At 66.9% G+C, this 196,684-nt stretch carries 151 protein-coding genes, 2 tRNA genes, 2 rRNA genes and 2 pseudogenes (2 of these 157 cut by a window edge); 68 read left to right on the forward strand and 89 right to left on the reverse strand.

Features of this window, described 5'->3' with window-relative positions; genetic code table 11:
- Positions 1-420: the 3' end of a sialate O-acetylesterase gene (locus PPZ50_RS10495; protein ID WP_066687807.1), read on the forward strand. The gene continues 1,539 nt to the left of window position 1, outside the view; 420 of the gene's 1,959 nt are visible here — the last part of the coding sequence; the start codon falls outside the window, past its left edge; its stop codon occupies positions 418-420.
- A 39-nt stretch (positions 421-459) separates the two neighbouring features.
- Here the strand turns inward: PPZ50_RS10495 and PPZ50_RS10500 are convergent, their stop codons facing one another.
- Entirely contained in the window at positions 460-1,086 is a 627-nt protein-coding gene (locus PPZ50_RS10500) for a DUF4198 domain-containing protein (RefSeq protein WP_232307836.1), read from the reverse strand.
- Between the two features lie 125 nt (positions 1,087-1,211).
- On the opposite strand from PPZ50_RS10500, the gene PPZ50_RS10505 reads away from it, so the two are divergent.
- From PPZ50_RS10505 to PPZ50_RS10520, 4 genes are read left to right on the forward strand one after another with little or no spacing between them, the layout of a single operon-like run.
- Complete coding sequence (locus PPZ50_RS10505; protein WP_232307837.1) at positions 1,212-3,425, forward strand: TonB-dependent siderophore receptor; 2,214 nt, start codon at positions 1,212-1,214, stop codon at positions 3,423-3,425.
- Positions 3,422-3,736 (forward strand): hypothetical protein, encoded by a 315-nt coding sequence (locus tag PPZ50_RS10510; RefSeq protein WP_066687809.1) that lies wholly within the window; start codon positions 3,422-3,424, stop codon positions 3,734-3,736. The genes PPZ50_RS10505 and PPZ50_RS10510 overlap by 4 nt, the downstream gene beginning before the upstream one ends.
- Positions 3,733-5,316 carry a PepSY-associated TM helix domain-containing protein gene (locus tag PPZ50_RS10515; RefSeq protein ID WP_066687810.1) on the forward strand — a complete coding sequence of 528 codons (1,584 nt, stop codon included), beginning with the start codon at positions 3,733-3,735 and terminating at the stop codon, positions 5,314-5,316. The genes PPZ50_RS10510 and PPZ50_RS10515 overlap by 4 nt, the downstream gene beginning before the upstream one ends.
- Complete coding sequence (locus PPZ50_RS10520; RefSeq protein ID WP_272815287.1) at positions 5,313-5,564, forward strand: DUF3325 family protein; 252 nt, start codon at positions 5,313-5,315, stop codon at positions 5,562-5,564. Before PPZ50_RS10515 ends, PPZ50_RS10520 begins: the two co-directional genes overlap by 4 nt.
- Here the strand turns inward: PPZ50_RS10520 and trmFO are convergent.
- Positions 5,561-6,880 carry a methylenetetrahydrofolate--tRNA-(uracil(54)-C(5))-methyltransferase (FADH(2)-oxidizing) TrmFO gene (trmFO, locus tag PPZ50_RS10525; RefSeq protein WP_066687815.1) on the reverse strand — a complete coding sequence of 440 codons (1,320 nt, stop codon included), beginning with the start codon at positions 6,878-6,880 and terminating at the stop codon, positions 5,561-5,563. The two genes, PPZ50_RS10520 and trmFO, sit on opposite strands and share 4 nt — an antisense overlap.
- A 95-nt stretch (positions 6,881-6,975) precedes the next feature.
- On the opposite strand from trmFO, the gene PPZ50_RS10530 reads away from it, so the two are divergent.
- Positions 6,976-7,407, forward strand: coding sequence for a DUF488 domain-containing protein (locus tag PPZ50_RS10530; protein ID WP_157092663.1), 432 nt, complete (start codon positions 6,976-6,978; stop codon positions 7,405-7,407).
- Between the two features lie 140 nt (positions 7,408-7,547).
- Here PPZ50_RS10530 and PPZ50_RS10535 read toward each other — a convergent pair whose 3' ends face one another.
- Complete coding sequence (locus PPZ50_RS10535) at positions 7,548-7,895, reverse strand: DUF952 domain-containing protein (protein ID WP_066687819.1); 348 nt, start codon at positions 7,893-7,895, stop codon at positions 7,548-7,550.
- Positions 7,892-10,675 (reverse strand): DNA gyrase subunit A, encoded by a 2,784-nt coding sequence (gyrA, locus tag PPZ50_RS10540; protein WP_066687821.1) that lies wholly within the window; start codon positions 10,673-10,675, stop codon positions 7,892-7,894. Before gyrA ends, PPZ50_RS10535 begins: the two co-directional genes overlap by 4 nt.
- Positions 10,676-10,773: 98 nt before the next feature.
- Between gyrA and PPZ50_RS10545 the strand changes: the two genes are divergently transcribed.
- Entirely contained in the window at positions 10,774-11,880 is a 1,107-nt protein-coding gene (locus PPZ50_RS10545; RefSeq protein ID WP_272815288.1) for a mechanosensitive ion channel family protein, read from the forward strand.
- Between the two features lie 101 nt (positions 11,881-11,981).
- Here the strand turns inward: PPZ50_RS10545 and PPZ50_RS10550 are convergent, their stop codons facing one another.
- The 3 genes from PPZ50_RS10550 to PPZ50_RS10560 are packed head-to-tail and all read right to left on the reverse strand — an operon-like array spanning position 11,982 to position 15,289.
- The gene (locus PPZ50_RS10550) at positions 11,982-13,817 is read right to left on the reverse strand and encodes a DUF885 domain-containing protein (RefSeq protein WP_066687823.1); all 1,836 of its coding nucleotides are present in this window, start codon (positions 13,815-13,817) and stop codon (positions 11,982-11,984) included.
- A 57-nt stretch (positions 13,818-13,874) separates the two neighbouring features.
- Positions 13,875-14,309: an NfeD family protein gene (locus PPZ50_RS10555; protein ID WP_066687829.1), complete on the reverse strand. Its 435-nt coding sequence runs from the start codon at positions 14,307-14,309 to the stop codon at positions 13,875-13,877.
- Positions 14,306-15,289 carry an SPFH domain-containing protein gene (locus PPZ50_RS10560; protein ID WP_066687831.1) on the reverse strand — a complete coding sequence of 328 codons (984 nt, stop codon included), beginning with the start codon at positions 15,287-15,289 and terminating at the stop codon, positions 14,306-14,308. Before PPZ50_RS10560 ends, PPZ50_RS10555 begins: the two co-directional genes overlap by 4 nt.
- A 114-nt stretch (positions 15,290-15,403) precedes the next feature.
- Between PPZ50_RS10560 and PPZ50_RS10565 the strand changes: the two genes are divergently transcribed.
- The 5 genes from PPZ50_RS10565 to PPZ50_RS10585 all read left to right on the forward strand — a co-directional run bounded on the left by PPZ50_RS10565 (position 15,404) and on the right by PPZ50_RS10585 (position 20,955).
- Complete coding sequence (locus PPZ50_RS10565; RefSeq protein ID WP_241215423.1) at positions 15,404-16,141, forward strand: HpcH/HpaI aldolase/citrate lyase family protein; 738 nt, start codon at positions 15,404-15,406, stop codon at positions 16,139-16,141.
- Between the two features lie 37 nt (positions 16,142-16,178).
- Entirely contained in the window at positions 16,179-17,600 is a 1,422-nt protein-coding gene (locus PPZ50_RS10570) for a M28 family peptidase (RefSeq protein ID WP_066687834.1), read from the forward strand.
- Positions 17,601-17,618: 18 nt separating this feature from the next.
- Positions 17,619-19,076, forward strand: coding sequence for an IMP dehydrogenase (gene guaB, locus PPZ50_RS10575; RefSeq protein WP_066687836.1), 1,458 nt, complete (start codon positions 17,619-17,621; stop codon positions 19,074-19,076).
- Between the two features lie 147 nt (positions 19,077-19,223).
- Entirely contained in the window at positions 19,224-20,405 is a 1,182-nt protein-coding gene (locus PPZ50_RS10580) for an RsmB/NOP family class I SAM-dependent RNA methyltransferase (protein WP_066687839.1), read from the forward strand.
- Positions 20,406-20,433: 28 nt separating this feature from the next.
- Entirely contained in the window at positions 20,434-20,955 is a 522-nt protein-coding gene (locus PPZ50_RS10585) for a tetratricopeptide repeat protein (protein WP_066688125.1), read from the forward strand.
- A 189-nt stretch (positions 20,956-21,144) separates the two neighbouring features.
- On the opposite strand, the gene rsmA is transcribed toward PPZ50_RS10585, so the two are convergent.
- The 4 genes from rsmA to PPZ50_RS10605 form a co-directional block, all read right to left on the reverse strand.
- Positions 21,145-21,978 (reverse strand): 16S rRNA (adenine(1518)-N(6)/adenine(1519)-N(6))-dimethyltransferase RsmA, encoded by an 834-nt coding sequence (rsmA, locus tag PPZ50_RS10590; RefSeq protein WP_066687840.1) that lies wholly within the window; start codon positions 21,976-21,978, stop codon positions 21,145-21,147.
- The gene (gene pdxA / locus PPZ50_RS10595) at positions 21,975-22,973 is read right to left on the reverse strand and encodes a 4-hydroxythreonine-4-phosphate dehydrogenase PdxA (protein WP_084401231.1); all 999 of its coding nucleotides are present in this window, start codon (positions 22,971-22,973) and stop codon (positions 21,975-21,977) included. Before pdxA ends, rsmA begins: the two co-directional genes overlap by 4 nt.
- Before the next feature lie 13 nt (positions 22,974-22,986).
- Positions 22,987-24,348 (reverse strand): peptidylprolyl isomerase, encoded by a 1,362-nt coding sequence (locus PPZ50_RS10600; RefSeq protein WP_232307839.1) that lies wholly within the window; start codon positions 24,346-24,348, stop codon positions 22,987-22,989.
- 86 nt (positions 24,349-24,434) lie between these two features.
- A complete protein-coding gene (locus PPZ50_RS10605; RefSeq protein WP_066687851.1) occupies positions 24,435-26,672 on the reverse strand; it encodes an LPS-assembly protein LptD in 2,238 nt (745 codons plus the stop codon).
- A 171-nt stretch (positions 26,673-26,843) separates the two neighbouring features.
- Here PPZ50_RS10605 and PPZ50_RS10610 point away from each other — a divergent pair, with 171 nt between their 5' ends.
- The 3 genes from PPZ50_RS10610 to ndk all read left to right on the forward strand — a co-directional run bounded on the left by PPZ50_RS10610 (position 26,844) and on the right by ndk (position 29,363).
- Entirely contained in the window at positions 26,844-28,313 is a 1,470-nt protein-coding gene (locus PPZ50_RS10610; RefSeq protein ID WP_420794428.1) for a leucyl aminopeptidase, read from the forward strand.
- Positions 28,314-28,422: 109 nt separating this feature from the next.
- Positions 28,423-28,860: a DNA polymerase III subunit chi gene (locus tag PPZ50_RS10615; protein WP_066687854.1), complete on the forward strand. Its 438-nt coding sequence runs from the start codon at positions 28,423-28,425 to the stop codon at positions 28,858-28,860.
- Between the two features lie 80 nt (positions 28,861-28,940).
- Positions 28,941-29,363: a nucleoside-diphosphate kinase gene (gene ndk, locus PPZ50_RS10620; protein ID WP_066687857.1), complete on the forward strand. Its 423-nt coding sequence runs from the start codon at positions 28,941-28,943 to the stop codon at positions 29,361-29,363.
- A 696-nt stretch (positions 29,364-30,059) separates the two neighbouring features.
- Here ndk and PPZ50_RS10625 read toward each other — a convergent pair.
- Genes PPZ50_RS10625 through purM form a run of 3 tightly spaced genes read right to left on the reverse strand, consistent with a single transcriptional unit; the run spans position 30,060 to position 32,084 of the window.
- Complete coding sequence (locus PPZ50_RS10625) at positions 30,060-30,419, reverse strand: MmcQ/YjbR family DNA-binding protein (protein WP_066687858.1); 360 nt, start codon at positions 30,417-30,419, stop codon at positions 30,060-30,062.
- Entirely contained in the window at positions 30,416-30,937 is a 522-nt protein-coding gene (purN, locus tag PPZ50_RS10630) for a phosphoribosylglycinamide formyltransferase (RefSeq protein ID WP_084401233.1), read from the reverse strand. Before purN ends, PPZ50_RS10625 begins: the two co-directional genes overlap by 4 nt.
- Before the next feature lie 40 nt (positions 30,938-30,977).
- Complete coding sequence (purM, locus tag PPZ50_RS10635) at positions 30,978-32,084, reverse strand: phosphoribosylformylglycinamidine cyclo-ligase (protein WP_066687862.1); 1,107 nt, start codon at positions 32,082-32,084, stop codon at positions 30,978-30,980.
- Positions 32,085-32,143: 59 nt separating this feature from the next.
- Here purM and PPZ50_RS10640 point away from each other — a divergent pair, with 59 nt between their 5' ends.
- Genes PPZ50_RS10640 through PPZ50_RS10655 form a run of 4 tightly spaced genes read left to right on the forward strand, consistent with a single transcriptional unit; the run spans position 32,144 to position 37,687 of the window.
- Complete coding sequence (locus PPZ50_RS10640) at positions 32,144-33,388, forward strand: hypothetical protein (RefSeq protein WP_066687864.1); 1,245 nt, start codon at positions 32,144-32,146, stop codon at positions 33,386-33,388.
- Complete coding sequence (locus PPZ50_RS10645; RefSeq protein WP_066687867.1) at positions 33,385-34,023, forward strand: chromosomal replication initiator DnaA; 639 nt, start codon at positions 33,385-33,387, stop codon at positions 34,021-34,023. The genes PPZ50_RS10640 and PPZ50_RS10645 overlap by 4 nt, the downstream gene beginning before the upstream one ends.
- Positions 34,020-36,194 (forward strand): RNA degradosome polyphosphate kinase, encoded by a 2,175-nt coding sequence (locus PPZ50_RS10650; RefSeq protein ID WP_066687869.1) that lies wholly within the window; start codon positions 34,020-34,022, stop codon positions 36,192-36,194. Before PPZ50_RS10645 ends, PPZ50_RS10650 begins: the two co-directional genes overlap by 4 nt.
- On the forward strand, positions 36,191-37,687 hold the full coding sequence (locus tag PPZ50_RS10655; RefSeq protein ID WP_232307840.1) for a Ppx/GppA family phosphatase: 1,497 nt from the start codon (positions 36,191-36,193) through the stop codon (positions 37,685-37,687). Before PPZ50_RS10650 ends, PPZ50_RS10655 begins: the two co-directional genes overlap by 4 nt.
- A gap of 203 nt (positions 37,688-37,890) precedes the next feature.
- Here the strand turns inward: PPZ50_RS10655 and PPZ50_RS10660 are convergent, their stop codons facing one another.
- Both PPZ50_RS10660 and rnd read right to left on the reverse strand, forming a co-directional pair.
- A complete protein-coding gene (locus PPZ50_RS10660) occupies positions 37,891-38,196 on the reverse strand; it encodes an I78 family peptidase inhibitor (RefSeq protein ID WP_066687872.1) in 306 nt (101 codons plus the stop codon).
- On the reverse strand, positions 38,193-39,368 hold the full coding sequence (rnd, locus tag PPZ50_RS10665) for a ribonuclease D (RefSeq protein ID WP_066687875.1): 1,176 nt from the start codon (positions 39,366-39,368) through the stop codon (positions 38,193-38,195). Before rnd ends, PPZ50_RS10660 begins: the two co-directional genes overlap by 4 nt.
- Positions 39,369-39,558: 190 nt before the next feature.
- Here rnd and aspS point away from each other — a divergent pair, with 190 nt between their 5' ends.
- Positions 39,559-41,352 carry an aspartate--tRNA ligase gene (gene aspS, locus PPZ50_RS10670; protein ID WP_066687878.1) on the forward strand — a complete coding sequence of 598 codons (1,794 nt, stop codon included), beginning with the start codon at positions 39,559-39,561 and terminating at the stop codon, positions 41,350-41,352.
- 144 nt (positions 41,353-41,496) lie between these two features.
- On the opposite strand, the gene PPZ50_RS10675 is transcribed toward aspS, so the two are convergent.
- Positions 41,497-42,123 (reverse strand): carbonic anhydrase, encoded by a 627-nt coding sequence (locus tag PPZ50_RS10675; protein ID WP_126012803.1) that lies wholly within the window; start codon positions 42,121-42,123, stop codon positions 41,497-41,499.
- A 106-nt stretch (positions 42,124-42,229) separates the two neighbouring features.
- Between PPZ50_RS10675 and lipA the strand changes: the two genes are divergently transcribed.
- Positions 42,230-43,156, forward strand: coding sequence for a lipoyl synthase (gene lipA / locus PPZ50_RS10680; RefSeq protein WP_066687890.1), 927 nt, complete (start codon positions 42,230-42,232; stop codon positions 43,154-43,156).
- Entirely contained in the window at positions 43,156-43,656 is a 501-nt protein-coding gene (locus PPZ50_RS10685; protein WP_066687893.1) for a type II toxin-antitoxin system RatA family toxin, read from the forward strand. The genes lipA and PPZ50_RS10685 overlap by 1 nt, the downstream gene beginning before the upstream one ends.
- Here PPZ50_RS10685 and PPZ50_RS10690 read toward each other — a convergent pair.
- The 3 genes from PPZ50_RS10690 to PPZ50_RS10700 are packed head-to-tail and all read right to left on the reverse strand — an operon-like array spanning position 43,578 to position 45,776.
- Positions 43,578-44,117 carry a CinA family protein gene (locus PPZ50_RS10690; RefSeq protein ID WP_066687901.1) on the reverse strand — a complete coding sequence of 180 codons (540 nt, stop codon included), beginning with the start codon at positions 44,115-44,117 and terminating at the stop codon, positions 43,578-43,580. The two genes, PPZ50_RS10685 and PPZ50_RS10690, sit on opposite strands and share 79 nt — an antisense overlap.
- A 4-nt stretch (positions 44,118-44,121) precedes the next feature.
- A complete protein-coding gene (locus PPZ50_RS10695; RefSeq protein WP_066687903.1) occupies positions 44,122-44,637 on the reverse strand; it encodes a hypothetical protein in 516 nt (171 codons plus the stop codon).
- The gene (locus PPZ50_RS10700) at positions 44,634-45,776 is read right to left on the reverse strand and encodes a bifunctional 2-C-methyl-D-erythritol 4-phosphate cytidylyltransferase/2-C-methyl-D-erythritol 2,4-cyclodiphosphate synthase (RefSeq protein WP_066687905.1); all 1,143 of its coding nucleotides are present in this window, start codon (positions 45,774-45,776) and stop codon (positions 44,634-44,636) included. Before PPZ50_RS10700 ends, PPZ50_RS10695 begins: the two co-directional genes overlap by 4 nt.
- A 91-nt stretch (positions 45,777-45,867) precedes the next feature.
- Between PPZ50_RS10700 and dusB the strand changes: the two genes are divergently transcribed.
- The 7 genes and pseudogenes from dusB (at position 45,868) to hflX (ending at position 54,982) form a co-directional block, all read left to right on the forward strand.
- Complete coding sequence (gene dusB, locus PPZ50_RS10705) at positions 45,868-46,863, forward strand: tRNA dihydrouridine synthase DusB (RefSeq protein ID WP_066687907.1); 996 nt, start codon at positions 45,868-45,870, stop codon at positions 46,861-46,863.
- A gap of 14 nt (positions 46,864-46,877) precedes the next feature.
- Positions 46,878-47,909 (forward strand): two-component system sensor histidine kinase NtrB, encoded by a 1,032-nt coding sequence (locus PPZ50_RS10710; protein WP_066688129.1) that lies wholly within the window; start codon positions 46,878-46,880, stop codon positions 47,907-47,909.
- Positions 47,906-49,360: a nitrogen regulation protein NR(I) gene (ntrC, locus tag PPZ50_RS10715; RefSeq protein ID WP_066687909.1), complete on the forward strand. Its 1,455-nt coding sequence runs from the start codon at positions 47,906-47,908 to the stop codon at positions 49,358-49,360. The genes PPZ50_RS10710 and ntrC overlap by 4 nt, the downstream gene beginning before the upstream one ends.
- Positions 49,361-49,428: 68 nt before the next feature.
- On the forward strand, positions 49,429-51,696 hold the full coding sequence (locus PPZ50_RS10720; protein WP_066687911.1) for a sensor histidine kinase: 2,268 nt from the start codon (positions 49,429-49,431) through the stop codon (positions 51,694-51,696).
- Positions 51,693-53,075: a nitrogen assimilation response regulator NtrX gene (gene ntrX / locus PPZ50_RS10725; protein ID WP_066687913.1), complete on the forward strand. Its 1,383-nt coding sequence runs from the start codon at positions 51,693-51,695 to the stop codon at positions 53,073-53,075. Before PPZ50_RS10720 ends, ntrX begins: the two co-directional genes overlap by 4 nt.
- A gap of 117 nt (positions 53,076-53,192) precedes the next feature.
- Positions 53,193-53,699 (forward strand): annotated as a pseudogene (gene hfq, locus PPZ50_RS10730) (RNA chaperone Hfq); the annotation flags it as partial.
- Positions 53,696-54,982: a GTPase HflX gene (hflX, locus tag PPZ50_RS10735; protein WP_066687916.1), complete on the forward strand. Its 1,287-nt coding sequence runs from the start codon at positions 53,696-53,698 to the stop codon at positions 54,980-54,982. The pseudogene hfq and the gene hflX, both read left to right, overlap by 4 nt.
- 251 nt (positions 54,983-55,233) lie before the next feature.
- Here hflX and mazG read toward each other — a convergent pair whose 3' ends face one another.
- The 10 genes from mazG to PPZ50_RS10785 form a co-directional block, all read right to left on the reverse strand.
- Positions 55,234-55,953, reverse strand: coding sequence for a nucleoside triphosphate pyrophosphohydrolase (gene mazG / locus PPZ50_RS10740; protein ID WP_066687919.1), 720 nt, complete (start codon positions 55,951-55,953; stop codon positions 55,234-55,236).
- A 366-nt stretch (positions 55,954-56,319) separates the two neighbouring features.
- Positions 56,320-56,925: a retropepsin-like aspartic protease family protein gene (locus tag PPZ50_RS10745; protein ID WP_232307841.1), complete on the reverse strand. Its 606-nt coding sequence runs from the start codon at positions 56,923-56,925 to the stop codon at positions 56,320-56,322.
- On the reverse strand, positions 56,922-57,686 hold the full coding sequence (locus tag PPZ50_RS10750; RefSeq protein WP_066687921.1) for an MBL fold metallo-hydrolase: 765 nt from the start codon (positions 57,684-57,686) through the stop codon (positions 56,922-56,924). Before PPZ50_RS10750 ends, PPZ50_RS10745 begins: the two co-directional genes overlap by 4 nt.
- Complete coding sequence (locus PPZ50_RS10755) at positions 57,683-58,462, reverse strand: TatD family hydrolase (RefSeq protein WP_066687923.1); 780 nt, start codon at positions 58,460-58,462, stop codon at positions 57,683-57,685. The genes PPZ50_RS10750 and PPZ50_RS10755 overlap by 4 nt, the downstream gene beginning before the upstream one ends.
- Positions 58,459-60,006 (reverse strand): methionine--tRNA ligase, encoded by a 1,548-nt coding sequence (gene metG, locus PPZ50_RS10760; protein ID WP_066687926.1) that lies wholly within the window; start codon positions 60,004-60,006, stop codon positions 58,459-58,461. Before metG ends, PPZ50_RS10755 begins: the two co-directional genes overlap by 4 nt.
- Positions 60,007-60,017: 11 nt before the next feature.
- Positions 60,018-61,004: an AAA family ATPase gene (locus PPZ50_RS10765; protein WP_066687929.1), complete on the reverse strand. Its 987-nt coding sequence runs from the start codon at positions 61,002-61,004 to the stop codon at positions 60,018-60,020.
- Positions 61,001-61,627: a dTMP kinase gene (gene tmk, locus PPZ50_RS10770; RefSeq protein WP_066687932.1), complete on the reverse strand. Its 627-nt coding sequence runs from the start codon at positions 61,625-61,627 to the stop codon at positions 61,001-61,003. The genes PPZ50_RS10765 and tmk overlap by 4 nt, the downstream gene beginning before the upstream one ends.
- A complete protein-coding gene (locus tag PPZ50_RS10775; RefSeq protein ID WP_066687935.1) occupies positions 61,624-62,790 on the reverse strand; it encodes a D-alanyl-D-alanine carboxypeptidase family protein in 1,167 nt (388 codons plus the stop codon). The genes tmk and PPZ50_RS10775 overlap by 4 nt, the downstream gene beginning before the upstream one ends.
- 17 nt (positions 62,791-62,807) lie before the next feature.
- Positions 62,808-63,578, reverse strand: coding sequence for an SPOR domain-containing protein (locus PPZ50_RS10780; RefSeq protein WP_066687937.1), 771 nt, complete (start codon positions 63,576-63,578; stop codon positions 62,808-62,810).
- Positions 63,575-64,597 (reverse strand): lytic murein transglycosylase, encoded by a 1,023-nt coding sequence (locus PPZ50_RS10785; RefSeq protein ID WP_066687939.1) that lies wholly within the window; start codon positions 64,595-64,597, stop codon positions 63,575-63,577. The genes PPZ50_RS10780 and PPZ50_RS10785 overlap by 4 nt, the downstream gene beginning before the upstream one ends.
- 116 nt (positions 64,598-64,713) lie before the next feature.
- On the opposite strand from PPZ50_RS10785, the gene PPZ50_RS10790 reads away from it, so the two are divergent.
- Positions 64,714-64,803, forward strand: a tRNA-Ser gene (locus tag PPZ50_RS10790).
- A 357-nt stretch (positions 64,804-65,160) separates the two neighbouring features.
- Here the strand turns inward: PPZ50_RS10790 and PPZ50_RS10795 are convergent.
- Positions 65,161-66,051 (reverse strand): annotated as a pseudogene (locus PPZ50_RS10795) (SDR family NAD(P)-dependent oxidoreductase).
- On the opposite strand from PPZ50_RS10795, the gene PPZ50_RS10800 reads away from it, so the two are divergent.
- On the forward strand, positions 65,932-66,342 hold the full coding sequence (locus PPZ50_RS10800) for a hypothetical protein (protein ID WP_157092665.1): 411 nt from the start codon (positions 65,932-65,934) through the stop codon (positions 66,340-66,342). The pseudogene PPZ50_RS10795 and the gene PPZ50_RS10800 sit on opposite strands and share 120 nt — an antisense overlap.
- 15 nt (positions 66,343-66,357) lie before the next feature.
- On the opposite strand, the gene PPZ50_RS10805 is transcribed toward PPZ50_RS10800, so the two are convergent.
- Together PPZ50_RS10805 and PPZ50_RS10810 are read right to left on the reverse strand one after the other, a co-directional pair.
- Entirely contained in the window at positions 66,358-68,022 is a 1,665-nt protein-coding gene (locus PPZ50_RS10805; protein WP_066687940.1) for a carboxylesterase/lipase family protein, read from the reverse strand.
- 332 nt (positions 68,023-68,354) lie between these two features.
- Complete coding sequence (locus PPZ50_RS10810; RefSeq protein WP_164523818.1) at positions 68,355-69,266, reverse strand: LysR substrate-binding domain-containing protein; 912 nt, start codon at positions 69,264-69,266, stop codon at positions 68,355-68,357.
- A 131-nt stretch (positions 69,267-69,397) separates the two neighbouring features.
- Between PPZ50_RS10810 and PPZ50_RS10815 the strand changes: the two genes are divergently transcribed.
- Both PPZ50_RS10815 and PPZ50_RS10820 read left to right on the forward strand, forming a co-directional pair.
- Positions 69,398-70,279 (forward strand): transporter, encoded by an 882-nt coding sequence (locus PPZ50_RS10815; RefSeq protein ID WP_198158473.1) that lies wholly within the window; start codon positions 69,398-69,400, stop codon positions 70,277-70,279.
- A 24-nt stretch (positions 70,280-70,303) separates the two neighbouring features.
- Entirely contained in the window at positions 70,304-72,016 is a 1,713-nt protein-coding gene (locus tag PPZ50_RS10820) for a GMC family oxidoreductase (protein WP_272815289.1), read from the forward strand.
- Between the two features lie 2 nt (positions 72,017-72,018).
- Here the strand turns inward: PPZ50_RS10820 and PPZ50_RS10825 are convergent, their stop codons facing one another.
- Complete coding sequence (locus PPZ50_RS10825) at positions 72,019-72,909, reverse strand: LysR family transcriptional regulator (protein ID WP_066687953.1); 891 nt, start codon at positions 72,907-72,909, stop codon at positions 72,019-72,021.
- A 193-nt stretch (positions 72,910-73,102) separates the two neighbouring features.
- Here PPZ50_RS10825 and PPZ50_RS10830 point away from each other — a divergent pair, with 193 nt between their 5' ends.
- The 7 genes from PPZ50_RS10830 to PPZ50_RS10860 all read left to right on the forward strand — a co-directional run bounded on the left by PPZ50_RS10830 (position 73,103) and on the right by PPZ50_RS10860 (position 81,445).
- The gene (locus PPZ50_RS10830; protein ID WP_272815290.1) at positions 73,103-74,551 is read left to right on the forward strand and encodes an aldehyde dehydrogenase family protein; all 1,449 of its coding nucleotides are present in this window, start codon (positions 73,103-73,105) and stop codon (positions 74,549-74,551) included.
- A 29-nt stretch (positions 74,552-74,580) separates the two neighbouring features.
- Complete coding sequence (locus PPZ50_RS10835; RefSeq protein ID WP_066687956.1) at positions 74,581-75,327, forward strand: SDR family oxidoreductase; 747 nt, start codon at positions 74,581-74,583, stop codon at positions 75,325-75,327.
- 11 nt (positions 75,328-75,338) lie between these two features.
- Positions 75,339-76,460, forward strand: a complete 1,122-nt coding sequence (locus tag PPZ50_RS10840; protein ID WP_066687959.1) for an NAD(P)-dependent alcohol dehydrogenase — start codon at positions 75,339-75,341, stop codon at positions 76,458-76,460.
- The gene (locus tag PPZ50_RS10845; RefSeq protein WP_066687961.1) at positions 76,457-77,911 is read left to right on the forward strand and encodes an aldehyde dehydrogenase family protein; all 1,455 of its coding nucleotides are present in this window, start codon (positions 76,457-76,459) and stop codon (positions 77,909-77,911) included. The genes PPZ50_RS10840 and PPZ50_RS10845 overlap by 4 nt, the downstream gene beginning before the upstream one ends.
- A gap of 67 nt (positions 77,912-77,978) precedes the next feature.
- On the forward strand, positions 77,979-79,130 hold the full coding sequence (locus PPZ50_RS10850) for a CaiB/BaiF CoA transferase family protein (RefSeq protein ID WP_066687963.1): 1,152 nt from the start codon (positions 77,979-77,981) through the stop codon (positions 79,128-79,130).
- Positions 79,120-79,929 carry an HpcH/HpaI aldolase/citrate lyase family protein gene (locus tag PPZ50_RS10855; protein ID WP_066687965.1) on the forward strand — a complete coding sequence of 270 codons (810 nt, stop codon included), beginning with the start codon at positions 79,120-79,122 and terminating at the stop codon, positions 79,927-79,929. Before PPZ50_RS10850 ends, PPZ50_RS10855 begins: the two co-directional genes overlap by 11 nt.
- Before the next feature lie 13 nt (positions 79,930-79,942).
- The gene (locus tag PPZ50_RS10860) at positions 79,943-81,445 is read left to right on the forward strand and encodes a citrate lyase subunit alpha (RefSeq protein WP_066687974.1); all 1,503 of its coding nucleotides are present in this window, start codon (positions 79,943-79,945) and stop codon (positions 81,443-81,445) included.
- A 99-nt stretch (positions 81,446-81,544) separates the two neighbouring features.
- Here the strand turns inward: PPZ50_RS10860 and PPZ50_RS10865 are convergent, their stop codons facing one another.
- The 13 genes from PPZ50_RS10865 to PPZ50_RS10925 all read right to left on the reverse strand — a co-directional run bounded on the left by PPZ50_RS10865 (position 81,545) and on the right by PPZ50_RS10925 (position 95,545).
- Complete coding sequence (locus PPZ50_RS10865) at positions 81,545-82,468, reverse strand: sugar phosphate isomerase/epimerase family protein (protein ID WP_272815291.1); 924 nt, start codon at positions 82,466-82,468, stop codon at positions 81,545-81,547.
- 19 nt (positions 82,469-82,487) lie between these two features.
- Positions 82,488-83,444, reverse strand: coding sequence for a sugar phosphate isomerase/epimerase family protein (locus PPZ50_RS10870; RefSeq protein WP_066691514.1), 957 nt, complete (start codon positions 83,442-83,444; stop codon positions 82,488-82,490).
- A 63-nt stretch (positions 83,445-83,507) separates the two neighbouring features.
- Positions 83,508-84,281, reverse strand: a complete 774-nt coding sequence (locus tag PPZ50_RS10875) for a sugar phosphate isomerase/epimerase family protein (RefSeq protein WP_066691516.1) — start codon at positions 84,279-84,281, stop codon at positions 83,508-83,510.
- A 146-nt stretch (positions 84,282-84,427) separates the two neighbouring features.
- The gene (locus tag PPZ50_RS10880) at positions 84,428-84,550 is read right to left on the reverse strand and encodes a hypothetical protein (protein WP_269746914.1); all 123 of its coding nucleotides are present in this window, start codon (positions 84,548-84,550) and stop codon (positions 84,428-84,430) included.
- Positions 84,551-84,798: 248 nt separating this feature from the next.
- Positions 84,799-85,728, reverse strand: a complete 930-nt coding sequence (locus PPZ50_RS10885) for a fumarylacetoacetate hydrolase family protein (RefSeq protein ID WP_336314561.1) — start codon at positions 85,726-85,728, stop codon at positions 84,799-84,801.
- Entirely contained in the window at positions 85,725-86,510 is a 786-nt protein-coding gene (locus tag PPZ50_RS10890; protein WP_066691521.1) for a cyclase family protein, read from the reverse strand. The genes PPZ50_RS10885 and PPZ50_RS10890 overlap by 4 nt, the downstream gene beginning before the upstream one ends.
- Positions 86,507-87,664 carry an alpha/beta hydrolase family protein gene (locus tag PPZ50_RS10895; RefSeq protein ID WP_272815292.1) on the reverse strand — a complete coding sequence of 386 codons (1,158 nt, stop codon included), beginning with the start codon at positions 87,662-87,664 and terminating at the stop codon, positions 86,507-86,509. Before PPZ50_RS10895 ends, PPZ50_RS10890 begins: the two co-directional genes overlap by 4 nt.
- A gap of 5 nt (positions 87,665-87,669) precedes the next feature.
- Positions 87,670-88,572: a VOC family protein gene (locus PPZ50_RS10900; RefSeq protein ID WP_272815293.1), complete on the reverse strand. Its 903-nt coding sequence runs from the start codon at positions 88,570-88,572 to the stop codon at positions 87,670-87,672.
- A gap of 62 nt (positions 88,573-88,634) precedes the next feature.
- Complete coding sequence (locus tag PPZ50_RS10905) at positions 88,635-90,953, reverse strand: TonB-dependent receptor (protein WP_272815294.1); 2,319 nt, start codon at positions 90,951-90,953, stop codon at positions 88,635-88,637.
- A gap of 125 nt (positions 90,954-91,078) precedes the next feature.
- Positions 91,079-91,531, reverse strand: coding sequence for a nuclear transport factor 2 family protein (locus PPZ50_RS10910; RefSeq protein WP_066691526.1), 453 nt, complete (start codon positions 91,529-91,531; stop codon positions 91,079-91,081).
- A complete protein-coding gene (locus tag PPZ50_RS10915) occupies positions 91,528-93,873 on the reverse strand; it encodes a glycoside hydrolase family 3 protein (RefSeq protein WP_157092768.1) in 2,346 nt (781 codons plus the stop codon). Before PPZ50_RS10915 ends, PPZ50_RS10910 begins: the two co-directional genes overlap by 4 nt.
- A complete protein-coding gene (locus tag PPZ50_RS10920; protein ID WP_066691533.1) occupies positions 93,870-94,436 on the reverse strand; it encodes an NADPH-dependent FMN reductase in 567 nt (188 codons plus the stop codon). The genes PPZ50_RS10915 and PPZ50_RS10920 overlap by 4 nt, the downstream gene beginning before the upstream one ends.
- Positions 94,437-94,441: 5 nt before the next feature.
- On the reverse strand, positions 94,442-95,545 hold the full coding sequence (locus tag PPZ50_RS10925; protein WP_066691545.1) for an LLM class flavin-dependent oxidoreductase: 1,104 nt from the start codon (positions 95,543-95,545) through the stop codon (positions 94,442-94,444).
- Between the two features lie 128 nt (positions 95,546-95,673).
- Between PPZ50_RS10925 and PPZ50_RS10930 the strand changes: the two genes are divergently transcribed.
- From PPZ50_RS10930 to PPZ50_RS10945, 4 genes are all read left to right on the forward strand, one after another.
- Positions 95,674-96,342, forward strand: a complete 669-nt coding sequence (locus tag PPZ50_RS10930; protein ID WP_066691548.1) for a TetR/AcrR family transcriptional regulator — start codon at positions 95,674-95,676, stop codon at positions 96,340-96,342.
- A 75-nt stretch (positions 96,343-96,417) separates the two neighbouring features.
- Positions 96,418-97,059 carry a gluconate 2-dehydrogenase subunit 3 family protein gene (locus tag PPZ50_RS10935; RefSeq protein WP_232308003.1) on the forward strand — a complete coding sequence of 214 codons (642 nt, stop codon included), beginning with the start codon at positions 96,418-96,420 and terminating at the stop codon, positions 97,057-97,059.
- Positions 97,059-98,753, forward strand: coding sequence for a GMC oxidoreductase (locus PPZ50_RS10940; RefSeq protein ID WP_066691555.1), 1,695 nt, complete (start codon positions 97,059-97,061; stop codon positions 98,751-98,753). Before PPZ50_RS10935 ends, PPZ50_RS10940 begins: the two co-directional genes overlap by 1 nt.
- Before the next feature lie 166 nt (positions 98,754-98,919).
- A complete protein-coding gene (locus PPZ50_RS10945; protein WP_198158576.1) occupies positions 98,920-100,236 on the forward strand; it encodes an MFS transporter in 1,317 nt (438 codons plus the stop codon).
- A 566-nt stretch (positions 100,237-100,802) separates the two neighbouring features.
- Here the strand turns inward: PPZ50_RS10945 and PPZ50_RS10950 are convergent.
- Genes PPZ50_RS10950 through PPZ50_RS10960 form a run of 3 tightly spaced genes read right to left on the reverse strand, consistent with a single transcriptional unit; the run spans position 100,803 to position 103,452 of the window.
- A complete protein-coding gene (locus PPZ50_RS10950) occupies positions 100,803-101,177 on the reverse strand; it encodes a C-glycoside deglycosidase beta subunit domain-containing protein (RefSeq protein WP_066691565.1) in 375 nt (124 codons plus the stop codon).
- Between the two features lie 11 nt (positions 101,178-101,188).
- Positions 101,189-102,199, reverse strand: a complete 1,011-nt coding sequence (locus PPZ50_RS10955) for a sugar phosphate isomerase/epimerase family protein (protein ID WP_066691568.1) — start codon at positions 102,197-102,199, stop codon at positions 101,189-101,191.
- A gap of 20 nt (positions 102,200-102,219) precedes the next feature.
- Positions 102,220-103,452 carry an MFS transporter gene (locus PPZ50_RS10960; protein ID WP_084401655.1) on the reverse strand — a complete coding sequence of 411 codons (1,233 nt, stop codon included), beginning with the start codon at positions 103,450-103,452 and terminating at the stop codon, positions 102,220-102,222.
- Between the two features lie 109 nt (positions 103,453-103,561).
- Here PPZ50_RS10960 and PPZ50_RS10965 point away from each other — a divergent pair, with 109 nt between their 5' ends.
- Both PPZ50_RS10965 and PPZ50_RS10970 read left to right on the forward strand, forming a co-directional pair.
- Positions 103,562-104,983, forward strand: coding sequence for an MFS transporter (locus PPZ50_RS10965; protein WP_066691571.1), 1,422 nt, complete (start codon positions 103,562-103,564; stop codon positions 104,981-104,983).
- 26 nt (positions 104,984-105,009) lie between these two features.
- A complete protein-coding gene (locus PPZ50_RS10970) occupies positions 105,010-105,810 on the forward strand; it encodes an MBL fold metallo-hydrolase (protein WP_066691578.1) in 801 nt (266 codons plus the stop codon).
- A 67-nt stretch (positions 105,811-105,877) separates the two neighbouring features.
- On the opposite strand, the gene PPZ50_RS10975 is transcribed toward PPZ50_RS10970, so the two are convergent.
- A complete protein-coding gene (locus PPZ50_RS10975; RefSeq protein WP_272815295.1) occupies positions 105,878-106,564 on the reverse strand; it encodes a TetR/AcrR family transcriptional regulator in 687 nt (228 codons plus the stop codon).
- Positions 106,565-106,725: 161 nt separating this feature from the next.
- On the opposite strand from PPZ50_RS10975, the gene PPZ50_RS10980 reads away from it, so the two are divergent.
- Both PPZ50_RS10980 and PPZ50_RS10985 read left to right on the forward strand, forming a co-directional pair.
- Positions 106,726-106,884 (forward strand): hypothetical protein, encoded by a 159-nt coding sequence (locus PPZ50_RS10980; RefSeq protein WP_198158577.1) that lies wholly within the window; start codon positions 106,726-106,728, stop codon positions 106,882-106,884.
- Between the two features lie 2 nt (positions 106,885-106,886).
- Positions 106,887-108,515 carry an acyl-CoA synthetase gene (locus tag PPZ50_RS10985; protein ID WP_272815296.1) on the forward strand — a complete coding sequence of 543 codons (1,629 nt, stop codon included), beginning with the start codon at positions 106,887-106,889 and terminating at the stop codon, positions 108,513-108,515.
- 85 nt (positions 108,516-108,600) lie between these two features.
- Here the strand turns inward: PPZ50_RS10985 and PPZ50_RS10990 are convergent, their stop codons facing one another.
- The 8 genes from PPZ50_RS10990 to PPZ50_RS11025 all read right to left on the reverse strand — a co-directional run bounded on the left by PPZ50_RS10990 (position 108,601) and on the right by PPZ50_RS11025 (position 124,337).
- On the reverse strand, positions 108,601-110,790 hold the full coding sequence (locus PPZ50_RS10990; RefSeq protein ID WP_066691587.1) for a beta-glucosidase: 2,190 nt from the start codon (positions 110,788-110,790) through the stop codon (positions 108,601-108,603).
- Between the two features lie 74 nt (positions 110,791-110,864).
- A complete protein-coding gene (locus PPZ50_RS10995) occupies positions 110,865-111,512 on the reverse strand; it encodes a TetR/AcrR family transcriptional regulator (protein ID WP_066691590.1) in 648 nt (215 codons plus the stop codon).
- Positions 111,513-111,515: 3 nt separating this feature from the next.
- Complete coding sequence (locus PPZ50_RS11000; RefSeq protein ID WP_198158579.1) at positions 111,516-112,814, reverse strand: glycoside hydrolase family 1 protein; 1,299 nt, start codon at positions 112,812-112,814, stop codon at positions 111,516-111,518.
- 73 nt (positions 112,815-112,887) lie between these two features.
- On the reverse strand, positions 112,888-115,236 hold the full coding sequence (locus PPZ50_RS11005) for a TonB-dependent receptor (RefSeq protein ID WP_198158580.1): 2,349 nt from the start codon (positions 115,234-115,236) through the stop codon (positions 112,888-112,890).
- A 225-nt stretch (positions 115,237-115,461) separates the two neighbouring features.
- Positions 115,462-117,627: a M3 family metallopeptidase gene (locus tag PPZ50_RS11010; RefSeq protein WP_066691594.1), complete on the reverse strand. Its 2,166-nt coding sequence runs from the start codon at positions 117,625-117,627 to the stop codon at positions 115,462-115,464.
- A 217-nt stretch (positions 117,628-117,844) separates the two neighbouring features.
- Positions 117,845-118,039: a hypothetical protein gene (locus tag PPZ50_RS11015; RefSeq protein WP_066691596.1), complete on the reverse strand. Its 195-nt coding sequence runs from the start codon at positions 118,037-118,039 to the stop codon at positions 117,845-117,847.
- A gap of 126 nt (positions 118,040-118,165) precedes the next feature.
- Positions 118,166-121,135, reverse strand: a complete 2,970-nt coding sequence (locus PPZ50_RS11020) for a TonB-dependent receptor plug domain-containing protein (protein WP_066691602.1) — start codon at positions 121,133-121,135, stop codon at positions 118,166-118,168.
- A gap of 127 nt (positions 121,136-121,262) precedes the next feature.
- A complete protein-coding gene (locus PPZ50_RS11025; protein WP_420038508.1) occupies positions 121,263-124,337 on the reverse strand; it encodes a glycosyl hydrolase family 28-related protein in 3,075 nt (1,024 codons plus the stop codon).
- Between the two features lie 231 nt (positions 124,338-124,568).
- On the opposite strand from PPZ50_RS11025, the gene PPZ50_RS11030 reads away from it, so the two are divergent.
- Complete coding sequence (locus PPZ50_RS11030; RefSeq protein WP_232308006.1) at positions 124,569-125,030, forward strand: gluconokinase; 462 nt, start codon at positions 124,569-124,571, stop codon at positions 125,028-125,030.
- Between the two features lie 120 nt (positions 125,031-125,150).
- Here the strand turns inward: PPZ50_RS11030 and PPZ50_RS11035 are convergent, their stop codons facing one another.
- Positions 125,151-125,828: a FadR/GntR family transcriptional regulator gene (locus PPZ50_RS11035; RefSeq protein ID WP_066691660.1), complete on the reverse strand. Its 678-nt coding sequence runs from the start codon at positions 125,826-125,828 to the stop codon at positions 125,151-125,153.
- 27 nt (positions 125,829-125,855) lie between these two features.
- Positions 125,856-127,208, reverse strand: a complete 1,353-nt coding sequence (locus PPZ50_RS11040; protein WP_066691608.1) for a GntT/GntP/DsdX family permease — start codon at positions 127,206-127,208, stop codon at positions 125,856-125,858.
- A gap of 250 nt (positions 127,209-127,458) precedes the next feature.
- On the opposite strand from PPZ50_RS11040, the gene PPZ50_RS11045 reads away from it, so the two are divergent.
- The gene (locus PPZ50_RS11045; protein WP_066691611.1) at positions 127,459-127,707 is read left to right on the forward strand and encodes a response regulator transcription factor; all 249 of its coding nucleotides are present in this window, start codon (positions 127,459-127,461) and stop codon (positions 127,705-127,707) included.
- Between the two features lie 59 nt (positions 127,708-127,766).
- Positions 127,767-130,766, forward strand: a complete 3,000-nt coding sequence (locus PPZ50_RS11050; RefSeq protein ID WP_066691615.1) for a glycosyl hydrolase family 28-related protein — start codon at positions 127,767-127,769, stop codon at positions 130,764-130,766.
- Positions 130,767-130,829: 63 nt separating this feature from the next.
- Here PPZ50_RS11050 and uxuA read toward each other — a convergent pair whose 3' ends face one another.
- From uxuA to PPZ50_RS11065, 3 genes are all read right to left on the reverse strand, one after another.
- A complete protein-coding gene (gene uxuA / locus PPZ50_RS11055; RefSeq protein WP_066691618.1) occupies positions 130,830-131,999 on the reverse strand; it encodes a mannonate dehydratase in 1,170 nt (389 codons plus the stop codon).
- 64 nt (positions 132,000-132,063) lie between these two features.
- The gene (locus PPZ50_RS11060) at positions 132,064-133,158 is read right to left on the reverse strand and encodes a sensor histidine kinase (protein WP_232308007.1); all 1,095 of its coding nucleotides are present in this window, start codon (positions 133,156-133,158) and stop codon (positions 132,064-132,066) included.
- A gap of 28 nt (positions 133,159-133,186) precedes the next feature.
- Positions 133,187-134,428 (reverse strand): sigma-54-dependent transcriptional regulator, encoded by a 1,242-nt coding sequence (locus tag PPZ50_RS11065; RefSeq protein ID WP_066691623.1) that lies wholly within the window; start codon positions 134,426-134,428, stop codon positions 133,187-133,189.
- 180 nt (positions 134,429-134,608) lie between these two features.
- On the opposite strand from PPZ50_RS11065, the gene PPZ50_RS11070 reads away from it, so the two are divergent.
- Complete coding sequence (locus tag PPZ50_RS11070) at positions 134,609-137,035, forward strand: ABC transporter permease (RefSeq protein WP_066691625.1); 2,427 nt, start codon at positions 134,609-134,611, stop codon at positions 137,033-137,035.
- 65 nt (positions 137,036-137,100) lie between these two features.
- Here the strand turns inward: PPZ50_RS11070 and PPZ50_RS11075 are convergent, their stop codons facing one another.
- Positions 137,101-147,510, reverse strand: a complete 10,410-nt coding sequence (locus tag PPZ50_RS11075; RefSeq protein WP_272815297.1) for a putative Ig domain-containing protein — start codon at positions 147,508-147,510, stop codon at positions 137,101-137,103.
- Positions 147,511-147,850: 340 nt separating this feature from the next.
- On the opposite strand from PPZ50_RS11075, the gene PPZ50_RS11080 reads away from it, so the two are divergent.
- Complete coding sequence (locus PPZ50_RS11080) at positions 147,851-148,432, forward strand: phage tail protein (RefSeq protein WP_066691628.1); 582 nt, start codon at positions 147,851-147,853, stop codon at positions 148,430-148,432.
- A 51-nt stretch (positions 148,433-148,483) separates the two neighbouring features.
- On the opposite strand, the gene PPZ50_RS11085 is transcribed toward PPZ50_RS11080, so the two are convergent.
- Positions 148,484-148,777 (reverse strand): DUF6916 family protein, encoded by a 294-nt coding sequence (locus tag PPZ50_RS11085; protein ID WP_066691630.1) that lies wholly within the window; start codon positions 148,775-148,777, stop codon positions 148,484-148,486.
- Positions 148,778-148,793: 16 nt separating this feature from the next.
- Between PPZ50_RS11085 and PPZ50_RS11090 the strand changes: the two genes are divergently transcribed.
- Complete coding sequence (locus tag PPZ50_RS11090; RefSeq protein ID WP_066691632.1) at positions 148,794-149,393, forward strand: GNAT family N-acetyltransferase; 600 nt, start codon at positions 148,794-148,796, stop codon at positions 149,391-149,393.
- Positions 149,394-149,397: 4 nt separating this feature from the next.
- Here PPZ50_RS11090 and PPZ50_RS11095 read toward each other — a convergent pair whose 3' ends face one another.
- A complete protein-coding gene (locus PPZ50_RS11095; RefSeq protein ID WP_272815298.1) occupies positions 149,398-150,384 on the reverse strand; it encodes a LysR family transcriptional regulator in 987 nt (328 codons plus the stop codon).
- Between the two features lie 28 nt (positions 150,385-150,412).
- Here PPZ50_RS11095 and PPZ50_RS11100 point away from each other — a divergent pair, with 28 nt between their 5' ends.
- A complete protein-coding gene (locus PPZ50_RS11100; RefSeq protein WP_066691635.1) occupies positions 150,413-151,375 on the forward strand; it encodes a carbon-nitrogen hydrolase family protein in 963 nt (320 codons plus the stop codon).
- Between the two features lie 36 nt (positions 151,376-151,411).
- Here PPZ50_RS11100 and PPZ50_RS11105 read toward each other — a convergent pair whose 3' ends face one another.
- Both PPZ50_RS11105 and PPZ50_RS11110 read right to left on the reverse strand, forming a co-directional pair.
- Entirely contained in the window at positions 151,412-151,594 is a 183-nt protein-coding gene (locus PPZ50_RS11105; RefSeq protein WP_066691637.1) for a hypothetical protein, read from the reverse strand.
- Positions 151,595-151,652: 58 nt separating this feature from the next.
- Positions 151,653-154,613, reverse strand: a complete 2,961-nt coding sequence (locus tag PPZ50_RS11110) for a YadA family autotransporter adhesin (RefSeq protein WP_198158583.1) — start codon at positions 154,611-154,613, stop codon at positions 151,653-151,655.
- A 370-nt stretch (positions 154,614-154,983) separates the two neighbouring features.
- Here PPZ50_RS11110 and PPZ50_RS11115 point away from each other — a divergent pair, with 370 nt between their 5' ends.
- A complete protein-coding gene (locus PPZ50_RS11115; RefSeq protein ID WP_126013927.1) occupies positions 154,984-155,694 on the forward strand; it encodes a cytochrome c oxidase assembly protein in 711 nt (236 codons plus the stop codon).
- On the forward strand, positions 155,691-156,182 hold the full coding sequence (locus tag PPZ50_RS11120; protein ID WP_066691210.1) for a CopD family protein: 492 nt from the start codon (positions 155,691-155,693) through the stop codon (positions 156,180-156,182). Before PPZ50_RS11115 ends, PPZ50_RS11120 begins: the two co-directional genes overlap by 4 nt.
- On the opposite strand, the gene PPZ50_RS11125 is transcribed toward PPZ50_RS11120, so the two are convergent.
- Positions 156,152-156,676, reverse strand: coding sequence for a DUF2231 domain-containing protein (locus PPZ50_RS11125; protein ID WP_066691213.1), 525 nt, complete (start codon positions 156,674-156,676; stop codon positions 156,152-156,154). The genes PPZ50_RS11120 and PPZ50_RS11125 overlap by 31 nt on opposite strands.
- Before the next feature lie 39 nt (positions 156,677-156,715).
- Between PPZ50_RS11125 and PPZ50_RS11130 the strand changes: the two genes are divergently transcribed.
- From PPZ50_RS11130 to PPZ50_RS11170, 9 genes are all read left to right on the forward strand, one after another.
- Positions 156,716-157,366: a cytochrome c oxidase subunit II gene (locus PPZ50_RS11130; protein WP_066691215.1), complete on the forward strand. Its 651-nt coding sequence runs from the start codon at positions 156,716-156,718 to the stop codon at positions 157,364-157,366.
- Entirely contained in the window at positions 157,363-159,810 is a 2,448-nt protein-coding gene (gene ctaD / locus PPZ50_RS11135; protein ID WP_066691217.1) for a cytochrome c oxidase subunit I, read from the forward strand. Before PPZ50_RS11130 ends, ctaD begins: the two co-directional genes overlap by 4 nt.
- Positions 159,807-160,118, forward strand: a complete 312-nt coding sequence (locus PPZ50_RS11140) for a hypothetical protein (protein WP_066691219.1) — start codon at positions 159,807-159,809, stop codon at positions 160,116-160,118. Before ctaD ends, PPZ50_RS11140 begins: the two co-directional genes overlap by 4 nt.
- 52 nt (positions 160,119-160,170) lie before the next feature.
- Positions 160,171-162,558 (forward strand): membrane-bound PQQ-dependent dehydrogenase, glucose/quinate/shikimate family, encoded by a 2,388-nt coding sequence (locus tag PPZ50_RS11145; RefSeq protein WP_066691221.1) that lies wholly within the window; start codon positions 160,171-160,173, stop codon positions 162,556-162,558.
- Between the two features lie 87 nt (positions 162,559-162,645).
- Entirely contained in the window at positions 162,646-164,214 is a 1,569-nt protein-coding gene (locus tag PPZ50_RS11150; protein WP_272815299.1) for an alpha-L-arabinofuranosidase C-terminal domain-containing protein, read from the forward strand.
- 142 nt (positions 164,215-164,356) lie between these two features.
- A complete protein-coding gene (locus PPZ50_RS11155; RefSeq protein ID WP_066691225.1) occupies positions 164,357-167,443 on the forward strand; it encodes a TonB-dependent receptor in 3,087 nt (1,028 codons plus the stop codon).
- 233 nt (positions 167,444-167,676) lie between these two features.
- A complete protein-coding gene (locus PPZ50_RS11160; protein WP_066691228.1) occupies positions 167,677-169,179 on the forward strand; it encodes a tryptophan halogenase family protein in 1,503 nt (500 codons plus the stop codon).
- Positions 169,176-170,477, forward strand: a complete 1,302-nt coding sequence (locus PPZ50_RS11165; protein WP_066691231.1) for a sugar porter family MFS transporter — start codon at positions 169,176-169,178, stop codon at positions 170,475-170,477. Before PPZ50_RS11160 ends, PPZ50_RS11165 begins: the two co-directional genes overlap by 4 nt.
- Positions 170,474-173,854 (forward strand): glycoside hydrolase family 2, encoded by a 3,381-nt coding sequence (locus tag PPZ50_RS11170; protein WP_066691235.1) that lies wholly within the window; start codon positions 170,474-170,476, stop codon positions 173,852-173,854. Before PPZ50_RS11165 ends, PPZ50_RS11170 begins: the two co-directional genes overlap by 4 nt.
- Before the next feature lie 112 nt (positions 173,855-173,966).
- Here the strand turns inward: PPZ50_RS11170 and PPZ50_RS11175 are convergent, their stop codons facing one another.
- The 16 genes from PPZ50_RS11175 to PPZ50_RS11250 all read right to left on the reverse strand — a co-directional run bounded on the left by PPZ50_RS11175 (position 173,967) and on the right by PPZ50_RS11250 (position 192,533).
- Positions 173,967-174,545 carry a class I SAM-dependent methyltransferase gene (locus PPZ50_RS11175; protein WP_066691241.1) on the reverse strand — a complete coding sequence of 193 codons (579 nt, stop codon included), beginning with the start codon at positions 174,543-174,545 and terminating at the stop codon, positions 173,967-173,969.
- Positions 174,542-175,195 (reverse strand): PIG-L deacetylase family protein, encoded by a 654-nt coding sequence (locus PPZ50_RS11180; RefSeq protein ID WP_084401628.1) that lies wholly within the window; start codon positions 175,193-175,195, stop codon positions 174,542-174,544. The genes PPZ50_RS11175 and PPZ50_RS11180 overlap by 4 nt, the downstream gene beginning before the upstream one ends.
- Positions 175,192-176,166, reverse strand: a complete 975-nt coding sequence (locus PPZ50_RS11185; protein ID WP_066691251.1) for an acyl-CoA dehydrogenase — start codon at positions 176,164-176,166, stop codon at positions 175,192-175,194. The genes PPZ50_RS11180 and PPZ50_RS11185 overlap by 4 nt, the downstream gene beginning before the upstream one ends.
- Positions 176,163-177,194 (reverse strand): glycosyltransferase, encoded by a 1,032-nt coding sequence (locus PPZ50_RS11190; protein WP_164523857.1) that lies wholly within the window; start codon positions 177,192-177,194, stop codon positions 176,163-176,165. The genes PPZ50_RS11185 and PPZ50_RS11190 overlap by 4 nt, the downstream gene beginning before the upstream one ends.
- Before the next feature lie 158 nt (positions 177,195-177,352).
- Positions 177,353-178,405 carry a LacI family DNA-binding transcriptional regulator gene (locus PPZ50_RS11195; protein WP_066691294.1) on the reverse strand — a complete coding sequence of 351 codons (1,053 nt, stop codon included), beginning with the start codon at positions 178,403-178,405 and terminating at the stop codon, positions 177,353-177,355.
- Positions 178,405-179,886: a tryptophan halogenase family protein gene (locus tag PPZ50_RS11200; protein ID WP_066691264.1), complete on the reverse strand. Its 1,482-nt coding sequence runs from the start codon at positions 179,884-179,886 to the stop codon at positions 178,405-178,407. Before PPZ50_RS11200 ends, PPZ50_RS11195 begins: the two co-directional genes overlap by 1 nt.
- Positions 179,883-180,890, reverse strand: coding sequence for a cupin-like domain-containing protein (locus PPZ50_RS11205; RefSeq protein WP_066691265.1), 1,008 nt, complete (start codon positions 180,888-180,890; stop codon positions 179,883-179,885). Before PPZ50_RS11205 ends, PPZ50_RS11200 begins: the two co-directional genes overlap by 4 nt.
- Entirely contained in the window at positions 180,883-181,590 is a 708-nt protein-coding gene (locus PPZ50_RS11210; protein ID WP_066691267.1) for a SapC family protein, read from the reverse strand. Before PPZ50_RS11210 ends, PPZ50_RS11205 begins: the two co-directional genes overlap by 8 nt.
- On the reverse strand, positions 181,583-183,124 hold the full coding sequence (locus PPZ50_RS11215; protein WP_066691269.1) for a tryptophan halogenase family protein: 1,542 nt from the start codon (positions 183,122-183,124) through the stop codon (positions 181,583-181,585). Before PPZ50_RS11215 ends, PPZ50_RS11210 begins: the two co-directional genes overlap by 8 nt.
- A 56-nt stretch (positions 183,125-183,180) precedes the next feature.
- The gene (locus PPZ50_RS11220; protein ID WP_066691271.1) at positions 183,181-186,195 is read right to left on the reverse strand and encodes a TonB-dependent receptor; all 3,015 of its coding nucleotides are present in this window, start codon (positions 186,193-186,195) and stop codon (positions 183,181-183,183) included.
- A 218-nt stretch (positions 186,196-186,413) separates the two neighbouring features.
- Positions 186,414-187,262, reverse strand: coding sequence for an archaetidylserine decarboxylase (gene asd, locus PPZ50_RS11225; protein ID WP_066691297.1), 849 nt, complete (start codon positions 187,260-187,262; stop codon positions 186,414-186,416).
- A gap of 68 nt (positions 187,263-187,330) precedes the next feature.
- On the reverse strand, positions 187,331-187,987 hold the full coding sequence (locus tag PPZ50_RS11230; protein WP_157092760.1) for an alpha/beta fold hydrolase: 657 nt from the start codon (positions 187,985-187,987) through the stop codon (positions 187,331-187,333).
- A gap of 17 nt (positions 187,988-188,004) precedes the next feature.
- Positions 188,005-188,652 carry a TerC family protein gene (locus tag PPZ50_RS11235; protein ID WP_066691276.1) on the reverse strand — a complete coding sequence of 216 codons (648 nt, stop codon included), beginning with the start codon at positions 188,650-188,652 and terminating at the stop codon, positions 188,005-188,007.
- A gap of 4 nt (positions 188,653-188,656) precedes the next feature.
- Positions 188,657-189,958, reverse strand: coding sequence for a CitMHS family transporter (locus tag PPZ50_RS11240; protein WP_066691279.1), 1,302 nt, complete (start codon positions 189,956-189,958; stop codon positions 188,657-188,659).
- Positions 189,959-189,978: 20 nt separating this feature from the next.
- Positions 189,979-191,463: an OprO/OprP family phosphate-selective porin gene (locus PPZ50_RS11245; protein WP_232307991.1), complete on the reverse strand. Its 1,485-nt coding sequence runs from the start codon at positions 191,461-191,463 to the stop codon at positions 189,979-189,981.
- Positions 191,460-192,533 (reverse strand): ABC transporter substrate-binding protein, encoded by a 1,074-nt coding sequence (locus PPZ50_RS11250; RefSeq protein WP_066691284.1) that lies wholly within the window; start codon positions 192,531-192,533, stop codon positions 191,460-191,462. The genes PPZ50_RS11245 and PPZ50_RS11250 overlap by 4 nt, the downstream gene beginning before the upstream one ends.
- Before the next feature lie 95 nt (positions 192,534-192,628).
- On the opposite strand from PPZ50_RS11250, the gene PPZ50_RS11255 reads away from it, so the two are divergent.
- Both PPZ50_RS11255 and PPZ50_RS11260 read left to right on the forward strand, forming a co-directional pair.
- On the forward strand, positions 192,629-193,294 hold the full coding sequence (locus tag PPZ50_RS11255) for a response regulator (protein ID WP_066691286.1): 666 nt from the start codon (positions 192,629-192,631) through the stop codon (positions 193,292-193,294).
- Entirely contained in the window at positions 193,284-194,651 is a 1,368-nt protein-coding gene (locus tag PPZ50_RS11260; RefSeq protein ID WP_066691288.1) for a sensor histidine kinase, read from the forward strand. Before PPZ50_RS11255 ends, PPZ50_RS11260 begins: the two co-directional genes overlap by 11 nt.
- A gap of 311 nt (positions 194,652-194,962) precedes the next feature.
- Here the strand turns inward: PPZ50_RS11260 and PPZ50_RS11265 are convergent.
- The 3 genes from PPZ50_RS11265 to PPZ50_RS11275 all read right to left on the reverse strand — a co-directional run.
- Positions 194,963-195,039, reverse strand: a tRNA-Met gene (locus PPZ50_RS11265).
- 72 nt (positions 195,040-195,111) lie between these two features.
- Positions 195,112-195,226, reverse strand: a 5S ribosomal RNA gene (gene rrf / locus PPZ50_RS11270).
- A 137-nt stretch (positions 195,227-195,363) separates the two neighbouring features.
- Positions 195,364-196,684: ribosomal RNA gene (locus PPZ50_RS11275) — 23S ribosomal RNA — on the reverse strand; it runs 1,470 nt beyond the window's last position.

The following is a 196,684-nucleotide window of genomic DNA, read 5'->3' on the forward strand; positions in this document are numbered from 1 at the left end:
GGCCTGGGCGTGACGCTGGACGTCGGCGACCGGTTCGACATCCACCCGGCGCAGAAGAAGGTCGTGGGCGAACGCCTCGCCCGACTCGCCCGTGTCGTCGCCTATCGTCAGCCGGGCTTTCGCAGCGGACCGGAGGCGGTGGAGGCGGTGCGGCAAGCCGGCGATATCGTCGTCCGCTTCCGCAATGTGACCGGCGGGCTGCAACGCTATGGCGGCGCTTCGGCGATCGGGTTCGAACGGTGCGCCGGGACCATGTGCAGCTTCGTCGACGGGATGGTACAGGGCGACGCGATCGTGCTGCCCGGTGCCAACCGGCCGGAGGTGACGACGATCCGCTATGCCTGGTCCGACGCGCCGTTCGTCAACCTGTTCGATGGCGCCGACCTGCCAGCCGCGCCGTTCACGCTGCCGGTCCGCTGACGGGTAGGCGGCGGGGCAGGCGCCCCGCCGCCATCCGCATCACGGTACGACGAATGTGGTCGTGGCAATGTGATGCAGCTTGTCGACCGGGCCGCCCGCGACCCGCAGGCGGCCGGTTTCGACCTGTGCGCTGTTCAGCAGATAGCGGCCCTTGCCGGCAACGGGGACGTCCACCGCGCCATCGGCACCGGCGGTCAGCTCCACGCTCTTCCGGTCGGGCGCAATCAGCGTCATCTTGGCGCTGGCCACCGGCTTGCCGTTGTGGAGCAGGGCGAAGCGGTTCGCACCGGCGGACAACGGCGCGATCTCATAGGTCATGCGCGTGCCCGTCTCGCTGCGACCGGCGCGGGCGTAATAGACTACGCCTTCCTTCGCTCCGGCCTCGCCCCAAGGCTGGAAAACCGAATCGTCGGTGACGCGCACGTCGCCAGGCGCGACCGCCGCTTCGATATACCCTGCGCGACGTACCAGCGGCACATTGGCCTGACCCACGATCTTGGGCGCAGTCAGGTTCTTGAACTCCGGATCGCCGCCGGCGGGCATCGCTTCGGCCGGTTCACCCAGATAGATGCGCGCCGGGCCGTTGCCGTCGCGCTCCACCCACACCTCATGCGCGTTCGCCGTTGCCGGCGCTACCAGCGCGATCATCAGGGCCAAACGTCGCATCAATTCTCTCCTGTTCTGCCCGATCTGCATAGTAATAATGCGATTAGGTCGCAATAGCGTTGCATTGTCCAAAATGGGCCGATAGAGAATGGCGATATTGAAAGCGAGTCGCAAAAGGGGTTGGGGTGAAGCATTCGGTACGATCGCGCGCGCTGATGGGGCTTGCCGCGCTGTGTCTTCCCGCGCTGCCGGCATGGGCGGAACCGGTGTCGAGCGAACGGGCGGCAGAGGACGATGCGGAGGATCAGCGCGGTGAGGAGATCATCGTCGTTGGCAAAAGCTATGGGCAGGCCGTTGGCAAGACGGTCACCCCGCTGAAGGATGTGCCGAACACCATCACCGTGATCGATCAGGAACTGATCCAGCAACGCAACCTGTTCACGCTGGAAGACGCGCTGACCGCCACCAACGGCGTCACCATCACCGGGATCAGCAGCGAGGACCCGTCCTATCTGTCTCGCGGTTTCACCATCAACAACTATCTGGTCGACGGCGTACCGACCTTTGCCTTCGGCTTTCCGGCGGTGGTGCCCGACCTTTTCCTCTACGACCGGGTAGAGGTGCTGCGCGGCCCGGCGGGGCTGTTCAGCGGCGCCGGCAATCCGGCCGGCAGCATCAACCTGGTGCGCAAGCGTCCGCTCGACGAACGTCGCGTTAGTGCGCTGGCGGGCTATGGCAGCTTCCGGAATTTCCGGGGGGAGGTCGATGTCTCGACGCCGCTCGATCCGGTGTCGGGCATTCGTCTGGGCGCGATGGTCCAGGATCAGGATCAGTTCTTCGACGTGGCGCACCGTTACCGCTTCGCGGCGTTCGGTGTCGCCGACACCCGGATCGGCGACAACACGACGCTGACCGTCGGCGGCAATTACGACCTGTTCAAGCCCGCGATCCAGTCGGGCCTGCCCGGCATCATCGGCGGCGCGGATGGCAGCGAAGGGCGGCTGCTCGACGTGGCGCGGTCGACCTATCTCGGCGCGGACTGGAACCGCTTCCGCTCGGAAAGCTGGTCGGGCTTCGTCGAACTGGCCCACCGCGTCAGCGACCGCTGGACACTGCGTGCGACGGGGCTGTTGAGCGACGTCGATCGCATCGACGTGTACAGCTATATCGGCAACCAGCCGGTCACGCCAACCAACGGCGTCACCAGCCATATCGCCTATCGCGGCGACAGCACGATGCAGACGCGCTCGTTCGATTTCAACGGGGTAGGGAGCTTTCCTGCCTTCGGGCGCGAACAGACGCTGATCCTCGGCGCGGACTATCAGGCGAGCACGTCGACGTCGGCCAGTGCGCGTCGTTCGAACTATGCGACGATCAACGTGTACGATCCGGTATCGCCGACCGAGCCCGATCTCGATCCCTATACGCTGGCGACCGGCAAGGCGGTCAACGGCAGCGTGACTGATGTCGAGCAATATGGCCTGTACGGACAGCTGCGACTAAGCCCGCTGGCCGGGCTGACGCTGGTCGGCGGCGGCCGCATGACGTGGTGGGACACCACGATCACGCTGATCTCGGGGCAACTGGTCCGGGGGCTGCCCTCTACCTACAGCTTCGACGAACGCTTCACCCCCTATGCCGGGGTGGTGTGGGACGTCACCCGCGACCTCAACCTCTATGCCAGCTATGCCGACAGCTTCACGCCGCAGGCGCCGGTCGGCGGGCGTATCCGTCCGGACGGTCGCGCGCTCGAACCGCTGATCGGCGAACAGTATGAGGCGGGCAGCAAGCTCTCGCTGATGGACAAGCGCCTGCTGCTGTCGGCGGCGGTGTACCAGATCACGCAGAAGAACCGCGTCTTCAACGATCCCAACCTCGACACGATCGTCTATCAGATCGGCAAGGTCCGCGCGCGCGGCGTGGAGGCGGAGGCGAGTGGCGAAATCCTGCCCGGCTGGCGGATCAATGGCGGTTACAGCTATACCAGGACCGAATATCTGGAGGACGCCAACCCCGTGCTGGAGGGCCTTAGCCTGCTGCCGGTGATTCCGGAGAATATGGTGAAGCTCTTCACCAACTACGAACCGGTCGACGGACCGCTTGCCGGCGCCAGCATCGGCGCGGGGGTGACGTGGTTCGATTCGACCTGGGCCGGAAATCCGGCATTCTACAATGCCAACGGCACGCTGCGCACGCGCTCCAGCATCGTCCGGCAGGGGGCCTATGCCGTTGCCGATGTCCGGGCCGGCTATCGTATCAACGATAATCTCTCGCTCGCCATCAACGTCAACAACCTGTTCGACCGCAGCTATTACGCCCGCATCTCGTCGACCGGACGAGGCAATTATTACGGCGCACCGCGGACCGTATTTGCCAGCATCCGGGCAACCTTGCCATGAGTGCCGCCGGGCAGGTGCGCCATGTCCTGTGGCGGCGGGTCGGCGACAATGCGTTGCGGCTGATCGCTGCGCTGCCGGTCGGCTATGCGGTGGCGAGCCTATGGTCGATGGCGCTCGCCCGCATCCTGCCCGGTGATCCGGTACAGGCGACGATCGCCGCTGCGTTGATCGCGCTGGTCCTGTGCGCGCTGGCGGCGATGTGGGCCTATGCCGCGCGCAGCGGCTGGCGCGCGCTGTGGACCTTGGTCGTCGCGGGGGCAGTGGCCGGCGGAATCTGCTGGGGATCGATCGCGGTCTGGGGACGGATATGAGCAAGGGATTTCGTCAGTCGCAATCGACGCTGCATACCTGGTCGGGGCTGCTGCTCGGCTGGCTGCTGTTTGCGGTGTTCGTCGCCGGCACGTCGGCCTATTGGCGCGAAGCGCTGAACCGCTGGGCGCGGCCGGAACTCAGCCGGATCGATGATCGCGATCGGGTCGTGGAGGGGGCCGTCGCGTTCCTGTCACGCAAGGCGCCCGACGCACAGAGCTGGTTCATCACCGTGCCGACGACGCAAAGCGCCGGCGCCGATCTGTTCTGGGTGCCGCAGGCCAAGCCCGGCGAGGAAGGTCGTCGACGCGGGCGGCGTGACACCCGCGCCTTTATCGGCAGCGACGGGCAGGAGGGGACGGCGCGCGAGACGCGCGGCGGCGACTTCTTCTACCGCTTCCATTTCGACCTGCATTATATGCCGGTCTTCTGGGCCCGCTGGATCGTCGGCATCGCCGCGATGTTCATGCTGGTCGCGATCTTCACCGGCATCGTGACCCACAAGAAGATATTCCGCGACTTCTTCACTCTGCGACGCGGCAAGGGGCAGCGATCCTGGCTGGACGGGCATAATGCAACCGCCGTCCTCGCGCTGCCGTTCCACCTGATGATCACCTATACCGGCCTCGTCACGCTGATCGCGATGCTGATGCCCTGGGCGATCGTCGCCAATTACAGCGACGAATCAAAGCTGTACGCTGCGGTCTTCCCCGAAGCACCGGCGGTCGAGCGGACGGGGCGCCCCGCGCCGCTGACCGATCTGGTCAGCGTGATCCGCGATGCCGAACGTCGCATGGGCGGAACGGCGGGCTATGTCACCGTCCTCAACCCCGGCGACGCCGCTGCGCGCATTTCGCTGACCCGTTCGGGCACGTCGATGCTGTCGGCGCGCAGCCCCAGCATCGCCTATGACGGTGTGACCGGCCGCATGTTGTGGCAGGCCCCGCCACCGGGCGGCGCGGTGGAGACGCAGGGCGTGATGGTCGGGCTGCACGCCGGCCGGTTCGGCGATTACCCGATGCGCTGGCTGTATTTCCTGTGCGGCATCGCCGGCTCGCTGATGGTCGCCAGCGGGTTGGTGTTGTGGACGGTCAAGCGGCGGGAGCGCCTGCCGAACCCGGCCCGACCGCCTTTCGGCTTCCGCGTGGTCGAGCGGCTGAATATCGGCTTCGTCGCTGGATTTCCGCTGGCGATGACGATCTATCTCTGGGCCAATCGCCTGTTGCCGACCAGCCTCGCCGCACGTGCCGATGCGGAGATCAACGCGATGTTTGCCGGATGGGCGGCAATCTTCCTCTACTCGCTGGCACGCCGGCCCGCACGCGCATGGGTCGAGTTGCTGGCGTTGCAGGCGGCGCTGCTGATCGCGTTGCCGCTATACAACATCGTCGCCTTGCGCACCGGGCTGTTCGCGACGATCGGATCGGGCGACTGGGCATTGGCCGGCGCCGACCTGACCTTCCTCGCCCTTGGTGCCGGGTTCGGCTTCGCCGCGTGGCGGGTGCATCGCTATCGTCCGAAGGCCCGGCGGACCGCCCGCAATGCCGCTATCCTTCCCTCCAATCTGGCGCCAGCCGAATGATCGCTCTCGCACTCCTCATCGCGCTCGGCGCGTTCGCTCTGCTCGCGCTCGCCAGTGACCGGCACCAGCATCGCTGGGACGGCATCGGCATCGTCTGGCGGCGGCGCGGCGGATGGGTGCTGGTGGCGCTGACCTTCGTCACGGCCTTCGCCGCCTGGGGGCCGGTCTATGGCGCGATCGGCGGGATCGGGCTGCTGATGCTGGGGGCGGGGGCGAGTTTCCTCGCCCTCAACCTGACCCAGCGTTAGAGCGCCGCCGCCGCCCATTCCCCGAACGCATCGCGGGCGCGGGCGGTATACATCTTCTTGCGATCGGCTTTCTTGGTCCGGCCGGGGATCGGCGGCATCAGCCCGAAATTGACGTTCATCGGCTGATAGGTTTCCGCGACCGCCGCCCCGGTGATGTGGTGCAGCAACGCGCCCATCGCCGTCTCGACCGGCGGCGGGGCCAGTTCCTTGCCGGCCAGTTCGGCCGCGGCGAAACGGCCCGCCATCAGCCCGACCGCCGCGCTTTCGACATAGCCTTCGCATCCCGTCATCTGCCCCGCAAAACGCAAATGCGGGCGGGTCTTCAGCCGGAGCGTCGGGTCGAGCAGCTCGGGCGAGCGGATAAAGGTATTGCGGTGCAGCCCGCCCAGTCGCGCGAACTCGGCATTCTCCAGGCCCGGGATCGTCCGGAACAACCGCACCTGCTCGCCATGCTTCAGCTTGGTCTGAAACCCGACGATGTTCCACAACGTACCGGTGGCATTGTCCTGCCGAAGTTGAACAACAGCATGCGGCCAACGCCCGGTACGCGGATCATCCAACCCGACCGGCTTCATCGGGCCGAAGCGCAGCGTGTCGAGGCCGCGTTCCGCCATGACTTCGATCGGCATGCAGCCTTCGAAATAGGGCACATTCTCCCATTCGCGGAACTCGGCCTTCTCGCCCGCTAGCAGGCCGGCGTGGAAGGCTTCATACTGTTCGCGGTTCATCGCGCAGTTGATGTAGTCCTTGCCGTCGCCCTTGTTCCAGCGGCTCTGGAACCATGCCTGTTCCATGTCGATCGAATCGAAATGGACGATCGGGGCGATGGCGTCGAAGAAGGCGAGCGCCTCGGCTCCGGTCGCGCCGCCGATATCACCGGCCAACGCGGGGGCAGTCAGTGGGCCGGTGGCGACGATCGTCATGCCGGCATCGGGTAGGGTATCGACCCGTTCGCGGACGATGGTGATGTTGGGATGCGCTTCCAGCGCGGCAGTCACTCCCGCCGAGAAGCCGTCGCGATCCACGGCCAGCGCCGACCCCGCCGGGACCTTGTGCTCGTCGCCCTTCGCCATGATGAGCGATCCCAGCGCGCGCATCTCGGCATGCAGCAGCCCGACCGCATTCGATTCGGCATCGTCGGAGCGGAAGCTGTTGGAACAGACCAGTTCGGCCAGGTCGTTGCCCTGATGCGCAGGCGTGTTGTCGCCGCCGCCACGCATTTCCGACAGGCGGACCTTGGCGCCGGCCTCCGCCAACTGCCATGCGGCTTCGGAACCGGCGAGGCCACCGCCGATGATGTGAACGTCATATTGCATGGCAGGCGTCTAGGCCGATCAACGATAACGGGCAATGAACGTACGCCGCGGACCATCGTTTTATGGACAGGGTGCCGGCACGACGGGATGAACGCATGAAAATCTACACGATCGGCTATGAAGCGGTGACCATGGCGGAATTCGTCGCGGCGTTGCAGACTGCCGGGGTTCGCCGGGTCATCGATGTGCGTGCGCTACCACTGTCGCGCCGACCCGGCTTTTCGAAGTCGTCGCTCGCCGCCGAACTCGCGACGCACGACATCGATTATGTCCATCTGAAGGCGCTCGGCACGCCGAAACGTGGGCGCGACGCGGCGAAGAAGGGCGACGTCGCTACGTTGCGCGCGGTCTATGACGAGCAGCTCGAACTGCCCGAGGCTCAGGCACAGGCCGCGATCATGCTGGACCTGGCGGCGGAGATGCCGTCGGCGCTGCTATGCTTCGAGCGGGAGCCGGCGCATTGCCACCGGACGTTGCTGCTCGAAGCGGTCGGGCAGGGGGCGGAGGTGATCGAGCTGTACGCCTAGACCCTCCCCGGCACGGGGAGGGGGACCATTCGCAGCATGGTGGAGGCGGGTATCCCCATACGGAACGGTAGCGTTCGCGGGCATTCCCCTGCACCATCGCCTCGGCGACGGTCCCCCTCCCCGCAGGCGGGGAAAGACCTTCAGCCCGTGATTGGCCGCTTCACCTTGCCGTCCTCATCCCGGTGCAGCGGCCCATACGCCACCACCGCGTTGAGCGGCAGTGGAGCATAGAGGTGCGGGAACAACTGACCGCCACGCGACTCCTCCCACTTCACCGCATCACCCAACGCCGCCAGATCGACTTCCGCCACATGCAGGTCGTCCTGCCCGGCGAAATGCTTGTCGACCGTTTCAGTTAACTGCTCGAAGGTCGATAGATGGACATAGCCGTCTGCCAGATCGACCGGCGCGCCGGCAAAGCTGCCATCGGCCTCCAGCGCCGCCATCTGCTCGGCGGTCAGCACCTTGAACGCGGTGGCTGGCGTCATTCCTCGACATCCCCTTCGCTGATCGTGTCGGGACCGGTGCCGTCGTCGAGCACGATATCGCCCTCGGCCGCCGGCATCGCCGCGCGTTCCTCGGCAACGATCGCTTCGGCCTCGTTCTCCGGCGTCTCGTCCTCGTCGATCTTCGCCGCCGACACGACCTGCTCGCCAAAGCCCACGCGGAAGATGGTAATCCCCTGCGTATTGCGACCCGCGACACGGATGTCGCCCACGGTGGTGCGGATCAGCTTGGCCTGATCGGTCACCAGCATCAGCTGTTCGCCATTATGCGCCGGGAAGCTGGCAACGACCGGCCCGTTGCGATCGGACGTGACGATGTTGGTGATCCCCTGACCGCCGCGCCCGGTACGGCGATATTCATAGGCCGAGGTGCGCTTGCCGAAGCCGTTGGCGGTGACGGTCAGGATGAATTCCTCCGCCGCCTCGAACTCGGCCATGCGTTCGGCAGGCAGCGTGATTTCGCGGTCGCCTTCCTTCCAAGGCGCGGCCTTGAGGTACTGCTCGCGCTCCTCGGCGCTCGCCTCGAACCCGCCCAGGATCGACAGCGAGATGACGTCGTCGTCCTTGCCCAGCGAGATACCGCGCACGCCGGTCGACGTCCGGCTCTGGAACTCGCGCACATCGGTCGCGGCGAAGCGGATCGCCTTGCCCGCCTTGGTCGCCAGGAGCACGTCGTCGGTTTCCGTCAGCAGCGCCACGCCGATCAGGCGATCGTCGCTGTCGTCGTCGAAGCGCATCGCGATCTTGCCGGCGGTCGGAATGTTCGCGAACGCGTCCATCGAGTTGCGCCGCACCGTGCCGTTCGCGGTCGCGAACATGACGTGCAGGTCGCTCCACCGCTCCTCGTCCTCGGGCAGCGGCAGCACGGTCGAGATCGTCTCGCCCGCCGCCAGCGGCAGCAGGTTGACCATCGGCCGTCCGCGCGTCGCCGGACCGCCCTCGGGCAGGCGCCACACCTTCATGCGGTACACCTTGCCCGCGGTCGAGAAGAACAGCACCGGGGTGTGGGTGCTGGTCACGAAAAGGTTCGTGATCGCATCCTCATCCTTCGTCGCCATGCCCGCGCGTCCCTTGCCGCCGCGCTTCTGCGCACGGAAGGCATCGAGCGGGGTGCGCTTGATATAGCCCTGCACCGTGACCGTGACGACCATGTCCTCGCGCTCGATCAGGTCCTCGTCATCGATGCCGTCGGCGGCACCGGCGATCTCGGTCCGGCGCGGCGTCGCGAATTCGGCGCGGACGTCGACCAGTTCCTGCCGCATGACGGCATAGAGCTTGGCACGGTTCCCGAGAATCTCGAGCAGGTTCCCGATGGACCCGGCCAGTTCCTTCAGCTCCTCGCCGATCTCGTCGCGGCCGAGCGCGGTCAGGCGGTGGAGCCGCAGGTCGAGGATCGCGCGGACCTGGAGGTCCGACAGGCGGTAGACGTCGCCGGTCGTGTCGGATTCGACCGCCTCGACCAGCTTCAGATAGGGCGCGATCTCCGCCACCGGCCATTCGCGCGCCAGCAGCGCGGCGCGGGCGGCGGCGGGGCTTTCCGACCCGCGGATGATCCGCACCACCTCGTCGAGGTTGGTGACCGCGATCACCAGACCCAGCAACAGGTGCGCCCGCTCGCGCGCCTTCGCCAGTTCATACTTCGACCGGCGCGTAATGACCTCTTCGCGGAAGCCGACGAACGCGTCGATGATTTGGCTGAGGTTGAGCAGTTCGGGACGACCGCCGCGGATCGCCAGCATGTTCGCCGCGAAGCTCGACTGCGCCGGCGTGTGCCGCCACAGCTGGTTCAGCACCACGTCGGGCGTCGCATCGCGCTTCAAGTCGATGACGATCCGCACGCCTTCGCGGTTCGATTCGTCGCGAATGTCGCTGACGCCTTCGATGCGCTTGTCCTTGGCGGCCTCGGCGATCTTTTCGACCAGCCCCGACTTGCCGACCTGGAAGGGAATTTCGGTGAGCACGATCGAGCGCCGCTCGCCGCGCGCCTCGACGATGTGGCGCGACCGCAGGATGATCGACCCGCGACCGCCGGCATAGGCAGCGCGCGCGCCGGCGCGACCGAGCATCAGCGCGCCGGTCGGGAAGTCCGGTCCGGGCACGATCTCGCACAGTTCCTCATGGGTCAGCGGCTCGCCACCCTCGACCCGGCGGTCGATCGTCGCGAGACAGGCATCGACCACTTCGCCCAGATTGTGCGGCGGCACGTTGGTCGCCATGCCGACCGCGATACCGCCTGCACCGTTGACCAGCAGGTTCGGGAAGCGCGCCGGCAGGACCGCCGGCTCCCGTTCCGACCCGTCATAGTTCGGCACGAAATCGACCGTATCCTTGTCGAGATCGTCGAGCAGCGCCATCGCCGACTTGGCGAGGCGCGCCTCGGTGTATCGCATCGCGGCGGGCGGATCGGGGTCCATCGACCCGAAGTTCCCTTGACCGTCGATCAGCGGCAGCCGCATCGACCAGGGCTGCGCCATGCGCGCCAACGCGTCGTAGATCGCGGTATCGCCATGCGGGTGATATTTACCCATCACGTCGCCGACGATGCGCGCCGACTTGCGATACGCCTTGCCCGGCACGAAGCCGCTTTCCTGCGCCGAATAGAGAATGCGCCGATGCACCGGCTTCAACCCGTCGCGCACGTCGGGGAGCGCGCGCGAGACGATGACGCTCATGGCATAGTCGAGATAGCTCGACCGCATCTCGTCCACGATCGAGATGGGGGCGATATCGGATGGGTCGGCGATCAGCGTCGCGTCTGTCAAAGTTCGATGCTTTCGGGGAATGTTTCGGTTGCATGGCAGATTAGCCGGTCGGGGGCGGAAAGCCAAGTCTCGCGACCGGGATCAGGGCGGTTCGGAACATGGTGCGGCGCAGCGTGTTGCCCCTGACGATGCGCGATCTTCAGCAAGCCTTTAACGCCCTGCCGCCGGCCGCCGCCGATCTGGGCACCATCGTCCTGTCGATCCTCGCGGCGCTGCTGCTGCACGCCGCCACCTTCCGGGTACTTCGCCGTTTTGCCGAGCGAACGCCGGGGTCGGTTGATGACGTTTATGTCGACCATGCGTGGCGACCGATGCGCTGGATTCTCGTCGCGATGGCGCTTGCCAGCGTCCGCAAGCCGCTGCGCCTGCCCGACCGCTGGGACGATTTGTGGACGCAGATGGCGGGACTGGTCGTGCCGCTGCTGATGGGCTGGTTCGCCATCGCGATGATCCGCGCGTCGGTAAAGGCGGTGGAGGTCGCAACCGACATCACCGTCGCCGACAATCTGCGCGCGCGGCGGCGGCGGACGCGCAGCGCGATCCTCGGCCGGATCGCGATCATCGCCATCGGCTTCATCACCGTCTGCCTGATGCTGCTCTCCATCCCCAGCATCCGCTCGGTCGGCGTCACGCTGATGGCATCGGCGGGCCTTGCCGGCCTTGCGGTCGGTGCCGCGGCCCAGCCGGCGCTCAAGAACATCATCGCCGGCGTGCAGATGGCGTTCACCGAACCGATCCGCATCGACGACGTTGTCATCATCGAGAATGAATGGGGCCGGATCGAGGAGATCCGCCTGACCTATGTCGTCGTCCGGTTGTGGGACGAACGGCGCCTCGTCGTGCCGGTGTCGAAATTCCTCGAATCGAGTTTCCAGAACTGGACGCGGACGACCAGCGGCCTGTTGGGATCGGCCTTCTTCTGGCTGGACCCGACGACCAACATCCCGCGCCTGCGCGAAAAGTTCGAGGAACTGGTCAAGGCCGATCCGCTGTGGGACGGGCGCGCGCATGTGTTGCAGGTGACCGATACCAAACCCGACGCGATCGAGGTCCGCATCCTCGCCACCGCGTCCGACGCCGCCCGCGCGTTCGACCTGCGCTGTTCGCTGCGCGAGGGGATGCTGGCCTATATCCGCGACGAAATGCCCGAAGCCCTGCCGAAGCGGCGGCTGTTGGTGGAGGAGCAGGAAGCGCCGCCCCACTAATCCGTCATTCCGGCGGAGGCCGGAATCCATGGACACGGACGGCCTCGGCTGGAACCGCGACCTCACCCCATCCGTCGATTCCGGCCTTCGCCGGAATGACGTTAGGCCCTATTGGCAGCGATGAACGCGTCCACGTTGCGGCCCAGCACCGTCATCGGCACGCCACCGCCCTGCACGACCAGATCGTTGAACGCCTTGAAGTCATAGCGCGGTCCGAGCGCCGCCTGCGCCTTCGCGCGCAGCCGCACGATCTCCGAATGACCGACCTTGTAGCCGCATGCCTGACCCGGCCAGGAACAATAGCGGTCGACCTCGCCCGACACTTCGTCGACGCTCGATCCGTTGGTCGTGGCGAACCAGTCGATCGCCTGCTGCCGGGTCCAGCGCTTGGCATGCAGCCCGGTGTCCACCACCATCCGGCACGCGCGGAACGCCAGCGACTGCAGATAGCCCAGCCGCCCGACGGGATCGCCGTCATAGGCGCCCAGTTCATCGCCCAGCTGCTCGGCATAGAGCGCCCAACCCTCTGAAAAGGCATTGAACGCCATCAACGAGCGGATGAGCGGCAGGCGGAACGTATATTCGCCCTGCCACACATGGCCCGGTATCGCTTCGTGATACACCAAAGTCGGCAGCGAATAGCGCGTCCAGATGCCGGTGGTCCGCAGGTTGATCCACATGCGGCCCGGCGTCTTGCCGTCGATCGATCCCGCCCCGCCATAGGCGCCGGGCGCGCCCGCTTCCTCGACCGGCGGAATGCGCTTCACCTCGACATTGCCCGGCGCCAACGTATTGAACGCTCGCGGCATCCGCGCGCGGATATCGTTCAGGCGGTTCTGGACGAGGGCCATGATCTGCGCCCGGCCCGGATCGCCTTCTGGAAAGACGAAGCGCGGATCCTTGCCCAGCGCCGTCATCCGCTCGCCGACCGATCCGGCGGTATAGCCCAGCTTGCGCAGGATCGGGTCCATCTGCCCCTGCAGCCGCGCCAGTTCGTCGCGGCCCTGCGCATGCACCTGATCGGGCGTCATCGGCGTGGTGGTCGACGCGCGCAACGCCCAGGCATACCAGCGATCGCCATCGGGTCGCGCCCACATGCCCGCATCGGCTGTCGCCTTCGCACGGTCGGCGCGGACGGCCGCGATCTGCCGGTCGAGCGCCGGGCCGACCTTGTCGCGCGCAATGGCGGTGGCGCGTGCGGTCCAGTCGCCGGGAATGTCCTTCGTCCGCCGGGCAAGCGAGGTGACGATGTCCCATGTCGCTGGGTCACCGCCACGCGCCTTGCCCAGCTGCGTCAGCGTCTTGTCGAGCAGGAAGTCCGGCGCGACCACCCCGCGTGCCGATGCCGCGCGCATCCGGTCGGTTTCGCCATCCAACTGCGCGGCATAGCTGTCCAGCCGCGCCAGATAGGCATCGGCATCGGCCTTGTTCGCGATGCCGTGGTCGCTGTCGAGGAAGCGCGGCACGTCCAGATAGGCCCCGACATTCTGGATGACGACATAGGGCGTGTTGCGCCACCCGCCGACGGCGACATCGCCGTAAGGGAGGGCAAAGCCGTCCAGCGCGGTTTCGAACGCGGTTCGCACGACATCGACATCGGTACGGGTCGTGGGCGACAGCGCGTCGGTATCGATGGCCTTGAGCGTTGCGACATGCGCTTGCAGATGCTCCGCCAGGCGCCGCTGCCCCGCCGCCGACCGGTCGCCCAGCCGGGATTTCAGCGCGGCGCGCGGGCCGGTATCGATGCCCAGCCCGGTCGCGCTTTCGGGTGAATCCTGCAGCCAGCTTTCGGCGATCTGCGACAGCGTGGCTTCGGCCGCGCGGTCGGCGGGGCTCGCAATGGCCTTGGTCACAGTCTGCTGCGCACGGGCAGGCAGGGCGGCGGCGAGCGTCGATGCGGCAGCACCGGCGATCCAGTCGCGGCGGGTGAGGTCCATGGCAGTTCCTTCGGGCAAGATCGTTCGCGGCGATACTTGTCGCGCGAACGCGCGGCGTCAATCGGCCGCCACGACCTGAACCACCGCGCCGCTGACGCCGACGATCCGGACGCGCGCCCCGGCCGGCAGGTCGGGGCCGCGTGCGATCCACTCGCTGTCGCCGACGCGCACCCGCCCGCTGCCGCCGACAATCGCCTCGACCACCGTCACCGACTGGCCGATCAGCCGTGCGCCTCGATCGTTCAGCAACGGATCGTCGCTGTCGACCGGATAGTCGGCATACCAGCGCCGCCCGATCAGCACCGTGATGACGCTCCACGCCCCGAACACCGCCAGCTCCGCACTCACCGTCAGCGCCGGGAACAGCAGCGCCAACAATCCGGTGATCCCGGCGGCGATCGCGATGAAAACCAGGAAGACGCCCGGCACCGCCAGTTCGGCCACGCCCAGCGCGACCGCCAGCAGCAACCATGCATAGCCGCTGTTGATCATCGCACCGGTGGCTCGAACGGTCCGGCGGGCCGCTCGCGCACCGGCTGGGCAGGCGCGGGGGCAGGGGCCTTGCCATCGCCCAGCGCTTCCTTGGCGAGCTGGCCGATGCCGCCCAGCGTACCGATCAGCTGGGTCGCCTCGACCGGGAACAGGATGGTCTTGGCATTGGGGCTGGTGGCGAACTTGCCGACCGCCTCGACATATTTCTGCGCGATGAAATAATTGATCGCCTGCGTGCCGCCCGCCTCGATCGCGTCGCTGACCACCTGCGTCGCCTTGGCCTCGGCCTCCGCCGCGCGCTCGCGGGCTTCGGAATCGCGGAAGGCGGATTCGCGCCGCCCTTCGGCTTCGAGGATGCGGGCCTGCTTCTGGCCTTCGGCGCGCAGGATCTCGGACGCACGCGCCCCTTCCGCCTCCAGGATATTGGCCCGCTTCTCGCGCTCCGCCTTCATCTGGCGACCCATCGCATTGACGATATCGGCCGGCGGGCGGATGTCCTTGATCTCGACTCGGGTGATCTTCACGCCCCACGGGTTCGTCGCATGGTCGACCACGCCCAGCAGTCGCGCGTTGATCTCGTCACGCTTCGACAGGGTTTCGTCGAGGTCCATTGACCCCATCACGGTGCGCAAATTGGTCGTCGTGATCTGCTGGAGCGCGACGTACAGGTCGGACACTTCATAGGCTGCCTTGGCCGGGTCCAGCACCTGGAAGAACACGACGCCATCGGTCGATACCATGGCATTGTCGCGGGTAATGATTTCCTGACCCGGTATATCGATCACCTGCTCCATCATGTTCACCTTGCGGCCGACCCGATAGAAAAAGGCGGGGTAGAAGTTGAACCCCGGCTTCGCGACGGCGGTGAAGCGGCCGAAATGCTCGATCGTATATTGATGCCCTTGCGTGACGATCTTCACGCTCGCGAACAGGTACAATACGACCATCAGAACGATAGCGGCGATCAGGCCCAAGAGCATCGGTCGTCCCCAGCTTGTGTTTTGTCCCTTGCTGTCTAGCATGACCGACCGATGGAACCAGCGATAACCCTAGCACCGCGGAGCGTTTTGTTCGTGCCCGCGGTCCGACCCAGCATGATCGCCAAGGCGGCGGGCCTGCCCGCCGACCTGATCGTCCTCGACCTCGAGGACGCGGTACGCGACGCGGACAAGGCAGGCGCGCGCGAGGCGCTGCCGGTCTCGCTCGAATTGCTGCATGGTCGTTGCGCCGGGGTCAGGATCAATGCGCCCGGCACGCCCTATTTCGCAGAGGATCTTGCCGCGATCCGGTTGGCCAATGTGGCGCTGGTGGTGGTGCCGAAGGTGGAATCGCCCGCCGACCTTGCGCAACTCGCCGGTCATCCGGTGCTGGCGATGATCGAGACGCCCGCCGGGGTGCTGGCGGCACCGCAGATCGCGGCGACGCCCGGCGTGGTCGGCCTGATGGTCGGCACCAACGACCTCGCCGCATCGCTGCGCCTGCCGCCGGGTGCCGGGCGGGGGTCGTTGTCGCATGCATTGCAGACCGTCGTCATCGCCGCGCGGGCGGCAGGCGGCTGGGCGATCGACGGCGTCTTCAACGCACTGAAGGATGCCGCCGGACTGGCGCAGGAATGTGCCGATGGGCGCCTGATGGGCTTTGACGGAAAGTCGCTGATCCATCCCGACCAGATCGCGGTGGCGAACACGGCCTTTTCACCCAGCGCCGCCGAAATCGAAGAGGCGACGGCGCTGGTCGCTGCCGCGCGGGGCGGGGCGGAGCGGTTCCAGGATCGCATGATCGAGGACATGCACGTCGAAATGGCACGCCGGACGCTGCAACGCGCGCCTTGACGCTTGCCCGTAACGGTTCGGGTCGATAGTGGGGCGCATGACGCTCCGCCCGATCCTCGGACTCGCCGCCCTGCTGTGCAGCACGCCGGTCCTTGCCCAGTCGATCACGCCGCAGATGCTGCGCGACCATGTCGCGGTCCTTGCCAGCGATACATACGAAGGACGGGAACCCGGGACGGCCGGTGGCGATCGTGCGGAAGCCTATGTGTTGCAGGCATTTGCCGATGCCGGCCTGAAGCCGGGTGCGCCTGACGGCCGCTGGCGGCAGGAAGTGTCGCTGACCAACGTCCGCTCGGTATCGAGCAGCGGATCGGTCACGCGCGACGGTCGGACGACTCCGCTGCCCGGCCTAGTGGCCACGGGCAAGATGCCCGACACGCGCATTGCCGGGGTCGGCATGGTCTATGCCGGTGGGCTGGACGGTGCGGCGCTTGCGGCGGGACCGGTTCGCGACAAGGTCGTCGTGATGACGCTGGGGCCGGGGCGTAGCGCGAAGCTGGAGGCGCTCGCCCGTGCCGGTGCCGCCGCCGCGATCTTCGTGGCGCCCGCGACGCTCAAGGAAGCGGAACTGCGCGAGGCGTTCGGCCATGCCACCGTCCGCGACGGCAGCGTCGAACCGATGCTCGTCGCCTATCTTTCGGAAGCGCAGTCGGCCGCGCTGCTCGGCCCGCAGGCCGCCACGCTGACGAAGGCGGGCGCCGCCAAGGATTTTCACGCCGTTGCGCTGGACGGCACCGTCGCCCTATCGGCGGTCACCGTCCGCAACCGCTACACCACCGCCAACATCGTCGGCATGATCCCGGGCACCGCGACGCCGAACGAAGCGGTGCTGCTATCGGCGCACTGGGATCATATCGGCATCTGCCGTCCCGAAGGCGCACCCGACCGCATCTGCAACGGCGCGGCGGACAATGCCAGCGGCACCGCGATCCTGATCGAGGTCGCCAAGGTCCTCGCCAAGGGGCCGCCGTCCAATCGCAGCATCTACTTCGTCGCGACCACCGCCGAGGAAAAAGGGCTGATCGGTGCCGATGCCTATGCCGCTGCGGTCGCCGAAACCCCGCTGAAGATCGTCGCGAACCTCAATATCGACACCGCCGCGATCGTGCCGACCGGCATGCCGGTGGCGATGGTCGGGCGGGGCAACCATCCGAAGATCGACGCCATCGTCGACGCCACCGCCCGCGCGATCGGCCGCAAGGTCGATACCGATACCGAAGCGAACATCATGGTGCAGCGCCAGGATGGCTGGGCGTTCGGTAAGCGCGGCATCCCTGCGGTGATGGCCACCGGTTCGGTCAGCGACATGAAGCGGCTGTTCGCCTATCTCGACGGCCCGTATCACAAACCCAATGACGACCTCGCGCACATCGACCTGTCGGGTGCCGCCGAGGATGCCGACCTGCACGTGGCGCTCGCCCGTGCGCTTGCCGATCCCGCCCGCTACCCCGCCAACTGATACGAGACGACGCTCCCCATGGATATCACCCTCGGCCTGACCTTCGACGACGTGCTGCTGGTTCCGCAGGAATCGGACGTGCTGCCCAGCCAGGCCGACCCGCGCACCCGCGTCGCCCGTAATCTGGCGCTCAACATCCCGTTCCTGTCGTCGGCGATGGACACCGTGACCGAAGCCGACATGGCGATCGTCATGGCACAGTTGGGCGGCATCGGCGTGCTCCACCGCAACCTGACCATCGAGGAACAATGCGCGGCGGTCCGTGCGGTCAAGCGTTTCGAAAGCGGCATGGTCGTCAACCCGATCACCATCACCGCCGACGCCCCGCTGTCGGCCGCCCGCGCGCTGATGGAACGCCACCGGATCAGCGGCATTCCGGTCGTCGACGCCTCGGGCAAGCTGGTCGGCATCCTCACCAACCGCGACGTCCGTTTCGCCGAGAACCCGAACCAGCCCGTTGCCGAGCTGATGACGAAGGACAATCTTGCCACCGTTCGCATCGGCGTTGCGCAGGAGGAGGCGCGTCGCCAGCTGCACCAGCGCCGCATCGAGAAGCTGCTGGTGGTGGACGACAATTACCACTGCGTCGGCCTGATCACCGTCAAGGATATCGAAAAGGCCGTCACCTATCCCAACGCGACCAAGGACGGCGCGGGGCGCCTGTGTGTCGCCGCCGCCACCACGGTCGGCGACAAGGGCTATGAACGGACCGAAGCGCTGATCGAGGCCGAATGCGACCTGATCGTCATCGACACCGCCCACGGCCATAACCGCCAGGTCGCGGAAGCGGTGAAGCGGGTGAAGGCGATCGCCCCGCACGTCCAGGTCATCGCCGGCAACGTCGCAACCGGCGAAGCCACCCGCGCGCTGATCGATGCCGGGGCTGATGGTATCAAGGTCGGCATCGGCCCGGGCTCGATCTGCACCACCCGCGTCGTCGCCGGCGTCGGCGTGCCGCAGCTGACGGCGGTGATGGACGCGGCCAAGGCGGCAGCCGGCACCGGCGTCCCGGTCATCGCCGATGGCGGCATCCGGACCTCGGGCGATGTCGCCAAGGCGCTCGCCGCCGGCGCATCGGCGGTGATGATCGGATCGCTGCTGGCCGGCACCGAGGAAGCGCCCGGCGAAACCTTCCTGTACCAAGGCCGCGCCTACAAGAGCTATCGCGGCATGGGTTCGGTGGGTGCCATGGCCAAGGGGTCGGCCGACCGCTATTTCCAGCAGGATATCAAGGACCAGCTGAAGCTCGTGCCCGAAGGGATCGAGGGGCAGGTCGCGTTCAAGGGCCCGGCCAAGGACGTCATCCACCAGCTGGTCGGCGGCGTGAAGGCAGCGATGGGCTATACCGGATCGCACACCATCACCGAATTGCAGGATCGCGCGCGCTTCGTCCGCATCACCAATGCCGGCCTGCGCGAAAGCCACGTCCATGACGTGACGATCACGCGCGAGGCGCCGAACTACCCCACGCGCTGATCGGCACGCCGTCACAGGCGCACGCAACGCCCGGCCCCGAAATCGGGTGCCGGGCGTTTGCGGGTACGTTGACGGCCATCCGCATCCCGCTGGATTGATCTAGGTTATGTTGGTAGCGTCGCGCATCAATTTTCAGGAAGTTTCGGCATGAATCCCGCAGCGCGGACCCAGGCGGCAATCGATCTGGTCGATGCGATCATCGATGCAGCGAAGAGCGGCGGTGCGGCGGCGGATCAGGTGGCGAAGCGTTTCTTCGCGGCGCGCCGCTATGCCGGGTCGAAGGACCGTCGTGCGATCCGCACGCTGGCCTATGACGCCGTCCGACGATTCGGACCGGTCCCGGTATCGGCCCGCGCCGCGATCGTCGCGATGGCCGACGCGGACGCGGCGCTGGCAGCGACGTTCGACGGATCGTCCTATGGCCCAGCGCCCATTGCCGCCGACGAACCGCGCGCCGAAACCGGTCTGGCGCCCGCCTGGCTGGTCGACGCCTTTCGAAGCTCGGAATTGGGCGATGCCGACCTCGCCGCGCTGCTCGAGCGCGCACCGCTCGATATTCGGGTCAACCGCCTCCGCACCGACCGGGACGCCGTTCTTGCCGAGCTGGGAGGCGAGCCTGCGGCCGATCTGCCCGACGCGATCCGTTTGCCCGCCGAGGCGCCGCTCGATCAGGACGGCGTGTTGCAGGACGGCCGCGCCGAGGTGCAGGATTTCGGCAGCCAGATCGTGTCGCTCGCCGTCGGCGCGACACCGGACGGCTTCGCGATCGACCTGTGCGCCGGCGGCGGCGGCAAGACGCTCGCCATTGCCGCGCAGATGGCGGGGCGGGGGCGGATCCTCGCCACCGATACCGATCGGCCGCGCCTGTCGCGGCTCGCGCCGCGTGCCGCCCGTGCCGGCGTGACCATCGCCGAGCCCCGTCTGCTTGATCCGGGCAAGGAAGCGGCGATGCTGTCCGATGTTGCAGGTCAGGCGGACTGGGTGATGGTCGACGCGCCCTGTTCGGGCACCGGCACCTGGCGCCGCAATCCGGAGGCGCGCTGGCGGCTGACGCCGGATCGGCTCGACCGGGTCGTGGCGACCCAGGCACGGTTGCTCGACGTGGCGGCGGGTCTCACCTCTCCGACCGGCACCATTACCTATGTCGTCTGTTCGCTGCTGGACGCCGAAGGCAGGGGCCAGGTCGATGCGTTCCTGTCGCGTCATCCCGATTGGCGCGCGCTGCCGCTTGCATTGCCGCGCGGCCGCGTCCACGGTCGGGGCATGCGCCTGACCCCGGCATCCGACTCTACCGACGGTTTCTTCGTCGCACGGCTCGGCCGGGCATAAGGTGCCACTCGCTCGGTCGGAGATGTTGATGCGGTTCACCTCGGTTTCGGTCGCGGGCGCGCTGGTGCTGGTTTGTGCATCGGCCTCGCTCAGCGGTCAGCGTCCCGACAATCAGGTCGATCCGCGTTCGATGGCGCTGCTGCAACAGGGGCGCGCCGCGCAGGCTGCCGGCGACACCAATGCCGCGACCGGCCTGATCGAAAGCGCGCTGGTAATCGATCCGCGCAACCGCGCTGCCTATATCACGCTTGCCGATATCGCTCGCGCGCAGGGGCTGCCCGGCAAATCGATCCGCCTGTACCGCGAGGCGCTGAGCCTCGAACCGAACGACGTCGCCGCGCTGAAGGGCGAGGGCGAGGCGCTGGTCCAGAAGGGCGCCGTCAATCGTGCCAAGGATACGTTGGCCAAGCTCAAGACGGTTTGCGGCGCGACCTGTCCGGCAGCGAACGAACTGGCGGCGGTTATCGCCAAGGGCCCGCCGGTCACCGCGACCGCGCAGCAGACCCCGCCGGTGGTTCCGGGCGCGCCGAAGCCCGCGACGCCGCAATAGACGCTGGTTCAAGGAAGTTTGGATTCACGCGAAGGCGCGGAGACGCGGAGGGGTTGCGTCTCTGGCGGGCGGCCCGCGAACGGGAGACGTCTTGCCGGGCTCTGGCAGATACTGACGCCGCTGGCGCGGGGTGACGTCGCGCCAAGCGCAACCCCTTCGCGTCTCCGCCTTCGCGTGAACCTCTTCTTTCTAAACCGATAAAGCCCGCGCCAACGTCACGAACTCGGCGACCGACACCGTCTCCGCCCGCCGCGTAACATCGATCCCGACCGCTTCCGCAGCCTCGATCGCGCCCGGCACCGCCTTCAAGCTCTGCCGCAGCATCTTGCGCCGCTGACCGAATGCCGCCGCCGTCAGCCGCTCCAGCACCTTCAGCGAAACGCCCTCCGGCGCATCGGTCGGCACGACATGGACCACCGCCGACATGACCTTGGGCGGCGGGGTGAAGGCACTGCGATGCACCGGCATCGCGATCCGCGCCGTGCTCCGCCACTGCGCCAGCACCGCCAGCCGGCCATAGGCATCGTCATTGGCGCCCGCGACGATACGGTCCGCGACCTCGCGCTGGAACATCAGCGTCAGGCTCTGCCACCATGGCCGCCAGTCGCTCGACAGCCAGCCGACGAACAACGCGGTGCCGACATTGTACGGCAGGTTCGACGCGATGTGCGGCCGCCCTTCGAACAGCGCGGGAGCATCGATCTCGAGCGCATCTCCCTCGATCAGCCGCAGCCGTCCCGGGAACAACGCCCCTAGCTCCTCCAGCGCGGGAATGCAGCGATGGTCGCGCTCGATCGCCGTCACCTTCGCGCCCGCCAGCAGCAATGCCCGCGTCAGGCCACCCGGACCGGGTCCGACCTCCAGCACCTCCTGATCCTGCAAATCACCAGGTACGCGCGCGATCCGGTCGAGCAACTGCTGGTCGAACAGGAAATTCTGCCCCAGCGCCTTGTTCGCCGACAGCCCGTGCCGCTGGATGACGTCACGCAGCGGCGGGAGCGGGGTAAGCGGCGCGACACTCATGCGACGGCGGCCCGGCGCGCGGCCGCCTCGCCCGCCATGCGGATCGCCGCGATCATCGCGCCCGGCTCGGCCACGTCTTCCCCGGCGATATCGAACGCGGTGCCGTGATCGGGCGACGTCCGCACGATCGGCAGGCCCAGCGTGATGTTGACCCCATCGTCGAAATGCAGCGTCTTGATCGGGATCAGCGCCTGGTCGTGATAGGCGCAAAGCGCCGCATCATATTTCGCCCGCGCGCGCGGATGGAACATCGTGTCCGCCGCCAGCGGTCCGACGATGTCGATTCCCTCGGCCCGCAACTGCGCGACCGCCGGTTGCATCACCTCGATCTCCTCGCGGCCGATCGCGCCGCTCTCGCCGGCATGCGGGTTCAGCCCCGCCAGCGCCAGCCGGGGCGCAGCGATCCCGAAGTCGCGAGTCAGCCCCCGCGCCGTCGTTCGCGCTCGCGCGACGATCAGTTCGACGGTCAGCGTCGACGGCACGTCGGCCAACGGCTCGTGGATCGTGATCGGCACCACGCGCAGCGTCGGTCCCGCCAGCATCATCACCGCATTCTCACGCGCCACGCCGCACCGCTCCGCGACGAATTCGGTCTGCCCCGGATAGGTGAAGCCGATGCGATACAGCTCCGCCTTGGAGATCGGCGCGGTGACCAGCCCCGACGCGGCATCCGACCGCGCCAGTCCCGCCGCCAGCTCGAGCGACTGCAGCGCGCAGCGTGCCCCGCCGATATCCGGCCGCCCCGGCACGATCGCATCGCCATCGACCACCGACACGACGGGCAGCGCACGGTTGAACACCTTCGCCGCGTCGCGCGGATCGTCGATCCGCTCTACCGGCCCGGTCCAGACCTGCGATACCGCCCGGACGTCGCCGACCGCGAAGAAGCAGGGCAGCGCCTCCGTCTCCCGGCGCGCCCATGCCTTTGCGATCACCTCCGGGCCGATACCCGCCGGATCGCCCATCGATATGGCGAGCGGAGCGACAACCGGCATCGCGCCCGCCCCCTCAACGATACTCGATCACCGCATCGCGCCGCAGGTCGCGCATCATCCGCTGGGCACGCAGGTTCACGCGCTCCTGTTCCAAGCCCTGCTGGATCTGCGCCGCGCTCGGGATGCCGGCGGTGCGCGGGTCTTCGCGACCGCACAGGATCAGCACGCGGACGCCGTCCTTGGGGGAACCGAACGGCGGCGTCGCCTGTCCGACGTTCAGCTTCAGGATGATGTCCTGCAGTGCCGGCGGCAGGCTGCGCAGCACCACCGAGTCGTTGTCGACGACTTCGGCCTTCTGCGCCTGCGCGATCTTGGTCGCATCGCCGCAACCGCGGATCGCCTGCGTTGCCTCGGTAAAGGCGGCGACCTTCGCGCTCGCCTGCGCCTCGGTCGTGCCGGGGGCGAACGGCAGGAACAGCTGGCGCAGCGCCAGCTTGGCGTCGCGCGGATCGGCCATCAGCACCTGCCGCTTGTCGGCCAGGTACAGGATCGAATAGCCGCCCGGCACCTCGATCGGGCCGGCGATCTGGCCGACCTGCATCTGGGTGGCGGCGCGCTGCAACGCGTCGGGCAACATATTGAGCCGGACGAAGCCCAGGTCGCCACCGACCGCGCGGGTCGATGCTTCGGAGAAGTTGCGCGCGAAATATTCGAACGGAGCGCCCTGGCGGATCTGTTCGATCATCTTCTGCATCGCGCCCTGCACCTCGGGCGCGCGGTCGGGCGTTGCCGCCATGTAGATTTCGCGAAGGCTATATTCTTCGGTGCCTTTCGATTCCTCCATCCGCTTGATGACCGCGGCGACTTCTTCCTCGCCCACGTTCACGAACGGTTCGACCTGCCGCCGCAGCAGCCGGCTCCACGCCAGTTCGCCCTCGATCTGGCGGCGCAGCGACCGCTCCGACGAGCCGGCGGTGCGCAGATAGGCACGCAGCTGTTCCGGCGTCTGGTTGAAACGCTGCTTGGCCAGCCGGTTGAAGCTCTGCTCCAACTCGGCAGGCGTGACGGTGATGTCCTTTGCCTTCGCCTGCTGGATCTGCAGCGTCTCGTCGATCAGCTGACGCACGACCTGCGCGCGCAGCACTTCGCGATCCTCGGCGGTCAGCTTGTAATCGTTCAGCGCGACGATCAACGCCATGCGCTGGTCGACATCGGTGCCGGTCAGCACCGTGTCGTTCACGATCGCGGTCGGCTTGCGGATATTGGGGTCCAGCTTGCCGAAGATCGTCGGGTTGCCCGGCAGGTTCAGGTTCGCGCCGGGCACGTCCTGCCCGTCGCTAACCGTCTGCGCGGCCAGCGTTGCGGCGGCGGCGATCGCGACGAAACCGGCGATCGAACGGCCGATACGGCCGGCATTCACGATGTTCTTGGTCACTTGGTCGTCATATCCCATGCGCGGATGATCAGGGCGGTGCCGCATCATTCGGGCAAATTCATGGCCCGCCGCGCCTGAACAGAGCCTTATCGTCCCAGGTTCTTCAATGCCAGCGTTACCAGATAGCTGCTGCCGCTGCGCGCGTCGCCGATCCGCTGGTAATCGCGCTTCCAGGTGAGGCCCAGCCGCAGGCAGTCGTCCTCATACTGCACGCCCAGCCGGTGGCGGATCGGGTCATAGCCGTCCGACAGCGACAGCGAATCCTCCGACTTGTCGGTCAGGTCGACGGTGGCGGAGGCGAAGGCCGACCAGAACGGCCCGAACGCCGCCCGCGCGCCGACGCGGATTTCCTCGCGATCCTGCAAATCTTCCAGCTCGTCGATGTCGCGGTTGAGCCGCAGATAGCCGACCTGGACATAGGTCCGCCGGCTGCCGACCGTCGCGTCCACTTCGTTGCGGCGGATCTTCAACCCGTCCTTGTCCAGCCGGTAGCGGTGGGTGAAGGTCACCAGTTCGCGGAACCGCATGTCGGTGCGACCGACGATATCGGAAAAGCGGTCGTCCAGCCCGGTGCCGCTGGGCAGGATGCTCGCCCGCTGGCTGGTGCGATAGCTTTGCCCGACCGTCGCCGCCACCGCCACGCCCGGCAGGTCGAGCGCATAGTCGAGGCCATAGGTGACGCGCGACGAATCCTCGAACCGGTCATATCCGGCGAAGCGATTGAGCGCGAAGAGGTTCGAATCCTCCAGATCGACCGCGCGCGCATCCTCGTTCGGCACGGCGAGATTGGAGATCCTCGGCGATGCGACCAACTGCACCCGCGGGGAAATACGCTGCGTGCCGCGCCCGATCGCGCCGACGAACGGCCAGCGGACATCGACCGCCAGCGCGGCGATCCCGCGCGGGGTGAACCCTTCGTCGCCGCGATAGCTGAGCACCGCCGTATCGATCGTGTCGCGCGCGTTGTACGCATCGGCACGGCCATAGGCGGTGAACGTCACCTCCTGCCCCAGCGGGGTATAGCGGGTCAGGTCCCAGCGCGCGGCGACGAAGGCGCGCTGCGTATCCTGTCCCTCGCTGCGGCTGATCGCCAGCGTGTTCAGCTGCACCTGCGCGACGCCGCCCAGCAATCCGTTGAAGCGGCGGCGATAGTCGATCTCGGGCAGCGCGATCGGCTGCATCCCCTGATCGTCGCCGACGCGCAGCGTCTGCACCGCCCAGCCGCTGATCGACAGCATCGAATCGCGGTCGATCCGCTCGACCGTCACATTGTTGCGCAGCCGGTCGTCACGCGAAATGTCGTAGCGGCGCAGGAACGTCTGGTCGGTGGCATAGCGCAGCGACCCCGACACGCTCCAGTTCGGGTCGAGCTGGAATCGGCCGACCGTATCGATATAGCCGCGGAACGACCGCTCGGTCCCGGTCGGCGACGCGCCGAGCACCAGGTCGTCGCTGCGCCGGCTGACCGTTGCATAGCCCTGCACCCGGTACGCGCCCTTGCTCGACAGCGACCGGTAATCGGCCTGCAGCATCGGCAGGACGGCGGTGAAGACATGTGGGGTGATTGTCAGGTCGCGATTGGGCGCGAGGTTGAAATAATAGGGGACCGCGACTTCCAGCCCGTTGACCCGGTCGAGCCGGATCGACGGCGCCAGCAGCCCCGAATCGCTGCCATCGCCGATCGTGTGCGAGAAGGACGGCAGCGGGATGGTCGGCAGGCCGAAGATAGTCAGCCCCGCGCCGGTATAGCGAATGCGCTTGCGCGTCGGGTCGTACCGGACCTTCAGCGCGGTGATCTTCCACGACGGCTCCTTGGGACAGCCGGCGGAGTTCGTGACCGAACAGGGTGTATAGGCGGCACTTTCGACCGTCACCACGCCGTTTTCCGACCTGGTGCCGCGCTTCGCCGCGATCCGGCCGCCTTCGTCCAGCACGACCAGCATGTTGTCGACCACGCCGTCCTTCAGGCTGTCGGTCAGCTCGATCCGGTCGCCATAGGCGACGTCACCTTCCGGGTTGGTGACCGCAATATTGCCGTCGGCCACGACCTGTCCGGTCTTGCGGTTCCACGTCACCCGGTCGGCACGCAACCGGTTGCCCTCGCGCAGCAGCCGCACCTCGCCGGTCGCGGTCACGACATCGGCGTTGCTGTCATATTCCAGCAGGTCTGACGAAAAATCGATCTGGTCGCTGGTCGCGGGCGTCGGCAGCGCGCTTCCCGGTGGCGGAGGCGGAAGGCTGCGATCCTGCAGGTCCTGTGCGACCGCAGGGCCGGCGATCGCCAGCGTCAGGCCAAGGGCAAGCGACCCCAACGAACGCTTCACTAGTCTCGCTTCCCCAAACCGTTTGGCGCCCGACCCGCGGACGCTCGTTCCGCGCTATTGCATCGTGGCGCGGGAACCGCAATCGCCCTTGGCCCGCTTTACCTGCCCATCGCGACGCGCCTAGAAGGTGCCTGCGCCGCGTGCGCCACTGTCTTGAGGAAACCCATGTCGATTTCGATCCAGTTCGCGTCCCAGCGGGGAACCGCCACCGCCCTCGTCCTGCCCATCGCCGCCGGCGGTCTGGCGCGGGTCGATGCCGCGGGTCTGGAGCCGCAGGTCGCCTCGCTGGTGGCGGGTGCCGCCAAGGCCGGGCGCTTCGACGGCGAAGCCGGGTCGATGGCCGAAATCTTCGTGCCGGGCGAGGGGGATAGCGCCGGTCGCGTCATCCTGCTCGGCATCGGCGACGGCGAAGGGCCGGCGCTCGAAAAGGCCGGCGGTGCGCTGACCGGCCGCTTCCTGCTGTCGGGCCTGACCGACCTGACCGTCGACTTCACCGGCACCGACGTGTCGGCCAGGGCCATCGCCCGCTTCGCGGCAACCGCGGCGCAGCGCGGCTGGCGGCAGGACGGCTATCGCACCAAGATGCCCGAAAAGTCGAAGCCGACGCTGACCGGCCTGACCATCGTCGGCGCGCCCGAGGGCATCGACGATGCCTTCGTCGCCGCCGATGCGATCACCAAGGGGCTGGACCTGACCCGCACCCTCGTCACCGATCCGCCCAACATCCTGTACCCGGTCAGCTTCGTCGAGAAGTGCCGCGAGCTGGAAGCGCTGGGCGTCGAACTGACGATCCTCGACGAACGGCAGATGGCCGAACTCGGCATGGGCGCGCTCTTGGGCGTCGGTCTGGGCTCCGAAAAGGAATCGCGCCTGCTCGCGATGCGCTGGACCGGCAAGGCCGAGGGCGATGTCGACCTCGCGCTGGTCGGCAAGGGCGTGACCTTCGACACCGGCGGTATTTCGCTCAAGCCCGGGCCCGGCATGGAGGACATGAAGTGGGACATGGGCGGCGCGGGCGCCGTCGTCGGCGCGATGAAGGCGCTGGCCAGCCGCAAGGCGAAGGCGAACGTCGTCGGCGTGGTCGGGCTGGTCGAGAACATGCCCGACGGCAAGGCGCAGCGTCCGGGTGACGTGGTGACGTCGATGTCGGGCCAGACCATCGAGGTGCTGAACACCGATGCCGAAGGCCGCCTCGTCCTGTGCGACGTGCTCACCTGGGTCCAGAAGACGCATCGCCCCAAGACCATCGTCGATCTCGCCACCCTGACCGGTGCGATGATCATCAGCCTCGGCAACGAACATGGCGGCCTGTTCGCCAACGACGATTCGCTGGCCGACGAGCTGCTCGCCGCCTCGCGCGAATCGGGCGACCTGTTGTGGCGCTTCCCGCTGTCGCCGGCGTACGACAAGCTGCTCGACAGCCCGATCGCCGACATGAAGAATATCGGCCCGCGCGGCGCCGGGTCGATCACCGCCGCGCAGTTCCTCAAGCGCTATATCGAGGACGGCGTACGCTGGGCGCATCTCGACATCGCCGGCATGGTGTGGGCCGACAAGCCCGGCAACCATCACGACAAGGGCGCGACCGGTTTCGGCGTGCGCCTGCTCGACCGGTTCGTGGCGGATAATTTCGAGCAATGACGTCATTCCCGCGCAGGCGGGAATCCATACACGCTGACGTCGCGGCTCCATCGCGATCGTTAGCGGCTATGGGTTCCCGCCTGCGCGGGAACGACGAAAGGGCGCGGACATGAAAGTCGACTTCTACCACCTGACCCGCAGCCCGCTCGACCGGGTGCTGCCGCGCATCGCCCAGCGTCTCCACGACGATGGCGAGCGCCTGCTGCTGCTGTCGGACGACGCCGACCAGCGCCGTCACCTCGACATGCTGCTGTGGACCTATGCCCCCGACAGCTTCCTGCCGCATGCCGAGGCCGGCTCAGGCGACGACGCTTGCCAAGCCGTGCTGATCGCCCCCGAACCGACCGACGCCAACGCCGCACGCAACGTCGCGATCGTCGACGGTCGCTGGCGCGACGAAGCGCTCACCTTCGACCGCGCGTTCCACTTCTTCGGCGAGGATCACATCGCCGCCGCCCGCACCGCATGGAAGGGGCTGGCCGACCGCGAGGACGTCGAGCGCCGCTACTGGCGGCAGGGTGACGGCGGCTGGGAGCAGGCGGCGTAACGCTTGCCTGTCGCGCGCCGCCCGACTAGGGGGACCGGCGACAATCCTTCCAACACCATAACGCAGGAGCCGCGACCACCATGGCCGCTACCCGTACCTTTTCGATCATCAAGCCCGACGCGACCCGCCGCAACCTGACCGGCGCCGTCACCAAGATGCTGGAGGAAGCCGGCCTGCGCGTCGTCGCCTCGAAGCGCATCCAGATGACCCGCGAACAGGCCGAAGGCTTCTACGGCGTGCACCGCGAGCGTCCGTTCTTCAACGACCTGGTGTCGTTCATGATCTCCGGCCCGGTCGTCGTGCAGGTACTGGAAGGCGAGAACGCCGTGCAGAAGAACCGCGACGTCATGGGCGCGACCAATCCGGCGAACGCCGAGCCGGGCACGATCCGCAAGGAACTGGCCGAATCGATCGAAGCCAACTCGGTCCATGGTTCGGATTCGGAAGAGAATGCGAAGATCGAGATCGACTTCTTCTTCAAGCCGGAAGAGATCGTCGGCTGATTTTGGTCGGTCGATGGAGACGGGCCCGCTTCCCATTGGGAGGCGGGCCTTTTTCTTTGTCTGAAGGCTCATACCACCCCACCCGTTCGGTTCGAGCAGCCTCGAGCCTGCCGAGTTTTGGGGAGAACGCGATTTTCTAATTTTGAAACGCGACCGCACATTTGTCCGATCGCTTAAATATATATGTAATGGTTCTATTTGCATTGATGTTGCGTTTGGTGCGAGTAAGTTTGCCTTGCGACTCACGTTGCAAAGGAAACAAGTATGACAAGATCTTCGAGAATGCGTCTATTTGTAGCTTGTGCCTTTTCGCTCGCAAGCACAATGTCTGTGCCGGCTTTGGCCGAGAGCAGGCAAGCTGTTTGCGCTCGCGCTGCGAAAAACTACTGCGATGCCAACCCCGACGAATACGCATCGTATCAGGAATGTGTTGGGACCGAGTACGAGGATTGTCTCGAAGGAATTCCTGGCCCCCCTTCGAAACCACCGACCGATCCGAACCCACCCTATTGTTGGCAGTACAACATTCAATGTCCGTAAATCACGGTGTGGGGTGCGGTTTGTACCGCACTCCACGAACAGCTAACTCCGAACGATACAACATGGTCGCGTAGCCGGACTGATCTACGCCACTTCATCGAATTGAAGTGAGCGCGATCCAGCGCCGCCGCTCGGCCCGCGCATCCTCCGCGCCGCTCACCGACCGCCCGCCTCCAGCAATGCGCGTGGTGCCGCCAGTTCCCAGCTGCGCGCGATGCGATCCTCGACGAGCGTCCAGTCGACATCGCCGGTCAGCGTTATCGCGACCCAGCCCTTCGCCGCGAGATAGGCGGGCAGGGAATAGGTGTCGGGTGCCGCCTCGATCAGCATCGCCTGTTCGTCGCTGCTGCCGGTCCGCACGCACAACACGGTGCGTCCGTCGCCATGATGGTCGTCGCGAAACTGCGCGAATTGCCGGTCGTGGACGAAGAAGGTCGGCTCACCGTGGGTGGTTCGCTCGTCCACCTCCGGCAACACCTTCACGGCCTCACGGATACGGTCGAGCATCTCGGTCATCGCGTCACATACTCCGCCAGCGTTTGCGGGTAGAGGCGATGTTCCTCCACCAGCACCCGTGCCGCCAGACTGTCCGGCGTATCGTCGGGCAGGATCGGAACGCGCGCCTGGGCCAATACGCTCCCGGCATCCAACTCTTCGGTGACGACATGCACCGAACAGCCGGCTTCCCGGTCACCCGCCGCAATGGCGCGCGCATGGGTGTCGAGGCCCTTGTAGGCGGGCAGCAGCGAAGGGTGGATATTGACGATCCGGTCGCGCCACTTCGCCACGAAGTCACCCGACAACAGCCGCATATAGCCCGCCAGCGCGATCGTTTCGACGCCCGCCTCGCGCAGCGCGCCGTCGATCGCCGCCTCATACTCCGCCTTCGCCATGCCCTTGGGCGAAAGGGAAAAGGTCGCGATGCCCTGTTCGGCGGCATGGGTCAGGCCGGCGGCATCGGGCTTGTCCGACGCCACCAGCACGACCTCATAGGGACAGTCCGCCGCCTTCGCCGCCGCGACCAACGCCGCCATGTTCGACCCGCGCCCCGAAATCAGGACACCGACACGATGCCTAGCCAAGATGCGTCGCGCTCCAGTCCGCGCGCGCGCTCCACGTGCCCGCGCTGCCCTTCACGGTGCAGCCCTTGTCGCCCGCCTCGACCGTACCGATCCGCACGACCGTCTCGCCCGCTTGCGTCAGCGCTGCGGCGACCGCCTCGGCATCGTCGGCCGCGACCAGCACCGCCATGCCGATGCCGCAGTTGAAGGTCCGCGCCATCTCCTCCGGCTCGATATTGCCCTGCGCCTGCAGGAACGCCATCAACCGCGGCTGTTCCCACGCATCGGCATCGACCTGCGCATGGGCGCCCTCGGGCAGGACGCGCGGGATATTCTCCAGCAACCCGCCACCGGTAATATGGGCGAGGCCATGGATGCGCCCCTCGCGGAGCAGCGGCAGCAGCGACTTCACGTAGATCTTCGTCGGCGCCAACAGCGCGTCGATCAGCAACACGTCCTGATCGAACAGGGCAGGGCGGTCGAGCTTCCACGCCTTGTCCGCCGCCAGCCGCCGCACCAGCGAAAAGCCGTTCGAATGCACCCCCGACGAAGCGAGGCCCAGGATCACGTCGCCGACCGCCACCTTGTCGCCGGTCAGCAACTGCTCGCGCTCGACTGCCCCCACGCAGAAGCCGGCGAGGTCGTAATCCTCGCCCTCATACATGCCCGGCATTTCCGCCGTCTCGCCGCCGATCAGCGCGCAGCCCGCCTGGCGGCACCCTTCGGCGATCGATCCGACGACCCGCTCGGCGGTCTCGGCGACCAGCTTGCCGGTGGCATAATAGTCGAGGAAGAACAGCGGCTCGGCGCCCTGCACGATCAGGTCGTTGGCGCACATCGCGACCAGGTCGATGCCCACGCCGTCATGGGCGTTGTGCTCGATCGCGAGCTTCAACTTGGTGCCCACGCCGTCATTGGCGGCGACCAGCAACGGGTCCTTGAACCCCGCCGCCTTGGGATCGAACACCCCGCCGAACCCGCCCAGTTCGGCATCCGCCCCCGGGCGCCGCGTCGATTTCGCCAACGGCCCGATGGCACGGACCAGGGCATTGCCCGCCGCGATCGATACGCCTGCCTGTGCGTAGGTATAGCCGCCGCCGCGGTCCGCTTCGTTGCTCATGATTGCCGGTTAGCTACATCGCGCTTGGATTTCCACGCCTGCTTCGTCAAAAGGCGGCCATGACTTTGTATCAGCCCCGCCGCATCCTTGCCGCCGTCGCCTTGGGCGTCGTCGCCACGGGCGCGGTCGTGGCGCAACAAGGCGGCGTCGCCGCGATCGACAGCTCGGGCAGTTTCGAGGTGAACGGCGTGCGCGTCGATGTCGCCGGCCCCTCTGCTGATGCCGCCCGTACCGCCGGCTGGCGCATCGCCCAGCGCAAGGGGTGGCAAATGCTGTCGCAGCGCCTGACCGGGCAAGCCCGCTCGCTGCCCGACGGCACGCTCGATTCGCTGGTCAGCGGCATCGTCGTCGAAAGCGAACAGATCGGGCCGAAGCGCTACATCGCGCGGTTGGGCGTGCTGTTCAATCGCGGCCGTGCCGCGTCGATCCTAGGGATAGCCGGGGTTTCCGAACGCAGTCCCGCCATGCTCGTCCTGCCGCTCATCTGGGACGGTGGGACGGGCACGGTGTTCGAACGCGCAACCCCGTGGCAGGCGGCATGGGCGCGCTTCCGCACCGGCGGCAGCGTCATGGACTATGTCCGCCCCAGCGGCACCGGCGCCGACGGCCTGTTGCTGAACGCCGGACAGGTGACCCGGCGCGGGCGCGGCTGGTGGCGCACCGTCCTCAACCAATATGGCGCGTCCGACGTGCTGATCCCGCAGGTCCACCTGTACCGCCAATGGCCCGGCGGCCCGGTGATCGGCACCTTCACCGCCGGCTACGGCCCCGACAACCGCCTGCTCGGCAGCTTCTCGTTGCGGGTGGAGCAGGGCGACGCCGTCCCCGCGCTTCTCGACGAAGGCGTCCGCCGGATCGACGCAATGTATCAACAGGCGTTGCAGTCCGGCACGCTGCGCCCCGACGTCGTCCTCGCCGCGCCGCCGCCCGGCACGCCGGTCGCCCCGGTCGAGGAGGAAATCACCGACCTGACCCTGACCGATCCCACCGCCACGCCGACGCCCGCGCCTGCCGCCGAGGCGGTCACGCTGTCGATCCAGGCCGACACCCCCAATGTCGCTGCCGTCGAATCGACCGAAGCGGCGCTGCGTGCCGTTCCCGGCGTCCGTTCGGCCGCGACCTCCAGCCTTGCGCTGGGCGGCGTATCGGTGCTGCGCGTCACCTTCGACGGCGATGCCGCGATCCTTGCCGCCGCGCTGGAGGCCCGCGGCTGGCAAGTCCAGCAGGGTGAGGGCGCGCTTCGCATCCGCCGCCGTGCCGCCGCCGCCACGCCCCCGCCGCCCGCGAGTACGCCGCAGGGATGACCCAGTCGCGTACCGGATCGGCCCAGCTTTCCTTCTCGCTCGAACTGCCCGCCGGCGCCCGGCAGGACCTGTTCCTCGTCGGGCCGTCGAACGAAGCCGCCGTCCATCATCTCGACCATTGGGAGACGTGGCCAGTCAAGGCCGCGCTGCTGGTCGGCCCGCGCAAATCGGGCCGGACGCTGCTCGCCCGCTCGTTCGTCGCGCGCAGCGGCGGCACGATCGCCGACGATGCGGAGCGGTGGAACGAGACCGAACTGTTCCACGCCTGGAACCGCGCGCAGAGCGAAGGTCAGCCGCTGCTGATCGTCGCCGATGCCCCGCCGCCCATTTGGCGGATCGGCCTGCCCGACCTGCGTTCGCGCATGGGGGCGACGCCGGTGCTGCGGCTGGAAGCGCCCGACGAACTGCTGATCGAAACACTGCTGCAATATCTGTTCGACAGGAAGGAGCTCGTCGCCGCGCCGGATGTCGTGCGCTGGCTTGCCCGCCGGGTCGAACGGAGCCACCTTGCGGTGCTTCGGATCGTCGAGGCTTTGGAGGAAGATGCGATGTTGCGCTCGACGCGCCGTTTGACGATCCCGACCGCGCGCGCCGCGCTGTCCGACAGCCCGCTGCTCTTGGACCGCCTGCTGTGAACGATCCGGTCCCCTCCGCCCGCACCACGGTCGCCGCCGCGCCGGAAGCGCGCTACTTCAACCGCGAACTGTCGTGGCTGGCGTTCAACCGCCGCGTGCTGGACGAAGCGTGCAACCCCGACCATCCGCTGCTCGAAAGGCTCCGCTTCCTGTCGATTTCGGCCACCAACATCGACGAATTCTTCATGGTCCGCGTGGCCGGCCTGAAGGGGCAGCAGAACCAGGGCGTCGGCCATGAATCGGTCGATGGCCTCACCCCTTCGCAACAGCTGGCCGCGATCACCGTCGACGCCGCCGGGCTGGTCGACAGCCAGCAGCGCATCTGGCGCGACATCGCCGCCGCGCTGGCCGAAGCCAACATCTTCGTGCTCGGCGCCGACGAGATCCGCGGCGATACCGAAGTCTGGCTGGAACGCCATTTCCGCGACCAGATCTTTCCGGTCCTGACCCCGCAGGCGCTGGATCCGGCGCATCCGTTCCCCTTCATCCCGAACCTCGGCTCGGCGATGCTGTTCGACCTCATCCGCCGCTCGGACGATGTCGAGGTGCGCGAAGTCGTCCTGCTCCCGCCCGCCATGCCGCGCTTCGTCCGCCTGCCGGGCAAGGCCGCGCGCTATGTCGCGATCGAAACGATCCTGCGCCATTTCTCCGACCTGTTCTTTCCGGGCTACACCGTGCGCGCGTCGGCCGCCTTCCGCGTGATCCGCGACAGCGATATCGAGCTGGAGGAAGAGGCCGAAGACCTCGTCCTCTATTTCCGCACCGCCATCAAACGCCGCCGTCGCGGACGGATCATCCGCCTTGAAATCGAATCGGGCATCTCCGACGAACTGGTCCAGCTGCTGCGCGACGAAATGGGCGGCAGCGATGCGCTGATCACCGAAACCGGCGGGTTTCTCGGCATCGGCGACCTGTCGATGCTGGTCGCGGAGGATCGCCCCGACCTGAAATTCCCGCCCTTCTCCCCGCGCTTCCCCGAACGCATCCGCGAATATGGCGGCGACTGTTTCGCGGCGATCCGGGCGAAGGACATCGTCGTCCACCACCCGTACGAAACCTTCGACGTGGTGCTGGCCTTCCTCAAACAGGCCGCCGCCGACCCCGATGTCGTGGCGATCAAGCAGACGCTCTACCGCGCCGGCAAGCAGTCCGCCGTCGTCGCCGCGCTGGTCGCCGCTGCCGAAGCGGGCAAGTCGGTCACCGCCGTCGTCGAATTGAAGGCCCGCTTCGACGAGGAGCAGAATCTCAACCTCGCCTCGGTCCTCGAACGCGCCGGGGTGCAGGTCGTCTACGGCTTTATCGAGTGGAAGACCCATGCGAAGATCTCGATGGTCGTCCGCCGCGAGGAGCAGGGCTATCGCACCTATTGCCACTTCGGCACCGGCAATTATCATCCCGTAACCGCGCGTATCTATACCGACCTCAGCTTCTTCACCGCCGATCCGGTGATCGGACGCGACGCCGCGCAGGTGTTCAACTACATCACCGGCTATGTCGAACCGCAGGCGTTGCAACAGCTCGCCATTTCGCCGCGCGATCTGCGCAACCGGCTGGAGGCGTTGATCGAGGGCGAGATCCAGACCGCGCGGTCGGGCGGCGAAGGATCGATCTGGTTGAAGATGAACTCGCTGGTCGACCCGGCGCTGATCGACAAGCTGTATGAGGCGTCGGCGGCGGGCGTCCAGATCGACCTGATCGTGCGCGGCATCTGCTGCCTGCGGCCGGGCGTGCCGGGCATGTCCGACAACATTCGCGTCAAATCGGTCGTCGGCCGCTTCCTCGAACACAGCCGCATCTATTGCTTCGGCAACGGACAGGCGCTGCCCAATGACGATGCTTTGGTCTATGTGTCCTCGGCCGACTGGATGCCGCGCAATTTCGACCGCCGCGTCGAATATCTGCTGCCGATCAACAACCCGACCGTCCACGACCAGGTGCTCGATCAGGTGATGGTCGCCAACCTGCTCGACACCGAACAGACATGGGAACTCGGACCGGACGGCAGCTATCGCCGCGTCGCCAAGGGTGAGCGTCCGTTCAACCTCCACCGCTATTTCATGACCAACCCGTCGCTATCGGGACGCGGTGCCGCGATCGAAAGCGGGTCGGCGACGGTGCCGCAGAAATTGTCGCTCCGCGCGTGGCGGGCCGCACGGGACGGCGCGGTTTGATCCGCCTGCCCTGGGCCAGCCGCCCGGTCAGCGCGGCGCATAGTGCGATCATCGACATCGGGTCGAACTCGATCCGGCTCGTCGTCTATGGCGGGCCGGAGCGCATTCCGGCCACGCTGTTCAACGAAAAGGTGCTGGCGGGCCTCGGGCGTTCGCTGGCGGAAACCGGGCGGATCGATCCGGAGGCGATGGCGCTCGCCGCCACCGCGCTGCGCCGCTTTGCATGGCTGACCCGCGAAATGGAGGCGGAGGTGGTACGCACCGTCGCGACCGCCGCCGTCCGCGATGCCGCCAACGGACACGAACTGGTGGCGCTCGCCGAATCGCTCGGCCTGACGGTGGAAACGCTGTCGGGCGAGGAGGAGGCACAGGCTGCCGGCAACGGCGTGCTATCCGCCATTCCCGACGCCGACGGGATCGTCGGCGATCTGGGCGGGGGCAGCCTCGAACTGGTGCGGGTGAAAAACGGCAAGATCGGCGACCGCGTGTCGTTTCCGCTGGGCGTGCTGCGCATCGGCGCGATCCGCGACCGCCGCGCGGGCGAACTCGACCGCGTGGTGCAGCGGCTGGTGACCGAAGCCGGCTGGGCCGGGCGGGGGAAGGGGCTGCCCTTCTATCTCGTCGGCGGGTCGTGGCGGGCGCTCGCCCGGTTCGACATGCACCTGACCCACTATCCGCTGCCGATCGCGCACGGCTACACCATGTCGCTCGCCCGCATCGCCGAACTCGAACGGATCATCGCGCAGACGCCCCGCGCCGAGCTGAAGGCGGTGCCGAACCTGTCGGGCGGACGCCTGCCGACGCTCGACAATGCGACCGCCGTGTTGGCTGCGATGGCCCGGCATCTCGGTAGCGCGACGACGATGATTTCCGCCTATGGCCTGCGCGAAGGGCTGCTCTATGCCGCGCTCCCGTCGTCGGTCCGCAAGCAGGACCCGCTGATCGTCGCCGCGCATGACGAAGGCGCGCGACAGGGCCGCTTCGTCGAACATGGCGACCTACTCCACAAATGGATCGCGCCACTCTTTCCCGACGACGCCCCCGCCGCGGTGCGCCTGCGCCACGCCGCCTGTCTGCTGGCCGATGTGGGCTGGCACGCGAACCCCGAATTCCGCGCCGAACGCGGCATGGAGATTGCGCTGCACGGCAACTGGGTCGCGATCGACGCCGCCGGTCGTGCGATCGTCGCGCAGGCGCTGCACAGCTGTCTGGGCGGCGGCAGCACCGACGGCCCGCCCGAACCGCTCGGTCGCCTGGCGCCGATCGCCGCGCTGGAGGCGGCGCACCGCTGGGGCCTTGCCATGCGTCTGGGCCAGCGTCTCAGCGGCGGTGTCGCCACCCCGCTCCAGCGCACCGACGTCCGCCGCAAGCGCGGGCAGCTGGAACTGATCGTCCCCACCGCCGACACCGCGCTCTACGGCGAAGCGGTGCAGAAGCGCCACCGCGCGCTGGCGAGCGCCATGGGCATGGACGCGGCGCTGGTCACCCGCTGAGGCGTCGCTTTCCTACAGCGCATTGTTCTGCGAGGCTGGCGACGCTCTTTCACATCGTCGCAGCCCTACCGAGCATCGCGGACGCTCGCCCCGTCGCAAACCGTCAACTTCGGCGCAAAAGGTTACGCTTAAGTTGCTAGAATAACATGATAATCCTGTCGCGAAAGTTTCGACGTCCTGTCAACTTCGCAAACTTCCACGCCTCAGCCGCAGCGGAATCCAGCCACCATATTCTTCTCATCGATGGCGATGTTCAGCCGATCGGGCCGGAAATCCATCGTCACCGCCATCCCCGGCCGGATCGCCCGCACGGTCCTCGCCTTCGCCCGCGCCCTGGCATCCGCTTCCAGTGCCGGGGTGAAGGACTTGCTGACCAACGCGGCAAGCGCCGTAGTCTCGCATGCCCCGCCGGGAAGCTCCGGCGCGGCCGGCGCGGGATCGCCCGCCGTCTGCTGCGTCGTCGTACAGGCGCCCAGCGCCATGGCTACGATCAGGATGGTCGGCTTCATTCCACTACCTCCGCTCGGGTCATCTTCAGCTTTCCACCCAGCACGGTGAACCCAAGCTGACCCTCGACCAGCGCCAGCGCGTCGCGGCCGAACTGTTCGAACCGCCAGCCATTCAGGATCGAGAGCCCGTCGCGCTGCCCGGCGGCGAGCGCTTCCAGATCGTCCGACCGCGCCAGCAGCCGCGATGCGACCTTGATCTCGTTCGCCCGGATCTTCAGCAGCAGTTTCAGCAGGTCGGCGACCAGCGCGCCTTCCTTGCCCAGCGCGGGTTTGCGCTCGTCGCGGCCCGGCATTTCCCTCGCCGGCAACGGTTCGGCATCGGCCAGCGCCGCCATCATCCGTCCGCCGATATCGTTGTGCGCCCATGCCGCCGACAGCCCGCGCACCTTCGCCAGATCGCCCTGCCTGCGCGGCGGATTGCCGGCCAGATCGGCGATCGTCTCGTCCTTGACGATCCGTCCGCGCGGGAGATTCTTCCCCTGCGCCTCCAGCTCGCGCCACTTGCCCAGTGCCTTCAACCGCCCCAGCACTTCGGGCTTGCGGCTGTTGACCCGGATGCGCTGCCACACCTGTTCGGGATCGTTGAAGTAATTGGCCGGATCGGCGATCCGCTCCATCTCCTCGTCCAGCCACAGCCCGCGCCCGGTCTTGCGCAGCTTGGCCAGCATCTTGGGAAAGATCACCGACAAATGGGTCACGTCGGCGATCGCATAGTCGATCTGCCGGTCGTCCAGCGGCCGCCGCGACCAGTCGGTGAACCGCGCCCCCTTGTCGACCGTAATCCCCAGATAGGCGTCGACCAGGTTCGAATAGCCGACCTGCTCCCCCTGACCCAGCGCCATCGCCGCCACCTGCGTATCGAACAGGGGGAAGGGGGTCTTGCCGGTCAGGTTATAGACGATCTCGATATCCTGCCCGCCGGCGTGGAAGACCTTCAGCACGTCCTCGTTATCGGTCAGCAGGTGGAGCAGCGGCGTCAGGTCGATCCCCGGCGCCATCGGATCTATCGCGGCGGCTTCCTCGGTATTGGCGATCTGGATCAGGCAGAGTTCCGGCCAATAGCTGTTCTCGCGCATGAACTCGGTGTCGACGGCTACGAAGTCGGACTGGGCGAGGCGGGTGCAGAGGGCAGCGAGGGTCTGGCTGTCTTCGATCAACGGATGGATATGCATCACGCCCGCATAGCAAGGTTCCCCGCCTTGACAAAAGGGGGTGGGGGAGGGAAGCGGCCAATCAACAATTCAACCGTCATCCCCGCGCAGGCGGGGATCCATACACGCGAACGTTCGCGTGAGAGCCGCACCGTCAGCGGCTATGGATTCCCGCCTGCGCGGGAATGACGACCAAGCAAGGTTACGTTTGATGCACGCCTATCGCACCCATAACTGCGGCCAGCTCACGGACGCGAACGACGGCGATACCGTCCGCCTGTCGGGCTGGGTGCATCGCAAGCGCGACCATGGCGGCGTGCTCTTCATCGACCTGCGCGATCATTACGGCATTACCCAGATCGTCGCCGACAGCGATTCGCCCGCGCTCGCTTTGCTCGAATCGGCGCGCACCGAATCGGTGCTGACGATCGACGGCAATGTGAAGCTGCGCAGCGAGGCGACCCGGAATCCGAACCTCGCCACCGGCGCGATCGAAATCTACGCCCGCGCCGCGACGCTCCAGTCGGCGGCGCAGGAACTGCCGATGCCGGTCGCGGGCGAGGCGGAGTATCCGGAAGACATCCGCCTGCGCTACCGCTTCCTCGACCTGCGTCGCGAGCGGCTGCACGCGAACATCCTGCTGCGCTCGAACGTCATCGCGTCGCTGCGTCGCCGGATGATCGATCAGGGCTTCACCGAATTCCAGACGCCCATCCTGACCGCCTCGTCGCCCGAAGGCGCTCGCGACTATCTGGTGCCCAGCCGCGTCCATCCGGGCAAGTTCTATGCGCTGCCGCAGGCGCCGCAGATGTTCAAGCAGCTGCTGATGGTCGCCGGCTTCGACCGCTATTTCCAGATCGCACCCTGCTTCCGCGACGAAGACGCCCGCGCCGACCGCAGCCCCGGGGAATTCTACCAGCTCGATTTCGAAATGAGCTTCGTGACGCAGGAGGACGTGTTCGCCGCGATCGAACCCGTCCTGCACGGCGTGTTCGAGGAATATGCCAACTGGCAGGGCAAGGGCCGCACCGTCAGCCCGCTGCCGTTCAAGCGCATCCCCTACCGCGATTCGATGCTGAAATACGGCAACGACAAGCCCGACCTGCGCAACCCGCTGGTCATCACCGACGTGTCGGACCTGTTCGTCGGATCGGGCTTCGGCCGTTTCGCCTCGATCGTCGAGGCGGGCGACGTCGTTCGCGCGGTGCCGGCGCCGAACACCGCTGACAAGAGCCGCAAGTTCTTTGACGACATGAACGCCTGGGCGCAGTCCGAAGGGTTCGCCGGCCTCGGCTACGCCACGCGCAAGGGCGGCGAATGGGGCGGCCCGATCGCCAAGAACCATGGCGAGGAAGGCATGGCCAGGATCGCCGAGGCGCTCGGCCTCGGCCCCGATGACGGCGTGTTCTTCGCCGCCGGCAAGGAAGCGCAGGCGGCCAAGCTCGCCGGCCTTGCCCGCACCCGCGTTGCCGAGACGCTGGGGCTGATCGACGACAAGCGGTTCGAATTCTGCTGGATCGTCGACTTCCCGATGTTCGAATATGACGAGGACGCGAAGAAGGTCGATTTCAGCCACAACCCCTTCTCGATGCCGCAGGGCGAGATGGAAGCGCTGGAGACGATGAACCCGCTCGATATCCTGGCCTACCAATACGACATCGTCTGCAACGGCGTGGAGCTGTCGTCGGGCGCGATCCGGAACCATCGTCCGGAAATCATGTACAAGGCGTTCGAGATCGCCGGCTACTCGCAGGCCGACGTCGACACGAACTTCGCGGGCATGATCAACGCCTTCAAGTTCGGCGCCCCGCCGCACGGCGGCTCTGCGCCGGGCGTCGACCGTATCGTCATGCTGCTGGCCGACGAGCCGAACATCCGCGAGGTCATCACCTTCCCGATGACGCAGAAGGCGGAAGATTTGATGATGGGCGCGCCCAATTATGCGACGCCCAAGCAGTTGCGCGAACTGAACATCCGCGTGACTGTCGACGGTCCGAAGGAGTAAATCCTCCCCGGGACGGGGAGGGGGACCGGCCGCAGGCTGGTGCAGGGGGCTACCCTGTTCCACCACCGTCGCGGTTGCGGCGATCCCCCTCCACGATGCGGTGCATGGTCCCCCTCCCCGCGAAGCGGGGAGGATTTGAAGGGCTCAAGCGTTCTCGAACGTATCGCCTTCAAGGACGCGCAGCCGCCCGTCCTCGATCGCGAAGACCGCGCCGTGGAGCTTGAGCTTGCCGGCCTCGACCCGTTCCTTGACGAACGGGAAGGTCATCAGGTTCTGAAGCGAGACCTTCACGCCCTCCTGCTCCAGAGCCTTCTGCCCTTCCGGCCCGGTGCCATGTTCCGCGACGACCTTCTCGCGCGCATCGTCGAGCAGGTCGATCCAGTGCGCAACGAAGCCGCCTTCACCCGGTTTGGTATTGGCCAGCGACTGGGTGAGGCAAGCGTTGACGCCACCGCACGCGCCATGGCCGAGGACGAGAACTTCTTCGACCTCCAGCTTCGTCACCGCAAATTCCAGCGCCGCCGAGACGCCATGCCGACCGCCATCGTCCTCGAACGGTGGCACGAGGTTGGCGACGTTACGCACCACGAAAATCTCGCCCGGCCGTGCGCCGAAGATCGTTGCCGGATCGACGCGGCTGTCCGAACAGGCGATCACCATCACCTTCGGGCTCTGCCCGGTGGCCAGTTCGCTCCAGCGCTCGCGCTCCTGCTGCCATTCGGTGCCGCGGAAGCGATAATAGCCCTCTTTGAGGTCGCTGAAGTGCATCAGTGGGTCTCCATGTTTGGTATAAATCTTCCCTCGGTCGCTAGACGCACAGGCGACGCGATCGTTGCAGGCGGTTGTTCGTTTGCCCGTCCGTCGCTATCTGGCAGCCATGAACGAGATGACGCCGCTGCCCCGCCCCGAGCGGACCCGCAAGCCCGACTGGATTCGCGTAAAGGCTCCGACCGGGAAGGTCGTGCAGGAAACCCGTGCGCTGATGCGGTCGAAGAGCCTGACGACGGTGTGCGAGGAAGCGGCCTGTCCGAATATCGGCGAATGCTGGTCGAAAAAGCACGCGACCGTCATGATCCTCGGCGACACCTGCACGCGGGCCTGCGCCTTCTGCAACGTGAAGACCGGCATGCCGCGCGCGGTCGACCCGATGGAGCCACAGCATGTTGCCGAAGCGGCGGCGGCGATGGGCCTCAATCACATCGTCATCACGTCGGTCGATCGCGACGACCTGCCCGATGGCGGCGCCAGGCAGTTCGTGAAGGTGATCGAGGCGATCCGCGCCGCGAACCCGACAACGACGATCGAGATCCTGACCCCCGATTTCCGTAACAAGCACGAAGCGGCAGTCGAGATGATCGTCGCGGCGCGCCCGGACGTCTACAACCACAATCTCGAAACCGTGCCGCGCCTCTACCCGACGATCCGGCCGGGCGCCCGCTATTACGCGTCGCTGCGCCTGCTGGAGAGCGTCAAGAAGCTCGACCCGTCGATCTTCACCAAGTCGGGCATCATGCTCGGCCTCGGCGAAGAGCGGCTTGAGGTGCATCAGGTGATGGACGACATGCGATCGGCCGATATCGATTTCCTGACCATGGGCCAGTATCTGCAACCGACGCCCAAGCACGCCAAGGTCATCGACTTCGTCACGCCCAAGGCGTTCGACGGCTTCGCCGCCATCGCCCGTGCCAAGGGCTTTCTGCTGGTCGCATCCTCGCCGCTCACCCGGTCGAGCTATCACGCCGGCGACGATTTCGAACGGATGCGGGCGAACCGTGACGCCAAGCTGGGCGTTGTTCGCGCCTGATGCCCAAGCATAGCGAAACCCGCCACCTGCCCTACACGCCGGAGCAGATGTTCGACCTGGTCGCCGATGTGGCGCGCTATGGCGAGTTCCTGCCCTGGGTCAGCGCGATCCGGGTGCGGTCGGATAGCGAAACCGAAATGGTCGCCGACATGATCGTCGGGTTCAAGGGCCTGCGGGAGAGCTTCACGTCGAAGGTGCAGAAGGAGCGCCCCAACCATATCCGCGTCGACTATCTCGACGGGCCGCTCAAATATCTCAACAACGACTGGCGGTTCAAGCCGGATGGGCAGGGTGGCACGCTCGTCGACTTCTGCGTCGATTTTCAGTTCAAGAACCGCGTGTTCGAAATGCTGGCGGGACAGGTGTTCGACCGCGCGCTGCGCAAGATGATCGGCGCGTTCGAGGATCGCGCCGCCGCGCTTTACGGCGATTCCGGCACGGGTTCCTCGGGCGCCACTTCCGGCGGCAGCAGCAGCTCGAGCGCGCACAACGCCGCCTGAAGGCGGATTTTCCCACGCCCCAGGTCGCCGAACTGGCGCAGGTCGGCAACGACCTTCGCCGGATCGCCGCCCTTTTCCGCGCGCGCGAACACGACGGTACCGACCGGCTTCTTCTCGCTGCCGCCACCGGGACCCGCGACGCCGGTGATCGCGACCGCGACGTCAGCCTGCGTCACCTCCAGCGCCCCCTGCGCCATGCTCCATGCCGTCGCGATGGATACGGCACCGAAGGTCTCGATCACGTCGGAGCTGACCTTGACCAGCTCGATCTTCGCCTCGTTCGAATAGGTCACGAACCCGGCTTCGAACACGTCGGAGCAGCCGGGGATCTCGGTGATCGCCGCCGCGACTAGTCCGCCGGTGCAGCTCTCGGCCAGTGCGACGCGGCGGCCGGCGTTGCGGTTCTCGTCGACCACGCGACGCGCGGCTTCGATCAGTTCGGGGGGTAGAATGCTGTCCATGCTATCAATTCCGCGCGGCCTGCCGGCACAAGGGCAGCCGCATCTGGGGGTTGGCGCGGTCGGCATCGACCTGCGCGAAGAGAACGATCAGCCCGGCGACGTTGCGCGGGGGCAAGGCCTGTACCAGGTTCGCCGCCCGTTCGATCCGGGGGCAATCGGCCGCATCGATATTGCCGACGACCATCGGCGCGATCAGCGAGGCGACGATCGGCGCGGCGAACGCCGAATCGAGCAGCTGGATCGCCTGCGGCGCGGTCAGCCGGGACAATGCCGCCTTGGCCTGTGGCCATGCCGCATCGGTTTCCGCTTCATAGCGTGAGAGGAATGGCCCGCCGGTGCGCCGCAGCAGCGCGGTCGGCGGCAAGGCACTGGCGCAGCGCGTGCCGGCCTGCCGGATCAGTTCAGGGGCAACGAACAGGACCAGCGCCTCGGCCTCGGCCGGCGTGACGCAGCTTTGCGCAGTCTGCGCCGGAGCGTTGGCGCAGGCGGTCAGCGCCAGCAGGGCGGCGAGCCGCTTCATGCCGGCACCCGGATGGTCGCGATCGCCTGTGCGGCGATCCCTTCCTGCCGGCCGGTAAAGCCCAACCGCTCGCTGGTCGTCGCCTTGATGCTCACCTGACGTTCGGGAATATCCAGCAACGCCGCGATCCGTTCGCGCATCGCGCCACGGTGCGGGCCGATCTTCGGCGCCTCGCAGATCAGCGTCAGGTCGACGAAATCGATGACCCCGCCCTCTACCCGCACCAGCGATGCGGCGTGTTGCAGGAACTGACCCGATTCCGCGCCGCGCCATTGCGGGTCGCTCGGCGGGAAGTGCGTGCCGATATCGCCCGCGCCGATCGTGCCGAGCAGCGCATCGGTGATCGCATGCAGCACGACATCGGCATCGCTATGCCCCGATAGCCCGCGATCGTGCGGGATGAGCACGCCGCCCAGCCACAATTCCTCGCCCGCCTCCAGCCGGTGGACGTCATAACCGGTCGCGCTGCGCGACACGAGCGCGGGCAGCGCACGGGCTTCGGCGGCGGCGAAGTCGGCCGGATAGGTGATCTTTTCGAGCATGATGTCCCCTTCGACCATCGCCACGTCCAGCCCGATCGCGCGCAGCATCTGCGCGTCATCGGTCGCCTCGGCGGTAACGTCCCACGCCGCATGGGCGTTGCGGATGGCGGACACCGCAAAGGCTTGTGGTGTCTGCACCCGAACCAACCGGTCGCGGGGCACCACGTCGCCCAGCGCCTCACCAGCCAGCGCCAGCGTATCGGCCACCGGCAGCACCGGCACCGCGCCGGGTGTATGGTCCAATGCTGCCAGCAACCGGTTGATGACGATGGCGGGCACGAACGGCCGTGCCGCGTCGTGGATCAGCACGCGCGCGGCATCCCCGATCGCGGCCAACCCGGCGGCGACGCTCTCACGCCGCGTGGCACCGCCGGTCACGAACGCGACCTCGCCGATTGCGGCGCGGAGCAAGGCCTCCTGTCCCTCGCCGATCACGACCAGCACGTGGTCGATGCCGGGATGGCCGTCCAGCGCCGCATGGGCGTGCGCGATCATCGCCCGCCCGGCGATCGGGGCATATTGCTTGGGCAGGCTGCTGCCCGACCGGATGCCGGTTCCGGCGGCAACGATCAGGGCGACTGTGGGTCCGGTCTGCATGGCGCCCGCCTAGCGCAAGCGGTGGCGGCCCGCCAGCCTTGCCCTTGGCGGGCGGATACGGTAAGGGCTGCCCAATTTTCAGGCACAATCCATGACCCTAGCTCCCATCCGTATCGGCGACGTCGTCATCGACACGCCGGTGATCCTCGCGCCGATGACCGGTGTCACCGACTTGCCGTTCCGCAAGATGGTGCGGCGGCACGGGTCGGGGCTGAATGTCACGGAGATGATCGCCAGCCAGGCGGCGATCCGCGAAACGCGCCAGTCGATTCAGAAGGCGATGTGGGACCCGGCCGAGGAACCGGTGTCGATGCAGCTGGTCGGTTGCACCCCGGTCGAGATGGGCGAGGCCGCCAAGCTCGCCGAGGACAAGGGTGCGGCGATCATCGACATCAACATGGGCTGCCCGGTCCGCAAGGTGACGAACGGCGATGCCGGTTCGGCGCTGATGCGCGACCTGCCGCTCGCCGCCGACCTGATCGCGGCGGTGGTAAAGGCGGTGAAGGTGCCGGTCACCGTCAAGATGCGGATGGGCTGGGATCATTCGAGCCTCAACGCCCCCGAACTGGCGCATATCGCCGAGGATCTGGGCGCGCAGATGGTCACCGTGCACGGCCGCACCCGCAATCAGATGTATCGCGACCATGCCGACTGGGCGTTCGTCCGCCGGGTGAAGGATGCGGTAAAGGTGCCGGTGATCGTCAATGGCGATATCTGCTCGGTCGACGACGCGCGCACCGCGCTCGACCAGTCGGGTGCCGATGGCGTGATGATCGGCCGCGGCGCCTATGGTCGTCCCTGGCTGCTGGCGCAGGTGATGGCGGCGCTGTTGGGCGGCCATGGCCCGGCCGATCCCTCGGTCGAGGAACAATATCGCCTGATCGTCGAACATTATCACATGATGCTGGACCATTATGGCGAGGAAACCGGCGTCAACATGATGCGCAAGCATATCGGTTGGTACACCAAGGGGCTGCACGGCTCGGCCGAGTTCCGCAACAAGGTGAACCAGCAGCCCGATTCGCGCACCGTGCTCGGCATGCTCGCCGATTTCTACGCGCCGTGGTGCACGCGCGCGGCGGCGTGATCGCAACCGGCGCCATGCCGTCCTTTACGGAGCTGTTTGCCGGACTTCCGGTGGCGGCGCTGGTGCTGGACGAGGCGGGGTGTATCGCCCATGCCAATGGCGCGGCGGAGCTGTTACTCAACCAGTCCGACCGGGCGATGCGTGGCCTGTCGCTCGAACAGATATTGTCGCTGCCGCCAGGCTATGCCGAACAGCGCGACGGGCGCGCCTTTGCCAGCTACGACTGCGAATTGCAGCTGCGGCGCGGGGGACGGCTTCGCGTCGATTTTCACGATACGCCCGCCGCGCACGGATCGGCATGGCGGGTCATCATGCTGTACGGCGTGCGCGACGGGCATAGCGGTTCGCAGGCTGCCGGCGCCCGCGCCGCGATCGGCGCCGCCGCGATGCTAGGCCATGAGATCAAGAACCCGCTGTCGGGCATTCGCGGCGCGGCGCAGCTGCTGTCGGGCGAGGTCGACGATCGCAGTGTCCTGACCGACCTCATCATCGCGGAGGTCGACCGCATCGCCGCGCTGATCGACCGGATGCAGGACTTTACCGACGATCGCCCGCGCGCGTTGCAGGCGCAGAACATCTACCCGGTCCTCGCCCATGCGGTACAGCTGGCCTCGGCCGGTTTTGCGCGCGGGATCGTGATCGAGGAACGCTTCGACCCCTCGCTTCCCCCGGTGCGGATCGACCGCGATGCGTTCGTGCAGGTTCTCGTCAATCTGCTCAAGAATGCGGCTGAGGCGCTGGACGAGATCGAACGCCCCCGGATCATTCTCGGCACCGCCTATCGCCACGGCATGTCGCACAGCATTGGCGGGGGACAGCGTCGAGCGGTGCCTATCGAGCTGACCATTACCGACAACGGTCCCGGCGCGCCCGCCGATATCGCCGGCCACCTCTTCGAACCCTTCGTTTCGGGGAAGCGCGAGGGGAGGGGCTTCGGCCTGCCGATGGTTGAAAAGCTGGTCGGGGAGATGAATGGCTTCGTCCGCTATGCCCGTGAAGGATATCCGCCGATGACCGTGTTCCGCATCCACCTGCCGCGCGCATGACCGACACGTCGCGCATCCTGCTGGTCGATGACGACGCGGCGATCCGGACCGTTGTCGCGCAGGCGCTTCGGCGGGAGGGGCATGCGGTGCAGACCGTGGGTACGCTGGGACAGCTCCGTGCGGAGCTGCGCGCCGGGTTGCCCGACGTGCTCGTCACCGATGTGGTCCTGCCCGATGGCGACGGGCTGGAAATGGCGGCAAAGCTGAATGCCGAATTTCCCGACCTGCCGATCATCGTCCTGTCGGCCCGCAACACGCTGACCACCGCCGTCCGAGCGACGGAGGCGGGGGCGTTCGACTATCTGCCCAAGCCGTTCGATCTCGACACGCTGGCGCTGGCGGTGCGCGGTGCGCTCGCCCGGCGATCGCGCGGCGCAGAGGAACAGCCGGTCGACGCGATCGATTCATCCTTGCCGCTGATCGGGCGCTCCCCGGCGATGCAGGACGTGTACCGCGTGATCGCGCGCGTCGTCGCGACGGACCTGACCGTGCTGGTCACCGGCGAATCGGGCACGGGCAAGGAACTGGTCGCGCGGGCGATCCACGACCTCGGCCGCCGCCGCCGCGCGCCGTTCATCGCGCTCAACATGGCGGCGATCCCGCGCGAATTGATCGAGGCCGAGCTGTTCGGCCATGAACGCGGTGCCTTTACCGGCGCGGCGCAACGCTCGGCGGGCAAGTTCGAACAGGCGGCGGGTGGGACGCTGTTCCTCGACGAGATCGGCGACATGCCGATGGAGGCGCAGACCCGGCTGCTGCGCGTCCTGCAATCGGGGGAGTTCACCAGCGTCGGCGGCGCGCGGGTCATCCGCGCCGATGTCCGCATCGTCGCGGCGACCAATAAAACGCTAGCGGCGCAGGTCCAGTCGGGTCAGTTTCGCGAAGATCTGTTCTACCGACTGAACGTCGTGCCGATCGCGCTTCCGCCGTTGCGCGAACGGCGGCAGGACGTGGCGTTGCTGGCGCGGCATTTCCTCGACCAGGCGGCACGCGATGGATTGCCGCGCAAGACGCTGACACCCGATGCGCAGGAATTGCTGGAGGCGCATGACTGGCCGGGCAATGTCCGCGAGCTCGAAAACCTGATGCGCCGCGTCGCGGTGCTGGGCCGTGATGCGGCGATCGAGGCAGGCGATTTGCGCGGCGCGCTGGGCGATACCGCCGGACGAACGACGGCGCAGCCCGATGCCGATCTGGGTGACGCCGTCCGCGCTTGGCTGCGCCGCGTCGCCCGCGAGGAGCCGGTGGCGATGGAGGATGGCACGCTCTACGACCGTCTGATCTCCGATGTCGAACGCCCGTTGATCGAAGCGATGCTCGATCGCCACGGTAACAACCAGTTGCGTGCCGCAAAGGCGATGGGTCTCAATCGCAACACGCTGCGCAAGCGGCTCGACGAGTTGGGGATCGACCCGGCGGTCCGCGCCTATCATGCGGAGAAGGAACGCTAATCGCTTTGCGATACGGCCGAGGTGCGATTTGACGTGCTTTGAGCCGGGAATGTTGTAAAACGGCAACTATGGTTGCAGCGTTAACGGAACCGAAGCGCGCCACATCGATCCCGGCGCAGTGGTTCCCGGCGATCGAGGTCGCCGTATTGGGGGCGGTGATCGCCGTCGGTGTCGGCAGCTATCTGCTGTTCGACGGATCGCAGAGCACGCGGGGCCAGTTGCCGACGCCGTCGCTGATGGCGCTGGTGCTGATCGCGAACCTGATCCCCGCCATGGCGCTGCTGGTGCTGGTCGGCCGGCGGATCGCGATGCGCCGCGCCGCCCGGTCGCAGATTGGCGGTACGGGGACGCTTCACGTCCGGCTTGTCGCGCTGTTCTCGATCCTCGCCAGCGTACCGATGCTGCTGGTCACCATCGTCGCGTCGTTCCTGTTCCAATATGGCGTCGAATTCTGGTCCTCGCCACGTGCGCGCGGCATTTTCGAGAATGCCCAGGTACTGGCGCAGTCGTCCTACAATGAATTTCTCGATGCGGTTGACGGTCAGAACGTCGCGGTCGCCTCCGACATTCGTCGCATGCTGCTGAATAATCGCTACTCGATCGACAGCGACGAATTCCGCCTGCTGTACCAGAACAGCATCGTGTTCCGCTCGCTGAGCGATTCGGTGGTATTCGAGATTCCGCCCGACGGCCGCCCGCGTTCGCTGGCGTCTGCCTCGATCTACGAAGGCCCGTTGCGCTGGAGCATCGATCCGAAGTCGATCGCTGCCCTGCGCGCCGGCAAGCCCAGCTATGTCAGCGTCCGCAACCGGCAGGTGCAGTCGGTAACGCGGGTGATGGACACGCCTTATTATGTCTATTCCGCACGCGACATCGACCTCGCGACTTATACCGAACGTCTCAGCCGCACCCGTGCGATCCTGTCCGATTACGACGCGCTACTTGCCCGCTCCCGCAGCGTCCAGCTCCGCCTGAACATCGCACTGTTCGTCGTCTCGCTCATCATCGTCGGCCTCGCCGTCTTCGTGGCGCTAGCCGTCGCCGACCGCCTCGTCCGCCCGGTCGGCGCGCTGGTCGGCGCCGCCCGCCGCGTGGCCGGGGGCGACCTGTCGGCGCGCGTGCCTGAGCCAAACGGCACACGACAGAAGGACGAGATCGGCACGCTGGCCAGCGCCTTCAACAGCATGACCGAACGGTTGCAGGAACAGACCGGCGAACTCGTCGCCGCCAACGCCCAGATCGACAGCCGCCGCGCCCTGATCGAGGCGGTCATGTCGGGCGTCAGCGCCGGCGTCGTCTCGGTCGGCCCCGACCGTACGATCAAGCTCGTCAACAGCTCGGCCACCGCGCTGCTCAAGACCGGCAACACCCCGCTGGTCGGCCGTCCGCTGGGCGATGTCGCCCCCGAACTCGACGCGCTGCTGGGCGGCGAGACGCAGGACGCGATCATCCAGCTGGCGTCGGGTGGCGAGGCCAAGACGCTCGCCGTCCGCATCACTCGCGACGATGGCCAACACATCCTGACCTTCGACGACATCACCCAGCAGCTGCTCGACCAGCGCCGCGCCGCCTGGTCCGACGTTGCCCGTCGCATCGCGCATGAGATCAAGAACCCGCTGACCCCGATTCAGCTCGCCGCCGAACGGCTCCAGCGCCGCTATGGCACCAAGCTGACCGAAGACGATGGCACCTTCGCCCGCCTGACCGAGACGATCGTCCGACAGGTCGGTGACCTGCGCCGCATGGTCGACGAATTCTCGTCCTTCGCGCGGATGCCGAAGCCCGTATTCCGCCACGAATCGATCGCCGAGCTCGCCCGGCAGAGCCTGTTCCTGCACGAGGTTGCGCATCCCGACATCGATTTCGCGCTCGAATCCGCCGGCGCCGCGCCGCTCGTCTGCGACCGTCGCCAGCTGGGACAGGCACTCACCAACATCGTCAAGAACGCGACCGAAGCCGTCGCCGCCCGTCCCGAAGGCGCCCCCCGCGGCCGGATCGAAATGGACGTCCGTTACGATGCGCAGGGGCGGATGCACATCGATACCAGCGACAACGGCATCGGCCTGCCGATCGAGCGCGATCGCATCGCCGAACCCTATATGACCACGCGCAAGGGCGGCACCGGCCTCGGCCTCGCCATCGTTCGCAAGATCGTCGAAGAACATTTCGGAACCATATCGTTCGCCGACCGTCCCGGTGGAGGGACGATCGTATCGATCATCTTCGATCCCGCGATCCTGGCCGCGCTGGCCGGGACCGGGACAGCGGAAGATGACGATTCACAGGAGGTTACAACGCGCCACCCCATGCTTACCCGGACCGGAACGCCCGCATGAAGCTCGACATTCTCGTCGTCGACGACGAAACCGACATCCGTGAACTCGTCGCCGGCGTTCTGGAGGACGAAGGCTATGAGACGCGCGGCGCGGCTGACAGCGATGCCGCACTCGAAGCGGTGGCCCAGCGGCGTCCATCGCTGGTGCTGCTCGACGTGTGGCTGCAGGGTTCGCGCCTCGACGGGCTTGAGTTGCTCGACGAGTTGAAGGCGCGCGATCCGTCGTTGCCGGTGCTGGTCATTTCCGGCCATGGCAATATCGATACCGCCGTCGCCGCGATCCGGCGCGGCGCCGTCGACTTCATCGAAAAGCCGTTCGAGGCAGAACGGCTGCTCTTCCTCGTCCAGCGTGCGACCGAAACCGAGCGCCTGCGGCAGGAGGTCGCGTCGCTGCGTGCCTCGGCCGGCCGCGAGGACGACCTGACCGGCAGCTCGACCGCGATCAACAGCGTCCGCGCAACGCTGAAGCGCGTCGCCGGCACCGGTAGCCGCGTGCTCATCACCGGCGGGGCAGGGGTCGGCAAGGAAGTCGCCGCCCGGCTGCTCCATGGATGGAGCCAGCGGGCACAGGCGCCATTCGTCATCGTCAGCGCGGCGCGCATGACGCCCGAACGTGTCGACGAAGAACTGTTCGGCGTAGAGGAGGGCGGCAATCTCGTCCGGCCCGGCCTGCTCGAACAGGCGCATGGCGGGACGCTGTTCCTCGACGAAATCGCCGACATGCCGATCGCGACCCAGGCGCGTATCCTGCGGGTGCTGACCGACCAGAGCTTTACCCGCGTCGGCGGCACGCGGGTCGTGAAGGTCGATGTCCGCGTCGTCTCGGCGACCGCGCGCGATCTTCAGCAGGAGATCATCGACGGCAATTTTCGCGAGGATCTCTATTACCGCCTCAACGTGGTGCCGGTGCAAATCCCCTCGCTGGCCGAACGGCGTGAGGATATCCCCCCGCTGGTCGAACATTTCGTCGCGCATTACGCCAACGAACGCCGGGTCCAGACGCCGGAGGTCGCGCCCGACGCAATGATCGCGCTGCAAAGCTATGAATGGCCGGGCAATGTCCGCCAGCTGCGCAACGTCGTCGAACGCACCGTCATTCTGGCACCGGGCAACCGTATCGCGCGGATCGATATCGATCTGTTGCCGCCCGAAGTGCTCGGCTCGGCAGGCGACGGGGCGGGGGGCGCCACCGCCAGTGCGATCATGGGATCGCCGCTGCGCGAGGCACGGGAGTCGTTCGAACGCGAATATCTGCGGGTTCAGATCCGCCGCTTTTCGGGCAATATTTCGCGCACCGCGACCTTCATCGGCATGGAACGCTCTGCGCTGCACCGCAAATTGAAGCTGCTCGGCATTACCGAAACGCGCGGCGACGAATAGCGCCGTTCGAACCATTGCGGCGGCGCGGGGTAGGGCCTAAATTACTGGCTCCGCGCCACAGGGGTGCGGCAACCGGGTGACGGTTAAAGACACTCAGCGGGAAATTCCCGCCAAGAACAAGGGCAAGTCATGGCCGAACGGCAAGGGTCGCTTCAGGACCTGTTTCTCAACTCGCTACGCCGGTCGAAGACGCCGGTCACGATGTTCCTCGTCAAGGGCGTGAAGCTCCAGGGGATCGTGACGTGGTTCGACAATTTTTCGGTGTTGCTGCGCCGCGACGGACAGTCGCAGCTGATTTACAAGCACGCCATCTCGACGATCATGCCCGCCGGCCCGACCGACCTGTCGTCGGTGATCGAGGCCGCGGCGGAGAATACGTCGAAGCACGCACCGCTGCAGGAAATCTTCCTCAACGCCGTGCGCAAGGCGCAGGAAAACGTCACCATGTTCCTGGTCAACGGCGTGATGTTGCAGGGCCAGATCGCGGCGTTCGACCTGTTCTGCATGCTGCTCCAGCGCGAAGGCATGTCGCAGCTGGTGTATAAGCATGCCGTATCGACCATTCAGCCGGCCAATCCGCTGAACCTTGCCGAGGAACAGGCATCGGGAGCGGACGAGGCTTGAGCACCGGTTTCGACCGCGACGCACAGGAGTTCACCCGCGGCGCTTCGGCGATCGTCGTCCTGCCCGACATGGGCGGGTCGGCGCGCGATGCCGATGCCCGGTTGGAGGAAACCGCCGGCCTAGCCCTCGCTATCGGGGTCGACGTCCGACACCGCGTGCCCTTCCGCGTCCGCGCCCCCAAGCCCGGCACGCTGATCGGCAGCGGACAGGTCGATCAACTGGCGCAGATGGTACGCGACGAGGATCTGCAACTCGCGGTCTTCGACGCGGCGCTGACGCCGGTGCAACAGCGCAACCTCGAAACCGCGCTGGGTTGCAAGGTCATCGATCGGACCGGGCTGATCCTCGAAATCTTCGGCGAACGCGCGCGCACGGCCGAGGGGCGGTTGCAGGTCGAACTCGCCCACCTCGACTATCAGGCCGGTCGCCTGGTCCGTAGCTGGACCCACCTTGAGCGGCAACGCGGCGGTTTCGGTTTTCTCGGCGGTCCCGGTGAAACCCAGATCGAGGCGGATCGCCGCCTGATCCGCGACCGGATGGCGCGGCTGCGGCGCGAACTGGATGCGGTTTCGCGCACCCGGACGCTGCACCGGGACCGGCGGCAGCGTGCCCCGTGGCCGGTCGTCGCGCTGGTCGGCTACACCAATGCCGGCAAATCGACATTGTTCAACCGCCTGACCGGGGCGGACGTGATGGCGGAAAACCTGCTCTTCGCAACGCTCGACCCGACGCTGCGGCAGGTTTCGCTGCCTGGCATCGACAAGGCGATCCTGTCGGACACGGTGGGTTTCGTTTCCGACCTGCCGACTCAGCTCGTTGCGGCGTTCAAGGCCACGCTCGAAGAGGTGGTGTCGGCCGACCTGCTGATTCACGTCCGCGACGTTGCGCATCCCGACACGGCGGCGCAAGCGTCGGATGTGGAGGCGGTGCTGCGCGAGATCGGGGTCGACGACACGACCCCGCGGATCGAGGCGTGGAACAAGCTCGACCTGTTGAGCGAGGACGACCGCACCGAGATGCTGGGGGAGGCGGCGCATCGCGAGGATATCGTCGCCTTGTCCGCGCTGACCGGGGAGGGCGTGGATCGCCTGATCCGCACCGTCGGCGACCGGCTGACCGAAGGGCATCGCCGTTACCGCATCGCGCTGGCACCCGAAGACGGTGCCAGTGCCGCATGGCTCCATGCCCATGGTGAAGTGACCGATCATTGGGTCGACGACGACCGTGCATTCTACGATGTGCGAATGGCGCCGGCCGATTATGATCGGTTTCTCACCCGATAGGGCCGCGCTCCATATTCTGGTTCCCGGGGACTTATCCCCCGGGGAAACGTTTCTTCTCCATCGGCGACAAAGGTTACGCTGGATGGGGAAGGGGCCTCTAAACGCCCGGATTCATCCGACGAAAAGGGCAGGAGTCCGCCAGAGTCCGAAAAACGCCCTTCAGGACTCGACAGGCGCGTGCCCGATGCTAGCTATCGGGCGCCGCATCAGCGACTCTACGGCCGAATTTCCTGAAATCGCTGGAAATTTCGTCAGGGAAGGGGGCTGATCTTCGCCCGGACCCACGCTTCTTCCAATTCCGCCAGCGTTCGGTCGCCGAAGTTTGCATCCTCGGCTTCCATCGCCGCGAACCGTCGTTCGAACTTCGCGTTGGCAGCACGCAACGCCGCTTCCGGATCGATACCCAGATGCCGCGCCCAGTTGACGACGGAGAACAGCAGGTCGCCGACCTCCTCCATCCGGTCGGCATCACTCGCCGCCTCCACCTCCGCCAGTTCCTCGTCGATCTTGGCTCGCGGCCCCGCCGCATCGGGCCAATCGAACCCGACCCGCGCCGCCCGCTTCTGCAACTTTTCCGCTCGCGCCAATGCCGGCAGGCCCAGCGCGACGCCGGCCAACGCGCCGCCCTGTCCGGTCTTCTCCCGACGCTCCGCCGCCTTGACCTGCTCCCACAGATGGTGACCGCCAACTTCGGCGTCCCCGAAGATATGCGGGTGCCGCCGCTCCATCTTGTCGCTGATCGCATCGACCACGTCGCCGAGATCGAACAGCCCGGCTTCTTCCGCGATCCGGCTGTGGAACACCACTTGCAGCAACAGGTCGCCCAGTTCGTCCTTCAGATCGGTCATGTCGCCGCGCGCGATGGCGTCGGCCACCTCATAAGCCTCCTCGATGGTGTACGGCGCGATGGTTTCGAACGTCTGGACCCGATCCCATTCGCATCCGCGCTCCGGATCACGCAGCCGCGCCATGATTCCGACGATGCGACCAACGATATCCCGCGGCGGAGCGACCAAGTCGCCACCATCCCCCGCGGCCGCCGGATCGGTCTGTCCAACCTCTGTGCAAACTTCCGCAACAGCATGTTGCCCGGCGGTGGTTGTTGCAAGGGCGGCACGATCGATATCCGCCCGCGTGCTAACGTCGGAACCGAAATGCCGGCCGGTAGCTCCGGTGGCACCATCGTCGCCACCACCACCGGACGCCGGACCGGCGCTATGACGGATATCCCGGTCAGAAATACCGTCCGTCGCACGCGCGTCACGCGTCATGTGAATGCCATCGTGCCCGGTTTCGACACCCATCTATCATATTCCGATAATAAACATTATGTAAAATCATATCGGTTTCTCGGCTTCGAGGACCAACGTTCCGCGTACCACTCGCCAACTTCCGAGCCGCGACAGGAAATTCATACCTACCACGTCCAGTTCACCGAAGGTCGGCGAAATCACCACTGGCAAGTCCCGCGTTTCGAGCGAGCCGATCCGCACCGTCTCGATCCGCCCGCGTGCTGCCTGGATCGTCCCGTTCGCCGTCGACAGTATCACCGGCGGCACCCGTCGCGGCGTCACACCGATCGCCCGCGCGGTCGCTTCGGAGATCGCCGTGGACGTCGCACCACTGTCGATCAGCATCCGGCGCTCGACTCCATTGAGCTGCGCCACCGCCCAGAAATGGCCATCGACCGACTGTCGGATACGCACGGTATCGCCCTCGACGCTTTGCTCGGCAACACCTAGCTGTTCTCCCATCGTTCCCGCCAATTCAGTAATGCGCTCGCGATTGCTGAACGCGACGTACAGGATCGCCACGATCACCGCCCAGCCGAACAGCGACCGAACGACCACGCCAGCCGAGGGCCGTCGTGCCAGCAGCGACGATAACGGCAGGATCAGCATCATCAGGCCGAGCACGACGTAGATCGCCCGATTGTCGGTCACGGGACCAATTCCATCCCGTCATAGCCGGGCTCGACACCGTCCGGCAGGCTGTCACGCAGCGTCGCATAGTCCATCGAATGATCCATGTGGATCAGGACGGTCCGACCTGCCCTGCAGTTCCGCGCGAATTTAATGGCTTGGTCAAGCGAAGGATGCGTCGGGTGCGGCGCGACGCGAAGGGCGTCGACGACCAGAATGTCGACATCGCGGTAGAGTTCGAGCATTTCCGGCGTCACGTTGCTGAAATCGGTAGCATAGCCGATCGAAGCCCGATCGCTGTCGAACCGCAATCCGGCGGATTCGATCGATCCGTGCGGCTGATCGGTACACCGAACCGTAATCGAGCCGATGGTCAGTTCGTCGGGCAGCAAGGCGCCGGCGACCGTAGCGCGATACCCTGCCCGACCCGCGAACACATAATCGAACCGCGATGTCAGGCTCGCCAATGTGGCTGCGCGCGCATAGCCCGCCACAGGCGCACGGGCGTTGTGGAACAGCTGTCGCAGGTCGTCGATGCCGTGGCAATGATCGGCGTGGTCGTGCGTCCACAGCACGGCGTCGACGGTCGCGACATTGGCGGCAAGCAGTTGTTCACGCATGTCGGGGCCGGTATCGATCAGGATGCGCGACCCGGCATGTTCGACCAACGCCGACACGCGCGTCCGACGATTGCGCGGTTCGGCGGGGTCGCAGGCCCCCCAGTCGTTTCCGATCCGCGGCACGCCGGACGACGTGCCCGAGCCGAGGATACGGATCTTCATGCCAGCGTCTTGGCAAAGAGACGGTGAAAATTCCCGCGGGTCGCGTCAGCCAGATGCTCCGGTTCCTCGCCACGCAATTGCGCCAGGAAGCGGCAGGTGTCGGCGACGAACGCCGGCTCGCCGGGCTTCCCGCGATGCGGCACCGGCGCCAGGAACGGCGCATCGGTTTCGATCAGCAGTCTTTCGAGCGGCAGGTCACGGGCGACCGCCTGCAAGCTCAGCGCGCTCTTGAACGTCACGATGCCGGAAATCGAGATGTAAAAGCCGAGGTCGAGCGCGATGCGGGCGAGTTCGGCCGAACCGGTGAAACAGTGGAGGACGCCGGGAAAGGCCCCCTTCCCCAGCTCGTCCCGCAGGATCGCGGCGGTATCTGCCTCGGCGTCGCGCGTGTGGACGACGATTGGTATCCTGGTTTCGCGGCAGGCGGCCAGATGGGCGCGGAAGCTGCGTTGCTGGGCGGCGCGGTCGCTATGGTCGTAATAATAGTCGAGGCCGCTTTCGCCGATGCCGACGACGCGGGGATGCGCAGCGGCGGCGATCAGGCGGTCGGTATCGACGTGCGGGTGCTCGTCGGCCTCATGCGGATGGATGCCGATCGTCGCCCAGACATCGGGTTCGCGCTCGGCGGTGCCGATCACCGCATCCCACTCGCTTTCGCGCGTCGAGATGTTGAGCATCGCCACGACGCCGGCAGCGCGCGCCCGTGCCAGCACCTCCTCCGAGGCATCGGCGACACCCTTGTAGTTCAGATGGCAGTGGCTGTCGGCCAGCTTCATGCGGGTTCGACCTCGGCAAGCGCCAGTCGCGGGAAGATCGGCGTCGGCGGCGCGATGCGGAACCCGGCGCCCTGCTGTTCGCCATACCAGCCATGATCGCCAAGCGCCTCATGCCCCCTGCCCGACTGCCCCAACTGCGCCAACAGGGCGGCAGCCGAGGCCGGAACCACCGGTTCGATGGCGATGGCGAGATCGCGGATCGCGCGGACCAGCGTGCCGAGAACGGCATGCATCCGCTCCGGATCGGTCTTGCGCAGCGCCCACGGCGCCTGCACGTCGATATACTGGTTGCAGGCGAAGACACCGCGCATCCACGCCTCCAGCGCCTGCCCCAGCGCCAGTTCGGCAAAGGCGGAGCGGTAGCCGTCGATCGCCTCACCCACGGCCGTCAACAGCGCGGCATCGGCGGGATCACCCCGCCCCTCGTCCGGCAGCGCGCCTTCCAAATTCTTGGCGATGAACGACAGGGTGCGCTGGGCAAGGTTGCCGAAACTGTTGGCGAGATCGCTGTTGGCGCGCGCGACGATCGCCTCGTCCGAGAAGGTGCCGTCCTGCCCGAAGCTGATGTCGCGCAGCAGGAAATAACGCAGCGCATCGACGCCATAGAGTTCGGCGAGCTTGATCGGGTCGACCACATTGCCAGTCGACTTCGACATCTTTTCGCCCCGGTTCAGCAGGAAGCCATGGCCGAACACCTTATGCGGCAAGGGCAGCTTCGCCGACATCAGGAAGGCGGGCCAATAGACCGCGTGGAAGCGGACGATGTCCTTGCCGATCAGGTGCAGCGCCGCCGGCCAGTAATGGTTCGGCGCATCGGGATAACCCGCCCCGGTCAGATAATTGGTCAGCGCGTCGACCCAGACATACATGACATGGCCGGGACTGTCGGGGATCGGCACGCCCCAGTCGAAGCTGGTGCGCGATACCGACAGATCGGTCAGTCCGCCTTCGACGAAGCGCAGCACTTCGTTACGACGGCTTTCCGGCTGGATGAAGTCCGGGTTGGCCGCGTAGAAATCGAGCAACGGCTGCTGATAATTCGACAGGCGGAAGAACCACGTCTCCTCGGCGGTCCATTCGACCGGCGTACCCTGCGGCGACAGGCGTACCCCGCCCTCCCCGTCGGTCAGTTCCTTTTCCTCGTAAAAGGCTTCGTCGCGGACCGAATACCAGCCCTCATACCGGTCGAGGTAGAGGTCGCCGGCATCGCGCATCGCGGTCCAGATCGCCTGCGAAGCGGCATAATGCTGCGGCTCGACGGTACGGATGAACCGATCGCACGAAATGTTCAGAATGCCCACCATGTCACGAAAATACCCGGACATTTCGTCCGCGAGATCGCGAACCTCGACGCCGCGGTCGCGTGCGGTCTTGACCATTTTCAGACCGTGTTCGTCGGTCCCGGTCTGAAAGAAGACGTCGCGTCCGGCCTGCCGCTGGAAGCGGGCGATCGCGTCGGCGGCGATCATTTCATAGGCATGGCCGATATGCGGCCGGCCGTTCGGGTAATGGATCGCGGTGGTGATGTAGAATGGATCGGACATGGTCCGAGCCTCTAGGCGATCCCGCGCCCCGGCGCCAGTCGTGCGACGAGGCCCGCCATTTCGAAGACGGTCGTTTCCGCCACCAGTGACAGCGCAGGTGCCATCGCCGCCAGTGACCGCGCCTTGTCATAGGCGTCCAGCGCATCGCGCAGCCCCGGTCCGGTTCGGGTACGGGCAGTCGCGGCGATCAGCGCCGGAGCCCGGTCGAGAAAGACCGAATAACGCGGCTGCGCGGTCTTGCCGGCGAGCGACTTGGCAAGGCGCGAGCGGATGCGGTTGTCGGTATCGCCGGTCGCGGCGATTTCCGACAGGTCGCGGTCGAGCGCCGCCACCGACAGCCCGGCATAGGCCAGCGCGCGGCCCGGCGATCCGTCGGCCGCTGCGACCAGTGCCGCGACCTCCGCCGCTTCGATCTCCGGAATGTGCGTGCGGACGACTGCCGCCACCTGATCGTCGGTCAGCGGGTCGAACCGCAACTGGCGACAGCGCGAGCGGATCGTCGGGAGCAATCGACCGGGCGAATGGCTGACCAACAGGAAGATCGTGCCGACCGGCGGCTCCTCCAGATTCTTGAGCAGCGCGTTGGCGCCGGGGCGCTCCAGGTCGTCGATCGCGTCGATCACGATCACCCGCCGCGACGACAGCGCCGGCTTGGTCGCGAACATCGGTTGCAGGGTGCGAACCTCATCGATCTTGATGCTGCGGGCAATGTCCTGATCGGGCTTGTCCGGGTCCTTGGGAAGGCGGACAAGCTCGCGATAATCGGGATGGGCGCCGGCCGCCATCAACTGCGCGACCCGGTGATCCTCGGCAATCTCTCCGCGCATCCGGCTGCGACCGTCGAGCGCCGTCGCGAGCAGCCGCAGCGCCATTTCGCGCGCGAACATGCCCTTGCCGACCCCTTCGGGACCGGTCAGGAGCCACGCGTGATGGAGGGCGGTGCCGTCCGCCGCTGCGGCAAAGGCGTCGCGCGCGGCATCATTGCCGATCAGCCTCACGGCAACAGGTCGGCTATCGCGTCGATCAGGCGCTGCGTGACCTGCTCGACCCGCCCCGACGCGTCGATCCGGCGGACCCGATCGGCCTCGTCGCGCGCGATACGGTCGAAGGTCGCCGCGACCGAGCGGTGAAACCCATCGTCGCGCGCGGCGAACCGATCGGCCGCGCCGCCGTCACGCGCCTGCGCCCGCCGATCCCCCTCACCATCGGGAAGCGTCAGCAGCAGCGTCCGGTCGGGCAGCAAGCCGCGCGATCCGAAGCCGTGCAGCGCGAGGATGGCGGCGTCGTCGATCCCCTGTGCCCCCTGATAGGCGCGCGTGCTGTCGATGAAGCGGTCGCAGATGACCCAGCTGCCCGCATCCACCATCGGCCGGATGCGCTTTTCGACATGGTCGGCGCGCGCGGCGGCGAACAGCAGCGCTTCGGCATGCGCGCTCCACCGCCGGACATCGCCCTGCATCAGCAGGTCGCGGATCGCCTCCGCGCCCTCGCTGCCGCCCGGCTCGCGCGTCAGCACCACATGGATGCCGCGCGTCTCCAGTGCCGCCGCAAGGGCGCGGGCCTGGGTCGATTTGCCGACCCCTTCCCCGCCCTCCAGCGTCAGGAACCGGCCCGCACTCAAGCGAACAGCGAGGTCAGGCTTGCCCAGACGCGACCGAAGAAGCCGGCTTCGGCCACGTCCTTTTCGGCGACCAGCGGCATGCGCTGTTCCCCGGTGTCGGGCGATGCGATGACCAGATCGGCGATATGCTGCCCCTTGGCGATCGGTGCCTTGATCGGACCGGTATAGACCACCTTCGCTGTGATCGGGCTGTTGGTTCCGGCCGGCATGGTCACGGTCAGCGCACGCGGCGCAACCAGGCCGACAGTCGCGGAGTCGCCCAGCTGAACCTCAGCCGTTTCGACGCGCTTGCCGGCGGCGACGATCGGACGTGCACGCCAGGCCCCGAAGCCCCAGTTCATGAACTTTACCGATTCCGCGATCCGCTGGTTCGAGCTGGTCAGCCCGGCCAGCACCATCACCAGACGGCGACCGTCCTGTTCCGCCGATCCGGTGAAGCCATAGCCGGCTTCCTCGGTATGGCCGGTCTTCAGCCCGTCGGCGCCCCGGACGCGGCCGAGCAGCGGGTCGCGGTTCGCCTGGGTAATCGCGGCGCCTTCGCCCAGCGTCTTGCCCCAGGTGAAATCGGTCTTGGAGTAGAATTTCTTGTACAGCTGCGGATGGTTCTGGATCGTCGCGGTGGCGAGCTTCGCCAGATCGCGCGCGGTCACATAGGTGCGCCCTTCGTCCGGCCAGCCATTCGACGTACCGAAATGGCTGTTGCTCAGGCCCAGTTCCTTGGCCCGCTGGTTCATCAGGTTGGTGAACGCCTCTTCCGAACCGGCGATCTTTTCGGCCAGCACCACGCAGGCATCGTTCCCCGACAGCACGATGATGCCGTAGAGCAGGTTTTCGACGCTGACATTCTCGTTCACCGACAGGAACATGGTCGAACCGGCCTGCGGCCCGTGCCACTTCTTCCACGTTTCCGGCGAGACGGTCGCCATGTCGTTCAGCTTCAGCTCGCCCTTCTTGATCAGGTCGAACGCGACATAGGCGGTCATCATCTTCGCCATCGACGCGGGCGGCATTCGCCGGTCGGCATCCTTGGCATAGAGCGTCGCGCCAGACGACAGGTCGGTCATGAACGCGACCGGTGCCGGCGTTTCGAACGGCGGCGCGGCGGCGATGCCGGGGGTGGCAATGGCGATGGCGGCGATGCTCGAAAGGGCGATCTTACGCATGGGGCACGTGGTTCCGTTCAGTCCTGGGCGATGATCCGGCCGTCGCCGAAGCCGCGACGGGCGATCGACGCACGGGCGGTTTCGGCAGCGGCTCGGGTGGCGAATGGGCCTGCCTGCACCCGGTACAGCCTGCCCGTCGAACGCACAACGCCATCGACCGATTTTGCGAGCGCGGCGGCGCGGGTAGCGTCGGAAAGTGTCGCGACCTGCACGAACCACCGTCCGCGGGCCGCAGCGGGTGGCGTCTTTGCGGGCGCGGGTTGGGTTGCCGGTCGGGGCGTGGGCTTGACCGGGGCGACGGCTGGCGGTGCCGGTTGCGGCGCGGCGGCGGCGACCATCGGCGGCGGCTGCGGCAGTCGCTTACGCAAGGCGGTGAGCAATGCCGTCGGGGCATCGAGCCGACGAACGACCGTGCCGCCCCGGACTGCCGCCTGTTCGGCCGGTGAGGGTATCGCCGGGCGAATGCGGACGGTGCGCGGCCCTTCGGTGCCAAGGTCGAGCGCGCGCGCGGTCGCTGCCGACAGGCTACCGATCGTACCGCCGGCCGGTACGGCTTCCGGTTCGACCAAGGCGATGATCGTCCGTCCGCTGGCGAGATCGGTGACTTCGGCAAAGCTGCCCGGCGGCAATCCGCGATGCGCCACGGTCAGTTTCGCATCGGCAGGACCGGTCGCGATCGCTACCGCCCCGACATCATCCAGTCGCTGCTCATGCACGACTGGCGGGGGCGTATCCGCACCGCTCTGCGTCCACCCGGCGATCAGCAGTGCCGCAGCGCCGAAGCTCATCGTGCGACCGCGTCGGCCAGCAACCCGACCGACAGCGCATAGTAGTTCGAGCAGTTGTAATCGAGGATGACCCGGTAATTGCCGGTCAGCAGATACGCCGTTTCGCCCGGGCCGTCAGGCTCGATCAGCGTCGCCTGGATCGTCGGGTCGAGCTGCCGTCCGTCGTTTGGCACCACGCCGAGCGTCCGCCACTCGGCAAGGCTCCGCCACTGGCTATGCCGTTCGAACACGCGCGGACAGCGTGGCGACAGCGATCGCGGCGTCAGGATCGACCGTTCGAAGCCGGCCGGGACGCTGACGGCAAAGCCCCAGGGCTGGCCCGGGCGCCAGCCGGCATCGACGAAATAATTGGCGATCGAGGCGAGCGTGTCGGCCGGGTTCGACCAGATATTCGGCACCCCGTCGCCATCCCCGTCCCGCGCAAGGCGCAGGTAGATCGACGGCAGGAACTGCGGATAGCCGAACGCGCCGGCCCAGCTGCCCTTCAACCGGTCGCGCGGCACGCCGCGGTCGATCATCTTCAGCGTCGCGATGAACTCCGGTTCGAACAGCGCGCGGCGGCGGCCCTCATAGGCAAGCGTCGCGAGACTGCGTGGCAGGTCGAAGTCGCCGGTATAGCTGCCATAATTGGTTTCATGGCCCCAGATCGCGACCATGATCTCCTCGGGAACGCCGGTCTGGCGTTCGATCGACGCCAGCCGCGGTCGCTGCGCGGCATAGGCGGTACGCCCACGATTGATCCGGGCGGCATCGACATGGCGCATGCGATAGGGGGCGAAACGCGATACGGTGGTCGTGTTCGACGATCCTGGCTGCTGCCGATCGAGCTCGACGACCCGCGGGTTGTAGGTCAGCGTCGGCAGGACCGCGTCGATGGTCGATTGCTGCACGCCCTGCGCCCGCGCACGGACGGCGACCTCGCGCAGATAGGCCTGGAACCCCTCCGCGTCCTGGGCCGACGCCGATGTCCCGGCCATCAGGCTGAGAACGAACGCCATCCCCGCTTTTGCCAAACGCATACACCGGCCTCCCGCTACCACCCGGTATTGGCACAGGGCCCCACGCCGATGGAACCCCCCGCGCGACAAAGGCTTGCACAAAGCGGCCTACCCGCTCTAGTCGCGACATCGCCGAAGGAAGAGTGTCCGAGTGGTTTAAGGAACCGGTCTTGAAAACCGGCGAGGGTGCAAGCTCTCCGTGGGTTCGAATCCCACCTCTTCCGCCAACGCGTCGTGCCAGCAGGGCGGGTGCGGTTCCATTTTGAAGTTACCCCAATGGCTTACGCTCAACGCAAGCGTCTATAGACGCTCGATGGCTTGGTAGAACGCTCGAAGGCGAATGCCGGCTTCTCTCTTTTCGAAAGCCAACCTACGGGACAATCCCAAAGGACTGGGTCGACCCATATTTAGACATTCGCGGCTAGTTCCTTGCCGCCTAACTTCGGTCATTCATTCAAGTGCGCGAGACGTGCTTCCCTAAGCGGGTTCGGGCGGATCGGCCGATCTCGCTGCCTACTGAAGACGGGCGATGCTGATCGTGAGGTCTAGCCGATCCGCACGTCAGGCGCCGCCTGTTCATCTGGCTACACCTGTCGCATGCCGCCATCGACACAAAGTTCGGCACCTGTAATAAAGCTGGCTTCGTCGCTGAGTAGGAAGACGGCAGCGGCGGCAATCTCGTCGGCGCGCGCCATGCGGCCGAGCGGAATCGGCGCGATGAGCATCTGCCGCATCTCCTCGGGTGCCGCAGCCATCATGTCCGTATCGGTTGGTCCCGGTGCGACGACATTGACGCGGATGCATCGCGGCGCCTGCCCGGCCGCCTAGCTGCGCGCGTAGGAGCGCAGTGCCGCCTTGGTCGCTCCGTAAGTACTGAACGGCGTCACGCCCATCGCGTCGGCGATCGAGCCGACCAGCACCACCGATGCTCCGTCGCTGAGCACGGGCAGCGCCGCCTGAATCCCAAACAGCGCGCCGCGCACGTTGATGGCGAAGTGCCGGTCGAAATGCTCGCCAGTTTCCTCGACGATTGTTGCCGGCTCCGACAATCCGGCGTTAAGCACCATCGCGTCAATGCGACCATGCAGACGCTTGGCCTCCGCCACGACTTGCTCAAGATCGCCGTGGCACGCCGCGTCGGCTTCTACGCCGTGCGCCGATGGACCGATACTCTCAGCCGCGGCGGCAACCTCGTGCGACCGACGTCCGGTCGCGAGACCAATTCCGCTCGCCCCACCGACTACTAGCGCGACCTTGCCTGCCATTCTTGCCATCTTCAGCCCTTTCATTCGAGATGGCGAACCAGACATACGAAGCATATCTGCTATCAAGAACGCGCTCGGAGTAGCATAGATATGGCGAGCGATGCCGACCTGCAGGCCCTGTCGTGCACGGTGATGATAGACGCGCCTCTTATCCGCCCGGTGCTGGACGAGATCGCAGACGAGTGGACGATCATGATCCTGACGGTGCATGGCGGTACACGCCGAAACTCGCCATTCACCGGCCATTCGACATGCTTCAATCATAGCCGGTCAGCGAACGCCCAGGACCGTGCGCTGGGCCATTGGCATTCGGGTAACGGGAAGATCGCACAACACTCGACGAAGGCATCACTGACGGTCGGAAGCCCGTTCAACCGCGTTTCCGACCGCGATTACTGCAACCGGTTGATGGTGACGGGATCGGCTCGAACGCCTTCGAACCACCCGGCCGCCAATGCCACTGTACCGGCAGCGACTATCATCCGGTCCCGGTCCCTTTAGCCCGAGTTCAGTATCCTACTTCCTGACCGGAACGGCTGCGAGATCGTGGTCGATCTTAGCCAGCAACGCGTCGGTAAACTGGTCGGGCAGATAGGTCTGCAACCCGTACAGCGTCGTGCCGCGCGCCATGTCGAGTTGCGGGTTCTTCAGGAACGCCGGAACATGCCGCTCCAGCACCGCGCGCGTGGCCGGATTGTCGAGGAGCTCGCCGATGGGCGTGGTCAGCGTGGTGTAGCGCCCCGAAGCCTTCGCCGCCGCCAGCGCCTGCGACACGCGGTCGATCTCGGCGCCCCACGGGTCTCGCGCTACCACGACCTTGCCGGAGGCCGCGAAGTCGGCAAGCGTGTCGTTGGCACGGGTGTAGCGTGGCCACAGCGCCATCGCGCCGCCGTTCGGATCCCCGCGCTTTACGAAGTTGGCCAGGTACGTGCTCATCGCCGCGCCGACGGCTTCGTCCTTCGCTGTCGTCTGCGCGCCATATTTGATGCGAACATTGTCGAAGAAATAGGGGATGTCTGTCGCGTGCTGGGCGCCGCCCTGCCCGATGGAATCGGCGACGTAGGAGAAGCGATACTGCCAGACCGGCACGCCCCTGTCGGCGATCATCGCCGATGCCTCGCGCCCGCCCGCGATCATGAACCCGCTCTTGCCGCCGATATCGGCGCTGGTCGCGCCGATCATCATCGGCATCCGGGCAAAGCGGTCCTGTTCATAGGCCTTGCGGACATCGACCACGACCCTGCCATCGACGAACGGTCCCGAATTGGTCGGCGGTGCGCCGGGGCGGCCGGACATCTGCGCCATGTTGAGCCCGTCGAGCACGTCCTCCGCCGACAGCGCGCGCAGGCGTTGCAGCGCGTCGGGGGCGGCGGGATCGATCCCCTTGCTCCGGGCGAAGTTGCCGCCAATCGTCTCGACATCCGCCAACGTATTGCCGGTGAACGCCTTCGCATCGCCGCCAGACATCACGACCGCCTTGTTGAACAGGCCCTTCGCTTCGGGCGAAGTGACCAGCGCATGGACCGAGATGCCGCCGGCACTCTCGCCCGAGATCGTCACGTCCGCCGGATCGCCGCCGAACGCCGCAATGTTGCGCTTGACCCATTGCAGCGCCGCGACCTGATCCATGATCCCGTAATTGCCCAACCGGCCGCCATCGGCATTCTGCGCGGTCAGTTGCGGAAGGGCAAAGGTGCCAAAGCGGCCAAGGCGGTAGTTGAAGCTGACGAACACGACGCCCTTCGTGGCCATGTTCGCACCGGCATAGGTCGGTGGCGACGCCCCGCCGTTCACGAAGCCACCGCCATAGATCCAAACCAGCACCGGCAACTTGCCCCTGGCTCCCGTCGGCCGCCAGACATTGGCGTACAGGCAGTCCTCTGCCGGAGTGGTGCCGAGCGGAGCGGCGTCGCTCGGGAAGGGCTTCTGCATACAGTCCGGACTATATCGGGTGGCGTCGCGGACACCGGTCCACTTCGCTGCCGGCTGCGGTGCGCGCCAGCGTAGCGGGCCGACCGGCGGCGCGGCAAAGGGAATACCTTTCCAGCTTTCGACGCCCTCAGCGGCCTGTCCGCGGACGGTACCGTCGTCGGTACGGATCGTCGGACCGGCAGACTGGGCTGCGGCAGGACTGGCGGCCAGTGCGGTGGCGAGGATAAGGGCTGTGGTAACACGGTTCATGGGTGTGATCCCTTGCGGAAGCGGGGCCCGGAAGCGGAGCGGAGCCAGGCGCCGTTCAACGTAGCGGTAGATTGGATCAGATTGGAAGTGGTCGTCGCTTGTAGCTGGAGGCCAACGGGCAGCGTTGCCCGCAAACCTGTTCTCACCTGCTTATTCGACTATCCAGAAGCCAACGCTCTTTCGTCATCGCACCACCAATGATGTTGCGGGACGTCCGCTCCCACTGCTCGCCGCACTTGATCAGCTAGTCCAGTACGCTCCTGATCCCCTATTACCAAAATTGACCTCGATCGGAGCCCGACGTTTTTGGGGAGGCCAAAAGTCGGCGCCTCCTAACCTTCGAAAACCTCGCCCGGCGCTTCGGCAAAGCCGGAAAGATGTTCGGCCAGGACACGCGCCAGCGACCCCGGTCGCACCGAAGGCGAGATGCATATCTCCATCTGCCGGGTGGCCCAGGGGTCGGACAGCGGAACGACGTCGAGCGCCATCGACCGGGCAAAGGCGCGCGCCGCCTTTTCCGGCAGGACGCCCAAGCCGAACCCCGATTCCACCATGCGGCATACGCCGTCGAAACTCTGCACCTGCACGCGCAGGCGCAGCGCGCGGTCGGCCTTTGCCGCCTCGGCGAGCATCGTCCGGGTGAGCGCGGTCGATCCGACCAGACCTACAAAGTCGCGGTCCTGAACTTCGGCGAACTCGATCGTCTGCCGATCCGAGTACATCCCCCTTGGACTCAAGAGCGCCAAAGTATCCTGGCGATACCCCATGGTCGCGAGCCCGCGCCTGGCGGTGCCACCGATGATGATGCCGAGGTCGGCACGATTGGCCGCCACCGCCTCGACGATTGCGGCGCTCATATTTTCCTCCAGGTCGATGCGGACGTCGGGCCGCGTCGCGGCGAAGGATGCGAGGTCGGCGGGCAGGAACTGGATGATCGCCGAGGGATTGGTGTGCAGCCGCACCACCCCGCGCATGCCCCCGGCGAAATCGGCCATTTCATCGTCGATCGCCCGCGCCTGTTCCAACAGGGTGCGCGCGGTGACGAGGAGGGCGCTGCCCGCCGGGGTCAGCGTCAGGCCCGATCGGCTGCGATCGAACAGCCGCACGCCGAACTGCGCCTCCAGCAGGGCGATGCGCCGCGACGCGGCCGCGATCGCCAGATTGCCTTGTCGTGCCGCCTCGCCCAGCTTGCCGCTTTCCGCGGCACGAACGAACAGCCGTAGCGAGACCAGATCCTGCAGCATGGCCGCCTCCATCGTTCGCGAACGGCGAAATCAACGTTGTTCATACGGCGATATACTAGGCTGACGAAAGCGATAATTCCTGTGTTCAGGCTCCGTCATGAGAGCCACGAAAAATGGACGAGGGGATGATGATGGGACAGCGTCTCTGCACGGTTGCAGCGGCCGTAGCGGCTTTTGGATGGGCGACAGGCGCAGCGTCGCCGGCATCGGCCCAGGCGATCGACGCGGGCGATTACGTACCGGCGCCGTCCGGTACGCATCTGGGCCTGGTCTATCAGCAATTCGCGCATTCCGGTTCACTCTATGCGAACGGCAGGAAGGTCGACGACAAGGCCGAGCTGGACGTGGCCGTCACCATCTTCCGCTATGTCGGCTTTACCAAGGTCGCGGGCATGACGCTCGACTATCAGGTGCTTCAGCCCTTCGGCCATATCGAAGCCGGAGGCTCGACGGCCGCGCTCGGCAAGACGACCGGCTTTGGCGACACCATCCTGGTATCGACCCTGTGGGTGCACAACGACCCAGCGAACAAATCCTATCTCGGCATCACCCCCTATCTGTTCATCCCGACCGGCGAATATGATCGGACCAAGGCGCTGAACCTGGGCGAGAACCGGTGGAAGGGGTCGTTGCAGGTCGTCTATTCCAAGGGGTTCGGCGACCATTTCGTCGCCGAGCTGGGCGGCGACGCCATGGTGTTCGGCAAGAATAGCGAATTGGGGACAGCGGCGCTCCGGCAGAAGGCGCAATACCGGGTCCAAGGTTTCGCCCGCTATCTGATCGATCCCGCCAACGAGGCGAATGTCCGCCTGATGTACCTGAACGGTGGCGCAACCAGCATCGATCGGGTCGACCAGCGCAACATCACGCGCACCTTGTCGGTGCTGGGAACCTACCGGCACACCTTCTCGCCGAAATGGCAGTTGCTGACGCAGGTCGGCACCGACCTGTCGGTCCATAACGGCTTTCGCGAGGGCGCGCGGGTCCAGCTACGCCTGCTCAAGGTATTCTGAAAAAACGAAGAACAGAGGATGAGGATGATGGACGACATTGACGGCCGGCGCCTGGGCGACGCCCTGAACGCCTATTCGCGGGGCGCGTTCGATCGCCGCGCCTTCCTGAGCGCGGCGATGGCCGCCGGCGCCGGCTTCGCGGTCGCCAACGCGCTCGGGCTGGCCGGGGGCAAGGCATGGGCGCAGTCGACGCGGACGTCGGCCGCGCCTCGGGCGGCCGACTATATCGTGATCGGCGCGGGCTCGGCCGGGGCGACCGTGGCGGGGCAATTGGCGCAGCGCACCGGCGCGTCGGTGCTCGTCCTGGAAAGCGGCATCCAGGATGACAGCCCGCTGATTGCCGACCCTGCGCAATGGCCCGCCGCGCTGGCTTCCGCCTTCACCAAGGGATATGAGACCACGCCCCAGGCGCACGCCGCCAATCGCGTCGTTCCCTATCCGCGCGGCGAGGGTCTGGGCGGGTGCAGCAGCGTGAACTGCATGATCTACTGCCGGGGCAGCGCGCAGGATTACAACGACTGGGCGTATAACGGCGCGACCGGCTGGGACTGGGACTCGGTCCTGCCCGATTACAAGGCGCTCGAGGATTGGGAGGGCGGTGCCAGCGCCATGCGCGGCGCCGGCGGCCCGCTCCACGTATCGCGGCCCGACCCCGCCAAGGGGCATGAAGGCGCGCGTGCGTTCATGGAAGGCGCCAAGTCGCTCGGCTATCCCGAGACCCCCGACTTCAATGGCGGGACGCTCGAAGGTCCCGCCTGGGTCAACATGACGGTCCATGCCGGCAAGCGCCAGAGCTCGGCGGTCGCCTTCCTGCGCCCCGCGATGGAGAAGGGCGCCAAGCTGACGGTCCTGACCGAGGCGCCGGTGCTCAAGCTGCTGGTCGAGAAGGGTCGCTGCGTCGGCGTTCAGTATCTGCACGCCGGCAAGCCGGTCATCGTGCGCGCCAATAAGGAAGTCATCCTGTCGGCCGGCGCGCTGGTGACGCCCAAGCTGTTGATGCTGTCCGGTATCGGCGACCCGGCGACGTTGAAGTCGCTGGGCATCCAGCCGCTGGTCGCGCTGTCGGGCGTCGGCCAGAACCTGCAGGACCATGTCCTGGGTGCCGGCGTCAATTACGAGGCGAAGCGCCCGGTACCGCCCACCCAGTACAACCATTCCGAAGTCTATATGTGGTGGCGGTCGACGCCGTCGCAGCCGGTGCCCGACATCAACGCGCTCTATGTCAGCGTGCCGTTCGCGACCAAGGAACTGAACCTTCAACAGACCAACGGCTATGCGATCCTGTCGGGCGTGATGCGTCCGAAATCGCGCGGCAGCATCCGGCTGACCTCGGCCGATCCGCGCGCGGCCCCGCTGATCGATCCGAACTATCTGGCGGTCGAACAGGACCTGATCGCGCTGCGCGAGGCGACCAATCTGGCGCGCGCCATCGGCAATTCCGATGCCTATAAGGACATTCGCAAGGCCGAGCTGCTACCCGGCCGGGCGGCATCGTCGCCGGTCGAATATCGCGCGTTCCTGAAGAAGTCGGCGTCGACCTATTTCCATCCGGTCGGCACCGCCAAGATGGGCACCGATGCGACCGCCGTCGTCGATCCGCAGTTGCGGGTGTACGGGGTCGAGGGGCTGCGCGTCGCCGACGCCTCGGTCATGCCGTCGATCACCACCGGCAACACCAATGCGCCGTCGATCCTGATCGGCTGGCGCGCCGCCAGGCTGATCGCGGCGAACGCCTGACGCTATCCGCCGTCCGCTGCGACGCAGCTCATGAAGTTGCGCACGGCGGGCGGCACCAGCGTGGTGCGGCGGTGCGAGACGACGAGCTGCGCCTTGGGACCGTCGCCCGCGATCCGCGCATAGGTGACCCCCTGCGCATGCAGGCGGCACAGCGATTCGGGCACCAGCGCGACCCCTACCCCCGCCGCGACCAGGTTCACGGTCGATGCCATCTGCGGTGCTTCCTGCGCGATCCGGGGGCTGAAGCCCGCATTGCGGCAGGCGGCGATGATGCTGTCATAGAGCAGCCGACCATTGGCGCGCGGATAGAGGATGAAGGGATCGCCGGCGAGCTCGACCAGCGCCAGCGACGTCGCCCCCGCCAGCCGGTGCCGGGCGGGCAGCGCGATCCACAGATCCTCGTCGGGCAGGCGCCGGCTGACCAGTCCGTCGGTCTCGCCCAGGGTCGGCCGCAGGAACGCGACATCCAGCGTTCCGGCCTGCAGCGATTGCAGGAGCGCGGTGGTGGCCTTCTCCTCCAGCATGATCTCCAGCGTCGGATAGGCCTCGCGGAACCGGCCGATGATATGCGGCACGCGCGGATTGAAGGATGCCGAGCTGGTAAAGCCGATCGAGATGCCGCCGATCTCGCCGCGCGCCGCGCGCCGCGCCGCATCGGCGGCATGGTCCGCCGCCTCCAGCGCGGCCCGCGCGAACGGCATGAACGCCACCCCGGCCTCGGTCAGCTCGATCCCGCGCGTCAGCCGGTGGAAGAGCCGCACGCCCAGTTCGTCCTCCAACGCCTTGATCTGCTGGCTGAGCGGCGGTTGCGCGATGCCCAGCCGCGCGGCGGCCCGGGTGAAATGCCGCTCGTCGGCCACCGCGAGCGCGTATCGGAGATGGCGGAGTTCCATATCGAAAACTAATCAAAAACCTCGGTTCGACCTATTGGACGATATTGAAAGGACCGAATATCTACAAGTCATAGAGGCCGTAAGCGCCCGATCGGGAGAGGTGATCATGTCCGGCCGTCCGCCTGTCCGGCGACCCGGCGCCTCCCCCCGATCGTTGGTCCGCCAGGCCGCGACGGTGACCGGGAGCGAGCGTATGAAAACCGACTTCAGCCGCAATTTCATCGACGGGGCCTGGGCCGATCCGGTCGAGGGCGCGACCATGCCCATCTACGAACCGGCGACGGGCAAGAGCTTCGGCACGATCGCCGACAGCACGGCCGCCGATGTCGACCTGGCGGTCGCGGCCGCGCGCAAGGCGTATGACGAGGGCGCCTGGGGCCGCACCACCGCCACCGAGCGCGGCCGGATGCTGATGCGGCTGGGCGACGCGATCCTGGCGCACGCACAGGAACTCTCGGCGATCGAGGCCAAGGACACCGGCAAGCCCAAGGGCGTCGCCGATGCCGATATCGTCGCGCTCGCCCGCTATTTCGAATTCTATGGCGGCGCGGCGGACAAGCTGCACGGCGAGACCATTCCCTATCTGCCCGGCTATCATGTCGGCGTGCTGCACGAACCGCACGGCGTGACCGGGCATATCCTGCCCTGGAACTATCCCGCGCAGATGTTCGGCCGCACCCTGGCGCCGTCGCTGGCGGTCGGAAACGCGACCGTGCTGAAGCCGGCGGAGGACGCCTGCGCCACCTCGCTGCGTCTGGTCGAACTCGCGGCCGAGGCGGGTTTCCCCGAGGGCGCGATCAACATCGTCACCGGCAAGGGGCAGGTCGCGGGCGCCGCGCTGGCCGCGCATCAGGGCGTCGACTTCATGTCGTTCACCGGCTCGCCCGAAGTGGGCCAGGTCATCCAGAAGCTGTGCGCCGATCATTACATCACCTGCACCCTCGAACTGGGCGGCAAGTCGCCGCAGGTCGTCTTCGCCGATGCCGATTTCGATGCGGCCATCCCGGTGATCGTCAAGGCGATCATCCAGAATAGCGGCCAGACCTGTTCGGCGGGCAGCCGCGTGCTGGTCGAGCGCTCGGCCTATGACGCCTTTGTCGAACGGCTCGCCGACGCCTTCGCCAAGGTCCGTGTCGGCGCGCCCGAGATGAACCTCGACTGCGGCCCGATCATCACCGCCAAGCAGCAGCGCCGGGTACAGTCCTTCATCGACCGCGCCGAGGCGGACGGCGTGCCGGTGCTCGCGCAGGGCGTGCTGGCCGAGGGTATCGCGGCGGACGGCTATTATGTGAAGCCGACGCTGTTCGGCCCGGTGCCGCGCGGCAACGTCATCGCGCAGGAGGAGGTGTTCGGCCCGGTGCTGACCATCCAGCCCTTCGATGACGAGGCCGATGCGATACGCCTCGCCAACGGCACCGATTACGGGCTGGTCGCGGCGGTCTGGACCCGCGACGGCGCGCGCCAGATGCGGCTCGTCAAGCGCATCCGCTCCGGCCAGGTCTTCGTGAACTGCTATGGCGCGGGCGCCGGTATCGAGCTGCCCTTCGGAGGTTCGGGCAAGAGCGGGCATGGCCGCGAAAAGGGCTTCGCCGCCCTGCATGATTTCAGCAAGACCAAGACGATGGTGCTCAACCACGGGTGAGCCCCGCGGACTTAGGAAGAGGATAGGGTATGGACTTGAACGGTAAGATCGCCATCGTCACCGGCGCGGCCAGTGGCTTTGGGGAAGCGATCGCCCACCGCTATGCCGCGGCCGGCGCCCGGGTGGTGATCGTCGATCTGAACGGCGACAAGGCCCGCGCGGTCGCCGACGCGATCGGCGAGGGCCGCGCGATCGGCGTGCAGGCCGACGTCACCGCGCGCGCCGCCATCGATGCGGCGGTCCAGGCGACGATCGACACGTTCGGCGTGCCCGACATCGTCGTCAACAATGCCGGCTATACCCACAAGAACCAGCCGCTGCTCGACGTGGACGAGGCGACGTTCGACCGCGTCCTGAACGTCAACATCAAGTCGATCTATCACATGGTGCACGCCGTGGTGCCCGCCATGCGCGACAATGGCGGCGGGGTCATCCTGAACGTCGGATCGGTCGCCGGCATCCGGCCGCGTCCGGGCCTGACCTGGTATAATGGCTCCAAGGGCGCGACCAACATGCTGTCGAAGAGCCTGGCGGTCGAACTGGCGCCGTGGAAGATCCGCGTCAACGTGATCTGTCCGGTCATGGGCGTCACCGGCATGCTCGAGGATTTCATGGGCATGCCCGACACGCCCGAAAACCGTCAGAAATTCCTGGGCTCGATCCCGCTCGGTCGGTTCTGCGAACCCGGCGATGTCGCCGATGCCGCCATGTATCTCGCCCAGTCCGATTTCATCACCGGCGTCGAACTGCCGGTGGATGGCGGTCGCACGATTTGAGGAGCGAAGGGATGATCGAAGGAAAAGCCGCCGTCGCGCGCGAGAAATCGCAGCCGCTGGAGATCGTCGACGCCCGGTTCGAGGCGCCGCGCACCGGCGAGGTCCTGGTCCGGATCGTCGGCACCGGCGTGTGCCACACCGACATGGTGGTGCGCGATCAGGGCTATCCCGTGCCGCTGCCCCTGGTCCTAGGGCATGAGGGCGCGGGCGTGGTCGAGCAGGTCGGCGACGGCGTCACCACCCTGGCCCCCGGCGATCATGTCGTCCTGTCCTATGGCCATTGCGGCCGCTGCGGCGAGTGCCGCTCGGGCCGGCCGGGCTATTGCGTCGAATTCTACGACCGCAATTTCAAGGGCAGCCGCATGGACGGCAGCCAGGCCGTCTGCGACGCGCATGGCCATCCGCTGGGCAGCGCCTTCTTCGCGCAATCGAGCTTCGGCACCTATGCCATCGCCACCGAGCGCAACGCCATCAAGATCCGCAGCGACGTGCCGCTCGAGCTGATGGGGCCGCTGGGCTGCGGTATCCAGACCGGCGCGGGCGCGGTGCTGAACGCGCTGAAGCCGCCCGCCGCCTCGTCGATCGCGATCTTCGGCGCGGGCTCGGTCGGGCTGTCGGCGGCCATGGCGGCCGCGGCGGTCGGCTGCACCACGATCATCCTCGTCGACCTGCATGACGACCGCCTGGCGCTGGCCAAGGAACTGGGCGCGACGCACGGCGTGAACGCCGGCAAGGAGGATGCGGTCGAGCGGATCAGGGAGATCACCGGCACGGGCGGCGCCGACTTCACGCTGGAATGCACCGGCAACCCCAAGGTGCTGGCGCAGGCGGTGGAGGCGTTGCGCATCCCCGGCACCTGCGGCCTGATCGGCGCGGCGAACCTGGGCGATTGCGCCAGCCTGGACATGAACACCCTGCTGTTCGGGCGCACGGTGCGCGGCATCATCGAAGGCGACAGCGTGCCGCAGGTGTTCATCCCGCAGCTGATCGAATTGTGGCGCGCCGGCCGCTTCCCGTTCGACCGCCTGATAGCGTTCTACGACCTTGCCGACATCAACCAGGCGATCGCGGACTCCGAGTCCGGCCGGGTGCTGAAACCCATCGTACGTCCCGCTTCAGGAGCCAACGCATGACCGCTACTCTCACCGACGCGCCGCTGACCATCGATTTCGCCGGCCCCTATGCGCTGACGATCGACGGCAAGCTGGTCGAGACGAACAAGTCGTTCGACGTCCTCAACCCCGCCACCAACCAGGTGCTGGCCCAGGCGCCCGAGGGCACCGCCGAGCATATGGAGGCCGCGATCGCGGCCGCGAAGGCGGCGTTCCCCGGCTGGTCGGCGCTGCCCTGGGCCGAGCGTGGCGCCTATGTCACCGCCTATGCCGACGCGCTGGAGGCGAACAAGGACGAGCTGATCACGCTGCTGACCCTCGAACAGGGCAAGCCGCGCCACAGCATGGCGACCGGCGAGGTGGAGGCCGCGATCTACTGGGTCCGCGAGGTCGCCAAGCGCGAACTGCCGGTCGAGGTGATCGAGGACACCGACGATCATATCGTCGAGGTGCACCACACCCCGCTGGGCGTCGTCGGTGCGATCACGCCGTGGAACTTCCCCGTGCTGCTGGGCCTGTGGAAGATTGCGCCGTGCCTGTTGACCGGCAACACGATGGTGATGAAGCCGTCGCCCTATACCCCACTGTGCACGCTGCGCTTCGGCGAGATCGCGCAGCGGGTGTTCCCGGCCGGCGTGCTCAACATCGTATCGGGCGGCAACGATCTGGGCGCGCAGATGACCGAACATCCCGACATCGCCAAGATCAGCTTCACCGGCTCGACCGCCACCGGCAAGAAGGTGATGGCGTCGGGCGCGTCGAACCTGAAGCGGATCACGCTGGAACTCGGCGGCAACGACGCCGCGATCGTGCTGGCCGATGCCGATTGGGAGCCGCTGATCCCCACCCTGTTCTGGGCCGCGTTCGGCAATTCGGGCCAGTGGTGCATCGCCTCCAAGCGCCTGTACGTCCACCGTTCGATCCATGCCGCCTTCGTCGCCGCCTTCGTCGAATATGGCCGTCAGCAGACGGTCGGCGACGGCATGGACCCGGCGACCGATCTCGGCCCGATCCAGAACCGGATGCAGTATGACAAGCTGAAGGACCTGTTCGCCGATGTGAAGGCGAACGGCTACACCGTCCCGCTGGGCGGTACGATCGACGAGAGCCTGGCGGGCAATTTCGTGCCCGTCACCATCGTCGACAACCCGCCCGAGACCAGCCGTATCGTCAAGGAGGAGCCGTTCGGCCCGATCCTGCCGATCATCGCCTTCGACGATGTCGAGGAGGTGATCGCCAAGGCCAACGACACGCCCTTCGGCCTCGCCGGATCGGTCTGGGGCCGCGACCGCGATGCCGCCATCGCCGTCGCCAAGCGGCTGGAGACCGGCACGGTCTGGGTCAACGAGATCCATATCCACGGGATCGACATCCCCTTCGGCGGCCACAAACAGTCGGGCCTGGGCGTCGAGAACGGCGCGGAGGGGCTGGCCGAGTTCACCAACACCAAGACCTACATGTTCCGCAAGTGATGACCGGCCGGGGCGGCTCCATCGGCCGCCCCGCCACTCCAGCGAACCATTCAAGGGAATAGCGGCCATGCGCCCTCTCGAAGGCATTACCGTCGTCAGCCTGGAGCATGCGATCGCCGCGCCGTTCGCCACCCGGCAGCTCGCCGATCTGGGCGCCCGCGTCATCAAGGTCGAACGCCCCGAAAGCGGCGACTTCGCGCGTGCCTATGACGAACGGGTCGGTGGCCTCTCCTCGCATTTCGTGTGGTGCAACCGGTCGAAGGAAAGCCTGGCGCTCGACCTGAAGTCGCCGCAGGGCATAGCCGTCCTGTCGCGGCTGATCGACAAGGCGGATGTGCTGGTCCAGAACCTCGCCCCCGGCGCGTCGCAGCGCATGGGCCTGGACTTCGCGACGCTGCACGACGCGCATCCGCGACTGATCGTGTGCGACATCTCCGGCTATGGCCAGGACGGACCGCATCGCGATCGCAAGGCCTATGACTTGCTGATCCAGAGCGAGTCGGGTTTCCTGTCGGTGACCGGCACCCCCGACGAACCGGCGAAGGCGGGCTGTTCGATCGCCGACATCGCCGCGGGCATGTACGCCTATACCAATATCCTAGCCGCGCTGATCGAGCGTGGCCGCACCGGCAAGGGCCGCCATATCGACGTGTCGATGCTGGAGGCGATGGCCGAGTGGATGAGCTTCCCGATGTATTACGCCTATGACGGCGCGCCCCAGGCGCCGCGCGTCGGCGCATCGCATGCGACCATCTATCCGTACGGCCCTTTCCGCACCGCGGACGGGGAGGTGATGCTCGGCATCCAGAACGAGCGTGAATGGGCGGCCTTCTGCACCATCGTGCTGGAACAGCCCGACCTGGCCGCCGATCCGCGCTTCTCCTCGACATCGCGCCGGTCGGAAAACCGGGCCGCGCTGGCCGCGATCATCACGGCGGCCTTTGGCGACCTGGCCCGCGCCGAGGTTCTCGATCGGCTCGACGCCGCGAAGATCGCCAATGCCAGCGTCAACGACATGGCCGGGCTGTGGGCGCATCCGCAGCTGGCGGCGCGCGGGCGCTGGGTTGACGTGTCTTCGCCGATCGGACCGATCCCCGCCTTGTTGCCGCCCGGCCGCCCCGACGCGCGCATGGACGCGATCCCCGCGCTGGGCGAGCATACCGATGCGATCCTCGCCGAACTCGGGCTGGCGCCGGGCATGGTGTCGCATGCCGCATGACCCAGGCCGGCGGATCGACGATGCCCGGTCCTTCCTGTTCGTCCCCGCCAATCGCCCCGAACGGATCGCCAAGGCGCTGGCGACCGAGGCCGATATCGTCATCGTCGATCTGGAAGATGCGGTGCCGCCCGACGAGAAGGTCGCCGCGCGCGCCGCACTGACGGCGCAGCTCGATCCCGACCGCCCCGTCCTGCTCCGGGTCAACGACGCCGGGACCGGGTGGTTCGACGAGGATTTGCGCGTGGCGGCGCATCCGGGCGTCCTCGGGATCATGCTCGCCAAGGCGGAGCCGGGGGACGGGCTGGCGCGGGCCTGTGCGGTCGCGCCGGTCGTCGCGCTGATCGAAAGCGCGCACGGCGTCGCCGATGTCCGGACGATCGCCGCCACGCCGGGCGTTCGCCGACTGGCCTTCGGGACGATCGATCTGGCGCTCGACCTGGGCGTCACCGACGAGACATTGCTGGCACCGCTGGGCCTGCAACTGGTGCTGGCATCGCGGGTCGGCGGCATCGCCGCGCCGATCGACGGCGTCACCACCGACTTTCGCGATCCCGACGTCGTGGCACGGGCGATGACGGCATCGGCGAAGGCGGGCTTCGGCGCGAAGATGTGCATCCACCCGGCTCAGGTCGCGGCGGTCCATGCGGCGCTGCGACCGACCGAGGGGGCGGTGGCCTGGGCGCACAGGGTCATCGCGGCGGCCGAGCAGGCGAATGGCGCGGCGATCGCCGTGGATGGCCGCATGATCGACAAGCCGGTGATCGCGCAGGCGCAGCGTATCCTCGCCAACATCGACTGATGCGGAGCGAGCGATGACCCGCCGACTGCCCGATCACATCGACGGCTATGGCCCGGTGCGGCCGTTCCGCGCGCGGCCGGTCGACAAGGCGGCGAAGCGGCGGGCGCAGGTGCCGCTGTTCGACTCGATCGACGCGGTCGTCGATACGCTCGACCTTCGCGACGGCGCGACCATCTCGTTCCACCATCATCTTCGCGACGGCGACGATGTCATGCGCGCCGTCGTCGATGTGCTGGCGGCGCGCGGGCTGCGCGATCTCCATGTCGCGGCCAGCTCGATCTTCCCGGTCCATGCCCCGCTCGTGCCGCATATCCGTAGCGGAGTGATCACCCGGATCAGCACCGCCTATGTCGCCGGTCCGGTCGCGCGCGCGATCTCCGCCGGCGAACTGCGCCATCCGGCCGTCCTGCAGACCCATAGCGGCCGCGCGCGCGCCATCGCGACCGGCGCGTTGCCGATCGACGTCGCCTTCGTGGCGGCGCCCTCGGCGGACCGCCAGGGCAATCTCAGCGGCGCGATCGGGCCGTCGGCCTGTGGTCCGCTGGGCTATGCAATGGTCGATGCGCGCTATGCCAGGCGGGTCGTCGCCGTCACCGACAATCTGCTGGACGACCGGCTCGCCAGCATCGACATCGCCGGCAACGAGGTCGACGCGGTCGTCGTGGTGCCCTCGATCGGCGATCCCACCCGGATCGTCTCGGGCACGACGCGGATCACCGATGATCCGGTATCGTTGCGGATCGCGGCGATGGCGGCGCGTGCGATCGACGCCTCGGGCCTGCTGGTCGACGGCTTTTCCTTCCAGACCGGGGCTGGCGGCACGTCGCTGGCGGTGGCCGGCGATGTCGCCGCGATCATGCGGCAAAAGGGCATCAAGGGCAGCTTTGCCGCCGGCGGGATCACGGGAACGCTGGTCGAGATGTTCCACGAGGGCCTGTTCGAGCGGCTCTACGACGTCCAGTGCTTCGATCTGGCCGCCGTGGCGTCGTATCGTACCGATGCCGCGCATCAGGCCATGTCGGCGTCGCTCTATGCCGATCCCAGCCGCCGCGACGCGGTCGCCGGTCGACTGGACGTGATGATCCTGGGCGCGGCCGAGGTCGACACGGCCTTCAACGTCAACGTCACGGCGGTCGGGGGCGGCAAGATCATCGGCGGGTCGGGCGGCCATGCCGATACGGCCGCCGGCGCGAAGCTGACCATCATCACCACGCGGCTGAGTGCCAAGGGCAACCCGAAGATCGTCCGTGACGTCGAATGCGTGACGACCCCGGGCGCGACCGTCGATGTCGTCGTGACGGAGGCCGGCATCGCGGTAAATCCCCTGCGCACCGACCTGATCGCGCGCTTCGTCGACGCGGGGCTGCCGTTGGTGTCGATCGAGGAATTGGCCAGCTTGGCACGCGAACAGACTGGCCGAACCAATGACAAGTCCCGAACGAGCGGTAACAGGATCATTGCGGTCGTGGAATATTTCGACGGCACCGTCACGGATGTGATCCGGCAATCCGGCTGAAGACCAACCGTCCGCTCTTTCTGGACCTAAAAATTGGATCGACAGCCCGCTGTCGGCAGGTTGCCGATCCTGTAGATCACGTTTCCGCTGCCCTACCGGTCAGTCGTAGATCGGCCTCAACACCGTATCGAGATGATAGCGGGTCAGCGCCATCGACGCGAGCAGGTCGGGCGAACCGTCATATTCGATCGACATCCAGCCCTTGAATTGATCCTCCTTCAGCATCCGGTACAGCCCCGCCAGATCGAGCGTGCCGAGCCCCGGTTCCCAGAACCAGCGCGTGCCGTCGTCGGTGATCTCCGGGTCCTGTGCATAGCGCACGCTGTCCGGCTGCCGCTGCGAAGCGGTATCCTTCAGGTGGAAGGTGCTGATCCGGTCACGATAATCGCGGTAGAAGGTCAGCAAATCCTCGCCCATGATCGCCACCTGTGCAGTGTCGAGGCAGTAGTGGACGTACGCCGGATCGGTCGATTCGATCAGTTCGCGATGGTTCGGCAGATTGATCGCGCAGAAGAACTCGTTGTGAAGCCCGATCTTGACGCCGTGATCGGTGGCATAGCGGCCGATCTCGTTCATCACCCTGGCGCATTGCTGCACCTCTTCGCGGCTCAGCGGTCCCGAACCGTAGTAGTTCTGCGTTGGGCAGGTATTCATGTAACTGCCGCCGAACTTCACGATCGTATCGACCGCCTCGCGCCCCGAACGAACCGCTTCATCGAAATGATCGGCCTGATGCGAGGCATGCGCGCCGTGGAACATGCCGATGACCTCGACCCCGCGATCCTTTGCAAAGGCGGTGAAGGCTTCGGGCGACCCGAACAGCGGCAGGATGTCGGCCAGATCCCACGGAGCGATCTCGATCCCGTCGAAACCGAGCGCCGCCTGATATTTCAGGATCGTATCCCAGTCCGAATAATAGGCGGTATTGGTCTTGTCTTCGTAGTAGAACTCTCGGAAATTATTGATCTGCCGATAGGGAATGCTCTTCCAATGGCACATATTGGCATAGCGGATATTGGGCATCGCGGAGACTCCGTCCGGCTTAATTCTGGAGATGGCTCAGGAACGCGCGCGTGCGCAGCAATGCCCGGAACGGGTCGCGCGTCTGGCGGGCGCTGCAGATGATCGGTCCGGCATAGCCCAGCTGGCCGAGTAGGCCGACGATAGCCGGCAGATCGACATTACCAGTACCCGGATCGCGGAAAACCTGCGTCGCGCGGTGCTCGGGGAACTCCGGATTGGGAGTCTTCCACGTCTCCGTATCGTCCACGAACGCCGTGTCGGTCAGGTGGACGCACCCGATCCGCTCGCGGTGCGCGGTGATGAAGGCCGCCGGATCGATCCCGGCGATGGTCAGGCTGGCGGTATCGACATCCAGCTTCACGTCGTCCGGCAGCCGTTCCAGCAGCGTCAAGATGCGGTCGCCACGGAACACGCTCCAATATTCGTTGCGCACCACCAGCGCGACGCCCGCCGCCCGAGCCTTTTCTGCGAGGCCGCCGAGCAGAGTAGCCACGCGATCGGTGAAGGATGCGAGCTTGTCCGCCAGATCGGGATGGTAATGAGCGATGCGCCCGTAATAGCCCGACGGACTGATCGCGAGGTAATCGGCCTTCAGATCGGCGGCATGCGCCAGCGCCTCGCCCGCGAAATGGCCGGTCGCACCGAAGTAGAAGTCGAGGTTGGCGTTGCGCAGGAACAGGTTCGAATCGAACGTCACGCCGGTAACCCGATCGATATCGCCCTTCGCCAGCGCGGCACGATAATTGTCGGCATTCTCATATTTGGCGTTGATGCAATAGCGGTTCATCGGGACGCCGCTGCGCCCGCCGAACTGCCACACCGGTTCGTAAGGAATCTCGACCGACCGAAACCCCGCCGCACCGATCAGCGGGTAGAGCTCTTCCCAAAAATACTTGCTTTCGTAGCGGTTTCGATTGGGTTCTTGATAATGACGGTTGATCAGGTCGAGGCTGATCGCGAATTGATCGCTGTGCATGCTTGAATCCAGGATTGACGGGCGCGTTTGGACGCACCGAAGACAGGAGAGTACGGCTCGCCATTAACCGGCAAGCATCCGCCGCGACTGATCGAGCGACTGCGCCATCGGTATCGTCGGAAAATATTCGAGGCCGATCGCCCCGTCATATCCGACCGCCCGCAGCGTCCGCATGACCTCGGCCCAATCCAGCGTACCGGTGCCCGGTTCGTTGCGATCGGGCATGTCAGCCACCTGCACATGGCCGACAAGGTGGATGCGACCAGCCAATACAGTCGCCATATCCTCACCCATCACCGCGCTGTGCCAGACGTCGTACAGCAACCGCAGGTTCGGGCTGTTCACCGCCTCGACCAGGTCGAGGCCGAGCTTGGTGCTGACCAGATACATGGTCGCGAACAGCCGCGTGTTGAGCGGTTCGAGCAGCAGCATCACGCCGGCCTCTTCCGCCGCATCGGCGGCAGCGCGCAGCGCGGTCACGGCGTTGGCGAAATGCTCTTCCTCGCTCAATCCGTCGACGCGAAAGCCCGATGCCACGATCAGGTTGGGTTTGCCGAGGATCGCCGTTGCCTCGATCGTTTCGCGCACGGCAGTCACCATCGCGTCGCGCTCGGTCGGGTCGACGATCGATTTGCGCGGGTCGACGCACAGGCTGGTCAGCCGCATGCCGGTATCGGCAAGTGCTTCGGCCATCGCCTCGATTGGCTTGTCCCGCCACAGATGAAATTCGGCGAGGTCGAGCCCGGCGTCCTTGACGGCGCGCAGGCGCGCGGCAAGGTCGCCCGCTTCGGCAAACTGCCATTCAATACAGGAGGATAGTGGATAGACCGCAGACATAGGACTCTTCCCATTCTACGGCCCCGTAACGCTGATCGCGTCCGTATGCCTGGCGGGGTCATTCCCGCTATTTTGTTCGGTATTGTTTACGGCGTTCGGCGCGGAAAGCAAGTTCGACGATGTCCGTGCAGCGCGTTGGCCAGCGTTCAGAACAGGATTCCCGCCAGCCAGAACGACCCCACGAAGATGGTCATGGTAGTCAACGCCATCGATGCGCAGCGCAGATTCTCGAACCGCCGCACCGGATGTTTCCCGGATGATTGCAACATGTCTCTCTCCTCAAGTTCCGTCCCGCATTATTCCTGCAGGTCCGGCGCTTCTCACTCGTAACAACTGCCGACGCTACGACCATTCGGCACCGAAATTTGCCGCAAGCGGCATCGCCAGTTGCGCCGGGACCCCTGGGTCACCGTTACCTCTCGTCCTCCTCGTCGTCGCCCGGGCGAGTATCCGCTTGTCACGCCGCCCTCGATGGCTGCTTCGGAGGCGGAAAGAGGCGCATCCGCGGCTCAGGCCTTCACGATCCGCTGATCGATGACGCCGAAGCATCTGCTGCGCGCATCGTCACGCGGTCGCCGAAGCGAAGGAAGGGAGTCATCGACCGTCCGGCAATGACGTCGATGGCGCGGCGCTCGGACAGGCAGGTCGATCCGACCTCCGCATGGTTCGCGTTGGAAACGGTGCCCGATCCGATAATGGTTCCGGCGGGTAGATCGCGGGTGCGCGCAGCGTGGGCAATCAGTTCCTCGAAACCATAGGCCATCGCGTCACCGATCGGACTGCCGAACCATTCGCCGTTGATCTCGACGGTCAGCGGCAGGCAGACGCGGCCGTTCCGCCATGCGTCGCCCAGTGCATCTGGCGTGACCGCGAACGAGGCGACCGAACAGGCGGGTTTCGCCTGTACCCACCCGAAACCGGTCTTCATCTCGATCGGTGCGATGGTCCGCAGCGACCAGTCGTTGAGCAGGAGGATCAGTCGAACGTGCGCAAGCGCGTCGTCCGCCCTGCATCCCATCGGGACGTCGCCGGTAACGACCGCGAACTCGCCCTCGAAGTCGATGCCGTCCGCCTCGCTCGGGAACGGCACGTCCTGCGTCGCCGACAAAAAGCGATGCGACATGCCCTGGTACATCAACGGCTTGTCCGTCTCGATCGGCGGCAGGTTGAACGCCTGCTGCATCAGTTCGCCATGGGTCGGGAACGCCGATCCGTCGAGCCATTGCCATGCGCGCGGCAAGGGTGCGAGCAGCGTCTCCTGGTCAAGCAAGTCACCCTGCCCCGCCGCCAGTCGCTCGGCCAGCGCCCGCAGCACCGGCTCGGCCCGGCCCCAGTCGTCGAGCGCCGCCTGCAAGGTCATGTCGGCAGGCAGGCAACGTGCGGCGTCGTCGGACACCACCACCAGCGTTCCGTCGCGGCTGCCATCGGCGCGGGTCGCGAGCCTCATTGGTCGTCCTCGAAGATCGCGATAGCGCGGCACCAGCCCGCCGAGCCACGCTTCACCTTGACCGGCAAACACGACACGGTGAAGCCGGTCGCGGGCAGCCGGTCGAGATTGGTCAGCTTCTCCATGTGGCAATAGCCGATGTCGCGGCCCGCCTTGTGCCCTTCCCATACCAGCGAATAGTCGCCGGTTTCCGCCACCTTGGCGGCGGTATGACTGAACGGCGCGTCCCAGCTCCACGCATCGGTGCCGGTTACCCGGACCCCGCGAGAAGTCAGGTACAAGGTCGCCTCATAGCCCATGCCACAACCCTTCCCCAGAAAGTCCGCGCGTCCCAGCGCCGCACCGGCTGCGGTGTTCACCAGCACGATGTCGAGCGGTTGCAGGTCGTGGCCGACGCGTTCGAGCTCTGCCTCCACCTCCGCTGCCGTGACCACATGCCCATCGGGCAGATGGCGGAAGTCGAGCTTCACGCCGGGTTGCAGGCACCATTCCAATGGCACCTCGTCGATGGTCAGCGCCGGCTTCCCGCCATCCTGCGTCGGATGATAATGCCATGGCGCGTCGAGATGCGTGCCGTTGTGAGTGCTCAGCGTCAGCGTTTCCGACGCGGCAAAGCCCTGCCCCCCCGCCATCGCCTCTGCCGTGATACCGGGGAAGAACATCGCCGCTTCCGCGACGGTTTCGGCATGGGTCTGCCGGGTAATGGTCGGGCGCATGAACGGGGGGTCGGTAACGACGTCCGGATCGATCGCGATCGACAGGTCGACGATGCGGCGGGTCATGCGGCCCGCCCGCCCAGCGTTTCGACGAACCAGTCGGCCAACAGATCGCGGCCGTACGCCATATTGTCGGCGCCGACATGCTCCACACCCCCTTCGCGGGCGGTGAAGATCACCTTCTCGCGGCGTGGGCTGTTGACGAGTTGGTCATACAGGTCGTCGGCGTAGGCGACGTTGATCTGGCGATCGTTCGCCCCGTGGGTCACGAGGAACGGAACCGTGATCCGGTCCATGTGACCATTGAGGTTCATCGCTGCCGACTTCGCCAGGAAATCGTCCTGGTCCTGGGCACCGAACGCCCAGTGGACGTGTTTCCAGTAATGCGGGACCGGGTTCTCACCCTCGCGGGCCATGCGCTTGTCCTGCACCTCGCGCCAATTGTGGTTGGCACCCCAGACGGCGCCGCTGGAAAAGCGCGGTTCATAGGCGACCGCGCGCGGGGCAAAGTGGCCGCCCAGCGAAATGCCGGTCATTCCGATCCGCTTCGGATCGACATCGCTCTGCTGCTCCAGCCAGTCGACCGCCCTGCTCGCCCAGTGTTCGCTGTGCGGATCGACGGGCAGGTCCTGCAACCGCAGCGCCTCGCCAGAGCCGGGCTGGTCGACGCACAGGGTCGAGATGCCCCGCCGTGCCAGTTCATGCGGCAGGCGGGTCCAGAACAGCAGTTCCTTGCAGCTGTCCAGCCCGTTGCAGAACACGACGACAGGCTTGCGGCCCACGCCCGGGGCGCGGGTGTAGAGGGCCGGCATCGTGCCGGTTTCGAGCGGAATCTCGACCCGTTCGCGGTGCAGCTTGCCCAGCACCGTCGACCGGTCGAACGCTTCGCGTGCCTTGGCGTACGTCTCCTTGCGACCCGGCGCGCCGTGGCCCTGCATCCGCTCGGCAGTGAACAGGTATAGCGACGCCCGCTCCAGCTTGTTCGAAGCGGAGAAGGCGCGCCCCTTCGCCTCGTCTTCGGCGCCCAGTTCGATCAGCTTGGCGCCCATCGCTGCCCACGCCGCCATGAATTGGGGCGTGCCGGCATCGGCACCATTGGTGGCGGCGTCCTTCAGCAGCCGGCACATATCGATGATTTCACCGAGTTGCGCACCGCTCTCCATCGCGATCGCGACCGACAGGTTCCAGATGTAGTTGGGGAAGGGTTCGTAGAGCGCCATGATGCTTACGCCACTGCCGCCTGCCAAAGCCCGGCATCGGGCGAAGGCTTGGGCATGGTCTGCGGACCCCCGATGCCGCTGCCCCATTGATCCATCGTTTCGGGCTTTGGAATGTGGACCTGATGCTGGTGATGGTCGTCATCGACCTCCTCCAGCTCGGATGTGTATTCGACGACGTTATTGTTGGGCGTCGTGAAGTAACTGAACGTGTTGTTGCCCGCCGTATGGCGACCCGGCCCCCATTTGATGTCGACATCGTTGCGCTTGAGCCGGCCGACGCCGCGCATCATGTCGTCCATCGTCAGCACGTCATAGGCGACATGGTTGAAGCAGGGCGGCCCGGGCAGGAACGCCAGCCGGTGGTGCCAGCTGTTGCAGCGCATGAAGCACATGAAGTCACCCAGCCAGTCCGACACGCGGAAACCCAGCGCCTTTTCATACCACGCGACCAGCGCCTTGTGGTCGGGCGAGTGCATGACGACATGGCTGATCTTGACCGGGATCGCCTCGCCCTTGGCAAGTTCGCGTTTGCTGCCGCGCTCGACATCCGCCGAAATCTGCAGCGTGAAGCCGTTGGGGTCGAAGAAGCGGAAGCCATAGCCGCCGCCGAGCGTGTCCAGCTCGTGCGGCTCGCTGATGATCTTGCCGTCATTGGCCTTCACCTGTTCGAACAGCGCATCGACATCGGCGCGCGTTTCGGCCGCCCAGCCGATGACGTCGATCCGCTGCATCGCATCCTCGCGCAGGCGGACGACGTATTTTTCGTCGGTCCCTTCGGCCGCGAAATAGACCATCTCGTCGGCGCTCGGGACCTCGGTCAGGCCCCACACATCGGCATAGAAGCGGCGTTCGGCGGCAAGATCGGGAACGGCATAGCCGACGAAGCGGATTTCAGAAACGCGGGCCATGCTCGCCTCCATGGAGAAGAATGGGGGCCGGCATTCGCGATGCCGGCCCAGTCGGGGGGGTGTCAGAAGCGGAACGTGCCCTGCACGCCATAGGTGCGCGGCTGGCCGAAGTTCCAGTTGTAGATGTTGATCCCGCCGCCGGTGAACCCGGCATAGGTCTTCACCCGGTTGTTCTCGACGTTGCGGACATAGCCCTGGATGCTGAGCGCATCGCCCGGCAGCTTCAGTTCGAGGCTGAGGTCGGTGGTGGTGAACGCTTCGACCCGGTCGCCACGATAGTTGAATGCGGTCAGATAATATTCCGACTTGAACCGGCTGAACCCGTTGGCGACCAGTTCATACCCTTGCCCGAGGTCGATCGACTTGTTGTAGTTGATCCCGATCGTCCATTTCGGCGCCTGCGGTGCGGTGTTGCCCGCCAGATCCAGCGTCAGCCGCGGGACGTTCGTCGGCGGATTGGTCAGCGTCGGCGCCGGGATGCCGGCGAATTCCTGCAACTTGGCATCGATATAGTTGACGATCAGGCTCACCCGGTCATTCGGCGACAGCTTGATCGTGGTGTCGGTTTCGATACCCCATACCCGGCTCTTGCCCGCATTGAACGTGCGCGCGCCGACGGTTGTGTCGATATAGACCTGCACCTGCTGGTCCTGGTAATCATAGTAGAACGCGGATGCGTTGAACTCTAGCGTGTTGTTCAGGAACCGGTTCTTCGATCCGATTTCATAGGCGGTCAGGTTTTCCGCATTGAACGCGCCGACAAGATCGAAGCCGCCGCTTTTGAACCCGGTGCTGACCTTCGCATAGAGCAGATTGTCGCGCGCCGGCTTATATTCGACGCCGGCGGTCCAGGTGACCTTGTCTTCCGCATAGGTCGGGAAGCGGATCACCGCGCCGGGGCCGCTGCCGTCCGACGGCGGACGAACCATATTCTGCGTCCGGAAGAAGCCGTAGTTGATGTATTCGGCGTTCTTCTTGTCGTCGGTATAGCGCACGCCGCCGGTGAAGCTCAGCGTATCGGGGACGACCCAATAGGTCGCCTGGGCAAAGGCGGACTTGGATTCCGACTTCACATAGGGGCGATAGAAGAAGTTGGCGAAGGCGCTGGCGAGCGGCAGGTACAGGCCGCGCGCGATGATCTGGTTCTCATGGAAATAGAAGCCGCCGACCTGCCAGACGAAACTGCCCTGCGCCCCACCGTTCAGCCGGACTTCGTGGCTGTGGGTGCGGGTGTCGTAACGGTCGTTATAGAAGGTGAACTGTTCGGGCAGGAACCCGTTCTGCGGCAGGATCACCTGATTGTCGACGTGGCGATAGCCGCCGATATAGGTCAGCGTCGCCGGCCCGAAGTCGTAAGCGACCCGGCCCCGCACCGCATATTGCTGGCTCTTGAAATTGCCGCGACGGCCGAGCGGGAAGCTCGCCGGATCGAACGTCTGGGGCAGATCGACGAAGCTCGGTACCAGGCGTTGCGACAGCGTCGTATAGGTAGCGGGCGGCGCGACCGACGCCGGCAGTTCGGTAAGCCCCGGCGTGGCCGTATTGACCGGAAGGCCATATTGGACCGGGCCGGTCTGGTTCACGTCGACATATTCGCCGGCCAGATACACTTCGAGCGCGCCGGGCGCCAACAGGATGCTGCCGCGCACTGCATCGACATTGGCGTCATCGCCCCGACCGGCCAATGCGCCATTGTCGACATAGCCGTCATGTTCGTTGTGCAGCCCGGCGATGCGGATCGCGACGTCATTCCCCAGCGGCACGTTGACCGCACCGGTTGCGTAGATCGCGTTGTAATTGCCATAGCCCGCGGTCGCCGACCCTTCGAAGCTGCCCAGCACCGGCTTCGCCGCGACGATGTTCAGTGCACCGGCGGTCGAGTTGCGGCCGAACAGCGTCCCCTGCGGCCCGCGCAGCACCTCGATGCGTTCGAGGTCGAAGAAGTTGGCGTTGAGTGCCACGGGTCGGTTCACATATTCACCGTCGATCGACACGGTGAGCGCCGGGTCGGCGCTTTCGGAAATGTCCTGGCTGGACACGCCGCGGATCGCGATCTTGGTGAAGACCGAGTCGGGCGTGATGCCGAGATCGGGGGCGAGACGCTGCAGCCCGCTGACGTCGGTCACCGCCGCCTTGGTCAGGTCGGCACCGCTGACGGCGCGGATCGCGATCGGCGTGTCCTGCAGCCGGGTCGTGACCTTGGTCGCGGTGACGACGATTTCCTCGAGCTGGTTGTCGTCGCCCTGGCCGACGGTGGTGTCGTTCGCCGTGGTCGGCGGCGTGGCGCCGGTCGGTTCGGCGGTCTGCGCCCATGCCGGAGCGACCAGCCCGAGTGCAGTGCTAGCAAGCGCCATGCTGGCGATGCGGCGGAACGTCGTCATACGATCCCCTCTCCATGATATCGGAGGCGTATCCGCCCCTCGTTCAGAACTAGAATTGGTATTCTATTTATTGGTCAGGTCAAGCGGCTGAATCGAGCGCCGGGTCGATTTAATTTCGGCGGTCGTCAGAACATCGGATGCGGATTGCGCGCCGTGGTCGGCATCGGCTGGATCACGTCCCAATGCTCGACGATCTTGCCGTCCTTCAGCCGGTAGATGTCGGCGACCGCACCGCCGGGACTGGCCGGATCGGTCCGGCCGTGCAGGTGGATGACGGCCAGATCGCCATCGACGATGATCCGTTTCACGTCGAAGCGCGCGCCCGGCGTCGCAAACTTTTGCGCCAGCGCAGCGATCGCGGCGGCGCGCCCGTCGGGAATGCCTGGATTATGCTGGATATAGTCGGCCACCACGAACTTCTCGAACGCGCCGGCAACGTCGCGACGGCCATAGAATTGCTCGGCAAAGGCAGAGACGATCGCCCGGTTGCGTTCGGTTTCCGACGAGCGCGGCCGGGCGGCGACGGTCGATGCGACCAGCGTCGTCGCGATCAGCGCGGAGGCGACAAGACGGTTCATAGCGCAATCTCCAGGGTGAAGGGCAGATGGTCGCTGGCGGGGCCGACGGAGACGCGCGCGGTGGCCGCGCGATCCTGCCACCCCTGCCCCTGCCAGATGCGGAACAGGCGCGGTTCGGGCGTCACGCGAACGACGCCCGTTTCCCCGGGCGCAAGCGTAACCTTCGCAAAACCAACCAGCGCGAATTCGGGATCGTGGCGGTAGAGCTGGACGACCTCGCTACCCGACCGCGACCCGATATTGCGCAGCGTGACGAGCACGTCGCCGCCATCGGTCGTCGCATCGATCCAGTCGAACCGGGTATAGCCCCGCCCGGCGCCAAAGGCATGAAGCGGCGTCCGCCCGCGCGCGACCAGCCCGCGATAGCCGACCAGCACGTCGTCGTCATAGCGCAGGTCGCCGGTGGCATCGGGTTGCAGGGACAACGCCGGATAGTCGCCTTCGCTGCGCGCCAGCGTCACCGGCAGACGCCCGCCCGGCTCGCTGTCGCCCGCCAGCACGGCGGCCAGGGCGGGGCCGAACCCCTCCCCCGGATACCAGGCGGAGAGCAACGCCGAAGCGCGGTCGCCCCAGCCGGCATCGAAGGCATGCCCGATATTGGCGACGATCGCGACGTTGCGGTTCGCGGCGCACACCGCCTCGATCAGCGCGACCTGATCCGCGGCCAGCGCGGAATCGGCGCGGTCCTTGCTCTCGACGCTGGAGTCCGACGTTTCGCCGACCATCAGGATCACCGCATCGGCGGTCCGCGCCGCATCGACCGCACGCGCCAGCATCGCGGCCGCGCTGTCGGGAGTCCGGATGCCGTACCACAGGCCATGGACCCGCGCGCCGTCATAGGTGAATTCGACCTCGACCAGCACCCGCTGACCGGCGGCAAGCTGCACCTCGACGCTGTCGGCATCGCCGCGTTTCAGCGACCCCATGACGTCCGACGCCGCCATGCGTTCGGCGTGGTCGTGGACGACGCGGCCATCGACCCGCATCCGCACGGCACCGGTCGCGCCGACATAGAAACGGTGCGCGCCGTCCGCCTTTGCGGTGAACCAGCCGCTGGCCCGCACGCCGGCGGGACGATCGAACACCCCTTCGTCATGGACGCCGACAAACCACACGAGCGAATTGGTATCGCGGACCTCGCGAAAGATCGGATCGCCGGTCAGGTCGGTGTCGGCGAAATAATCGACGGTCATCCCCCGCGCTTCACCGTCGCGCGGCGTGACCGGCATCGACGGCAGGCGCGGTTGCGGATCGACGCCCGGTTCATAGACGATGGCGGCATCGCCATAGCGCGCGCGGATCGCATCGAGCGGTCGCAGCGCGTCGGGGGACAGCGCAATCTTGGCAAAGGTGCCGCCCTGATAGCAGGGCGCGGCGGCATTGGGGCCGATGACGGCGATGCGGGCATGTCGGCCGGGGACGAGCGGCAGCAGATCGCCCTCGTTGCGCAGCAGCACCATGCCGGCGGCCGCCGCCTCGACGAGGAGCGCGTCGGCATCTTCGGTCGGCGGCGTCTTGGTCCCCGACCAGCGCCGCCCGGCGCGCGCGGCGCGATCGGCGGCATCGGCCACACGTTCCGCCGCTACGTCCCCTGCCTCCACCGCGCCGACCGCCTTTGCGCCGACGAAGCGCGCGGGGCCGGGCATCTCGATATCCAGCCCGCCATTCAGGCTGCCGGCGGTCGAATGGGTGCCGAACCAGTCACTGATGAACGGACCATCGAAGCCCCATTCCCGTTTGACGATGGTCGAGATGTGGCCGTGTTCGGCGCACCAGGTCCCGTTGACCCGGTTATAGGCGGTGAGCATCGCCCCCGCCCCGGCCGCCGCGCACAATTCGAAGGGCAACAGATAGATTTCACGCAGCGCACGTTCGCCGACGACGGCGTTCATCCGGTCGCGGTCGGTTTCGCTGTCGTTGCACACCAGATGCTTCACGCAGGCACCGGTGCCGGTCGATTGCAGTCCGCGCGTCCACGCCGCCCCGGCAAGGCCGGTCAGCAGCGGGTCTTCCGAATAATATTCGAACGCGCGGCCGGCCAGCGGGCTGCGCGCCAGATTGACGTTGGGGGCCAGCACCATGTCGACGGTGCAGCGTATCGCTTCGCCGCCGACCAGCGCGCCGATCCGTTCGATCAGCGACAGGTCGAAGCTGGCGCCCAGTGCCGTGGCGCAGGGCGACAGCCGCGCGACATCGCGTTCGTCCACGCGCCCGCTGGCAATGCCCATCGGCCCGTCGCTCAGGTGCAGCGACGGGATGTCGGCGTGCGGGATCGCGGCCGTGCGCCACATCGACGCACCGGCGGTCAGGCTGGCCTGTTCGGCGAGGGTCAGCGGGATCACGCCACCGGCTCCAGCCGAAAGGCCATGATCTGCCGCGCCATGGTCGCAATCTGTCCGCCGATGCCGTTATCGGCCAGGGCACCGTCGGCAGCGAACGGCTTTTGCGCGATGGAGTTGATCGCGATGCCGGCGGGGGTCGGCCAGCCGCGCATCGCGTGGACGATCCCACGCAGCGCAGCCAGCGTGACGCCGCCCGCCTGCCATCCCGCCGCCGATACGATCAGCCCGACCGGCATCCCGTCGAAATAGACGCGGTCGTCGCCGCGCAGATCCTCCAGCAGGTCGATCGCGTTCTTGACCACGCCCGACACCCCGCCATGATAACCGGGCGTGCCGATCACCAGGCCGTCCGCCGCGCGCAACGCCGCGACGAACGCCGCCTGCTCGGGCGTACGCTCGGGCCGTTCGGGGTTGAAATGGGGTAGCGCCGCCAGTGCCGGGCCGTCGAACATCGTCGTCCGTGCGCCCAGTTCCTCGCATTCGGTCAGCACCGCCCGCACGAGCATCTCGCTCGACGATCGCGGGCGGAAGGTGCCGCCGATGCCAACGATGTGTCGTGCCATCGCCGTTACGCCTTCCTGAACGCGGGCATTACCTTTTCCGACAGCAGCCGGAGCGTCTGGTCGCCCAGCCGCAGCCGTTCGTCGGTCAGCGGTCCGGTGGTCGTGCCGCACAGGATGTTGCCGATGCCGAGTTCTTCGTAGGGCTTGAGGTGCTCGATCACCGTTTCGGGCGATCCGTACAGGCACCAGGTACCGATCCAGTCCTCGGTCAGCGCGTTGGGTGTCCGGTCGGTCTTCTTGTTCGCGTCGTTCGATTCGGCGCGGGCGTTGAATTCCGCTTCACGCTCGATCGCGTCCTGATAGGCGCGCAGGATCGCCATCATCTCGTCGCGGGCCTGTTCGTCGCTGTCGGCGACATGAACCAGCTGATAGGTGTGCGTCGTCCAGTCGAGCGCGCGGGCAATCTTGTCGGCGCTATGCCCCGCCTCCTCCAGCATCGTGCGATAGATGCCGAAGAATTTGGCGACATGGGTCATCGGCTCGGTCCCGCCGATCTTGGGCGGGGTAAAGGCGGGGATGAACGCCGGCCATGCGTTCTCGGCGGCGCGCCGGGCGCTCGATTCCTTCATCGCCACCGGCATCAGCCGGGCATGGCCCTCGCTATAGGCGGCCGGCGCGATGCGTTGCAGGACGCGGCCCTGGTGCGGGCCGTTGTCGATTTCGACCGCCGGGTCGTCCATCGTCTTGGCCCAGAGCTGTTCGGCGATGGCCAGGTTCTTTTCGGAAATCGCGCCGGCATCGCGGTAATCGACGCCGAAGCCGATCATCTCCTCGGGCGTGGTGCCCGATCCGACGCCGACCAGCAGCTTGCCGTCGGTCAGCTGGTCGAGGATGTTGATACGCTCGACGAAGCGGACCGGATGGTGGAGCGGCACCGAGGTCACGGAAAAGCCGAAATGCATGTGCGGGAATTTCGCCGCCAGATACGCCGCGAACATGTAGCTGTCGCTGGCGATCGGCATATAGCCGTTGAAGTGATGGTCCGGCAGGAACAGCGCGTCGAAACCCAGCGCGGCGGCGCGTTCGGCGTGGCTGGTCAGGTTGTGTATCAGCGCCCGGTCCTGCTCCGGCGCCATCGAACGTGCATTGAGGAACACCGAGAAACGCATCCGACCTCTCCCTTTTCACGCCCGCTTGTCGCGGTGCGCGGTTGCCGCCCGATGCCGGGTGGACTAAACTGAAATTAGAACTGTTATTCTGATATGCCGTCGGTCCGGGGGCTGTCAATGGGGTGCCGATGGATATCGAAACGATCATGGCGAAGGCGCGCGCGCCGCAGCAGGGGCGCAGCAAGGCCAGCTTCGAGCGGATGCTGACGACCGCCGAGGAACTGATGAAGCAGCGCGGATCGGACGAATTCACGCTGAACGAGGTGGCGAAGCACGGGAAGGTTTCGATCGGATCGATCTATTGCCGGTTCGACAGCAAGGAGGACCTGGTCCATGTCGTGCAGCTGCGCGTGCTGGAGCGAGTCGATACCGACATGCTGGCGGCGATCGCGGGGGTGCAGGAACGCGGCGGCGACCTGATCGACATGGTGCACGACCTGGTCGATTCGATCGCGGACGTGCTGCGCCGCTATGCCGAGGTGATGCGTCCGCTGATGCTGCGCGCGAGCGGCGATCCGGTCATCGCCTCGATCGGCAAGCGCAGCTATTCGCGGACCAGCGAGGCGGTGATCGACGCGCTGCTGACGTGCGAGAAGGAAATCCGCCACCCCGATCCGCGCCATGCCGCCGATGCCGGTTTCCGCATCGTCTATGCCGCGATCGCTCGCTATCTGGGGTTCGGTTCGTCGCTCGACGCGGCGGGCGAAGGCGACTGGAATCAGTTAAAGAACGACCTCGGCGACATGCTCGCCGCCTATTTGCGCACCGCGCCGAAGGGAAGCCACGGGGCCGCTTGACAACGGCACCGATCCACGTTCAAATCAGAATAATAATTCTGATAAGCGCCACATTCGTCGGTGCGCGGGACGAGGATGAGGAGCGTCATGGCCGAAAAGGGCTGGACCCGGCGCGAGACGCTGGGCGGTGCCGCGCTGTTCGCGCTGGCGGTGGGGATACCCGTTGCCGCGATACGGATGGACGATGCGGCGGAAGGGGTGACCGATCGCCAGCGCCTGATGCTGCGCCACGTCGCGCAGACCGTCATCCCGCGCACCGCGACGCCCGGCGCCGGCGATATCGGTGCACATGACTTCGTAATTCTCGGCCTCGCGCACGGCCTCGACGGGACGCGGGCACCGGCGGCGGGGGCGGCGTTGCCCGCGACCATGGCGCGCCACCTGCGGCAGGACGGCACGCTCGACTATCTCGACTGGCTCGAATGGCAGCTCGACTCGCGCGCGCAGGGCGACTTCCTGGCCGCCACCCCTGCCCGGCGGCAGGCGGCGGTCGGTGCGATCGATGCGGAAGCCTTTGCACAGGCCGATCGCGATGCGCCCGAATCGCCGTGGAAGAAGCTGAAGGCGCTGATCCTCACCGCCTATTACACGTCGGAAACCGGCGGCTCGCGCGAGCTGCAATATGAGCTGGTCCCCGGGAAATGGGAACCGGACCTCCCCTTTGTTCCCGGCAGTCGCGCATGGTCGAGCGACTGGACCGCGGTGGAGTTCAGCTGATGAGCGATGCATTGTTCGACGCGATCGTGATCGGGTCGGGAATTACCGGCGGCTGGGCGGCCAAGGAGCTGACCGAGGCGGGGCTGAAGGTCCTGATGCTCGAACGCGGGGCGATGATCGAACATGGCGCGGGCTATGTGAACGAGACGAAGGCGCCGTGGGATCTGGAGTTCCGGGGACTGGGCGACGCCGCGCTGTACGAGACCGACTATGCGTTCCAGCGCAAGAACCGGCATTTCACCGAATTCACCCAGGACCGCTTCGTCAACGACCGCGAGAACCCGTACACGACCGACGGCGATACCCAGTTCAACTGGTGGCGCAGCCACGGCTTGGGCGGACGATCGCTGTCCTGGGGGCGGCAATGCTATCGCTGGTCGGATTACGACTTCGACGCCAATCGCCGCGACGGGCACGGCACCGACTGGCCGATCCGCTATGCCGATATTGCGCCGTGGTATGACAAGGTCGAGGAGTTCGTCGGCGTGGCGGGCATGGCGGAGGGGCTGCCGCAGCTGCCCGATGGCCGCTTCCTGCCACCGATGGCGCTGAACCCGGTCGAGCAACATGTGCGATCGGTGATCGGTGAGCGCTGGCCCGGACGGCGGCTGACGGTCGGGCGCAACGCGAACCTGACCGAGGCCAGGCCCGATCAAGGTCGCGCGGCGTGCCAATATCGCTCGATCTGCCCGCGCGGCTGTTCCTATGGCGCCTATTTCTCGACGCAGAGTTCGACGCTGCCGGCGGCGCAGAAGACCGGCAACCTGACGCTGATCACCGATGCGGCGGTCGAGGCGATCGAGCATGACCCCGCCACCGGCCGCGCGACCGGCGTGCGCTTCATCGATACCAAGAGCGGCGAGCGCAAACGGGCGACGGCACGAATCGTGTTCCTGAATGCGGGATCATTCAACAGCGTCGGCGTGCTGCTGCGCTCGGCGACCGAAGCCAACCCGAACGGCCTCGCCAATTCGAGCGGCGTGCTCGGCACCCATATCATGGACCATGCGCAAACCGTTGCCGGCATCGCGATCATGCCGGGGTTCGAGGACCATACCTATTTCGGCAACCGCCCGACCGGCGTCGTCATCCCCCGCTTCCGCAACCTCGGCACCATCGACGGCAACGGACACACGCGCGGCTTTTCCTATCAGGGTGGCGCGTTCCGCGCGGCATGGACGCGGGGCAAGCGCGATGCCGGGATCGGCGCGGACTACAAGAACGGCCTGCGCGAGCCGGGTCCGTGGCGGATGGTGCTGGTCGCCTTTGCCGATTCGATCCCGCGCGCGACCAACCGCATCACGCTCGACCCGACGGTGAAGGATTCGATCGGCCTGCCCGCGCTGCGCATCGCGTTCGAACATGGCGCGGAGGAACGCGCCGCGCTGGCCGATGCGAAGGCGGAAGCCGCGGCGATGCTGACCGCAGCCGGCGGCCATGTGATCATGGGCCTCGACCAGCCCAGCCCCGGCGGTTCCGCGATTCACGAGATGGGCGGCGCGCGGATGGGCCATGATCCCCGCACCAGCGTGCTGAACAAGTGGAGCCAGGCGCACGACGTCGCCAACCTGTTCGTCACCGACGGCGCGCAGATGTCGTCCTCGGCCTGCCAGAACCCGTCGCTGACCTACATGGCGCTGACGGCGCGCGCCTGTGCGACGGCGGTGTCGATGCTGAAGGAAGGCGCGCTCTGATCCCAGTCTGCTAGCGGGCACATCCCGCCAGGCACCGCAGCGTCGGTGCCGCCCGGAGTGAAAGAAGATGACCGTTGCCGCATCCGCCCAAAGGCCGCTCGCCGCCGGGGAGCCGCGCGCTCCCCGCCGCTCCCGTACCGTAGCGGAGCGTTAAGTCATGCAGGCGATGCGGGAAGACCTTCCGCTTGCTTCGCCGCCGCTGCGGCGATCGGCCAAGCTCGCTTACGGGCTGGGCGACTTCGGGTTCGGCCTGTCGTGGAACATGGTGGGCGCGTTCCTGCTGTTCTTCTACACCGATGTCGCGCTGCTGCCGGCGGCGGCGGTCGGCACGTTGCTGCTGGTGTCGCGACTGGCCGATGCCGCGATCGATCCGGTGATCGGGGTGCTGGTCGACCGGACGCGTGGGCGCAGCGGACGGGCGCGGCCGTGGTTCAAATGGGGCGCGATCCCATTCGGGCTGCTGTGCGCCGCGACCTTCTGGATGCCGCCGCTGGGCGAGAATGGCCGGCTGCTCTGGGCGATCGCGACCTTCGCCGCGCTCGGCATCCTGTTTTCGGCGATCAACATTCCCTATGGCGCGCTGCTGCCGATGATGACCAACCGCAATGGCGAGCGGCTGACGCTCGGCAGCCTGCGCGCCGCCGGCACCGCGATCTCGGTCATCGTCGCCACCGCCGCGACCATGCCGCTGGTGGGAGCACTGGGGGGTGGCGATCAGCGGCTGGGGTTCCTGATCGTCGGCGGGCTGTTCGGCCTGATCACCACCGTGACGACGCTCAACCTGCTGCGCTGTCCCGAACAGGTCCATGCCGTCGAACCGCCGGTCGCCCAGGCGATCTGGCCGCAGGTGCGCGCGATGCTGGGCAACCGGGCGTGGAACACCGTGTTCCTGTTCGCGCTGCTCAATTTCGTCCGGTTCGGCGCGGTGCTGGCGATCACGCCGTTCTTCGCGATCAACGTACTGGGCAAGCCGTGGATGATCTCGATCCTGCTGCCGGCGGTATCGGGCACGCTGTTGATCGGATCGGTCATCGCCCCGCCCTATTTCAAGCGGCTGGGGATGCGGCGCGGCAACCTGATCGCGCTGCTGGCGGCATTGCCGCTGTTCGCCGCGCTGCCGCTGGTCGAAGGATCGACCGCCGGGTTCCTGACGCTCTACCTGCTGGGATCGGTGCTGCTGAGCATCACCATGACCGCGATCTTTGCGATGGCGGCGGAGGCGATCGAATATCACGAACAGCTGACCGGCACGCGCAACGAAGGGCTGCTGTCGTCGGGCATCAGCCTGTCGACCAAGATCGGCATGGCGGTCGGCGGTGCGCTGGTCGCGTTCGGCCTGGCAAGCATCGGCTATGTGCCCGGCAAGGGCGGCGGCGAGGTCGTAACCGGGCTGCGGTGGCTGTATTATGCGCCGATCGTAGCGTGTCTGGTTGCGCAGATGGTGGTGATCGCACGCTATCCGGCGATCGCGCGGCCGGCGTGATTTGGGGGCGGCATGCCGTTCCTGCCGGGCGCGATCGGCATGCGTCCATGGTCGTTATTCCCGCGCAGGCGGGGGGCCCAGCTATGCCACGCACTCTCCGGCGGCGCGGTTGTCGCGTACCCCCGCGCAGGCGGGGGTCCAGGGCCAAACAAAACCATGGCTTGCGAATGTGGCTCTGGGTCCCCGCCTCCGCGGGGGTACGCCGTATGCTTTGGTTGCCGCGTCAATCGCGCGGTCTGGACCCCCGCCTGCGCGGGGGTACGGGCGGGTCGGTGGATAGGGAGTGGACTGTCGCAAAGGTCTCGCACAGTCGAAAATCCATGGGCGCACCCGTTTCGTTTCACGTCGCCACACTGACGTTTACGGCCTCCCACCTACGCAGGAGTGACGATCGGGGAACTGTCCGGGCAAGCCCCGTTGCAGGTCAGGTCAGGCTTCATCCCTGTCGGACGCGACGTGCTATTACGGGGAGACCCCAGCTTTCGCTGGGGTGACGGGCTTTTGGCCAACGAAATGGGGGCGGCGTCCTGTAGGACCCGCCCCCGCACTCGCGCCGCAAAGGCCCGTCAGCGCAGCGTCAGCGTCTTCGCATCCTTGGTCGTCGGCACGAACGGCAGGTAGGAGATCCGCATCGTCTCGGCCAGCTCGATGCGATGGTCACCGGGCGTCAGTCCGCCGCTGCGCTTCACGCCGACCACGGCCTTCTCGCCGAAGTTCCAGCGGTCGCCATATTCGCTCTCCATCTGGTCGAGCGTCCAGGTCCGGCCGCGCAGGGTCACGGTGATGTCGTCGCGCGGCACCGGTTCGCCATCGACGCTGACCGCGACATTCTCGATCATCGAGACGCCGAGGCCGCGATAATAGGGAAGCCGCGCCTCGATGCTGAAGCCGTCGTCGGTCGCCTTCAGGCTGTCGTCCACGATCATCTTGTTATCGAACATGTCGGTGTCCTTCAGGCAGCGATGGCGTTGGTGGCGGGGGCATCGATCAGGCGCTTCAGCATCTCCTGATGCCGGCGGACCTGTTCGACCGAGTCGACCTCGTACGCGTCCTCGATCCAGCGATTTCCTTCATATTCCGAACAGATATAGCCGTCATAGCCGCCCTGGTTCAGCACGCCCACGATCCTGGCATAGTCGATCGACGGTTCGACCAGATCGGCATCCATCTGATAGAATTTGCCGTGGATGTGATGGATACGGTGCATGTAATCGAGCATCCGCTTCGGCTCGTAGGCGGCATTGTGGCGCAGCGTTTCGGCCATGGCCAGTGCGGGTCCGGTGCCGCCCATGTCGCGCACGTTCAGGATGACATATTCGCTCAGGACCCGGTCCTCATACGCCTTCACGATATAGTCGGCGATGTGTTGCGGCACGCCGTTGCGGATGAAGCGTTCCTTCCACACCGGCGGAAAGGCGGTGAGGAACATGCCCATGTCGGGCAGAAAGCCCAGCGCATCGCTGCCCGACTTCTCGAAAGCCTCGGCATGGCGGACGATCCACGGGTGATCGAAATGCAGCGGGGCGTGCACCTCGATCAGCAGCTTGACGCCCTTCTCCTCGGCATAGGGTGCCGCCGCGACCAGCACGTCGGGGGCGATCGAGACGAGGGCGCGGAGATATTTCACGCCGAGGCGCGCGCCGAAGTCGATGTCCTTGCGGATGCTCGCGACCTGTTCGTCGAACGGCATCTCGCGGCCCTTGTACCGCTTGTAATCGAGCATGAAGTCGTGGGCGACCGGCACCGCGCCGTACTTCGCGATCAGCTGGTGCCATTCGGCGATCTTTTCGTCGGCCACGCCCGCTTCCGGCCAGCCCCAGAAGGTCTGTTCGCCGATCACCTCGATCCCCGGTGCGCCCAGTTCGACGCTGGTGCGGATGCAGTCCTCCAGCGTCATTTTGCCGAGAAAGGTTTCGTTCTGGTAGCTGTAGAGGCTGACGCCCCGTTTGATCGTCATGACCATCGTCCTGCAATGGGGGTGGATCAGGCGACCGCCGGCTGGGCAGGGTTGTCCCCGCCATGCCGCGTCACCGCGAGAAGGAAGGCCGCGACCGCGCCGACGACGCCGGCCGCGCCCATGATCAGGAACGCGCCCTGCATCGCGCCCGTCTGGACGCGGAACAGCGACACCAGGAACGGACTGGAGAATTGCCCGAAGAAGAAGCAGGCGGTCCACACGCCCATGCCGCGCCCGCGATGTTCGAAGGGCAGCTTGGTCTGTGCCCAGGCGATCAGCGTCGGCACGGCCATGCCGGCGCCGGTCTGCTGCACGACCAGCCCCGCGACCATCCAGCGCCAGTCGGGCGCCAGCCCGATCATCGCCAGCCCGCCACCGATCAGCGACAGGAAGATGCCGAGTTGCACCACCGGACGCGCACGGCCGGTCGCCCAGAAGATCGCCGACCCGACCATGACGAACAGGCTGGGGATGAAGGTCAGCTTGCTCAGTTCCTGCGACGACTGGATGCCGACTTCGCGGAACGCCATGCCGCCGTTGATGATGAAGACATAATAGAGCGCCGACGCGAACAGCGTGACCGCGCCGATGATCGCGACCGATGCCGCCGGAAAGGGACTGCGCGCCGGTTCGGCGCCGATGCCCAGCATCTTGCGTGCGGTGGCGTCGCTGGTCGGCTCATACAGGAACTTGGCAGCGGCGAGGAACGTCGGGAAGGCGATCAGATAGATCAGGAAGATCCCGTTCCAGCGCAGGCCGGTAAGGAACCCCGACGCCAGGATGACGCCGCTGGCGAGGAACGGTCCGGCCAGCCCCTGCAGCGTCAGCCAGTTGCGCCGCCCCTTTTCATCCCAATAATCGCCGATCAGCGTATTCATCGTGGTCAGGATCGCGGCTTCGGCAATGCCCAGCAGGAGCCGCGAGGCGTAGATCGCATTCAGATCGTTCAGGAAGAACGGCGCCGTTCCGAACACCCCGAACAGCAATGTCGCCGCCAGCAGCAATTTGCGCCGGCCAAACCGGTCGACGAGGATCCCGGCGAACAGCGCGAAGATCGCGATGGTCAGCCCCGGCGCCGACACCATCGCCGGCACCTTCCACGCGGCGGTCGGCTCGGCGGCGAAATGGTCGATGATCGACGGGACCGCCGGGAACAGCGATACGATGGCGAGGATCGGCAGGAAGCCGGCGATGATGACGGTCAGCCCCTGCCCGATGCCCGGGCGGCGTAATCCCATCTGTCCTGTGTCGGCGGTCATCCGAATCCTCTCCCTAACCCATCGACCGGTTTGCCGGCTTAATTAGAACTTGCATTCTGATACGTGGTATCGCCATGACCTGCGACCCTGTCAAGCGAGGATCGATCTGATGGTAGCAAGAGCGGTTTCGGATCGGCTGACCGGCCGGCAGCGCACGCTGGCGTTCGCGACGGTGCTGGTGGCGTTCGTCATGGACGTGGTCGATTCGACGATCGTCAACACCGCCCTGCCCGCCATCCAGAACGGCCTCGGCGCGTCCGACCATGTGATGCAATGGGTGGTTTCGGGCTATTTCCTGACCTTTGCCGTGCTGCTGATCGTCGGCGGGCGGCTGGGCGACCTGTTCGGCTATGCGCGGATGTTCGTGGTGGGGGTGGTCGGGTTCACCGTCGCGTCGATGGCGTGCGGGCTGGCGACCGACGGCGCCTCGCTGGCGGTCGCGCGCCTCGCGCAAGGGGCCGCCGCGGCGGTGATGGCGCCGCAGGGTGTCGCCCTGATCCAGTTGCTCTACACGCCGACCGAACGCATCGCGCGGCTGGCGGCGTTCGGCGTCATCGGCGGGCTGGCGGCGATCGGCGGGCCGGTTCTAGGCGGGCTGCTGATCGAATGGAGTCCGTTGGGGCTCGGCTGGCGCAGCGTGTTCCTGATCAACCTGCCCTTCGGTATGCTGGCGCTGGTCGCCGGGCTGACCTTGCTGCCACCGGGCCGTTCGGGCCAAGCGCTGCGCCCGGACGTGCCGGGGTCGCTGCTGCTGTTCGCCGCGCTCGGCGCGCTGCTGCTGCCGCTGATCGAGGGGCGCGCGGCGGGATGGCCGTGGTGGACCGCCGCGCTGGGCCTTGCCAGCATCGCGCTGTGGTGGGGGTTCTGGCGCTACGAAGGCAGGCGGCGGGCGCGGCTCGGGTCCGCCCTGATCGAGCCGGCGCTGTTCTCCGATCGTAGCTTCCGCATCGGGCTGACCGCGACCATGGGGTTCGCCATCGCTTCGGGCGGCTTCCTGCTGACCTTCAGCCTGACGTTGCAGCGCGGCCTTGGCTATACGCCGATCGACGTCGCGTTGCTCCATATCCCCTTCGGTCTGGGGGTCATGGCGGGGATCAGCCAGATCGGACGCAAGGCGCTGCCCCGGCACGGGCGGCGCGTGCCGATCATCGGGGCGATCGTGATGGCGGCCGGCTGTCTTGCCACGGCGCTGGCGGTCCGGCTGGCGTTGTCCCCGGCGGGGATCGGTGCGTTGCTGCTGGTCGCCGGGATCGGCATGGGGAGCCTGAGCGGACCGCTGGGCCCGATCACGCTTGCCCGCGTCGATCGCAACCATGCCGGGGTGGCCGGCGCGATGCACAAGACGGTGCAGCAGATCGGCGGCGCGCTCGGCACCGCCGTGATCGCGACGGTGTATTTCATGGTCGCGGCAGGTGGCGCGGGCGAATGGATGCCGACGGCATTCCTGGTAACGTCCGGCATCGTCGCGTTCGACCTGGTGCTGCTGGCGCTGCTGCTGCGCGGCCTGCCCCGGCACCTCTTCGAACGGTAGATGCGGCGGGCAAGGAGGAGACGACCATGATCCATGTCTGCGCAACCTGCGGCACGTCGTACGAACGCGATGGCGGCCCGCCCGGGCATTGCGCGATCTGCACCGACGAACGCCAATATGTTCCCCGCTCCGGACAGCACTGGACCGACCGGGAACGGATCGCCGCGCGGCACAGCAACCAGTGGCGCGAACATCGGCCGGGCTTGTTCAGCATCGAAACGACGCCGCGCTTCGCCATCGGGCAGCGGGCGTTCCTGTTGACGTCGCCCGGCGGCAACATCCTGTGGGACTGTATCGCCAACCTCGATAGTGCCACGACACGGCTGATCACGGCGCTGGGCGGTCTTCACGCCATCGCCCTGTCCCATCCGCATTACTACACCACGATGCAGGACTGGGCGGCGGCGTTCGACGCTCCCGTCTTCGTGCATGCCGCCGACCGCGAATGGGTCATGCGGCCGAGTCCGTATCTTCGGTTCTGGGAGGGCGAAACGCTGGACTTGCCCGGCGACGTTCGGCTGCTTCGTCTGGGCGGCCACTTTCCCGGCGGGACGGTGCTGCACTGGCGGGGCGCGGACGATATGCTGCTGGCGGGAGACATTCTGCAGATCACGCCGGGCGGCGACGCGGTATCCTTCATGTGGAGCTATCCCAACATGCTGCCCCTGCCAGCCGCAACGGTCAGCGGGATCGCCGATCGTATCGCCGGGATCGATTTCGATCGGATGTACGGTGCGTTCGCGGGTCAGGACATCGAGACGGCGGCGAAGGCAATCGTGCTCCGCTCGGCAGGGCGATACGTGGCCTGCCTCGACCCGCACCGCTGATCCGATGTACCGTCGACACGGGTGCCGACTTCGGCAGATGCCGCCATCCCGCGGAGGCAGGTCGGCGCTAGTCCCCGGCTTGCAGCGCGGCGAACCCGGCGTCGAAGATCGTCAGCAGGCTTGATAATGCGTCGTCCATATCGTTCGACAGCACCTGCCCGCCCGACAGCGTATCGATGCGTCCGGTCTGGGCGATGCAGTGGGTCAGTGCCCCGGTCAGGTGATCGAAATAACGATACAGTACCTTGTCGGGTACGCTCGGCGCGGCGCGGCGCAGGTGGCCGATGAACCGCTGGACGATCGGATCGAAATTATCGCGCATGACCGCCGCGCCGCCGGCCCGCGACGAATTGATCGTGGCGGCGATCGCCGCAAAATCGGCCCAGCCCTGCCCGCGATTGAACGCCGTTTCGAACATCGGGCGCAGGAAGGTGTCGAGCGCATCGCGCACCGTGATCGCGTCGCCGCAGCGCGCCTCCATGCGGTCCATCGCCGCATGGCGTTCGCCGTTCAGGACGACCGCGCGACGTTCGAACATCTCGTGAAACACGGCTTCCTTGTCGCCGAAATAATAGCGTACCAGCGCCGCATCGACATCGGCCGCCGCCGCAATCGCCTTCAACGTCACGCCGTCCCGGCCATGCGCGGCGAACAGTCGCTCGGCCGCATCGAGGATCGTCCCGCGCGAGATCTGCCGTCGCTTCGCCTGCGGCGTTCGCCCGCCCATGTCGCTCTCCTCCCCGCGTTCCGTCACGACCTACCCGCAATCAGCCGGCCGGCGCACCCGAATTTTCTTCCTTCATGCAGGAAGAAATATTGACCGGCCTGCAATCGCGGGAGTAGTCCTTCAATCGACGACGCTATCGGGCGCGCGATGGAGAGGAGATAGGTATGGCGGCACATCCGATGGGAGGAATGGTTGTCCCTGCACGACGCTGCGGCGAAAGCGTGCGGCTGGTGCCCTATGTGGCCCAGTTCGACCGGCAGGACGCACTCGCCGCCCCGGAAAGCCTTTGTCGGTCGTCCGGCCTGACCGCGTCCCGCGCGATCGGCCGCCCTGCCATCGCCCGCTGACCATGCTCCAGAACAGCTACCGCCTGATCGCCGCATCGGCCGACCGCTTCGCCGGGCGGACCGCGCTCCGCTTCATTGCCTCGCCCGAGGGGGACGAGGTTGCAGCGTGGACCTACGCAGAGCTGGTGGGGCGCATTACCGCCTTCGCCAATGGTCTCCACCTGCTCGGCGTCGACCGGACCAGCGTGGTCGCCTTTGCCCTGCCCAACCTTTCCGAAACGCATGTCGCCCTGTGGGGAGCGGAGGCGGTCGGGATCGCCCTTCCGCTCAACCCCGCGCTGGGTGTCGCAACGCTGGCGGCCATCCTGCGTGAAGCGGGCGCAAGCGTGCTGGTCACGCAGGCGTCCGCCATCACCCTTTCGCCCAGCGAACTCGAGGCAGTCCTGTCGGCCGTGCCGTCGCTCAGCCACCTGATCCTGGTCGACAGTCCCGCGTCGGCGGTGTGCGCGGGGACGGTCGCCGTTCATGACTTCGATGCGCTTTGCACTGCATCGGACCGGGACCGGCTGCGGTTCGCAGACGCGCGGTCGAGCGACGATTCCTCGTGGTTCTGCACCGGCGGCACGACCGGCCTGCCCAAGATCGCCCGGCGCAGCCATGCCAACGAACTGGCCAATGTCGCGCAGATCGCGACCGCCGTTACCGGCCTGCTCGGCGAAGGCGATGCGATGCTGAGCGGCCTGCCGATGTTCCATGTCAATGCGGCGATGGTGTCGGGCCTGCTGCCCTTCGCGATCGGGGGCGAGGTGGTGTTGGCGACCGCGATGGGGTTTCGCACGCCAGGGCTGCTCGCCGGCTTCTGGCCGCTGGTCGATCGCTTCGGCATTACCAGCTTCAGTGCGGTGCCGACCCTGCTGTCGGCGCTGGCGCAGATTCCCAAGCCCGAGGGTGCCGCCGCATCGCTGCGCTTCGCGATCTGCGGCGCGGCACCGCTGTCGGCGGCGCAGCATGCCGTGGCGGAGCGTGCGCTCGGCGTGCCGGTCCTCGAAGGCTATGGCCTGACCGAGGGGACGTGCGCGACCAGCCTCAATCCGGCGGACGATCGCCGGCCGGGGTCGATCGGCCGCGTGCTGCCGGGACAGCGTGCCCGGCCGATGATCCTCGACGACGATGGCCGCTGGGTGCGCGATGCGGCGGTCGGCGAGGTCGGCGCGCTGGCGATATCGGGCGACAATGTGTTCATAGGCTACCGGTCGGTAGCGCATGACCGGGGGATATGGATCGACCATCCCGATGGTCGACGCTGGCTGAACACCGGCGATCTCGCACGGATCGATGCCGACGGCTATCTGTGGCTGACCGGCCGGGCCAAGGACCTGATCATCCGCGGCGGCCACAATATCGACCCGGCGGTGATCGAGGAGGCGCTGAGCGGCCATCCCGCCGTCCTGCTGGCCGCCGCCGTCGGTCGCCCCGATGCCCATGCCGGCGAGGTGCCGGTCGCCTTCGTCCAGCTTCGCCCCGATGCGATGGTCGACGAAGCGGCGCTGCTGGCCTTTGCCGAAGCGGCGATCGACGAACGCGCGGCCCGGCCGAAGGGGGTGCGGATCCTGCCGGCCCTGCCGCTGACCGCCGTCGGCAAGATCTTCAAACCGGAACTGCGGCGGTTGGCGGCGGAGGAAGCGAACTGAGCGAACGGATCAGGCCGGCCGGGAGCCGCGGCGCCCGGTGCGAGAATCTCCGCGGTCATCGGGCGTCGCCTTCCCCCAGCCTGTCTCAGTTCCAGCGGCGCTCCCGCAGCGTCACATAGGTCACCGGGCCGAGATCGCTCGCCGACCGCCCGACCGCAAAGCCATAGCGACCGCCGCGCAACACCCACGCGCCATCGCGCCGGTCGGCGAGGATGCGCGGCTCGATCGCGATATCCAGCGTTCGCGCCTCGCCGGGCTGGAGCATCGCCTGCGCAAAGCCGGCGAGGCGACGGGTCGTCCCGCCGGGGGTCGAGACCAGATAGAGCTGCGGCACGTCGCGTCCCGCCCGCGTACCGGTGTTGCGCACGGTCAGCCGCGCCCGTGGCTTGGTGCCCGCGGTGACCGCCGGTGCCGAATGGTCGAAGCTGGTATAGCTCAGCCCATGACCGAAGGCGTAGAGCGGCGCCCGCCCCGTGCGCGCATGCCAGCGATAGCCGACATCGGCGCCCTCGATGTCGTAGTCGATCGGGAACCGCTGGCCGGCGGCATCGGCCTTGGCAAAGGCGGCGTCGCTGTCGCCGGCATAGGGCAGTTCCGGGCGCGGCAGGTCGGCGGTCGACGCCGGGAAGCTCACCGGCAACCGGCCCGACGGATTGGTATCGCCGAACAGCACCCCGGCGATCGCCTCGCCCCCACGGATGCCCGGATACCAGGCCTCGACCACCGCCGGCGTCCGCTCCAGCCACGGCATCAGCACCGGTCCCCCGGTCTCGAGCACGACGATCGTCCTGGGGTTCGCGGCGGCGACGGCGGCGATCAGCGCGTCCTGCCCCTCGGGCAGCGACAGGTCGGGCACGTCCGCCCCCTCCCGCATCCACTGCGTCGCGAACACGATCGCGATCTCGGCGGTACGCGCGGCGGCGACGGCGTCGGTCAGGTAGCGGCCGTCGCGATAGGTAACGCTGGCACTAGGCGCGAGCGCGCGGATCGCGGCCATGGGCGACGACGGGGCGTAGGTCTGGTTATTGTACTTGGCGAGCGGCCCTTCGCCGCCCATCGGGATCGATACGGCGGGGCCACCAACGGCCTCCACCTGGGTCGATCCGCCGCCCGACAGTACGCCCGCATCGGCATGGCCGCCGATGATCGCGATCGACTTCACCGACTTCGACAGCGGCAGCAGAGCGTTCTGGTTGCGCAGCAGGACGATGGCTTCGTCGGCGACCGCGCGCGCGACCGCCGCATTGGCGGCGAAGTCGATCGGCGCCTTGACCGGCGGGTTCCGGTCGAGCCCGACCGCGTAGATCGAACGGAGGATGCGCCGGTTCATGTCGCGCACCCGCGCGGCATAAGCGGGATCGCGCGCCGCCGCCGCGGCCAGCGGCGCGGCCAGCCAGCGCCCTTTGTCGATCTGCGCGCCCGATTGCTGGTCGAGGCCCGCCAGCGCGAAGTCGGTCGCGCGGACCGCACCCCAGTCGGACATGACGAAGCCGGGATAGCGCCAGTCGCGCTTCAGGACCTGGTTGAGGAGGTAATTGCTGCCACACGCCTGCGCGCCGTTGACGCGGTTGTACGCGCACATGACCGCACCCGGTCGCCCTTCCTCGATCGCGATCTGGAACGCCAGCAGGTCGCTCATGCGAAAGGCGTCGTCGCCGATCACGCTGTCGACCACATGGCGGCCGCTTTCCTGCGCGTTGAGCGCGAAATGCTTGACGGTGGCGAGGACATGGCGCGACTGGATACCCGCGACCGCCGCTCCGCCGAGCAGGCCGGAATGGAGCGGATCCTCGCCCATATATTCGAACGTACGGCCGTTGCGCGGGTCGCGGATCAGGTTGATCCCGCCGCCCAGCAACGTATTGAAGCCCTTGGCGCGCGCCTCGTCGGCGATCATCGCGCCGCCGCGCCGCATCAGATCGGCGTTCCACGTCGCGCCCATCGCCATGCCGGAGGGCAGCGCGGTCGCACCGTCCCCGCGCAACCCGGCGATATAGGACACGCCCAGGCTGGCATCGGTTTCGAACAGCGCGGGTACGCCGAGCCGGGGGATGCCCGACACATAACCGGCCCCGGTCACCGCCTCCGGCGGGATCACGACGCCCGGGATCAGCGGGATCGCCCAGAGGCCGTGCGTCAGCACCGTCCGCTCGTCCTGGCGCATCTGCGCCTCGGTCGCCGCCGCGCGGGCGTCGGCGTCGTCCTTCGTCTGGCCCATCGCGGGCGTGCAGCCGAACACCAGCGCCGCCGCCAATATGGGTCGGATCGTCATCATTCCTCTCCCGATCGCCAGTTTGCGATCGGACGAGGCTACACGACTTTCATAAACGTGCAAGCATGCACGTAGGTTTACAGCTTGGCCATATCCTCGAAACGGCCGCTCGGGACTGCCTGGTCGATTAGGCGGGAAAATAGCGCCACGGCATTCTCCATGCCCTGCGGATCGCCGATGAAGGTCCGCCCCATCGTCATCCCGCGAACCGCCCATACGACCAGGCGGATCGCCGACATGTCGAGCTGCTTGCCACCGATGGTCTGCAGGAAGTTGGCGGCACCGGTGCGTTCGACTTCGGCCTGCATCGGCAAGACGAGCGCGGCGAGTTCCGGATCGCTGCGCGACGCGACGAGGATTTCCATCACCGCCACGCCCGAAGGCCGGGAGAACACGTCCCACAGCAGCGCCGGCCAGTCCGCGACGCGCGAACCGGTGTGCGCCTGTTCCATCAGTTCGCGGAAGATGCGCGTTTCCTGCTCGAACACCCAATGGACGACTTCGGCCATGAAGGCGGCGCGGGTGGTGAAGTGATGGGTGATCGCCCCGCGACTGACCCCCGCCTCATCGGCGATCGACGCGTTGTTGGCGCCGGCATAGCCCAGTCGATCGATCGTCTGCACGGCGGCGGCGAACAGTGCGGCACGGGTATCGGCGGTACGCTGTTCCTGCGTGCGGCGGACGGGCTTGGTCGGGGTGGAAGGCTCGGCAGTCGTCATGGTCATGGTCTAGGTCAGCTTTGCACGGGAAGCGATACCGGGAGCGACAAGTCTAGCTGACCCGGTCGATCCCGTATCGATCCCGCCTGCCCGCGCGATCGCGCCATAGGCCAGGGCGGACGGCTTGATCTGCCGCCTCTGGGTGGCACGGTCGACGCCGATGAGCCCGAACTTCGGTCCATAGCCCGACAACCATTCGAAATTGTCGAGCAGCGACCAATAGAAATAGCCGCGCACGTCGACCCCGTCCGCCATCGCGCCGTGCAACGCGCCGAGCGCTTCCTTCACGAACGCCGCCCGCCGTGCGTCGTCGATGCCCGCATAGCCGCTCTCGGTGACGATGATCGGGGTATTCGTCCGCTGCCAGACATAGCGGCAGACGGCCGCCAGCGCATCGGGTCGGTCCTCATAGCCCATGATCGTCACCGGTTCACCGGCGCGCGGGCCATGGGTGCCGTCCGCGCGGGACGTGATGCGGGTATAGGTCTGCACGCCGATGAAGTCGTCTCCCGCAACCCGGTCGAGAAACGGATCGACCATCGTGGCAAGTCGTGCGTCGCGGATGTGTTCCGCGCCGGGCTCCGCCTGTTCGTCCTGCAGCGCCAGGGTAATGCCGACCTGCACCTCCGGCATGACCGACTTAATCGCGTCGCGACCCGCCGCATGCGCGGCGAGGCCTTTGCCGAGCAATGCCTCAGGCGGCGTGAACAGGAAATTGCCCCTCATCGGTCCGCCCAGCGCCGCCTCCGCCGCGCGCTGTCGTTCCGCGCCGGCCTCGCCCGCCAGCAGCACCTGCGCCACATGGCGGATGACCAGCGGAACGTTCAGCTCGTTGATGGTGCATACGACGACCAGTCCGCGCAGGTGCCGGGTCACCCGGTCGCAATAGCGCGCGAACAGCGCCGGAAAACGATCGCTGGTCATGCCGCCGGCGCGTGCCAGCCAGAGCGGGACCGTGAAATGATGGAAGGTCACGACCGGCGTGATGCCACGGCGGTGACACGCATCGATGCAGCGCTGATAATGATCGAGCGCCGGGCGGGCGAACACCCCCTCCTCCGGCTCGATCCGCGCCCATTCGATCCCGAAGCGATAGGCCTTCAGACCGATCGCGGCGAGGAGGGCCATGTCGTCGTCGAAGCGGTTCCACTGGTCGACCGCATCGCCGGAGGGTTCCGCGAACAGCGACGGCCGGGCGTGTTCCAGCGCCCAGCAATCGCTGTTCCGGTTGTTGCCTTCGACCTGATGGCCGGCGGTTGCCGAACCCCACAGGAAATCGACCGGAAAGGATCGTGTCGCGACCGGCACGCCTGCGCCTCCCGCCTCTTCGGAAAAAGGCGTCGATGCGTCCCAGCGGGAGCACCGACGCCCAGGGGAGGATTCAGAAGCGCCACTCGAACGCCGCGCCGATCCGGCGGAATGCGTTGTCGGGCAACGACTGGACATATTGCCCCGCCGAGAAGTTGCCCGGAAAGATCGCGGCGGCATAACGCTGGTCGAACAGGTTGCGCACGAACACGCTGACCCGCGCCCGGCCATCGACATCGCCGATCCCGACGGTCGCATTGACCACCGAAAAGCCGGGCTGGATCGTGTTGGGATCGTTGATCGCGTAATAGAAGCTGCTGCGATACCGCCAGTCGGCATTGGCGAAGAGACGCAGCGCATCGCCGACCGGCTGATCGACGCTGGCCGCCAGGCTCGTCGTCCATTTCGACGCACCGACCAGCGGCGATCCGGCGGCGTTGAAGCTCGGCCCCGGCAGCGAACATCCCTGCGCCGCCGTTTGCCCGAAGTAACAGGCGACGTTGTAATCGCCATATTCGGTGTCGAGATAGGTGACGCCGCCCGTCAGGCTGAACCCGCGCGCCGGGCGCACAGTCGCCTCCGCCTCGACCCCGCGCGTCTTCAGCGTGCTGGCATTGCCGGTGCGGAAACTGCCAAGACCACCGTTCAGCGCTGGATCGAACACCTGCGCCTGGAAATCGCGGAAGTCGTTGATGAACCCTGCGATGTTCAGGCTGAGCCGACGGTCGAGCAGGTCGGCCTTCACGCCCACTTCATAGGCATCGACCTTTTCCGGATCGACCGCGAACGCGACCCCGGCCGCCGAACTGATCGCCGGTCCTTTGTAGCCACGGGTATAGGTCGCGTAGAGATTGGCCGTGCCGATCGCATATTCGATCCCGGCCCGGCCCGAAAAGCCGGCGACGCCCCGCGCGGCGGTGATCGGCGCGGCCAGCGTGCCGACGCAGTTGCGCCCACCGCTCAACAGGAAGGTAACCAGGTTGCACACCCCGGCGACCCGCGTGACGGTGGTCGTCGAATCGATCTCGTCGCGGGTGTAGCGGCCACCGGCGATCAGGCGCAGTTCCGGCGTCAGGTTGAAGGTCAGCTGCGCGAAGGCGGCATAGCTCTTCGTATCGTAATCGAAATTCGACTGGCCGTTGACCGGCGACAAGCGGACCGGCGTGCTCGCCGGGAATACCCCGAACGTCCCGGCCTGCAGGATCTGCGCTTCGATATGCTGCCGGAAATAATAGAGGCCGGCGGTATAGTCGACGAAGCCGCGATCGTTGTTGTTGAAGCGCAGCTCCTGTGAAAACTGGTTCGACTGCGAATTGGCGATGTTGGTGTCGAAGAACGGGATCGGCGTCTGGTCGACATCGTTGTTCGCGCGCGCCGTCAGGTCGCGATAGGCGGTGACCGATGTGATCGCGACGGCCCCGGCATCGTAGGACGCGATGAACTGCGCGCCGAAACTGCGTTCGTCGCGCACCACATCGTTGCTGCCGATCGCGGTCCGGTTGTTCGTCGGCGACGCGACGACGCCGCGCGCAGCATTCTGCACGCGAACGAAGTTGGCGGGCGCCAGCGGACGCAGCACGGCGGGGATCGGGGTCGGGTCGTTGCCGCCGAACTTGCGGATCGTCGAATAGGCCTCGATCCCGCTGTTCTTCTGGTAATCGGCGATCGCGTACAGGCTCAACCGGTCGGTCGGTTCCCAGAGCAGCTTGGCCGTGCCGAACCAGCGGCGGACGGGATCGAGCCGGCCCGGCCCAACCAGTTCCGTCACCGGTCGCTGGTATTGATAGCCACCGACGACGCGCAGCGCGGCATTCTGCCCCAGCGGCAGATTGACCACCGCCTGCGACTGCACCTGATCGCGCTCGCCGACCTGGACCCGCCCGCTCGACCCGAGCTTGCCGAGTTCGGGACGCGCGGTCGTGATCGAGATAAGGCCGGCGGTGGTGTTCTTGCCGAACAGCAGGCCCTGCGGTCCGCGCAGCACCTCCACCCGTTCGACATCGGCCAGCGAATTGAGCGGCACGAAGCGGGGGAGCGTGATGTTGACGTCGTCCACGGCAATGCCGACCGCCGATTCAATGCCATAGTCGAACGAGTTGGTGCCGACGCCGCGGATCGCGAAATTGGGCACGCCGGGCGTCGCGGTAAAGTTCAGACTGGGCGCGCGCTGGGTGATGTCGGCCAGCTGGTTCGCGCCGGTTTCGCGGATCGACGCGCCGTCGACGACCGTAATAGCGATCGGAACGTCGCGCAGACGCTCGCTGCGGCGCTGCGCCGTGACGATGATCTCGCCCGTGCTATCGTCGGACGCATCCTGCAGCGCGGTTGCGGGATCGGACGGCGACGCCGCCTGCCCTTGGGCCTGCGCGGCACCGGAAACGGCGACCAGACTGGCGCCGGCCAGCAAAATCCAACCCCTCATCATTCCCTCTCCCAACGCCGTCATCCGCGGCCTGAGAAGCACGCTGCCACCCAACAAACATACTGTCAAGCATGCACGTATGTTACAAATAGGTGTGGGCTTTTGTCGGTTTCGGATTGGACTATGTGATGTTCTCGAAGCGCCGGTTCTATCGGCGCGACCGGTCGGCAGGCACCAGTCGCCGAAACTGGTGCCTGCCAAGGTCTATTTTTACGCGATACCTGATCAGCCGGTCGTCTTGATCCGCGACCCATCCGCGTTCAGCCCAAGGTCCTTCAACAACGGACCGACCTGCGGATCGGCGCCGTTGAAGTTGCGGAACATCGTAGCGTAATCCTCGGTATGCCCCTTCGACAGGATCATGTCGCGGAAGCGCTGCCCGTTGGCGCGGGTCATCCCGCCATGTTCCTCGAACCAGTTGAACGCGTTCGCGCTCAGCATCTTCGTCCAGCTATAGGCGTAATAGCCGGCCGAATAGCCGTTGCCCCAGATGTGCAGGAAATAGGTCGAGCGATAGCGCGGCGGCACGTTGGCGATGTCGAGTCCGGTGGCGGCCAGCGCCTGTGCCTCGAACGCATCGGGGTTCTGCTTGCCCTGCACCGCACTCAGCGAATGCCAGCTCATGTCCATCTCGGCCGCGGCCAGCGCTTCGCCGAACGAATAGCCCGAATTGAACGTCGCGGCGCGCTTGATCTTGTCCACCAGCGCCTGCGGGATCACCTGCCCGGTGCGATAATTGACCGCGTAGTTCGGCAGCACCTTGGGATCGAGTGCCCAATGTTCGTTGAACTGCGACGGGAATTCGACGAAGTCGCGCGCCGTATTGGTGCCCGAGATGCTTGGATAGGTCTGGTTCGCGAACAGGCCATGCAACGCGTGGCCGAATTCGTGGAACATCGTGGTCACGTCGTCGAAGCTGATGAGCCCGGGCTGTCCCGCCGCCGGCTTGGTGAAGTTGGAGACGTTGTAGATCACCGGCTTGGTGCCGAGCAGCTTCGACTGGTTGACGAAGTTCGACATCCACGCGCCGCCATTCTTGTTGTCGCGCTTCCAGAAATCGAAATACATCAGGCCGACGGACGCGCCGTTCGCTTCGTTCACTTCATAGACCATGACGTCGGGGTGATAGACCGGCAGGTCGGTGCGGCGCTTGAACGTCACGCCGTACAGCTGGTTGGCGGCATAGAAGACGCCGTCGGTCAGGACCTTGTTGATCTCGAAATAGGGCTTCAGCTCGTCCTGGTTCAGGTCGTATTTCGCCTTGCGGACCTGTTCCGAATAAAAATCCCAATCCCATGGTTTCAGTTCGAAATTGCCGCCGGTCGCCTTGATCTGCGCCTGCAGCTCCGCCGCCTCGCGACGCTGTTCGGCGGCGACCGGGGTACCCAGCTGCTGCATGAACCCCAGCGCGGTCTTCGGCGTCTTCGCCATCTGGTCCTGCAACACGTAATCGGCCCAGGTCGCAAAGCCGATCAGCTTCGCCTTCTGCGCGCGCAGCAGCGCGATATCCGCGATCGTCGCGCGCGTGTCGTTTGCATCGCCCTTCGCCGCCCGCGTCCAGCTGGCCTTGAACAGTGCCTCGCGCGTCGCCCGGTCCTTGAGAGTCGCCAGTTCGGGCTGTTGCGTCGTGTTCTGCAACGTCAGCACATATTTGCCGGCCAGCCCGCGATCCTTGGCCGCAGCGGCCGCGGCGGCGATCTCGCCCTCGGACAATCCGGCGAGCTTTGCCTTGTCGTCGACCACCAGTGCGCCGGCCTTCGCCGCCGCCAGCAGCTTTTGCTGGAACGCCGTCTCCAGCGTCGAGAGCTGACCATTGTACCGGCTGAGCGTCGCCTTGTCGGCCGGCGACAGCTGCGCACCGGCCCGGACCATCCCCTGATAGGTCAGGGTCAGCACCTGCAGCTGTTCGGCGTCGAGGCCCAGCGTCCGGCGCTGGTCGTACAGCGTCTTCACCCGCGCAAAAAGTGCCGGATCGAGGTTGATCGCATCCTGATGCGCGGCGAACACCGGCGCCAGGTCGGCCTGCGTCTGTTGCAGCGTGTCGTCGGTATTCGCCCCGACGACGCCATAGAATGCCAGGCTGGCACGTTCGAGCAGGCGTCCCGACCGCTCCATCGCGGCGATGGTGTTTTCGAACGTCGGCGCGCTACGCGCCCGGGTGATCGCATTGATCTCCGCCCGCTGTGCCGCCATCCCGGCGAGCAGCGCGGGTTTGTAATCGGTGCTCTTGATCCGGTCGAACGGCGGCGCTTCGAACGGCAAGGTGCTGGCCTTCGCGAAGGGGCTGGACGCCGGCAGCGCGGTAGCGGGCGTCGCCGAAGGCGCAGTGCCTTGCGCGAGTACCGTGGACGACATGAGCAGAAGCAAGGCGGCGGAGGCGAAATGACGCATCGAAGGTCCCATCAATCGAATATGCCCGCGGTGTGCACCCGGCGCGGCGTCGGATCAATGGGGTGGCAGGCAGTTGATGCTCCGGCTAAGGTGGATAAGCCGGTTTAGCGGCAACGGGCGCATTGGACGATAGGGCAAACGCCTGCCCATCCGGCCTCCGTGATGCTCTGAAGATTGCGACCGACGGGAGGACGCTTCGGCCCTCCCGTGGCCGGGTTCAGCGGCGACCGCGCAGGCTGTTCAGCACCGCCATGACGGCGACCCCGGCAAATGCGGCGCTGGTCCACGGCCGCGCCTTGGCGAAGTTCGTCGCCTTCTGCGTGATCGGGGCGTCGCCGGCAAAATGCTCCCGGAATGCGTCGGTCAGGCCGGTCTTGGGGTTGCTTTCGGTGACAGTCGTGGGGTCGGTCATGGAAACTCCGTCGATGCGCGAAAATGCGCGTCGTGCCGAAACGAGCGACGTGCCATAGCGCTCCCTCGCCAACGGCACGGTCGCGTCAGGTCGCGCGGATCGCGCGACCGAAGCCGGACTCCGGTCCTAGAAGTTGAACCGGATCCCGGCGCGATAGGTCCGCCCGAGCGTGTCGTAGAGCGCCGGGTTCACGTCGAGCCCGGTATTGGTCTGCGGCGACGGGGTCGGATCATTGTCCGCCACATTGTCGATCTTGCCGTACAGGACGGCATTGTCGGTAATCTTGAACGACGCGCCGAGGTCGAGATAGAATTCGCCCTTCATCTTGTTGAAATTGACCGTGTTGTAGTTGCCGGTCGAAACCGGGCAGTTCGTCTGGCAGACGACATAGTTGTTATTGAACACGCCATCCGAGAACCAGCGTTCCTGCACCGTCAACGTGAAGCGGCCGCTGTCATAGGTTTGCGTCGCCAGCCATTTCCAGTCGGGGATGGCGCCGCTGTTCGCGCCGGCATCGTCCCGCTTGGCGACGCCCGCGATCCCGGCATCGACGATGAAATCGCGGACATGGGTGCCGAGCGCCCGGACGGTGAAGTTGCCCGGCAGGCCCAGCGGCTGCCGCCATTGGTAGCTCGCCTCGAGATTGAAGCCGCTCGTCTTCCACGATGCCAGGTTGAACGGCTGGACATTGACGAAATTGCTGCCCTGCGGCCCGTCGAGCTGGAACCCGCCGCAGAAGGTCTGGTCGCCTTCGAAGCAGAAGCGCACGATCTGATCGGGCGAGAGGCTGGAGACGACGCCGCTCAGCTTGATCTGGTAGTAATCTACCGACAGGCTCAGCCCCGGCAGCCACGACGGCCGTGAATAGACGATGCCCAGTTCGGTATCGCGCGCGGTTTCAGGCTTCAGATTGGGGTTGCCGACCGTGTTCTGGAACACCTGCACCGCGACGTTGCGGAACGGATCGTTGAAGCTCGGCAGCGTGGTGACGGTCGGCGCGGCGAACAGTTCCGACAGGTTGGGCGCACGGACGTCGCGCGACGTCACCGCGCGCAACGTCAGGCCGTCGAGCGGCGTGTTCCACGTACCGCCGACCTTCCACGCCCAGATGGTCCCCGAGGTGCTGTAATCGGTCAGGCGCGCGGCGGCGTTCAGGTTGGCGCGCCCGGCGGCGTCGCTGTCGAACAGCGGCAGATCGACTTCGACGAACCCTTCGAGAACGTCGTACTTGCCGGTGCCGTTCTTATAGTTGCCGGCCGCCCAGTTGCTGCCCTGCGCCGAATTCAGCAGCGGGTCGGCGGGATAGAGGGCATTGTTCGGGCTGACCGCCGCGACTCCGGCGCCATAGGCGTCACCGCGCACCCGATAATATTCGCGGCGATATTCGCCACCGAATGCGACCGACAGCGGCCCGGCCCACAGGTCGACCGGCTGGCCGGAGAAGTTCAGGCTGACGACATCCTGCTTCAACGTCGTGCGCTGGAGCGGCCCCGCCTGCGGCATGATATAGTCGAGCGCCGCCTGGCTCGGCCGAAAATTGCCGAAGATGTTGATCGGCTGGCACCCCAGCGCGCGGGCGCGTTCGTCGGCGCAGACGATCGCGCCGTTCAGCACCACCGCATTGGTCGCGGCGACATAGCGGGGCTGGAGCACGATGCGGTCGACATCGATCGCGACCTTGGTCGTGCCGTGCTGATAATAGGCGTCATAGGTCCAGCCGGTGCCGGCCAGGTCGACCTTGCCCTTGGCGCCCACGACAAAGCGATACTGGTCGCGGTCGGTCTGGACCAGCTGGTTGGGCAGCTGCCCATTGCTCGACCCGAAGTTGAACGACGTGATCCCGGCAGCGGCACAGCGATCGCGGATCAGCTGCGGCAGGAACGGGTTGGCGCACTGCACGGTCAGATTGGGACGGTTATAGCCCGGGCTGGGCTGGTTGCTGGTCTGCACCTGCGCGATGTTGACGGTCGCATAGACCTCGTTGGTCGCGTCGAGGTCGTAGCCGATCCGGCCATAACCGTTGATCCGTTCCAGCTTGGACTTGAGCGACGCGCTCGACCCCGGCGCACCCGACAGGTCGCCACCGACGCAAAAGCTGTTGCCCGGATAGCAGTTCGACACGCGACCATTGCCCAGCGGCACGCCGCCCGAACCATAGTTGAAATTGACCGGCGTCCCGTTCGCGTCGAACGCAATCCCCTGTAGCGGGCCATTGTTGATCAGGCCGTATTTCGCGTACTGATAGGGTTGCGCGAAATCGGAATAGATGAACTGCGGCCCGGGTCCGTTGGTGATGCCGGTGTTGAGCAAGGTCGAGGCGCGATGCCAGTCGCGACGACCGGCCAGGTCGATGCCGTAATTGCCAGGCCCCACCCCGCCCTCATTATCATATTCGCCGCTGACGATCAGGTGCAGCCGGTCGCCGAACAGCGACGTGCCATAGGCGGCCTGCACCAGCGCGGTCTCGTCATCGCCATAGGTGGTGATGCTGCCCAGCACATTGGCCTTGAACCCCTTGAACCGGGTATCGGTGATGAAGTTCACCACGCCGCCGACCGCATCCGAGCCATAGGACGCCGATGCACCGCCATTGACGATGTCGACCCGCTTCACGAGCAGCTGCGGGAACATGCTGATGTCGGGCACGCCGGTGACGTTGGCACCAACGACGCGCTGCCCGTCGAGCAGGGTCAGCGTCCGGATCGGCTGCAGGCCGCGCAGCGAGAAGGAGCTGAGGCCCTGCGTCCCGCTCGACGTGCTGAACGTGCCGGTCGATGCGCCGGTCGATCCCTGCAGCGAGGGCAACTGCTGGATGGTGTTGAAGATGTTGGGCTGGGCGTTGTTGGCGATCTGCTCCTCGCCGATCACGGTGGTCGGCGTCGGCGCATTGAAGCCGTTGGCGACGATGCGGCTTCCGGTGACCACGATCTCGGACGAATCCCGGTCCTGATCGGCAGCGGGAGCCTCCTGCGGCGCAGCCGTCGCGACATTCGCACTATCCTGTGCGACGGCCGGCGATGTGCCGAGGACGAAGGCCAGTGCGAACAGGCTCGTCGCAGTTCCCAGGCGACGGTGATCCGGCGAGAAACGATACATGATCCAACCCCCAAGTTCATGGCCGGTCCGTCAACTTTTCAGCAGCAGACCGTTGAATCAGATGTAGCGGATACTGTTCGCGCTAACATCTACGACCATGGTCTTGGGTATTGGCAATCAGCTGTCGTCAGGGACGGGCAGAGTAAAGCGCATGGTGGGTCAGGATGTACAGTGTCCGCTTATCCTCTCCCCCAAACAATAGCTGGAGCGGACGGTCGGGAACGTCGATGCGGCCTACCTCGACACCTGCGGCGTCATAGACGAACACTTGCCCATTCGCGACATAGACGCGGCCATCGGGACCGGCCGCCACGCTCTCCCCGCCGCGCGGGGCGAAGGGTTTGAGGTCGCTGACCGCCCCGCCCGCGCCCAGCAAACCGCTATAGGTGCGGTTCTCCGACGCGTTGATGACGTGGATCCGGTCGCCGACCTTGCCGGTGATCCAGCCATAGGTGTCGAGCAGGTCGGAGAAACGCCAGCCGAGATGGTTGGCCGGCCCCTGCTGCCACACGCGCCAGGCGGGCAGGACCAAGCTGCCGTCCGGCGAGACATATTCGCGGGGCTTGGGTGCGGCCATGTCACGCGCGAACATTTCGGGCAGCGTCGTGAAATGGTCGCGCGCCGGATCATATTGGTCGCGGAACTCGCCATTGTTCCAGAAGCTGCCGGGCAGCGCGACGCGGGCGCTGCGTCCGCCCCGTGCAGCTGTCGGAGCGATCGGGCGAACCGCGTTCGGCGTCTTGGGATCGATCGCATAGACCGTGGTTTCGGGTCCATCCGACGACATCACCAGCAGGTCGCTCGACCCGTCCACCGCCAGATTGATCGCGTCCAGCGGCGCGTCTGCGACGACCGACAGCCGGTCCCGGTCGCTCCAGCCATGAATGCGCTGGAACTGGCGGTCGATGAAATACAGCTTGCCACTCTGGTCCACCGCGCCGCCACCGATCGAATAGAATCCGTCCGCCAGCTTGCTGACCGGCGCCATCGTCGCTGTGGTCGGGATCGTCCCGGTCGCATCGGAGATATCGAGCACCGCGAATTCGCGCTCCCGCACGCTTCCGCCGCGCGTCACGTCGGTCAGTGCATTCTCGTAAGGGAATTTGCTCGCCCGCAAATAGGTGCCGCAGCCATTGTCGTCGCAGGTCGCAAAGCCGCTTTCCGCGTTCACATGGACGTTGCGGAAGCGGATATCGGTCGACCCGTACAGCTTGACCGCCGCCGGGGCGGGCTGGATCGATCGGGTGACGCGATAGCCGTGGAAATTGGCAAACAGGATGTTGCGCGAATTGCGCACCTCCAGCGCGACGGCATTGCGGCTCTCGCCCGCTTCCTCCTCGGTCTGGGGTGCATAGAAATTCCAGTTGCGCACGCCATCGAGCACGATCTCGGCACGGGCGTGATGCTCGGCTGACATTTCGTACACATGGCCCGGCGTGCTGGTGTTCGACACGTACAGCCCGGCATGGGCATAGGTATTGGGCGTCCACAGCCCGTTGAAGGTGCCGCCGCCATTGTCGGTGACCCACAGGCTGGAAAACTGCCCGTCCCACCGCTTGGTCACATCGGCGTCGGCGGTATGGTTGGGGTTATAAGGTTCGAACCGGCTGCCATCGGCCAGCGTGGTGCCGTGCCCGCCCTGGAACTTCACATCGTCGACCAGCGAACGTTCGCCCGCCCGCCACAGCATCGCGGTCGCGCGTGGATTGACGCCGCCGGTGAACAGCCCGACGCCGCTGACGATCGCATCGCCGCCCTTCGCACTTTCGATCAGCGCCTTGGGCGAGCCGACGTCGCGGTAGTTCGGCAGGTCGTCGGGCAGCACGATCTGGGTCAGCCCGGGATGCAGGCCGATCAACACGGTATCGGGGCGGAGCTTCAGCGTATGGGTGACGCGGTAGAAGCCGGCGGGGAAATAGAGCACGCGGTTGCGGTCGATTGCCCGCTGGATCGCCTGCGTATCGTCGGCCGTGTTGTCGCCCTTCACGCCCAGCGTGCGGACATCGACCCAGCTCGACACCGGCGGCAGCGCGCGGATCGCCGGGTCGCGACGCTTGGGCAGGCTGGTGATCGGGGCAGCGTCGAAGCGCGTCTGGTAGCTGCCCGGCTGGTTCAGGCCGTCGACGGTCAAGCCATGGGTGAACTCGCCCACGCGGTAGCGCGCCCCCTTCCCCGCCACCGTGCGGCCGCTGTCGCGAAACCGGGCGAAGGTCGGCGTATTGCTGGCCAGCGCGCCGGCAAATCCGATCTGGGTGAAGACGCTGCCTTCGTTGCTGATGACGACACCGGCCTGCGACACATTTTCGAACCGGACGTCGCTGCCCCACAGGCGGTCGCTATGGCCCCGGTCGATGTCGATGCCGACCGGCGTATTGCGGATCAGCGTGTTGACGAGAGTGAAGCTGGCGTCATGTTCGCGGATCGCCGCATCACGCTGTCCGTCGAAGGTCGAATCGAGCAGCGTGTACTGCCATGCCGGCGACGTCTTTTCGGCGAGGATGCCATAACGCCCGCCGAAGAAGCGTAGGTCCATGCCCAGATTGCCGACCTGATACACCCCGGCCAGCGCCGAGCCGAGGCGGAAGTCGATATGCGCCAGATAGGTGTGCTGGGCGGTATGTTGCCGTACGCCGGTCGCCGCCGGATTACCCTCGCCGATCTCGAAATCGACGTTCGACAGCGCGGAATAGAAGGTGCCCGAATTGGCGTCGGCGATGCTGGCGTCGAACGGCACGCTGTTCGGCGGCGGCACCGGGACGGTCGGCGTGCCCTTGATCGGATTGCCCCAATTGTCGAGCGTCACCCCGCGCGGATTGTTGCCGGCGAACAGCACCATCGTGCCGACGCCGCGCTGGAAGCCGGGCGTATTGGCCGCGAGCATCAGCACCGGCCGCGTTCGTCCCACGCCGAACACGCGCACGCCCGGCCAGATGAACAGCGTGCGGGTGATGCGGTATTTGCCGGCGGGCAGGAACACGATCCCGCCGCCGGGCTTCGCCGACGCGGTATCGATCGCCTGTTGGAGCGCGGCGCTGTCGTCGGCGACGCCATCGCCCTTCGCCCGAACCGTGACGGCGCGGGGATCGTTCGGCGCACTCTGAAACACCGATGGTCCCCGCGTCGGCTGGGCGATGGCGGCTGCACCGACGGGCAGCGCGGCGAGCATGACGCCGCTCCAGATCGAGAATGCCAGTCTGCCCATCGAAACTTCCTTTCCGCTCTATCATTATCGGCCTTAGCACTGCACAGCGCCTGCGTGACCGCGACCAAGGTCGTGGTGGTCAGCACGCGCCGAAGCGGGCAGCACGCACGAACGAACCCGGCCGGGTCGCCAGCAAGGACGAATCACCTGTCATCGCCCCCGCCCCGCGTTGCCCTGCGCCATAGTGCCATCATCGTCATGGGCGTGTGCGGTTGCGGCAAGTCGACGCTGATGCGCAAGCTCGCGGATCGGCTGAACTGCGTGGGGTTCGAAGGGGATGCGTTCCACGGTGAGGCGAACGTCGCCAAGATGCGCGCCGGCCATCCGCTCGACGATGCCGATCGCTGGCCGTGGCTCGACCGGCTCGGCAGCGCGATCGGCGATGCGGTGCGCAGCGAGGGACAGGCGGTCGCGGCGTGTTCGGCGCTGAAGCGGAGCTATCGCGAGCGGCTGGAACAGGCGGCGGGGGTGCCGCTGCTGTTCGTGCTGCTCGACGGCGAGCGGGCCGATTTCGCGGAGCGGCTTGGGCGGCGCAAGGGGCATTATATGCCGCCCAGCCTGCTCGACAGCCAGCTTGCCACGCTGGAACGGCCTGCGGTTGACGAGAGGGCGGTGGTGCTGCCCTGTTCGTGGCCGGTCAGGCGGCTGCGTGATGCGGTGCTGGGTCGGGTGCGGAGCGAGGCTGCGATCTAACGTTCGATCCAGACGTCACCCCAGCGAAGGTTGGGGTCCCGCTTGCTGCGGCGGGCGGAGAAGAAGCGGGACCCCGGGTCAAGCCCGGGGTGACGTTGGGGTCGGGCGGTTCGATCCCCCCTACGGCATCAACCGCTTGCGCCCCTGCGACAGGTGCCAGCGCATCGCCAGGGCGGCACCGTCGCCGTCCTGCGTGCGGATCGCGTCGACGATAGCGTCATGCTCCTCCATCATCGCCTCGATCACGTGCGGCGGACGGGCGCGGGAAATGTCGACGCCGGCGCGCAGGATGCGCATCACGCCTTCCTGCAACTGGTCGAAGATCGCGACGAAGGCGTCGTTGCCGGTCGCCTCCGAAATGGCGCGGTGAAGCTGCCAGTCCTCTTCATGCGCCGGCGCGCTCGACAGCAACGCGCCGCGTAGTGCCGCCAGCCGCTTCTCGATCACTTCGAGGTCGTGGTGCGACCGCCGCTGCGCCGCCAGCCGTGCCGCCTCCGCCTCGACCACGAAGCGCACCTCATAGGTGCCGAGCGTCGCGGCCAGTCCGTCGAGCGGGACATGCGCGCCCAGCCGCTCGGACGGGCGCCGCTTCACATAGGAACCGGCGCCGCGCCGCGCCTCGGTGATGCCATCAGCGGCAAGGCGGACCAGCGCCTCGCGCACGATGGTGCGCGACATGCCGAACATTTCCGCCAGCCGCGCCTCGGACGGCAGCCGGTCGCCGGGGGCGAGGTCGTCCTCGTCGATGATGCGGACGATCGCCGTATAGGCGCGATCCGCCAGTCGTTCCCCCGTCACGCGCTTCCGTATCTCCATTGCATCCGGTCAGACGATGTAGCTCAACCCTGCGACCATGATGAGTCCAGCGACCGAAATCACGGTCTCCAGCAAGGACCAGGTGCGGAACGTATCAGCGGTGCTGGTGCCCATATAGCCCTTCACCAGCCAGAAGCCCGGATCGTTGACATGGCTGAAGAACACCGACCCCGCGCCGATCGCCAGCACGACCAGTTCGGGCGAGGCGCCCGAGGCGGCGACGACGCCCGGCATCACGCCGACCGCGGTGATGGTGGCGACCGTCGCCGACCCTGCCGCCAGGCGGATGCCGACCGCGACCAGCCATCCGAGCAGCAGCGGCGAGATCGGGTACATCATTACCAGTCGCGCGAGCAGGTCGGACAGGCCGGCGCTGACCAGCACTTGCTTCAATGCCCCGCCCGCCCCGATCGCCAGCAGGATCGCGCCGGCCGCACCCATGGTTTCGTGCCAGATCGATTCTTGGATCGCCGCTTCGCTCAACCGCCGCCCGAACAGCACCGGCAGCGCGACGAGGTTGGCGATCAGTAGCGCCAGCACCGGGTTCGCCGCCGCCGCAAGGATCGCCGAATCCACAAGCGCCGGGACCAGCTTGGCCAGTTCGCCGCTGGCGATCAGCACGATCGGCAGCAGCACGATGAACAGCGCACTGGCGCGCGACGGGGTGACCAGATCGGTCACCGGGTTGCTCAGTACCGGTTCGGTCAGCCGGATGCCGGGTGTGACGAACCGGGCCAGCACCGGGCCGGCGAGGATCGCGATCGGAATGGCGATCGCCACGCCATAGAGCATGGTCAGGCCGAGATTGGCGCCCAGCGCCTCGACCGCAAGCAGCGGTCCGGGATGCGGCGGCACCAGCGCATGGACGACGCCCAACCCCGCAAGCGCCGGCATGATGAGCCGCAGCTTCGCCGCATCGCGCTCCTCCGCCGTCGCTCCGCTCGCCATTTCCTTGGCGGCGGCGACCACGATCGGCAGCAGCAGCACCAGTCCCGTTTCGAAGAACAGCGGCAGGCCGATGACGATGGCGATGCCCAGCGTCGCCCATGGCGCGGCGCGCGGGCCGGTGAGACGCAGCGCACTGGTCGCCAGCGCCGATGCCGCGCCCGACAGATGCAGCATCGCACCGAGCGACAGGCCGAGCGCCACCACCAGCCCGGTGCCGCCGATGATATCGCCGACGCCCTTCTGAACCGCCTTCGCCGTGTCGATCAGCGGCAGTCCGGCAAACAGGCCGACGGCGAAGGCGCCGCACAACAGGCCGATAAAAGGATGCAGCCGGCCACGCACGATCAGGATGATCGCCAGCGCGATCCCGGCGATTGCCGCCACCGCCAGCCGCAGGTCGTCGCCACCCGTCATTCCGCCCCTCCACGCACATTCCGCTGCGTCATCACACCCTCCCCATGGCCCTCGCTGTTGCGCGAGTTGTCCAACAGATCAAACCGACTTCATTGAAAAAACCGCTTGAACAAAGCAGTTATAGTCAGACATACTCAAACCTGTCCAACCGATTCCGGACCAACCGGAACGTAATGGCAGGATCTTCCGGCGGCTTTGCCCGCGCGTCAGATCCGTATGACGAGGGAGAGAGAGCAATGAAAGGGCAGCAATGGTAGCGCTCGCAACCGCACAGCCATCGGCACGCGACGTCGGCACCCGGGTGCGACTGACACCGACCGAGGCAAAGGTGCTCCACGGCGTCCGTTCCGGACAGTTCAACAAGCAGATCGCACACGACCTGGGCATCGCCGAGGCGACGGTGAAGGCGCACATGACCGCGCTGATGCGCAAGCTGAACGTGCAGAACCGCACACAGGTGGCGATCGCGGCACAATCGCTGGTGCCGCACACCGCCTGACCCCTGCCCGGTACGGGGCCGATCCCTGCACCGGGCTCCTCCATCGACGGAGCTTCCCCATGAAGGTGCACAGCCTGCTGTTCGCTGCGATCCTGCTCGCCCCCATGCCTGCCGCCGCGCAATCGACGTCGGTCTTCCTTACCGCCCCGGACGATCCGCGTGCGGTGACCGTCCGCGGCATCGGCGACGGTCGCGCGGACGATACCGCCGCCATCCAGCGGGCGATCGACGCGGTCGCCGCCGACCGGCAGAGCGGCGGTGGCGGCGTCGTGTTCCTTCCGTCCGGCCGGTATCGCATCTCGCGCACCCTGTTCCTGCGATCGGGCGTGCGGATGTTCGGCGTCGGTCCGACCCGCCCCGTGCTGCTGCTCGCCGACCATACGCCGGGCTATGCGTCGGGCATCGGCGCGATGCTGAGCTTCACCGGGGAGGATCAATATCGTGCGGGCAAGCCGCCGGTGCCGCCGCCCACCAGCGTGCCGGCCAACGACGCGGTGTTCGACGCGACCTCGACCACCTTCTATTCGGCGCTGGCCAATGTCGATTTCGAGATCGGCGAGGGCAATGCCGGTGCGGTCGCGGTGCGCTTCCGCGTCGCGCAACACGGCTTTCTGCGCCACATCGATTTCCGGCTCGGCTCGGGTTTTGCCGGCATTTACCAGGCGGGGAACGAAGCCGACAATCTGCGCTTCTTCGGCGGACGCTATGGCATCGTCACCGAAAAGACGTCGCCGGCGTGGCAGTTCACGCTGATCGATTCGGAGTTTACCGGCCAGCGCGACGCCGCGATCCGCGAACATGAGGTCGACCTGACGCTGGTCAACGTCGCGATCCGCGATACACCCGTCGGGATCGAGATCGATCGCGGCTATTCGGACTCACTCTGGGGCAAGAATGTGCGGTTCGAAAACGTCCGCGATGCCGGCGTCGTCATCTCCAGCGAACAGAGCGTATTCACCCAGGTCGGCTTCGATAACGCCATCGGCATCAACACGCCGGTGTTCGCAAGATTTCGGGAAAGCGGCCGCACCATTGCCGGAGCCGGCCAGCAATGGCGTGTCGCCGACTTTTCGCACGGGCTGAAGCTCGCGCGGGTCGGGGAGATGGGCAGGACCGCGACCGACATTACCATGAGCCCGCTGACCACGGTTCCGGCGCGTTCAGCCCCTGCGCTCCCGCTGCTGCCCCCGGTCAGCGAATGGGCCAACGCCCGCGCGCTCGGTGCCAGGGGCGACGACCGGACCGACGACACGGCCGCCTTGCAACGCGCGGTGGACAAGCACCGCGTCGTGTACCTGCCGACCGGCCGCTACCGCATCAGCGACACGCTGAAGCTCCGCCCCGACAGCGTGCTGATCGCGCTCCACCCGAACCGGACGCAGCTCTATCTGCCCGACAACGCCCCGCGCTTTGCCGGCGTCGGCGCGGCCAAGGCGATGGTGGAAAGCGCGAAGGGCGGTAACGCGATCGTCTACGGCCTCGGTCTCTATGCCGGCGGCGTGAACCCCCGTGCGTCCAACATTATCTGGCGCGCTGGCGAAGGGTCAATGGTCAACGACGTCCGCATCCACGGGCCGGTCATCTACAACCAGGGCAAGGCGAGCGGCGGCGGGATCGACCCCGAGGCGCGCTGGGACGGGCAAAAGGCCAGCATCTGGGTGACCGATGGCGGCGGCGGCACGTTCAACGCCATCTGGACGCCGAACGGGCTCGCCTCCACCGGCTTCTATGTCAGCGATACGAAGACGCCCGGCCATGTCTATGAACTGTCGGCCGAGCATCATTTCAAGAACGAGATCGTGCTGCGCAACGTCGAGAATTGGGAGTTTCTCGCCCCCCAGACCGAACAGGAGGTGCGCGACGGCGTCTATGCGGTGTCGACCGAGTTCCACAACAGCCGCAACATCCTGTTCGCCAATTATCATGGCTACCGCGTCACCCGGACCGCCAAGCCGATGGACACGGCGGTACGGCTGGTCAATTCGGGCGACATCCGCTTCCGCAACGTCCATGTGAATGCCGAAAGCGCCTATGCCCATTGCGACACCGAAGGCTGCGGTACCTTTGTCCGGGCGAGCAAATATCCGTTCGAGAACGCGATCCGCGACCTGACCACCGGACAGGAAGTACGCGAGCGGGAATTCGCAAAGCTCGACGTGCCCGCCGCTACGCCGCGCCCCGCCACCGTTGCTGCGGTGCCGGCGACACCCGGCGTGACCCGATTGGCGGACGGCTTCTATTCGATCGCCGGCGGCGCCATCGATGCGCAGGGCAAGCTCTACTTCATCGACCGGTTCCATCAGCGCATTCACGGCTGGTCGGCCGCCGAAGGGCTCACCACCGTTTCGCAGGCGAGCCTCGACCCGGTGAACCTGACCATCGATCGATCGGGACGGTTGCTGATCCTCTCCAGCGCCGGGCGGGACGGGACGGTCTACAGCATCGATCCTAGGGCACCGGACGATGTCCGCGCCATCCCGGCCACGAGCTTTCGCTCCGAGAACGCCATCGCCCTGCCGGTCAATGTCTGGGCCAATGGCGAGTTCGCCGATCGTATCGACCAGAAGACCTACGCCTTCCTGCCGCTGTCGAGCTTCTTCACCAGCAAGATGGCCGAGGCGAAGCGACAAGCCTATGTCTCCCCCGACGGATCGGTCGCGATCCCGGCCTTCCGCGTCTGGAACCAGGGGCCGGACGATCATCAGGGCTGGCGCTGGTCCGACACGCTCGACAGCTACGGGCTGGTCACCGCACGGATGGGCGAGCGGGTGACCCTGACCAACGCATCGGAGAACCTTACCTATAGCGGCCGGGTTACGACCGGCGGTGCGCTGACCGACCTGCGCGTCGTCGCCCCGCGCGGCGGCGAAAGCGTGGTACGCGGGCCGGGCGGCGAACTGTACGTCGCCAATGGGCAGATATGGGTGTACGACAAGGACGGTCGCGAAATACGGCGCATCGACGTGCCCGAACGCCCCCTCCAGCTACTGATCGGTGGCAAGGAGTCGCGCACGCTCTTCATCCTGGCGCATCATGCGCTGTACGCGATCGATCTTTGATCGGTCCTGATAGGCGTACGGCGCGTCGGCGGATGTCGGCCACGAAAGCGGTCGCCGCCGACGCTATGATGCCGCGCCGTGCGCAATCCCGCGTTCAAGCCCGCGCAATTCGGCCAGCCCCCGCATCCGGCCGAGCAGCGAATAGCCGGGATTGGCGGTGCGGTTCAGGTCGTCGAGCATCTGGTGCCCGTGATCGGGCCGCATCGGGATGCTGCGGCCTTCGCAGGTCGACAGGCGATGGACCGCCGCCACCACTGCCGCCATGCCGGCGTCCCCGCCCAGATGGTCGGCTTCGTGGAACGCGTCATCCGCCTCGCGCTCGACCGATCGCAGGTGAAGGAATCCGATCCGGCTGCCCAGCCGGTCAACCATGCCCGGCAGATCATTGTCGGCACGCACGCCGAACGATCCGGTGCAGAAACACAGGCCGTTCGACGCGTTCGGCACGCGCGCGAACAGCTCGGCCACATCTGCCTCGGTGCTGACCACGCGCGGCAGGCCGAAAATCGGGAAGGGCGGATCGTCGGGATGCACGACCAGTCGGATGCCGAGATCGTCGGCGACCGGACAGACCGCCTCCAGAAACGCGACATGATTGTCGCGTAGCCGTGCCGCATCGATCCCGGCATAGGTTTCGATCGCCGCCAGGAATTGGGGCGACGTGAACCCCTCCTCGCTGCCCGGCAGTCCGGCGATGATCGTGCGTTCCAGCGCGATCCTTGCCCGTTCGTCCATCGATGCGTGGCGCTTCTCGGCTGCGGCGCGCATCGCGTCCGAATAGCTCGCCTCGGCCCCGGGACGCTTCAGGATGAACATATCATATGCCGCGACCGCCACCGCTTCGAACCGCAGTGCCCGGGCGCCATAGGGTAGCTCCCACGCCAGATCGGTTCGGGTCCAGTCGAGCAACGGCATGAAGTTGTAGGTCACGACGTCGATGCCGCACGCCGCGAGATGAGTCAGGCTGCGGCGGTAATGGTCGATCAGCCGGTCCCAGTCGCCCGAACGGGTCTTGATCCCTTCGTCGACCGGCAGACTTTCGACCACCCGCCATTCGAGCCCCGCGTCCTCGATCATCGCTTTCCGCACGGCGATCGCGTCCCGCTCCCACACCGCGCCATTCGGCACCTCGTGCAGAGCGGTCACGATCCCGGTCGCACCCGCCTGTCGGATGTCGCGCAGCCGGACCGGGTCGTTCGGCCCGAACCAGCGCATCGTCTGGGTCATCAACATGACTATCCGTCCTTCTCCAACCGCCCGAGCGGCACGCGACCGGTTTGCTTCATAGGGCCGCACGTTACAGCGGGACAGTACAGGAAAACGTCGTCACGTCCGTTCGGCAAAACGTCAGCACGCCCCCATGGGCCTGCACGATCTGCCGAGCCAGACTGAGCCCGATGCCGGTGCCGGTGGGTTTGGTGGAGTGGAATGGGCAACGGATCTTCAACGTGTCAGTGGGGAAATCGGGGCCTTCGTCCTGGATTTCCAGGATCAACTTGCCCTGGGCGGCATAGGCGTTGAGGTGGACGATGGCCGCGTTGCCGGGTTCGGCGGCCTCGACCGCGTTCTGCAGCAGCGCCCATAGCGCCTGGTTCAGCTGATCGCGGTCGAGCGCAGCGCAGAGATCGCGACCGACGCGGACGGTCAGGCGGGCGTCGGGCCAGCGGCCGGCAAAGAGCCGCGCGAGGTCGTCGACCAGTTCCGCCACCGACACCGTCTGCCGGAACGGCGGCGGCAGCCGGGCGAGCGCGCGATAGGCTTCGGTGAAACGCTGCAACCCTTCGGCATGGCGGGCGAGGGTCGACAATATCTCCGGCAGCAATGCCGGATCGCCCCGCTGCGGATCGGCAGCGGCCACCCCGCATTCGGCAAGCGACACGATCGGCACCAGCCCGTTCAGCATCTCATGCCCCAGCACCCGCACCATGTCCGCGCTCGCCCGCGCCTCGGCGGTCCGTTCCTCGCTCTCGATATCGATCAGCGCGACCACGTCGTTCGGACCGACCGCGACCCGATCCATCCGCCAATGCCGCGCAGCGTAGCGGACATGGGTCGATGTGCGGTCGAACAGCGCCGGGGGTGCCGAAACGACGCGATCGTCGGCGGCAAAGAGCGTGCGGGCCGAGCGGTTCAACACCCGGACGACTCCCTGCTCCACCGACACCAGCGGCGTGGGAGCGGCGTCGAGCAGCAGGCGGTCGATCATACCGTCGCGCTCCACCGGCGCGGCTACCGCCGGCGAAATCGGCGGTTGCCGGACCCGGCCGAGCAGATGCCCGCCGAGCCATAGCGCCACCATCAGCGCCGCGCCGCAAGCCAGCCACAGGCCATGCGCCGCCGCACCGCCCATCGCCGCGCCGCACAGCACGAGCAGCAGGGCCGCGACGAGCACGGCACGATCCCGGTGAGTGAGCGAGATGTCAGAGGCCATATTGGGCCATGCGCCGGTACAGCGTGCCGCGACTGATCCCTAACGCCGTCGCCGCGCGTGATACGTTGTGGCGATGATCCTTGAGCGCAGCGGCGATAAGCAGCCGTTCCGCATCGCCCAGACCGAAGGGCGTACCCGGCACAGGCGGCGGAGCATCGCCATCCGCTGGACGGATCGCCGCCGCGTCGATCACGCCGTCATCGGCCAGCAGCACCGCACGCTCGATCGCCATTGCCAGCCCGCGTACCTCGTCCGGCCAATCGGTCGCGGCGATCATCGCCTCCGCCGCCGGGGTCAGGGCCGGCGCAGGCCGCCGATAGCTTTCCCCGGCCACCGCCGCGAAATGGCGGGCGAGCAGCACCGCATCGCCGCGCCGATCGATCAGGCGGGGCACCGCAATCTCCACCGTGCACAGCCGCCGCCGCAGCGCGGGCAGCAGCCGCGCGGCATCGTCGACGATAGTGATACCCCGCAGGCCCGGGGGCAGGCGATCGAACAGCCGCCCCTGCCCCACCGCATCCAGCCGATCGACATGGCGCAACAACGCGGTGCCGCTCGCGCCGTCGAGCAACGCCCAGTCCTCGGCCGATCGGAGGTCGAGGCGCAGCGGCACCCGGTCGGCATCGCCGGACGCGGCATGCACCGCCGCCGCGACAAGCGACCGTCCCGTCCCCGACCTGCCGGAGATGCAGACCGACGCAATCGTCGGCCCAACCCGCCGGACGAGATCGCGGATCGCCGCCATCTGCACGGACGTACCCAGCAGCACGGGACCGGACGAACCCTGATTCCCGGTCGGACGGCCCGCTGCCGGCCGTACGGACCGGCCGACCGCGCCGGCGACCTTGTCCAGCAGCACCTCACGACGCCACGGCTTCATCACGAAATCGCGGGCACCCGCCTGCATCGCTTCGATGGCGATGCGGATGCCGCTATGCGCGGTGATGACCACGACGCAGGCGGACGGATCGCCGGCCATGATCCGGCGCAGGCAAGCCAGCCCCTCCGCCCCGTCCGAACGCCCCATCGTGAAGTTCAGGTCGAGCAGGATCGCGTCATAGCGACGCCGCGCGAGCAACGAAAAGGCTGTGTCGGGATGGCCGGCCAATTCGACCCGGTGTCCGGCAAGGCGGAACAGGATATTGGTCGTCCGGGCGACGACCGGATCATCCTCGATCAACAGGATGTTCCAGCCGCTTGACGCGGCGACCGGGTGTCCGTCGCCGGACATTCTGTCCAACGCCCCGTCCGAATCGGCAAGGTCGATGGAGGAAAGCGGTTCATTCATAACGACTTGGCATTTCCGGAGCTGGACAGTGATAACCGGGTCCATGATGACCGAAGATGCAACAGACGCAACCGCCCGGATCGGCGGGCACCGGGGCCGACACGCCATGACGGAGGGCGAGGAATGAACGGCTCCGCCTGGGTTTCGCTCTACCGTTCGCTGGTCCGTCACAAGCTGTACGCGACCCTCAATATCGGCGGGCTGGCGCTCGGCATCGCGGTGTTCTGCGTGTTGGCGCTCTACGTCCGGTTCGAAACCAGTTTCGAGACATGGCTGCCGCACCATGACGAAATCTATCTGGTCCAGACCGAACTGCATCTGCCGGGCAGTCCGCTGAACGGTGCCTATCCCGGTACGATGGCCGGGATGCTGGAACAGATGCGGCAGGATTTTCCGGGGGTCGTCGGCACGCGCATTCGTGGCGGCACGGATGGCGGCACGATCCTACGCGACGGCGAGGCTATCCGTGCCGATGTCGCGCAAGTCGATCCTACCTTTCTGGACATCTTCGCCCTGCCGATCGTCCAGGGGCGCGGCGGCGACGCGCTGTCCGACCCGACCGCCGCGCTGGTCAGCCGCCGTCAGGCACAGCGGCTGTTCGGCGATGGCGACCCGATCGGCCAGACGCTGACCATCGCGGTCGATGCGCCTGAGCGCTATCATGTCGTCGGCGTTTTCGACGACCTGCCGGCCAATAGCGACATGAAGCTGTCGGTCGTGATACCCATCCCGCGTACCCCGCCGCCCGCGCAATGGACCTGGTATCGATGGGGTACGGCGGATGTCGGCACCTATCTGCGCTTCGCCGATACGGCCGACGACTGGGCGTTTGCGGCGAAGCTGCCCGCGTTCGTCCGGCGACGCGCGAAACAGGATCTGGGGCCGACGCCGGACAAGGTCATCGCGTTGTCGCTGCTGCCGATCACGCGAATGCACCTGGAACCGCCGGGCGCGGAGAGCGGCGGGCGGCGGCTGACCGTCGTGGCGCTCGGAATCGTCGGGGTGCTGACGCTGCTGATCGCGGTCGTCAATTATGTAAACCTCGCCACCGCCCGTGCCGGCTTGCGCGCCCGCGAAGTGGCGATGCGCAAGGTGCTGGGCGCGGACCGCGCTACGCTGGTCCGGCAGTTTCTGGGCGAAGCGATGGTGACGGTGGCGATCGCGGCTTTTGCCGGGCTGGTGCTGGCCGAACTGAGCCTGCCGCTGTTGAACGCAGCCGGCGGGCTGACGCTCGCCTTTCCCTATGCACTGGTGGTGCCGGTCCTGATCGTGCTGGTGCTGGTGATCGGGGTGCTGGCCGGGCTGTATCCCGCGCTGCTGCTCTCGCGCTTTCCCGCTGCCGCCGTGCTGGCCGCCGCGCACAGTCCTGGTGGCGGACGCGCCGGCAACCGACTGCGCGAGGCGTTGGTGATCGTCCAGTTCGGGATGGCGATCGCGTTCATCATCGGTACGGCCGTCGTGTCGGTGCAGGTCGCACATCTGCGACAGGCCGATCTCGGCTTTCGTCGGGACGGGCTGCTGGTGGTACCGTCGCTGGCCGACAAGCGGATCTTTGCCGATCGCGCGCGTCCGGTGCTGGCGGCATTCCGGCAATTGCCGGGGGTGGTAGCGGTGGGTGAAGGCGGCACCGGCGCGGGTGGCGATGGCGAGACCAATGTCGATATCATCGCGATGCCGGCCGATGCCGGCCCGGGGGTGACGGTGATGGCGCAGAATGTGGGGCCCGGATTCTTCCGGACCTACAGCCCGACTCTGCTGGCCGGGCGGTTCTTCGACGACGCCCACCGTTCCGACGATGCGAGCGACTGGACCCGATGGCCGCAGGGGCGCAACATCGTCCTCAACCGTGCGGCGGTGGCCGCGCTGGGGTTCCGCTCGCCTGCCGACGCGGTCGGCCGGACGGTGGACGGCGCCATGCCGCGCACGATCGTCGGGGTGATCGACACGCTGCGATTCTTCACGCCGCGGATCGCCGACCAAGCGACCTATTATCAGTATAACCGCGATGGCGTGGCCAAGCCGGTGGCCGCGATCCGCTTCACCGGCGATCCGGCGGCGATGCTTGACCGGGTTCGGGCGACGTGGCGGCGGTTGATCCCCGACGTGCCCTTTGTCGCACAGACCGCCGAGGATCGGCTGGCAGAATTCTACCGCGCCGACGAACAAGCCATGCGATTGTTCGCGATCGGCGGCGGACTGGCCGTGGCCATCGCCTGTATCGGCCTGTGGGGACTGGCCGCGTTCAACACCGCGCGCAGGACGCGCGAGATCGGCATTCGCAAGACGCTGGGCGCGTCGTCGGGCGACATCGTCCGGCTGCTGTTCGGCCAGTTCCTGCGCCCGGTCCTGATCGCCAACGTCATCGCGTGGCCGTTGGCCTATCTGGCGATGCGGGCGTGGCTGGCGGGGTTTGCGGACCGGATCGCCTTGTCGCTGCTGTACTTCGTCGGAGCGGGGCTGCTCGCACTCGCCATCGCGGTCCTGACGGTACTGGCACAGGCGATCCGCGCCAGCCGGGCGGCGCCGGCCTGGGCCTTGCGCCACGATTAGCGACCGGAGCGATCGATGACCGGGGGTACGCCATGCGTCGTGGCGTACCCCCCGATCCCGACCGGTCAGAACTGCTTGCGGATCGTGATCGTCTCGGTCGCGTAGCGGCTGCCCTGTCCCAGCGAACCGCTTAGCCCCAGCCCGATGCGCCAGCCATTGTCGAAGACATAGTCGGTGCCAAGCTCGACCGAGACATTGTCGCGGGTCCAGTCGTCGCCGCGAATGGCATAGGTGAACCCGCCGAGATCGGCATAATCAAGCGCCTGGACGCCGCCGTTCCTGAACTCGTGCCGCCATTCCGCCCGCAGGCGCGGGACGAAACGCCCGGTGACGAACGATCCGCGCAGGCCCAGCACGCCGGACAGCGAGGTCAGGTTGCGACGGTCGAACACCAGGTTGGCGGTGCCGACTCCGGTTTCGGTGTAGCGGTTCAGATCGGCCGACAGCAGGTCGACCCGGCCATAGGCCGACAGGGCGTGGGTATCGCGGGTCCGGTCGAAGCCGCCGGTCAGCGAACCGAAGAGCATCGTCCCGCTGCGATGGCCGCGCGCCACAGCATTGCCGCCGGTCACGGTTCGGACCGTATCGAACGCCAGCCGCCCCGCGCCGGCGACGCCGTCAAGGAACAGGCCATCGGCCGGGGCGAGGCTGCCATAGATCGCGCCCATCCAGCTGCTGCTGTCGACGCGACCCTGGTTGCGGCCGACCTCGGTCCGCTCGCCGCCATAGCCGCCGCCGACGCCCACCGTCAGCGTTTCGGACAGCTTCACGTCGGCGCCGCTGCTGAGCCCGCCGCTGGAGACGGTCAGCTTGCCACGACCACGCGTCGCATCCTGCGTACCAAGCAGGATCGCCCCGCCCGACCAGAGCGCGGTCGATCCGACCGGGCGGCCGGTTCCTTCGATCGCATCGGTCGTGTCCGCGCCTGCGGGGGCGGCACGGTCGCCCGGCAGCATCCGACCCCGTTCGCTGCGTGCGGCCGCCAGGCCGGCGACCGGCATCGTGCGGCCGTCGCCGTCGATGGCGATGATCCCCGCCGCCCGCTCGCGCCCCATCACCTCGGTCGCATGTTCCGACTTCAGCATCGCCACGTCGAGCGCGCTCGACGCCGGATCGGGATCGCGCCCGCCGAAGCTGTTGCCGCCCGCGATGCTGATCCCCATCGGCCGGGCCATGCTGCCCGCGCCGCCATTGTGCAGCTGCTCGTTGCGGCGCTGGAAATTGTCGAGCTGGGCCTGTGCGAAGCGGCGCGTCGCCTCAGCCTGCGCGGCCGAGATGCCGGTGACGGTCGCGTCCTGCGACGGGTCGGCGCGCTGGACGACGCTGATGCTGACCACGGCCGGGGCGGAGGTGCCATAGGCGTTGGTCAGCGTGTAGCGGACGGTTGCGGTGCCGCTGAACCGGCCGCGCGGGGTGATGCGCAGCTGATAGCGGCGGTCGCCGACGCTGCCGCTCTCGACCAGCGTCGCCTCGACGCCCTCGGCCGGCGTGACCGACAGGATGGCGGCGCCGACGAACGGACCGCCGATCGCGGTCCCGGTCAGGTCGACGATCTGCGTCTGGCCGTTGGCGACGCCGGCCTTGACCGCGGGCGCGATGGGGGCGCTGCCGGTCACCGTCACCGCGATGCGCGCCTCGTTCGAGGTCCCGCCGTCGCCGATCGCGACATAGCCGAAGCCGTCCTCGCCGATATAGCCCGGCTCGGGGGTGTAAGTGGCGGTGATGCGCGGGCTCGACCCGGTCGCGGCCTGCGGGCGGGCGGCAGCGACCAGACCCTGCGACGGTGGCGTGATGCGCGGGCTCGTCTCGGCCACACCCTGCTGGCCGCCGTCGATCGACACCGTGCCGTGCTGCGGCTGGGTGGTGATGCGGATCTGGCGATAGTCGCCGGTGACCAGCGCCGACAGGTCGATCGCCACCGCGCCGTTCTGCGCCGTGGTGGCGGCGCCGGTCGCGGCGGAACCCGGCCGAGCGACCGGCGGGGCGGGCAGCGCGATCTCCAGCGTATAGGCATTGGCCGCCGTGGAGGGGCCATTGCCCGACGAGCTGTCGGTCGCGGTGACGGTGACCGTATAGCGCCCGCTCTCCTGCGGCGTGCCCGCCAGCAACCCGCCCGTCGACAGCGTCACCCCGGCCGGCAGCCGCCCGGCGGTGACCGCATAAGCATAGGGCGCGGTGCCGCCGCTGGTGCTCAGTTGTTGGCTATAGGCGACATCCTCCTGGCCCGCCGGCAGCGTCGCCGGGGTGAGCGCCAGGCTCGGCTGCGCGACGGTGATGCTGACCGTCGCGGGGGCCGAGGCGCCGCCCGCATTCGACGCGGTATAGGTGAAGCTGTCGGCCCCGGCATAGCCGGCCGCCGGCGTATAGCTGATCGCGGTGCCGTTGACCGTCGCGGTGCCGTGCGCGGGCGCGGTGGCGATGGCGACACCGGTCGCCGCACCGCCGCTCACCTTCAGCGGAACCACCGTGGCCGCCGCATTGTAACCGACCGCCAGGCTGACATTGGCCGCGACCGGCACGTCGGGTGCGGCGATGACCAGGCTATAGGCCTTGGCCCCGCTATACGGCCCCGCCCCCGTCGAGCTGTCGGTCGCGGTCATGGTGAAGGCGAAGCGCCCGAACGTGCTCGGCGTTCCGCTCAGCGTGCCATCGGCCGCCAGCGTCACCCCCGCCGGCAACGCGCCGTCGGTGACCGCATAGCGATAGGGCGCGGTGCCGCCCGATGCGGTGAGCGTCTGGCTATAGGCCGCCTCATAGCGTCCATCGGGCAGGCTCGCCGGCCCGACCGCCACTCTCGCGCCCGCCACGAACAGGGTATAGCCGCGCGCGGCGGTATAAGGCCCGCCATTGCCGCTCGCCGTCGCATCCGTCGCGGTCACGGTGAAGCCATAGCTGCCACCGGCGGTCGGCGTACCGCTAAGCGTGCCGTTGGTGCCGAGCGTGACGCCCGCCGGCAGCGCACCCGCCGTCACGGCATAGCTATAGGGCGCCGTCCCACCGCTCGCGGTGAGCGCCTGACTATAGGCCGCCCCCACCGTCGCATTGGCCAATGTCGCCGGATCGAGCGCCAACGCCGGTGCCGCGATGCTGAGCGTATAGCTGCGCGTCGCGCTATACGGCCCCGAACCGGTCGAGCTGTCGATCGCGGTGATGCTGAAGGTAAAGCTCCCCGACTGCGTTGGCGTCCCCGCCAGCGTGCCGTTGCTCGCCAAGGTGACGCCCACCGGTAAGGTCCCCCCCGTCACGGCATAGCTGTAAGGCGCGGTGCCACCGATCGCCGACAGTGTCTCGCTAAAGGCCGTGCCCGACACGCCCGCCGGCAGGCTCGCCTGACTAAAGGCCACCGTCGCGGTCGCGACACTCAGCATATAGCTGCGGCTCGCCATATAAGGCCCACCATTGCCAGTCGCTGTCGCGTCGGTCGCGGTGACGGTAAAGCTATAGCTGCCGCCGGCGGTGGGCGTTCCGCTCAGCGTACCGTTGGTGCCAAGCGTCACCCCTGCCGGTAGCGCACCGGCCGTGACGGCATAGCTATAGGGCGCGGTCCCGCCGCTCGCGGTGAGCGCCTGACTATAGGCCGCCCCCACCGTCGCATTGGCCAATGTCGCCGGATCGAGCGCCAACGCCGGTGCCGCGATGCTGAGCGTATAGCTGCGCGTCGCGCTGTACGGACCCGAGCCGGTCGAGCTGTCGGTCGCGGTGATGCTGAAGGTAAAGCTGCCCGACTGCGTCGGCGTCCCCGCCAGCGTGCCGTTGCTCGCCAAGGTAACGCCCACCGGCAGTGCGCCAGCGGTGACCACATAGCTGTAAGGCGCGGTGCCACCGGTGGCAGACAGCGTCTCGCTAAAGGCCTTGCCCGACACACCCGCCGGCAAGCTCGCCTGACCAAAGGCCACCGTCGCGGTCGCGACACTCAGCGTATAGCTGCGGCTCGCCGTATAAGGCCCACCATTGCCAGTCGCTGTCGCGTCGGTCGCCGTGACGGTGAAGCTGTAGCTGCCGCCGGCGGTGGGCGTGCCGCTCAGCGTGCCGTTGGTACCAAGCGTGACGCCCGCCGGCAGCGCACCCGCCGTCACGGCATAGCTATAGGGCGCGGTCCCGCCGCTCGCGGTGAGTACCTGGCTATAGGCCGCCCCCACCGTCGCATTGGCCAGTGACGCCGGTGCCAGCGCCAGCGCAGGCGCCGCGATGCTGAGCGTGTAGCTACGCGTCGCGCTGTACGGCCCCGAACCGGTTGAACTGTCGGTTGCGGTGATGCTGAAGGTGAAGCTACCCGACTGCGTCGGCGTCCCCGAAAGCGACCCGCTGCTCGACAGCGTCACACCCGCCGGCAAGGCGCCGGCGGTCAGGGTATAGCTGTATGGCGCGGTGCCACCAGTCGCCGACGGCGTTTCGCTATACGCAGCGCCAGACGTTCCCGCCGGCAGATTGGCCGGGCTCAGCGCCACCGTCGCGACCGCGACGGTCAGCGTGTAGTTGCGTGCGGCGGTGTAGGGCCCGCCATTGGCACGCGTGGTCGCATCGGTTGCTGTAACCGTGAAGCTGTAGCTGCCACCAGCGGTCGGCGTGCCGCTCAGCGTACCGTTGGTACCAAGCGTCACGCCTGCCGGTAGCGCACCGGCCGTGACGGCATAGCTATAGGGCGCGGTCCCGCCACTCGCGGTCAGCGCCTGACTATAGGCCGCACCCACCGTCGCATTGGTGAGCGTCGTTGGGGCCAGCGTCAGCGCCGGAACTGCGATCACCAGCGTATAACTGCGCGTCGCGCTATACGGACCCGACCCTGTCGAACTGTCGGTCGCGGTGATGCTGAACGTGAAGCTGCCCGACTGCGTCGGCGTACCCGCCAGCGTGCCATTGCTCGCCAAGGTCACCCCCGTCGGCAACGCGCCTGCGGTGACCACATAGCTGTAGGGCGCGGTGCCACCGGTCGCCGACAGCGTCTCGCTATACGCCGCTCCCGACACACCCGCAGGCAAGTTCGCCGGCGACAACGCCACCGTCGCGGTCGCGACCGTCAGGGTATAGCTGCGCGCGGCCGTGTAAGGCCCGCCATTGCCGCTCGTGGTCGCGTCCGCCGCGGTGACGGTGAAGCTGTAGCTGCCACCAGCGGTCGGCGTACCGCTCAGCGTACCATTGGTGCCAAGCGTCACCCCCGCCGGCAGCGCGCCCGCCGTGACGGCATAGCTGTACGGTGCCGTTCCGCCATTCGCGGTCAGCGCCTGACTATACGCCGCACCCACCGTCGCGTTGGCCAGCGTTGACGGCGCCAGCGTCAGCGCCGGCGCGCCGATCACCAGGGTGTAGCTGCGCGTCGCGCTGTACGGCCCCGAGCCCGTCGAACTGTCGGTCGCGGTGACGCTGAAGGTGAAACTCCCCGATTGCGTCGGCGTCCCCGCCAACACACCGCTGCTCGACAGGGTCACGCCCGCCGGCAATGCGCCGGCGGTCACCGCATAGCCGTACGGCGCGATCCCGCCCGAGGTCGACAGCGTCGCGCTATACGTCACGCCCGACGTTCCCGCCGGCAGGCTCGCGGGCGAGAGCGCCAGCGTGGGGGCGGTGACGCTCAGCGTATAGGCGCGCGCGCCCGTGAAGCCCGCCGCGTTTGTCGCGGTGAGCGTGAAGGCGAAGCTGCCCCCCGCCCCCGGCGTCCCCGTCAGGCGGCCGTCGCTGGCCAGCGTGACGCCGGGGGGCAGCGCGCCCGCGGTGACCGCATAGCTGTAGCTGGTCCCGGCACCGCTGGCGGTGACGGTCTGGTCATAGGCTTGGCCGACGGTCGCGGACGGCAGGGTCGCCGGGGTCACGACGATGGCCGGCGCGGCGACGGTGATGGCGTAGAGCCCCTCGACGCCGAACGGCGTAGTTGCGCTGTCGGTCGCGCGGAGGCGGACGGTGAACGTCCCCGCCGCGCTCGGCGTGCCCGAGATCACCCCGCCGCTCGCCAGCGTCAGCCCGGGCGGCAGCGCCCCGCCGACGACGCTATAGCCGTACGGCGCGATGCCGCCGCTGGTGGTGATGGTCTGGCTGTACGCCGTCCCGCCGGTCGCGGCGGGCAGCGCGGTCGCGGTGGCCGTGTTCGCGGCGGGCGACAGCGTCAGCACCGGCGGCTGGACGCTGGTCGTATAGCTGGCCTGGCCGGCAAAGGGCGCGCCGCTGCCGCTCGCGCTGTCGGTCGCGGTGATCGTATAGGTGAAGCTCCCGGCCGCGCTCGGCGTGCCCGACAGCGTGCCGTCGCTCGCCAGCGTCAGCCCGGTGGGCAGCGCGCCCGCCGTCACCGCGAAGCCATAAGGCGCGGTGCCGCCGCTGGCGGTGAGGCGCTGGCTATAGGCGATGCCGACCTGCGGCGTGGGCAGGGTGGCGGGGCTGAGCGCGATGGTCGGCGCGCCGATGGCGATGCTCTGCTGCACCGGGGTGGCGGGGTCGAAGCTGGTGTCGCCCGCCTGGCTGGCGGTGACGACGCAGGTGCCGACCTGGTCGAAGCGCACGCTGTTGCCCGTGATCGAGCAGATGGCGCGCGAGGCGGCATCGATGGCGATCGCCGGGGTCAGCCCCGAGCTGGCGGTCGCGGCGACCAGATAGGTACCGCCGACGATCGCGCCGGCGGGCGGGGTCGAGGTGAAGCGCACGGTCTGCGCCCCCCGCCCGATCGTGATGGTGAAGGCCTGCGACTGGGCCACCGGCGGATTGCCGCCGGTCGAGTCCTCGGCGGTAACGGTGAAGGCAAACGCCCCCGCGCTGGTCGGCGTGCCCGCCAGCGTGCCGTCGGCCGCCAGCGTCAGTCCGGTGGGCAAGGCGCCCGCCGTCACCGCATAGCGATAGGGCGCGGTGCCGCCCGTCGTGCTGAGCGTGGCGGTATAGGCCGTGCCCACCGTCCCGCTCGCGGGCGGCGCGGCGATGGTCAGCGTCGGGTCACCGATCGTCACGGTCACCGTCGCGGGCGCGGAGGTGCTCACCCCGTTGCTGGCGGTGTAGGTGAAGCTGTCGGTGCCGCGCGCGCCGGCGGCCGGCGTATAGGTCAGGTTCGGCGCGGTGCCGCTGAGCGTACCCCGGGCCGGCGCGGCGGTGATCGCATAGCTCAGCGTGCGCGCGGGCGTGTTGGAATCGGTGCCCGCCAGGGTGATGCTGCGCGCGGTCTGAAACGCGGTCGACACGGCTTGCGCGCTCGCGGTCGGTGCGCCGACATAGGTGAAGCTGCCGGTCGTGGTGCCGGCGCCGGCGGCATTGGTGACCTGCACCGTCGCGGGGCCGGCGCTGCCCGCCGGGGTGATCGCCGTCAGGCTGGTCGCGCTGGCGATCGTCACGCCGGTCGCGGGCGTACCGCCGACCGTGACGGTGCTGCCGCTGGTGAAGTTGGTGCCGATGACGGTGATCGTCGTGCCGCCCGCCGTACCGCCCTCGGCCGGGGTCACGCCGCTGACCGTGGGAAGCGCGACGATGGTGAAGCTGTTGGTCGCGTTCGGCGAGACATTGCCCGCCGCGTCGGTCGCGGTGACCGACACCGTATTGGCCCCCAGCGGCAGATCGACCGCTGGCGCATAGCTGTACGTGCCGCCCGCCGTCGCGGGGGTCGTGCCGGCCGCCGCCCCGTTGATCCGGATCGTAAGGCTGGCATTGCTCTCCGCCGTGCCGGTGATCGCCGGCCGCCGGTTGGCCAGCGTCGCGCCATTGGCGGGCGCGGTGATGACCGGCGTGGCGGGCGCGACCGTGTCGATGATGAAGACATTGCTGCTCGAGGCCGGCGACGCCACCCCCGATGCCGAGGCGACCGCATAGACGCTGTGCGATCCCTGGCCCAGCGCGCTCACCACGGGGTAGCTGAAATTGCCGCCCGAAACGGTCGCGTTACCGTTAAGCGTGCCGTCGATGAAGATCTGGACGGTCGTGCCGCCCGCGGTGACGCCGGTCACGACCGGTGTCGCCGTATTGAGCGTCGATCCGTTGGCCGGGCTGGTCAGCACAGGCGCGGCCGGCGCAGGCGGCCCCGCCACGGTGATCGTCACCGTCGCGGCGCTGGAGGTCGCGAGACCGTTGGAGACGGTGAAGGTGAAGCTGTCCGCCCCGATATAATTGGCGGACGGCGTATAAGTGAGGTTGGGCAAGGTACCGCTCAGCGTGCCATGCGCCGGCGGGCTGCCGATAATAGCATAGGTCAGCGTCCGGGCCGGCGTGTTCGGGTCGCTGCCCGTCAGCGTCACGGCGGTCGCGGTGTTGAAGGTGGCGGTCACGCTCTGCGCGTTGGCGGTCGGCGCCTGGATGACGGTCAGGGTCGCGGCGCTGCTGGTCGCGCTGCCCTGGCTGTTGGTGAAGACCGCACGGTACTGGCGGCCATTGTCGCCCGCTATCGTCGCGGGGGTGGTATAGGTGGCGGCGGTCGCGCCGGCGATGTTGGTGAAGCTGGCGCCGCTGTCGCTCGACACCTGCCACTGGACGCTGGGCGACGGACTGCCCGAGGCGCCAGCGGTGAAGCTGGCCGTCGCGCCGACCGCGACCGTCTGGCCAGCCGGCTGCGTGGTCACCGCGGGCGGGTTGAGCACGACATAGCTATAGCCGTTCGCCAGCGTGGCGGTGCCGCCCGGCGTGGTGACCGCGATCGACGTCGCACCCGCGGCGCCCGCCGGGGTTACCGCCGTAATCTGCGTATCGCCGGTGACCACGAAGCTGGTCGCCGCATTGCCGCCGAAGGTCACCGCGCTCGCCCCCGTCAGCGCGGTGCCGGTGATCGTCACGCTGGTGCCACCGGCGGTCGTCCCCGAACCCGGCGTCGCACCGGTGATGGTGGGCGCCGCGATATAGCTGTATTGCGTGCCCGGGCCGGCCGCGCTCGTCACGCTGCCGGTGGTGACCTGCACGTCATAGGTGCCCGCCGCCTTGGCGGGCAGCGTCGCGCTGAGCTGGTTCGCATTGGTGTAGGTGACGCCCGTCGCGGCGGTGCCGCCGATCGACACGGTCGCGGCCGGGGTGAAATTGGTGCCGGTGATCACCACGTTGCGCGCCGTATTGGCCGGGCCGGAGGTGACGCTCAGCGCGGTCACGGTCGGCGCGGCGAAGCTGTAGCTGACGCTGCCCGTGCTCGCCTGGCCGGCGGTGGTGTCGGTCACGCCGACCGCCACGGTGCCGGCCCCCGCCGGCGTGGTCGCGGTCAGCGTCGTGGCGCTGGCATAGGTTGCCGGGACCGTCGTCGCGCCGAAGCTGGCGCTATAGCTGTTGCCGCTGACGAAGTCGGTGCCGGTGATCGTCACCGGCGTGCCACCCCCGCTCGACCCGCCGGTCGGCGAGATCGCGCTGATCGTCGGTGCGGCGACATAGCGATACTGGTTGCCCGACCCGGTCGCCGATGTGCCGCCCGGCGTGGTGACCGTCACATTGACGGTGCCCGAACCGGCGGGCGCGGTCGCGGTGATCTGCGTCGCGCTGTTGACGGTATAGCTCGACGCCGGGCTGCCGCCGAAACTGACGGCGGTCGCGTTCGTGAAGCCGGTGCCGGTCAGGGTCACGCTGTTGCCGCCTCCCGCTCCTCCCGAAGCGGGCGCGACCGCCGTCACGGCCGGTGCCGCGATATAGGTATAGCCGGTGAAGGTCGCCGAGGCGGTTCCGTTCTTGACGACGGCGATGCCGACCGTGCCCGCCGCATGCGCGGGCGCGGTGGCGACGATCTGCGTGTCCGATGCCGGCGTGACCGAGACGAGGGTGGTGTCGAACCGCACCTGATCGACGCCGGTGAAGTTGCTGCCGTTGATGGTGACCGAGGTTCCACCGGCCGCCGGCCCGGAGGTCGGCGTGATGCCCGAGATCGCGGGGGGCGGCGTGCCGACACAGGTGGCGGATACGGTGAAGGCACCGAGATCGTTGGTGCCCGCGCGTCCGATCCGGGCAAGCACCGCATTGCTCGTGGCCGTGGTGGTCACGGTCAGCGTCGCTGTGCCAACCGCATTGATGTTGGCGGACTGGTTCGTAAAAGCGCCCGTATTCGCGTTCGACACATACAGATATGCCGTAAAACCATTCGTCGATGCCAGCTGCGTCGGAGCATCGGTCCGCACGGTCATCCGAATGACCTCGCCCTCGTCGAAATCGTAAAGCGTCGGACTGAAGCCGTTGTAGCTGGCGGGAAAGGCGACCCCCGCTGCCGTATAAGCAGACGACCGGATTCCCGAGGCCGTGGCGGAAACGCCTTTGGCGCGCCCCGAAGGATTGGGTGCAGCCGTCGAACTGAAATTGGCGGAGTAGTTCAATTCGCCGTTATTGATGGCCGTGCACGCCGCGCTCTCGGCAGCCGCCGCGCAGGGCATCGCCGCGATGGCAAGCGCCGACAGGGCGATCGCCGGTCGCACGATACGACGCGAGGCGCGCGACGCGACATCCGTCTTATCCGACGCAAATTGGTCCGACGACAAAGCGACTCCCGGCGCCGTATCGACAGTGACGCCGGTCTTCACGACACGGCCGAGCGCACGAATAAACGCGCCAAACATGGTCTATAGCCCCCCGGCTTGCCCCTGAGAACATCGCCATTCGGCAATGGACGTCGCACCCGACGCCAAATTTCCGGCGGAGTCAATGTTATAGCTAAGGAATCATCGGCTTTTACAAAATAAAGGTCTCAGCATCCTGTGTGGTACATACCGGTTTCAAAAATGCTACACTTCAGAAATACAAAATTAACTGGATATTATACCAAGCAATCCTGCCTATCCTATAATACCGAATACTTACGCGATAGATCGGATATGGATTTGTGTTCCTGTCTCGCGCAGTCAACAATATCGGCGGACGCGCCAAGAAAGCACCAGCGGCGCGCGAAAGGGAGCGGATATGGAAGCTTACATCGGATACGTGATGTTCACCGCCGGCAGCTATGCCCCCTATGGCTGGTCGCTATGCCAGGGGCAGATTCTCGGCATCGCGCAATATAATGCCGTCTACGCCCTGCTGGGCAACACCTATGGCGGCAATGGCACCAGCACCTTCGGGCTGCCCCATCTGGGCGGGCGCGTTCCCGTCGGCACGGGCCAGGCGCCGGGAATCAGCCATAACTATCAGGCAGGTGAGACGGGCGGCACTGAGCAGACCACCATCCTTACCACGCAAATGCCCGCGCACGTCCACGCCGTTCCGGAGCAGCCCGGCATGGCCGTTGTCACCGACAATACCGTGGATGACAGCACCACCACCGCCAGCGCGGGTGCCCGTCTGGGCAACCTGATCGATCCCAACGTCAGCGGCGCGGCGATCTATGTTCCGGCAGGATCGGGCACCACGACGGTTAACCTGGCCGGAAACCCGGCAGGTACGACCGGCATCGCCGGTGCAAGCCAGCCCATGTCGCTGATGCAGCCCTATCTGGCGATGAATGCGGTCATCTGCCTTCAGGGCCTCTACCCCCCACGCGATTGAGCAAGCGGCCGGCATCCTGTCCCGCGGGACGGGGTGCCGGCTATTTGCCAATCAGTTGAATACCGCCTGATAGATGCGACGATCGCGCAGGGGCGGACGCTGGCTGATGAAAATGCTGTACGGCCCGCCGCGCCCGCAATCGAATTCGTAGGCAAGGTCGAGCAACACGACGTTCAGCGGCGCTTCGAAGACCAGCGAAAAGGGCTGCCGGAAGTCGAGACCGGCGGGCAGGCGCGGCGACGTCTCCACGCGGTCCAACCGCACCTCGACCGATTGCGGCAGGGTGTTCACCTTCACCGTCCTGCCGACCCACGGCAGAAAATCTTCGGGCGTCATCAAATGCATAGCGGGTCCCCTCTCCATGACCACCATCGACGATCAGGCTGAATGGGGCAAGAAGGACCGGGCAGAGATACGACCGGACAGGATCCGTTTCCGCCACGAATGCGCCACCGATACTTCCGTGATTCGCCACGCCCATGCCGGCCACTGGCGTGCACCGCCCGGCGTCGACCTGCCATCGGCGTTGCTCGCCCAACTGCTCGACCAGCAGCACCGATTGCAGGAACATCATATCGCGACGGTGCATCCGGACGCCGATCGACGCATGATCCTGTACGACGGGATGGCGGTCGGCCGGATATGCCTGGTTCGTGACGCCCGCCATTGGCTGGTCGTCGACCTCGCGCTGGTCGCCGAAGCGCAGGGCCACGGCATCGGCCGGATCGTACTGAACCGTCTGATGGACGAAGCCATTCCGGCGCGTGCCGCGATCCTGCTGGACGTAGCCCGCGACAATGTCCGGGCGCAGGCATTGTACCGTCGCGCGGGGTTCGGGCCCGTGGGGAAGGACAGTTGCACCCATTTCCGATGGATATGGCATCCGCCAGCCGCCGACTACCTGCCCCACCTCCGGTCCGATGCAACGCATCCCACGATGGCCGACCGCGGCAACCGGTAGCCGCCTAGCGCGCGTCGGCCGGCTCCGCACCGCCCTCCCGCCAGGCGTCGCGCAGCAACTCCCGCAGCCAGCCGCTGGTCGGGTCGGCGTCCCGGTCGCGTCGCCACAGCAGCGCTACCGGATAGCGCTCCATCGCCATCGGCGGGTCGAAACTGTGCAGCGGGGCGTGACGGCACAGCGCAAGCGCGGCATGCGACGGCAGCGTCGCCACCCGCGCCGATCCGAGCAGGAAGGACGGCAATGCCGCGAATTGCGTCAGCGCCGCGGCGACATGGCGCGTGCGCCCGATCGCCGCCAGTGCCTGATCGACCGCCCCCGATCGGCCGGAATAGGAGACGAGGACATGCGGCAGGCCGACATAGGCGTCGAGCGTCATCGGGTGCAGCACGTCGACCCACGCGGGATCGACCAGGCAGCGATAGCCCGATGTGCCGATTTCCAGCTGCCGGGTCGTCCGGCTGCGACGGGCGGGGCTTGCGACCATTGCCAGCTCGATCCGGCCGGATTCCAGATCGTCCTCGATGGTCTGGCGGTTGCACTGGCGGATGATGATCGACGCACGCGGCGCGGCGACCGCGACCCGGTGCAGCAGCGCCGGCCCGCAGGCGAGCATGAAGTCGTCCGACATGCCGATCGTCACCGCGCGCGCCAGCTCGGCCGGCGCGAACGCCCGCTGCGGCGACAAGGCATCGTGCATCTGCGCCAGCGCCGCTTCGAGCGATGGCGCGATCTCGATCGCTCTGGGGGTGGGCTGCATTCCGTCACGACTGCGCACGAACAGCGGATCGTCGACCATCCGCCGCAACCGGGCGAGCGATCCGCTCACCGCGGACTGGCTGAGGTTCAGGTGCGCGGCGGCACGCGACACGCTGCGTTCGCGGCAGATGGCCAGGAACGCGGTGACCAGGTTGTAATCCACCCGCGCGGTATCGTTGAGACCGATAATCTGCATCGCGATATGCGGTTTGAACGATGCGGTGGACCGCGTCAAATTGGTGCCATCATCAAAGGAGCTCAGCATGCGCCAACATCGCGTCGCCGTCGTCCAGGCCGGAACGACCCTGTTCGATACCCCCCGCACGCTGGAGCGGATGGCCGCGCATTGCGACGCCGCCAAGGGCGAAGGCGTCGAACTCGCGGTGTTTCCGGAGGCCTATATCGGCGGCTATCCCAAGGGCCTCGACTTCGGCGCCCGGGTCGGCACGCGTACGCCGCAGGGGCGCGAGGATTATCTACGCTACTGGCGCGCGGCGATCGACATGGACGGGCCGGAAGTCCGCACGATCGGCGGATTTGCGGCCGACATGAAGGCCCATCTGGTCACCGGCGTCATCGAACGCGACGGCACGACGCTCTACTGCACCGCGCTCTTCTTCGGTCCGGACGGGGCGCTGATCGGCAAGCATCGCAAGCTGATGCCGACCGCCAGCGAACGGCTGGTCTGGGGTCAGGGCGATGGATCGACCCTTCCGGTGCTGGACACGCCGGTCGGCAGGATCGGCGCGGCGATCTGCTGGGAGAATTACATGCCGCCCTTGCGGCAGGCGATGTATGCGCGCGGCATCGAGCTATGGTGTGCGCCGACCGTGGACGAACGCGATATCTGGCAGGCGTCGATGCGCCATATCGCCTATGAAGGGCGGATGTTCATGCTCAGCGCGTGCCAGTACATGACCCGCGCCGATGCGCCGGACGACTATGCTGCCTTTGCCGGCGAAGACCCGGCGACCGAGCGGATCAAGGGCGGCAGCATCATCGTGAACCCGATGGGCGAGGTCGTCGCCGGTCCGCTGCACGGTCGCGAAGGGGTGCTGGCCGCGACGGTCGACCTCGACGACGTGGTGCGCGGACGCTACGACCTCGACGTCGCCGGCCATTATTCGCGGCCGGATGTGTTCACCCTGCAGGTCGATACGACGCCCCGGTCGCAGCTTGTCGTCCGGACGGATGTGCCGGCCGCGGGCGACGACGATCCGGTCTAGGGATCATCGGTCGCCCACGCTGCCGCCCCGTTCCCGCTAAGACGCCGATCGATGCGCGGCGGCCAGCTTGCGATGCGCGTCCGCCGCGGCCGACGACCGCGCGGTGCGGGCCATCGCAAGTTCCTGTTCACATCGCGCCGCGTGATAGTCGTGACCGGCCGTCCGGGGCGGCCGCCTGGCGGTGGCGTGCAGCTTCAGCCAGTTCAGGAACAGTCCCATTCCATTGCCCTCCCGCAAAAGGACGCCGGGGCCGTGTCAGGCCCCGGCGTCTGTCTGTTCAGAACTGGAACCCGACCCCGGCATTGGCACCGCCAAATCCCCGGCTGTCATAGGTTCCGCCGACCTTCACCACTGCGCGGCCATCGGCAAAGGCGCGCGATGCGCCGAATGCGATGGCCGATTGCCCGCGATAGGTGCCGCCGCCCATCGCAATCATCGTCGCGCCCGGCTCCATCGCCTGCGGCAGCGCGGCGACTGCCATCGCGGCCGACGATCCGGCGCTCAGGTCGCGCCGCAACGTGCCCAGGTCGAACCCGATATCGGCGATCCGGCTGTCGATATAGTTCGCAGTCTGGCTGGCGACGCTTTGCAACCCGGCCTGCAACTGGCCCAGATTGACCGCATCGGTCGCCGCGGTTCCGGCCGCGACGTTGCGCAGCGCCACCGGCGTACCGGCCGCATTGCCCAGCGTTACGTTGCCCGACCCGTCATACTGAACCGAATTCGCCCCCAATGTCAGCGCCGCCTGCGCAGTCTGGTTGACGGCATAGAGCTGCCCGCCATTCACCGCCTGCGTCGAACCGGCGGCAACCGTACCGGCGGCGACATTGGCGATCGTCACCGGCGCCGCCGCATTTCCACCGGCCAGCGTGATCTGGTTCGTGCGGGCACCGGTCGCATCCCGGTCATATTGCAGGCTGTTCGACGATTGCTGCGCCACGGCGAACAACTGCCCGCCATTGACCGCGTCGGTCGATCCGGCGGCAACGCTGCCAGCTGCGACATTGTGCAGCGTGACCGCGGCAGCCGGATTGGCGCCGACCAGCGTGACATCGTTGGTCAGCGTGCCGCCGTTCGACGCGGTCGGGCTGTCCGGATTGCTGTACTGGATCGGGCTGACCGTGCTGCCCGCCAGCGAATTGGCCAGCGTCGAGATGGCGCTGGTGTTCGCGGCAACCTGCAGGTTCGTTTCGGCCAGCTGCCCGCCATTGACGGCGTCGGTGGAACCGATCGCGACGTTGCCTGCGCGGAGATTGTGCAGCCCGACCGCACCGCCGCTGGCCGACACCAGGGTTGCATCGTCGGTCAACGTACCGCCATTCGGCGTAGTCGGCGAAGCCGCATCGGCATATTTCAGCGGCTGGTTGCCGACCTGCGTCTGCAAATTGGTGATCGCCGTCGAATTGGCGTCTACCCGCGTCGTCAGATTGGTCACCGCCGACCCCGTGCCGGTCACGTTGGCCTGCAAGTCGGCGATCGCTGCCGTGTTGCCCGCGATCTGCGTCGTCTGGCCGGCGACCACGGTTTCGAGCGTCGTCGTCCGTCCGGCTAGCACGCCCACTGCCTGGTTGGTGGTGTTCAGCTGGTCCCCATTCACCGCGTCGGTTGACCCTGCGCCGACGGTCCCGCCGGCGACATTGTGGAGCGCCACCGCCCCGCCGCTGGCGCCCACCAGCGTCAGGTCGTCGGTCACCGTGCCGCCATTGGGGGTGGTCGGCGTGGCGGCGGTCGAATAGCGGACCGGGCCGAGCGATCCGTTCCCCATCTGGGCGATCGCATTGGTATTGGCGGCGACCTGGGCATTCACCGCGAACAGCTGCGCGCCGTTCACCGCCTCGGTCGAATTGGCCGACACGCTGCCGGCCGCCACGTTCGCGAGCACCGTGCCCGCACTACCGCCCAGCGTCAGCCGGTCGCGGGCGACATTGTCATACTGCACCGCGCTGGCACCGAGCGCCGCCAGTTGCGACGTGTTGGCGGTGACCTGCGTGTCGAGCGCCGCGAGCGACGCGACCGCCGCCCCCAACCGCTGGTCGGTCGCGAAGAGCTGCGACCCGTTGACCGCATCGGTCGAGGTCGCCGACAGCGCGCCGGCATCGACATTGCCGAGCCGAACCGCCGCACCGGGGGTGGTGCCGACCAGCGTGACGCCGCCGGTGCGGACCCCGGCGGCATCGACGTCGTAGCGAACCGCGTTGGCCGTCGACCCCTGCAGCGCGACGATGGTCTGGGTATTGGCGGTAACCCGGGTGTCGAGACCGCCGATCGCGGCGGTGTTCGCATCGACGCGGCCGTTGGTCGCGAACAGCTGCGCGCCGTTCACCGCCTCGGTCGACGTCGCATTCAGCGCGCCTGCCCCGACATTGGCGAGGACGGTGCCACCCGCCCCGGCCAGCGTCGCGCGTGCCCGGGTCGCGTCGTCATAGCCGATGGTGTTCGCGGCCAGTGCGGTGACCCGATCGGCTACGCCCGTAACCTGACCCACGGTCGCCGCATCGGTCGCCGCCGATCCCGCCGCGACATTGGTGATCTGCCGCAGGCCGCCCGCGGTCCCGACCGATACTTCACCGGCCGAGTTCTGCGTGCCGGTCAGCCCGATCGCGGTATAACCGGTCTGCGCCCCCCGCCCGGCAATCGACCCGGCGCCCAGCGCGACGCTGTTCGCCGCCGTCACCTGTGCATTGGTGCCAAAGGCGATGCTGCCCGTCGCACCGGCTTCGGCGCGGGCGTTGTTGCCGAAGGCGATGGCGTTGACGTCGGCGGCAAAGGACGGCGTACCGTCGAGGCCCAGGCCCGAAATCCGGTTGCCGCCGATCGACAGGCCGGCCGAGCTATCGAGGCTGATCGCATCGGCCGTCATCTGGCACTGGTCGTTCGGCCCGACGATGTTGCCGTTGGTGTCGAGCACCTGCAACGTGATCGGCGCGCCCGACGCCGCCTGGTTCAGCAGGCCGGTCGCATTGGTGTTGAGCGGCGGCAGGACGGCGCCGAGCAGCGGCAGGTTCAGGATGCCGTTCACCGTCTGCTCGATCGGCGCGGTAATCCCGGTCACCACCGGTGCGACGATATAGGTCACGACCGAGCGTGGCAGCTGGACGCCGCTACAGGCGCTGACGACGCGCGTCTGTGCGGCCGCCTGCTGCGCCGTGGCGGCGCCGATGGAGATGGTCGTGCCGAGCAGGATCTTCAGCAACCGGTTCGACCGGCCGGAACGCGCCTGGGTATGGGAAACTCGCATACATCCTCCTGTGTCACCCGACTGTTGGACTGGGTCGACGGAGGATGATCGAACGCCGGTCGCGATTCTGCTTACGGCAAGCCGTTGCGTTTCCAGCATTTTGCGGACGGAATTAACCAACGCAGGTTGATTCCGCGCACTGCGTCGGCCGCAGGTGCGGCGTTATAAGGTATAACCGACGCAATATCCGCAACTGGCGCCATCAGCAGATTACGCCTGATGCGATCACTATTGCAGCGTCCGGCAACGATCACCACGCATCGCCGCCAAGATTCTGAGTTCCCCGGAAAATATCGCAGCAACATTTTGTTTCAAACCCGTCACGGACCCGGGAATTGTCGCACGCGTTACGTGTAAAAGAGGGGAAGCAATGATCGATATACTGGGCAGCTATTGCGGTACTGCGCCTGACGCCGCGACATGGTATTGGCGGTGGAACACCGATCTGTTTCTCGTTGTTTTACTGATACTTTCGGCGGCGATGTTCACGCGCCTGCCAGCGAGGCGGCGGTCGAGCGGTATCGTCGCGACGATCGTCCTGGGGATCGCTTTCCTGTCGCCGCTATGCGCGCTGTCGGTGGCGCTGTTCTCCGCCCGGACGCTTCACCACCTGCTCCTGATCGGCGTCGCCGCCCCGCTGCTGGCCGCCGCGCTGCCTGGACGTAGCGCGCCGAGCCCGAGCATCGCGTTCGCGCTTTCCACCAGCGTGCTGTGGGCATGGCACCTGCCCGCCGCCTATGACGCCGCCCTCGCCAACAGGGCGCTGTACTGGGTGATGCAGGCCAGCCTGCTGGGCAGCGCCTGGGTCTATTGGCGGGCGGTGCGCCACGCCGCCCCGCCACTGGCACTCGCCCTGATCGGCGTGGGCGCGGCACAGATGGGGATGCTGGGTGCGATCCTGACCTTCGTCGCGCGGCCCCTGTATGCCACGCACCTGTCGACGACGGTGCCGTTCGGCATCGGGCCGCTGGCCGATCAGCAGCTGGCCGGTCTGGCGATGTGGGTGCTCGGCCTGATCCCCTATGCCGTCATCGGGGCGCTGGTGATGCGGTCGTCGTGGCGCCGAATGGTGGCGGCATGATCCTGAGCATCGTCAAGGCGCTGCACATCGCCGCGTTGATCCTGTGGTGCGCCGGGTTGATCGCGCTGCCGCTGGTGCTCGCCAAACATAGCCGCGACGAGGCGCAGACGACCTATGCCCGGCTGCGACTGCTGACGCATGACAGCTATACGATGATCGTCACCCCGGCGGCGGTCGTGGCGATCGCGGCGGGCACCGCGCTGATCTATCTGCGCGGCGTGTTCGAACCGTGGATGTTCGCCAAGCTCGTCGCGGTCGGCCTGCTCGTGTGCCTTCATGCCTTTGTCGGCCATGTCGTGCTGCTGATGAGCGAGCGGCGCGGGGAATATGCGCCGCCATCGGCCGTGCCCCTGGTCGTCGCCAGCATCCTGACGATGACCGTCGTCCTCTTGCTGGTGCTCGCCAAGCCGGTCGTGCCGGACATCGCGCCGGCCTGGCTCAAGTCACCGCAGAACCGTCAGCTTCCTGTCGAAGAGACACCGATTTGATACTCGAACACCAGCTTGCCGCCGTGCCACCCGGTGAAGCCCGTAAAGGCGACCGCGAAGAGCGAGAGGAGCAGCCCGTAGGGCAGCACCGCCTGTTCATATCCGGTCAGCCGCAGGCCCCAGTTCGCGCCGAGGATCGACAACAGCATGACCGCGATGATGAAATGCGTCCAGCTGGCCGAACGCGCACGGATGCCGGGCACCAGCAACAGCTCGACCGTCCCCGCGATGCCGGCGAGCACGCCGAACAGAAACCCGGCGCCCGACGCCCACAAAGCGGCGCGCGCCCAGAAAGTGTCGCCGGTCCACCAGTACAACAGGTCGGCGCCCAGCGTGCAGGTGGTCAGCGCGATGGGAAAGGCGACCAGCATGGCGTGGATGGGATGGCCCGCCACCGCGATCTTGGATTCGGTGCGATGAAACGCTTCCTTTTGCTCGATGGGATCGACCAGCCGGGTTTCGGCCGTGTCGGTGTGCGCGGAATCGGTCGACATGGGGCAGCTATTCTCCGGGCCGGGGCGGGCCGCGCCGGCATGTGCGCGACAACGCTCGTCGCGCTGTCCGGTTGCACGGGCGAATTGTCGACGATCGATCCGGCCGGTCCCCATGCCCGTTCGGTCGCGACGATGTGGTGGGTGATGCTGGGCGGATCGACGCTCCTTGCCGGGCTGGTTTTCGTGCTCCTCGCGCTCGCGTTCCGCCGCCGGAGTGCCGAGCGCCGCGCGGCATCGGGGCGGTTGTGGATCGGCGTGCTGGGCCTTGCCATGCCCGGCGTCGTGCTGCTCTCGCTGGTCGGCTATGCGCTCAGCGTCGGCATCGGCACGCTGCCGACGGCCGATGCGGCGGCGGTCGAGATACGCGTGGCGGCGCGGCAATATGCGTGGGACGTCGTCCATCCGGGCGGCATCGCCACGCAGAACGTGCTGCACATCCCGGCCGGACGGCCCGCAGACCTCGTCATCACCTCGACCGATGTGATCCATAGCCTGTGGATCCCGCGGCTGGCCGGAAAGATGGATGCGATCCCCGGCCATACCAACCGGTTGCGGGTGATCGCCGATGCGCCGGGCATCTATCGCGGCAAATGCGCCGAATATTGCGGGGTCGGGCACAAGGACCATGGCTTCACCGTCGTCGCGCATGACGCGGCGGGATGGGCCGCGTTCACGGGAGGGGAACGATGAGCGCGCTGAAACTGCACCGCGAACTGACCGCGATCTGGCGCACGGAGCCGGGCTGGCGCGGTCATTTCCGATCGGTCAACCATAGCGATATCGGCAAGCGGTTCATCGTCGCGGCCTTCGTCTTCTTCGCGATCGGCGGTGTGCTGGCGATGCTGATCCGCGCACAGCTCGCCACGCCGCGCAGCGCCTTTGTCGGGCCGGAGGTCTATAACCAGCTGTTCACGATGCATGGCAGCATCATGATGTTCCTGTTCGCCATCCCGATGTTCGAAGGGCTGACGATGTATCTGCTGCCCAAGATGCTCGGCAGCCGCGACCTGGCGTTTCCGCGCCTCTCCTCGCTCGGCTGGTGGTGCTACCTGTTCGGCGGCACGATCATCATCGTCGCGATGCTGGCCGGGGTCGCGCCCAATGCGGGCTGGTTCCTGTATCCCCCGCTGTCGGGCAAGGCCTATACGCCGGGTATCAATTCCGACGTCTGGCTGCTCGGCATCACCTTCGTCGAAATCTCGGCGATGTGCGCCGCGATCGAGATCACCGTGTCGATCCTGAAACTGCGCGCGGCGGGCATGCGGCTCGACCGGATGCCGATCTTCGCCTGGTATCTGCTGGGGACGGCGGGGATGATGGTCTTCGGCTTTCCGCCGCTGATCCTGGGGTCGATCCTGCTGGAGGTCGAGCGGGCGTTCGGCTGGCCCTTCTATGCACCCGAACTCGGCGGATCGCCGCTGCTGTGGCAGCATCTATTCTGGCTGTTCGGCCATCCGGAGGTCTACATCATCTTCCTGCCCGCCGCCGGCGCGGTATCGACCATCCTGCCGGTGATGGCGCGTACCCGGCTGCTCGGGCACGGCGCGATCGTCGCGGCGATCATGGCGCTGGCGTTCCTCAGCTTCGGGCTGTGGGTGCACCACATGTTCACCACCGGCATCCCGCACATGGCGCTCGGCTTCTTTTCGGCCGCCTCCGCGCTGGTCGCGGTGCCGACCGCGGTGCAGGTGTTCGCGTGGCTGGGGACGTTGTGGCAGGGGCGGCCGGAAATGAAGCTGCCGATGCTCTACCTGATCGGCTTCTTCATCGTGTTCGTGATCGGCGGGCTGACCGGCGTCATGCTGGCGATGGTGCCGTTCGACGCGCAGGCGCACGACACCGCCTTCGTCACCGCGCATCTCCATTACGTGCTGGTCGGCGGGTTCGTGTTCCCGATGCTGGCCGCCGCCTATTACTGGCTGCCGCACATCACCGGGCGCGAACGGGTGATGCGGATCGGGGAAGCGGCGTTCTGGCTGATCTTCATCGGGTTCAACCTCACCTTCTTCATGATGCACCTGACCGGATTGCTGGGGATGCCGCGGCGGATCGATACCTATCCCGAGGGGATGGGCTGGACATGGCTGAACCTGTTGTCGTCGGTCGGCGGCTTCCTGCAGGCGTTCGGCTTTGCGCTGTTCCTGATCGACGTCGTGCTGCAGATCTGGCTGGGGCGGATCCATCGCCGCAACCCTTGGGGGGCGACGACGCTGGAATGGGCGATGCCGATCCCGTCGACGGCGTACAACTTCGCCAGCCTGCCGACGGTGGCGACCCGCGATCCGCTGGCCGACGATCCCGATCTGGGCGTGTCGCTCGCGCGCGGCCGGGGGCTGCTGGCGACGCCGCGCCACGGCTGGCGCGAGACGCTGGCGGTGGACATGACCACCGGCGCGCCCGACCATGTCACGATCCTGCCGGGCAATAGCTGGCTGCCGATCGGCACCGCCGCGATGCTGGGCGGCTTCTTCCTCGCGATGCTGGCCGGGGTCTATATCGTCGCGCCGGTGTTCCTGCTGGGCGTGGTCTGGCTCGGCTGGCGCTGGGCGTGGAGCAACGGCATCCGCCGCGACGTGGGGACGGTCGCGGTCGGTGACGGCCTGTCGCTGCCGACCAGCTTCGAGGCCGCGCGCACGACCGGCTGGTGGGGCAGCATCTTCGCACTGTGCGCCAGCGCGACGCTCTTCGCGTCGTTGCTGTTCGGCTATGCCTTTCTGTGGACCATCGCGCCCAACTGGCCCCCGCCCCGGCTGATCGAACCATCGCTGCTGGTGCCGCTGGTCGCGGTCGTTGGCGCGGTCGCGGCGGGCCTTGGCGGGCGCGGGGGGAACCATCCGCTGCTGCTGGGCGGGCAGGTCGCGATCGTGGCGGCGCTGGGCTGGCTGCTGACCGGAGCCCCCGGCCCCACCACCCATGCCTATGCCGCGGTCAGCGCGATGCTCGTAGCCTATGCGGTCTTCCACGCCGCGCTGGCCGCGATCATGGGTGGGTTCCTGGTGGCGCGGGCGCGCAGCGGCTTTCATTCGGCGACGCGTGGCGGCGAGGCGCGGATCGTCCGGCTGTGGAGCGATCATGCCGCCGGGGTCGGCGTCCTCGTCGCGATCCTGCTCGTGCTGCCGGGGTGGCTCGCATGATCGTGCTGCTGCGCCTTTCGGCGGGCCTGATCGGATGGGCCGTGGCCTTCTGCCTGATCTACGCCCTGCATGGTCTCGGCTGCTCCGGCGGGTGGGCGGGAGCCGGCGTCGGCGGTATGAGCGTCCATCGCGCCGTCCTGCTGGCCGGCTGGGCATTCTCGCTCGCCGCGACGGCGGGGATCGCGCTGTGGCTGCGGCGGTTCCGCGCGACCAGCCTCGATCGTGCGGCAGCCGCGCTCGGGTGGGTTGGGTTCGCCGCGACGCTCATTACCTTCGCCCCGATCGCCGTCGTGCCGGCGTGTCTGTGATGCGCGACGATACCTCCGCCGCCTTGCGCTGCACCTCCCGGGAGTTGGCCGCATGAACGCTCCCCGCATCCTGTTCCTGGGGCTACAGACCCTTACCGGCCTGCTCGGCGCAGCGATGACGGCGCTGGGACTGTGGCTCGTGACGCTGGGGGGCACCGCCTATTATCTCGTCACCGGCCTGCTGCTGGTCGCAGGCGCCGTCGTCGCATGGCGCGGCCGTCCGGCAACGGCGGTCGTGGCCGGTGGGGTCGCGCTGCTCGTCACCTTGCTGTGGTCGCTGGTCGAGATCGCGGGCAAGGGGTGGATGGAGTCCTGGGGCTTCGACCTTGCCGGTCGGGTCGGCCTGCTCGGCGCGCTGGTACTGGCGTCCGCCGTCGTCGGGCTGATACCCCTCGGCACCCGCCCGTTGCGCACCGTCGCGATCGGCGCGGTCGGCCTGTTGCTGACCATTGCCGCCACCCTCGCCTTCTTCTGGGAGCGTCCCGGAACCGCGCGAACCGCCGTCGCGGTTGCCCCCGGCCCAGCCGACACCGACTGGACCGCCTTCGGCGGCACCAATGCCGGCACGCGCTATTCCCCGGCGACGCAGATCACGCCGGCCAATGTCGGCTCCCTGCGCGAAGCATGGCGGTTCCACACCGGCGACCTGCCCGAACAGGACGGACGCGTCTTCTTCTCGGCGCAGAACACCCCGCTCAAGGCCGACGACACCCTCTTTCTATGCTCGCCACGCAACCGTGTCTTCGCACTGGACCCGGCGACCGGGCGCGAGAAATGGCGGTTCGTGCCGACCATCGCGCCGCGCACGCTCGAATCCGCCTTCTCGGTCGCATGCCGCACCGTTGGTTATCATGCGGCACCAGGCGAGGGCGCAGCAATCTGCGCCCGCCGCATCTTCGTCGCAGTCGCCGATGGCCGGCTGATCGCGCTGGACGCACGGACCGGGCGGCGCTGCCCGGGCTTCGGGCGCGACGGCACGGTCGACCTGACCGCCGGCATGGGCCTCAAGGAACCCGGCCATGCGTCGAGCAATTCCGGCCCATCGGTCATCGGCGACATGGTCGTCGTCGGGCAGCAGGTGAGCGACAACCAGCGCCGCGACGCGCCGTCCGGCGTCGTGCGCGCCTATGACGCCACCACCGGTGCGCTGCGCTGGGCGTGGGACGCGAAGCGCAGCGACGCCCGAGCCCCGCTCGACGCGGACCAGACCTGGCCCAAGGGGACGCCGAACGTCTGGAACGTCATCTCGGGCGATGCCGGGCTCGGGCTGGTGCTGCTGGCGACCGGCAATGCCGGCAACGACCATTGGGGCGGCAATCGCGATCCGGAGGACGACCGTTTCAGCAGCGCGGTCGTCGCGGTCGACCTGGCGACCGGGGCGACCCGCTGGGCATTCCGCACCGTCGAGCGGGACCGTTTCGACTATGATTCGGGCGCACAGCCGGTGCTGACGACGCTCCCGGTGGGCGGCGCGGCACGGCCGGTGGTGATCCAGGCAACGAAGACCGGGTCGCTGTTCGTCCTAGATGCCCGCACCGGTCGCCCGGTCACGCCGGTCGACTATCGCCCGGTCCCGACCGACGGCATGCCGGGCGACCGGCTGTCGCCGGTACAACCGCAATCGGTAGCATATCCCAATCTGTCGGGGCGTCCGGAACGCGATCCCGAACGCATCGATGCGCGTCATAGCTGGGGCCTGACCCCGCTCGACGCCGCGCTGTGCCGGATCCAGTTCCACCGCATGCGCTATGACGGCATCTACACCCCGCCGACCGGCAAGGGCCTAGGGACCTTGCTGTTCCCCGGCACCGTCGGCGGCATGAACTGGGGCGGAATCGCACTCGACCCCGCGCGCGGCGTCATCATCAGCAACCACAGCCGCCTGCCCAACCGTGTCCAGCTGATCCCCCGCGCCGATGTCGCCGATCCGGCGATCGGCGATGGCGGACGTCGCCCCGACCAGGCGGTCGCCCCGCAGAAGGGCGCACCCTATGGCGTCGACCGGCCGATGTGGCTGTCGCCGCTGGGCGTGCCCTGCATCGCGCCGCCTTGGGGCTATATCGCCGCGACCGACCTGCGCAGCGGTCGGCTGCTCTGGTCGCAACCGCTGGGAACCGGCCGCGATACCGGGCCGCTGGGCATTCCGTCGCAGTTGCGCATCGTCATCGGTACGCCGAACCTGGGCGGCGCAGTAACGACCGCCGGGGGCCTTACCTTCATCGCCGCCGCGCAGGACCATTATCTGCGCGCGTTCGAAACCACCACCGGGCGGTTGCTATGGTCGGCGCGACTGCCCGCCGGCGGCCAGTCCTCGGCGATGACCTATATGCATCGCGGTCGCCAATATGTCGCGATCGGCGCGACCGGTCACGCCCGGTTCGAGACGAAGCTGGGAGATGCCCTGACGGTCTATGCGCTGCCCACCCCGCCGGCTAAGTAATTGACGTAGCGCGCTTCGTCGCAAAATACTCTGACAAATCCGCAGTCCTTGCTATGGGGCGGCGGACAGCAACGGAGGGATGCGGCGATGATGTGGGCCAGGCGCGACATATTGAAGGCGGGATCGGCGATCGTGGCGACGACCGGCCTTCCGCGGCTGGCACGGGCGCAAGTCGGCGGGACGAGCGTCGGCACGCTCGAAATTGATACCGCCGGGCGGCGGGCGCCGATCTCGCCGCTGATCTTCGGGCAGTTCATCGAATTTCTCGGCCGTTCGATTACCGGCGGCATCTTCGAGGAGGGATCGCCGCTCTCCGACGCCAACGGCTTCCGGCGTGACGTGCTGGCCAAGGTGCTGGGACTGCAACCGACGATCCTGCGCTTTCCCGGCGGTACGGTAACGAAAATCTACCATTGGGAGGACGGGATCGGCCCGCGGGCGACGCGTCGTGTCCGCCCCAACCTGATCTGGGGCGGGGTCGAGGACAATCATTTCGGCACCGACGAATTCATTCGCTACGCCCGCGAACTCAAGGCCGAACCGTTCATCACCGTCAGCATGGGTGTCGGCACCGCCGAGGAAGCGTCGAACTGGGTCGAATATTGCAACGGCACCGGCAGGACCCATTATGCCGATTTGCGTCGCCGCAACGGCTTCGACGCGCCGCATGCCGTGAAATATTGGGGGCTGGGCAACGAAGAGGACGCCGAACCCGATGCCGGCCGGTTGCAGGACCCGGCCGACTATGTGCGGGAGGCATGGTATTATGCCAAGCTGATGAAATTGCACGACCCGTCGATCAAGCTGATCGCGGCGGGCGGCGGACAGGCGTGGAACGAACGGGTCGTCCACGAGCTGCACCCCGTTGCCGACTATCTCGCGCTCCATCTCTATCCCAAGACGCAGGGCGGCGTGCCACTGTCGCTCATCAAGAGCGCCGACGATACCGAGGCGACGATCGGCACGATCCGGGACCAGATCGCCCGCCTCGCCCCGCCGCGGGTGACCGAATTCAACAAATGGTATCGCTTCCCGCCCCGCGCGGCGCCGATGATGATCGCGCTCGATGAAATCGGCATATGGGAAGATGCCGGCGGCGGCGTCTACAACATGGAAACCCGGTACGACTGGAATCACGCGCTGGCGACGGCGACGCTGTACAACGTCATGATCCGCAATGCCGACATCATCGGCATGGCGACCTGGGCACAGACGGTGAACGTGCTGGCGCCGATCCTGACCAATGCGACCGGATCGATCGCGCAGACCATCTGGTTCGTCATGGCGCTCTATCGTCGCTTCTGTGGCAGCCACCGGCTGTCGGCGACCCTGCCCTCGCCGGTGCTCGCGCTGCCCGGCGCGGAACAGCAGCGCTCGCTCGACACCGCCGCGACGATCGACGATGCCGGTGGCACGATCAGCGTGTTCGTCGTCAACCGGCATCCCGACCGGGCGGTCGCAACCCGCATCGCGCGACCGGCCGGTTATCGCCGGGTCGATCTGCACGAACTGTCGGCCCCTTCGCCGCGCAGCGCCAATACGCTCGACCGGCCGGAGGAGAATGTCGTGGCGGAACGGTCCCGCACGCTGGGCACCATCCCCGACCACTACAGTTTCCCGGCCCACTCGATCACGGTGCTGCACTTCCGCCGCTGACCGGCCGGGCAGATGCGTCGCGAATATTCATCCTTCCGAATGACCTCCCCGGTTGACAGATCGCGGCGCAAAAAGAATAATCAATTTAATTAATCGAATCAGGCGGCGAACGGATCGCCTGACGAAACATTGGGGAGGTCCGATGCGCTACGACTCGTCGACGGTAGTTCGTTCGGTATTGCTGGGTGCAGTATCGGTTTTTGGTCTGGCAGCATCGGGCGGCGCCTGGGCGCAAACCGGGGTCGGCAACACCCCCGCCGCGCCGACCACCCCCGCCGATGCGGTCGCCGCCCCCGAACAGGTCGATGCCACCGGCGACGAGATCGTCGTGACCGGCATCCGTGCATCGCAGGCCCGCTCGGTCGAAATCAAGCGCAACGCCGCCAGCGTGGTCGAAGCGATCAGCGCGCAGGATATCGGCAAGCTCCCCGACGTCACCATCTCGGATTCGCTGCAACGCATTCCGGGCGTACAGATCCGCCGCGAGGCGGGTGAAGGCGGCGCGGTCAACATCCGCGGCCTGCCGCAGGTCACCACGTTGATGAACGGCGAACAGTTCCTCGGCGCCAATTCGGTGACGACGGTCCAGCCGAACTTCACCGACATTCCCTCGCAGCTTTTCTCCGGCGCGACGGTGTTCAAGTCGCCGACCGCGTCGCTGCAACAGGCGGGCCTGTCCGGCACGGTCGACCTGCTTACGCGTCGGCCGATGGATTTGAAGAGCGGGCTGACGCTGTCGGCGGCCGCCGAAGGGCAATATGGCGACGAGACCAAGAATTGGAGCCCGTCGGCCAACGGCCTGATCGCCTATCATGGCGATCGCTTCGGCGTGCTGGTGTCGGCCGCCTATAGCGACCTGACGCTCGGCAACAGCTTCCGCGGCGTGCAGGATTACGGCGTCGCGCTGAACAACGAAGGCGGTAGCGCGACCAACCCGGGCGCGTTCGCGGTCGGCAACAACGGCGTCAGCCGCGGCACGCCGGTGCGCAATGCGCAGGGCGCGATCATCGGCTATGACGTGAACGGCGACGGCGATGCCAATGACGCGTTCATCACGCCGCAGTCACACACCGCGTGGAACCGCATCACCAACCGCGAACGCTTCGGCGCCAACGCCTCGCTCCAGTTCGAGATCAACGATGCGCTCAAACTGACCGCCGACGGCTTCTACACGCGGCAGACGCAATATGACCGCACCGCCGGTTTCCAGTTTTCCAACGTCGACTGGCTGTCGTCGCCGTTCCTGCCGACCAAGTCGCGCGATACCGGCGCGGTCGTCGGCGGCTACAACGTCAACACGGTGCAGCAATATACCTACAGCCTGCCCAACTTTGACAGCTATTCGGAAACCTTCCGCACCAAGAGCGAATCGCAGAACTATAATCTTCAGCTCGACTGGCAGCCGAGCGACCAGTTCAAGGGTACGATCCGCGGCATCTATGGCAAGGCGTCGCGCCGCCGCGACCAGTCCTATACCCAGTTCAACCTGACCAACGGCAGCCAATGGGCCTATAACGGCGTCGGCAACTATCCCGCCTCGCTCGGCGGCGACCGTCGGTTCAACCCGACCGGCTTCCAGATCTACAGCCAGACCGCGACCGTCGATTATTCCAGCGGCGCGCCGGTGTTCGGCTTCTCGCCGGCCTTCCTGTCGCAGGTGTCCGATCCTTCGCGCTACGGGCTGAAGACGATCTCGTCCGAAGGCAATGTGTATCAGGAAGGCGATCTGTGGGCGCTGCGCGCCGATGGCGAATATACCGCCGATAACGGTGTGAAGCTGTCGTTCGGTGGCCGCTATGGCGAACGCAATGTCGACCAGTTCACCTTTGACCGCGTCTCGCCCTTCTATGCCGGCAACACCGACAATGCCGCCAACCCGGCGGGCGGATGCCTCGTCAAGTGGAAGGCGTTCGACGTCAACCTGAACGACAACAAGTGCGCCGTGCTCGATGCGCAGGGCAACGCCTATACCGCGGGCTATACCCGGCAGGCGAACGATCCGGTCTTCGCCGGACTGGTCAAGCAATATGCCCTGCCCGCCGCCGGCGCACCGGCGCTCTACGTGCTCGACCCGCACGCGATGGACGACAGCGAGGCGTGGCAGAACAAATTCTATCCCGGCAGCCAGAATCTGGTCAATCCGGCGGACTCGTTCACCGTCAACGTCCGCCAGATCTCGGGCTATGGCCAGGTTTCGGGCGAGGGCGAGCTGTTCGGCATGCCGTTCCGGGCGAATGGCGGGCTTCAGGTCGTCAATACCCGGCTGAACGTCCGCCAGAACATCGTCGGCGCGCCGCAGCCCTATGGCGTGTCGGGGGTCGATGCCGGCGACGTGACGACTGAGCGGGAGTTCACCGACTTCCTGCCCGCCTTCAACGTCGCGTTCGACGTAACCGACAAGCTGCGCGCCCGGGCCGCCTTCTCCAAGACGATGACGGTGCTCGACTTCCTGCAATGGGGCGGTGGCCTGAACGTCAACTATGCGATCAATACCCAGGTCAATCCGGCCCGGTTCGAGGCGCGGACGGCGGATTCGCGCGGCAACCCGAACCTCAACCCGTGGCGCGCGACCAATGCCGAAGCGAGCCTCGAATATTATACCGGCCGCTCCAGCCTGGTCGCGGTCGGCGCCTTCTACATCGCGGTCGACAGCTTCATCACCACCACCACCGAACTGCGCAACGACATCCCCGACAATGACGGCGTGATCCGTCGCCCGGTCGTCACCAACACGCTGGCGCAGGGCGAAGGCGGTACGCTGAAGGGCATCGAGGCATCGGCCCGCCAGTCGCTCGCCGATTACGGCGTGGGCGGCTTCCTCGGCGGCTTCGGCGTCGACGCGAACTACACGCTGTCGCTGGGCGATGCCGGACAGATCGACCTCGCCGGCAACAAGATGCCGTTCCAGGACAACAGCAAGCATCAGGTCAACGCCGCCCTCTGGTTCGAGAAGTACGGGTTGCAGGCGCGCGTCGCGTACAACTTCCGCTCGAAGCGGCTCGCCTCGTCCAACTATGGTGGCATTCAGGGGCTGGCCCAGTATCAGGAACCGACCAACTATCTCGACGCGTCGATCTCCTACGACATCACGCCGCATTTCAGCATCTACGGCCAGGCATCGAACCTGACCGCGGAGACCGAACGCTACTACCTGACCTGGCAGGATCAGGTGTTCAACGAGAACATCTACGAACGCCGCTTCATCGCCGGCGTGCGGGCGAAGTTCTGAGCCGCGTGGCGACGTGGCGGGTTGCCGACATGTCGCCACCTGCTTGGCCATTTCGTCACCGCAGCGCAGGCCGGGGTCTCTGCGAGGGGACCGCAGCACCCGCCCCATGGAGACCCCAGCCTGCGCTGGGGTGACGACTGGGGCAGAATGTTTGCAAAATGTGGCCGTACCCCGCCTGCGCGGGGGTACGGTAGTAGGCGATACGAACGACACAAGCGACACGGGGGGGACAGATGCCGCACGAACCGGTTCGATCGATCGTCATCGTCGGTGGTGGGACGGCGGGGTGGATGGCGGCGACCTATCTGGCGCGGCGGCTCGCCCATCTGAACCTGTCGATCACCGTCGTCGACAGCGCGGCGATCGGTACCGTCGGCGTCGGCGAGGCGACCGTCCCGGCGATCCGCGACTTCCTGTCGGCGATCGAGCTGGGCGAGGCCGATGTGCTGCGCGAAACCGGCGGCACGATCAAATACGGCATCCGCTTCGACGGCTGGGGCGGCGAAGGCCACCGCTTCTTCCACCCCTTCGGCCTGTATGGCGTCGGGGCGGAGGGCGTCGCCTTCCACCAATACTGGCTGCGACTGAACGCGCTGGGCAAGGCCGGACCGCTCGCCGACTATTGCCTCGCCACCCAACTGGCCCGCAACGGCCTGTTCCTGCCGCCGGTCGACCGGCCGGCCAACGATATCGGCGTGTTCAACTTCGCGCTGCATTTCGATGCCGCCGCCTTTGCCGCGCTGCTGCGCCGCCTCGCGCTTGCCAACCGGGTCGCGCATGTCGACGGGCGGATCGTATCGGTCGCGACCGACCAGCCGCGCGGCCTTGTGACGCAGGTGACGCTGGAAGATGGGCGCACGATCGCCGGCGACCTGTGGATCGACGCGTCGGGGTTCCGCAGCCTGTTGCTGGGCGAGGCACTGGGCGTGCCCTATGTCGACTGGCGCCACTGGCTGCCATGCGACCGTGCGGTGGCGATCCCGTGCCGCGCCGCGCCGGGCGATCCGACGCCCTATACCGTCGCGACCGCGCGCAAGGCCGGGTGGCAATGGCGTATCCCGCTGCGCCACCGTATCGGCAATGGCAGCGTCTATTGCAGCAGCTTCCAGTCCGATGCCGATGCGGAGGACGCGCTGCTCGCGACGCTCGAAGGAGCCCCGCTCGCCGATCCCAACCGCCTGCGCTTCGTCACCGGGCACCGCGCACGCTTCTGGAGCGGCAATGTCGTAGGCCTGGGCCTCGCCTCGGGCTTCCTCGAGCCGCTGGAATCGACCAGCATCTCGCTGATCCAATCGGGCCTGGAACGCTTCGTCGCACTGTTCCCCGACCGCGACTGCGATCCCCGCCTCGCCGCCACCTATAACCGGCAATCGGTGCTGGAATTCGAACGGCTGCGCGACTTCCTGTTCCTCCATTATCTCGCCAACGGCCGCGACGAGCCGTTCTGGCAGGCCATCCGCGCGGTCGAACCGCCCGCCCCCTTGCAGATCAAGCTGGACGCATGGCGTTCGGGAGGAGAATTCGTGCGCAACGAATGGGATACATTCCAGGACCCCAGCTGGCTGAGCCTCTATGCCGGGTTCGGCGACCTGCCCGACCGGCATTCGCCGCTGGCCGACGCGATCGGCGAAGACGCCCTGCTCGAAAGCTTCGGGCGGATGCGCGCCGCGATCGCGCGGACCCTGTCCCATGCCGAACCGCATGGTGCGTTCCTCGCCCGGGTGGCAGGCGCATGAGCGGCGCGACCCACACCCGCGCCGTCATCGCGATGAGCCTCGGCGGGCTGTTGTTCGGGTTCGACACCGCCGTCATCTCCGGCGTCACCGATGCCCTGCGCAGCCAATATGCCCTGTCCGAAGCGGGCCTCGGCCTCGCCGTCTCCGCCGCGCTGTGGGGAACGCTGGTCGGCGCGCTGTTCAGCGGCGCACCGGGCGACCGCTGGGGCAGCCTTGCCGTACTCCGCGTCATCGGGCTGCTCTATGTCGTGTCGGCGGTCGGCTGTGCCATCGCCACCACGCTGACCGGCTTCATCGCCTTTCGCGTGCTGGGCGGCCTCGCCATCGGTGCATCGTCGGTCCTGGTCCCGGTCTATATCGCCGAGATCAGTTCGGCGAAGCGGCGCGGGCTGCTGGTCGGCCTGTTCCAGTTCAACATCGTCGCCGGCATCCTGGTCGCCTATCTCAGCAACTATCTGGTCGCGCAGGCAGTCGCCGCCGATATCGCGTGGCGCTGGAAACTGGGCGTCGCGGCGGTGCCGGCGGCGCTGTTCCTGATCCTGCTGACCGGCCTGCCGCAAAGCCCGCGCTGGTTGTCGGCGCGCGGACGCAGCGACGAGGCCGCCGATGCCGCTGCCCGGCTCGGGCTGGATGCGATCCCGGCAGCGGAGGGCGGCGGCACCGGCCGGCTCCACTGGCGCGCGCATCGCATGCCGATCCTGCTCGCCATCGCCATCGGGCTGTTCAACCAGCTGTCGGGCATCAACGCGATCCTCTATTACCTGAACGACATTTTCGCGGCGGCGGGCTTTACCGGCGTGTCGGGCGATGTGCAGGCGATCGCGATCGGCGTCGCCAACCTGATCGCGACCGTGATCGGCATGGGCGTGATCGATCGCTTCGGGCGGCGTCCGCTGCTGATCGGCGGCGGCATCGTCACCGCGATCGCCCTGGGCGGCGTCGCGCTGGTCTATATGGGACTGGCCTCGCCCGCCCTGCTGCTGCCGCTGCTGATCCTGTTCATCGCCGCCTTCGCCATGTCGCAGGGCGCGGTCATCTGGGTCTATCTCAGCGAGATTTTCCCGACCGACGTGCGCGCGCGGGGGCAGGCGATCGGCAGCGCGACCCATTGGGTCGCCAATGCCGTCCTGTCCTTCGCCTTTCCGCTGGTTGCGCAGTGGGACCGGGCCTTGCCCTTCTGGGGCTTTGCCGCCGCGATGCTGCTGCAGGCGCTGCTGGTCTGGCGTCTGTTCCCCGAAACCCGTGGCCGCGATCTCGAAGCGATCAGCGCCGAACTGACAAAGAGGATTTCCGCATGAAACTGGGCATTCTGGCAGCGCTGCTGGCCGGTGCGGGATGGGGCGGCATCGCCGCGGCACAGGTGCCCGCGAACGGCGGTCCCTATAACGCCAGCTTCCTGACCGGCGGGATCGGCATCGAACGTCCCGTCACCGGTCCGGTGACTGCGGCCAGCGCCCCCTACGCCATGACCCTGTGGATCAAGGCCGACGCCCGACAGAACGGCACCGTCCCGCTGGTCGCGATCGGCGACGGGCGCGTGTTATCGCTCGACGACGGGCGTCTTGCGCTGCGCGATGGCGATGCGACCCTTGCCGGCCCTGCCATCACGCCCGGACGCTGGACGCAGGTCGCCGTCAGTTCGGACGGCCGCCGCGCCGCCATCTATGTCGATGGCCGCCGCGTCGCGACCGGCGTGGCCCCGTCGGCCGCGACGCAGGAAACGCTGCATATCGCCCGCGCGATACCCGGTCGGCCCCATTTCGGCGGTACGCTGGTCGGGGTGACGCTGCACGACCGCGCGCTGGCGGCGGCTGACATCGCCGCCCTTCCGCGTCCCGACTTCGCCAATGTCCAGTTGTGGGAGGTCGGCGTCACCTGGCCGTTCCAGAAACAGGCCAATATCGGGCTGACGCAGCAGCAGGACGCGTGGACCCTGCCGCAGAGCAAGGGCGATGCCTATAGCGCACCGGCGGCAAAGCCGCTGCCGGGCGCGCCGGTGGTCCAGCCGCTGGCCGCCGGCCGATGGCAGATCAACGGCTGGCAACTGGCCGCCGCGCCCGATGTCGCGGGCGACGGCGCAGCGCTGTCGCGGCCGGGAAACCCGAAGGGAAGCTGGCATGCCGCAACCGTACCCGGCACCGTGCTGCAGACGCTGGTCGATCGCGGGGTCTATCCCGATCCCTATTACGGCCTGAACAATCTGAAGATTCCCGAAAAGCTGGCGCGGCAGGATTACTGGTATCGCACGCGCTTCACCGTGCCGGCGGACGCCGCGGGCAAGAAGCTGACCATCGTGTTCGGCGGGATCAACTATGCCGCCGAAATCTGGGCGAACGGAGCCGCGCTCGGCACGACGCGCGGCGCGTTCATCCGTGGCCAGTTCGATTTCGTGCCGGTCGCCGGCGAGAATGTGATCGCGGTCCGCGTATCGCCGCCGCCCCATCCCGGCATTCCGCACGAACAATCGGTCGCGGGTGGCGTCGGCGAAAATGGCGGACAGCTGGCGATCGACGGCCCGACCTTCGTCGCGACCGAGGGGTGGGACTGGATTCCGGGCATCCGCGACCGCAATACCGGGCTGTGGCGTCCGGTCGAGCTGCTGGCGCATGGCGCGGTCCGCATCCTCGACCCGCAGGTCGTCACCGACCTGCCGCTGCCCCGCACCGACCGCGCCGACGTGCACATCACCGTCCCGATCGACAATAGCGGCCCCGCCGCCCCCGTCACGGTCAAGGTCGCGTTCGAAGGGGTGACGGTCGAAAGGCAGGTTACCGCCCCGCCCGGCCGCAGCGACGTCCGCTTCACCCCCGCCGACTTCCCCGCGCTGCGCGTCGCCAATCCCAAACTCTGGTGGCCCAACGGCTATGGCGACCCGCATCTCTATCACGCGACTTATCAGGTCAGCGACGCGAACGGCGTGTCGGACCGCAAGGCGGGACGCTTCGGCATCCGCGAGGTCAGCTACGACCTGTCGCTGTTCGATGCGAAGGGCGCGCTGCGCCGGGTCAATGTCCAGACGACCGATGGCGGCCTTGCCGGGCAGAAGCTGATCGACGTCCGCCATGGTGCGATCAAGCAGACCCCGACCGGATGGGCGGAATCGCTGACCGCGGCGGGCGAGACGTCACGCGCCGTGACGACCATCGCCGAAACGCTACCCGAGCCGCACCTGACCATCCGCGTCAACGGCGTGCGGATCGCCGCGCGCGGCGGCAACTGGGGCATGGACGATGCGATGAAGCGGGTCAGCTATGCCTGGCTCGCCCCCTTCTTCCGCCTCCAGCGCGAGGCGCACATGAACGTCATCCGCAACTGGATGGGGACGAATACCGAGGAGGAGTTCTACGACCTCGCCGACGAAAACGGCATGATGGTCCTGAACGATTTCTGGCAATCGACCCAGAATTTCCAGATCGAACCCGACGATGCGTCGCTGTTCCTCGCCAACGCCCGCGACACCATCGCACGCTATCGCAACCACCCGTCGATCATCCTGTGGTTCGGCCGCAACGAGGGCGTCCCCTATCCGGCGCTGAACGAGGGGCTGGACGATGCCGTGTTCCAGCTCGACGGCACGCGCTGGTTCACCGGATCGTCGAACGTCGTGAATTTGCAGGGGTCGGGGCCGTACAACTACCGCCCGCCGGTCGGCTATTTCACCGATCTCGCCACCGGCTTTTCGGTCGAAACCGGCACGCCGTCGCTGTCGACCGCCGAATCGATCGCATCCTACGTCCCCGCCGGCGACCGCTGGCCGCTGGGCGATGTGCTCGCCTATCACGACTGGCATTTCGGCGGGAACGGCGACACCAAGACGTTCATGCAGACGCTGGCGACGATGTTCGGACCGGGCAAGGACTTCGCCGATTTCGAACGCAAGGCGCAGATGATGAACCTCGAAACGCACAAGGCGATGTACGAAGGTTTCCTGGGGCATCTGTGGACCAAGAATAGCGGCCGGCTGCTGTGGATGACCCACCCGGCGTGGCCGTCCAATGCGTGGCAGATCTATTCGTGGGACTATGACACCCACGCGGCCTATTACGGCGCGAAGAAGGCCGCCGAACCGCTCCATGTCCAGCTGAACCTGCCGGGCAACGAACTGGTCGTGCTGAACACGACGCAGACGGATGCGAAGGGCTTGACCGCCCGCGTGCGCGTGGTCGGGCTGGACAATGCCGAACTGTTCACCCGGACCGACCGGGTCGACGCGCTCGCCAACCGCGCAACCACGCTGGCCGTCGTTCCGCTCGACGGGCTATATGCGGCGCATCCGATGGTGCTGGTCCGCCTGACGCTCACCGACGCCGCCGGTCGGCAGGTCTCCGACAATTTCTACTGGCGCGGACGCGATGCCGCATCCTACCAGGCGCTCAACGGCCTCGCCCCGGCGAAGCTCACGACCCGCATGGCCGCGCCGGTAGTCGATGGTGCCGACCGCATGGTCGCCGTCACGCTGTCGAACGATGGAGCCGTGCCCGCACTCAACGTCAAACTGACCCTGACCGGGCCGAGCGGCGCCCGCATTCTCCCCGCCTTCTACAGCGACAACTATATCTCCCTCCTCCCCGGCGAACACCGCGACGTCACCATCCGCTATCCGGCGACGCAAGCGGCGGCACCGATGGTATCGCTGCGTGGCTGGAACCTCGCCAATTCGACGCTGAAGCCGTGATGGGCAAGGTGTAGGCGGTCGCTTCGTATCGGTGCGGGATCGGACGCGGTTCGATCCCGCATCGAGCAGTGGCCCTAAGACTCCGCTCTGGATTGGCCGTCTTGGCTAATGGTCACAGCAGCCTGCAGGCGAGCACCACCCATCGCCGGGTTCGGCGAACGATACGGACCCGCCATTCGCGACCCGTCTGTGTGAGAAACGTCTGCTGCAAGTGGCAGGCATGCTGGGCAAAGTCGTGAAAGTCGATCCGATGATGCGCCAGCACGAGCATGCCCCCGGGCCGCAGGGCGCGTGCGACGTCCTGCGCGGTATGCTTCATTGCCTTGGGCGACAGATAGTAGAGCATCTCGGCAATGACGACCGCGTCATATTGACCCCGCGGAAACCGGGCGGGCACGGCCAGCCGTATCGCCCGGGCACGCGGCGCCCGTCCCCGAAGAGCAGCAGCGACCAGCTTCGTTCCCGCGGCGGTCGCCTCGGTCGCATCCAGCCGTAGACTTCGCGCGGCCAGTGCGCGACTGTTCGAACCGTTACCCGCGGCCAGCTCGAGCACCCGGCCGCGCGGGGCGCAGCCGATCGCATGCAGGATCGCGGTGCGCTTGATCGCCTCGTCATGGTCGGAAAAGGTACGCCACGGATCGGGATCGTGCGTGAAGCTGCGCTCGAACCCGTCAAGCGTGATCGGCCTCATCGCCGGCCAGCCACGACGAAGACTTCCTGCGGACCGCTGAACGCGGCGATCTGTTGGCGGGTCATCGCGAAGCCTGTCGGATCGTCGGTGATCCATCCAGCCTGGGTGCGATAGCTGCGGATCGCGTTACGTTTGGCCAGACGCTCCTGCGCGGTCAGCGGCAGCATACGCGACCCGCGCCACCGCTGCCCGGCCGGCCATACCGGATAGCGCCACCAACACAGGCCCGGTCGCGCGACGGCTCCCGCCGCCACGACGCGGTGATCGGGATGCGCGTCGTTCGACAACGGCGCAAGCGCGAGCAGGGGCGTCGGCAGCTTGCGAACGGCACGCGCCATCGCCCGACGCACCTCAGACAGATGGTCACCCAGCCGTCCATCGGGCAGGCCGAGGAACGTCACGGCGTCCGCCATCACGCCGATCCGCCGCATGACCCGCCGCGTTTCCCGCTGACGTTCGCGCACCAGGCGCCGACGCGGCCATGCCGCGCTGCCCGGATGCGATGCCGCGCCGTCGCTCACGACGAGAATGGCGATGCGGACACCACGTCGCGCCAGCCGGGCAATCAGGCTATGGGCCGCAATCGCTTCGTCGTCCGGATGCGGTGCGACGACCAGCAACGCGCGCGGGCGACCTACCCTGACCTTCACAGCATCGGCCGCAGGATGCCGGACGCGACGGCGGCACCGACCTGCATCCGCTGCGCATCCGGTCCGGGCTGACGCAAGTACATCGCCAGATCGGTCATGGTCCCAGAAAGCGGATGATCGACGAACAGCGAAGCGACGCCGACCGCCTCCTGCGCAAGGGCAATAGCCTCCCCGCCGGCGGCATAGGTCGCAGCGCGCGCCGCTGCGACGAGCGGCAGGCGCGCCGCTTCGTCGGCGAACCAACCCTCCGCCGCGCGCCGTATCGCTGCGTTGGAGGCTTCCGCAAGGCCGAACAGACGCGCCAGGCGACCGGCCTGATGCGGGTCCGCGGCACGGCCCGCCGTCACCAGATAATCGCGAACCACATCGACCAGCCGAGCGATTCCGCCGGCCTGCACCGCGACGAACCGCAGCGCGCCGCCGCTGAACCAAGGCTCCCGCACATAATCGCCCGGTGCCCCGATGGCCGCGTCGAGTCCGACCGGCGCGTCCTGCCAGCGTACGATATGCGTCTCGGATCGCTGCATGCCGGCAACCCGCCAGAAATCGTGGTCGATCTCCGGCACGGCCATCGCGAGGTCGAGGAGCAGAAGTTGCCGTCCAGCGGCGCTATCGACCGTGACCAACGCGTGGGACAAAATGCCGGCACCCGATGCGAAACTCTTGCCGCCGTTCAGCAAAGCCCCATCCCACCGCAGCGGCTCCCCCGATAGATCGGCATTCCATACGCCCAGGATCGCTCCACCGCATATGGCGTCGGACAGGGCGCGAACCTGTTCGGCCGTTCCATAACGGGCGACGATCTGCACCGCATCGACATGCCCTTCGAACAGCCGGCCAAGCGGAAGGTCCTCCCGCCCGACCGTGTAGAGCAGCCGCAGCAATGCGAGTAGCGATGCCGCATCCTGCGGGTCGCTCCCCACCGCCGTATCGCGCCCCAGCTCGGCAAGACGCAGGCTGAGGTCGTTCATGCCGCCCGCGCCGGATCGGCGGCCGCTACCAGCGCGGCAAGGACAGCTTCCGCGATCGGCAGCGACACCTGCCGCATCCCCTGTGGCGCTACCGGTACGACCCGCATCGCAAATGCCTCCGCGTTCGGACAATCGCGTGCGACCCCGATCACATGATCCACGCTCAACCGGATCGCCGCGGCCAAGGCGGAAAAGTCGCGACGCCGGAACGCGCTTCGGGCCGCGGCGTGGTGGCGATACTGCCAGAGCTGGTCGACTGGATGGGTCACGCGGACGGGATCGATTCCGGCGCGATCGAGCCAATCGAGCGCGGTGGCGAGGCCACCCTCCGCCCGACCCTGTCGGCGGGTCGAGGTATGGACGACGCTGGCCGCTTCGCGTCGTACGCGAAAGCCGGCGCGTGCCGCGTCGTCGATCAGCCGTGCGTCCTCACCGCTCGCCACAGGTGCGAAGCCGCCGAGCGCGGCGTAGGTTGAAAGGCGGATGGCGATGTTGGCGGCGCTGCTATGCGGATGTGCAACGGGCGGTTCCCAGTCCACCGGATCGACGCGGCGGCGCAGGGCATAGAGGTCGGCATAATATCGCTCGATGCGATCCTGTGCCGCGTCGCGCCGGGGGCCGCGGCGGATGACGTTGCCGGCGACGACGTCGGCACCGGCGAGCGCGGCCAAGGTGATCCGCAACCAGTCGTCCTGCGGGCAGCTGTCGGCGTCGGTCGTCATCAGGATGCCGTTCGCGTTCCCCAGGACCGCCGCACCCAGCGTCATCGCGCCATGACGGGCGATCCCGGCATTGGCATCCGGCCGACAGGCGGTTGCTACATGGACGGGGAACGCCGCGCGGTGCGCATAGTCCGACACGATGTCGGCGCTGCCATCGGTGCAGCTGTCGAGCAGCAGGCAGACCGCGACGTCGGTCGCCGGCGGGACGGCCAGCCGACCCAGACCGTCGAGGAAGCGCGGAAGGCGGGCGGCTTCGTTACGAACCGGAACGCAGATGGCGACAGCCTGCCGGGCTGCATCCTCCATCAGCCGTTCCGGAGGAAGGCGAGGAGATGAAGTCGGGCGCAGGAGCATTGGTTCATATCGCTACGGTAACGAACGCCGCGATCTATTGTTCACGACAATCATGTTGATTTACATCAACATACCAAAGCGGCACGGGACCGCGCGCTGCCGGGCGCGCCCTACCGCCGAGGCGGCGGGGCGGTCGAGCCGCGCACTGCCAGATCGGCCGCGACATAGACCGGTTCGGTCGGCAGATCGTCCTGCGCCTGTTCGGCGATGATACGCTCGACCGCCAGCGTGGCGACCGCCGCGATCGGCTGTACCACCGCGGTCAGCGGCGGCGATGCGAAGCGGGCGACCGGCGTGTCGTCGAAGCTGATTATCGAGAGGTCCTCGGGCACCCTCAGCCCACGTTCGCGGGCATATTCGAGCGTGGCGATCGCCATCTGGTCGCTGCTGGCGATGATCGCCGTCGGGGGATCGGCGGCGGCCAGCAGGCTGTTCGCCGCCGCCCGGCCCGATGCATAGTCGAAATTGCCGGGCGCGAGCAGGTCGTCGGCAAGTCCCGCTTCGGCCAGCGCGGCACGCCATCCGGTCACGCGCCAGCCGCTCAGTTCATAATCGGTCGCCCCGGCGATCAGGCCGATCCGGCGATGGCCGAGCGCGATCAGATGGTCGGTCGCCATCCGCGCGGCATCTTCGTCACCCATGATCAGCGAAAATCCGGGACCGGGCGTCAGCGATCCGATCCGCGCGATGCTGATGCCGTGGCGCTCTAGGAGGTCGAGGATGACCGGGTCCTGCGAATGCGGCGGGGTCAGGATCACGCCGTCCGGTCGCAACGCACCGATCGCGCCCAGCAGTTCGCGCTCGATATGGTCGCTATGCGTATCGACCAGCTCGAGGATCAGACGATAGCCGTGCCGTCCGCAGGTCAGCATCCCGCCGAGCAGCATCTGGTCGACCCAGTCGGTACCTTCGCGGTTCTGCCAGCCGGCGATCGTGCGGTCGCGGTCGTTGAGCGCGAGGATCAGGCGCGATTTCGATCCGCCCATGCGCTGCGCCGCGATCAGCGGGACATAGCCCAGCCGGTTGATCGAGCCGCGCACCCGCTCCGCCATTTCGGGGCGGACATTGGGTTCGTTGTTGATGACCCGGCTGACGGTCTGCAGCGACACCCCGGCATCGGCCGCGACATGCTTGATCGTCACCGCCTGACGACGGCGTGGCATCAGGGTCGATCCGCTGGGCAATAGCGCGCGACATAGTCGCCGTGCGGCGGCATCGTCGCGACGGTATCCGCCACCTGCCGCCGAATCATCGACAACAGCCGGTCGAGCTCCGCATCGCTCAGCTTGTCGGCGATCGGGTGATAGCCCTCCGGTACGATCCCCTGCCCCATCATCACCTGCACCCAGCTATTCTCGCCGAACAATTCCTCGTTGCGGCGGAATACCCGTCCGCTCTGGCGGAACAAGTCGATTTTCTGTTGCAGCGTCGTCGGTACGTCCATGGCGGCACATTGCCGCCAGAACGGAGAGTCGCGCCGGTCGGTAACCTTGTAATGCAGGATCAGGAAGTCGCGGATCTGTTCCATGTCCTGCAGCTGCTGGTCGTTGAATTCGGCGACGTCCGCTGGCCGGATGCCCCCTTGCGGGAATAGTCGCAGCAGCCGCAGCACGGCGCGCTGGATCAGGTGGATGCTGGTGGATTCCAGCGGCTCCATGAACCCGCCGGACAGGCCGATGGCGACGCAGTTGCGATGCCATTGCTTCCGCCGCGCGCCCGTCGTGAAGCGCAGGAAATTGGGTTCGGTCCGCACCGCGCCTTCGACATTGCCCATCAGCCGGTCGAGCGCGCCGTCACGGTCGAGATATCGGCTGCAATAGACGATGCCGTTGCCGACCCGGTGTTGCAGCGGGATGCGCCATTGCCACCCCGCATCATGCGCCATCGCGCGGGTATAGGGCAGCGGCGGCCCGACGCTTTCGGTCTGCACCGCGATCGCCGCATCGCACGGCAACCAGTGCGTCCAGTCGTCGAAGCCAGCGTGCAGCGTCCCTTCGATCAGCAGCGCGCGGAAACCGGTGCAGTCGAGGAACAGGTCGCCCTCGATCCGCCGATCCCCGTCGAGCAGCAGCGCGGCGATATCGCCGGTTTCGCCGTCAAGTTCGACCCGGGCGATGCGCCCCTCGACCCGCTGCGTGCCGTCGCGCTCGGCCATATTGCGCAGGAATTGGGCATAGCGGCCGGAATCCAGCTGATAGGCATAGTTGGTCGCGTCGCCCGGCAGATGCGCGAACTTGCCCTGCAACGCCGCGACCAGCTCGGTGCAATAGTCGTCATAGGGCCGTTCATGCCCCCGCGTCCGACCGTTCAGCCAGTAATGCTGGAACCCCGCCGCCCAATGATCGCGCCCGGTGGTGCCGAACGAATGGAAATAGCGGCTGTCCGGGGTGTGCCACCCGTCGAACAGGATGCCGAGCTTGAAGGTCGCGGCGGTGGCGGCCATGAACTCGGCCTCGTTGATGCCGAGCAAGCGGTTATAAGTGACCAGCGGCGGGATGGTGGACTCGCCGACCCCGACCGTCCCGATCGCCTCGGATTCGACCAACGTCACCTCGACCATGCGGCCCATCGTCCGGGCGATGGCGGCGGCGGCCATCCAGCCGGCGGTGCCGCCCCCGGCGATCACGACGCGCGTGACGCTCATTTGGCCAGCTGCCTCAGCAGGAAGTTGCGCAGCCGCTCCGCGCTTTCGGCGGTCAGGGGATCGAGCACGCCGCGCCCGCCCGGCGGCAGGTGCGCGGTCACGGCATCGTCGTTGGCGAATACATAATGGTCGAACACCGCCCGCCAATGTGCCTTCTGATCGTCGGGCAGGTCACGAATGGCGAGGATCGCGTGATGCAGCGCGTCCTGCGGCTGGCCGAACCAGCGCGGCTGATCGCGCCACCAATAGTTGACGAGGATGTTGAACGGCGCCAGCCCCTCGACATGATGCCACCATAGCGACGGGATTTGGATCGCATCGCCCGGCTCCAGCTCGGCGACCTGTGCGTGGCGGAGCGCTTGGGCAAAGCGGGGATGCCGTTGCGGATCGGGTGCGGTGAAATCGACCATCGACACCGCACGCCCGGCTGGCGTGTTGTCCAGCGGCCCCAGATGGAGGTTGACGAACTGGTCGGGCGGAAACAGCGTGAAGCGCCGCCGACCAGCCGCCACGCAGGCGAGGTTCGCCGGCAGGTCGTTATGCGCGGCGATCCGCGTGCGGGTGCCGATCCAGATGCTCGCCAGCGGTTCGCGCGTCCCCAGATCGACCCGGTTCGCCTCGGCCAGCCCGTCGAAGAACCCGCGCAGGTCGATCGACGCAAGGTAGATCGGCCGGCCATCGACCGCGTCCTCCTCGCGCGCGATCTGCCCCAATATGTCGGGCAGCTTCGCCCGGACGGTGGCGAAGTTCATCGCCATAGCATCGTCGTAGAACAGCCGGTCGCCGCCGCCCGGCCGGCCGATCGACACGGTGAAGGGAATGTCGCGGTGATGCTGCACCAGATAGTCGCGTGCCGCCTGCGACGACTGCCGAGCCGCCTCGACCAGCGGCCAGTCGGTCACCAGCCCTCGCACCACGAACGGCGCCGTCGCCTCGCGCAGCAACCGGTCGAGCGTGGCGGCGTCGCCAGCCTCGACCTCGGCGATCGTCGGCAGGTCAGCCATGCCGGTTCTTGCGCGCGATCAGGGCGGGCAGATTGGCGAGCGACGCGATCGCCATATAGATCGGCAGCAGATGCCCGTCGGCGTTCAACCGCCCGAGCGTCGCGGCGTCCAGCTCGGCCACCCGTTCCTCGGCGATGCAGTGGAACCCGACCAGCCGGTTGGTCGACCCGTCGTCCAGCGTCACCTCCAGCGTGAAGGGTTCGAGCAGGCCGTACCGGTCGAGCGCGTCCATGAACGCCGCCGATCCGCGATAGCCCGCGTCGAGCGCGCCCAGCCGTTCGAGGATCACCTCCAGATAGGGCGACGGCCGGCCCTCCCGATCGAAGATTCGCACCCCGTCGTCGCTCGACAGGCGCGGGCTGGCCATGTCGATCACCGCCTTGGGCGTCGTATCGCCATCGGGTGCGCCGCCGATCAGGAACGGCTGGATATCGATCGACAGCGGCAGATAGGGCGCATCCCAGCGGCCATCGGCCAGAAACAGATTCTCGCCCGCATCGAAACCGAACAGCGCGAGCGGTACGAAGCCGTCGCGTTCGCGGTTCTGGCGGAACAGGATCGGATAGCTCGCCTGCACCTGACGGAATTCGTCCGGCACGACCAGCGCGGTCATCACCCCGTCGCCCAGCTCGACCGAACGTTCGCGGCGGACCCGCAGATCGCGATGCGCGGCGACGTTCAACAATTGATGATCAGACATGGGCCATTCCGGTCGGAGGAGTAAGGGCGCGCAGATAGGCGCGGTTGGTCGGCAGGCTGGCGGCGAGCGTCCGCGCGCGTTGCCGCACCTGATGCAGCGCGCTCGCGGTGCAGGGATGCGGGCGCAGCGCGCTGGGCGGCGGCGGGCTTACGCCCATGCCGTACAGCACATATTGATGGCTCGCCGCCGGAAAGATTTCGTCGGCATGCGCAAAGTCGGCGGGCGACGGTGGCTGCATCGGCCACAGCGCCATCCGATCGCGGAGCGACTCCGTCCAGCTGCCCGGATCGCGATGGGCACACCAATAGGGCGTGTAGCGCTCGCTCAGCGCGTAATGGAGCTTCAGGAAATCGACGATCCGATTCCAGCGATAGCGGAACAGATCGTTGAACCGCCGCGCCAGCAGCGGCATGGCGCTCCGATCCGCCGGAAAGCCGTCGAGCAGCGCGTCGATCGACAATTCGATCAGCACGATCGCGGATGCTTCGAGCGGTTCGAGGAAGCCGGCGGACAGGCCGATGGCGACGCAATTGCCCTGCCAGAAGCGCTCGCGATGCGCCGAGCGGAAGCGGAGCTGGCGGTACGCCAGCGCCGCCGCTTCCGCCCCCGGCGCGGTCCTCGACAGATACTCGCGTAACGTCGCTTCCGCCGCGTCATCGCTCAGGAAATCGGACGCATAGACGCAGCCGACGCCGCGCCTGCTCGGCAGACCGATGTCCCAGATCCAGCCGGCATCATGCGCGGTCGCATTGGTCTGCGACGCGATCGGGCTGTCCGGCGCGACCGGCACCTGCACCGCCAGCGCACGGTCGTTGAACAGGATGGGGGTATGGTCGATCGTCCCGATCCCGAAATGCCCCCCGATCAGCAGCGCGGCGTGCCCGGTGCAATCGAGGAACAGGTCTCCCGCAATCCGTCCCGCCCCCCGCGTCAGGACGGCGGCGATGTCGCCATCGTCCGCCGCCTCGACCCCGGTCACATGATCGCGGACATGCCGCACGCCCAGCCGGTTGCAGGCGGCATCGCGCAGCAGCGCGGCAAACTTTCCCGCATCGAGGTGATAGCCATAGTTGAGCGCCCCGGCATAGGGCGCCATCCCCGGCTGGCGCGGGGCAAGGTCGTCGGCGCAGACCGCCGGCTGAGCGCAGACCGCCTCCGCAAAACGCCCGCCATCCCATGCCCGCAGCAGATCGGCGGCGGGCACATCGGCCGGCGCGGTAAAGGGGTGGTAATAGAAATCGTCCAGCGCGCCGGTGCGCCATCCATCGAAGCGCGAACCCTGCTTGAAGGACGCGTCGGCGGAGCGGAGGAAGGTAGCCTCGTCGATGCCGATCCGTGCCAGCGTGCCGCGCATCGTCGGCCACGTCCCTTCGCCCACGCCGATCGTGGCGACGTCGGGCGATTCGATCAGCGTCACCGCCAGGGGTTCGGCGGCATGAGGGTCGGCCGCCGCCGCGATGCGGCACGCGGCGAGCCACCCGGCGGTTCCCCCGCCGACGACCACGATCTGCCTGACCCGCTGCGTCACCCTCATCCGGTCCCGTTATCGGTCGCCGGGCGGCATGACCCGCCCGGCGACCCCTGGTGCGATCAGAAGCTGAACCGCACGCCGCCGGTATAGCGCGCAAAGCCCGGCTGCGCGAACGTCACGAAGTTTTCGTTGCGGCGGTGGCCGCGACGTCCTTCGCCGGTCAGGTTGATCGCTTCGGCGAACAGCGTCAGCCCCTTGCGGAACTCGTAGCTGACGCTCGCATCGACCTGCCCGTACGCTTCGACATAGGTCGGGTTCGGGTTGCCGCCGGCATAGAACTTGTCGCGCCAGTTATACGCGACACGTCCCTGCAGGCCCGCCTTGTCATAGAACAGCACCGCGTTCGCGCTGTCGCTTAGGCCCGCCAATGCGAACTGACCGACATTGGGGTCGAGCGCGTTGTTGAACTTCGCGTCGCCCCGCACGATCGTATAGTTCAGGATCGTGCCGAAGCCGGTGTCCCAGAAGCTGTGCTGGATCGCGAATTCGAACCCGTCGAGCGTCGCCGTCTGGTCCGAATTGAACGGCGTGCCGATCCGGAAATCGACCAGCCCGTCTTCGGGCAGACCCAGGATACGGCCGGTATAATAGCCGTTGACGTCGAGGATAGGGGCCCCGGCCGCATTGCGCGCGACCTCCACGCCCTGCGTGAAGTTGCGCAGGATATAGTCGCGGATGCGCCCGGTGTCGGTCGTTCCGCCCAAGGCCGCCTGCGCCGCACGGAAGCGGGGACCGTTGGCGGGGTTGCGCAGGTCGAATGCCGAGCGCTGCACTTCCTGCGAATTGATGAAGTTGCTGACGTTCTTGCGAAAATATCCGGCAGAGACGTAGCTGGTCGGCGCGTAATACCACTCCGCCGACACGTCCATGTTCTTCGACAGGAACGGCACGAGGTTCGGATTGCCCTGCAACCCGCCGCCGCCGGCAATGCCGAACTGGCGGTTGAGCGTCAGACCACCTTGCAGGCTGTTGTAATCGGCGCGGGTGATGGTGTGGCTGTACGATGCGCGCAGCTTGACGTTGTCCAGCACCTCCATGTCGAAATCGACTGCCGGCAACCAGTTGTCGTAGCTGCCCTTGCTGGTCAGGAAGTCGCTCTGCGGCGAATAGACGACGTTGAACTCGCCCTGCGCGACCCATGCCGTACCGACCGGGATCGGCGTCAGCGACGACGAACTGACCGTCGTCTGGTCATAGCGGACACCGGCGATCAGGTGCGAACGACGACCGAGCAGATCGAACGCGTTGTTGACCTGGATGAAGGGCGAGATCGTCTTTTCGGTGATGCGCCGGTCGGCCTCGAAGCTGGCGAGGCAGTTGCCGTCGCCGCCGCAGATGCCGAACCGGCTGTCGAGCAGGTCGACCATCCGTTCGAAATCGAACTTGTAATAGGCCGGGATGATCCCGTCCTTCGCGCCACTCACCCCACGGAACTTGTCGGGCAGCGACACGCGGGTGAACAGGTCGTCGGGCAGGTCCGCCGGCGTGCCGACGCCGCCCCAGGTATCATTCTGTACGAAACCGTATGCCGAACGGACCTGGTTGTTGACGTAGGAAAAGCCGAAATCGATCGAATCGAGGAAGCTGCCGTCATGGTCGTAATGACCGCTCAGCTGCACCTGGTTGATCTCGTCCCGGAAATAGGCGTTGCGGAACGAATTGCCGGTCGCGTTGATCAGCGCCGGGTTCAGCGCGTCGATGCCCGGCTGCATCACGTAGGAGATGACCGGCAGGTCCTTGGTGAAATCGACCGTCTGCGACGCGACGCCGAAGATCGCCGACCCGACCGAGGTGCTGGAGCCGAAGCGGTTGGTCGGCTTCGATTCCGCGGTCGAATGATGCGCGTCGAGCGTCACGGTGACGCCGCCCGGCGCCTCCCATTTCAGGTTGCCGCCGAGCGACTTGTTCTCGCTGACATTGGCGGTCAGCGATCCGCTGTACGACAGGTCCTTACCCGGCCCGAACCGCTCGGTGTAGAATACCGGTCCGGCGGCCGGTCCATCGGTCCACTCGCTCGACGTGTCGCCGAAGTTGAACCAGATGCCGACGCTGCTGTCGCGCGCCTCCACCTTGTTGCGCGAATAGGTGAAGTCGACGGTCGCGGTCAGCGATTCCACCGGACGATATTGCAGCACGACCTGCCCGTTGATCCGCTCGCGACGGATGTCGGTCAGGTTGTAGGCCGCGCTTTGGGGAACTTCGTAGACGTCGGTCGGGCCGGGGCGGTTGATGACGTTCGGCCCTTCGGCGCCGAGCGTCCCCCAGTCGTTCTCGGTGCCGAGGAACGCATTGCCGAACCCGACCGAACCGGTGTTCACGCTGGCGTTGCGCTTCTGATAGCTGCCCGACACGAGGAAGCCGAACTGGTCCTCGCTGCCGAAGGTGCTGCTGAACACGCCCGACAGTTCCGGCGTGATCTGATCCTTGCCGTTCTGCGACGTGTCGATCATGCCCTTGGCCGCGACCGATCCGCGGATGCCGGGACGGTCGAGCGGACGCGGCGTCTTGATGTTGATCGTCGAACCGATACCGCCCGACGGCACGGCGGCGCGGCCGGTCTTGTAGACCTCGACCCCGGCAATGCCTTCGGATGCGATATTGGCGAAGTCGTACGAGCGCGAGGCCGGCGCGCTGGCGCCATCGCCCAGCGTCGAGGTCGGCAGCTGGCGGCCGTTCAGTACGACGAGGTTATATTCGGGACCGAAGCCGCGCACGGTGACGGTCGAGCCTTCGCCATTGGCGCGGTCGATCGACACGCCGGTGATGCGCTGGAGCGACTCCGCCAGGTTCGTGTCGGGGAACTTGCCGATATCCTCGGCGCTGATCGCGTCGACCACGCCCTGCGCGTTGCGCTTGATGTTCAGCGCGTCGCGAAGGCTGGCGCGGATCCCGGTGACGAGGATTTCGTCGCCTTCGACTTCGGGCGCGTCCGCGGTCTGGATTTCGGAATCGCCGGGCTGGCCGAGCGTCGCGGCGGCGTCCTGCGCCAGCGCCGGTGCCGCAACCGCGACCAATGCACTGGCCGAAGCCCCGATCATCCAACGCGAAACGGTGCGAGTGGCGGTGCCACGCATGTCCTTCCTCCCCTGCTTTCGTGCGCGTCCTATTTGCGCGCATATTGAGAACGTTCACTTGAACAGGCCGAAGGGGGTGTCAAGCCACGCGCAGAGGAAATGTGAACATTCTCACGAAAGTGATGCCGGAAGGCCACGTTGACCGCGTTGTCATACCGACCGGCCGAATTTGAACGACTTACGGACGGACCATCATGCAACCCAGCGTCGTTGCGCCACTAGGGTCGGTCGCCCATCCGCTCGCCCAGCCGCACGGTCCGCTCTGGGGCCCAGTCGGGCCTGAAGGCGATCCGACCACGCCCGAACAGCATCACGACCGTCGACCCCAGCAGGAAGCGGCCCATCTCCTCGCCCTGGGCGAGCGTGATGTCGCGGTCGGCATAGCTCCATTCGGACAGCTTGCCCGTCCGCTTCGCGTTGACCACGCCATGCCACGGCGTTGCGATGCTGCCGACGATCGTCGCGCCGACCAACACCATCACGAAGCGGCCATGCTCGACGGAATCGAACACGCACACCACCCGCTCGTTCCGCGCGAACAGGTTCGGCACGCCGCGCGCGGTCACCGGGTTTACCGAAAACAGCGCGCCCGGCACATGGATCATCCGCACCAGCCGCCCGGCGCAGGGCATGTGCAGCCGGTGATAGTCCTTGGGCGACAGGTACAGATTGGCGAAACTGCCATGCTGGAACTGCGCGGCGAGCGAAGCGTCGCCGCCGACCAGATCGGTCGTGGTGAAGCGATGCCCCTTCGCCTGCACGATATGATGGTCGTCGATCGGCCCCAACTGGCTGATCGCGCCGTCGACCGGACAGACGAAATCCGCCGCCGCGATCGGGCGGGCACCGGGCTTCAGCGGGCGGGTGAAGAAGTCGTTGAAGCTCGCATAGCTGGCAATGTCCGGATTCGCCGCCTCGTCCATGTCGACGCCGTATTTCGCCACGAACCAGCGGATCAGCCGCCTCGTGAACGCCCCGCCCCGCGCGCCCGCGATGCGACCGGCCAGGACGGTCAGCCGCTGCTTGGGCAGCACATGTTGCAGCATCACTTTCAACGTATCGGACATCGACTTCTCGACCATGACGGGATCTGCCCTTGTAGGGGCATTCTCCGCCACGTCGATCCTTCGCGGCGTCAGGCGGTCAGCCAGTTCCGCAACAGCATCGTCACCTCGCCCGATCGCTCCATCGGCGACAAATGGCCGCAGTTGCGCAGGATGTGGAACCGCGCACCGGGAATACGCTCGGCCAATGCCGCCGCATCCTCTACCCGGCAGATCAGGTCGCGATCCCCGACCGCGACCAGCGCCGGCACCCGCACCGCCGCGATCGCCGTGTCGAGGTCGGGCCGGGCGAGCAGCGCGCGCTGCTGCCGTTCGAACACGTCCGTCCCGACGCGCTCGGCCATCGCCTGCACCGGCCCGCTGACGATCGGGGTCAGCATCGGATCGGCATGCGGCGCGGTGGCGAGCAATCCCTGTTCGCCGACCGTCCGGGTGCGCATCTCCATGCTCGCCCGCGTTCCGAACAGCGCGACGCGCAGGACACGCTCGGGCGCCTGCCGAATCATCTCCAGCGCGACATAGCCGCCGAGGCTGACGCCCGCGACCGCGAAGCGCGGCGGCGCATGGGCCAGCACCCGTGCCGCCATCGCCGACAGGCTGTCGTCGACGGTCAGGTCGCCCAGTTCCGGATGGGCGATGTCGCCCAGGTCGACGACCTGCCGCGCCCAAAGCTGACCATCGCAGCCCATGGCAGGAAGCAGGACGAGCGGGATCGAAGGCTGGTTCATGGCAAGCTCCGGCAAGATCAGGCGAACAACGCCAGCACACCGCGCGAGGGATCGGTCAGCCCCTCATAGATCATGCGGCACGCGACATAGAGGATGACGGCCAGCCCGATATAGGCGACCCAGCGATAGCGTTCGATCACGCGCGCCAGCACATTGGCGGCAACCCCCATCAGCGCGACCGACAGGATCAGCCCGACGGCGAGGATACCGGGATGGTCCCGGGCCGCCCCGGCCACCGCCAGCACATTGTCGAGGCTCATCGACACGTCGGCGATGGCAACGGCCCAGGCGGCGCTGGCGAAGCTGCGCGGCGGGGCCTGCGTCACGGCATCCCCGCTGTCGTCCGGTCCCCGCAGCTCACGCCACATCTTCCATGCGACCCACACCAGCAGCAGCCCGCCGGCAAAGACCAGCCCGGTCACCTGTAACAGCTGCGTGACGAGCAACGCGAAGACGACCCTGAGCAGCAGCGCCGCACCGACCCCGATCAGGATCACCTTGCGTCGCATATCCGCCGGCAGGCCCGCCGCCAACGCCCCGACGACGATCGCATTGTCCGCCGCCAGCATCACGTCGATCAGCACCACCTGTCCGAACGCGGCCAGCGCGGAGGGACTGCCGATATTGGCGAAATCGGCGACGATATGGCTCCACAATTCGGTCACGCGATCAGCTCACGAACGGGAAGGCGAGCACGGCCATTCCGACCAGCGTCATCACCACGCAGACCATGGTCGCCGGGATCAGCGTGAAACGCTGATGATCGGCGAGGTCGATCCCGGCGAGGCTGACCAGCAGATAGGTCGAGGGCACCAGCGGGCTGAGCAGATGCACCGGCTGCCCCATCAGCGACGCCCGCGCGATGGCGATCGGCGACACGCCATAATGCGCGCCCGCTTCGGCCAGGATCGGGAGCATCCCGAAATAAAAGGCGTCGTTGGAGATGAAGAAGGTGAAGGGCAGGCTGAGCAGCGCGGTGATCGGCGCCATATAAGGCCCCATGGCCGGCGGGATGAGCCCGACGACTTCCTTGCTCATCGCCTCCACCATGCCGGTGCCCGACAGGATGCCGGTGAAGATGCCCGCGGCGAAGATCAGCGACACGACCGACAGGACATTGCCGGCATGGGCGGAAATCCGCTCCTTCTGTTCGGCGACCTGCGGATAGTTGACGATCATCGCAATGGCGAAGGCCAGCATCATCAGCACCGACAGCGGCAGCACGCCCAGCACCAGCCCGGCGATCAGCGCCAGCGTCAGCGCCCCGTTGAACCAGCGCAGGTGATAGCGGCGCGCCTCCGGAAACTGCGACACCGCCATGCCGGTGAACGCGGTCGGGCCATTGGCCTTCACATGGCCGATCCGGCGACGCTCCTTGCGCCCGAACCACACGGCCAGACCGATCAGGAAGGCAAGCCCGGCGATCATCCCCGGCACCAGCGGCAGGAACAGCGTCGCCGGATCGAGCTTCAGCGCGCTGGCGGCACGCGCGGTCGGGCCGCCCCATGGCGTCAGGTTCATGACCCCGCTGGTGCTCATCAACAGGCAGCACAGGTACAGCCGGTTCATGTCGTACCGCTTGTACAGCGGCAGCAGCGCGGCGATCGTGATGATATAGGTCGTCGACCCATCGCCATCCAGGCTGACGATCGCGCACAGCACCACGGTCCCGATCAGGATCAGCAGCGGGTCGCCATGCACCACCCTCAACAGCCGGTTGACCAGCGGGTCGAACAGGCCGGTATCGGTCATGATCGAAAAGAACAGGATCGCGAACAACAGCATCACGCCCGTCGGCGCGAGGTTCTTGATCCCGTCGATCATCATGTCGCCGATGCCACCGGCAAAGCCGGCGAACAGCGCGAAGGCGGTGGGCACGGTGATCAGCGCGACCAGCGGCGTCATCCGCTTGGTCATGATGAGCGTCATGAAGGTGGCCACCATCAGGAAGCCGAGCAGGGCGAGGTTCATAGGATGCTCCCGGGGGGGGATCAGAAGGTGACGGCGATGCGGGTCATGACGGTCTGCCCGTCATCGGGGCCGACAAAGGCACCGGCGCGGTTGTCGGTGTTCCAGTGGACGACGTTGAACTGGAACCGGGTGAAGCTGTTGAGATACCAGTTGGCACCGAGCGTCGCGGCCCATCCCTGCCCACCGGTCAGCAGATCGCTGTAATCGAGATTCTCGTAGCGCGCGGTCAGCTCGATCGCGCCGGGACCGCCTTCGAAGATCGGCCTCAACACGCGCGGTTGCCCGAAGCTGCCGAGGCGCGGGTTGTATGGCGGCAGGTCGCCGGTGACGAACCATCCGCCCGACAGGCTCCATGCCTTGCTGACGAAATCGGGCCGGCCGGCGTCCAATCGCGCATGGCGCTGCCCTGCCTCGCCCATCAGCCAGACCGGGCCGACATAGCCGCCCAGTTCCAGACCATAGCCGGTGGTGCCGGTTCCGCCGGTCAGCGCGCCCGACGACACGCGCAGCGCACCGTTGAAGCGCCCGCCGATCACCGTGTTGCGGGTCAACGTCGTCGCTCCCGCCGCCAGCCCCTCGTCGAACCCCCAGGCCCCCAGATGCAGGACCGAATTGGCGGTCTTGATCGGATTCCAGTGCGCGCGGGCCAGAACGGTGCGGCTGTCATTGCCCGACTGGTTGCCGTCGATCCGGTCGCCGGTGACGGTCAGCGATGCGTGGCCGGTCTTCCAGAACAGGCGCGGCATGATGCCGACGCCATAGAAGCCGCGCTGCGGGATGATCGCGGTCGACACGACGGTACGTTCCATGAACGGCGTCGAATCCGACCCCGTCGATCCTTCGAACCCGCGATCGTTGAACAGGTGGCCGGCGCGTACGTCGTAATCGATGCCCGGCGCGATGCGGTTGCGCCACCCGATGAACGCGGTGACGATATCGACCTCGTTCTCCGAAAAGTCGCTTTCGAACTGGTAGAAGAAGTGGGTGCCCACCCCGCCTTCGAGGCCGAGGCGCAGCGCGCGCATGCCGGTCGTCGTGATGTTGCGTGCGGCATAGTCGGACCCGAAGGTCGAGCTGACGTCGGTCAGGATGCGCCCGCGCGGCTTGAAGGTATAAATACCGTCGGCCGAGTGGAACACCGGCAGGCCCGCGCCCCATTCGGTCGTGACACCCGCCGCATTCGCCTGCCGCGCCTGCGCCACGTCGCGCTCCGCCGGGCCGGGCGGGACCAGCTGCGGCGCGAATGGGCTCGTGACGTTACCGCCGGTCTGCGACGGCGTTTGCGCCATGACGACGGGCGGGGTCACGGGGGCAGGCGCCGGGGCGGGCTGCGATGCCGCGACCCGCGCGCCCTCCAGCCGGTCGAGCCGCGTGCGCAGCGCCGCGATCTCCGCCGCCTGTGCCCTGACCAGCTCCGCCAGTTCCGCCTGGCTCGGCGTCTGGGCGAGCGCGGGCGTGGCGCAGATCAGCGCGGCGATCGCACAGCCGCTACGAAACAACATCATGGCTTCATTCCCTGGGTCAGGATCGCGCGCCATTCGGCGAGGAACCGCCGGCGCTTGATCGTATCGAGATTGACGAGAAGGCCGGGGCCGACGCGGATCGGGCGCTGCTGTTCGGCCGACAGGCGCGGCGCGCGGACATCGCGGCGCACCGGCAACAGCCATTGCTTCGCGAGCAGCCCTTGGCCCGTGCGCGACAGCAGGAAATCGAGGAACAGCTTCGCCCCCGCCGGGCGCTGGGCATTGCGGGCGATGAAGGCGACGCGCGAGGCGACCAGCGTATAGTCGCGCGGGAACACCACCCCGATCCGGGGGTCGCGCTTCGCGGCGGTCAGCGCATAGGGGCCGACGACATTATAGGCGATGGCGATCCGCCCGTCGGCGACCGCATCCAGCATCGGCTCGGTCGTCGGTGACAACCACGGCCGCGTCGCCGCCATCGCCTGGACCAGCGACCGCGTATCGCGGGTGATCGCATAATCTTCTGTCAGATACAGATAGCCGACGTTCGAGCGCGCCGGATCATAGGTCGCGACCTTGCCGGTCAGCGGCTTGCGCCCGGCGCGCAGCAGCGCCTCGAACGCCTCATGGGTGCGCGGCACCCGGCCCGCCGGAATCAGCCGCCGGTTGTAGACGAAGGCGACCGGCTCGGCGGTGACGCCATAACCCATGTTCTTCCACACCGCGTCGGCGGGCAGCGCCGGCTTCTCCGGGCTCTGATAGGCCTGCGCATAGCCGTCGTTGATCAGCTTCGCCTGTAAATCCATGCCCGACGACCAGACCAGATCGGCGACCGGCCGGTTGGCACGCGCTTCGGCCACGACCCGGCGATAGATTTCGCGCGACTCCAGATCCGCATATCGGACGGCGACGCCGGGAAAGGTCCGTTGAAACGCGGCGATCAGCGGTGCCATCGCCGACGCATCGGCATTGCCATAGACGCGCACGACGCGCTCGGCCCGCGCCGCTTCGATCAGCGCGTCATAGGACCGCGGATAGCCCTCGGGCCGCTGCGCCTCTGTGGGGGCCGCCGCGCCGACCAGAATCGCCAACAGGATCGTAAAAGCTTTCATCAGGTCCTCTCGCTTCCCGCATCTCGGTTCGGGTAAGCTCGTATGATGGTGTACGAACCGAACCTGTCATCCGCCTTTCACCGCGCCGGCCGTCGATGCGAATATTGATCGTCGAGGACGACGCGCCGCTCGCGCGCAGCATCGCCGCGTTGCTGCGCGGTGCGGGCCATGCGGTCGACCATGTCGCGACGGGCGAAGACGCGCTGATGGTGCTGGCAACCGAACCCTATGCGCTGGTCGTGCTCGACGTCGGCCTGCCCGATCTCGATGGATTTGCGGTGTTGCAGGCGCTGCGCAAACGCGGCGACCGGGTGCCGGTGCTGATGCTGACCGCGCGCGATGCACTGGACGACCGCGTGCGCGGCCTCGACCTCGGCGCCGACGATTATCTGCGCAAGCCCTTCGCGCCGGAGGAACTGGAGGCGCGCATCCGTGCGCTCGGCCGGCGGCGCGGCGGTGATCCCATGCCTGAACTGGTGATCGGCACGCTCACGCTCAACCGCTCGACCGGGCAGGCGCAGGTGGGTGAACGCCCGCTCGACCTCCGGCGGCGCGAATGGGCGGTGCTCGACGCCCTCGCCACCCGTGCCGGGCAGATCGTCCCGCGCGAAACGCTGCAATCCGAGGTGTTCGGCTATGACGAACCGGTCGGACCCAATGCGATCGAGGTGAACATTACCCGGCTGCGCGGCAAGCTCGCCCCCGACGGACCGGCGATCCGCACCGTGCGCGGCGTGGGCTATCTGCTCGATGCCGGCTGATCCCGGCCGTGCGCCCGCGCTGCGCACCCGGTTGCTGGCGGCGATGCTCGCGCCGATGCTCGCCATCGCGGTGCTGCTGGGCATCGCCGGCGCGGCGCTGATCGCCGATGTCGTACGGCGGACCAACGACCGGGTGCTGGGCGGCGCGCTCGGCGCGATCGCGGAAACGGTGCAGGTGGAGGCGGGCGAAGTCACGATGGACCTGCCCCCCGCCGCGTTCGGCATGCTGGAAAACAGCGAGCGCGACAATGTCTACTACCGGATCGCGGTCGGCGACCGGCTGCTGACCGGCTATGCCGACCTGTCCGCGCCGCGCGTCGCCGACCTCGCACTCGATACGCCGCGCTTTCGCAACGCCGCCTATCGCGACCAACCGATCCGCATCGCGGAGGTACGCCGCTCGCTACCCCGCATCGATCAGCCGGTCGTCGTGCAGGTCGCCGAAACGCTCGACGGGCGTCATGCCCTGCAACGCCGACTGTTCGTCGCATTGCTGATCGGCGAACTGCTGCTGATTGGCGTGGCGATGCTGTTGATCCGTCCGGCGCTCAGCTGGAGCTTGCGCCCCCTCGCCCGCCTGCGCAGCACGATCGCCGCCCGCGATACCCGCGCGACCCCCGACCTATCGCCGCTCGACACCGGTCCGCTCCCCGTCGAGTTGCGCCCGCTGGCCGAGGCCTTCGACCATCTCCTGGCCCGGCTCGACAGCGCGACCGCCGGCATGCGCCGCTTCACCGCCGACGCCTCGCACCAGATGCGCACGCCGCTCGCCGTGCTGAAGCTGCAGGTCGCCCTTGCCCGGCGCGGCGATCCGGCCGCGCTGGGCGAGATCGCCGACGCCGCCGACCGCCTCGAACATCTGGTCAAACAGCTGCTGGCGCTGGCCCGAGCCGAGGAGACCGGAACCGCTCCGCCCTTCGAACCGGTCGATCTGCGCGAATTGGCCATCGCGGTCATCAACCGCCGCATCGCCCAGGCCATCGAGGCAGGCGTCGAGATCGACCTCGAAGCGGAGAACGGCGCGGTCGTCCAAAGTCATCGGACCTTGCTGTTCGAAATCCTGTCGAACCTGGTCGACAACGCGATCCGCTACAACCGGCGAGGTGGCAGGGTCGTGATCGCAGTAGAGGCCGCCGCGCAAGGAACCGCGATCGCCGTCTCCGACAACGGCCCGGGATTGCCGCCGGCCGACCTGCACCGGCTGGGCCACCGCTTCACCCGGCTGTCGAGCAGCCAGGGCAGCGAAGGCAGCGGTTTGGGCTTCGCCATCGTCCGCTCGGCCGCCCAGCGCCTCGGCCTGTCGATTATGGTCGGCGACAACGCCCCCGGCTTGCGCGTCACCTTACGTTTCGACTGACCAGCACGGCTTGCAAGAGAGTGCGGCGGTCCTGACCAGTTTGCCCGGTATTACCCTCGCCCCCTTCGGGCTAGGTCCGATATCCTACGCAATGAGACGCACAGCCGTCAACGAACGCAGACGTTCCGTCGGCGTCACGACGAAGGGGCGCATGCGTGCATCGCGACCGCCCCGAAGGGATGTGGAGCGATCAATCTGTCGTGATGCTCCAAACGCGAACAGCCCGCTGGTTTTTCGGCCAGCGGGCTGTGTGTCGTTGAAACGCGAGCGGCCCGCGTGTCTGCGACAGGCGGGCCGTGTGTTGTATAGTTTGGTTGCGGGGACAGGATTTGAACCTGTGACCTTCAGGTTATGAGCCTGACGAGCTACCGGGCTGCTCCACCCCGCGCCACCATGGTCGCCCTGTTGGGCGGAAGGGGTGTTATGACGAGTGTGAATGGATATGTGCACCGGCTTCAATGCCTGGCGACGACCTACTCTTCCACTGCTTAGGCAGTAGTACCATTGGCGCGGTTTGGTTTCACGGCCGAGTTCGGGATGGGATCGGGTGGTTCACAAACGCTATAGCCACCAGGCAATGAAGCGGGTGCACATGTTTTTCAAATCGGTGTTTCAAGGGCTGAGGGTTTCAACCACGTGTGTCAGCCAGTGCTGACGTTGGGGGTGTGAACTCTCTGGCATCCATAAAAGTAGTACTTTTATGGAAACCTGTTTCAAGCGCGAATAGGACAATTAGTATCGGTTAGCTTCACGCATTACTGCGCTTCCACATCCGATCTATCGAGGTCGTGGTCTCCGACCGTCCTAAGAAATCTTATCTTGAGGGAGGCTTCCCGCTTAGATGCTTTCAGCGGTTATCCCGTCCATGCATAGCTACCCTGCTGCGCCGTTGGCACGACGACAGGTACACCAGAGGCATGTTCACCCCGGTCCTCTCGTACTAGGGGCAACTCCTCTCAAATTTCGACGCCCACGGCAGATAGGGACCAAACTGTCTCGCGACGTTCTGAACCCAGCTCACGTACCACTTTAATTGGCGAACAGCCAAACCCTTGGGACCTGCTCCAGCCCCAGGATGTGATGAGCCGACATCGAGGTGCCAAACAACCCCGTCGATATGAGCTCTTGGGGGTTATCAGCCTGTTATCCCCGGCGTACCTTTTATCCGTTGAGCGATGGCCCTTCCACGAGGGACCACCGGATCACTATGACCGACTTTCGTCTCTGCTCGACTTGTCAGTCTCGCAGTCAGGCTGGCTTATGCCATTGCACTCTAACAGACGGTTTCCAACCGTCCTGAGCCAACCTTCGCGCGCCTCCGTTACTCTTTAGGAGGCGACCGCCCCAGTCAAACTACCCGCCACAGAGGGTCCCTCAACCAGTTTCATGGTTGCAGGTTAGACATCAGAAAACAACAGGGTGGTATTTCACCTATGGCTCCACACCGGCTGGCGCCAATGCTTCAAAGCCTCCCACCTATGCTACACAGTTCTTTCCTAATGCCACTCTGAAGCTGCAGTAAAGGTGCACGGGGTCTTTCCGTCTAACCGCGGGTACTCCGCATCTTCACGGAGAATTCAATTTCGCTGAGCATGTCCTGGAGACAGTGGGGAAGTCGTTACGCCATTCGTGCAGGTCGGAACTTACCCGACAAGGAATTTCGCTACCTTAGGACCGTTATAGTTACGGCCGCCGTTTACCTGGGCTTCATTTCAGAGCTTGCACCCCTCCACTTAACCTTCAGGCACCGGGCAGGCGTCAGGCCCTATACGTCGTCTTGAAGCCGACTTAGCAGAGCCCTGTGTTTTTGCTAAACAGTCGCTACCCCCTGGCCTGTGCCCCCTGATAGAGCTTGCGCTTAATCAGGGCCTCCTTCTTCCGAAGGTACGGAGGCAATTTGCCGAGTTCCTTCAGGACACTTCTCTCAAGCGCCTTGGTATACTCTACCTGACCACCTGTGTCGGTTTCGGGTACGGTCTATACGGTGGGGCTATTTCCCGGGACAGCTTCGAAGCCGGATCAATCCGATAAGA

It is taken from the genome of Sphingomonas hankookensis (assembly GCF_028551275.1).
Lineage (GTDB): Bacteria > Pseudomonadota > Alphaproteobacteria > Sphingomonadales > Sphingomonadaceae > Sphingomonas > Sphingomonas hankookensis_A.

Excerpts from the sequence above, each read along its gene's own strand:
- PPZ50_RS10880 (WP_269746914.1), bottom strand. The coding sequence starts at position 84,550 with ATGTTGCAATCATCCGGGAAACATCCGGTGCGGCGGTTCGAGAATCTG.
- PPZ50_RS11065 (WP_066691623.1), bottom strand. The coding sequence starts at position 134,428 with ATGTCCGGCGACGGACACCCGGTCGCCGCGTCAAGCGGCTGGAACATC.
- PPZ50_RS11090 (WP_066691632.1), top strand. The coding sequence starts at position 148,794 with ATGACCACCATCGACGATCAGGCTGAATGGGGCAAGAAGGACCGGGCA.
- PPZ50_RS10960 (WP_084401655.1), bottom strand. The coding sequence starts at position 103,452 with ATGACCGCCGACACAGGACAGATGGGATTACGCCGCCCGGGCATCGGG.
- PPZ50_RS10555 (WP_066687829.1), bottom strand. The coding sequence starts at position 14,309 with ATGATCAACAGCGGCTATGCATGGTTGCTGCTGGCGGTCGCGCTGGGC.
- PPZ50_RS10775 (WP_066687935.1), bottom strand. The coding sequence starts at position 62,790 with ATGCGTAAGATCGCCCTTTCGAGCATCGCCGCCATCGCCATTGCCACC.
- PPZ50_RS11005 (WP_198158580.1), bottom strand. The coding sequence starts at position 115,236 with ATGAGGGGTTGGATTTTGCTGGCCGGCGCCAGTCTGGTCGCCGTTTCC.
- PPZ50_RS10850 (WP_066687963.1), top strand. The coding sequence starts at position 77,979 with ATGCGCCCTCTCGAAGGCATTACCGTCGTCAGCCTGGAGCATGCGATC.
- PPZ50_RS10615 (WP_066687854.1), top strand. The coding sequence starts at position 28,423 with ATGAAAGTCGACTTCTACCACCTGACCCGCAGCCCGCTCGACCGGGTG.
- PPZ50_RS10565 (WP_241215423.1), top strand. The coding sequence starts at position 15,404 with ATGATCGCCAAGGCGGCGGGCCTGCCCGCCGACCTGATCGTCCTCGAC.
- PPZ50_RS11110 (WP_198158583.1), bottom strand. The coding sequence starts at position 154,613 with ATGCGAGTTTCCCATACCCAGGCGCGTTCCGGCCGGTCGAACCGGTTG.
- ntrX (WP_066687913.1), top strand. The coding sequence starts at position 51,693 with ATGAAGCTCGACATTCTCGTCGTCGACGACGAAACCGACATCCGTGAA.
- PPZ50_RS10690 (WP_066687901.1), bottom strand. The coding sequence starts at position 44,117 with ATGGACAGCATTCTACCCCCCGAACTGATCGAAGCCGCGCGTCGCGTG.
- PPZ50_RS10700 (WP_066687905.1), bottom strand. The coding sequence starts at position 45,776 with ATGCAGACCGGACCCACAGTCGCCCTGATCGTTGCCGCCGGAACCGGC.
- PPZ50_RS11145 (WP_066691221.1), top strand. The coding sequence starts at position 160,171 with ATGAACGCTCCCCGCATCCTGTTCCTGGGGCTACAGACCCTTACCGGC.
- PPZ50_RS10660 (WP_066687872.1), bottom strand. The coding sequence starts at position 38,196 with ATGAAGCCGACCATCCTGATCGTAGCCATGGCGCTGGGCGCCTGTACG.
- PPZ50_RS11260 (WP_066691288.1), top strand. The coding sequence starts at position 193,284 with ATGCCGGCTGATCCCGGCCGTGCGCCCGCGCTGCGCACCCGGTTGCTG.
- PPZ50_RS10955 (WP_066691568.1), bottom strand. The coding sequence starts at position 102,199 with ATGGTCATGACGATCAAACGGGGCGTCAGCCTCTACAGCTACCAGAAC.
- PPZ50_RS10855 (WP_066687965.1), top strand. The coding sequence starts at position 79,120 with ATGCCGCATGACCCAGGCCGGCGGATCGACGATGCCCGGTCCTTCCTG.
- rnd (WP_066687875.1), bottom strand. The coding sequence starts at position 39,368 with ATGCATATCCATCCGTTGATCGAAGACAGCCAGACCCTCGCTGCCCTC.
- PPZ50_RS10825 (WP_066687953.1), bottom strand. The coding sequence starts at position 72,909 with ATGGAACTCCGCCATCTCCGATACGCGCTCGCGGTGGCCGACGAGCGG.
- PPZ50_RS10550 (WP_066687823.1), bottom strand. The coding sequence starts at position 13,817 with ATGGACCTCACCCGCCGCGACTGGATCGCCGGTGCTGCCGCATCGACG.
- PPZ50_RS10885 (WP_336314561.1), bottom strand. The coding sequence starts at position 85,728 with ATGAGGCTCGCGACCCGCGCCGATGGCAGCCGCGACGGAACGCTGGTG.
- PPZ50_RS10560 (WP_066687831.1), bottom strand. The coding sequence starts at position 15,289 with ATGCTCTTGGGCCTGATCGCCGCTATCGTTCTGATGGTCGTATTGTAC.
- ndk (WP_066687857.1), top strand. The coding sequence starts at position 28,941 with ATGGCCGCTACCCGTACCTTTTCGATCATCAAGCCCGACGCGACCCGC.
- PPZ50_RS10970 (WP_066691578.1), top strand. The coding sequence starts at position 105,010 with ATGATCCATGTCTGCGCAACCTGCGGCACGTCGTACGAACGCGATGGC.
- PPZ50_RS10585 (WP_066688125.1), top strand. The coding sequence starts at position 20,434 with ATGCGGTTCACCTCGGTTTCGGTCGCGGGCGCGCTGGTGCTGGTTTGT.
- rsmA (WP_066687840.1), bottom strand. The coding sequence starts at position 21,978 with ATGAGTGTCGCGCCGCTTACCCCGCTCCCGCCGCTGCGTGACGTCATC.
- uxuA (WP_066691618.1), bottom strand. The coding sequence starts at position 131,999 with ATGTTGATGACCCAGACGATGCGCTGGTTCGGGCCGAACGACCCGGTC.
- PPZ50_RS11020 (WP_066691602.1), bottom strand. The coding sequence starts at position 121,135 with ATGTATCGTTTCTCGCCGGATCACCGTCGCCTGGGAACTGCGACGAGC.
- PPZ50_RS10940 (WP_066691555.1), top strand. The coding sequence starts at position 97,059 with ATGAGCGATGCATTGTTCGACGCGATCGTGATCGGGTCGGGAATTACC.
- PPZ50_RS11160 (WP_066691228.1), top strand. The coding sequence starts at position 167,677 with ATGCCGCACGAACCGGTTCGATCGATCGTCATCGTCGGTGGTGGGACG.
- PPZ50_RS10935 (WP_232308003.1), top strand. The coding sequence starts at position 96,418 with ATGAGGAGCGTCATGGCCGAAAAGGGCTGGACCCGGCGCGAGACGCTG.
- PPZ50_RS10925 (WP_066691545.1), bottom strand. The coding sequence starts at position 95,545 with ATGCGTTTCTCGGTGTTCCTCAATGCACGTTCGATGGCGCCGGAGCAG.
- aspS (WP_066687878.1), top strand. The coding sequence starts at position 39,559 with ATGCACGCCTATCGCACCCATAACTGCGGCCAGCTCACGGACGCGAAC.
- PPZ50_RS11195 (WP_066691294.1), bottom strand. The coding sequence starts at position 178,405 with ATGCCACGCCGTCGTCAGGCGGTGACGATCAAGCATGTCGCGGCCGAT.
- PPZ50_RS10865 (WP_272815291.1), bottom strand. The coding sequence starts at position 82,468 with ATGCCCAATATCCGCTATGCCAATATGTGCCATTGGAAGAGCATTCCC.
- PPZ50_RS11010 (WP_066691594.1), bottom strand. The coding sequence starts at position 117,627 with ATGCGTCATTTCGCCTCCGCCGCCTTGCTTCTGCTCATGTCGTCCACG.
- PPZ50_RS11040 (WP_066691608.1), bottom strand. The coding sequence starts at position 127,208 with ATGACGGGTGGCGACGACCTGCGGCTGGCGGTGGCGGCAATCGCCGGG.
- PPZ50_RS11240 (WP_066691279.1), bottom strand. The coding sequence starts at position 189,958 with ATGAACCTCGCCCTGCTCGGCTTCCTGATGGTGGCCACCTTCATGACG.
- PPZ50_RS10830 (WP_272815290.1), top strand. The coding sequence starts at position 73,103 with ATGAAAACCGACTTCAGCCGCAATTTCATCGACGGGGCCTGGGCCGAT.
- PPZ50_RS11205 (WP_066691265.1), bottom strand. The coding sequence starts at position 180,890 with ATGGCTGACCTGCCGACGATCGCCGAGGTCGAGGCTGGCGACGCCGCC.
- PPZ50_RS10820 (WP_272815289.1), top strand. The coding sequence starts at position 70,304 with ATGATGGACGACATTGACGGCCGGCGCCTGGGCGACGCCCTGAACGCC.
- PPZ50_RS11125 (WP_066691213.1), bottom strand. The coding sequence starts at position 156,676 with ATGTCGACCGATTCCGCGCACACCGACACGGCCGAAACCCGGCTGGTC.
- PPZ50_RS10625 (WP_066687858.1), bottom strand. The coding sequence starts at position 30,419 with ATGACCGAGATGCTCGACCGTATCCGTGAGGCCGTGAAGGTGTTGCCG.
- PPZ50_RS10780 (WP_066687937.1), bottom strand. The coding sequence starts at position 63,578 with ATGAGCTTCGGCGCTGCGGCACTGCTGATCGCCGGGTGGACGCAGAGC.
- PPZ50_RS10920 (WP_066691533.1), bottom strand. The coding sequence starts at position 94,436 with ATGGCACGACACATCGTTGGCATCGGCGGCACCTTCCGCCCGCGATCG.
- PPZ50_RS11130 (WP_066691215.1), top strand. The coding sequence starts at position 156,716 with ATGTGCGCGACAACGCTCGTCGCGCTGTCCGGTTGCACGGGCGAATTG.
- PPZ50_RS10815 (WP_198158473.1), top strand. The coding sequence starts at position 69,398 with ATGGGACAGCGTCTCTGCACGGTTGCAGCGGCCGTAGCGGCTTTTGGA.
- PPZ50_RS10800 (WP_157092665.1), top strand. The coding sequence starts at position 65,932 with ATGGCGAGCGATGCCGACCTGCAGGCCCTGTCGTGCACGGTGATGATA.
- lipA (WP_066687890.1), top strand. The coding sequence starts at position 42,230 with ATGAACGAGATGACGCCGCTGCCCCGCCCCGAGCGGACCCGCAAGCCC.
- PPZ50_RS11075 (WP_272815297.1), bottom strand. The coding sequence starts at position 147,510 with ATGTTTGGCGCGTTTATTCGTGCGCTCGGCCGTGTCGTGAAGACCGGC.
- PPZ50_RS10685 (WP_066687893.1), top strand. The coding sequence starts at position 43,156 with ATGCCCAAGCATAGCGAAACCCGCCACCTGCCCTACACGCCGGAGCAG.
- PPZ50_RS10805 (WP_066687940.1), bottom strand. The coding sequence starts at position 68,022 with ATGAACCGTGTTACCACAGCCCTTATCCTCGCCACCGCACTGGCCGCC.
- PPZ50_RS11070 (WP_066691625.1), top strand. The coding sequence starts at position 134,609 with ATGAACGGCTCCGCCTGGGTTTCGCTCTACCGTTCGCTGGTCCGTCAC.
- PPZ50_RS10875 (WP_066691516.1), bottom strand. The coding sequence starts at position 84,281 with ATGTCTGCGGTCTATCCACTATCCTCCTGTATTGAATGGCAGTTTGCC.
- PPZ50_RS11015 (WP_066691596.1), bottom strand. The coding sequence starts at position 118,039 with ATGACCGACCCCACGACTGTCACCGAAAGCAACCCCAAGACCGGCCTG.
- PPZ50_RS10750 (WP_066687921.1), bottom strand. The coding sequence starts at position 57,686 with ATGAAGATCCGTATCCTCGGCTCGGGCACGTCGTCCGGCGTGCCGCGG.
- PPZ50_RS11115 (WP_126013927.1), top strand. The coding sequence starts at position 154,984 with ATGATCGATATACTGGGCAGCTATTGCGGTACTGCGCCTGACGCCGCG.
- PPZ50_RS10530 (WP_157092663.1), top strand. The coding sequence starts at position 6,976 with ATGAAAATCTACACGATCGGCTATGAAGCGGTGACCATGGCGGAATTC.
- PPZ50_RS10580 (WP_066687839.1), top strand. The coding sequence starts at position 19,224 with ATGAATCCCGCAGCGCGGACCCAGGCGGCAATCGATCTGGTCGATGCG.
- PPZ50_RS10870 (WP_066691514.1), bottom strand. The coding sequence starts at position 83,444 with ATGCACAGCGATCAATTCGCGATCAGCCTCGACCTGATCAACCGTCAT.
- PPZ50_RS11030 (WP_232308006.1), top strand. The coding sequence starts at position 124,569 with ATGCGCAAGCTCGCGGATCGGCTGAACTGCGTGGGGTTCGAAGGGGAT.
- purN (WP_084401233.1), bottom strand. The coding sequence starts at position 30,937 with ATGGCGGCGTTGGTCGCGGCGGCGAAGGCGGCGGACTGTCCCTATGAG.
- PPZ50_RS10645 (WP_066687867.1), top strand. The coding sequence starts at position 33,385 with ATGACCCAGTCGCGTACCGGATCGGCCCAGCTTTCCTTCTCGCTCGAA.
- pdxA (WP_084401231.1), bottom strand. The coding sequence starts at position 22,973 with ATGCCGGTTGTCGCTCCGCTCGCCATATCGATGGGCGATCCGGCGGGT.
- PPZ50_RS10570 (WP_066687834.1), top strand. The coding sequence starts at position 16,179 with ATGACGCTCCGCCCGATCCTCGGACTCGCCGCCCTGCTGTGCAGCACG.
- asd (WP_066691297.1), bottom strand. The coding sequence starts at position 187,262 with ATGTCCGATACGTTGAAAGTGATGCTGCAACATGTGCTGCCCAAGCAG.
- PPZ50_RS10710 (WP_066688129.1), top strand. The coding sequence starts at position 46,878 with ATGCCGTCCTTTACGGAGCTGTTTGCCGGACTTCCGGTGGCGGCGCTG.
- PPZ50_RS10545 (WP_272815288.1), top strand. The coding sequence starts at position 10,774 with ATGGTGCGGCGCAGCGTGTTGCCCCTGACGATGCGCGATCTTCAGCAA.
- guaB (WP_066687836.1), top strand. The coding sequence starts at position 17,619 with ATGGATATCACCCTCGGCCTGACCTTCGACGACGTGCTGCTGGTTCCG.
- PPZ50_RS10900 (WP_272815293.1), bottom strand. The coding sequence starts at position 88,572 with ATGGCCCGCGTTTCTGAAATCCGCTTCGTCGGCTATGCCGTTCCCGAT.
- PPZ50_RS10515 (WP_066687810.1), top strand. The coding sequence starts at position 3,733 with ATGAGCAAGGGATTTCGTCAGTCGCAATCGACGCTGCATACCTGGTCG.
- PPZ50_RS11050 (WP_066691615.1), top strand. The coding sequence starts at position 127,767 with ATGAAGGTGCACAGCCTGCTGTTCGCTGCGATCCTGCTCGCCCCCATG.
- PPZ50_RS10965 (WP_066691571.1), top strand. The coding sequence starts at position 103,562 with ATGGTAGCAAGAGCGGTTTCGGATCGGCTGACCGGCCGGCAGCGCACG.
- trmFO (WP_066687815.1), bottom strand. The coding sequence starts at position 6,880 with ATGCAATATGACGTTCACATCATCGGCGGTGGCCTCGCCGGTTCCGAA.
- PPZ50_RS11140 (WP_066691219.1), top strand. The coding sequence starts at position 159,807 with ATGATCGTGCTGCTGCGCCTTTCGGCGGGCCTGATCGGATGGGCCGTG.
- metG (WP_066687926.1), bottom strand. The coding sequence starts at position 60,006 with ATGTCCGATCCATTCTACATCACCACCGCGATCCATTACCCGAACGGC.
- PPZ50_RS10520 (WP_272815287.1), top strand. The coding sequence starts at position 5,313 with ATGATCGCTCTCGCACTCCTCATCGCGCTCGGCGCGTTCGCTCTGCTC.
- PPZ50_RS11200 (WP_066691264.1), bottom strand. The coding sequence starts at position 179,886 with ATGAGCGTCACGCGCGTCGTGATCGCCGGGGGCGGCACCGCCGGCTGG.
- PPZ50_RS10905 (WP_272815294.1), bottom strand. The coding sequence starts at position 90,953 with ATGACGACGTTCCGCCGCATCGCCAGCATGGCGCTTGCTAGCACTGCA.
- ctaD (WP_066691217.1), top strand. The coding sequence starts at position 157,363 with ATGAGCGCGCTGAAACTGCACCGCGAACTGACCGCGATCTGGCGCACG.
- PPZ50_RS11170 (WP_066691235.1), top strand. The coding sequence starts at position 170,474 with ATGAAACTGGGCATTCTGGCAGCGCTGCTGGCCGGTGCGGGATGGGGC.
- ntrC (WP_066687909.1), top strand. The coding sequence starts at position 47,906 with ATGACCGACACGTCGCGCATCCTGCTGGTCGATGACGACGCGGCGATC.
- PPZ50_RS11210 (WP_066691267.1), bottom strand. The coding sequence starts at position 181,590 with ATGTCTGATCATCAATTGTTGAACGTCGCCGCGCATCGCGATCTGCGG.
- PPZ50_RS10930 (WP_066691548.1), top strand. The coding sequence starts at position 95,674 with ATGGATATCGAAACGATCATGGCGAAGGCGCGCGCGCCGCAGCAGGGG.
- PPZ50_RS10845 (WP_066687961.1), top strand. The coding sequence starts at position 76,457 with ATGACCGCTACTCTCACCGACGCGCCGCTGACCATCGATTTCGCCGGC.
- PPZ50_RS11150 (WP_272815299.1), top strand. The coding sequence starts at position 162,646 with ATGATGTGGGCCAGGCGCGACATATTGAAGGCGGGATCGGCGATCGTG.
- PPZ50_RS11120 (WP_066691210.1), top strand. The coding sequence starts at position 155,691 with ATGATCCTGAGCATCGTCAAGGCGCTGCACATCGCCGCGTTGATCCTG.
- PPZ50_RS10510 (WP_066687809.1), top strand. The coding sequence starts at position 3,422 with ATGAGTGCCGCCGGGCAGGTGCGCCATGTCCTGTGGCGGCGGGTCGGC.
- PPZ50_RS10980 (WP_198158577.1), top strand. The coding sequence starts at position 106,726 with ATGGTTGTCCCTGCACGACGCTGCGGCGAAAGCGTGCGGCTGGTGCCC.
- PPZ50_RS11100 (WP_066691635.1), top strand. The coding sequence starts at position 150,413 with ATGCGCCAACATCGCGTCGCCGTCGTCCAGGCCGGAACGACCCTGTTC.
- PPZ50_RS11245 (WP_232307991.1), bottom strand. The coding sequence starts at position 191,463 with ATGATGTTGTTTCGTAGCGGCTGTGCGATCGCCGCGCTGATCTGCGCC.
- PPZ50_RS11045 (WP_066691611.1), top strand. The coding sequence starts at position 127,459 with ATGGTAGCGCTCGCAACCGCACAGCCATCGGCACGCGACGTCGGCACC.
- PPZ50_RS10990 (WP_066691587.1), bottom strand. The coding sequence starts at position 110,790 with ATGATGACGATCCGACCCATATTGGCGGCGGCGCTGGTGTTCGGCTGC.
- PPZ50_RS10840 (WP_066687959.1), top strand. The coding sequence starts at position 75,339 with ATGATCGAAGGAAAAGCCGCCGTCGCGCGCGAGAAATCGCAGCCGCTG.
- PPZ50_RS11155 (WP_066691225.1), top strand. The coding sequence starts at position 164,357 with ATGCGCTACGACTCGTCGACGGTAGTTCGTTCGGTATTGCTGGGTGCA.
- PPZ50_RS10755 (WP_066687923.1), bottom strand. The coding sequence starts at position 58,462 with ATGAAGCTGGCCGACAGCCACTGCCATCTGAACTACAAGGGTGTCGCC.
- PPZ50_RS11255 (WP_066691286.1), top strand. The coding sequence starts at position 192,629 with ATGCGAATATTGATCGTCGAGGACGACGCGCCGCTCGCGCGCAGCATC.
- PPZ50_RS11080 (WP_066691628.1), top strand. The coding sequence starts at position 147,851 with ATGGAAGCTTACATCGGATACGTGATGTTCACCGCCGGCAGCTATGCC.
- PPZ50_RS10695 (WP_066687903.1), bottom strand. The coding sequence starts at position 44,637 with ATGAAGCGGCTCGCCGCCCTGCTGGCGCTGACCGCCTGCGCCAACGCT.
- PPZ50_RS11230 (WP_157092760.1), bottom strand. The coding sequence starts at position 187,987 with ATGAACCAGCCTTCGATCCCGCTCGTCCTGCTTCCTGCCATGGGCTGC.
- PPZ50_RS10500 (WP_232307836.1), bottom strand. The coding sequence starts at position 1,086 with ATGCGACGTTTGGCCCTGATGATCGCGCTGGTAGCGCCGGCAACGGCG.
- PPZ50_RS11165 (WP_066691231.1), top strand. The coding sequence starts at position 169,176 with ATGAGCGGCGCGACCCACACCCGCGCCGTCATCGCGATGAGCCTCGGC.
- PPZ50_RS11085 (WP_066691630.1), bottom strand. The coding sequence starts at position 148,777 with ATGCATTTGATGACGCCCGAAGATTTTCTGCCGTGGGTCGGCAGGACG.
- PPZ50_RS11175 (WP_066691241.1), bottom strand. The coding sequence starts at position 174,545 with ATGAGGCCGATCACGCTTGACGGGTTCGAGCGCAGCTTCACGCACGAT.
- PPZ50_RS10890 (WP_066691521.1), bottom strand. The coding sequence starts at position 86,510 with ATGACCCGCCGCATCGTCGACCTGTCGATCGCGATCGATCCGGACGTC.
- PPZ50_RS10945 (WP_198158576.1), top strand. The coding sequence starts at position 98,920 with ATGCGGGAAGACCTTCCGCTTGCTTCGCCGCCGCTGCGGCGATCGGCC.
- PPZ50_RS10720 (WP_066687911.1), top strand. The coding sequence starts at position 49,429 with ATGGTTGCAGCGTTAACGGAACCGAAGCGCGCCACATCGATCCCGGCG.
- PPZ50_RS11185 (WP_066691251.1), bottom strand. The coding sequence starts at position 176,166 with ATGAACGACCTCAGCCTGCGTCTTGCCGAGCTGGGGCGCGATACGGCG.
- PPZ50_RS11215 (WP_066691269.1), bottom strand. The coding sequence starts at position 183,124 with ATGAGGGTGACGCAGCGGGTCAGGCAGATCGTGGTCGTCGGCGGGGGA.
- purM (WP_066687862.1), bottom strand. The coding sequence starts at position 32,084 with ATGAGCAACGAAGCGGACCGCGGCGGCGGCTATACCTACGCACAGGCA.
- dusB (WP_066687907.1), top strand. The coding sequence starts at position 45,868 with ATGACCCTAGCTCCCATCCGTATCGGCGACGTCGTCATCGACACGCCG.
- PPZ50_RS11250 (WP_066691284.1), bottom strand. The coding sequence starts at position 192,533 with ATGAAAGCTTTTACGATCCTGTTGGCGATTCTGGTCGGCGCGGCGGCC.
- PPZ50_RS10860 (WP_066687974.1), top strand. The coding sequence starts at position 79,943 with ATGACCCGCCGACTGCCCGATCACATCGACGGCTATGGCCCGGTGCGG.
- PPZ50_RS10810 (WP_164523818.1), bottom strand. The coding sequence starts at position 69,266 with ATGCTGCAGGATCTGGTCTCGCTACGGCTGTTCGTTCGTGCCGCGGAA.
- PPZ50_RS10640 (WP_066687864.1), top strand. The coding sequence starts at position 32,144 with ATGACTTTGTATCAGCCCCGCCGCATCCTTGCCGCCGTCGCCTTGGGC.
- PPZ50_RS11105 (WP_066691637.1), bottom strand. The coding sequence starts at position 151,594 with ATGGGACTGTTCCTGAACTGGCTGAAGCTGCACGCCACCGCCAGGCGG.
- PPZ50_RS11025 (WP_420038508.1), bottom strand. The coding sequence starts at position 124,337 with ATGGGCAGACTGGCATTCTCGATCTGGAGCGGCGTCATGCTCGCCGCG.
- PPZ50_RS10535 (WP_066687819.1), bottom strand. The coding sequence starts at position 7,895 with ATGACGCCAGCCACCGCGTTCAAGGTGCTGACCGCCGAGCAGATGGCG.
- PPZ50_RS10985 (WP_272815296.1), top strand. The coding sequence starts at position 106,887 with ATGCTCCAGAACAGCTACCGCCTGATCGCCGCATCGGCCGACCGCTTC.
- PPZ50_RS10835 (WP_066687956.1), top strand. The coding sequence starts at position 74,581 with ATGGACTTGAACGGTAAGATCGCCATCGTCACCGGCGCGGCCAGTGGC.
- PPZ50_RS10785 (WP_066687939.1), bottom strand. The coding sequence starts at position 64,597 with ATGCGTTTGGCAAAAGCGGGGATGGCGTTCGTTCTCAGCCTGATGGCC.
- PPZ50_RS10910 (WP_066691526.1), bottom strand. The coding sequence starts at position 91,531 with ATGAACCGTCTTGTCGCCTCCGCGCTGATCGCGACGACGCTGGTCGCA.
- PPZ50_RS10995 (WP_066691590.1), bottom strand. The coding sequence starts at position 111,512 with ATGACCATGACGACTGCCGAGCCTTCCACCCCGACCAAGCCCGTCCGC.
- PPZ50_RS11220 (WP_066691271.1), bottom strand. The coding sequence starts at position 186,195 with ATGCGTGGCACCGCCACTCGCACCGTTTCGCGTTGGATGATCGGGGCT.
- PPZ50_RS10950 (WP_066691565.1), bottom strand. The coding sequence starts at position 101,177 with ATGTTCGATAACAAGATGATCGTGGACGACAGCCTGAAGGCGACCGAC.
- PPZ50_RS10895 (WP_272815292.1), bottom strand. The coding sequence starts at position 87,664 with ATGGCGCTCTACGAACCCTTCCCCAACTACATCTGGAACCTGTCGGTC.
- PPZ50_RS11190 (WP_164523857.1), bottom strand. The coding sequence starts at position 177,194 with ATGGAGGATGCAGCCCGGCAGGCTGTCGCCATCTGCGTTCCGGTTCGT.
- mazG (WP_066687919.1), bottom strand. The coding sequence starts at position 55,953 with ATGGCGCGGCTGCGTGATCCGGAGCGCGGATGCGAATGGGATCGGGTC.